This window comes from Acidobacteriota bacterium (assembly GCA_026707545.1).
GTDB lineage: Bacteria > Acidobacteriota > Thermoanaerobaculia > Multivoradales > Multivoraceae > Multivorans.
On sequence record JAPOWR010000001.1, the window covers coordinates 2,017,404 to 2,248,089 of the forward strand.

189 protein-coding genes and 1 pseudogene (2 of these 190 only partly in view) are annotated in these 230,686 nt (G+C 68.0%); 99 read left to right on the plus strand and 91 right to left on the minus strand.

The window, feature by feature from the left end:
- Positions 1–1,498, plus strand: the 3' portion of a protein-coding gene (locus OXG83_07935) for a metallopeptidase TldD-related protein (protein ID MCY3964952.1). 305 nt of this gene lie to the left of the window's left edge; only the last 1,498 of its 1,803 coding nucleotides appear in the window; its start codon lies beyond the left edge, outside the window; its stop codon occupies positions 1,496–1,498.
- Here the strand turns inward: OXG83_07935 and OXG83_07940 are convergent.
- Entirely contained in the window at positions 1,495–1,920 is a 426-nt protein-coding gene (locus OXG83_07940; protein MCY3964953.1) for a VOC family protein, read from the minus strand. The genes OXG83_07935 and OXG83_07940 overlap by 4 nt on opposite strands.
- 17 nt (positions 1,921–1,937) lie before the next feature.
- The gene (locus tag OXG83_07945; protein ID MCY3964954.1) at positions 1,938–4,385 is read right to left on the minus strand and encodes a CoA transferase; all 2,448 of its coding nucleotides are present in this window, start codon (positions 4,383–4,385) and stop codon (positions 1,938–1,940) included.
- Between the two features lie 142 nt (positions 4,386–4,527).
- Between OXG83_07945 and OXG83_07950 the strand changes: the two genes are divergently transcribed.
- On the plus strand, positions 4,528–5,796 hold the full coding sequence (locus tag OXG83_07950; GenBank protein ID MCY3964955.1) for a TlpA disulfide reductase family protein: 1,269 nt from the start codon (positions 4,528–4,530) through the stop codon (positions 5,794–5,796).
- A 93-nt stretch (positions 5,797–5,889) separates the two neighbouring features.
- Entirely contained in the window at positions 5,890–6,654 is a 765-nt protein-coding gene (locus OXG83_07955; protein MCY3964956.1) for a glucose 1-dehydrogenase, read from the plus strand.
- Positions 6,655–6,664: 10 nt separating this feature from the next.
- On the opposite strand, the gene OXG83_07960 is transcribed toward OXG83_07955, so the two are convergent.
- Positions 6,665–8,443: a methylenetetrahydrofolate reductase gene (locus OXG83_07960; protein ID MCY3964957.1), complete on the minus strand. Its 1,779-nt coding sequence runs from the start codon at positions 8,441–8,443 to the stop codon at positions 6,665–6,667.
- Positions 8,444–8,456: 13 nt separating this feature from the next.
- Entirely contained in the window at positions 8,457–9,344 is an 888-nt protein-coding gene (locus OXG83_07965) for a flap endonuclease (GenBank protein MCY3964958.1), read from the minus strand.
- Between the two features lie 36 nt (positions 9,345–9,380).
- On the opposite strand from OXG83_07965, the gene OXG83_07970 reads away from it, so the two are divergent.
- The 6 genes from OXG83_07970 to OXG83_07995 all read left to right on the plus strand — a co-directional run bounded on the left by OXG83_07970 (position 9,381) and on the right by OXG83_07995 (position 23,742).
- The gene (locus tag OXG83_07970) at positions 9,381–11,162 is read left to right on the plus strand and encodes a serine hydrolase (GenBank protein ID MCY3964959.1); all 1,782 of its coding nucleotides are present in this window, start codon (positions 9,381–9,383) and stop codon (positions 11,160–11,162) included.
- Positions 11,159–13,600: a CoA transferase gene (locus OXG83_07975; protein MCY3964960.1), complete on the plus strand. Its 2,442-nt coding sequence runs from the start codon at positions 11,159–11,161 to the stop codon at positions 13,598–13,600. The genes OXG83_07970 and OXG83_07975 overlap by 4 nt, the downstream gene beginning before the upstream one ends.
- Before the next feature lie 54 nt (positions 13,601–13,654).
- Positions 13,655–14,629: an alpha/beta hydrolase gene (locus tag OXG83_07980; protein ID MCY3964961.1), complete on the plus strand. Its 975-nt coding sequence runs from the start codon at positions 13,655–13,657 to the stop codon at positions 14,627–14,629.
- A 53-nt stretch (positions 14,630–14,682) separates the two neighbouring features.
- Positions 14,683–16,113: an amidase gene (locus OXG83_07985; GenBank protein ID MCY3964962.1), complete on the plus strand. Its 1,431-nt coding sequence runs from the start codon at positions 14,683–14,685 to the stop codon at positions 16,111–16,113.
- A gap of 9 nt (positions 16,114–16,122) precedes the next feature.
- Positions 16,123–19,914: a carboxypeptidase regulatory-like domain-containing protein gene (locus OXG83_07990; GenBank protein ID MCY3964963.1), complete on the plus strand. Its 3,792-nt coding sequence runs from the start codon at positions 16,123–16,125 to the stop codon at positions 19,912–19,914.
- A gap of 105 nt (positions 19,915–20,019) precedes the next feature.
- Positions 20,020–23,742 (plus strand): carboxypeptidase regulatory-like domain-containing protein, encoded by a 3,723-nt coding sequence (locus OXG83_07995; GenBank protein ID MCY3964964.1) that lies wholly within the window; start codon positions 20,020–20,022, stop codon positions 23,740–23,742.
- Between the two features lie 12 nt (positions 23,743–23,754).
- Here the strand turns inward: OXG83_07995 and OXG83_08000 are convergent, their stop codons facing one another.
- Positions 23,755–25,167 (minus strand): class I SAM-dependent methyltransferase, encoded by a 1,413-nt coding sequence (locus tag OXG83_08000; GenBank protein MCY3964965.1) that lies wholly within the window; start codon positions 25,165–25,167, stop codon positions 23,755–23,757.
- Positions 25,167–25,382, minus strand: coding sequence for a hypothetical protein (locus tag OXG83_08005; GenBank protein MCY3964966.1), 216 nt, complete (start codon positions 25,380–25,382; stop codon positions 25,167–25,169). Before OXG83_08005 ends, OXG83_08000 begins: the two co-directional genes overlap by 1 nt.
- A gap of 295 nt (positions 25,383–25,677) precedes the next feature.
- On the opposite strand from OXG83_08005, the gene OXG83_08010 reads away from it, so the two are divergent.
- The 5 genes from OXG83_08010 (at position 25,678) to OXG83_08030 (ending at position 35,517) form a co-directional block, all read left to right on the plus strand.
- Positions 25,678–29,421 (plus strand): carboxypeptidase regulatory-like domain-containing protein, encoded by a 3,744-nt coding sequence (locus OXG83_08010; GenBank protein ID MCY3964967.1) that lies wholly within the window; start codon positions 25,678–25,680, stop codon positions 29,419–29,421.
- Positions 29,422–29,498: 77 nt separating this feature from the next.
- Positions 29,499–30,335, plus strand: a complete 837-nt coding sequence (locus OXG83_08015) for an SDR family NAD(P)-dependent oxidoreductase (protein MCY3964968.1) — start codon at positions 29,499–29,501, stop codon at positions 30,333–30,335.
- Between the two features lies 1 nt (position 30,336).
- Positions 30,337–31,041 carry an enoyl-CoA hydratase/isomerase family protein gene (locus OXG83_08020; GenBank protein MCY3964969.1) on the plus strand — a complete coding sequence of 235 codons (705 nt, stop codon included), beginning with the start codon at positions 30,337–30,339 and terminating at the stop codon, positions 31,039–31,041.
- Positions 31,042–31,120: 79 nt separating this feature from the next.
- Complete coding sequence (locus OXG83_08025) at positions 31,121–34,678, plus strand: indolepyruvate ferredoxin oxidoreductase family protein (GenBank protein ID MCY3964970.1); 3,558 nt, start codon at positions 31,121–31,123, stop codon at positions 34,676–34,678.
- A 23-nt stretch (positions 34,679–34,701) separates the two neighbouring features.
- Complete coding sequence (locus OXG83_08030) at positions 34,702–35,517, plus strand: thioredoxin family protein (protein ID MCY3964971.1); 816 nt, start codon at positions 34,702–34,704, stop codon at positions 35,515–35,517.
- Positions 35,518–35,544: 27 nt separating this feature from the next.
- Here OXG83_08030 and OXG83_08035 read toward each other — a convergent pair whose 3' ends face one another.
- Positions 35,545–36,624: a hypothetical protein gene (locus OXG83_08035; GenBank protein MCY3964972.1), complete on the minus strand. Its 1,080-nt coding sequence runs from the start codon at positions 36,622–36,624 to the stop codon at positions 35,545–35,547.
- 119 nt (positions 36,625–36,743) lie between these two features.
- On the opposite strand from OXG83_08035, the gene OXG83_08040 reads away from it, so the two are divergent.
- The gene (locus OXG83_08040) at positions 36,744–37,583 is read left to right on the plus strand and encodes an SUMF1/EgtB/PvdO family nonheme iron enzyme (protein ID MCY3964973.1); all 840 of its coding nucleotides are present in this window, start codon (positions 36,744–36,746) and stop codon (positions 37,581–37,583) included.
- Between the two features lie 30 nt (positions 37,584–37,613).
- Here the strand turns inward: OXG83_08040 and OXG83_08045 are convergent, their stop codons facing one another.
- Genes OXG83_08045 through OXG83_08060 form a run of 4 tightly spaced genes read right to left on the minus strand, consistent with a single transcriptional unit; the run spans position 37,614 to position 46,189 of the window.
- Complete coding sequence (locus tag OXG83_08045; protein MCY3964974.1) at positions 37,614–40,325, minus strand: carboxypeptidase-like regulatory domain-containing protein; 2,712 nt, start codon at positions 40,323–40,325, stop codon at positions 37,614–37,616.
- 46 nt (positions 40,326–40,371) lie between these two features.
- Entirely contained in the window at positions 40,372–43,023 is a 2,652-nt protein-coding gene (locus OXG83_08050; GenBank protein ID MCY3964975.1) for a carboxypeptidase-like regulatory domain-containing protein, read from the minus strand.
- Positions 43,014–44,147 carry a hypothetical protein gene (locus OXG83_08055; GenBank protein MCY3964976.1) on the minus strand — a complete coding sequence of 378 codons (1,134 nt, stop codon included), beginning with the start codon at positions 44,145–44,147 and terminating at the stop codon, positions 43,014–43,016. Before OXG83_08055 ends, OXG83_08050 begins: the two co-directional genes overlap by 10 nt.
- A gap of 26 nt (positions 44,148–44,173) precedes the next feature.
- Positions 44,174–46,189 (minus strand): pyrroloquinoline quinone-dependent dehydrogenase, encoded by a 2,016-nt coding sequence (locus OXG83_08060; GenBank protein ID MCY3964977.1) that lies wholly within the window; start codon positions 46,187–46,189, stop codon positions 44,174–44,176.
- A 69-nt stretch (positions 46,190–46,258) separates the two neighbouring features.
- Between OXG83_08060 and OXG83_08065 the strand changes: the two genes are divergently transcribed.
- Positions 46,259–47,554: an acyl-CoA dehydrogenase family protein gene (locus tag OXG83_08065; protein MCY3964978.1), complete on the plus strand. Its 1,296-nt coding sequence runs from the start codon at positions 46,259–46,261 to the stop codon at positions 47,552–47,554.
- 22 nt (positions 47,555–47,576) lie between these two features.
- Here the strand turns inward: OXG83_08065 and OXG83_08070 are convergent, their stop codons facing one another.
- A complete protein-coding gene (locus OXG83_08070; protein MCY3964979.1) occupies positions 47,577–47,918 on the minus strand; it encodes a hypothetical protein in 342 nt (113 codons plus the stop codon).
- 161 nt (positions 47,919–48,079) lie between these two features.
- Between OXG83_08070 and OXG83_08075 the strand changes: the two genes are divergently transcribed.
- Entirely contained in the window at positions 48,080–48,607 is a 528-nt protein-coding gene (locus OXG83_08075; GenBank protein MCY3964980.1) for a DUF4399 domain-containing protein, read from the plus strand.
- A gap of 11 nt (positions 48,608–48,618) precedes the next feature.
- Here the strand turns inward: OXG83_08075 and OXG83_08080 are convergent, their stop codons facing one another.
- Positions 48,619–50,664: a DUF3604 domain-containing protein gene (locus tag OXG83_08080; protein ID MCY3964981.1), complete on the minus strand. Its 2,046-nt coding sequence runs from the start codon at positions 50,662–50,664 to the stop codon at positions 48,619–48,621.
- 52 nt (positions 50,665–50,716) lie between these two features.
- Here OXG83_08080 and OXG83_08085 point away from each other — a divergent pair, with 52 nt between their 5' ends.
- Both OXG83_08085 and OXG83_08090 read left to right on the plus strand, forming a co-directional pair.
- A complete protein-coding gene (locus OXG83_08085) occupies positions 50,717–51,280 on the plus strand; it encodes an ATP-binding protein (GenBank protein ID MCY3964982.1) in 564 nt (187 codons plus the stop codon).
- Between the two features lie 114 nt (positions 51,281–51,394).
- Positions 51,395–52,561: a nitronate monooxygenase gene (locus tag OXG83_08090; protein MCY3964983.1), complete on the plus strand. Its 1,167-nt coding sequence runs from the start codon at positions 51,395–51,397 to the stop codon at positions 52,559–52,561.
- A 107-nt stretch (positions 52,562–52,668) separates the two neighbouring features.
- On the opposite strand, the gene OXG83_08095 is transcribed toward OXG83_08090, so the two are convergent.
- Positions 52,669–53,760 (minus strand): DUF5671 domain-containing protein, encoded by a 1,092-nt coding sequence (locus OXG83_08095; protein ID MCY3964984.1) that lies wholly within the window; start codon positions 53,758–53,760, stop codon positions 52,669–52,671.
- Between the two features lie 83 nt (positions 53,761–53,843).
- Here OXG83_08095 and OXG83_08100 point away from each other — a divergent pair, with 83 nt between their 5' ends.
- Positions 53,844–54,542 (plus strand): RraA family protein, encoded by a 699-nt coding sequence (locus tag OXG83_08100; GenBank protein ID MCY3964985.1) that lies wholly within the window; start codon positions 53,844–53,846, stop codon positions 54,540–54,542.
- A gap of 16 nt (positions 54,543–54,558) precedes the next feature.
- Here OXG83_08100 and OXG83_08105 read toward each other — a convergent pair whose 3' ends face one another.
- The 5 genes from OXG83_08105 to OXG83_08125 form a co-directional block, all read right to left on the minus strand.
- The gene (locus tag OXG83_08105) at positions 54,559–56,100 is read right to left on the minus strand and encodes an amidase (protein MCY3964986.1); all 1,542 of its coding nucleotides are present in this window, start codon (positions 56,098–56,100) and stop codon (positions 54,559–54,561) included.
- 16 nt (positions 56,101–56,116) lie between these two features.
- Positions 56,117–57,190 carry an alkaline phosphatase D family protein gene (locus OXG83_08110; GenBank protein ID MCY3964987.1) on the minus strand — a complete coding sequence of 358 codons (1,074 nt, stop codon included), beginning with the start codon at positions 57,188–57,190 and terminating at the stop codon, positions 56,117–56,119.
- Positions 57,174–58,160 (minus strand): hypothetical protein, encoded by a 987-nt coding sequence (locus tag OXG83_08115; GenBank protein ID MCY3964988.1) that lies wholly within the window; start codon positions 58,158–58,160, stop codon positions 57,174–57,176. Before OXG83_08115 ends, OXG83_08110 begins: the two co-directional genes overlap by 17 nt.
- A 20-nt stretch (positions 58,161–58,180) precedes the next feature.
- Positions 58,181–58,768, minus strand: coding sequence for a hypothetical protein (locus OXG83_08120; GenBank protein ID MCY3964989.1), 588 nt, complete (start codon positions 58,766–58,768; stop codon positions 58,181–58,183).
- A gap of 79 nt (positions 58,769–58,847) precedes the next feature.
- Positions 58,848–61,970, minus strand: a complete 3,123-nt coding sequence (locus tag OXG83_08125; GenBank protein ID MCY3964990.1) for a TonB-dependent receptor plug domain-containing protein — start codon at positions 61,968–61,970, stop codon at positions 58,848–58,850.
- 177 nt (positions 61,971–62,147) lie between these two features.
- On the opposite strand from OXG83_08125, the gene OXG83_08130 reads away from it, so the two are divergent.
- A complete protein-coding gene (locus tag OXG83_08130) occupies positions 62,148–62,594 on the plus strand; it encodes a DUF6152 family protein (GenBank protein MCY3964991.1) in 447 nt (148 codons plus the stop codon).
- A 15-nt stretch (positions 62,595–62,609) separates the two neighbouring features.
- Here the strand turns inward: OXG83_08130 and OXG83_08135 are convergent, their stop codons facing one another.
- The 4 genes from OXG83_08135 to OXG83_08150 are packed head-to-tail and all read right to left on the minus strand — an operon-like array spanning position 62,610 to position 66,829.
- On the minus strand, positions 62,610–62,738 hold the full coding sequence (locus OXG83_08135) for a hypothetical protein (protein MCY3964992.1): 129 nt from the start codon (positions 62,736–62,738) through the stop codon (positions 62,610–62,612).
- A 3-nt stretch (positions 62,739–62,741) separates the two neighbouring features.
- A complete protein-coding gene (locus OXG83_08140; protein MCY3964993.1) occupies positions 62,742–63,812 on the minus strand; it encodes a hypothetical protein in 1,071 nt (356 codons plus the stop codon).
- A 14-nt stretch (positions 63,813–63,826) separates the two neighbouring features.
- A complete protein-coding gene (locus OXG83_08145) occupies positions 63,827–64,642 on the minus strand; it encodes a hypothetical protein (GenBank protein ID MCY3964994.1) in 816 nt (271 codons plus the stop codon).
- A gap of 27 nt (positions 64,643–64,669) precedes the next feature.
- Positions 64,670–66,829 carry a PQQ-binding-like beta-propeller repeat protein gene (locus OXG83_08150; GenBank protein ID MCY3964995.1) on the minus strand — a complete coding sequence of 720 codons (2,160 nt, stop codon included), beginning with the start codon at positions 66,827–66,829 and terminating at the stop codon, positions 64,670–64,672.
- Here OXG83_08150 and OXG83_08155 point away from each other — a divergent pair.
- From OXG83_08155 to OXG83_08170, 4 genes are read left to right on the plus strand one after another with little or no spacing between them, the layout of a single operon-like run.
- Positions 66,828–67,835, plus strand: coding sequence for an NAD-dependent epimerase/dehydratase family protein (locus OXG83_08155; GenBank protein ID MCY3964996.1), 1,008 nt, complete (start codon positions 66,828–66,830; stop codon positions 67,833–67,835). The genes OXG83_08150 and OXG83_08155 overlap by 2 nt on opposite strands.
- Positions 67,836–67,892: 57 nt before the next feature.
- Complete coding sequence (locus OXG83_08160) at positions 67,893–68,885, plus strand: hypothetical protein (protein MCY3964997.1); 993 nt, start codon at positions 67,893–67,895, stop codon at positions 68,883–68,885.
- Positions 68,882–69,559, plus strand: coding sequence for an alkylhydroperoxidase-related (seleno)protein (locus tag OXG83_08165; protein ID MCY3964998.1), 678 nt, complete (start codon positions 68,882–68,884; stop codon positions 69,557–69,559). The genes OXG83_08160 and OXG83_08165 overlap by 4 nt, the downstream gene beginning before the upstream one ends.
- Positions 69,560–69,574: 15 nt before the next feature.
- Entirely contained in the window at positions 69,575–69,940 is a 366-nt protein-coding gene (locus tag OXG83_08170; protein ID MCY3964999.1) for a hypothetical protein, read from the plus strand.
- A gap of 262 nt (positions 69,941–70,202) precedes the next feature.
- Here OXG83_08170 and OXG83_08175 read toward each other — a convergent pair whose 3' ends face one another.
- The 3 genes from OXG83_08175 to OXG83_08185 are packed head-to-tail and all read right to left on the minus strand — an operon-like array spanning position 70,203 to position 74,473.
- A complete protein-coding gene (locus tag OXG83_08175; GenBank protein ID MCY3965000.1) occupies positions 70,203–71,825 on the minus strand; it encodes a glycosyltransferase family 39 protein in 1,623 nt (540 codons plus the stop codon).
- Positions 71,826–71,829: 4 nt separating this feature from the next.
- Entirely contained in the window at positions 71,830–73,371 is a 1,542-nt protein-coding gene (locus OXG83_08180; protein ID MCY3965001.1) for a DUF547 domain-containing protein, read from the minus strand.
- 13 nt (positions 73,372–73,384) lie between these two features.
- Positions 73,385–74,473: a hypothetical protein gene (locus OXG83_08185; protein ID MCY3965002.1), complete on the minus strand. Its 1,089-nt coding sequence runs from the start codon at positions 74,471–74,473 to the stop codon at positions 73,385–73,387.
- Positions 74,474–74,650: 177 nt separating this feature from the next.
- Here OXG83_08185 and OXG83_08190 point away from each other — a divergent pair, with 177 nt between their 5' ends.
- The 3 genes from OXG83_08190 (at position 74,651) to OXG83_08200 (ending at position 79,291) form a co-directional block, all read left to right on the plus strand.
- Positions 74,651–76,249, plus strand: coding sequence for a hypothetical protein (locus tag OXG83_08190; GenBank protein ID MCY3965003.1), 1,599 nt, complete (start codon positions 74,651–74,653; stop codon positions 76,247–76,249).
- Between the two features lie 124 nt (positions 76,250–76,373).
- A complete protein-coding gene (locus OXG83_08195; protein MCY3965004.1) occupies positions 76,374–76,814 on the plus strand; it encodes a rhodanese-like domain-containing protein in 441 nt (146 codons plus the stop codon).
- 59 nt (positions 76,815–76,873) lie between these two features.
- The gene (locus OXG83_08200; protein ID MCY3965005.1) at positions 76,874–79,291 is read left to right on the plus strand and encodes a TonB-dependent receptor; all 2,418 of its coding nucleotides are present in this window, start codon (positions 76,874–76,876) and stop codon (positions 79,289–79,291) included.
- Between the two features lie 18 nt (positions 79,292–79,309).
- Here the strand turns inward: OXG83_08200 and OXG83_08205 are convergent, their stop codons facing one another.
- Positions 79,310–80,191, minus strand: coding sequence for a CopD family protein (locus tag OXG83_08205; GenBank protein MCY3965006.1), 882 nt, complete (start codon positions 80,189–80,191; stop codon positions 79,310–79,312).
- 22 nt (positions 80,192–80,213) lie between these two features.
- The gene (locus OXG83_08210; protein MCY3965007.1) at positions 80,214–80,585 is read right to left on the minus strand and encodes a copper resistance protein CopC; all 372 of its coding nucleotides are present in this window, start codon (positions 80,583–80,585) and stop codon (positions 80,214–80,216) included.
- Positions 80,586–80,721: 136 nt separating this feature from the next.
- Here OXG83_08210 and OXG83_08215 point away from each other — a divergent pair, with 136 nt between their 5' ends.
- Genes OXG83_08215 through OXG83_08225 form a run of 3 tightly spaced genes read left to right on the plus strand, consistent with a single transcriptional unit; the run spans position 80,722 to position 85,167 of the window.
- Complete coding sequence (locus OXG83_08215) at positions 80,722–82,113, plus strand: Nramp family divalent metal transporter (GenBank protein ID MCY3965008.1); 1,392 nt, start codon at positions 80,722–80,724, stop codon at positions 82,111–82,113.
- The gene (locus OXG83_08220; GenBank protein ID MCY3965009.1) at positions 82,114–83,511 is read left to right on the plus strand and encodes an Nramp family divalent metal transporter; all 1,398 of its coding nucleotides are present in this window, start codon (positions 82,114–82,116) and stop codon (positions 83,509–83,511) included. It abuts the gene before it with no gap.
- Between the two features lie 9 nt (positions 83,512–83,520).
- On the plus strand, positions 83,521–85,167 hold the full coding sequence (locus tag OXG83_08225) for a hypothetical protein (GenBank protein ID MCY3965010.1): 1,647 nt from the start codon (positions 83,521–83,523) through the stop codon (positions 85,165–85,167).
- 71 nt (positions 85,168–85,238) lie between these two features.
- Here the strand turns inward: OXG83_08225 and OXG83_08230 are convergent, their stop codons facing one another.
- The 5 genes from OXG83_08230 to OXG83_08250 all read right to left on the minus strand — a co-directional run bounded on the left by OXG83_08230 (position 85,239) and on the right by OXG83_08250 (position 88,910).
- Positions 85,239–85,748: a VOC family protein gene (locus tag OXG83_08230; protein MCY3965011.1), complete on the minus strand. Its 510-nt coding sequence runs from the start codon at positions 85,746–85,748 to the stop codon at positions 85,239–85,241.
- Positions 85,745–86,032, minus strand: coding sequence for a type II toxin-antitoxin system RelE/ParE family toxin (locus tag OXG83_08235; GenBank protein MCY3965012.1), 288 nt, complete (start codon positions 86,030–86,032; stop codon positions 85,745–85,747). Before OXG83_08235 ends, OXG83_08230 begins: the two co-directional genes overlap by 4 nt.
- Positions 86,029–86,283, minus strand: a complete 255-nt coding sequence (locus tag OXG83_08240) for a CopG family ribbon-helix-helix protein (protein MCY3965013.1) — start codon at positions 86,281–86,283, stop codon at positions 86,029–86,031. Before OXG83_08240 ends, OXG83_08235 begins: the two co-directional genes overlap by 4 nt.
- Before the next feature lie 70 nt (positions 86,284–86,353).
- Positions 86,354–87,622 carry a thiol-disulfide isomerase gene (locus OXG83_08245; protein MCY3965014.1) on the minus strand — a complete coding sequence of 423 codons (1,269 nt, stop codon included), beginning with the start codon at positions 87,620–87,622 and terminating at the stop codon, positions 86,354–86,356.
- A 22-nt stretch (positions 87,623–87,644) separates the two neighbouring features.
- The gene (locus tag OXG83_08250) at positions 87,645–88,910 is read right to left on the minus strand and encodes a thiol-disulfide isomerase (protein ID MCY3965015.1); all 1,266 of its coding nucleotides are present in this window, start codon (positions 88,908–88,910) and stop codon (positions 87,645–87,647) included.
- 497 nt (positions 88,911–89,407) lie between these two features.
- Between OXG83_08250 and OXG83_08255 the strand changes: the two genes are divergently transcribed.
- A complete protein-coding gene (locus OXG83_08255) occupies positions 89,408–90,013 on the plus strand; it encodes a DUF2911 domain-containing protein (protein MCY3965016.1) in 606 nt (201 codons plus the stop codon).
- 144 nt (positions 90,014–90,157) lie between these two features.
- On the opposite strand, the gene OXG83_08260 is transcribed toward OXG83_08255, so the two are convergent.
- On the minus strand, positions 90,158–91,117 hold the full coding sequence (locus OXG83_08260; protein ID MCY3965017.1) for a TIM barrel protein: 960 nt from the start codon (positions 91,115–91,117) through the stop codon (positions 90,158–90,160).
- Positions 91,118–91,176: 59 nt separating this feature from the next.
- On the opposite strand from OXG83_08260, the gene OXG83_08265 reads away from it, so the two are divergent.
- The 3 genes from OXG83_08265 to OXG83_08275 are packed head-to-tail and all read left to right on the plus strand — an operon-like array spanning position 91,177 to position 95,782.
- Positions 91,177–94,506: a PDZ domain-containing protein gene (locus OXG83_08265; GenBank protein ID MCY3965018.1), complete on the plus strand. Its 3,330-nt coding sequence runs from the start codon at positions 91,177–91,179 to the stop codon at positions 94,504–94,506.
- 12 nt (positions 94,507–94,518) lie between these two features.
- A complete protein-coding gene (locus OXG83_08270; protein ID MCY3965019.1) occupies positions 94,519–95,313 on the plus strand; it encodes a class I SAM-dependent methyltransferase in 795 nt (264 codons plus the stop codon).
- Positions 95,314–95,371: 58 nt separating this feature from the next.
- On the plus strand, positions 95,372–95,782 hold the full coding sequence (locus OXG83_08275; GenBank protein ID MCY3965020.1) for a DoxX family protein: 411 nt from the start codon (positions 95,372–95,374) through the stop codon (positions 95,780–95,782).
- Between the two features lie 15 nt (positions 95,783–95,797).
- Here the strand turns inward: OXG83_08275 and OXG83_08280 are convergent, their stop codons facing one another.
- The 3 genes from OXG83_08280 to OXG83_08290 are packed head-to-tail and all read right to left on the minus strand — an operon-like array spanning position 95,798 to position 100,003.
- Positions 95,798–96,568 carry an SDR family oxidoreductase gene (locus OXG83_08280; GenBank protein ID MCY3965021.1) on the minus strand — a complete coding sequence of 257 codons (771 nt, stop codon included), beginning with the start codon at positions 96,566–96,568 and terminating at the stop codon, positions 95,798–95,800.
- Positions 96,569–96,605: 37 nt separating this feature from the next.
- Complete coding sequence (locus OXG83_08285) at positions 96,606–98,360, minus strand: VWA domain-containing protein (protein MCY3965022.1); 1,755 nt, start codon at positions 98,358–98,360, stop codon at positions 96,606–96,608.
- Positions 98,357–100,003, minus strand: a complete 1,647-nt coding sequence (locus OXG83_08290) for an NAD(P)/FAD-dependent oxidoreductase (protein ID MCY3965023.1) — start codon at positions 100,001–100,003, stop codon at positions 98,357–98,359. The genes OXG83_08285 and OXG83_08290 overlap by 4 nt, the downstream gene beginning before the upstream one ends.
- A gap of 372 nt (positions 100,004–100,375) precedes the next feature.
- Here OXG83_08290 and OXG83_08295 point away from each other — a divergent pair, with 372 nt between their 5' ends.
- Both OXG83_08295 and OXG83_08300 read left to right on the plus strand, forming a co-directional pair.
- On the plus strand, positions 100,376–101,551 hold the full coding sequence (locus OXG83_08295) for a CaiB/BaiF CoA-transferase family protein (GenBank protein ID MCY3965024.1): 1,176 nt from the start codon (positions 100,376–100,378) through the stop codon (positions 101,549–101,551).
- A gap of 75 nt (positions 101,552–101,626) precedes the next feature.
- On the plus strand, positions 101,627–102,622 hold the full coding sequence (locus tag OXG83_08300) for a ketoacyl-ACP synthase III (GenBank protein ID MCY3965025.1): 996 nt from the start codon (positions 101,627–101,629) through the stop codon (positions 102,620–102,622).
- 24 nt (positions 102,623–102,646) lie between these two features.
- Here the strand turns inward: OXG83_08300 and OXG83_08305 are convergent, their stop codons facing one another.
- A complete protein-coding gene (locus OXG83_08305; protein MCY3965026.1) occupies positions 102,647–104,062 on the minus strand; it encodes an Nramp family divalent metal transporter in 1,416 nt (471 codons plus the stop codon).
- 170 nt (positions 104,063–104,232) lie between these two features.
- On the opposite strand from OXG83_08305, the gene OXG83_08310 reads away from it, so the two are divergent.
- The gene (locus OXG83_08310; GenBank protein MCY3965027.1) at positions 104,233–105,546 is read left to right on the plus strand and encodes a serine hydrolase; all 1,314 of its coding nucleotides are present in this window, start codon (positions 104,233–104,235) and stop codon (positions 105,544–105,546) included.
- Positions 105,547–105,548: 2 nt separating this feature from the next.
- A complete protein-coding gene (locus OXG83_08315; GenBank protein MCY3965028.1) occupies positions 105,549–106,565 on the plus strand; it encodes an NADP-dependent oxidoreductase in 1,017 nt (338 codons plus the stop codon).
- Positions 106,566–106,798: 233 nt separating this feature from the next.
- On the opposite strand, the gene OXG83_08320 is transcribed toward OXG83_08315, so the two are convergent.
- Both OXG83_08320 and OXG83_08325 read right to left on the minus strand, forming a co-directional pair.
- Positions 106,799–106,942, minus strand: coding sequence for a hypothetical protein (locus OXG83_08320; GenBank protein ID MCY3965029.1), 144 nt, complete (start codon positions 106,940–106,942; stop codon positions 106,799–106,801).
- Between the two features lie 191 nt (positions 106,943–107,133).
- A pseudogene (locus OXG83_08325) lies at positions 107,134–107,298 on the minus strand (AlpA family phage regulatory protein).
- A gap of 817 nt (positions 107,299–108,115) precedes the next feature.
- On the opposite strand from OXG83_08325, the gene OXG83_08330 reads away from it, so the two are divergent.
- The 10 genes from OXG83_08330 (at position 108,116) to OXG83_08375 (ending at position 118,465) form a co-directional block, all read left to right on the plus strand.
- Positions 108,116–108,886 (plus strand): hypothetical protein, encoded by a 771-nt coding sequence (locus OXG83_08330; GenBank protein MCY3965030.1) that lies wholly within the window; start codon positions 108,116–108,118, stop codon positions 108,884–108,886.
- 53 nt (positions 108,887–108,939) lie between these two features.
- Positions 108,940–109,536, plus strand: coding sequence for a hypothetical protein (locus OXG83_08335; GenBank protein ID MCY3965031.1), 597 nt, complete (start codon positions 108,940–108,942; stop codon positions 109,534–109,536).
- Between the two features lie 87 nt (positions 109,537–109,623).
- Positions 109,624–112,965, plus strand: coding sequence for an ATP-dependent helicase (locus OXG83_08340; GenBank protein ID MCY3965032.1), 3,342 nt, complete (start codon positions 109,624–109,626; stop codon positions 112,963–112,965).
- Positions 112,966–113,067: 102 nt separating this feature from the next.
- Complete coding sequence (locus OXG83_08345; GenBank protein ID MCY3965033.1) at positions 113,068–113,580, plus strand: hypothetical protein; 513 nt, start codon at positions 113,068–113,070, stop codon at positions 113,578–113,580.
- Positions 113,581–113,612: 32 nt separating this feature from the next.
- Positions 113,613–114,050: a hypothetical protein gene (locus tag OXG83_08350; GenBank protein MCY3965034.1), complete on the plus strand. Its 438-nt coding sequence runs from the start codon at positions 113,613–113,615 to the stop codon at positions 114,048–114,050.
- A 124-nt stretch (positions 114,051–114,174) separates the two neighbouring features.
- The gene (locus tag OXG83_08355; GenBank protein MCY3965035.1) at positions 114,175–114,516 is read left to right on the plus strand and encodes a hypothetical protein; all 342 of its coding nucleotides are present in this window, start codon (positions 114,175–114,177) and stop codon (positions 114,514–114,516) included.
- Positions 114,517–114,529: 13 nt separating this feature from the next.
- Positions 114,530–115,894, plus strand: a complete 1,365-nt coding sequence (locus tag OXG83_08360; protein MCY3965036.1) for a thiamine biosynthesis protein ThiF — start codon at positions 114,530–114,532, stop codon at positions 115,892–115,894.
- A gap of 373 nt (positions 115,895–116,267) precedes the next feature.
- Positions 116,268–116,468, plus strand: coding sequence for a hypothetical protein (locus OXG83_08365; protein MCY3965037.1), 201 nt, complete (start codon positions 116,268–116,270; stop codon positions 116,466–116,468).
- A gap of 59 nt (positions 116,469–116,527) precedes the next feature.
- Positions 116,528–117,478 carry a site-specific DNA-methyltransferase gene (locus OXG83_08370; GenBank protein MCY3965038.1) on the plus strand — a complete coding sequence of 317 codons (951 nt, stop codon included), beginning with the start codon at positions 116,528–116,530 and terminating at the stop codon, positions 117,476–117,478.
- Positions 117,479–118,465 carry a hypothetical protein gene (locus OXG83_08375; GenBank protein ID MCY3965039.1) on the plus strand — a complete coding sequence of 329 codons (987 nt, stop codon included), beginning with the start codon at positions 117,479–117,481 and terminating at the stop codon, positions 118,463–118,465.
- Between the two features lie 75 nt (positions 118,466–118,540).
- On the opposite strand, the gene OXG83_08380 is transcribed toward OXG83_08375, so the two are convergent.
- Positions 118,541–119,455 (minus strand): hypothetical protein, encoded by a 915-nt coding sequence (locus OXG83_08380; GenBank protein MCY3965040.1) that lies wholly within the window; start codon positions 119,453–119,455, stop codon positions 118,541–118,543.
- A 610-nt stretch (positions 119,456–120,065) separates the two neighbouring features.
- Here OXG83_08380 and OXG83_08385 point away from each other — a divergent pair.
- A complete protein-coding gene (locus OXG83_08385; GenBank protein MCY3965041.1) occupies positions 120,066–120,329 on the plus strand; it encodes a transposase in 264 nt (87 codons plus the stop codon).
- A gap of 194 nt (positions 120,330–120,523) precedes the next feature.
- Here OXG83_08385 and OXG83_08390 read toward each other — a convergent pair whose 3' ends face one another.
- Positions 120,524–121,672 carry an alpha-hydroxy acid oxidase gene (locus OXG83_08390; protein ID MCY3965042.1) on the minus strand — a complete coding sequence of 383 codons (1,149 nt, stop codon included), beginning with the start codon at positions 121,670–121,672 and terminating at the stop codon, positions 120,524–120,526.
- Positions 121,673–121,741: 69 nt separating this feature from the next.
- Here OXG83_08390 and OXG83_08395 point away from each other — a divergent pair, with 69 nt between their 5' ends.
- From OXG83_08395 to lon, 4 genes are all read left to right on the plus strand, one after another.
- Positions 121,742–122,107, plus strand: a complete 366-nt coding sequence (locus OXG83_08395; protein MCY3965043.1) for a metallopeptidase family protein — start codon at positions 121,742–121,744, stop codon at positions 122,105–122,107.
- A gap of 76 nt (positions 122,108–122,183) precedes the next feature.
- Entirely contained in the window at positions 122,184–123,056 is an 873-nt protein-coding gene (locus OXG83_08400; protein ID MCY3965044.1) for a DUF1295 domain-containing protein, read from the plus strand.
- Positions 123,053–123,928 carry an acetyltransferase gene (locus OXG83_08405; GenBank protein MCY3965045.1) on the plus strand — a complete coding sequence of 292 codons (876 nt, stop codon included), beginning with the start codon at positions 123,053–123,055 and terminating at the stop codon, positions 123,926–123,928. Before OXG83_08400 ends, OXG83_08405 begins: the two co-directional genes overlap by 4 nt.
- A gap of 70 nt (positions 123,929–123,998) precedes the next feature.
- Positions 123,999–126,617, plus strand: coding sequence for an endopeptidase La (gene lon / locus OXG83_08410; GenBank protein MCY3965046.1), 2,619 nt, complete (start codon positions 123,999–124,001; stop codon positions 126,615–126,617).
- Positions 126,618–126,697: 80 nt separating this feature from the next.
- On the opposite strand, the gene OXG83_08415 is transcribed toward lon, so the two are convergent.
- On the minus strand, positions 126,698–126,961 hold the full coding sequence (locus OXG83_08415) for an ArsC family (seleno)protein (protein ID MCY3965047.1): 264 nt from the start codon (positions 126,959–126,961) through the stop codon (positions 126,698–126,700).
- Between the two features lie 115 nt (positions 126,962–127,076).
- Positions 127,077–128,555: a sulfatase gene (locus tag OXG83_08420; GenBank protein MCY3965048.1), complete on the minus strand. Its 1,479-nt coding sequence runs from the start codon at positions 128,553–128,555 to the stop codon at positions 127,077–127,079.
- A gap of 59 nt (positions 128,556–128,614) precedes the next feature.
- On the opposite strand from OXG83_08420, the gene OXG83_08425 reads away from it, so the two are divergent.
- From OXG83_08425 to OXG83_08450, 6 genes are all read left to right on the plus strand, one after another.
- Positions 128,615–130,018 carry a sulfatase gene (locus tag OXG83_08425; protein ID MCY3965049.1) on the plus strand — a complete coding sequence of 468 codons (1,404 nt, stop codon included), beginning with the start codon at positions 128,615–128,617 and terminating at the stop codon, positions 130,016–130,018.
- Between the two features lie 39 nt (positions 130,019–130,057).
- Positions 130,058–130,963 (plus strand): polyphosphate kinase 2 family protein, encoded by a 906-nt coding sequence (locus OXG83_08430; GenBank protein MCY3965050.1) that lies wholly within the window; start codon positions 130,058–130,060, stop codon positions 130,961–130,963.
- A gap of 114 nt (positions 130,964–131,077) precedes the next feature.
- On the plus strand, positions 131,078–131,482 hold the full coding sequence (locus OXG83_08435) for a hypothetical protein (protein ID MCY3965051.1): 405 nt from the start codon (positions 131,078–131,080) through the stop codon (positions 131,480–131,482).
- A gap of 152 nt (positions 131,483–131,634) precedes the next feature.
- The gene (locus OXG83_08440; GenBank protein ID MCY3965052.1) at positions 131,635–132,996 is read left to right on the plus strand and encodes a hypothetical protein; all 1,362 of its coding nucleotides are present in this window, start codon (positions 131,635–131,637) and stop codon (positions 132,994–132,996) included.
- A gap of 12 nt (positions 132,997–133,008) precedes the next feature.
- Positions 133,009–133,593 (plus strand): FMN-binding protein, encoded by a 585-nt coding sequence (locus OXG83_08445; GenBank protein ID MCY3965053.1) that lies wholly within the window; start codon positions 133,009–133,011, stop codon positions 133,591–133,593.
- Positions 133,590–134,057, plus strand: coding sequence for a hypothetical protein (locus tag OXG83_08450; protein ID MCY3965054.1), 468 nt, complete (start codon positions 133,590–133,592; stop codon positions 134,055–134,057). The genes OXG83_08445 and OXG83_08450 overlap by 4 nt, the downstream gene beginning before the upstream one ends.
- Here OXG83_08450 and OXG83_08455 read toward each other — a convergent pair.
- From OXG83_08455 to OXG83_08480, 6 genes are read right to left on the minus strand one after another with little or no spacing between them, the layout of a single operon-like run.
- The gene (locus tag OXG83_08455; GenBank protein ID MCY3965055.1) at positions 134,035–134,976 is read right to left on the minus strand and encodes an outer membrane beta-barrel protein; all 942 of its coding nucleotides are present in this window, start codon (positions 134,974–134,976) and stop codon (positions 134,035–134,037) included. The two genes, OXG83_08450 and OXG83_08455, sit on opposite strands and share 23 nt — an antisense overlap.
- Positions 134,973–135,509 carry a hypothetical protein gene (locus tag OXG83_08460; protein ID MCY3965056.1) on the minus strand — a complete coding sequence of 179 codons (537 nt, stop codon included), beginning with the start codon at positions 135,507–135,509 and terminating at the stop codon, positions 134,973–134,975. The genes OXG83_08455 and OXG83_08460 overlap by 4 nt, the downstream gene beginning before the upstream one ends.
- A gap of 29 nt (positions 135,510–135,538) precedes the next feature.
- Complete coding sequence (locus OXG83_08465) at positions 135,539–137,053, minus strand: NAD(P)/FAD-dependent oxidoreductase (GenBank protein ID MCY3965057.1); 1,515 nt, start codon at positions 137,051–137,053, stop codon at positions 135,539–135,541.
- Positions 137,050–138,774 (minus strand): NAD(P)/FAD-dependent oxidoreductase, encoded by a 1,725-nt coding sequence (locus OXG83_08470; protein ID MCY3965058.1) that lies wholly within the window; start codon positions 138,772–138,774, stop codon positions 137,050–137,052. The genes OXG83_08465 and OXG83_08470 overlap by 4 nt, the downstream gene beginning before the upstream one ends.
- A complete protein-coding gene (locus tag OXG83_08475) occupies positions 138,771–140,288 on the minus strand; it encodes a helix-turn-helix domain-containing protein (protein MCY3965059.1) in 1,518 nt (505 codons plus the stop codon). Before OXG83_08475 ends, OXG83_08470 begins: the two co-directional genes overlap by 4 nt.
- Positions 140,288–142,849 carry a TonB-dependent receptor gene (locus OXG83_08480; protein ID MCY3965060.1) on the minus strand — a complete coding sequence of 854 codons (2,562 nt, stop codon included), beginning with the start codon at positions 142,847–142,849 and terminating at the stop codon, positions 140,288–140,290. The genes OXG83_08475 and OXG83_08480 overlap by 1 nt, the downstream gene beginning before the upstream one ends.
- Before the next feature lie 39 nt (positions 142,850–142,888).
- Here OXG83_08480 and OXG83_08485 point away from each other — a divergent pair, with 39 nt between their 5' ends.
- The 4 genes from OXG83_08485 to OXG83_08500 all read left to right on the plus strand — a co-directional run bounded on the left by OXG83_08485 (position 142,889) and on the right by OXG83_08500 (position 146,270).
- Complete coding sequence (locus tag OXG83_08485; protein MCY3965061.1) at positions 142,889–144,022, plus strand: aromatic ring-hydroxylating dioxygenase subunit alpha; 1,134 nt, start codon at positions 142,889–142,891, stop codon at positions 144,020–144,022.
- 59 nt (positions 144,023–144,081) lie between these two features.
- Positions 144,082–145,515: a hypothetical protein gene (locus OXG83_08490; protein ID MCY3965062.1), complete on the plus strand. Its 1,434-nt coding sequence runs from the start codon at positions 144,082–144,084 to the stop codon at positions 145,513–145,515.
- A gap of 108 nt (positions 145,516–145,623) precedes the next feature.
- The gene (locus tag OXG83_08495; GenBank protein ID MCY3965063.1) at positions 145,624–145,869 is read left to right on the plus strand and encodes a type II toxin-antitoxin system prevent-host-death family antitoxin; all 246 of its coding nucleotides are present in this window, start codon (positions 145,624–145,626) and stop codon (positions 145,867–145,869) included.
- Positions 145,866–146,270, plus strand: coding sequence for a type II toxin-antitoxin system VapC family toxin (locus OXG83_08500; protein ID MCY3965064.1), 405 nt, complete (start codon positions 145,866–145,868; stop codon positions 146,268–146,270). Before OXG83_08495 ends, OXG83_08500 begins: the two co-directional genes overlap by 4 nt.
- A 268-nt stretch (positions 146,271–146,538) precedes the next feature.
- Here OXG83_08500 and rsgA read toward each other — a convergent pair whose 3' ends face one another.
- Genes rsgA through OXG83_08520 form a run of 4 tightly spaced genes read right to left on the minus strand, consistent with a single transcriptional unit; the run spans position 146,539 to position 151,012 of the window.
- On the minus strand, positions 146,539–147,639 hold the full coding sequence (rsgA, locus tag OXG83_08505; GenBank protein MCY3965065.1) for a ribosome small subunit-dependent GTPase A: 1,101 nt from the start codon (positions 147,637–147,639) through the stop codon (positions 146,539–146,541).
- Complete coding sequence (locus tag OXG83_08510; GenBank protein ID MCY3965066.1) at positions 147,639–148,511, minus strand: ABC transporter permease; 873 nt, start codon at positions 148,509–148,511, stop codon at positions 147,639–147,641. Before OXG83_08510 ends, rsgA begins: the two co-directional genes overlap by 1 nt.
- The gene (locus OXG83_08515) at positions 148,504–149,421 is read right to left on the minus strand and encodes an ABC transporter permease (protein ID MCY3965067.1); all 918 of its coding nucleotides are present in this window, start codon (positions 149,419–149,421) and stop codon (positions 148,504–148,506) included. The genes OXG83_08510 and OXG83_08515 overlap by 8 nt, the downstream gene beginning before the upstream one ends.
- Before the next feature lie 25 nt (positions 149,422–149,446).
- Positions 149,447–151,012, minus strand: coding sequence for an ABC transporter substrate-binding protein (locus OXG83_08520; GenBank protein ID MCY3965068.1), 1,566 nt, complete (start codon positions 151,010–151,012; stop codon positions 149,447–149,449).
- Between the two features lie 241 nt (positions 151,013–151,253).
- Between OXG83_08520 and OXG83_08525 the strand changes: the two genes are divergently transcribed.
- The gene (locus tag OXG83_08525; protein ID MCY3965069.1) at positions 151,254–152,102 is read left to right on the plus strand and encodes a GFA family protein; all 849 of its coding nucleotides are present in this window, start codon (positions 151,254–151,256) and stop codon (positions 152,100–152,102) included.
- A gap of 29 nt (positions 152,103–152,131) precedes the next feature.
- Here the strand turns inward: OXG83_08525 and OXG83_08530 are convergent, their stop codons facing one another.
- Genes OXG83_08530 through OXG83_08555 form a run of 6 tightly spaced genes read right to left on the minus strand, consistent with a single transcriptional unit; the run spans position 152,132 to position 158,781 of the window.
- Positions 152,132–152,911 (minus strand): hypothetical protein, encoded by a 780-nt coding sequence (locus tag OXG83_08530; GenBank protein ID MCY3965070.1) that lies wholly within the window; start codon positions 152,909–152,911, stop codon positions 152,132–152,134.
- A complete protein-coding gene (locus OXG83_08535; protein MCY3965071.1) occupies positions 152,911–154,104 on the minus strand; it encodes a hypothetical protein in 1,194 nt (397 codons plus the stop codon). The genes OXG83_08530 and OXG83_08535 overlap by 1 nt, the downstream gene beginning before the upstream one ends.
- Positions 154,104–154,949: a hypothetical protein gene (locus OXG83_08540; GenBank protein MCY3965072.1), complete on the minus strand. Its 846-nt coding sequence runs from the start codon at positions 154,947–154,949 to the stop codon at positions 154,104–154,106. Before OXG83_08540 ends, OXG83_08535 begins: the two co-directional genes overlap by 1 nt.
- Positions 154,933–156,315 carry a hypothetical protein gene (locus OXG83_08545; GenBank protein MCY3965073.1) on the minus strand — a complete coding sequence of 461 codons (1,383 nt, stop codon included), beginning with the start codon at positions 156,313–156,315 and terminating at the stop codon, positions 154,933–154,935. Before OXG83_08545 ends, OXG83_08540 begins: the two co-directional genes overlap by 17 nt.
- 19 nt (positions 156,316–156,334) lie before the next feature.
- Positions 156,335–158,005, minus strand: a complete 1,671-nt coding sequence (locus OXG83_08550; GenBank protein MCY3965074.1) for a PQQ-dependent dehydrogenase, methanol/ethanol family — start codon at positions 158,003–158,005, stop codon at positions 156,335–156,337.
- Positions 158,006–158,007: 2 nt separating this feature from the next.
- Positions 158,008–158,781, minus strand: a complete 774-nt coding sequence (locus tag OXG83_08555) for a c-type cytochrome (protein ID MCY3965075.1) — start codon at positions 158,779–158,781, stop codon at positions 158,008–158,010.
- A gap of 236 nt (positions 158,782–159,017) precedes the next feature.
- Here OXG83_08555 and OXG83_08560 point away from each other — a divergent pair, with 236 nt between their 5' ends.
- The 3 genes from OXG83_08560 to OXG83_08570 all read left to right on the plus strand — a co-directional run bounded on the left by OXG83_08560 (position 159,018) and on the right by OXG83_08570 (position 163,024).
- Positions 159,018–160,589, plus strand: a complete 1,572-nt coding sequence (locus tag OXG83_08560) for a thiol-disulfide isomerase (GenBank protein MCY3965076.1) — start codon at positions 159,018–159,020, stop codon at positions 160,587–160,589.
- A gap of 167 nt (positions 160,590–160,756) precedes the next feature.
- On the plus strand, positions 160,757–161,998 hold the full coding sequence (locus OXG83_08565; protein ID MCY3965077.1) for a cytochrome c: 1,242 nt from the start codon (positions 160,757–160,759) through the stop codon (positions 161,996–161,998).
- 6 nt (positions 161,999–162,004) lie between these two features.
- Positions 162,005–163,024: a hypothetical protein gene (locus tag OXG83_08570; GenBank protein ID MCY3965078.1), complete on the plus strand. Its 1,020-nt coding sequence runs from the start codon at positions 162,005–162,007 to the stop codon at positions 163,022–163,024.
- A 24-nt stretch (positions 163,025–163,048) separates the two neighbouring features.
- On the opposite strand, the gene OXG83_08575 is transcribed toward OXG83_08570, so the two are convergent.
- From OXG83_08575 to OXG83_08585, 3 genes are all read right to left on the minus strand, one after another.
- Positions 163,049–164,020: an alpha/beta hydrolase gene (locus tag OXG83_08575; GenBank protein MCY3965079.1), complete on the minus strand. Its 972-nt coding sequence runs from the start codon at positions 164,018–164,020 to the stop codon at positions 163,049–163,051.
- A gap of 60 nt (positions 164,021–164,080) precedes the next feature.
- Positions 164,081–166,063: a PQQ-binding-like beta-propeller repeat protein gene (locus OXG83_08580; protein MCY3965080.1), complete on the minus strand. Its 1,983-nt coding sequence runs from the start codon at positions 166,061–166,063 to the stop codon at positions 164,081–164,083.
- A gap of 112 nt (positions 166,064–166,175) precedes the next feature.
- Positions 166,176–167,168, minus strand: coding sequence for an oxidoreductase (locus OXG83_08585; GenBank protein MCY3965081.1), 993 nt, complete (start codon positions 167,166–167,168; stop codon positions 166,176–166,178).
- Positions 167,169–167,220: 52 nt separating this feature from the next.
- Here OXG83_08585 and OXG83_08590 point away from each other — a divergent pair, with 52 nt between their 5' ends.
- Complete coding sequence (locus tag OXG83_08590; protein ID MCY3965082.1) at positions 167,221–168,525, plus strand: PQQ-binding-like beta-propeller repeat protein; 1,305 nt, start codon at positions 167,221–167,223, stop codon at positions 168,523–168,525.
- Here the strand turns inward: OXG83_08590 and OXG83_08595 are convergent.
- Entirely contained in the window at positions 168,522–169,277 is a 756-nt protein-coding gene (locus OXG83_08595; GenBank protein ID MCY3965083.1) for a tetratricopeptide repeat protein, read from the minus strand. The genes OXG83_08590 and OXG83_08595 overlap by 4 nt on opposite strands.
- A 171-nt stretch (positions 169,278–169,448) precedes the next feature.
- Between OXG83_08595 and OXG83_08600 the strand changes: the two genes are divergently transcribed.
- The 3 genes from OXG83_08600 (at position 169,449) to OXG83_08610 (ending at position 173,397) form a co-directional block, all read left to right on the plus strand.
- Positions 169,449–170,327, plus strand: a complete 879-nt coding sequence (locus tag OXG83_08600; GenBank protein ID MCY3965084.1) for an SDR family oxidoreductase — start codon at positions 169,449–169,451, stop codon at positions 170,325–170,327.
- A 173-nt stretch (positions 170,328–170,500) separates the two neighbouring features.
- Positions 170,501–172,813, plus strand: coding sequence for a nitrite/sulfite reductase (locus tag OXG83_08605; GenBank protein ID MCY3965085.1), 2,313 nt, complete (start codon positions 170,501–170,503; stop codon positions 172,811–172,813).
- A complete protein-coding gene (locus tag OXG83_08610) occupies positions 172,810–173,397 on the plus strand; it encodes a hypothetical protein (GenBank protein ID MCY3965086.1) in 588 nt (195 codons plus the stop codon). Before OXG83_08605 ends, OXG83_08610 begins: the two co-directional genes overlap by 4 nt.
- On the opposite strand, the gene OXG83_08615 is transcribed toward OXG83_08610, so the two are convergent.
- From OXG83_08615 to OXG83_08625, 3 genes are read right to left on the minus strand one after another with little or no spacing between them, the layout of a single operon-like run.
- Positions 173,384–174,004 (minus strand): DUF4202 domain-containing protein, encoded by a 621-nt coding sequence (locus OXG83_08615; protein ID MCY3965087.1) that lies wholly within the window; start codon positions 174,002–174,004, stop codon positions 173,384–173,386. The genes OXG83_08610 and OXG83_08615 overlap by 14 nt on opposite strands.
- A gap of 29 nt (positions 174,005–174,033) precedes the next feature.
- Positions 174,034–174,960, minus strand: coding sequence for an MBL fold metallo-hydrolase (locus OXG83_08620; protein ID MCY3965088.1), 927 nt, complete (start codon positions 174,958–174,960; stop codon positions 174,034–174,036).
- Positions 174,961–175,013: 53 nt separating this feature from the next.
- Entirely contained in the window at positions 175,014–175,715 is a 702-nt protein-coding gene (locus OXG83_08625) for an SDR family NAD(P)-dependent oxidoreductase (GenBank protein ID MCY3965089.1), read from the minus strand.
- A gap of 86 nt (positions 175,716–175,801) precedes the next feature.
- On the opposite strand from OXG83_08625, the gene OXG83_08630 reads away from it, so the two are divergent.
- Together OXG83_08630 and OXG83_08635 are read left to right on the plus strand one after the other, a co-directional pair.
- Complete coding sequence (locus OXG83_08630) at positions 175,802–176,407, plus strand: outer membrane beta-barrel protein (GenBank protein ID MCY3965090.1); 606 nt, start codon at positions 175,802–175,804, stop codon at positions 176,405–176,407.
- Positions 176,408–176,456: 49 nt separating this feature from the next.
- The gene (locus tag OXG83_08635; GenBank protein MCY3965091.1) at positions 176,457–177,596 is read left to right on the plus strand and encodes an epoxide hydrolase; all 1,140 of its coding nucleotides are present in this window, start codon (positions 176,457–176,459) and stop codon (positions 177,594–177,596) included.
- 21 nt (positions 177,597–177,617) lie between these two features.
- Here OXG83_08635 and OXG83_08640 read toward each other — a convergent pair whose 3' ends face one another.
- From OXG83_08640 to OXG83_08650, 3 genes are read right to left on the minus strand one after another with little or no spacing between them, the layout of a single operon-like run.
- Positions 177,618–179,273: an amidase gene (locus OXG83_08640; protein ID MCY3965092.1), complete on the minus strand. Its 1,656-nt coding sequence runs from the start codon at positions 179,271–179,273 to the stop codon at positions 177,618–177,620.
- Positions 179,237–180,934, minus strand: coding sequence for a hypothetical protein (locus tag OXG83_08645; protein ID MCY3965093.1), 1,698 nt, complete (start codon positions 180,932–180,934; stop codon positions 179,237–179,239). Before OXG83_08645 ends, OXG83_08640 begins: the two co-directional genes overlap by 37 nt.
- Before the next feature lie 17 nt (positions 180,935–180,951).
- Complete coding sequence (locus OXG83_08650) at positions 180,952–181,989, minus strand: SMP-30/gluconolactonase/LRE family protein (GenBank protein MCY3965094.1); 1,038 nt, start codon at positions 181,987–181,989, stop codon at positions 180,952–180,954.
- Between the two features lie 199 nt (positions 181,990–182,188).
- On the opposite strand from OXG83_08650, the gene OXG83_08655 reads away from it, so the two are divergent.
- On the plus strand, positions 182,189–183,385 hold the full coding sequence (locus OXG83_08655) for a serine hydrolase (GenBank protein ID MCY3965095.1): 1,197 nt from the start codon (positions 182,189–182,191) through the stop codon (positions 183,383–183,385).
- Here OXG83_08655 and OXG83_08660 read toward each other — a convergent pair.
- The 7 genes from OXG83_08660 to OXG83_08690 all read right to left on the minus strand — a co-directional run bounded on the left by OXG83_08660 (position 183,382) and on the right by OXG83_08690 (position 189,433).
- Positions 183,382–184,095, minus strand: a complete 714-nt coding sequence (locus OXG83_08660; protein ID MCY3965096.1) for a single-stranded DNA-binding protein — start codon at positions 184,093–184,095, stop codon at positions 183,382–183,384. The genes OXG83_08655 and OXG83_08660 overlap by 4 nt on opposite strands.
- Before the next feature lie 18 nt (positions 184,096–184,113).
- Positions 184,114–185,685: an acyl-CoA synthetase gene (locus tag OXG83_08665; protein ID MCY3965097.1), complete on the minus strand. Its 1,572-nt coding sequence runs from the start codon at positions 185,683–185,685 to the stop codon at positions 184,114–184,116.
- A 36-nt stretch (positions 185,686–185,721) separates the two neighbouring features.
- The gene (locus OXG83_08670) at positions 185,722–186,216 is read right to left on the minus strand and encodes a hypothetical protein (GenBank protein ID MCY3965098.1); all 495 of its coding nucleotides are present in this window, start codon (positions 186,214–186,216) and stop codon (positions 185,722–185,724) included.
- Between the two features lie 66 nt (positions 186,217–186,282).
- Complete coding sequence (locus OXG83_08675) at positions 186,283–187,767, minus strand: sodium:solute symporter (protein MCY3965099.1); 1,485 nt, start codon at positions 187,765–187,767, stop codon at positions 186,283–186,285.
- Positions 187,764–188,897: an exo-alpha-sialidase gene (locus OXG83_08680; GenBank protein ID MCY3965100.1), complete on the minus strand. Its 1,134-nt coding sequence runs from the start codon at positions 188,895–188,897 to the stop codon at positions 187,764–187,766. The genes OXG83_08675 and OXG83_08680 overlap by 4 nt, the downstream gene beginning before the upstream one ends.
- On the minus strand, positions 188,897–189,085 hold the full coding sequence (locus OXG83_08685) for a hypothetical protein (GenBank protein MCY3965101.1): 189 nt from the start codon (positions 189,083–189,085) through the stop codon (positions 188,897–188,899). The genes OXG83_08680 and OXG83_08685 overlap by 1 nt, the downstream gene beginning before the upstream one ends.
- Positions 189,086–189,157: 72 nt before the next feature.
- Positions 189,158–189,433 (minus strand): hypothetical protein, encoded by a 276-nt coding sequence (locus OXG83_08690; protein ID MCY3965102.1) that lies wholly within the window; start codon positions 189,431–189,433, stop codon positions 189,158–189,160.
- 96 nt (positions 189,434–189,529) lie between these two features.
- Here OXG83_08690 and OXG83_08695 point away from each other — a divergent pair, with 96 nt between their 5' ends.
- Positions 189,530–190,054, plus strand: a complete 525-nt coding sequence (locus tag OXG83_08695; GenBank protein MCY3965103.1) for a dihydrofolate reductase family protein — start codon at positions 189,530–189,532, stop codon at positions 190,052–190,054.
- Between the two features lie 17 nt (positions 190,055–190,071).
- Here the strand turns inward: OXG83_08695 and OXG83_08700 are convergent, their stop codons facing one another.
- Positions 190,072–191,100, minus strand: coding sequence for a GNAT family N-acetyltransferase (locus OXG83_08700; GenBank protein MCY3965104.1), 1,029 nt, complete (start codon positions 191,098–191,100; stop codon positions 190,072–190,074).
- Positions 191,101–191,193: 93 nt separating this feature from the next.
- Here OXG83_08700 and OXG83_08705 point away from each other — a divergent pair, with 93 nt between their 5' ends.
- The 8 genes from OXG83_08705 (at position 191,194) to OXG83_08740 (ending at position 197,417) form a co-directional block, all read left to right on the plus strand.
- Positions 191,194–191,448, plus strand: a complete 255-nt coding sequence (locus OXG83_08705) for a type II toxin-antitoxin system prevent-host-death family antitoxin (protein MCY3965105.1) — start codon at positions 191,194–191,196, stop codon at positions 191,446–191,448.
- A 2-nt stretch (positions 191,449–191,450) separates the two neighbouring features.
- A complete protein-coding gene (locus tag OXG83_08710) occupies positions 191,451–191,831 on the plus strand; it encodes a type II toxin-antitoxin system VapC family toxin (GenBank protein MCY3965106.1) in 381 nt (126 codons plus the stop codon).
- 30 nt (positions 191,832–191,861) lie between these two features.
- Positions 191,862–193,937, plus strand: a complete 2,076-nt coding sequence (locus tag OXG83_08715) for a hypothetical protein (protein MCY3965107.1) — start codon at positions 191,862–191,864, stop codon at positions 193,935–193,937.
- Positions 193,934–194,812, plus strand: a complete 879-nt coding sequence (locus OXG83_08720) for a sugar phosphate isomerase/epimerase (protein ID MCY3965108.1) — start codon at positions 193,934–193,936, stop codon at positions 194,810–194,812. The genes OXG83_08715 and OXG83_08720 overlap by 4 nt, the downstream gene beginning before the upstream one ends.
- The gene (locus OXG83_08725; GenBank protein MCY3965109.1) at positions 194,809–196,392 is read left to right on the plus strand and encodes a sodium/solute symporter; all 1,584 of its coding nucleotides are present in this window, start codon (positions 194,809–194,811) and stop codon (positions 196,390–196,392) included. Before OXG83_08720 ends, OXG83_08725 begins: the two co-directional genes overlap by 4 nt.
- Positions 196,389–196,628, plus strand: coding sequence for a hypothetical protein (locus OXG83_08730; GenBank protein ID MCY3965110.1), 240 nt, complete (start codon positions 196,389–196,391; stop codon positions 196,626–196,628). The genes OXG83_08725 and OXG83_08730 overlap by 4 nt, the downstream gene beginning before the upstream one ends.
- 22 nt (positions 196,629–196,650) lie before the next feature.
- The gene (locus OXG83_08735) at positions 196,651–196,869 is read left to right on the plus strand and encodes a hypothetical protein (protein ID MCY3965111.1); all 219 of its coding nucleotides are present in this window, start codon (positions 196,651–196,653) and stop codon (positions 196,867–196,869) included.
- A gap of 122 nt (positions 196,870–196,991) precedes the next feature.
- Positions 196,992–197,417 carry a hypothetical protein gene (locus OXG83_08740; GenBank protein MCY3965112.1) on the plus strand — a complete coding sequence of 142 codons (426 nt, stop codon included), beginning with the start codon at positions 196,992–196,994 and terminating at the stop codon, positions 197,415–197,417.
- Positions 197,418–197,440: 23 nt separating this feature from the next.
- Here the strand turns inward: OXG83_08740 and OXG83_08745 are convergent, their stop codons facing one another.
- Positions 197,441–198,313, minus strand: coding sequence for a DUF3667 domain-containing protein (locus OXG83_08745; GenBank protein MCY3965113.1), 873 nt, complete (start codon positions 198,311–198,313; stop codon positions 197,441–197,443).
- Positions 198,314–198,380: 67 nt separating this feature from the next.
- Between OXG83_08745 and OXG83_08750 the strand changes: the two genes are divergently transcribed.
- From OXG83_08750 to OXG83_08785, 8 genes are all read left to right on the plus strand, one after another.
- Positions 198,381–199,322, plus strand: coding sequence for a hypothetical protein (locus OXG83_08750; protein MCY3965114.1), 942 nt, complete (start codon positions 198,381–198,383; stop codon positions 199,320–199,322).
- The gene (locus OXG83_08755; GenBank protein ID MCY3965115.1) at positions 199,319–201,061 is read left to right on the plus strand and encodes a class I adenylate-forming enzyme family protein; all 1,743 of its coding nucleotides are present in this window, start codon (positions 199,319–199,321) and stop codon (positions 201,059–201,061) included. Before OXG83_08750 ends, OXG83_08755 begins: the two co-directional genes overlap by 4 nt.
- Positions 201,058–201,534, plus strand: a complete 477-nt coding sequence (locus tag OXG83_08760; protein ID MCY3965116.1) for a GNAT family N-acetyltransferase — start codon at positions 201,058–201,060, stop codon at positions 201,532–201,534. The genes OXG83_08755 and OXG83_08760 overlap by 4 nt, the downstream gene beginning before the upstream one ends.
- Before the next feature lie 30 nt (positions 201,535–201,564).
- Positions 201,565–202,197, plus strand: coding sequence for a gluconate 2-dehydrogenase subunit 3 family protein (locus OXG83_08765; protein MCY3965117.1), 633 nt, complete (start codon positions 201,565–201,567; stop codon positions 202,195–202,197).
- 22 nt (positions 202,198–202,219) lie between these two features.
- Positions 202,220–203,941 (plus strand): GMC family oxidoreductase, encoded by a 1,722-nt coding sequence (locus OXG83_08770; GenBank protein MCY3965118.1) that lies wholly within the window; start codon positions 202,220–202,222, stop codon positions 203,939–203,941.
- Positions 203,942–204,086: 145 nt separating this feature from the next.
- Positions 204,087–205,160: an MBL fold metallo-hydrolase gene (locus OXG83_08775; protein MCY3965119.1), complete on the plus strand. Its 1,074-nt coding sequence runs from the start codon at positions 204,087–204,089 to the stop codon at positions 205,158–205,160.
- 86 nt (positions 205,161–205,246) lie between these two features.
- The gene (locus tag OXG83_08780) at positions 205,247–206,035 is read left to right on the plus strand and encodes a hypothetical protein (GenBank protein MCY3965120.1); all 789 of its coding nucleotides are present in this window, start codon (positions 205,247–205,249) and stop codon (positions 206,033–206,035) included.
- On the plus strand, positions 206,014–207,429 hold the full coding sequence (locus OXG83_08785; GenBank protein ID MCY3965121.1) for a hypothetical protein: 1,416 nt from the start codon (positions 206,014–206,016) through the stop codon (positions 207,427–207,429). Before OXG83_08780 ends, OXG83_08785 begins: the two co-directional genes overlap by 22 nt.
- A gap of 8 nt (positions 207,430–207,437) precedes the next feature.
- On the opposite strand, the gene OXG83_08790 is transcribed toward OXG83_08785, so the two are convergent.
- Both OXG83_08790 and OXG83_08795 read right to left on the minus strand, forming a co-directional pair.
- Complete coding sequence (locus OXG83_08790; GenBank protein MCY3965122.1) at positions 207,438–208,766, minus strand: tetratricopeptide repeat protein; 1,329 nt, start codon at positions 208,764–208,766, stop codon at positions 207,438–207,440.
- A 97-nt stretch (positions 208,767–208,863) separates the two neighbouring features.
- On the minus strand, positions 208,864–210,057 hold the full coding sequence (locus OXG83_08795) for an aminotransferase class I/II-fold pyridoxal phosphate-dependent enzyme (protein ID MCY3965123.1): 1,194 nt from the start codon (positions 210,055–210,057) through the stop codon (positions 208,864–208,866).
- Positions 210,058–210,190: 133 nt separating this feature from the next.
- Between OXG83_08795 and OXG83_08800 the strand changes: the two genes are divergently transcribed.
- Both OXG83_08800 and OXG83_08805 read left to right on the plus strand, forming a co-directional pair.
- Positions 210,191–211,201, plus strand: a complete 1,011-nt coding sequence (locus OXG83_08800) for an LLM class F420-dependent oxidoreductase (protein ID MCY3965124.1) — start codon at positions 210,191–210,193, stop codon at positions 211,199–211,201.
- A gap of 57 nt (positions 211,202–211,258) precedes the next feature.
- Complete coding sequence (locus tag OXG83_08805) at positions 211,259–212,365, plus strand: tetratricopeptide repeat protein (GenBank protein MCY3965125.1); 1,107 nt, start codon at positions 211,259–211,261, stop codon at positions 212,363–212,365.
- A gap of 44 nt (positions 212,366–212,409) precedes the next feature.
- Here the strand turns inward: OXG83_08805 and OXG83_08810 are convergent, their stop codons facing one another.
- Both OXG83_08810 and OXG83_08815 read right to left on the minus strand, forming a co-directional pair.
- Complete coding sequence (locus OXG83_08810) at positions 212,410–213,114, minus strand: hypothetical protein (GenBank protein MCY3965126.1); 705 nt, start codon at positions 213,112–213,114, stop codon at positions 212,410–212,412.
- A gap of 1 nt (position 213,115) precedes the next feature.
- Positions 213,116–215,119 (minus strand): PQQ-binding-like beta-propeller repeat protein, encoded by a 2,004-nt coding sequence (locus tag OXG83_08815; protein ID MCY3965127.1) that lies wholly within the window; start codon positions 215,117–215,119, stop codon positions 213,116–213,118.
- A gap of 50 nt (positions 215,120–215,169) precedes the next feature.
- Between OXG83_08815 and OXG83_08820 the strand changes: the two genes are divergently transcribed.
- Positions 215,170–216,507 (plus strand): Gfo/Idh/MocA family oxidoreductase, encoded by a 1,338-nt coding sequence (locus OXG83_08820; protein MCY3965128.1) that lies wholly within the window; start codon positions 215,170–215,172, stop codon positions 216,505–216,507.
- A gap of 23 nt (positions 216,508–216,530) precedes the next feature.
- Here OXG83_08820 and OXG83_08825 read toward each other — a convergent pair whose 3' ends face one another.
- From OXG83_08825 to OXG83_08840, 4 genes are all read right to left on the minus strand, one after another.
- Entirely contained in the window at positions 216,531–216,872 is a 342-nt protein-coding gene (locus OXG83_08825) for an STAS domain-containing protein (protein ID MCY3965129.1), read from the minus strand.
- 19 nt (positions 216,873–216,891) lie between these two features.
- A complete protein-coding gene (locus OXG83_08830) occupies positions 216,892–217,569 on the minus strand; it encodes a GPP34 family phosphoprotein (protein MCY3965130.1) in 678 nt (225 codons plus the stop codon).
- 77 nt (positions 217,570–217,646) lie between these two features.
- A complete protein-coding gene (locus OXG83_08835) occupies positions 217,647–219,425 on the minus strand; it encodes a hypothetical protein (GenBank protein ID MCY3965131.1) in 1,779 nt (592 codons plus the stop codon).
- Positions 219,422–220,510 (minus strand): citramalate synthase, encoded by a 1,089-nt coding sequence (locus OXG83_08840; GenBank protein MCY3965132.1) that lies wholly within the window; start codon positions 220,508–220,510, stop codon positions 219,422–219,424. The genes OXG83_08835 and OXG83_08840 overlap by 4 nt, the downstream gene beginning before the upstream one ends.
- Before the next feature lie 118 nt (positions 220,511–220,628).
- Here OXG83_08840 and OXG83_08845 point away from each other — a divergent pair, with 118 nt between their 5' ends.
- The 3 genes from OXG83_08845 to OXG83_08855 all read left to right on the plus strand — a co-directional run bounded on the left by OXG83_08845 (position 220,629) and on the right by OXG83_08855 (position 225,792).
- Positions 220,629–222,338, plus strand: a complete 1,710-nt coding sequence (locus OXG83_08845; protein MCY3965133.1) for a glycosyltransferase family 39 protein — start codon at positions 220,629–220,631, stop codon at positions 222,336–222,338.
- Positions 222,335–223,210 carry an isoprenylcysteine carboxylmethyltransferase family protein gene (locus OXG83_08850; protein MCY3965134.1) on the plus strand — a complete coding sequence of 292 codons (876 nt, stop codon included), beginning with the start codon at positions 222,335–222,337 and terminating at the stop codon, positions 223,208–223,210. Before OXG83_08845 ends, OXG83_08850 begins: the two co-directional genes overlap by 4 nt.
- Positions 223,211–223,287: 77 nt before the next feature.
- Positions 223,288–225,792, plus strand: a complete 2,505-nt coding sequence (locus tag OXG83_08855) for a VWA domain-containing protein (protein ID MCY3965135.1) — start codon at positions 223,288–223,290, stop codon at positions 225,790–225,792.
- A gap of 18 nt (positions 225,793–225,810) precedes the next feature.
- Here the strand turns inward: OXG83_08855 and OXG83_08860 are convergent, their stop codons facing one another.
- From OXG83_08860 to OXG83_08875, 4 genes are all read right to left on the minus strand, one after another.
- On the minus strand, positions 225,811–227,238 hold the full coding sequence (locus tag OXG83_08860; protein MCY3965136.1) for an aminotransferase class I/II-fold pyridoxal phosphate-dependent enzyme: 1,428 nt from the start codon (positions 227,236–227,238) through the stop codon (positions 225,811–225,813).
- A 19-nt stretch (positions 227,239–227,257) separates the two neighbouring features.
- On the minus strand, positions 227,258–228,160 hold the full coding sequence (locus OXG83_08865; GenBank protein ID MCY3965137.1) for a TIGR03560 family F420-dependent LLM class oxidoreductase: 903 nt from the start codon (positions 228,158–228,160) through the stop codon (positions 227,258–227,260).
- A gap of 62 nt (positions 228,161–228,222) precedes the next feature.
- Positions 228,223–229,140 (minus strand): outer membrane beta-barrel protein, encoded by a 918-nt coding sequence (locus tag OXG83_08870; GenBank protein ID MCY3965138.1) that lies wholly within the window; start codon positions 229,138–229,140, stop codon positions 228,223–228,225.
- 19 nt (positions 229,141–229,159) lie between these two features.
- A complete protein-coding gene (locus tag OXG83_08875) occupies positions 229,160–230,335 on the minus strand; it encodes a Gfo/Idh/MocA family oxidoreductase (protein ID MCY3965139.1) in 1,176 nt (391 codons plus the stop codon).
- A 70-nt stretch (positions 230,336–230,405) separates the two neighbouring features.
- On the opposite strand from OXG83_08875, the gene OXG83_08880 reads away from it, so the two are divergent.
- Positions 230,406–230,686 carry the 5' portion of a hypothetical protein gene (locus tag OXG83_08880; protein ID MCY3965140.1) on the plus strand. 97 nt of this gene lie beyond the right edge of the window, so 281 of the gene's 378 nt are visible here — the first part of the coding sequence; its start codon is at positions 230,406–230,408; the stop codon falls past the right edge of the window.

Here is a 230,686-nt window from a genome sequence, read left to right on the forward strand (position 1 = left end):
GGTACGCGTCGGCGACCCTTCGTTCGACAACACGAACTTCAGTTCCATGTCGCTATTCCCTTCCAGCTTTGCGTTCGGCGCAGCCCTGCCGCTAGAGAACGACTACCGGGAGATCCGGCGCCAGATCTGGCTCGCCACCGACGCGGCCTACAAGGCCGCGCTGGAGTCGCTGGCCGAGAAGCGAGCAGTGCTCCAGAACGAAACGCGAGCCGAGGACATCGGCGACTTCTCATCGGAGGAGCCGTTCACCTACTTCGACCAGGCCGACCCCGATCTTCCGTCCCGGACGGCGCTCGAAGAACTCGCACGGGACCTGTCCGCCGCGTTCCGGGATCTGCCGGAGATCTTCAGTTCAAACGTGTCGGCGTCAGCCGCCAACCGGCGCACCTACTACCTGAACAGCCAAGGGTCCGCCTTCATCCGCTCCGACCCCACCGCCTCGATCGTCGTGGCGGCGCGAACCCAGGCCACGGACGGTTCCGTGCTGAACGACTCCGTCTCAGCCCACGGAAGCTCCTGGGACGACATCAGCGACCGGAACGCTCTGGAGTCCCGTGTCGCGACCATGGGCGCCAATCTGACCGCTCGACGTTCCGCGGAAGCTCTCGATCGCTACAGCGGTCCAGTGCTGTTCGAGGGACAGGCCGCCGCGGAGTTGTTCGCGCAGGTGATGGTGCCGAAGTTGCTGGGAACCCGCGTACCCGACGCCGAACCGAGTTTCGCCAGAATGATGCAGCAGAGTCGGAACCCGTTCCTCGACCGAGTCGGGGCCAGAGTGCTGCCGAGGTTCCTCGACATCCACGATGACCCCACGCTCAACGACGACGGCTTCCTCGGCGGCTACGAAGTCGACGACGACGGCGTCGAGCCAGGCCCAACGGCCCTGGTCGAGAACGGCGTCCTCAAGTCTCTGCTCACGTCGCGCAACCCGGTCCCCGGGATCGAGAACAGCACCGGGAACCGCCGTGGCGAGGGTCCGGCGCCGAGCAACCTGCTCGTCACCTCGGATCGTGGCATGAATCGCGACGAACTCCTCGCCGAGTTCATGCTGCTGGTCGAGGAGCGTGGTGCGGACTACGGAATCGTCGTACGCCGCCTCGCCAAGTTTGAAACCGGGGACGACCCGGCCTCGCTCTTCAACATGCTGAGAGCGGGACCCGAGGCGGCGACAGCGCTCGGCGACGCCAGTCTGGCCTTCAGGGTCTTCCCGGACGGCCGGGAGGAACTGCTTCCCAAGGCAGAACTGGTGGCCGTGACGGAAGCCGCGTTCCGCGACATCGTGGCGGTGTCGGAAACCTCCACGGTGTACAGCTTCCCGCACTCAGCCGCCGGTGGGATGATCCCGTCCTTCCTGGCGAGCGCTCTGAGCGCTCTCGGCCTGGGCGAGGTGGTAACGGTCTCGATCCCCGATCTGCTGTTCGAAGAACTGAGTCTGCGCAAACCGTCCGGAAACGCCCCCCACCTGCCGGTGGCGCACCACCCTTCCTTCGATCCCTAACGGACAGACGGTTCGCTCAGTCCCCACAGCGCGGACGTTGCGAACTCCAGGCTGTTTCCGTCCGGGTCGCGAAAGTAGATGGACCGTCCCCGGCTTCCACCCCAGTCGATCTCCTGCTCGACCGGAACACCAAGGCTCTCGAGACGAGCACGCCAGAGGTCGATCTCATCCTCCGTGACGCCGAACGCAAGGTGACCGGGGCCACGGGATCCGTGGAGCCCGAGACCCCGCGGGGTCAAGTCCGGGTCGGATGTCGCCTCCGGGTTGAAGAGCAGGACCATCTGGCTACCGCAGCGGAAGAACACGTGCCTCCCTTCGAGCTTCGAGTGGAGGGTTAGTCCCAGAACATCCGTGTAGAAGGCCTCGGCCGCCTCCAGATCGTCCACGTAGAGACAGGCCTCGAGAACGAAGTCCAGTTTCATCCTCGCGCCTCCGTACATCAGTCCTTCTTTACACCCCGACCCGTCGCGCCCGCAGGCGGCCTGTCGCGCAGGATACCGGCCCGTTCCAGCTCATCGACTCGCCATGCCGGAAACCCGAGCACGTCGGCGAGGATCTCCCGATTGTGCTCCCCCAGGCAGGGCGCGCCGCGACGGTAGGTCGGCGGCGTGGCGCTCATGTGGATCGGCAGACCCGGATAGCGGCGCCGACCGACTTCCGGGTGGTCGACCTCGGCCCAGAAGCCGCGAGCCTCCAGGAACCGACTATCCGCCAGGTCGCGGGCGTCGGCGACCGGGGCCGCCGTCAGGCCGGCGCGATGCAGAGTCGCCGCCAGGTCGTCCCGCTCCCGGCCGCGGGTCCACCTCGCGAGTAACTCGTCGACCCGGTCCTCGTCAGCCTGCCGCTCCTCGAGCGACAGCGAGCGAAGCGCCTCCGGCAGGTGCGCGATCTCGCACAGCGCTCGCCACTCCCCGTCGCTCTCGACGCTGATCGCGATCCACCGGTCCTCACCAATGCACGGATAGCAACCCTGGGGAGCCCGCCAAGGATGCCGGTTGCCGCGCCGGGGCTCGGCGGCGCCGCGAAGCTGCGCCGCCAGAATGTGATCGCCGAACATCGTCGCCATCGCCTCGACCATCGGGGTCTCGACGGTGCCGCCCCGTCCCTCGCTCGACCGGGAGCGGCCGTACAGCATGGCCAGCGTCCCGACGGCCGTGTGCAGGGCGGTCATCGGATCCGGCCAGGCGATGCCCGACCGGTGGGGACCGCCGTCACGGTAGCCGAGTGCGGACGTCAGTCCCATCGTCGACTCGATCAGCGGACCGAAGGCAAGCCGGTCCCGGTAGGGGCCCGAGTTGCCGAAACCTGGCATCGAGACGGCGATCACACCCGGGTTGATCTCCCGCAGCCGATCCGGGTCGAGTCCGAGTTTCGGCATCACCCGCGGACTGAAGTTGTCGCAGACGACGTCCGCGCGCTCAACCAGGGCCTCGAAGATGCGTCGGGCCTCCGGCTCGCCCAACTCAAGGGTCACGGACCGCTTGTTCCGGTTCATCTTGTTGAACGCGGCGTTGCGGTTGAACGGACAGTCGCCTGCGTCGTTCTCCGGGAACAGGTGGGTGAGACGGGCAAGCCTCGCCGATCGGGTCGCCGGGCCCCGCGCCCACGCCGCCTCGACCTTGATCACGTCGGCGCCGAGATCACCCAGGATTCGCGTCGCCAGCGGGCCCGCCCAGACCCTGGTGAGGTCGAGCACGCGGACTCCATGCAGGGGCCCGTCCTTCAGCGCGGATGCCGCTGGCACTCGGCCCTTGGCGGTCTCCCGCGCCTGCCAGCCCACAACCCCGTCCAAAGCCGGCGCCGTGCCGGCGACCGAGGAATCGATGACCTGCGCTGCTGCCGCGCCGTTCAGAAGGAACGGTCCGCGGGGGACCAGCGGCCCCCCGTCGCCGTCGATCGGCACGAAGAAACCGCGGGCTCGAAAGTGAGGGTCGTCCAGAACCTCCAGCGCATCGAGCACCGGGCCGATCGGAACGCGTACCCGCTCGCCCATCTCGATGATCTCGGCCGCGGTGTGGGCCATCATCCACGGATCGATCGCCCGATCGAACTCCTCCCGGTGTTCGGCCCGGTCCGCATCCTCAGTGAAGCGCGGGTCCTCCAGGACGTGTGCAAGGCCGGCTGCCTCCAGAAACGGCTGGAGCATCTCCCGGCTCGGCATCGAGAGGGCAACGTAGCCGTCCTTGCAGCGGTGGACGCCAACCGGATGCCACGGTCCGCCCTGAGAGTTGCCGACCCGGCCGAGGATGTACCCGGCCTGGCTCCACATCACCGTCGTGTACTGGTGCAGAGCGGCCAGCGCCTCGACGTGGGACACGTCGACGGTCTGACCTCCTCCGCTCGCGGGACGCGCCAGCAGGGCGGCCAAACCGCCGATCACCGCGTGGGCGCCCGCCTGGCAGGCCGAGTGCAGCCCCGGCCGCGCGATGGGCTCGCGGTCCGGAGCACCATTCAGATAGAGATGGCCGGACCAGGCGTCGTCCGTGAAACCGTTCGACGGCGGTGGGCCGGCTTCGCCCCAGACGCCTGTTGTCCGAGCTCCCAACCCAAACGGCGAGATCCTCAGCAGCACAGTCTGCGGCGCGTCGGATTCGTCGATCAACGGCTCGAGCGGCCCCGGCGCAGCACTTTCGACCACGACGTCCACGCGTCCGCGCTCGACCAGTTCCAGAGTCTGCTCCCGCCCACCGTCTTCGCTCGGCCGCAGCCGCGCAGCACGCTTGCCGACGTTCAGGTAGGCGTACTCCGCTCCAACGCCCCGCCACCGCTCTCCGACCTCCCGCCACCGGTCGCCGCCCGGCGGCTCGAGCCGCAGCACCTCGGCACCGCACACCGACAGCAACCGTCCGGCATAGGCACCCGCCGCCGAGCCCGCGACTTCGATCACCCGCAAGTTAGAGCAGGGTCCGCTCACCGGCCCGGGACGGTAACAGCCGCCGGAGACGGTCGCGGTGCGCCCCTCACATCCAGAACCGCCGACCCAATCGCCTGTCCGGAGCCACAGTTCTGTGAGGGCTAGACTGCCGGACATGCCCCCGACGGCACACATGAACGGAAAGCCACCGCGTCAGTTGACCGTGCTTCCTGCCACTCTGGCCGCGACGGCGGCCTTGCTCTTGACCGACGCATGCACGCACCCCATCGAGGAGGACAGCCAAAGCCCAGAGGACTTCATTACCGCGGCTTTCGCGGACATCGGTCCCGACTGGGGAGTCGTCCAGAAGTTCCTGGACTGGCACCAGGCAAGCACTGCCGACGACCACGAAACGTCCAGGCCAGATCCATCCGAGGACCCGAGCATCCAGCCGGCAGTGGCTGCCGCCAGGGCGATCATCGATCAGAACGGTAACCACGAGAAGACCGTCGAGGCCGCGCAGTTCCTCGCCAACCTGCTCAGCTTTCAGGAAGCAGCGGTCTTCATTCCCGGAAACGATCGGCACGTCGACGCAGGTGCGAGGGCCTTGCTTGCCCACGCTCCCCACTACGAGGAGTGGCCGCAGGTGCTGCTTCAGATACACCGCGTCGGTGAACTCATCGCGCGGATCCGCTCCACTCCCCCCGCTACCCATGGCTTCCTTCAGAAAGCGGCTTCCGAGGCCAGCGATCCAGTGCTGCAGTCCGCGGCCCGGTACTTCCTGGCAGATGAACTCATGAGGTCAGCCAACGACCTCTCGCTGTCGCCAGAGCACCGGGAAGACCGGCGACGCCGCGCGCTCACAATGGCGACCGGCCTGATGTGGGGTGTGGAACGCGAAGAGTTCCTTGTACCGGCGTTCGGCGACTCGACGAGCCGGACGTTCGCGGATGCCGAGGCCGACCTGGTGCACCGCATACACCACGCAACCGTGGGAGGCACGCTTCCCGACCTGACCGGTACCCGCTTCGACGGCGTTCACGAAAGCCTGAACGCCTACCAGGGGAGGGTCCTTCTACTCGATTTCTGGGCCACCTGGTGCGGGCCCTGCCTGGCAGCCCTGCCGGATCTGCGCGAACTGGTCGCCCGCCTGCCGGCCGATCGGTTCGCCCTCCTCGCGATCAGCGTTGACGCTGATCTTGAAACGGCTACAGCGTTCTTCAAAGAAGACCACGTCATCGAACTCCTCAACAAGCAGCCCGTGCCCTGGGCAAACTGGTATGCCGGCGTGGGCAGCGCGATCCAGTGGCGGCTCGCCGTGGACGCGTTCCCTACGTACGTGCTTGCCGACCACGGAGGTCGGATTCTCGCCAGAACGCACGAACTCTCCGAGGAGTTCATCGCGCTGATCGACGAGGCTGTCCGGGCGATCGAAACGGGCTGAGTTCGGTATCCCTCCGCTTCGTCATGTCGCCAAACGGCTCGGCGTATGCTCACGCGCCAACGCAGGGCCAAACACGACCCGGAGATTCCGCCCATGCCCATCCTCGACTTCAGCCTCACCGACCAGATCGCACTCGTCACCGGCGCCTCGCGCGGCATCGGGGAGGCGATCGCCCGCGGCTTCGCCGAGCAGGGCGCGACCGTGATCCTCGCGTCGCGGAAACAGGAAGGGCTCGACCAGGTCGCCGAGTCGATCGAGGCCGACGGCGGGAAGGCGGTGCCGATCGCCTGCCACGCGGGCAACGTGGAGCAGATAGCGAGTCTGTTCGAACGCATCGAGAGTGAGTTCGGCCGGCTCGACATCCTCGTCAACAACGCGGCGACGAATCCCTACTTCGGGCCGGCAATCGAGATGCCGGAGTGGGCCTTCGACAAGACCCTGGAAGTGAATCTGAAAGGCTACTTCGTCCACATTCAGCAGGCGGCTCGGCTGATGAAGAAGCAGGGTTCGGGCAACGTGATCAGCGTCGCCTCGATCGCCGGCCTGCGCCCCGGTCCGAACGAGCTGACCTACGCGCTGACCAAGGCGGCGGTGCTCAACATGACCCGCGGCTGGGCCAAGGAGCTCGGTCGGTACGGCATCCGGGTCAACGCGATCGCGCCTGGAGTGGTCGAGACGTTCTTTGCCAGTGTCCTCGTCGACACGGAGGAGAAGCGGCAGGCGATCGCCAGTCGCACCCCGGTGGGCCGCCACGCCCAGCCGAACGAGATCGCCGGCGCCGCCGTGTTCCTCGCCTCGAAGATGGGCAGCTACGTGACCGGCGCGACGATCGTCATGGACGGCGGCTCCTCGGCCTGAGTGGCCGACCTCAGAGTTCGGCGCGGCGGCGGTCGTGCGCGTCGGCGACTGCTTCGAGCAGGTTGCCGAGCAGGTCGCCGTCGACGTAGTCGTTGTCGACCACGTTGATCAGGAAGTACGTATCGTGGATGCTCTGGAGCAGGCGGCGTGATTCGCTGTCTTCGTCGTACACCGCCGCCCAGGAGGACAGCCACAGGTCGAAGGCTTCGTCCTTCCACACCTCGAACGAGCGCGGATCGACGATCGTCGGCTGGCGGATCTCCTCACCCGGGAACACACCCCAGGTCACCGCGTTGACCGAGTCGCAGTTGCTGTGGGCCGTGCCGGACCGGTCGATCGCGTGATACGTCACGCTCGGCTTGCCGTCCAATGCCGCGAGAAGCGACGGCACCTGCTCCGGCGCCACGAAGAACTCCAGGTACGCCTTCTGGTACACGCGGCCTCCTGCGCCGCCCCAGCCGACGGCCGGATCGTCGGACGGAGCGCCGTTCACCCGCGGCTGCGAGTTGATCGTGAGCAGCCCAGCCAGGTTCAGCCGCACCAGGGCGTTGCGTAGCGGTTCGCTCTCCAGGTCCAGCGGCCAGTCGTACCAGGGGATCCCGTCGACGTCCCCGCGGCAGAACCCCGCGAACACCTCGCGCACCTGGTCGATTGAGTGCAGCTCGCGGCCCCAACGCTCGCGGGCGACATCGGCCTTGATCGGGCGAAACGCGAGGTGGTGATCGCCGAGATCGCCGAACGCGGGTGAACCGGCATCGCCCCAGCGCCCGTTCGGAAACTCGTCCCAGGCTAACGTCCGGGCGAGGTAGCTCTTCGGCCGGTTGGCCCAGAAGATCGGACGGACGTCCTCCTTGGGGCGCCCGACGGCCGTCGCGCTCCGCCAGGGCAGCACCCGCTCGACACGCTCCGGCACGATGCCGAGCCGGTCCAGGATGACCTGCACCGATCGTTCGAGGTTCAAGGTGTAGAAGTGAAGACCGGGGGCACCGCCGTCCAGCAGGCGGCGGCAGATGTCCGTCAGCAGATCCTGGCCGTACTCGCGGACCGAGGCGTCGTGGAACCGGCGCGCCTCGATCTCGTTGACGATCTCGGGCGGCGCGCTGGCGCCAAAGCCAGTGATGCGCTGAAAGGACTGGTAGCCGTTGATGGGCGCCAGTCCGGGAACGATCGGACAAGCGATTCCTCGTTCCCGGCAATCCTCCAGGAAGCGGAAGTACAGCTCCGGTTCGTAGAACATCTGCGTGATCACGAAATCGGCGCCGGTCTCGACCTTGGCGGCCAGATGGTCGAGATCCCGCTCCCGGCTAGGAGCCTCCGGGTGGCCTTCCGGGTAGCCGCCGACGCAGATCCCGAAGTGATCTCCATGCTCTTCACGGATGAAGCGCACGAGGTCCGAGGCGTACGAAAAGCCGTCGGCGATCGGCGACCAGGCGCCACGGCCGCGGGGCGGATCCCCCCGCAGCGCGAGGATGTTGCCGATGCCGCGGGCGCGGCAGTCGTCCAGCACCGCCGCGATCCGGCGCCGGGGCATGTTGGTACAGGTCAGGTGCATCATCGTTTCGAGGCCGAGCACGTTCTCGATCGTGTTCGCCAACTCGAACGTCAGTTCCGCCGTGCTGCCGCCGGCGCCCCAGGTCACGTCGACGAACGCCGGCTCCAGCCGCCCCATGCGCTCGATGCGCGCGTAGAGGTTCTCGATCCCGGTCTCCGTCTTCGGCGGGAAGTACTCGAAGGAGTAGAACGGCCGTCCTTCCGAGATCGCGGAGCGCAGCTTGTTGATCAGCTTCACAACGAAGCGGATCCTACGCCGACTCGCTGGCCACCCGCTCCGCCTGCCGCACGAGACCGGGAGCCCGGAGCCGCTCCTCCATCGCCGCCAATCCCGGACCGGCGCCCCGCCATCGGAGTTCATCCACCGACCCGCTGACCGGCGCGTCGCGCACCAGGGTGGCAAGCTCGCGGAAGAGTTCCGCCGCTTCCCGCTCCTCGCGCAGCGTCGCGGCCAGACGGTCCCGTCCCCGCACCTTGACGGCCCACTTCCACGGCTCGTTCGGTATCTCCTCCAGGTGGACATAGTGCGCCAGCACGGTCGCAGCCGACTTGGCGCCCCAGCCTCGCAGTCCCGGAAAACCGTCGGCGCTGTCCCCGACCAGGGCGAGGTAGTCCGGGATCGACTCCGGCTCCACACCGAACTTCTCCCGGATGCCGTCGGCGTCCCAGCGCAGGCCGCGGCGACGGTCGACCTGTACGACCCGGCCGCCACGGCCGGAGTCGACGCACTGCGCCAGGTCCTTGTCGGGCGTGCAGATGCGGACCTCGACCACCCGTTCGTCGGCGGCAGCCATCGCGGCGCCGCTGGCCATTCCGTCGTCCGCTTCGTGCTCCACCATTGGCCAGACGGTCACCCCGAGCGCGTCCAGCGCCTCCTCGAGCAACGGGAACTGGGCCAGAAGCTCCGGGTCGATCCCCTCGCCGGTCTTGTAGCCGGGCCAGAGGTCGTTGCGAAACGACTCGATCACGTGGTCCGTCGCCACGGCGACGTGGGTCGCGCCGTCGCGAAACATGCCGAGCACCGAGAACACGACCCCGCGCACCGCGCCGACCTCGACCCCTTCGTCGTTCCGGTAGCTCGGGGCTCCGAAGTGATGGCGGAAGAGCTCGTAGGTGCCGTCGATCAGGTGGACATACATGAGCGCGCCGCCGCGGGCAAGCTACCATCAGCCGCCATGGCCGCTACCTCTCCCCTGCTCGTGCTCGCCTTCGCGGTGAGCGCGGCGGTGCCGGCGACGGCCGCGAACCTGCCCGGCGACCCTCTGACCGGTTCCGGTGACGTGGCGCGGACCCTGCTGCCGCCGGCGCAACTGCAGGCAGGCGAACTCCCGTCGCCGGTCGACAACGCGGCCTTCGCGCTGCCGGAGAACGCAGCGCCTCCACGCCACGAGATGCGGGGGACGTTGCAGTTGTTCGGCGGCGGCCCGTCTTCGTGGACCGTCCACCATGACTTCCACTCACGAGCCCACGAGCCGCCGGTCGTCGCCGCCCTGCGCCGTGTTCCGCGGCTCGACCTCGTCCTCACGCAGAGCGGCTCCCACCTGATCCCGGCGAACCGTGCCCTCCGCTTTACCGGTGACGCCTACTGGAACGCGATCGTCGGCGCGGGACGCATCTGGAGCGAGCGCGGAGACGGCGGCAGCAGCCGGGCGTCGCTGCCGATCACTCTGGTCGAGCGCAACCAGAACTGCGCGTACCACGGCGTCGTGACCTTTCTCTTCGACGGCAGCGGAACCTCGCCCGCCGCCTTCCAGGTGACCCAGGAGACCTGCAAGTACTTCAAGTTCGATCTGTGGGGCGCCGGCCCCTCACGCTACACGGCCGGCGAAGCGACGCAATCCGACGCGGTCGCCGCCGCCTATGCGGCGGAACTCAGGGCCCGGATACCCGTGCGACCGATCGACGAGATCCGAAACGACCACCCACGCTCCCAGGTCTACCCGCAGTCGTTCGGCGCCGGCATGGACCGCGAGCACCTGACCGCCTACGGCGTCGCCTTCGGGGGTGTCCACTACGCGGGGCCCGTCCGCACGCGCCATGGCGACTACCCCTACCCGGATCAGATCCGCCTGCCCTCCTACTCGACCGCGAAGACCGCCTTCGCCGCGGTGTCCCTGATGCGGCTCGCACAGCTCCACGGTGAGGAGGTGGCGCAGTTGCTCCTCCGGAACTACCTGCCGAAACCGCCGAAGGACGCCTGGCAGGACGTGACCTTCGAGCACGCCCTGGACATGGCCACTGGCCACTACTGGGATCCCGCCGACCAGGAGGACGAGAAGGACACGACGACCGAACTGAACTTCTTCGTCGTGGAGAACCAGAACCGCAGACTCCGAGGGGCCCTGGCCTACACCAGAAAGGAGCCGCCCGGCCGGCGCTGGGTGTACCACACGACGGACACGTACCTGCTCACGTACGCGATGACCGAGTACCTCGGCCGTCTGGTCGGCGCCACGAAGAAAGAGCCCGCCGACCTGCTGGCCTTCATCGCCGACGAGGTCTATCGGCCCCTGGGGCTGTCGGCGGGCGCGCTTCAGGCCGTGCGCACCGACAATCGGGCCGACGGCCGGCCCTTCGGCGGCTACGGCATGTTCTGGACGCCGGACGACATCCTCAAGATCGCCAACCTGCTGAACGCGAATCGCGGCCGGATCGGTGACCGGCAGTTGCTTCATCCCGACCTGCTGGCCGCGGCCATGCAGGAGAACCCCAACGACCGCGGTCTAGACGCCGTCCACCAGACCAAGCCGAACAAGTACAACAACTCCGTCTGGTCCCGGCAGATCCAGGTCCCGGACGGGGGCACCGGCACGAAGGAGATCTGGGTGCGCCAGATGCTCGGCTACGGCGGCATCGGCGTCCTGATGCTCCCCAACGGGGCGGTCTTCTACTACTTCGGAGACGATGACGACCACGAGTGGCTGCGCTCGGCACGGGAGGCGTACAAGCTGAGATGACGGATTCAGCGCGGGAGGGACTTGCGATAGAGGGACCGTTCAGCGGCTTCCGTGTGATCGAACTCGCCCAGGGCGTCGCGGGACCCTACTGCGGCAAGCTGCTGGCCGACCTCGGCGCCGACGTGATCAAGGTCGAACCGCCGGCCGGCGATCGAAGCCGCCGGGTGAAGGGCGCGGACCCCGCGAAGACCCCCGACCCGGAAGGCTCGCCGCTGTTCCTCTACTGCAACACGAGCAAGCGCGGCATCGTCCTCGACCTGGACGACGGCCGCGACCGAAAGACATTCGTCGAAATGCTCGGTGACGCCGCCGTCCTGATCACCGACCGCGAGCCGCCGGTACAGGCACCGGACGATTTGATCGTCGCCGCGGTCACACCGTACGGCCTCGAGGGCCCCAGGGCCGCCGCGCCCGCCGGGGAGTTGACGCTCGCCCACGGCGGCGGTCTCGTCAATCAGATGCCCGCCCGGTCACGCGACATCGACCGCGCCCCGGTGACCCTGGGCGGACAGCAGGCCGGTTACCACGGCGGCCTGGTGACGGCGCTCGCGGTCGCGGCGCTGCTCTACGAGCGCCGCCGCGGCGCCGCCGGCGGCCGGGTCGACGTGTCGATCCAGGACGTGATGGTCAGCCTGGTCGCGCCGCTTCTCGCCAGCGCGCGCTACCACGAGACGACATGGTCGCGGGTACCGGACCGCCCGCCCGCGATGGGTCGTCTCGAGACCAGCGACGGTTACGTGATCCTCAACGCCTTCGACGACCACCACTTCGCGCTCTTCCGCGAACTGATGGGCTCTCCCTCCTGGTGCGAGGGGGACGAGTGGCTGGACATGGCCTACCGCAGCCACCACATGATGGAGATCGCACCCCACGTCGATGCCTGGGCGCTCGATCAGAAACGCGACGATCTCTACCACCGCGCCGCGCAGCTCGGCATTCCGGTCGGTCCGATCCACGACGCCGCGGACGTCATGGCCTACCCGCAGTACGAGGCGCGCGACTACTTCACCGCCGTCGACCACCCCCGCACCGGAACCAAACGCTACGCCGGCTGGCCGTACCGGATGGGAGCCTCGAAGCCGCGGGTCTCCCGTGCGGCACCGCTCCTGGGTCAGCACACGGCGGAGATCCGGAGCGAACTGAACGGCGGAGGCTCCGCCGGGGCCGGAACGTCGATCACCTCGTCGGTTGCCGATGTGGCGACCGCCCCGGCGCCTCCTTCCCTGCCGCTCGAGGGCATCCGCGTCGCCGAGTTCGCCTGGGTCTGGGCCGGGCCCTACGCCGGCGTCCTGCTCTCGGCGCTGGGAGCCGACGTGATCAAGGTCGAGGGGCCCAGACGTCTCGATCTGACCCGCCGCTCCGTCGTCTGGCCGCGATCGGACGAAGCGCCGCGGAAGATCGGCCCGGACGCCGGCATGGCGTTCAACACGATGAACCTGAACAAGCGTTCGCTGACGCTCGACCTCTCCCAGCGCGAAGGCCGCGAACTCGCCCTCCGCCTCGCCGCCGAGTGCGACGTGGTCTACGACAACATGCGGCCCGGCGCGATGGTCAAGCTCGGCCTCGACTACGAGAACCTCAGCCGGGCGAACCCCGAGCTGATCGTCGCTTCCTCGTCCGGCCGCGGCCACGGCGGCCCGGAAACCGAGTACCTGGGCTACGCGATGGTCCATCAGGGCGTCGCCGGCGGCGCGTACATCTCCGGCTACCCGGACGACCATCCGACCCACAGCGGCGGCGATGTCGACCTGATGAACGCGATCACGCTCGCGTTCTCGATCGTCGCGGCGCTGCATCACCGCCAACAGACCGGCGAGGGCCAGTTCATCGACTACTCCCAGTGCGAGGGCGTCAGCTCCATTCTCGGTGAGGTGCTCCTGGAGTACGAGATGACCGGCAGGATTCCCGAGCGCAACGGCAACGCGCACCGGAGTTCCGCCCCGCACAGTGTCTACCGCTGCTGGGGCATCGATCGCTGGCTCGCGATCGAGGTGCACAGCGACGACGAGTTCGGCCGCCTGGCGGGGACGATGGGCCAACCGGAGCTAGCCGAGGACGATCGCTTCGCCACCGGCGCGGCCAGGAAGCGGAACGAAGCCGAACTCGACGAGGTCGTCGGCGCCTGGACCCGGGAACGGGACCGCGACTGGATGGCCCGGGAACTCTGCGCCGCCGGCGTCGCCGCCGCGCCCTCGCGCGACGCCCGGGACCTCTACGCCGACTCGCACTTACGCGCCCGCGGCTCCTTCGTCACCGTCGAGCACCCGGAATGGGGCAACCTGGAACTCGTCGGGTCCCCGTTCCGCATCGAGGGCCGCGATCTCACACCGCGCCGCGCACCGCTCCTCGGCGAGCACACCGACGCGATCCTCGGCGACCTGCTCGGCTTGTCGAACGACGAGCTTGCCGACTACCGGGCACGCGGTGTCGTCGGCTGATCGCTACACTCTGCGTTCTCCATCCACAACCCGGTCCAACAAGGGAGGTCCGCTGTGACTCGACGCACCCGAACTCCACGCAGCACCGTGATGGCCGCCGCCATCGCAACCGCCGCACTGCTCTTCACCGCTTCCGCCCTCGCCCAGAGCGGCAACTCCGTGACCGTCGACATCATGAGCAAGTACCGGGTGGCGCCGAACATCACGTACCTGACGGCTGACGGCTACGAGTCCAAGCTCGACGTGATGACCCCACGCAGCCAAGGCCCGGTGCCCACCCTGATCTACATCCACGGCGGCGGCTGGGTCGGCGGCACGAAGGAGTCCAGCGTGCTGCGGGCACTCCCGTACCTCGAGATGGGCTGGGCGGTGGTCAACGTCGAGTACCGCCTGGGCCGCAACGCGCTCGCGCCCGGCGCCGTCGAGGACTGCCGCTGCGCGCTGCGCTGGGTGTACGAGAACGCGGAGGACTACAACATCGACACCTCCCGCCTGGTCGTCACCGGTGCCTCGGCGGGCGGTCACCTGTCACTGACCACGGGCATGCTGCCGGCCTCCGCCGGCCTCGACCGGCTCTGCCCGGGCCGCGACGCGAACCGTCCGGGCTGGGCAGCCGCCGACGAGTACGAGATGCCGGTCGCCGCCATCGTCAACTGGTTCGGGATCACCGATGTCGGCGACCTGCTCGAGGGCGTGAACGCGAAGAGCTACGCGGTCGCCTGGATGGGCTCGCGGTCCGACCGCATGGAACTCGCCAAGCGAGTGTCTCCCATGACCTACGCCCGTTCCGGCCTGCCGCCGATCCTGACGATTCACGGCGACGTGGACAACATCGTCCCCTACCAGCACGCCCTCGACCTGCACGCCAAGCTCGATGAGGCCGGTGTGGTGAACAAGATCCACACCGTGCCGGGCAAGGGACATGGCAACTTCAGCCCCGACGAGCAGCAGGAGATCTTCCGGGTCATCCGCGCCTTCCTCGCCGAGCATGTGACAGGTGGAGGCGGCGCGAGCACCGGCGCCGAGTGACCTCTGCCACTGGGTGCGCCGGCGTCCCCGCCGGCTTCCGGTAGGAGGCTTGCGTGACGCATGACCCCGCATCCGGGGCCCCCGACCTGTGCACCCGCACCGCCGTTGACCTCGCCGCGTTTCTGGCAAGCGGCGAGGTTTCGGCGGTGGAGGTTCTGGAAGCACACCTCGGCTGGATCGACCGCCGCAACCCCGAGCTCAACGCGATCTGCACCCTCGACCGCGACCACGCGCTTGAGCAGGCGCGGGCCGCCGACGATCTGCGCCACCGTGATCCGGAAGCCGCCGCCGCAAAGCCCCTGCTCGGCCTGCCGACCGCTGTCAAGGACCTGGTGCCGACGAAGGGGATCCGCACCACCTTCGGCTCGCCGATCTTCGCGGACAACGTCCCCGACTTCGACGCCCTGATCGTCGAGCGGATCCGCGATGCCGGCGCCGTCGTCATCGGCAAGACGAACACGCCCGAGTTCGGCGCCGGCTCGCAGACCTTCAACCCCGTGTTCGGCAAGACGAGGAATCCCTGGGACCCCAGCCGGACCTGCGGCGGTTCGAGCGGCGGCGCGGCCGCCGCGCTCGCCAGCGGCATGCTGCCCATCGCCGACGGCAGCGACCTCGGCGGTTCGCTCCGCAACCCGGCCAGCTTCTGCGGCGGCGTCGGCTTCCGGCCGACGCCGGGCCGCGTGCCGCGGGTGCCTCCAGAGCAGGGCTGGGACGACCTTGCCGTGCTTGGACCGATGGGGCGTAACGTCGCCGACGCGGCGCTCCTGTTCGCCGTGATCGCCGGGCCCGATCCGAGGGATCCCATCTCCCTCACGCACCCATCCGAGCCCTGGTATCCGGTCGAACCTGCTGACCTTCGCGGGCTTCGCCTCGCCTGGACCGACAACCTCGGCCGCTACCCGGTCGAACGCGAGGTCGTCGAAGTCTGCGAGGCGGCCCTGCCGGTGTTCCGGAACCTGGGCGCCGAGGTCGAGAAAGCCGCGCCCGATCTCTCCGGCGCGGGCCACATCTTCCGCACCCTGCGCGCCAACCTGTTCGCCGACAAGCTGGGGCCGCTGTTCCCCGGGCACCGCGCCCAGATGAAGGACACGGTGATCGAGGAGATCGAACGCGGCCTGGCGCTCTCCGGGCCGGACATCGCGTCAGCCCAGGCCGAACGCACCCGCCTCCACTGCCGGGTTGTCTCCTTCTTCGAACGCTATGACGCGCTCATCCTGCCAACGGTCCAGGTCCTCCCCTTCGACGTCGACCAGCCCTACCCGACCGAGATCAAAGGGCAGACCATGTCGAGCTACACCGACTGGATGGCCTCCTGTTACTCGATCACCGTCACCGGCTGCCCGGCGATCTCCGTGCCCTGCGGAGTCGGCCCCTCGGGCCTGCCGGTGGGCCTTCAGGTCGTCACTCCCCGCGGCAGTGATCGCACGACGCTCGCGATCGCGGCCGCGTTCGAGACCGCGAGGGCGGCCAACACCGTCCCCTAGACTCTCGGAATGACCCGTTTCGGGTGCGGGTTGCATTTGGACATGCCCCGGATACTGCTTTGCCTCGGCCTCGCCGGACTCGCCGCCGGCCCCCTGGCCGCCCAACCCGCCGACGCGCCCAACATCGTCACCGGCGCCGTTGTCGACTACAGCGGCGCACCCGCCGCCGACATCGAGGTCGTTCTACGACCCCATCCGAACGCGTTCGAAGCGGATCTGTACGTTCTCGGTCACTCGGACGCGCTGCCGGAGGCCGTCGACAGGACCCGTTCCGACGCGGACGGATCCTTCTCCCTCTCGGCACCCGCGGCAGGTCCCTATCGCCTGGAGTTCGGACGCTCGAGGCCCCCGACCGACTCGGTTCCCGCCATGCCGCTGGTCCAGGGAGTCATCGTGCCGCTCAAGGGGTCGCGAGTCGCGGAAACCGTTGATGTACCCGATCGCCATCCGATCGCCGTCCGAGTGCTGGATTCATACGATCAGCCGATCGCGGGCGCCCTGGTCGTGGCGAACCCCGCCGTTCTGACACCGCCTCGCACCGCTGCTGCCATGACCCGGATGGCCCGGGACATGAGCGCGGGAAACTACTCGCGGCCGGCGGAGCAGCACCTGTTCCCCACCTACCACCCCTCCGCCGCTCGCACTGATGCCGAGGGCATTGCGCGGTTCGTCATGCCGAACGCGGACGCCACCGTCCTCGTCTCGGCGACGGGCTTCGTCCTCGGCAAGGGAGCGACGAGAGCCGGCCGTCTTGCGTTGCGCCTGGAGGCGAATCCCGGAATCAGACTGCGCGTGCGCGGTCCAACGGGCGCACCGGTGCCCGGTGCGGTGGTCCGCACGGCAACCGCCCGCGACAGGAGAGTGAACGCCGGCACGCCCACTGCCCGCCGGACGATCAGCACACCCGCCGCTCTCGGCGGTTTCGACACGCCTCTGGCGATCACTGACGAGAATGGCGAAGCCATCATCGGCCCGACGCCTGGCATCGAGACTGCTCTGGAGGTCGAAGCAGCCGACGGTGGCTTCGCCCAGGTCTCCCTGCCAGCGGCGAATCCGGCCGAATCGCCGGACCGCCATCACATCATCGACGTGAGACTGGAGGAGCCCCTACGGATACCAGGCCGGATCGTCGACGCGGCTTCCGGCCTGCCCATCCACAACGCGGCGATCTGGGTCCACCTGTTCCCCGGCCACCACGCCTTCAGCGATCCCACCGGCGCTTTCGACCTGAGCACCCGACCCGCCAGCCGGGCGACGCGCCTGCAGGCGACGGCGACCGGCTTCCTTCCCGAGCGAGTCGACATCAGCGCCGCGGACCTGTCCAACCGGGAGGAAGTGCGGATCGGACTGACGCCTTCAGCACCCCTTCGGGGCCTGGTCACCGACGAAGCCGGTCAACCCGTTGCCGGGGCCAGTATCCGGGCGGAACCACGCGGCGATGGAGTTCCATCCCGCTTCTCGTTGTCGTCCCGCCCAGCCACCTCAGGCTCCGACGGTTTCTTCCGGGTAGCGGAAGCCTTGTACGGACATGCCTACCGCTTGACCGCGCAAGCGGCGGGCTACGCCATATCCGCCCTCGACCTGCCGCCCCTGGAGCCGGGCATGGCTGTCGACCCCGTTCATCTCGTGCTGAGCAAGGGCCGGCGTGTCCTCGGCTCAGTGGTCGATAGCGACGGAAACCCTGTGGCGGAGGCTGAGGTCTCGCTGCTCTGGCCTCTCGATCCGTCCGAATTCCGGTCCGGGTTCGAGACTCCGGCCGGAGCCGCCGCAACCGACGGTCGGGGCGTCTTCGTACTCCCCGACACCGGACCAGGAGGGTACGAGATCCTCGTCGGCCATGCCGACTACGCCCATCGGCCACCCTCCCAGGTCGAGGTGCCGGCCGGAGAGTCGGACTTCGATCTCGGCGATCTCACCCTGGCGGCCGGCGGAGCGGTCCACGGCATCGTCAGGGACCCCGACGGAGAACCGGTCGGCGGCGCCACCATTCAGGCCCACGAACGAGATTGGTTCGAATCTCCGGTCAGAACGGCCACCACCGACGCCGACGGCCGATTCCGTCTCGTCGGATTCTCCTCGGACCTCGCCGACCTTGGCGTTCAGGCCAGCGGCTACCCGGTCCACATTGAGCCGGACGTACGCGTAGACCGCGACGATCCGGTGCTGATCGAACTCCAGCCCGGCGCCTCCATCGATGGCCGCGTCCTCGACCACGGTGGCAACGGCGTCAGCGGCGTCTCCGTCCGCCTCCGGATCGAATTCGACTTCAGCAGAAGGAGCGACCCACGCCTGTGGGACGCCGTAGACGGATTCCCCTCCCAGGTCACGGACCAGCACGGCCGGTTCCGGTTCAATGGTCTCGCTGCCGGCACCTGGTCGGCCGAGGCAAGCAGGGGAGCGGAGGGTGCGAAGCTCGACGGGATCGAGTTGATTCCGGGCGGAGAACGAGAGATCGAACTCCTCCTGCGGACCAGGGACCGGCTGATTGTCACCGTCGTGACCGAGGTCGGCGAGCCTGTGGCCGACGCTCGGATTCGTGTGGAAACACCAGGCGAGCGGTTTCCGACCGGCTCCGGACGAACGGACGGCAGCGGGCGCGACGTGATCCACATCGACCCGGGCCCGGCCACGGTCAAGGTCAGCCACACAACGCTCCGCGACGAGTCGCGACAAGTGCGGCTCGATCCGGGCGACAACGAGGTTCGATTCCAGCTTCGGCCAGGCGTGGAACTCAGCGGCACGGTCCGCTCGTACGACGGCGCCCCTCTGGCCCTGGCTACCGTGGAGGCCGAAACCGAGTACGCCTTCGGCGTCGAGTCGCACGACACGAACACCGTCTCCGACCACAACGGCGCCTTCCGCCTCACCGGGCTCGAAACGCGCCGCTACAACCTGACTGCCCGCTCGCCCGGCTATGCGGATGGCGGCCCGGACGAGCCGATCGAGATCGGCGATGCCACAGTCGAAGGCATCGAGATCGTCCTGGAACCGGAAGTATCCATCGTCGGCGTTGTAACCGGGCTGTCGCCGTCCGATCTGAACCAGGTGGAAGTCTCCGCGTGGAACTGGCCCCGTCACCGCGACGCGACGAGGGGCACCGACGGGAACTTCTCGATTCAGGGGATCGGCCCGGGGACATGGGAAGTCACGGCGATCAAGGGCGAGTGGGAGCGAACCGTCGAGCGGACCGTGACGATCGAGCGCGGCATGACCGAGGTCTTCGTCGAACTGCCGTTCGAACGCGGGCTGCGCCTGTCCGGACAAGTGGTGGAAGACGGTGCGCCGCTTGGCGGCGCAAACCTGTGGGTGGGCGACGCGTCCGCCCGCGCCGACCGCGAAGGCCGCTTCGCGCTGGAGGGGCTCGACCCCGGCCCGAATCAAGTGACCATCAGTCGGCCGGACTTCAGTGGCCTGCAGTACCAGTCGATCGATCTGCAGACGGATCTGGAAGACGTCCGCTTCGAACTCGAGCCGACCGCGGCGACCGTCGCCGGTGTCGTCGTCGACGCCGAGACCGGCCAGCCGGTCGACTACGCCAGGCTGATGGCCGCCGACGCCGCGACGATTGGCGCCATCGCGGCAGGTGACCGTAGTGGCGGACCACTCGTCGGCGTCAGTTACGTTCTCACTCAAGGCGCAGGCCACTTCAAGCTCGAGTTGCGCGAGAACGCCGACCACTTGTGGGTGTCTCTCGACGGGTACGAGGGCGCTCAGATTCCTCTGAACATCTCGCCGGGGGAGCACCGCGAAGGCTTGGTGATCCGGCTGCAACCGGCGCCGGCCGAATCGCCGAACCAATAGCGCCCGGCGTGCCGGTCCATGAGCGGATCTGACCGGTTTCGTGCGAATCTGGCCGGAGTTGGCCGCGTGGTGTCCGGTTTCTCCTCGCTCGAGTAGGTACAGTCGTTGAGCAGAGCGATGTCCAGCTTCAAGCAAGAAAGCCGACTCGCGCCACTCCGTTACGTCTCGGCTCTCGGTCTCAGCCTGTTCGCTGCCGGTGCCCTGGCGCAGCCCACGGCGGAGGTTCCGCTAACGGTCACCGGCACGCTCGTGGACGAACGCGGCGCTCCCGCAGCCGGCGCCGAGGTGGTGCTCCGGCCCTACCCGAGCACTTACGAGGTCGACCTCGATCTGCTGGGCTACGACGCGCTGCCGGCGGCCGTGGACCGCATGCAATCGGGCCCGGACGGCAGTTTCCTGCTCAAGGCGCCCGTTCCCGGGCCCTACCGTTTCGAGATCCGCCCCGCACCTCCGGCGGCCTCGCCCGACGCCGCCGTGCCCCTCGTCTACGAGAACCTCGCACCCCTGGAGGCACCGCGGACTCTCCAGGCGAACGAGCTGCCCGATCGACATCTCGTCGCCACCCGCGTCCTGGATGCCGCCGGCCGACCGATCGAAGGTGCCTTGGTCATCGCGAGTCCCACGCGGACCAGGTCCCCTCGCTACCAGGGGCGAAACTCCGACCAGCAGTCCGAACGCCTCTACCCCCGCTTCCAGGCCGCAGCCGCTCGGACGGATGAAGAAGGCAATGCCCGCTTCCTGATGCCGACGACCAACGCCAACATCACCGTGTCGGCCTCAGGCTTCGGTGCCGATAGGGCAACGACGGAGGGGGGTCGCGCCGCCTTCGTCCTGGCGCCCGAACCGGGCATCCGGTTCCGAGTCAGCGGACCCGACGGTGCGCCGGCGCCCGGGATCCTTCTCCGAACTCACGGCAAGACCAGGGCGCCCCTGGCTGTAACCGACGAGCAGGGCGAGGCAATCATCGGCAACATCGCCGAAGCCGCCTACGAGTTGCAGCGCTGGGACAACGCCTTCGCTCGGGTTCCCCAGCACAGCACCGATCCTGCCGACTCCGCCGCCGGCCAACGAATCGTCGATCTTCGGCTGGAAGCTCCGCACCGCATTCCAGGTCGCATCGTCGACCGTGTCTCCGGCGCTCCGGTCGCCGGCGCGGCGATCTGGGTCACTGGCTCGCCTGGTGAGAACGCTCAAAGCGGCCCCACCGGGCAGTTCGTGTTGAACTCCCGACCCCGTGAGGAGTCGACCCAGGTGTGGGTATCGGCCGGCGGCTACGTCTCCACCGGTGTGAGCGCGGGAGTTCCGGAGTACCGAGTTACCGATGAAGCGACGGTCGCCTTGAGACCGGCAGCTCCCCTCTACGGCTTCGTCACGGACGCAGCCGATCAGCCGGTCGTCGGCGCCGACATCTCGGCGCAGCCCCGGGGCACGGAGTCGATCGCCAGCCTGATCTCCATCCGTCCGCAACGCGCGACTTCGGCAGACGACGGTTCCTTCCGGATGGCCGGCATCGTCTACCACAACCCCTACCGGCTCACGATCCGCGCAGAGGGATTCGCGAGCTTCGCCGTCGATCTGCCACCCTACGAACCTGGGGCGACCGTCGGCCCCGTTCGAATCCGCCTACCCGAAGGGCGCCAGGCACGGGGCCGCGTCGTGGACACGGACGGAAGCCCCGTGGCAGGTGCGGAAGTCAAGCTGCGGTGGCCGGAACAGAAGCAGCCACGGTTCCCCGGCCTCCGCGATGCGGACGCCACCGAACCGGTCGCCACCGACGACCAGGGAGCGTTCGTAATCGCCGGCGTGAAGACCGGCGAGTACGGCCTGCACGTCTCGCACGCCGAGTTCGTCAGCCAGGGCGATGTCGCGATCGAGGTTCCCGAAGGCCGGGGAGAGGTCGATCTAGGGGACTTTACGCTGGTGCCGGGAGCGGAGATTCTCGGCGTCGTGGTCGACCCCGACCAGGAACCGGTGGAGGGCGCGCTCGTCCAGTTTCTGGAATACGGCCCGAATCGAAACGAACGCTCCGCCAGGACCGATGCGGAGGGCAGTTTCAAGCTCACCGGGCTTCCACACGAGCAGGTCGATCTCACTGTCGAGGCGGAGGGCTACCCCTCGTTCGCGGTTCGAGGGGCGCGACCGGCGACTGGGGAGCCGATCCTGATCCAACTCGTGCGAGGAGCCTCTCTCTCGGGCCGCGTACTGACCGCCACGGGGACCGCCGCGGTGGACGCCAGAGTCAACCTGGAGCCCGACATGCAAACCCGACTGCGAGGCCGCATCCTCTCACTGAGAGACTTGAGGTCGCGTACCGACGGTGACGGCCGTTTCTCCTTCGGGCAGCTGTTTCCAGGAACGTGGTCCGTTGAGGCGAGCGTCGGGACCGAAGCCGTCCGAACCGATCCCCTCGAGCTCATCTCCGGGGCCGAACGGACGATCGAACTGCATCTTCACGCCCAGGACCAGTTGACGGTCATCGTAACGGCTTCCTCAGGGCGACCCGTGACCGAAGCGCAGATCCGGCTGGAGCCGAAGGACGGAGCCCAGTCACGCGAGTTCGACCTCACGGACGGCAGCGGACGCGCCCAACTCGAGGTCCGCGCCGGGCCGGCCACGCTGACCGTCAAGCATCCAGATCACCTCGACGAAACACGGGAGATCGTCGTCGGGCCGGGAAGCACCGAGTTGGCGGTTCAACTCCAGGCCGGCGGCGAGATCAACGGCCTCGTCCGGTCGGCGAGCGGCGCCCCGGTTCCGGCGACCGTCGAGGCCCACCCCGAGGAATCCGCGGAGACGGACGTCAGCCTGCGCAGATACATGAATCCGCCAACCACGACGACCGCCGACAACACCGGCTTCTTTCGTCTCACCGGTCTGGAGGCCGGGCGTTACTTCCTGGTTGCCCACGCAGCCGGGTACGCGGAGAGCGGTCCCGTCGAAGCGATCGACCTCGATGGCCGAGGCGTAGCCGGCGTGGAGATCGTGCTTGAATCAGGCGCCTCGCTCCGAGGAGCCGTGACCGGCCTGCGGCCCGCCGATCTGGCGGAGGTGACGATCACCGCGACACGGCAAGCGCAGTGGCAAAGCGCCACGCCGGACACCGAAGGCAACTTCACGATCGAGAACCTGGCGCCTGGCACCTGGCAGGTCGTCGCAAGGCGCGGTGAGCGCTTCGCCTCCCGGTCGGTCGAACGCTCCGTGACGATCGCCACGGCTGGTGCGGAGGAGTTCGTCGAGCTTCCGTTCAACCGTGGACTCCGCCTGACCGGGCAGGTGCTAGCCGCCGGCGCACCGCTGGTCGGCGGCCAAGTGCTGGCCGACCGCCAAGGGGACGAAGACTTCCGGTACGCGGAGGTCGATCAACAGGGCCGTTTCGAGATGAACGGACTGCAGGCCGGCTCCTACCGCCTGAGGGTCAGTACGGTCTTCGACGGCGCGGAGTACCGGACGATCGAGTTGCAGACCGACCTGGAAGGCCTCCGGATCGACCTTCAGCCCGAGGCCATCCTGTCTGGCATCGTCCTCGACGCGACGACCGGCCTGCCGCTCCGGGACGTCTCGCTGGAGGCGGGTGACGCCGCGTCCATAGCCGCCCTCGCCGGCGGCGATGACGAGCGGCTCGTCTACCTGTCGGGGGTGATCGCCGGCGACGCGTTCAGTGAGAACGGTAGATTCGAGATCCGCCTCGGCCCCGGGGCCGAGCAGCTATGGGTCACGCACGACGGCTACCAGGGTGCTCTGGTCCCCTTAAACATCGGCCCGGGGCAGCGTCAGGAGGGGCTGGTGATCCAACTGCAGCCGGCCGCGTCCGAGCCGGCAGACAGGTAGCAGTCGCTACCTTCACCGCCGCTCGTACGTGTACAACCTCCGCCCGCTCGCCGACACTGTTTCCACATGGCGGATCGCGGCGTACGGCTCGAGTGCCGCCTCCCACGCCTCCGGCGTGTAGTCGGCGAAGCGATCGCCCCGCAACGTGAGCAGGTCGTCGACCCGCGGGTCGCCCTGGGGCACGAACTCGACCAGCCCCCGCGGCGCCAGGGAGACGAGCCAGGCCGCGATCCGGGGCAGCGGTACGTTGCGGCCGATGGCCAGGTGGTGGAGGACGGCCAGCGCCACCAGAGCACCCACGCTCCGGGAGCGGCGCGCCAGCGAACGCCTCTCCACCTGCGACCATCCCTGGTCCGGCGATGGATTCGCCAGGTCCTGGTACAGCGGCAGGAACCGCAGCCGATCGGACTGCGCCCGCGCGCAGGCGCTCTCCAGCGCGCCGAAATCGGCATCGAAACCAATCACGTCCCGAACGCCCTCTTCCAGGGCAATCGCGGAGAACTCGCCTGTGTTGCAACCAAGATCCCAGAGCTGTTCCGGCGGCGCCTCGGCGATGAACGAGCGCACGGACTCAGCCTTGCGCGAGGCTTCGCCCGTGTCGTAGCTGGTCAGCAGCGAGTAGTCGCTCCACGTCGTGTCCGTGCCCTTGGGCCTGAGACCCTCGATCCAGCGCCGGAGCTGGGTGAGGAGACCACGGTACGCGTTGCGCGGCAGCGGACGTCTCTCTGTCCGCTTCGCCGCTTCGCTCCGCGAGCCGGCGCGGCGTTCGAATCGAAGCGGCAGCAGGACGTGCGCCTGCATCCTCGGTGACCAGCGCTTCCGACGCGGCAGCAGAGCCGCCAGTTCGCGGGCCGGGATTCCCTCCTGCATCCCGCGATACCAGGCGTTGTGTGGAACGCCGAGCTCCGCCGCCAGCAGCAGCGGGTTGAGGAACTGCTCGCAGAACTGCGAGTGGCCCTCCCAGTACTCGCCCTCGCGGTAGCGCCGGAGCGAGAGCCAGTCGATGAACACCGGCTTGGCGCCCTTGAACTGCACGTTGTAAGCGCTCGCGTCGGAGAGCGAGATGTCCCTGTCGAGCAGCCGGATCTGCATTTCCAGGTGATGGAGCGCCGCCTCCTTCAGCAGCGAGAAGGGCCACTCGTACGGATAGGAGATGAAGGGCAGCCGGGGATGTTCCAGGACCAACCCGCCGGGCGGTGGCAGGACGCCGGCCTCGACCGGGTCCACTTCCTCCGCCGCCACCAGTCGCCCCTCGACGACCAGTGCATCGACGAGACCACACTTCCGCACGTAGCGGTACTCCTCTACCGCGGCCGGCGCGACGCTTCTGAAGATGCGGCCGTCCCGGCCCTCGATCACCTGCCCCGCCGGATCGCGGAAAGAGGAAGGCTCGGCCTGGGACTCGCTCGCAGCCCCGGCCCGCACTATTCGGACTCGGGCTCGTCGGTGCTGCCGTAGCCGAAGAATGCCTGAATGCGCCGCCAGTAGTACTTGAAGGCGAGCGCCGCGGCTGCCACGCCGCCGATGACCGCCTGCAGGATCATGCTGCCCGACGCCGGATCAAGGTAGGCATGGGCCGCCTGCGGCACAATCAGTGCCACGACCAAGGCAACCATGAGACTGGTTCGATTCTTCGCCATTCGTCTCGCTCCCCGGGGACGCTGCCCGCCCCCCTGTGAACCGTTCGTGAAGACAAACAGATCCGGGGCGTTTCGTCAAGCGATCCAGACCGCTTCAGCCTCTCGCCAGATGCCCGGATCGACCTGCCGCGCTAGAGGAGGGCCTGGTCTTCGAGTAGCGTCCCGGAAGACCGAAAATGGCCGGTCTTGAGCGAGAATGGCCGGAATCCGCAACCTGGTGTCCGGTGTTCTCCCCCTCGCCTCTCTAGAGTAGTGCGTGTAGCGCTCGGGCTACGACAACCGAGGAGAAGACACGATGCGGAGAATCCTGCTCGGCGCCGCTTGCACGGGCTTGGCGCTTGGTCTCTCGACCGGCCTGACCGCCGATCGTCTGCACGCGCAGCCGCCCGGTCCCGCACTGACGGTCACGGGAACCCTGGTCGACGAGGAGGGCGCGCCGGCCGCGGGTCTGGATCTCGAACTGCGGCCCTACCCGAGCCGCTACGAGCGCCGGCTCGACGATCTTGGCGAGTCCGGCCGCTTGGGCGCTGCCGTGGACTCGACCCGATCCGGTCCGGACGGCGCTTTCACGCTGACCGCGTCGGCCGTCGGGCCGTACCGGCTGGACATCTCCGCCCCGCCAGGAAGCGCGGCGTCCGGTAGCCGCCACGTCGCGGTGGCGCCCGTGTCCCACAGCCTGGCGCCGCTGGCGGCGCCGATCGTCCTGCCGCCCATCGAAGTCCCTCACTGGCACACGCTGACAATCGGCGCGAAGGACCTCGACGGCCGACCCGTCGAAGGTGCCCTGGTCGTAGCCGACCCCACCCTGTGGCGTTCGGAACGCGCAGAAGCGAGCGATGTTCGGCCGCGATGGAATCAGCCCCAGAAACGGATCTACCCGCGCTTCTGGCGCGCGGCCACACGAACCGACGCCGCCGGAATGGCCACGTTCTCGATGCCGACCGCGGAGGTGAACGCCTTCGTTTCGGCGCCCGGGTTCCGGCTGCGCGCGGGACCCATCGGAAAGCCCGGCGGTGTCTTTGAACTGACGCGCGGAGTCGGCGTCACCATCCGCGTGCTGGATTCGCGCGGAAGGCCGGCGCCACGCGCCGTGGTCACCGTCGGCGAGAGCCAGGACGTGCCGCTGGCATTGACCGACGAACGCGGCGAAGCGACGGTAGGCCTCACGTCGGACCAAGGCCTCATCTACCAGGCGGTCGCCGAGGATCAGTCCCTTGCCTGGACCGCTCCCCTGGGGCCGGGGACTGGCGGTGCGGGCGCGCCCGCGAACGTCGAGGTCCGGCTCAGGCCGCCGGCCGAGATCGCCGGTAGCGTCACCGACGCCAGCACCGGAGGTCCGGTCCCCGGCGCGGCGATCTGGCACCGGCCCGGTGAGCAGGCGCGATCGGGCCCGGGCGGCGCCTTCGTCCTGCGCACCTGGCTCCACCGGGGCCGGGCGCAGGTCGGCATCGCCGCCGACGGCTACCAGGCGACCAGCGCCATGGTAACGGTCGAGCGACTCGGGTCCGGGGATGGAGTCGACATCGTGCTGGCGCCGGCGGCGCTTCTCGGCGGTCAGGTCGTCGACGGGGCCGGCCGGCCGGTCGCGGGCGCCGCGCTGTGGATCGAACCGACAGGCCGAAGTGGCGGCTGGAGCATCGGCCCCGGCGCCTGGAGGGCGACTTCGGCCGCCGACGGGTCCTTCTTCATCTCCGGCGTCGCCTCCGGGCACGCCTACCGTCTCAATGCCGAAGCAGACGGCTACGCGCCGGAAGCCGTCGCGATTTCTGCGGCGCCCCCAGGCACGACCAGGGAACCCGTTCGCGTCGTGCTCACCCGCGGCCGGCTCGTCCGGGGGGTCATCACCGATACGCACGGCGCTCCCATTGCAGGCGCTGAGGTCGCCCTGCTACCGGTCGCGGCAACGGGATACGGCGGCTACTCAACGAACATCGCCGCCAGGCGAACCAGCACGACCGACGCTCGCGGTGCGTTCGAGTTCGCCGGCACCCCACCCGGACGCCACGAGCTGACCGCGAGCCATCCCGAGCACGTCAGCGTCCAGGCGACGGCATTCGAGGTGCCGCCAGGCGAGGGGACGAAGGACGTGGGTACCCTCACGCTCGATGTCGGCGCGGCGATCGAGGGCGTCGTGCGCGACTTCCAGCGCCGCCCGGTGGGCGGCGCCCAGGTCAAGGTCCACCAGAGCAACATCGACCATCTCCGGCCTCTCGACCCGGAAGTCCGGACCGCGCTGACGGAAACGGACGGCACGTTTCGCATCGCCGGACTGCGCGCCGAACCGGCCGACCTCGTGGTCGAGGCCGAAGGCTACGAACGGTTCGAGATGGCAGCGGTGCGCCCGCAGGCTGGGGGCCTGATCGAGGTCCAGTTGGGCGAGGGGGCCAGACTCGTGGGCCGGGTTTTCGACGCGGACGGCGAGGGCGTCGCCAACGCGTACATCTGGCTCAGACTCGACCGCCAACCGGGCCTCAGCCGCACAGCGTGGAGTCCCGATGCTCCCAGACACAATGCGACAACCGACAGCGATGGCCGCTTCCTGTTCGAGGCTCTCGGGGCGGGACCCTGGTTCGTCGAGGTCGTTGGCGAGCAGTTGGCGGAAGACTTCGGCGCCATCCCGCTTCGGCCGGGCGAAGAGCGCGAGATCGAACTCCACCTGCGCGCCCGGGCCCGACTCGCCGGCGTGGTAACCGACGCGTACGGCGAGCCCGTCGCCGGAGCGGAGATCCTCGTTCAGCCGCGCGACGCGGCAGGTCAGGTGACAGGAACGCACCACAGCGCCCGAACCGATGCCGGCGGCGGCTACCAGGCCGACCGCGTTCCCTCGGGTCCCGCACGGATCGTCGCCCGCCATCCGGACTACCGGGACGGTGTGGCGGAGGTGGTGATCGAGGGTGGAGCGAACGAAGTCGATCTCAAGCTGCAACCGGGCTGGGAGATCTCCGGAACCGTCACCACAGCCGCCGGCGCGCCGCTGGCCCTTGCAAGAGTCGAGGCCTACCTGATCGAGCCGCCGGCCTCGCTGGACGAACCGGCCGACGCCCGGCGACAGGTCCTTCCCAGGGTCCCCCTGGAGGCCGTCACCGACCAGAGCGGCAACTACCGAATCGGCGGTCTGGACGACGGGAGGTACGAACTACGGGCCCACGCGGACGGCTACGCGCGCGCCGCGTCAGGCCGTTTCCCGGTGCGTGTCGAGGGCGGGTCGGTCGCCGGCGTCGACTTCGTGCTGCACCGGGGCATCACCTTGCGCGGCGTCGTAACCGGCCGGCCGTCCGATGCACTAGCCGGCGTCGCGGTGAGGGCGACGCAGGAACGCCTCCTCGGCGCCATGACGACACCCGACCTCGAGGGCCGCTTCCAGATGAACGATCTCGGACCAGGGAAGTGGACCATCAGCGCCGTAGAGGGCGATGGCCGCGCCGTCGAACGATCGGTGACCCTCGAAACCGGCCCTGGAGAGGCGTTCGTCGAACTGAACTTCGAACCCGGCTTCACCCTGACCGGCGAAGTTCGATCCCAGGGTCAACCTCTCGCCGGCGGCGAGGTCCACCTGGTCGAAGGCGCCCGGAGGTACGGTCCGGCGCGCACCGTGCGGATCGATCAGCAGGGCCGGTTCCGCATCGACGGCCTCGCCGCCGGGTCATTCAGGGTGATGATCGCGGAACCGAGTGGCGTCACCCACTCCCGAGAGATCGAACTCCAGGCCGACCAGGACATCTTCGTCGACCTGAATCCGCCGGCCGTGCTGGCCGGGACCGTCATCGACGCCGCTACCCGGGAACCCCTTGCCGGCGTCAACCTGGTCGTGGTTGTCGTGGATCCCGAAGCGGAGGTCGCCCCGGGCGCCGAGGAGGAGTGGATCCCCGCCGGCTTCACCCAGAGCAACGCCAACGGCGAGTACCGGCTTGAATTCGCCCCTCGAAAGGCGACCTCCCTGATGGTCCAGCGGCAAGGCTACGACGGGTTCGGCGTACCCCTCGACCTCGTACCGGGCGAACGCCGCGGAGGCTTCCTGATCGAGCTCCAGCCCGAGTAGCCGCAGCGCAGGCCGTAGGATTGCGCGCCGGCTTGAGCCGGCCGTACAACGGGTCTCAACGGCGGAGGAGAATCACAGTGGACATAGCGAACAGGATCATGGTCGTCACCGGCGGCGCCTCGGGAATCGGCAAGGCGCTGGCCGAGGCGTTTCACCGCGAGGGGGCTCGTCACGTCGTGGTCGCCGACCGCGACGAGGCTGGGGCCAAGGAAGTCGGCGAGGCGATCGGCGGCACGGGCGTAGGACTGGACGTGGCGGACGAGGGAGCGGTGCGCGGCCTGGTCGCGGCGACGCAGTCGAACATCGGCCCGATCGACCTCTTCATGTCGAACGCCGGCTTCGTGACGATGGGTGGGCTCGAGGTCCCCAACAAGGAGATCAACGATCAGTGGGAGGTCCACGTGATGTCCCATGTCTACGCCGCGCGGGCCGTCCTGCCCTCGATGATCGAGCGCGGCGAGGGATACATCATGAGCACGGCCTCCGCGGCCGGTCTGCTGACCCAGATCGGTTCGCTCGCCTACTCGCTGACCAAGCACGCGGCGGTGGCGCTGGCCGAGTGGATCGCGATCACCCACGGCCACCAGGGCATCCGGGTCTCCGTGCACTGCCCGCAGGCGGTGAAGACGAACATCGGCGCCAACAGCCCCGACCGGAACCGCCGGCGGGGCCTGTCCGTCGGCGTGGCCTCGGGCGACGGCGTCCTCACGGCCGAACAGGCCGCCGACGCCTGCATCGACGCGGTCCGCCAGGAGCGTTTCTGGGTCCTTCCCCACCCCGAAGTCGCGGAGTACGTCCGGCGCAAGGCGACCGACGTTGACCGCTGGCTGCACGGCATGAGGCGCTTCCAGGGGAGGCTCTACGAAGGGCAGCGACTCCCGGGCGACTGGTTCGTCGACGCCCAGGGCGACTGACTTGAACCCGTCCGACGATCCGGTCTTCTCGACGCGCGAGGGCAGCGTCACCGAGATCGTGTTGAACCGGCCCGCCCGCCGCAATGCGGTGACCGGGCCACTGGCGGAGCACCTCCACGAGGAGATCGTCGCCGCGACCGAGGACGACGAGGTCGCCGTCCTGCTCCTGCGCGGCGCCGGCGGTGCGTTCTGCTCCGGCCTCGACCTCGGGGAGTTCCGGGCCGACCCGCCGCCGGACTGGATGCCGGACTTCAGCGATCTCTGGCTCGACGTCCACGCGGCACTCTACGACTGCCCGAAGCCGATCGTCGCGGCGCTCGAACGGTTCGCGATCAACGCCGGCTCGGCGCTGGCGCTGGCCGCAGACCTCCTGGTCGCCGGCGAGCAGGCCTTCCTGCACGTCGGCGAGATCCAGATGGGCATGGCGGCGCCGATGAACATGGCGTGGCTGCGCCTCCGCCATCCGGAGACCGTGGCGGCCCGGCTGGCGATCGTCGGCCGGCGCTACACAGGCCCCGAACTCGTCCGGATGGGCGTCGCCGCCGAGGTCGTCGACGACGACGCCGTGCTCGACCGGTCGCGGGAACTTTCTCAGACCATTGCCGGTTATCCCGCACATGGCATCCGCGCGATCAAGCAGACGATCCTCCGCGGCCGGCCTGCTACGTCCGGCCGGGAGTGGTTCGAGTCGGTCCGCGGGGGCTGAGCGTTCCGGGGCCCTACGGGCACGACACGGCAATCCGACGCCGGACAGTCCCCATCCCGGCGCGATAGACTCGCGGGCAATGACGGCCTTCTCATTAGACGACAAGTACACGCTCTCTGAAGGCCGCGTCGCAATCACCGGTATCCAGGCCCTCGTCCGGCTACCGATGGACCAGCACCGCCGCGACCGGGAAGCCGGTCTGCGGGTTGGCGCCTTCATCAGCGGCTATCCCGGATCGCCGCTGGGCGAATACGACAAGCAGCTTCAGCGAGCGCATAGGCTGCTGGCGGAACACGACGTGGTCTGCCAGCCGGCCATCAACGAGGAGACGGCGGCGACGGCGATCTACGGCGCCCAGCTCCTCGAACGTTTTCCCCACGAACGCTTCGACGGCGTGGTCGGCATCTGGTACGGCAAGACGCCGGGCGTCGACCGCACCGGCGACGCGTTCCGCCACGGCAACTTCATCGGCACCGGCAAGTACGGCGGCGCCCTGGTGCTGGCCGGCGACGACACCGCCTGCAAGAGCTCGACGATCCCGGGCGACAGCACGATCAGCCTGTTCGACCTCTCGATCCCGGTGCTCTACCCGGGCGATCCGGCGGAGGTGCTGGAATTCGGCCTGCACGGGATCGCGCTGTCCCGGTACGCCGGCCTATGGACGGCTCTGAAGATCGTGACGAACGTCGCCGACGGCGGTGCGGTGATCGACCTGCCGCGGACCGCACCGCCGGTCCTGCCCGAGCTCGACATCGGCGGTCGCCGGTTCGAGAAGCAGCTCGACATGCGGCTGCTGCCGCCCTACTCGATCGAGCTTGAGCGGCAGATCTTCTCCGAGCGCACGGCGGCCGCGCTCGCCTACGTTCATGCCAACGGTCTCGACAGCATCCGCTGCGCGAGTGCCGGCGACCGCCTCGGTCTGGTCGCGGCCGGCAAGCCCTACCGTGATCTTCGACTGGCCCTCCAGCTTCTCGGGCTGGACGAGGCCGCGCTCGACCGCTTCGGCATCCGCGTACTCAAGCTCGGCTGCATCGCACCGATCGAACCGCGGCGTCTGCGCGAGTTCGCGGAAGGTCTCGAGGAGATCATCGTCGTCGAGGACAAGCGCGGCTTCATCGAGACGCAGATCCGGCAGGTCCTGTACAACCTGCCCGACCGCCCGCTGGTTGCCGGCAAGGAGACGCCCCGCGGCGAAACGCTCTTCCCGATGCACGGGGAACTCGAAGGCCACGACATGGCCCGGATCCTCGGCGGCTATCTCGAACAGCGGCTGCCCGGCGCCGTCCCGGCCGCGAACCTGGCGGTTCTGCGGGCGGGCGCGGAGTCCGCCGAACTGGCCGCGAACCTGCCGGCCGCGCTGCCGCGAACGCCCTACTTCTGCAGCGGCTGCCCCCACAACACGTCGACCCAGCTTCCCGAGGGGTCGGACATCGCCGGCGGCGGCATCGGCTGCCACGCGATGGCGATGTGGATGGACCGTGGCGTCAGTTGGCTGCCGCAGATGGGTGGCGAGGGCGCCTGCTGGATCGGTCTCGCGCCGTTCACGGAGCAGGAGCACGTGTTCCAGAACGTCGGCGACGGCACCTACGCGCATTCCGCCAGCAAGGCGATCGAGGCTTGCATCGCCGCCGACCTCCACATGACCTTCCGCATCCTCTACAACTCCGCCGTTGCCATGACTGGTGGTCAGGACGCGGTCGGGCTGCTCAGTTCGATGGGCGTCGCGAAGCAGCTTCAGCTCCAGGGCATGAAGCGGGTCGTGCTGGTCACCGAGGACCTGGAACGGTTCCCGCACCGGGACGACAACGGGGTCGAGATCCGGCACCGCAGGGACTACGACCAGGTGCTCAAGGAGTTGCGAGCCATCAAGGGCCCGACGGCCGTCGTCTACGACCAGCAGTGCGCGGCCGAGAAGAGGCGCGAGCGCAAGCGCGGCATCCAGGAAACGCCCAGCCAGCGCGTCTACATCAATCCCGCCGTCTGCGAGGGTTGCGGCGACTGCGCGGCGAAATCGAACTGCCTGTCCGTCGCGCCGCTCGAAACCGAGTACGGCCGCAAGACCCAGATCCACCAGTCATCCTGCAACTTCGACTACTCGTGCATCGAAGGGGACTGCCCCGCCTTCATGACGATCGACCTGGGCGAGGGCACGAAACCCGTCCGTCGCGCGGCGGCCGCGCCGCTTGGCGAAGACGAGGTGCCGGAGCCGAACCGTCAGTTGCCGGACGACGCCACGTTCCGGGCGCTGCTCGTGGGCATCGGCGGCACCGGCGTCGTGACGGTCGACGCGATCCTGGTCACGGCGGCGCTGCTCGAGGGGCGCTACGCGATCCATCTCGATCAGACCGGCCTCGCCCAAAAAGGCGGTGCGGTGGTTTCGAACCTGTTGCTCAGCCGCGAGCCGATCGCCCGCGCCAACAAGCTGGGCAACGGCGAGGCCGATCTGGCGCTCTCCTTCGACCTGCTCGCGACGATCGCACCCGACAACCTGAAGCGATTCTCCAGGGAGACGACCGCCGTGGTCGCGAACACCGCCGGCATCAGTCCGGCCGCCGTGATCACCGACAGCGCCGCGCGGATGCCCCCCCTCGATGAGCTGCGGAAGCGGCTGGCCCTGTTCACCGACGCCGACCGGAGCTACTTCGGCGATGCTGAGGCAGCCACTGAGCGCCTGCTCGGCAACAGCGTCACGGGCAACATCTTTCTGGTCGGCGCCGCCTACCAGCAGGGCCTGCTGCCGCTGCAGGCGCCGTTCATCGAGCAGGCGCTGCGCGCCAACGGCGTCGCCGTCGAGGACAACATCCAGGCCTTCCGCTACGGTCGCCTGTCCGTCGCCGACCCGGAGCGGTTCCGGCGCGCCGCGGGGCTGCAGGGCCCTGAACCGCAGACTGCAGCCAGCGCTCTGGAAACCGCGAAGGCGCGGATCGAGCGGTGGGCGCCGAAGTTCGGGCCGGAACTCGAACGCCTTCTGACCGCGGCGCCGCGAGGAGGCGAACTCGATCGTCTCCTGCCTGGGCGGGTCGCCGACCTGTTGCTCTACGGGGGCACCGTGATCGCCGAGCGCTATCTGGCCTTCGTCGCCGAGGTCGCCAGGGCCGAGGAGTCCAGGCTGCCGGCGCACGCGGGAGTCCGCGAAGCGGCGGCGCGCTACGGCTTCAAGCTGCTCGCGGTCAAGGACGAATACGAAGTCGCCCGCCTGTGGCTCCAGGATCCGACCTGGGACCAGGTAGCCCGCGACTACGACGGCTCCGTCAGCCGCCGCGTTCTGCTCCACCCGCCGACGCTGCGACGGCTCGGCTGGAAGCGGAAGATCCGTCTCGGCGCGTGGTCGCGGTCGATGTTCCGCATGCTGTACGCGGCCCGAGGGCTGCGCGGCACCGCCCTGGACATCTTCGGGGCGACCCGCCACCGCCGGCTGGAGCGAGGGCTGTTCGACTGGTACCGGGAGTTCCTGCAGCGGGCGATCGACCAGCTCGACGCCGAGTCGGCTCCGCTGGTCGTCGAGGCCGCGGAACTCCCCGATTCGATCCGCGGCTACGAGGACGTCAAGGAACGCACGATCGCCACGGCGAAGACGCGTGCGGCTCAGCTTCTCCGGCAACTCGACGAACGGCCCGCCGGTTCCAGAGTCGCCTGACCACTAGGTTAGGATCCCGCGCCGTGACGAGCCGCCGGACGATCGCGTTCCTCTGCGCCCTGCTTGCGCTGGCCGTTGCCGCCCCGTTGGCGGCGCAGCCGACCGCCCACCCGGTGCTGAGCGCCTTCCTACCGATCGACGACTACATCCTGGAGATCGACGGCCAGACCGACTCCGCCGCCAGGCTCTACCTGTCCCAGCGGGCCGCGGCGATGCTGATCCTCAGCGACTCCCTGGGCGAACCCGTCCTGCTGTGGGCCCGCACCATGGTCGTGGATCGCCTGCCGGCGACCGACCTCCTGGCCGCCAGCGCCGGCTACGACGTGGTCGCCGAGACGGCCAAGTCGTACGTCGGCGAGGCCAAGGCCGACCAGACGGGGATCTCCCTGGCTATCGGGGATCGGGCCGTTCGCGTCCTTCCCCGGCCGCCCCTGGTCGGCGACCGCACCCTGGGCGAACTGCTGGAACACTCCCCCGGCTACCGCGCCGGCATGGACGCCTTCGCACCGAACGCCGCGGCAATGGCCGCGCTTCGCCAGGCCGAACCGGCGCGCGTGCGCGTCTACTTCGGCTCCTGGTGCGGCGTCTGCAAGCAGGTACTGCCCAACCTGCTCGAGGTCGAAGCCGGTCTCGAAGGCTCCAACCTCACCTTCGAGTACTACGGACTCGCCTCACCCCCGGCCGGCTGGGAGGACCCGGAAGTCAAGGGCAACGAAGTGAAGGGCCTGCCGACGGCGATCATCTACCGCGGCGGCCGCGAAGTGGGCCGGTTCGGCGGCGCGACCGACTTCGCCCAGCCCGCGCGGGTGCTGCAAATCCTGCTCGCCGGCCCGCAGTAGCCTAAACGACGCCCGCGACTCCGCGCGTCAGCGCACCCCGATCCGTAAGGGCGTCACCTCGCGAAAGCAGATGATCGCGTCGTACGAATCGGCCCAGTAGAGCAGGCTTCGCTCCGTCGGTGACCGTTCGCCTGCCGGCACTCGGTGCAGTTCCGGCCGCACCGGCCGGAGATCAAAGACGGTCGCCGCATACATCCCAACCGAGGCCAGTAGTTCGAGGGCCGGATCGTTCCCCGTTTCGTCGGCATCCACGGTGGCCAGTCCGGCTCGAAGCCGGCCGCCGGCAGCAAAGGCGGCCACATGGAACGACGACAGCCCACGAGCAGCGGCCATCTCCGCGATGAAGTTACCGAGCGTCGACACGCCGCGGCGGTCGATGCCCCGGTGCAGGTGATTCCGGCCCAGCCGGGCCAGCACCCTGGCGCTCGTGTCTGCCGCATGTGTCCTGTAGTGACTCACGAACAGTTCCTTCATTGCCTCTTCGCGGCGAGCGGAGGCCCTGAGTCTGTTGCCGTCGAGGCGATCGGCCTCCACTGCGAACGTGTGAGCCAGGTTCACGTACGAATGCAGCTCCTCCGCCAGTAGCGGCTGAACTGACGCCGCTTTTCCCAGTGACTCTGCCAGCGCCGGCGCCAGACTCCGCCGGTAGCCGCCCGCCGTCGCCTCGACCATGGCCTGGAGGTGCGGGTTCTCGGGATGCTCAACGGCCAGCGCCCGCACAACGAGGTGCGGCGACAGCACTTCCAGATCGGTTCCCCAGAGCACCGGCTCCGCGCCCTTCTCCTTGAGACCCGTCACCAGTTCGACCTCTGGCACTGTCCACAACCCGAAGAAAGGCGGCACAGATTCGCCCCCGGCCGGGAACTCGACCCGACGCGCCATCCAGGGACTCATCTCCGCCGCCACGTGGCGGTAGCCCGATGCCCACAGGTCGGGCCATAACTCCCGCAACAGTTCCGGAATCTCATTCGAGAAGTGGACTTCGCCCAGCAGGAAGAACGCCGCCTGGCGCGCTTCGTCGAGGAGAAAGCCCATGCCGTCTCCCGAGAGGTCGTACTGGCTCTCGCGAAGGAGATCGACGGCCGAGGGAATCTCTTGGGACGTCACGGACGTTGGCACAACCAGTACCGCCACTACACACACTGCCATCGCGAAGCGCCCGGCCATTCCGGGACGCTAGCAGCACGGCCTGCGAACGCCGGTCACGCTGAGAAAGGACAGCGCTCATGAACACGGTTCACCGGCAATCGACGATCTTCCTGTTCCTGGCGTTTCTGCTGGTCCAATGCAGCGCGGTGACGCTGGCGCCACCCGGCGAGGTCTTCTCGGACCTGCTCAGTTCCGGGGAGCCCGGTCCCGAGATGGTGGTCCTGCCCGCAGGAGAGTTCCTGATGGGCTGCTTCGGCACTCCCATGCTGCCGGACGCGGAGTGCCACGGCCGCGAGGAACCGCTGCGCAGAGTGAAGATCCCGCGCCCGTTCGCCGTATCGAAACACGAAGTGACGTTCGAGGACTACGACCGCTTCACCGGCGCGATGGAGCGGGCCGATGATGACGGATGGGGCCGCGGTCGCCGTCCGGCGATCAACGTATCGTGGCCGGAGGCCCAGGCCTACGTGGACTGGCTGTCCCGCGAGACCGGCAAGACCTACCGTCTGTTGAGCGAGACGGAGTGGGAGTACGCAGCCCGCGCGGGCTCCTCGGCGAGGCTGGATTGGGGCGATAACCAAGCGAACTGTGGGAACTGTGGCAGCCGCTGGGATGGGGAACAAACCGCACCGGTGGGCTCCTTCCCGGCCAATCCCTGGGGCCTTCATGACATGCTGGGCAACGTACAGGAATGGGTGCAGGACTGCTGGAACCCCAACTTTGCCGGCGCGCCGCCCGACAGTGCGGCGTGGGTCGAAGGAGACTGCGAACGACGTGTCATGCGCGGCGGAAGCTGGCTGGATGGCGCAAGCTCGCGAGCAGGGGATCCAAGAAGGACCCCGGTTCGAAACCGTTGGCCCGCGTCGTCGGGGGTGCAGATCATCGGGTTCCGCGTCGCCCGAACGCTCGGCCGCTGAGAGTCCGCGCCTCCCGCACGGGATCACGGATTACGGACCGGCCTCCCGGCCGTTCACGACCACCGGCTCCTCCGCGGGCCCACTGCTGCTCACATTCACCTCCGCGCCCCAGCGGCGGCCAGCCGCCCAGAAGGAAACCTCGTAGGAGCCGGGAGTCACGCAGCCGAGTCCGAGACGGCCGGAGTCGGAGAAGCGGACGCCCTCGCCGGCACCCGTGAGGTGGCTCGCGATCTCGGCGCCCGACGCGGTTGTGACGCTGAGGAAGGAGAGCGGCTCGCCCGCGCAGTCGGCAGCACGGCACCGGAGTTCGAGAAGCCGACCCATCGGCAGCGATTCGCGCACTCTGGCCGTGCGGTCCTCTTCCACGGTCAAGCCGACGCCGCCGGTACAGGCGGCGACATCGTTCCAGACAACAGACACTTCGCCCGCGGGCACTTGCCGATTCGCGAAGTTGCCGGCCTCCGTCGCGAGCCCGGTACCAACCACATCGCCTGAGGGGTTCACCAGGTGCAGCCAGGCGCCCCCGGCGGGGCGGCCGTCGCTGTGCTGTAGTTCCACCTCGACACTGCCCGCCGCCGCTTCGCTGATCCTCAGCAACTGATGCAGCGGCGGGTCGGTCCCGAGCAGGAGATCCTGCGTCACGCTTCCAGTGAGACCAGTACTTCCTCGATTCATCAGCGTCGATGACAGGCCCGCATCGGCCTTGAGCCGATACGCGCCCGGCGGTGCGGGCGGTAGTTCGAAACGTCCGTCGTCACCGGCTTCCGCGTAGGCGACGATCCTGCCCAGATCACCAAGCAGGGAGACCTGACCCGCAGCCGGCGCCCCGGTTTCGTCGAACAACTGGCCCGTGACGCGGACGCCGCTCAGGTCGGCCTGGACCAACGGATCCGCCGGCCACAGACGTCCGACGTAGCTCCCGTCTCCCGGATACCAGGTCATCCACAACAGGTCCGCCGGGGCCTTCTCGAGGACGAAGGAACCGTCTGGAGCCACTTCCGCAGACAGTCGTCGCGGACCTGCACCGAAGCCGAAGAGACGCTGAATCTCGCCCGCAGCGGTCTGGAAAACCACCCCGAACTTCCCGGAACTCCGCGACGCGTCCAGGACGCTGCCAAACCGGACGGTACCGCCTGACACCGGCCGCCCATCCAGGACCAGCACACTGCGAATGGTCCGCATGGGCAGCCGCAGATCCATCGTCTGAACGTCCGCCGGACCCTCCTCGATCGTGATCTCCTGCGAGACGGCAAGCTGACCTGTCTCGTCCGCCACCTGCAGGCGATAGGTACCGGGAGCCGCCAGGAACTCAGCCCGCGCACTCGTCTCGTCATCGCCCCGCTCCCCGTCGCCGGCTTGAGCCGGTGATTGCAAAGGTGCCTCGACGATCGGCGACGCGATCTCACGGAAACGGTCCAGCAAGCGAACGCTGCCGCCGCCCAGAGCTTCTACGCGGACCGCAGCGCGGCGGCCCGGGTGCAGCCATGACTCGCCCTGGTCCGCCATCTCGTTCGTGCCGAGTACGAGGAACCGATCGGTGATGGGGACACCAGGGCACTGAACACGCAGATGGTAGCGGCCCGCCTCGAGTCCACCCACCTGGTACTCACCGTCTGTATCGGATGTTGCAAGATGCTGCTCCGTCATTCGCGCAGCCTGGATGGCTGGTCCCTCCCCCGCCAGCAGGAGTTCGATCAGGCAGCCAGCGACAGGTTCGGCACCCACCGCGTCGAAGAGCCGGCCCTGCACGACCGCCCCCCGGTCGAGGGCGACCAGACCGAGGTCGACCTCGCCGCCCGGGACCGGCGCAACGCGGATGAGCGCCGACCGCAGGTAGTCGTCGGCCTCGAACGCGACGTCGATCGTGGTCGCGCCCGCGAAGTAGGCGTGAATCGGTACCGACACCGGGCCGTCCGCGGCCTCGACGGCGTGTGGGGCACTTGCCCTCTGCCCGACTCCGAACGCCCACATCGTGAAGTTCGGGATCGGCTCACCGGCAGCGCCGACGAGGTCCACCCGAACTTCACCGGCCACCGCCGCCTCGACCTCCGCCTCTTCGGCCGGCTCGTCCCTGGCCACCAGCTCGAAGACGACGCGAGAAGGCCGCCGGTCCTGCTCGATGGTGCGGGCGTCCGTCTCGAAACCGGGCGCCTTAGCCGTCGCCTGAAGGCTCCCCGCCGGCAGCCCGGCAAGCTCGAAGAGACCGCGTTCGCCGCTGTCGACGCATCGCTCCGTCGGGCCGAACGAGCCGACCGCATCCGGGTTCCGCCAAAACGCACAGACCCGCGCTCCGACTACCGTGTTCCCGCCCTCGCCCTGGCGGACGACTCCTTTCGCGGTGCGCCCCGATTGAAGCCGGATCACGCCGGGCGGCGCCTCGTTGGGATACGAGCCAAGGAACGGCAGGTGCGCGGGATGGTCCACGATCAGGGTCAGGCCGCGAAGCAGGGGCAGGGGATCCTCGACGACGCCCTCCGCCGTCGTCGCCGTCCGCAGCAGGATCGCTTCCGTCGGGGAAGGGCCCTGGGCCGACGACGCAGGCGTGACCGCTCCGACAGCGGCAACCCGTTCTGTCGCGGGCCGAAGAACCGTCACCGTGGCGCCGCCTGCGGGTTCGCCTGCCGCTCCAAGGACGAGAATCCGGCCTGGCTCCGGCGGCGCCTGGGAAGCAACCGGGGTCGCGGAGACGACGGCGCCAACAACGAGCACGCCGAGGATCGTGAGAACAGGGGACCACTTCATCACCTACACACCTCCTTGCCACTCCAACCTGCGACGGCCCGGTCCACTACAGCCCAGCCTCCAGGCCGTTGACGATCACCGGCTCCTCCGGAGCCCCTCTGCTGCTCACTCTGAACTCCGCGCCCCAGCGGCGACCGGCAGCCCAGAACGAGACGTCGTACGAGCCCGGCGTCACGCAGCCGAGGCCGAGCCGTCCGGACTCGGAGAACCGCACGGCCTCACCGGCGCCTGTCAGGTGGCTCGCGATCTCGGCGCCGGACTCGGTCGTCACGCTGAGGAAGGAGAGCGGCTCGCCGGCGCAGTCGGCGGCCGGGCACCGGAGTTCGAGCAAACGGCCCACCGGCAGCGACTCCCGCAGCGTCGACGTGCGATTCGCCTCAACGTTCAATCCGACGCTGCCGGCGCAGGCGGCGGCGTCGTTCCAGACCACGTTCACCTCCCCGGTGGGCACACTCCGGGTTCTCTGCCCGCCGGCCGATGCGAGACCGCCGCCGACGACGTCGCCCGCCGCATTGACGAAGTTGAGCCAGATGCCACCAGCCGGACTGCCGTCGGCCCGTCTTAGCTCCACTTCGAGAACGCCGGGCTCCGCCTCCTCCACACGCAGGAACTGGTGAACCGGCGGCTCGGTGGTGATGACGAGATCCTGGACCGCCGTTCCCGCCAGGCTGCTCCTGCCCTCCCGAGCACGGCTCGGGGACACGCCGGCGCTTCCCTTGAGCCGGTAGCTTCCCGGTGGAACCGGCGGCAGCACGAAGCGGCCGTCGTCGCCAGCCTCCGCGAAGGCGACGACGCGGCTCAGGTCTCCGATCAGGGAAACCTGGCCGCCGACCGGCGTGCCGTTCACGTCGAGCAGCGAGCCGGTCACCCGAACACCGGTGAGGTCCATTCGCGGGACCGGGTCGGCCGGCCATAGCCGCCCGAGGTAGCTGCCGTCGCCGGCGTACCAGGTCATCCACAGCAGGTCGTCGGCAACGCCGTCGACCTCGAACGAGCCGTCCGTGCCAACCGTGGCGCGCACCGGCGGGCTTCCCACGCCCAGCATGCGGCTCTGTTGGGCGCCGCCACGGCGCTGCGAGGAGAGCTGGATCTTGAAGGTGCTCCGGGATGGCTCGAAGACGCTGCCGAAGGAAACGGTGCCGCCCGTCGCCGGGCGACCGTCCAATGCCAGCATGCTGCGGATCGTTCGGGTCGCAAGCGACACGTCGACCGTCTGCACGTCGGCCGGCCCCTCCTCGATCCCGATCTCCTGCGACACGCGGAGGCGGCCGGCACCGTCGACGATCTCCAGCCTGTAGAGGCCGGGAACCGCCAGGAACTCCGCTTGCACCGTCGAGTCCTCATCGCCACTTCGGCCTGCCCCGGCCTCTGACGACGACCGCAGCGCCGTCTCCACGATCGGGCTCTCGATCTCCCGGAACCGATCCAGCAGGCGAGCCATCCCCGCCTCCAGACCCCGGACACGCACGGCGACCGGCCGGCCGGTGTTCAACCAGGACTCACCCTGGTCGGCCAGTTCGCCCTTGCCCAGCACGACCAGCCGATCCGTGACCGGCGCCCCCGGGCATTGCAGCCGCAGGTGATAGCGGCCCGCCCGGAGGCCGCCGATCAGGTACCGACCTTCGGCATCGGACACCGTCAGGTGGCGTTTGCTCATCATCAGGGCCGCAATGGCGCCCGGGCCCGGATAGAGGAGCTCGACCACACAGCCGGCGGCGGGTTCCGCCCCCACCGCGTCGAAGAGCCGCCCCTGCACGACTGCCCCTGACTCGAGGGCGATCAGGCCGAGTTCGATCTCACCGCCGGGGATCGGCGCGACGCGGACGAGCGGAGACTCCAGGTAGTTCTCCGCCCGGAACGAAAGGTCGACCGCGGCATCGCCCGCGAACGAAGCGCGGATCGGAACCACCACCGGACCCTCGGCATCCTCGACACCGTGCGAGGAGCCGGCCATCCGGCCCACCCCGTTCGTCCGCATCGTGAAGTTCCGGATCGGTTCACCGGCGGCGCCGACGAGTTCGACGAGGACCGCGCCGGCCGAGGTCGGCGCCGGCGGCGCCTCATCAACCGACTGCTCACTGGCGACGAGTTCGAACTCGACGCGCGGGGTCCGCCGGCCCTGCTCGATCGTGCGGGCGTCCGTCTCGAAACCGGGTGCCTCCGCCGTCGCCTGGAGGTTCCCGGCCGCCAGGCCCGGAAGCTCGTACGCGCCCCGCTCGCCGCTGTCCGTGCAGCGGCGCAGGGTTCCGAACCACTCGGGAAGGCTCGGGTCGCGCCAGGACGCGCAGACGCTCGCTCCGGCCACCCCGAGGCCACCGCCGGCTTCACGTACGAAGCCCTTCGCCGTCCGCCCCGGCTGCAACCGGATCACCTCCGGTGGCGGCCGGTTCGCGTACGCGGCCACGAACGGCTGGTGCGCCGGATGATCGACGATCACCGTCAGCCCGCGCAACCGAGGCACGGCGCCTTCGACGACGCCGTTCTCCTCCGTTTCGCTGCGCACCAGGAACGCGTCCACCGGCGACAGGCCGGCGCGGCTCGGCTGGATCACCGTCACCGAAGCGTCGGCGACCAGCTGGCCGTCCGCTCCCAGCACGACGAGCGCGCCCGGAGTGGGCGTTGGCGTCGGCTGTGCCGCCCCCGGCACACCAAGCGGTTGAAGGATGGCAAGGCAGGCGAGAACGGCACTCAATCGCATGATGAAACCTCCCCGGCGCGAATCGCCTCCGCGTCGATCAAGAGAAGCCGAATCGGCCGACGCAGCGGATCCTCCACGCCGCTGGTCGCTTCCTGGAGCAGCCAGTACCTGGGGCCCGGAAGCAGACCCACATGAGGCGCGTTCGTCGGCAGACGCACCTTGCCGACGATCGCATCCTGCTCCGCGTCGATGCGGTGCAGGTCCCAGACGACCGCGTTGCCGGTCGCGTCTCGCATCAAGACGTAGAGAGAGTCCCGATCGGCGTAGAGACCGGCCGGATAGCTGGACGCCTCCAGAGGTCCCCATCCACTCCATCCGCCTCCGGCGGCGCGAAGCGACTCCGGGAACGGCGCCGGCAGGTCCGGAAAGGCCTCGAGCCGCCGGCCCTCACCGACGAGTTCATGGATGAAGGGCTCATCGGGAGCGAAACGGAGGGCAAATGTTGAACCGGCGCGACCCCCCGTCGCCGCAAGATCGGAAGTGGATCCGAACCAACCAAGCTCTCCCGGGAAGCCGGGCCAGGCGGCCACCTCCCTCAGCGCGTCAGAAGGCGCACTTGGCCGAGGATCCGCCTTGAACTCTACGAACTCCTCTTCCCACTGCAGTAGTTCTGAGTGCCGTGCGTCATCCAACCGAGTTCCCTGCACATAGAGGCGGTCGCGCACAGCGGCCAACTGTGTGATGGCGTACACGTCGTCGCCGCTCCAGCCACCCGTCGTCTTCTCCTCGACGTCGCTCTCCCAGAGCACGCGAATCGGTCGCAGGTTCGCGTTCAGCTCAAGCAAGCGATCCTGATCTGGGTAGCGGTCTGCAAGCACGTACCCTCGTCCCCAGGGCTGGACGCCCACGGGCCACACGAAGGTCAGCGCCAGGTCCGCGCTCTCCCGGCCGTCGACGATACGAACGAGCCCCTCATCCGCACCGTAGAGGAGCAATCGCGACTGGTGTAAATCCACCAGCACGAACCGCTCCTCGTCCATCCATGTGCCGCGGATCAGGCCAAGACTCGGCAGCTCGGTGACCTCCAACGGACGGCAGGCGGGCTCGGGCGTGCCGACCGCCGAGCACCCGCAAAGAAGCAACGAACCCAGGACGGCGCCACCGGGCGCAATCCACCGCGTCATGGGGCTGGACCTCCCTGTTACAAGGCTTACTCCAGCGCCAACGCCACCAGGGCCGGGATTTGTTCCCAGCGGCCGGCGCCGACCGTGAACGCCAGGTACTGCCGCCCTTCGTGGAGATAGGTCATCGGCGTGCCGTGCGGCGTCGGCTCGACGCGGTGTTCCCAGAGCTTCGCACCGTCCCGCTTGTCGTAGGCGCGAATGTGTCCGGCGTCGCCCATGAAGGTCATTCGGCTCGGGTCGTAGTCGGCCTGGATGATGAAGATCAGGTCCCTGGTCAGCACCAGACCGCCGTTCGACAGGATGCCGTGGGAAGCACTGCCCAGATCGGGCAGATCGAGGTGGGCGATCGCGGGATGGTCCTTCGGGCCCGGGCCGTGGGCAACCTGCCACAGGTGCTCGCCCGTGTTCAGGTCGATCGCGGTGATCCGGCTGTAGGGCGGCTTGACCAGGGGAAGACCCCGCGGCCCCTCCAGGAGGCCAAGGGCATCGACGTAGCGGAACTCGGAGCGGGCCGCGTCGGCCGGCCGGACGCCGAAGCTCATCACCTTGGTCATCGACGGCACGTAGAGCACGCCCGCCTCGGGATCGACCGCGGCGCCCCGCCAGTTCGCGCCTCCGGCGGCGGACGGCAGCGTCAGCACGCCGAGCTTGCCGCCCTCCCTGACCTCGAGCGGCGGCGTGTAGATCGGGCCCAGCACGTAGTCCTCGGCGATCTCGAGCGCCTCGGCGCGAAGCTCCGGCGTGAAGTCGATCAGGTCGTCCTCGGTGATGCCGAGCCGTTCGAAGGGCACAGGCTTCGTCGGCATCGGCTGGGTCGGGGAACTCCATTCACCGGGCACCGTCGTCTGCGGCACCGGGAGGTCGTCGATCGGCCACACGGGCTCGCCCGTCTCCCGGTCGAACACGTACGTGAGGCCCTGCTTGCTGACCTGGGCCACCGCCTTGATCTCACGGCCGTCCACGGTGACATCGACCAGGTTCGGAGCCGAGGCCAGGTCGTAGTCCCAAAGGCCGTGGCGAACGGCCTGGAAGTGCCACTTCCGCTCGCCGGTGCGGGCGTCCAACGCCACCAGGCTCTCGGCGAACAGGTTGTCGCCGCGCCGGTGGCCGCCGTACCAGTCGTTCGTCGGCGTCGACACGGGCAGGTAGACCATGCCGAGCTCGTCGTCGCAGCTCATCATCGTCCATACGTTCGTGTTCCCGGAGTACTCCCAGGACCCGTCGAGCCAGGTGTCGTTGCCGAACTCGCCGGGCCGCGGAATCGTGTGGAAGATCCAGCGCTGCTCGCCGGTGCGCACGTCGTAGCCGCGGACATGGCCGGGCGGCATCTGCGGACCGCGGGGCCCGTCCGAGATGATCGAGCCCAGCACGATGACGTCCGCGCAGACGATCGGCGGCGCCGAGTGGGTGTACTGTCCCTCGTTGATCTCGCGGCCCAGGCCGAGGGCGGTGTTCACCATGCCGGCGTCGCCGAACGCGGGGTCCGGCTCACCGGTCAGGCGGTCCAGCGAGATCAGGCGGCGATGGTGGGCGGCGTAGATCAGGCGCTCGACGGGTTCGCCGTCGATCTTCCCGCTCCAGTACTCGAGCCCGCGGTGCTGGAAACCGGCATTGGCCGGGCGGCCGGCGTCGTAGCTCTTCGGGTCGTAGACCCAGAGCGTCTCACCCGTGCCCGGCTCGATCGCTGCCAACTGGCTGAGCGAGGTCGTGATGTAGAGCGTGCCGTCGATGTAGAGAGGTGTGCTCTTGTACTGGCCGCCCCGGTACTCCGTGTCGGCCTCCGTCTCGACCGACGTCCACCGCCAGACCTCGCGCAGCCGGTCGACGTTGGACGGGTTGATCTGGTCGAGCGGCGAGTACTTCGTCGAGGCGCGGTCGGCGGCGTAGTGACGCCACTCGCCGCCTTCGGCGGAGACGGAGTCGGAGAGGCTGCCGCAGCCCAAAGCCGCGGGCAGCAGAAGAATGGCGCTCAAGGTCAGCCGGAGCTCGGAAGCCGGCCAGAAGGCCGGCGCACCCAGTGGGCAGACGTTGTTCAGGAACATCCGGCGAGTCTACGTGGCGATCCTGTACGCTATGCGGCCTTCAGGAACAAGGCCTAGAGGAGAAGAACGATGGCATGGGACTTCGAAACAGACCCTGAATTCCAGGACAAGCTGGACTGGATGGACGAGTTCGTCACCAACGAAATCGAACCGCTCCGGTTCGTCCTCGGCAGTCCCTACGATCTCTCCTGCCCGAAGCGCCAGAAGCTGATTCCGCCGCTCCAGGAGGAGGTCAGGAAGCGCAAGCTCTGGGCCTGCCACCTGGGTCCGAATCTCGGCGGCCAGGGTTACGGCCAGGTCAAGCTGGCGCTGATGAACGAGATTCTCGGCCGCTCGCCGCACGCGCCGATCGTGTTCGGCTGCCAGGCGCCGGACTCGGGCAACGCGGAGATCATCGCCCACTACGGCACGGACGAGCAGAAGGCCCGCTACCTGCAACCCCTGCTCGACAACAAGATGGTCTCCGCCTACTCGATGACGGAGCCGCACGGGGGCTCGGATCCGAAGGTGTTCACGACCCGCGCCGTCCTCGACGGAGACGAGTGGGTGATCAACGGCGAGAAGTGGTTCTCCTCGAACGCCCGGTACGCCTCCCTGCTGGTCGTCATGGTGGTTACCGACCCGGACGCGCCGCCCTACAACAAGATGTCCATGTTCCTCGTGCCGAAGGACACGCCCGGCGTCAAGATCATCCGCAACGTCGCCGTCGGCACCGGCAACGAGGACGGCTCACACGGCTACGTCCGCTACACGGACGTGCGCGTGCCCAAGGACCACCTGCTCGGCCAGCGCGGCCAGGGCTTCGTGGTCGCCCAGACCCGCCTCGGCGGCGGCCGCATCCACCACGCGATGCGGACGATCGCCAAGGTCCGCACGGCCTTCGACCAGATGTGCGAGCGCGTCCTGTCACGCACGACCCAGGGCGAGTTGCTGGCCCAGAAACAGCTCGTCCAGGAGAAGATCGCCGACTCCTGGGCGCAGATCGAGCAGTTCCGCCTGTTCGTTCTGCAGACCGCCTGGAAGATCGACAAGTACAAGGACTACCGGATGGTCCGCAAGGACATCTCGGCCGTCAAGGCGGTCATGCCGAAGGTCTACCTCGACGTCTTCTCGAGAGCGCTCATGCTCCACGGTTCGCTCGGCGTCTCGAACGAGATGACCTTCTCGGCGGGAGTCGTCGACTCCTTCCACATGGCCCTGGCAGACGGACCGACCGAGGTCCACAAGATCACGGTGGCGCGACAGATCCTCCGCGAGTACGCCGGCACGGACGACCTCTTCCCGACCACGCACCTGCCGAAGCTGCGGCAGGCGGCGCTCGAGAAGTACGCCGAGGCGCTGGAACTGGAGGTGGCGGCGCTGTAGAGCGGGCCGAGCCGGTTCGCCGCTACGCGTGGGCGGCGGCCGTCGCGCGCACGCCGAGCCCGGCGACGAGCGCAAACAGCAGCGCGAACACGAGGTTCGCGATGCCGCTGGTCTCGTCCATCAGGCCCATGACGGCGATCACCAGGAGAGCGACCGCCACCAGGATCGAGAAGACGTTGCCCATCTTCTGGGCATCCTCCTCGCTGCCGCCCATGCAGCCGATGCGGACCAGGAAGAAGGTCAGCACGCCGAAGAAGGCGATGAGGCTCCACCAGGAACCTGCCGCGGCGTCGACCATCGCCTGAGAGGCCCACCAGCCGGCGCCGAGAAGGTACGCGATCGCAAACAGGAAGTTCTTCATCATGGCGAGCCGGAATCTAGCTGACAGGTGCTGTATCGGCAAGCCTGACCTGCCAATCCGGCTCACACGCCGGCATCGCCTCCCCTACCGGGCGTGCTAGGGTTCCGATCCCGCTGAACGGCATCAACCCGGGTACCGCCCGGCCATCTGACGGAGAACCCGAAATGCTCCTCGACCTCGCCAAGAACCGCCCGTTTCCCGTCTTGGCGGCAGCCGCGCTGCTGCTGCTCTTCGCCGGCTGCGCCGCCGAATCCGGCGAAGACCACTCGGACCATGACCACGCGGAAGGCGACATGGACCACGCCGAAGAAGCGGCCGACGACGGAGCGCCGCGCGTCTACTTCGTGGGGCTGGAGAACCACGACACGATCCCCAGTCTGATCAACCTGCAGTTCGCGGCCGAGAACTTCATCATCGAGCCCGTCGGCGACGGCGCGATCAACGAGGGGGCCGGCCACTACCACATCGCGATCGACGGGGAGTGCCTGGAGCCGGGCATCGTGATCCCCACCGCGGACCCGTGGATCCACTTCGGAGACGGCTCAGACTCGATCGAACTCGAGCTTCCGCTCGGCGAGCACTACCTATGCCTGCAGATCGGCGACGGCGAGCACCGGACGCTCGACGAGCCGGGGCTGTCGCAGTACATCATGGTGCACGTCGAGGACGAGGCCGAGGAGGCAGCGGAGTAGGCAGCGTCCGCCTATTCAAAGAAGAACGGGCTTGTCCAGGCCGCGCCGCCGTCCGTCTGGACTACGCGGACATAGAGATAGCCGCCCGACCGGAACTCCGGCAAGGCGACGGTCAGGCTGCACTCGCGCTCGCCTTCGGGACACAGAGCCTCGCCGGCGATGGCACCGGCGCCGCTCCCGCCCTGGCGGCTGACGACCTCGATGCGAGCAATCTCGGCCGGTGCCACCGCACGCACGACCAGAGTCCGCTCCGGCACGCCGGCGATCGGGCCGACCCCTCCCGCAGCAAGCGCAGCTTCCGGAATCACCGCGCCGATCGGCCAGCCGGCGTAGCTCGCCCGCACCACGATTCGCGGGCCGTTCGTCGCGTAGGTACGACGGGAGAGGAGGGCCTCGTAGATCCCCTCACGGGTCACCTCGTCGCTCAGAATCGCCGCCACGCCGCCACTGGGCGATGAAAGGTGCGCCAATCCGGGATGGCCGTCGTGACCGTCGCTTGAGCCGATGAACCCCAGCCGGTAGCCGCGGTCGAGGACGTCGCGCACGTAGTTGCCTTCGAGGGCGCCCCGAACCGTCAGGCCCGGCGAGTCCGCAGCCTCGCTCGACCCGTGGACCGAGACGATCTCGGTGACCGGCTCCAGTCCGGGAGGCGGCGCCGCCGACCAGTCCGTGGCGATCGGTTCGCCGGCCGAATGGTGAGCGAAGGTGAGGGCACGGGCGCCGTCGAGTCCCTCCCAGAGCTCGACCGCTTCGTCGAAGCGCTCGTCGATCGAACTCAGGAGCAAACCACCCAACGCGCCGGCGGCCCGCTCGAAAAAGACCACGTGGCGGTGGCCCTCGACCCAGTTCGTCCACTCGTAGCCGGCCAGGGCGACGAAGCGTCCGGGTTCGTGCCGCCGGTCGGCCGCATCCAGCGTCCGCCGCCAGATCGAGGGCTCACGGTCCATGAACCGCATGCCCCAGTGGTCATGGTCGGTCACCGCCGCAGCGTCGAGGGCGGCCACCTCCCGAGCGTAGAGCAACAAATCGTCCGGCGTCGCCGAACCGTCGGAGAGGCCGGAGTGGTTCTGGAGGTCCGCCCAGAGGATACGCCGGCCGGCCGGCGAGACGAGGAGAGGGTTGCTTTCCGCTTCGAGTCCAGGCTCGGTCTCGGCACCCATCAGCCGGCCGCTCACCCTGAACACACCGCGGGCCTCGGCGGAAAGCCGAAGCGGAACGACGAGCCGGCCTCGATCCTCCACGGCGAGAGCCAGGGAGACGACCCGCTCCACCTCGGCCGCCGAATCGGCCCTTGAGTCGACCAAGTCGACGTCGGCCGGCAACCGAAGTTCCAGCGTCCCGGCTGCCGCGGGCCAGCCGTTCCCGACCGCGTCGGCCAGCGCCGCCGTGAGCGTGACCCGGTCGCCCGGCCGAGCGGTCGAGGGCAGGTGAAGCAGTAACCGTGCTGGCGGCCCCGGCATCACATCGACGGCCGGCGACTCGGAGATTAGCTCCCGCACACCGTCACCGTCGCCGTCGACGCCGACCCAGAAGCGCGATTCGCGCTCGGCGTAGCGGTCGGCCAGCGCGCCCGCCGGGCCGGCTCCATACGTGATCACGACCTCTTGTCCTGCCGTGAGCGGCCGGCCGCCGACGCTGATCGCGAGCAACTGCTGATCCAGCGTTTCCGCCGAGAGTTCGACGCCGGCAGCGTCCGTCTCGACCGTCGTGTAGCCCAGTGCCTCCGGACGTTCCGTCTGCGGTGTGCTCCAGCCCCAGAAAGGCGACACCTGGAGATGGACGGTTCCTCCGACCGCTACGCCCGCAGGCCCCGCCCGGTAGACGATCCGCCAGCTTCCCGGATTCCCTGCGACAGCCGGGCCCCTCAAGGCCTCGACGGCGGCCGTGCCGCCGCCGTCAGCGCTCGAACGCGGCCGCAGGAGGTCGGCGCGCAGTTCTTCGACGACGTCGTGACGCGGAGAGCGGTCGGGCCACGAGCCGCTCGTCGGTTCATCAGGTGCCGGCCCACACGCCACGACCATCAGCATGAGGGCAGCAGCGAATCGGAAAGGGCGCACTCGGAGATCCTCTCACGAGCGGCGCCAACGGCTGTAGTCTGCACGCAGTCCAATGCCCTACAAGATCGCCTTCATCGGCACCCACGGCGTCGGCAAGACGACCCTGGCCTACGGTCTCGCTTCCCGCCTGAAACGCCGGGACATCAACCTCGATGTCGTGGTCGAGGTAGCCCGGCGCTGTCCCCTGCCCCTCAACGAAGGCACAACACTGGAGGCCCAGTCGTGGATCCTCTACTCTCAGATCGCCGACGAACTGGCCGCGGAGGCTCGCTCGCCGGTCGTCATCTGCGACCGCAGCGTGCTCGACAACTACGTCTACCTGCTGTTCGCTCACGGGCGCCAGCCGGCGTTCGAACCGCTGATCGAGTCCTGGTGCACGACCTACGACCTGAAGGTCTATGTGCCCATCCTGCGCGGCAGCGAGGCGCAGCCCGACGGCATCCGCGCCGTCGATCCCGCCTTCCGGCAGCAGATCGACGACCGGCTCTGGAACGAACTGGAGGATCGCCGGATCGAAGTCCTGGTCCTTCACCCCGAACGTCGGGACGACTGGCTCGACATCGTCGAGGAGGCAGTGTCGAACGAGCTCCGCATCCCCCAACTCGATCTGCTCTGACGCGCGGCGGCGCGCGTATACTCACGCCCCGGTTCATCCCGTAGCCCGATACCCACAGCGCACAGCACCTCGGCGCTCTCGCCGCCGACGTCGACAAGTTCAAGAGGAGTCGCCATGTCCCGTCCCTTCCTTCGCACCGAACTCTGCGACATGCTGGGGATCGAGTATCCCGTCTTTTCCGCCGGCATGGGTCCCGTGGCGGGGGGCGCGGAACCCGTCGCGAAGGCCGAACTGGTGGCCGCCGTTTCGGAAGCTGGCGGCCTGGGCGTGATCGGAGGCGTTGCCTACAGCCCCGAGGACCTGCGGGCGGAGATCAACAAGGTGCGCGCGAGGACGGACAAGCCGTTCGGGGTCGACCTGCTGCTGGCTTCGAACTTCCTGGAGAAGGCGGGCAGCGGACCGACCTCGGCGACCGTGCCGACCCGCGACCTGGTGCCGGCGGAGACGCGCGACGCACTCAGGAAGATGGCCGAGAACCTGGGCATCGAGTGGGTCGAAGCCCCGCCCCCGCCGCCGAGTTGGACGGTGCCCGAGGGCAAGAGCTACGCCGGCGCCCAGATGGAGGTGCTGCTGGAAGAGAAGATACCGGTGTTCGCCTCCGGTCTCGGGTCCCCGGCGCCCTTCTCGAGGGCGCTCAAGGACGCCGGCATCAAGATCGTCTCCCTGGTCGGCAACGCCCGCGCCGCGCGCCGGGTCGCCGACGGCGGCGCCGACATCGTCGTGGCCCAGGGCACCGAGGCCGGCGGTCACACCGGCAAGATCGGCACATTGGCGCTCTTGCCCCAGGTCATGGACGCGGTGGCGCCGCTGCCGGTCGTTGCCGCGGGTGGCGTTGCCGACGGCCGCGGACTGGCCGCGGTCATCGCAGCGGGCGCGATCGGCGCCTGGTGCGGCACCGCCTTCCTGGTTTCGAACGAGGCGAACCAGCCCGCGCTGCAGAAGCAGCGCATTCTGGAGGCCGCCACCGAGGACACCGTGGTCACCCGTCTCTACAGCGGCAAGACGATGCGGAACATCACGAATCCGCTGATCCAGGCCTGGGAGGACAGCGGCATACGGGCGCTGCCGATGGGGCTCCAGGGCGTGCTCACACGCGACCTGCTCCACTCCATCCGCACCGCCGGACGGGACGACCTGCTGATGAACGCCGCCGGCCAGGCCTCCGGCATGCTGCAGAAGGCTCGCCCGGCCAGCGAGATCCTCCACGAGATGGTGGCAGACGCCTCAAACCTCCTGGGCGCGCGGCTTTCGCAACGGGTTCAGGTCCAGGTCGCCGTCTAGACACTGGGTGCGCCGGCCTGCCATCCGCGCGCCCGCTGACGGGCGCACGGACTGGTTCGCGTGTGGCGCGGAACGCGCCACCCGGGTTCCGGCCGGCATTCCGGCACCTACCACCGGCGCGCGTCGGGCTCGATCGCTTCGAGGTCGAAGCAGTGATAGCCGGCCGGGTGCCTCCAGAACCGTTCCCGGTAGGGATACATCCGTAGCGACGCCTGATCGGTGGGTGCATCGAGGCTGAACGTCGCACAGAGTTCGTACGCCTTGTCCCCAGTAGCCCGAAAGGCGTAGGGCTCCCGGGTTTCCGGATCGACGATCGACACGATATTGATGTCCCGCTCGCCGCTGAGGGCTTCCAGGCCCGCGGGCAGGGAGCCGTTCCGCTCCCAGTAGATGTCGACGCCCCGAACGATGTCCCGCAGGTTCCCCACGCGCGCGACATCCAGCCCGCGCTCGCGCGCCCTTCCGGGCGAACCGACGGCAACCAGTCCCAGGCCGACCGCCAGCAGGACAGCCGCCGCCGACACACCGGCGAAGACGGTTGGCAGTCTCGGCGCGTGACCGCCTTCGGCCGCTTCCGCGTCGTCCTGGCGGAGGTCCCAGAAGTAGTAGCCGAACACGCTGCCGGCAATCGCCGCAACGACCCCGACCTTCAGGAGAAACCGGACAGCCAGCTCACCGCCCAGACCGAAGAACACGAGGGCGATCAGGTCGCCGGCCAGGACACCCGCCGCAACGAACAACGTCAGATAGGTGAGCCACTTCCTGATCCGCGACGAACGCAAGTCCGGATCGTCGCGCAGCGTTCTTCTCACCATTCGTTGAACCAGCAGGAACACCGGGAAGGAAATGACGAGATAAGCCAGTCCCCACCGCAGCATCTCGGCGGAAGCCGCCGCCGGAAGAGTGAACGCGATGTCGGCGAAGGCCCGGTTGATCAGCACGAACATCACGTTGCCGAAGCTGATCGCCGCCGTGTACAGCGCGGCGAAGAGGACCAGGTAGAGAAAGGCCTCGCGCGCGCCCAGATACGGGCGGGGCCGCGGGATCAGCGCCACGAACTCCCGGTCGACCCAGACGCCGAGGGCCTTGTCGATGTCGCCCTGTCGCCAACCCGCGTCCGCCAAAGCCTCCCGGATCTCGTTGCGGCTCGCGCCTCTCGACAGTGCTTCTCGTACAAACCGGCTCAGTTCCTCGTTCACGGTTTCTCCTCCGTGTTGTTGACGATGTCAACATTACACGCGATCCCCCGTCGCGTCAACACCGATGGTTAACATGCGCTCCCATGACTTCTTCCGCCGTTCTCGACGCCCTCCGATCCCTCGACACCCCCACCGTCTGCAACGCACTTGAGGTCGTGGCGCCCGAGCGGCGTGGCCACGGCTACACCGTGGACCCGCTCGTGTGCGCTCGGCCCGATCTGCCGCCTATCGTCGGTTTCGCCCGCACGGCGCGAATCCGCGCCCAGCACCCGAGTTCGGTCGATCCGAAGCAGGCCCGCCGCACTTCGATGGGCTATTACGAGTACCTGGCTTCCGGCGAAGACCCCACGATCACCGTGATCCAGGATCTCGACGGCGATGCCCGCGGCTACGGCGCCTTCTGGGGCGAGGTGAACTCGAACGTTCACCGCGGCCTGGGGTGCCTCGGCGTGATCACCGACGGCAGCATCCGCGACATGGACGACGTCGCAGAGGGCTTCCAACTGCTGGCCGGCCGCATCGGACCCTCGCACGCCCACGTCCACGTCGTCGACTACGGTGGTCCGGTCAGCGTCGCCGGCATGGCCGTCGCGGACGGCGACCTGATCCACGCCGACCAGCACGGTGCCGTCGTTGTTCCGGCCGACGTCGCCGACCAGGTCGAAGCGGCGGCCGACCTGATCGCCCGGCGCGAACGGGTCATCATCGACGCCGCCAAGCAGCCGGACTTCGACTTCGACAAGCTGAGGGCCGCCTGGGGCCAGGCGGCGGAGATCCACTGAGTCGGCGGCGAGCCGCTCAGGCCATCACGGGATCGATCGGCGTGATGATGCCGAGCGCGTCCTCGATCGCTTGGGCCGCCTCGAGGCAGAGTCCTTCCCGATAGCGGCCGCCGATCACCTCGACCACCTGGGGGAGGCCGTTGGCGACGCCGGTCGGCACGCAGACGGCGGGCAGGCCCAGCAGGTTGAGAGCGACTTCGAAGCGCATCTGGTCGAGGACGTCGCCGGGTTCCTTGAGGTCGTAGCCGACGACGAAGGGCGGCTGGGTCATGATCGGAGCCAGCGTGATCGGGTAGTCCTCCTGGAACTCCTGCCAGACGCTGGCGATCCGGTGACGCTGGCCGTACATCGCCTCGTACTCCGTGGGCGACTCGACCCCGAACATGTCGAGTGCGCGCACCAAGAAATCGTAGGCGTCAGGCGACATGACTTCCTTGAGCGCCTGCCTCGCTGTGTTCAACTCATAACCGAGGAAGACCTCCCAGGCTCGTCGCGCTTCGGCGGCCATCGGCGGTTCGACCTCTTCCACCGCGTACCCCGCCGCCTCCAGCGCCTCGCCCGCCGCGCGCACGGCGGCGGCGATATCCGGGTGAGTCGAACCGCCGCTGGGCTCCGGCACCAGCGCGACCTTGACCGGCGAAGCCGGCGGTTCCAGGTCGAGGGCAACCGGGACCGACCATGGATCGCTGCGGTGGTATCTCCCCAACAGCTCGTACGCGGTACGCAGATCGGCCACGCGACGCGCCATCGGACCGTCGACGGCCATCAACTGGCCGGACATGCTGCCCCCCGTGGCACTGGCGATGCGCCCCAGCGTCGGCTTGAGCGACGCGATGCCGTTGCACTGGGCCGGGATGCGAAGCGAACCGCCGATGTCGTTGCCAAGCCCCAAGCAACTCATGCCGCTGGCCAGCGCGGAGCCTTCACCACCGCTCGAACCGCCGACGTTGCGGTCCGCGGCCCACGGGTTGCGCGTGACGCCGTAGAGGTAGCTATCCGTATGGACCCTGAGGCCGAGATCTGGCAGGTTGGTCCGGGTCAGGACGATGGCGCCGGCCTCCTTGAGGCGCGTCACGATCAACGCGTCCTCTTCGGCGTTCTCCTCGGCGAACGCCGGAACGCCGTTCGTGGTCGGGGTGCCGGCGACGGCGATGTTGTCCTTGACCGAGATCGGCACGCCGTGCAGCGGACCAAGCTCGGCGCCCGCCGCCACCGCCTCGTCGGCGGCACGCGCGGCTTCCCGTGCTTCGTCAGCCAGGACACGAACGACAGCGTTCAGATGGCCGTTGACTGCCTCGACTCGCGCCAGGTGAGATTCGACGACTTCCAGGCTCGAGACCTCGCCGAGGCGGATCGCCGCCGCGAGTTCGTTCGCACCGGCGCGCCAGAGATCGTCAGGCATCGGTCCCGCAGCGGCATCTGCCGCGGAATCAGGCGCCGCCGCATCGTCGGCGCACCCGACCAGTAGCCCGGCGGCACCGGCGAGGGACAGGGCGTGGATCACCTGGCGCCGCGAGACGCCGTTGATTTCCTGGTGTTCGGGCTCGAGGGTCGTCATCTACTGTCTCCTGTATTCACTCGGCTCGCAGGTCATCCACGTTGAGCGTCTCTTCGAGGACCGACTCGCCGTCCATGTCGCGGACTTCCAGCGTCACCGAGCGGGAAGTCCAGTCGATGGACAGTGCACCATAGTTCTCCGGCCGGTAGGTCGGGCCCAACCGGTACGGCCCGGCCTCTTCCCCGCTGCTGAATGCCGAGTTGAGAGAACTCGCGGTGAGTTCCAGAAGCGGGTAGCCGAGCGCGTCGTCGTGACGGTAGATGCCGCCGCGGTGGCGGTCGCCGGAGATCACGATCACGCCATTCGCGCCCGTCTCGCGTAGCAGGGCGTAGAGGCGATCACGCTCGGCCGGAAGTTGACGCCACGCCTCGTACCCGTGACCGTCGGCGATCACCTGGATCGACGACGCCAGGATGCGCAGATCCGCCTCCTCCTGGAGCACTTGACCGAGCCACGCCCACTGATCCTCACCCAGCATCGTCTTGTCCGGATCAGGATCCGGCATGTAGCGCTCCTTGCCCGGCGCACCGCGCTCGTCGGTCGGCCGCAGCGGGGAGCGAAAGTACCGCGTGTCGAGCAGGATGAGCTGAACCCGACGACCGGGCGGGCCGTAGGTCACGGCGTCGTAGACCCCGGGGCGCGAGGCACGCTCGGAATCCGGCGGCACGTCCCAGAAGTCCTCGAAGATCCGCTGCGCCTCTTCGCGGCCGAAGAAGTCGGCGCCGGCGTCGTTCAGACCATAGTCATGGTCGTCCCAGGTGGCGGCGAGCGGCACTCCCGCCTGTCGCAGCCGGCTAAAGCCTTCGGCTTCCGCCTGCATCGCGTAGGCGTCCCGCAACTCGCGCAGGTCCTCGGACTCGACATCGCCATAGACGTTGTCGCCGAGGAACACGAAGAGCTCGAAATCGTCTTCCAGGATCGCGTCGAAGATCGGTTGCGGCAGGTCCTGCCTCAGGCAGGAGCCGAGGCCGATCCGTTCGAGCGCCGGCTCGACCGCCGCGGCGGTCTCCGCGGCCGGTTCAGCGGTCGGCGCACCGCAGGCCAGAACCAGCAGCGCGGCCGCGAGCAGAGCCTCAGTTCGCAGCTTCATCGCACAGGCTCTCGATCGAGTACCCCGACGGGTCCGGCAGTTTTCCAGCGGTGACCATCTCATCGATCAGCTTCTCCGTCTCCGTGACCCGGTCCCTCTTCGCATACTCCTGACGCATCGCCCTGACCTGCGGGTGTTCGAGCATCGGACAGTATCCCAGCATCCGTGGCTTCACCTTCTCCCACTTCCGGCGCACGTAGATGTTCGGCTGGTAGGACTCATCCCATTCGGGCGTCACGTAGTCCCGCAGATCGAACGGTCTGCGGAGGCGCCAAAGCCCCTCTTCGTAGACGACATGGGGGTCGTCGCCGGCGCAGAGGTGCTCGTAGAACCACATCCCCTCGTAGTTCGCCTCCAGATCGGCCAGGGACAGAACGCCCGAGACGGCCCTGCCGAGGATCGTGATCTCATGCAGCAGACCGCGACGCACGGCTCGATCCTCCGCTTCGGCGGGCGTCGCGCCCCGCGCGCGGGCTTTTCGATACCAGCGGTGGTAGTACCAGGCGGTTCCCAGGAAATGCGTGAGCTTGTCCGTGCCCAGCCGTACCCCGTTGACCTCCACCGTCGGACTCGGCGGCATCCACCGGCCGGTGTCGAACAGCGGCGACGTGCCGCCGTAGATGTACTTCTGCTCGAACTCCCGCATCTCCTCGGGTCCCGAGGGAGACCGGCTGACCAGGGGCGAGTTCACCGACCAGGTCTCGAAGCCGTCGAAGAACAGCATGCGATGACGCTTGAAGAACCGGAACCGTACCTTCTGGCACCGGCGGTCCCTGCCCTCCCGGTTCAGCTCGGCGACCAAGCGGTCGAGTTCCAGGTTGACCCGGGCGTTCAGCACCTCGGTCATGTCCTCGAGGTGGCGGCCCCAGGCGAAGAACTGATCCGTCTCCAGGCCCGAAGCGGCGCCGGTGCCGCCGAGTCCGAGAAGCAGCGCCACGACCAGGGCAGCCAATCCAGACCGCGCCGACACCCGTCGCCCCGCTCCCGGCATCAGAACCCCCAGCCGATGCCGGCCGTGTACACGTAGCGGTCGGCGTCCTGGTGAGCGGAGCTGATCCGCCGCAAGACGCCCACGTTGAACGTAATGCGAGGCAGCGCGAACTGCCCTTCGAAGCCGGCCAGCGTCTGCCGCGCCGGATCGAGTTCGGAGTCTCCCCAGGTGCGGACCAGGACGGCGCGGGCGCCCCAGCCGACATAGACGTTGTTCAGGAAGGCGGAACGCGGCTTCCGCGCGGCGATCACGCGCGCATAGCCGACGCCGAGCTGTCCTCCCGCCGAACCCGGTTCGATCTGCGCCACGAACCCGCGGTATTCACAGAAGGCGGTGCAGTCGTAACTGGCCGGCATGCGCGCCAGGATGGCTCCGCCACCCGCTGAGAACTCTAGAGGAATCGAGTAACGGACCCGAGCGATGCCGAGCCAGCGGAGCGAGGTCTCGTCGACGTCCGCTCGCACGCGGTCGGCGACTTCGCTCGACGAGGGTTCGGCAGGCGCGTCGTCGCCGACTTCCTGGGCCGTCGCCGGCAACGCCAGGAGGCCAAGGGCCAAGGCACCCGCCGCGAACGGGATGTTTGGCATCGTCGACGGGTCTCCTGCCGGGGCCTCCGCACCGCCCATCCTACTCCCATGGGCGGTTCCAGGCGCGCTGGAGCGACGACTACGAGCCGCCGCCGAAGCGGTAGCTCATCAGCGCCTTCAACCGCCGACCCTTCGGATTCGCGGTCAGCGCGTCGAACGACTGCTCGAAGAAGACGAGCGGCGGATCCTCGTCGGTCAGGTTGATCGCCGACAGGGCGAGGTCGAAACCGAGCCGCGGGAAGCGCCACAGGAACGTCAGATCGAACGTGAGCCACTCGTCGATCGGCAGCAGTTCGGGAGGCGTCCACGCAATGTTGCTGTCTTCGTAGGACGAGATGTAGTTGGCCCAACCGATCAGACTGTAGTCGCTCCAGCGGTAACCGAGCGAGGCCTTCGCCTTCATCTCCGGCAGCGGCGGCGCGATCGGCGTGTCACGGTTCAGCAGGCCGACGACGTCCTTCTGCTCGCGGTAGACGACGCCGTCACGTTCGAGCTTCTTCAGCTCGTAGCTCGTCGTGTACGTGCTGTCCACGCCGAAGGAGAGTTCCCCAGGGCCCGCGTCCACGTGGCCGTGAAGGTGGAAGTCGAAGCCCGACGTCTTGATTCCGGGCCAGTTGATCAGGTCGATCCGCACCCTCTCGATGTCGCCCGGAACGCAGGAACCGTCCGTTACGCCACCCGGGCAGACGACTCTGCCCATGACCGCGCCTAACGCCGCCTGGTTGCCGCCGTAGCCTTCGTCGTAGAGCCGCACGACATCCTGTTGCGGCAGCGGGGCGATCACGTCGTCGAAGTCGTAGCTCCAGTAATCCAGCGTCACGTCGATTCCGGGAGAGGCGAAGAGCACCAGACCCAGGTTGTAGGTGAACGCCTGCTCCGGCAACAGTGACCGGCTGCCGAACGCGTCGACCGCCTTGTAGACGCCGACCGTGTTCAGGTACTCCAGAGTGGTGCGCACCTCCTCGTTCAGATCGTCGACCGAGGGCGCGCGAAACGTGGTCTGGACCGAGGTGCGGAACGAGAGCACGTGGTCTTCGCCCGCCGAAAGCTGCCAGCGGCCCGAGAACTTCGGATCGAAGCTGTCGATCTCGTCGTGGAGCTCGTAGTTCGCCGCGAACTGCATGTCGCCCCGGAGCGCGTTGACGGACAGCTCGCCGAATGCCCGGTGAACCGCCTGGGAGTCGCCGTACGGGTAGTAGCCCGACGTGAACGTGAAGGTGCCGGCGCGCGCCCCCCTCTGCCTGCCGGTGGCCGGGTCGACGCAGGACCGGTCGCCAGGCACCACGCAGGGATTCAGTGCGTAGTTGCCGACCGCGTTCGGGATCGCGCTCACATCGACGTGGCGGTACTGGTAACCGAACGCGTAGTCGAGCCTCTCAGGAAGCCAGTTGCCCGACAGCGTCGCCTCCGCCACGACGAGTTCCGCCTCGTTCTCGACGTTCACCTGTTCGTTGATCCAGTCGAGCATCGCCCGGTTGTTCTCCAGGCCTGCTACGTACATCGGATTCGGGCTGTCTTCCCACGGCGCACCCGGCTGGGCGGAGAACTCGATCGCGTGGCCGAACGGGTTGTAGTAGTAGCAGTCGCCGGCGCCGGCCTGAGCCGAACCGGTATCGCCAAGCCGCATCCCCGAGGGGCTCGTGTCGTCAGCCACCACGCCGACGCCGCAGTTCGGGCCGCCGTAGCCGCGGAAGGCGAGGAACTTGCGATACGCGTACTCCGCCGGGTGGTTCATGTTGCCGGTCGCACGCGAGTAACTCACGCCGACGTCAAGGTTCGCCGCCTTGCCGCCGACCGACAGATCGTGGTCGATGTTCGCCGCGATGCGGGTCGTCTCCGTGCCCCGCCGCAGGCCGCGCCCGGGGCCCGCGTTGCCGACCAGGCGGCCGTAGAAGTACCAGTCGTCCTGCAGGCATTCCTCGCCCGAAGCGAAGCCGCCCACGCCGAAGGAACTGTTGCAGAACTCAGTGCGCCCCGGGTGTTCGTTCGAGATCAGCTGCAGGCCGTCCAGCAACGACACCGGAGGGAACGAAGGCGTGGTCACGTAGTTCGGGATGATCGAGTCCGCGTACAGGGCCTCCAGGTGGTACGTCGTGTTCTCGGCAAGCGGACCGTTCAACTCGGCGAAGAAGCGGTTCGTCTCCGTCGCCTCGATCAGGCTGTCCCACGGCTGATACCGGAAGGCGCAGGTCCAGCCGCGGTCGTAGCCGCCGAGGCCGTTGCACGCGGGATCGACGAAGTAGTCCGTGCCCGCGGCGCCGTTGCGCGCCCGTGCCAGCTCCTCGACAAAGGCGGAGGAGGTTTCGCCGCCCGTGAGGTTCGGGCGCAGGAAGATGCCCGGATTGCCGGTGTTGGACCAACCCCAGAACCAGCCCGTGGCGCGGTCCTGGAGCGTGTAGGGCCGTTCCCGGGCGCCGAGATGCGAACGCTCCGCGCGCTCGAGCGAGAAGACCAGGTGATGGTCCGAGCCGCCCAGCTTGCCGCCCCAGATCGCGCCCGCCGTCGAGTCGCCGCCGCCGTCCATGCTCTCGTGCGAAAGCGAAACCTCGAACCCGGTGAACTCGTCGCGGGTGACGAAGTTGGCGACGCCGGCCACGGCGTCCGAACCGTAGATCGCGGCGGCGCCTTCCTTCAGCACCTCGATGCGGTCAACGGCAATCGAGGGAAAGGCGTTGATGTCGACGAAGCGGCCGCCGAACAACCGCGCCGGCAGCGCCGTCTGGCGCCGGCCGTTGAGCAGGACCAACGTCCTCGAGGCCCCGAGACCCCGGAGGTTCACGTTGGCGACATTCTCGGGCACCGCCGTCCCCTGGTCGTTGTACCAACTGTTCGCCTCGCCGATCACGCCGGACGAAGCGGTCAGGTTCTTGATCAGATCGACCGCCTGCAGCGACCCCTGCTCCTTCTGGAGTTCCCGGTTCAGCACCTCGACGGCGTAGGGGAGGTCGACGGCAGGTTCCTCGATCGCCGAGCCGGTGACGACGACGACGTCGTGGGCGTGGAAGTCGAGGACATCGTCCTCGTCGCCGTGCTCTTCCCCTTCATGGTCGTCGTGATCCTCGTCCTCCTGGAGCGCCACGGCCTCGGCCGGCGGCACCCCGGGGTCGGGCCCCGGTTCGCTCGCTTCGCCGTCAGCGAACGCCGCTACGGGCAACAAGGACAGAAGGAAGATGGGGACGGCCAACAACAGCTTTCGGGACATATCGCCTCCTTGGGAAAGCGTCGAGTCCGCTCGTCGCTAGCCGAGGCGGCGCCGACCTGACCACCGTAGCCTAGAGCGGATGAAGGGCTGGGCAGCAAGGATACACGCCAACACCTCCAAACTGGGAAGCCGTCCCCATCTCCTGGACTAAGATGCCCTCCAACAGGAGGTTTCACGATGTCCCGAAGAGTCCACCGAGTCGTGCCCGCAGCCGTTCTCGCGCTGACCCTGAGCGCGACGGGCCCCTCTCCCGCTCACCACGCCTTCTCGGCCGAGTTCGACGCGAACCTGCCGATCAAGATCGAAGGCAAGATCACCAAGGTCGAGTGGATCAACCCCCACGCCTGGGTCCACGTAGAAACCACCCTGGACAGCGGCGAGACGATGACCTGGGAACTCGAAGCCGGCACGCCGAACACCCTGGTTCGCCGCGGCCTGACCCGCACCTTGCTCCGGCCCGGGACGGAGGTCATCGTCCGCGGCTACCAGAGCAAGGACCAGATGTGCACACCGAACTGCCGGGGAAGCGGGCGTGACATGACCCTCCCCGACGGCCGCAGCCTGTTCATGGGTTCCTCCGGCACCGGCGCGCCCCGGGACGGCGCCGACCCGACTGAGCAGTAAGGGCGAAGTCCCTGGTCAGCCGTCGCTCGAGGCGCTGGAGGCCTCGTTCGACTGCTCGTGGTCGTCGAGAACGCCGAACGCAGCGACGATCTCCAAGCCGATGAACGCCACCGCCAACAGGATGAAGAAGTCGAAATCACTCATTGGTCACTGCTCCTGCTCTTCCTTCGCCGCCTCCAGGGCCTCCCTCGCCGCGTCGACCCGGTTCTGGCCGCCATACCAGCTAGCCAGCCAGTCCTTGCCGTCTTCGGCGGTGCCCTGCTGCTCGCGATGGCGGGCGCCGCGCAGCATGAGGGTCATCGCGCGGTTGCCCTCGTGGCAGGCGTATTCGAGGACCGGGTCGTCGCTCAGCCGCATCTCGAGGGCGCTCGTCCAGGGAGCTTCGAAGGACTCGGGGTCGTCGACGGTGTACTCGTAGAGCAGAGCGTCCGTACCGGTGCGCGTGAAGCGTTCCGTCAGGACCAGGTTCGGGCCAGTGCCGCGGTACGCGGTGTGATCCGTGTAGTTCTTCGTCGTGACGACGAACGTGTCACCGTCCCAGACACCTGACGAGTCGCCCTTCCAGAAACGCATGCTCTCGTCCGCGTGCTCCCGGCCATCGGTCGGGATGACCCTGTGATCGTTGATCATCTCGGTCATGATCGCGACGTAGCCCGGCGACTGGAAGATCTCCATCATGTTGTTGTACGCGCCCGGCGTCATCGGCGGGCCGGCATTGAAGCCGATGATGCAGCGCTCGTACGAGTTCCGCTCTTCCGGGCCGGCCGGCGGCTGGCCCCAGAGGGCGTAGCGTTCGTTCACCCGACGGATCGCCCCGTCCGTCATCTTCGGCAACCGGCCGTTCGGCGGATCGATGACCAGGGACGTCCGCATCGTGCCCGAGACCTTGTCGCCCAGATCGAGCCAGAACGAGTTGTAGCCGACATCGACATCGCCCTGGCTCGGATCGACGTCCTGTCCGCCGGAGGCGGCTCGGGCGGCACGTTCCTGCTTTCGCCGTTCCTCCCACTCCCGTGCCTCCTCCGCGGTGAGGGTCGCTTTGTCCCCGAACGCGGCGGGCCGCTCCAGCGGCGTGATCGAGCGGTAGTCCCAGGTGCCCTGCAGGTCCGGAACGCCCCAGGACGTGACGAGCTTCTCATCCTCGGCGTACACGGCCCCGGTGACGACCAGGGCGGCGCCGACGAGAACGACGGTGTTTGCGGACAGTCGGTGCTTCATGACTTCGACTCCTTTCACTCTGGCGTCGCCCCGCGGCGCAGATGGCCGTAGGCCGCGTCCTCTCCCCCCAGCGGAATGCACTTGAACTCGAGCAGGCGCGCGTTTTCTTCAAGGCGCCGGTAGAGCGGCATGCTGATCGTCCACGGCTCGGTGAACACGTTCGGATCGGTGATCGTCGCCTCGTAGTGCATCGAGTCCGGTCCGGTGCGTGTGTAGCGTTCGACGACCTGGAGCTCCTCGCTGTGGAAGTTGCCCGAGGCGTCGAACCAGGTGTCGGCGACCTGATCCGTGACCTCGACCACCAGGGTGTCGCCCTCCCAGCGCCCGAGCGAGTAGCCCATCCAGGACGGCAATACCGCCCTCGTGCCCGGGCGGTCGAGACGAACCGCGCGGCTGTTGCCGCCCCACTCGTAGGCGAAGAAGACCGCCTTCGGGGTCTGCACGATCTGGAAGGGCAAGGGCATGTAGTTGGCCCGCGGGATACCGGGTATGAAGCACTTCGCCGCCGGGTCCAGATTCAACCAGTCCGCCCGGTTCGCATTGCGCTGCTCTAGCGCCCAGTCCTGGTAAGGGATCTCGCCGCCCTCGACAACGCTCAGCCCCGCCGGAATCGCCCCCAGGGCCCCATACTCGGGCACCGGAGTGCGCCGCGCGTGGTGAGCTTCGAGGTCCCAGTGCGCGCTGTTCATCGCCTGCCAGATGCCATTGAGATCCGGGTCGCCGTCCGGCGTCTTCGGCGCCTGGTACGCGCCGTCCTGTGCCTGCACCGCAGCAGACACAGCGAGGAGCAGCATCGCCGGCAGCGACACGGCCGATCTGAGCTTTTTCATGATGGCGGACTATAGCGAAGGCCAGGCTTACGGCAGGCGGAAGACGAACAGACCGTTTCCGCTTGGCGGATAGCGGATCTCCGGACTGACTCGGGCTGGAACGAAACGCGGACTGCCACCCCCGAGCCCAGTCGACACGGCCACGTACTGGACGCCGTCGACCTCGTAGCTGACCGGAAAGCCCTGTACCGAGGTCGGCAGGCGGGTTCCCCAGAGTTCTCGACCCGTTGCGGTGTCCCAGGCCCGGAACCGCCGATCGATATCGCCGGCGAAGACGACGCCGCCGGCCGTGGTCAGGGCCGCGGTCAGGAAGGCCGGCCGCTGCTCGATGCTCCAGACCTCCTCCATCGTGTCCACGTCGTAGGCCGCGAGCTTGCCGAGCCGTCCCTCCGTACCGGGCATCTCGAACCACTTCCGGTCCGCCCCTTCGCCCCCCGCCCCCTCTTCGAAGCGCGGCTCGCGGCCGGAGATGTCGAGGCAGCTCTGGCTCAGCGGCACGACGAGCAACCCGTGCGCGGGGCTGTAGGAGGAGGCCTGCCAGTTGTGGCCTCCGGCCGTGCTGGGACAGACCGAAACCCACTCCCCGACTTCGGCCGACGCGATGTCCTCGCGGTAGCGGACCTCACCGGTCTCGCGGTCGATGTGGTCGAAGACGTTCTGGAACACCATTTCCTCGAGCGCGACGAAGGAGCCGTCCGTGCGATCGAGCTTCCACAGGATGCCGTGCTTGCCGGAGGTGAGCAGTAGCCGCTGACCGCCGCGGTCGATCAGGACCTGCTCGAACGCCTCGTCGAGGTCGAGGGCTTCGCCGGGCACGTGCTGGCGGTAGAAGACGATCTCCCCATCGCCAGGGCGCATCGCCAGGGTCGAGTTCGTGTACAGCACCTCGTGGTCGATCGTCAGCCCACGGCTCGCGGGTACCCACGGCTTGGCCTGCGCCACCGGCCAGTAGACGAGTTGCAAGTCAGGGTCGTAGCTGCCGGGGATCCAGGAGTCGCCACCGCCGCGCAGCATGAGCGGTAGATCGCCCCAGGTGTCGCCTCCGGGCTCCCCGGGACGGGCGATGGTGTACGTGCGCCACCGCTCTTCGCCGGTTTCGGCATCGTGCGCGGTGATGAAGCAACTGTCCTCGTAGTAGCGGATACAACCGTTGATGCCGTTGATCACGAGCCCATCGACGACGATCGGACCGCTGGTGTTCCGGTAGCGCTTCGCCGGATCGGCGATCTGCGTCTCCCAGAGCGGCCGGCCGCTCCGGGCGTCGAGCGCGAGCATGGCCGCGTCCTTCGTGGCAACGAAGATCCTGTCGCCCCAGATCGCGAGGTTGCGGAGCTGGTTGAAACCGCGCGCCAGATCGCCCTCGAGGGTGCGCCGATACTCCCAGATCAAGGTGCCGGTGTCGGCTTCCAGCGCCTGGATGATGTTGCGCGGGTTAGCCAGGTACATGACGCCGTCGTAGACGAGCGGCGTCGGCTGGTTCACGCCATCCGCCATCGCCCAGGACCAGGCCATCCGCAGGTCGCCGACGTTGTCCGTGTCGATCTGATCCAGCGGGCTGTGGCCCTGCCCGTCGTAGGTCCGCCGGAACATCAACCAGTCGCCGGGGTCCGGGTCGAGCAGCATCTCGGTCGTCACCGGTTCGAAGTCCTCGATCTCCCGCTCCCCGGGCGGCGTGACGTGCTCCTCCTCCGACGCTTCGGCAGGAACGCCGACGTCGCGGTCCGCGACCGTGGCCGAGTCCCTCGAGGAGGCGGATCCGCCCCCCATGCCCAGACGGCCCAGGGACCCGCCAAGGCCCGGGCTGTCCGCGGCCAGCGTCTGATCACCAGACGCCGCGCCATTCTGCTGTAGCACGAAGGCAGCAAGGTCAAACGTCTGCTGCGGCGTCAGAGAGTTCCGATCCTCGGGTGGCATCGTGACCCGGATCGTGTCCGCGAGGTCGACCACGGCGCCGGCGCCCCAAGCGTCGAGGAAGTCCGCACCGAGCAGAGGAGGCGCCTCGTTCGCGCCGGCCAGGCTCGAGAGGTGGCATTCGACGCAGATCTCCTCGTAGAGCGCCCGTCCACGCTCCGCCTGCTCGGCGGTGAAGACTCGCAACGGCTCCGCCTGCTGCCGCGCGTCGACGCTCGCGGCTGCCGCCAACAGGAAAGCCAGCCCAGCCGACAACCCGCGTACACTCCGCGCCATGGCACGCATACTAGTTGTCGGCGGAACCGGACCCACCGGTCCGCCGATCGTGAACAGCTTCCTCGGCGCGGGACGCGAAGTCTCCATCTTCCATTCCGGCCGCCATCCCGTCGACTTCGACGGGCCGGTCGAGCGGATCCTCGGCAACGCCCGGGACCGCGACGACATCCGCGCCAAGATCGCCTCGCGGGAGTGGGACATCGCGGTGTGCATGTACGGCAGGCTGCGCACCCTGGCCGACGAACTCGCCGGGAAGACGAGGCGCCTCGTAGGCATCACCGGCCAGCCCGTCTACAAGGGCTCCCAGCCTCCGACTCCGGAGGGCCGCATTCCACTGCCCATACCGGAGTTCGCGCCGCGCCAGTACGACGCGAAGAACTACACCGGCAAGGTGGCAGCGGGCGAAGACCAGCTCTTCGAGCAGCACGGCCGAGGCGACTTCGAGGTCGTCATTCTGCGCTATCCCGGCGTGTACGGACCCCGCACGCCGATGAACCACGAGTGGGCGGTGGTCAGGCGGATCCTCGATCAACGGCCCTTCATGATCCTCCCGCACGACGGCGTGACCTACTTCCAGCGTGGCTACGCCGAGAACCTGGCCCGCCTCGTCTACCTCGCCGCTACCCGGCCCGAGGCGGCGGGAGAGGCCTTCAACGCCGGCGACGAACGGGTGATCAGTTGCCGCGCCGTGGCGGAGGTCATCATCGACGAACTCGGCGCCGAGATGGAGCTGATCGGCGTGCCGGCGCCCTTCTGCCGAGGCGTGTTCCCGCTCGCGGAGAAGTCCAATCAACTCCTCGACATGTCGAAGGCTCGCAACCTGCTCGGCTACCGCGACGTGGTCGATCCGGAGACGGCGACCCGCGCCACCGCACGCCATCTGCACGACAACCCGCCCGACGAGAAGGACCTCTACGCCGCGGGCACGGGCCGTTTCGACTACGAACGGGAGGACCGGATCGTCGAGCGCTGGCGACGGGCGCAGGCGCTGATGAGCGACGACTGAGGAGGTAGCGCACTTGATAGCCTCGCAACCACCGAACGCAGACGGAGGATGTCACCGATGATGGGACGGACCACGCTCGCCCTCGCCGCGGCAACGGCTCTTCTTGCGGCGCCTGCCCCGGCAGCCGACGACTGGAAGACGCCGCGCACTCCCTGGGGCCACCCGGACCTCCAGGGCTTGTGGACGAACACCACCCTGACGCCCTTCGAGCGGCCCGTCGAGATGGGCGACAAGGCCTTCCTCACCGAGGAGGAGGTCGCTCAGGCCGAGGCGGCCCGCCAGAACATGATCCAGAGCCGCGCGGAGCAGCCGGCGCAGAAGGCGGAGGCTGGCCAGAACGTCGGCGCCTACAACCTGCACTGGCTGGAGCTCGGAACGAAGATCGTCGGCAGCCGCCGGACCTCCCTCGTCGTCGATCCCCGGACCGGCCGCGTGCCGGTGCGGCCGGAGGCGCAGCAGGTGCGCGCCGACAACCTGATCAAGATGTTCGACTCGTACGAGTACATGAGCGTCTGGGACCGCTGCATCACCCGTGGCGTCCCCGGGCACCTGTTCCCGGCCGGCTACAACAACAACTACCGGATCGCCCAGACGCCGGAGTACGTCGTCATCTACTCCGAGATGATCAACGATGTCCGCTTCATCCCGGTCGACGGACGGGAACGCATCCCGGGGGACCTCCACCTCTGGAACGGCGACTCCCGCGGCCACTGGGACGGCGACACCCTGGTCGTCGAGACGAGGAACTTCTCCGACAAGGGCTGGATCGCCACCAGCGGCTCCCAGGGCCGGATCAAGGGGATTCCGGTCAGCACGGAGCTCGTCACGGTTGAGCGCTTCAGGCGGGTCGACGAACACACGGTGGACTGGACCGTGACCATTGACGATCCCGTCAACTACACGGACCAGTGGACGGTGAACATCCCGCTTTACTACGACCCGGACAACGAGATGTTCGAGTACGCCTGCCACGAGGGCAACTGGGCCGTCTACAACACCTTGAGCGGCGCGCGTCACCTGGAAGAGACAGGTGAGGACAGCAGCCCGTGAGCTTCGAGGACGAGCGCTTTCCGATTCCCGTCCGCGAGGACATGACCGCGGCGCTACGCAGGTCGTGGGCCGACATCGGTCGTCCCGGCACCTGGTGGACAGGGCCCGAGCGGGTGGCGATCGCGGCTCTCGCTCGCGCCGAGCGCACCCAACGTAACGAGCCGCCCTGGAACCGGGACCGTCCGGAATCGCCCACGCCGCTTCCCGCGAAGGCCATCGAGGCGGCACGGAAGATCGGCGCCGATCCGACCCATCTCGACCGGGACTGGGCCGAAGCCACGATCGCGGAGCTTGGCGACGCACGGTACGTGGAACTCGCCTCGGTCGTCGTGACGACGGTTGCCGCGGACGCCTTCTGCGAAGCGATGGGGATCGAACACGAGACACTGCCCGAACCGGAGGCCGGCGAGCCCACGCGGGAACGGCCCGACAACATGGGCGAGATTGGCGCCTGGGTTCCCGTTCAGGTCATCGACTGGCAACGCGCCAACGTTGCCCGGGCATTGAGCCTGGTGCCCGAAGGCGTCCGCACGTTCTTCCGCATGGTCGCCGCCATGTACTCGGGAACCGCAACCGACTTCAATGAGATGGTGTGGGACCACCGGCCCATGGCCCGGCCCCAGGTTGAACTTCTCGCCGCCCGGGTTTCGGCGCTCAACCAGTGCTTCTACTGAACGACCGCCCACACCATGCTGCTCCGGGCGAGCAGCGATGCAGTCGGAGCGGAAGTCGACCTGAGCGCGGCGGTTGAGGACGCCGCCGACGGCGGCGTGGAGGACGGCGCGGTCCTCACGGCCTTCGCCGAGGCTGTTGTCCGGGCCACGGATGAGCTGGACGCAGCCCGCGTCCGGGCTCTCAAAACCCTGGGCCCAGCCAAGTTCGTCGAAGCCGCGGCGACGATTGGCATCTTCAACGGCCTCGTCCGCGTCGCCGACTCGACCGGCATCCCCAGCGACGCAATGATGCTGGAGCGCACCGCCGACGTCCGCGGCGAACTGGGCTTCAACCGCTGGACCGGCGCCAAGTCATCGGGCGTCGCCGAGGCGCCGGCATAGCGTCGGCGCGGTCACCCGCCGGTTCGGGTCCGGGGAGAGGGGCCCTGCGGCCGCTCGCGCTTGTTCGGTTGGAGAGGGGTTGGCGCTCGCTGCGGTCGGCTGCGCTCCGGTTTGACGGTGGTCGATGAAGGGGCGTCGGCCGTCGCTTGCCGACAGCCTCGCAGGGACCCTCTCCCCGGACCCGAACCGGCTGGCGGTCGTCGTTGGTTGAGGGCGCGTGACGGCGAGGCCCTCTGGGGAAAGGGATCCGGAGGGCTGGCCGTCAGGGGCAGGTGATCCGGTAGACGCGAGTTTCGGTCAAAGTGGCCAGGGGCTCCAGGAGCGGGTACGGCTCGTGGCGGCCGGCTCTTGCGTCGGCGATGAAGGGGCCGAGCCAGTCGCTGGGATCTTCGTCGGAGCGGCCGCCGCCGAGTTGGACGGTGGGCCGGACGACGAGGAGGAGGCGGTCGAAGTCGCGGCAGTGGCGATCGGTGATCCGTTCGAGGTCGGCGTAGGACAGGACTTCCGTGTAGGGCAAGCCGGCGTAGGAGATTGCGTGGCTGCCGGGGACCAGGAAGGGCACATCCATCGTGCCACCGCCGATGACGAGGTCCCCTGGGCCGGTGTGGTCGCGTAGCCACTGCTGGCGCTCGCTCTGGAACTCCATCGCCCGGGCGTCGCGGCCGCTTGCCCACAGCGTAGCCTCGCGGATGGACGCAGCGCCGAAGCAGAGAAGGAGGACGGCGAACGGCAGCCACGCGAGACGGCGCGCCGAGGGCAGGGAGGCGCCGATCAAGGCCCCGCACACCGGAATGAGGGGGACGGTAGCCGGCAATGCCAGCCGAACGCCGATCGGATCGAAGTTGGCCTGCGTGCTGCGCCAGACGACGGCCGCCAGGTAGAGAACGGACCATAGGCAGAAGAGCAGTGGCAGGCGTGAGCGTGCCGGCGGCCGGGCCGAGTTCCTGGCCGCACGGATCGCGAAGGCACCGAGGAAACCGAGCACCACGGCCAGAACCGCGGCGTCTGGCCAGTTCCCGACTGTGGTCGAGCGCCAGCCGCCGAGGACGGCGGTGACGGCGCGTTCAAGGCTCTCTGGCAGCGTCGTCACCGCGGGCATCGCCGCCGGCAGGTGGTTTCCTTCAACCGACAGGTTGCGGCCCAGGATCCAGGCCACCGGCACCAGGGCACCGACCCCGAACGTCGGGACTAGTCGCCTCGCCGCGTCGCGGCGCTCTTCTCGCGGACCGGAGCCGCCGAGCCACAGTGCCGCGATACCGACCAGCGGCAGCGGCCACAGGGAGTAGCGAACGCCAAAGGCCGCACCGGCAAGCAAGCCCAGAGCGAGGTGCAACAGCAGGGCGCGCCACGGCGCCTGATCCTCCAGCCCCCGCTCGAGGAGACGGTCGAGCAGAAGAAAGAACAGCAGCACCACAGCGACCGCAAGGCACTCGCTCAAGGCGGCTCGGCCGAGATGGGTCAGCGGGACACACAGAAGCGCGGCGCCGAGTGCGATCAGCGCAGCCGCCGAGCCACCGATCCGCTTTCCGAGCAGGTACACGAGCGCGAGGATCGCGGCGTAGGCCAACGCGGAAACGACCAGCGCCGAGTCCGCCGAGGCCATGCCGACCCGCGACAGGAGGGCGATCGCCAGCGGATAGCCCGGCGGCTGCGCCGTGAAAGCTGAGGGCAGGTCGAGATCGCCCGACAGGTAGAAGGGCTGGTTGAAACCGCCGGTCGACTGCACGATCCCGTCGCCGCCGACAACCCGCCGCGCGACGTCGACGTAGTTCATCGAGTCCGCCGTGAACGTGCGGACGCGGATCAGCGAGTTCGCCGCGAAGAGGCCGCAGTAGGCGCCGGCGAACAGAGCCAGCAGGACCGTCGCGGTGGCGGTGCGGCGCAAGCTCCTAGCCTGCGAACTCCGGAACCGGCAGTTCCGCCAAGTGCCGGTGGCACATCTCACAACTCGACACCCCCCGGGCTTCGGCCGCAGGATCGAGTTCCTCGTCCACCCACCGCAAGAACCTGCGGTAGTTCTCGAACACCGTCCCGGAGTCCGAACCGACGGCGCCGAGGTCGTAGTGGGGCGAGTCGATCTCGGCGGCGAAGGGACAGGCGTGGAACCGGCCCTTCGTCGTCAACACCGGGAAGCAGCGCACGCAGCGATTGCCCATGCCGTGGTACTCCGACTCGCGGTCGCGCGCGAACTCCTGGTCGGCCCCGGCGCCCGCGTGGAACAGCACCTTGTAGCCCTGGAAGATGCGGTTCGGGTTCGCGCGGGCCCAGTCCTCCAGGCGCTCGCGCGCGTAGGCCGGTATCGGATCGGCGTCTCGCCCGTGGTAGATCGAATAGTTGAGCACCGCCTCGCTCTTCGGGTCGGACTCGAGGATTGAGATCAGCTTCTCCGCCTGGATGCCGTTCGAGAACACGGTGATCAGGCCCGTAAAACCGCGCTCGCGGACATAGCGCATGGCGGCGACGATTTCCCTCGTGTGCAGGGTCGGCTCGCCCCCGTAGAACTTCAGGTTGCCGTCCGCGGCGAGAGAGCCGAGTGCCTGGTCCAGCACCTCGGGGGTGTAGCGCTCATACCAGCCGTCGGGCGAGCCGTTGATCGTGCACCAGGAGCAGTCCCGATTGCAGAAGTTGCCCTCGTAGAGATGGAGTTCCCTGAGCTCGCCGTCGGCCGCGGAGAAGTGCTCCACGGGTTCATGGAACGTGATCGGGCCGATGTTCGGATCGCGGTGGGTGTCGTTGAGACCCCAGTCGTACGTGTTGTAGACGATCTCGTAGCCGGCGATCCGCTCCAGGTCGAGGCCCGCGTGCTCGGCCACAAAACGGAGCACGCCGCGGCGGTACTCCTCGCGCGTTCCCGTCCTGCCGGCGAAGTCCTCGGCGTACATGCGGAAGATGCGTGAGACGAAGATCCTGCGCGCCTCGTGGTCGACGCGGCAGTTCCAGCGGTTGGCCAGGAACGCCCCGGCCGCTTCACGCAGCGTGTCGCGCAGGCCCTCGCCCCGGTACGCCGAGGGCCGCACCGCGGGACAACCGTTCGCGCCGCAGTTGATCGCGAAGTGGATCCGAGGCTCCGCGAACTCCGAGCGCAGGATCTCGTGCTCGATGTCGTCGAGACTGAGCGCCGCGTCCCCCGCGACGTGCCGCCGGCGCTGGAAGAACCGGCCGTCGCGCGTCTTCCACACCGAGCGGATCGGATACTCGTCCACGATCGCATCCAGGGTGAACGCGTTGTAGGCGTTGATCCAGTAGGCGAGACCGTCCTCTTCCCCCGGGAACAGGTCCGGACGGCTGTCCGGAGACGCGGCGCCGAGTTCGGCAACGAACTCCTTGAGTAGCGCGCGCCGATCCGCGAGACGCTCGTAGTCGACCTTGCCGTCGTCGGCGACGACTTCGGCCAGCAGGCGGTCCCACGCGTCGTAGGAGAACGTCTCCATCAACGCCCTGGGATCACTCGAGTCCGGAGCCGGACCCCGTACTTCCCGCCTGCGCCTTCTGCTCCAGGTACTCCCGCTCGAGCAGCCGCGCACCGCGCAAGATGTTGCCCATCGCGTAGTTGCCCTCGTGGCAGGCGTACTCGTAGTTCTGCTCTTCGGTCTGCGGCCAGATGAACTCGCCGCTGTAGGGCGCGGTGTAGTCGGGGTCGTGAACCGTGAACTCGTAGAGCAGCCCGTCCGCGCTCTGGCGGGCGAAGCGCTCGACCACCTTCAGGCCGTCACGCGGCACGCCCGGCTGGGCGAGGAAGTTCGTCGTCTCGACCACCAGGGTGTCGCCTTCCCACCAGCCGATCGAGTCGCCGCCCAGGGAACGCACCTCCGGCGGCGCGTGCTCCGCGTTCAGCCGCACGACCTTGGCCCAGTGCATCCACTCGATCAGGATGACTACGTGGTCCTCGGTCTGCGTGATCGTCTTCAGGTTGTTGTAGAGAATCGGTCGGGCCGGAGTCGCCGCCGCTCCCAGGTACAGGCAGCGATCGAGGACCGACAACGTCTCCGGGCCGTCGTAGGGATCGTCGCCAGTCTCGATCCACCAGGCGTTGCCGGTGTTCTTGTAGGCGTACGGGTGCAGGTCGGCGCGGCGCGCCTTGCCGGCCTCCGAAAGCGCCGGCATGCGGCCGTTCGGCGGATCGGTCAGGATGGAGGTGCGGAACTTCCCGTCGATGGCGAAGCGGGCGCTCCCGCGATCAGTCCAGAACGAGTTGTAGCCGCCGACCGCGCCTGCGGCGCCGGGAGAGCCGTCGCCGCCGGCCGGGGGAGCCGACCGCTCCGGATCGCTGGCGGCGTAGGACCTGGCCACCGCCGCGCGGGTCCGCTCCATGATCTCCTCCGCCTCCTCGACGGTCAGAAAGAGCTTGTCGCCGAACTCCGACGGCCGTTCGAACGGCGTCGAACTCGCGATGTTGTAGCGACCCGTCAGGTCGGGCTTGCCGCTGGCTGTGCGGGGGATGTCGTCTTCACCCGCCGCCACGGCCGGGGCCGCGATCAGCATCGCCGAAACGGCGAGCAGAGGGATGGACAGGGCGGCTCGATCGATGCGCATGGAGTGTCCTCCGTTTCGTCTCCACGGACCTCAGCGAAAGCGTCATCGAGCCTACCGCACGGGACGAACGTCGGGCCGCCGCTTGTTAGACTGAACGCAATCGTTAGACCCATCAGCTCAGGGACGAACATGCTCAAGAGATCCCCTATCCGCCGACGCCCGCACACGCCCGCCGCGTTGGTTACCAGCACCGTCCTGCTCACAGCGACGGCAGCCGGCGCAGCCGAACCGCCGACCTTCAGCCGTGACGTGGCGCCCATCCTGTTCGAGAAGTGCGTCCAGTGTCATCGCCCGAACCAGGCAGCGCCGATGTCGCTGCTCTCCTACCGGGAGGCCCGCCCCTGGGCGCGCGGCATGGCGCGGGCGATCGAGAAGGGCGATATGCCGCCCTGGAGCGCCGAGTCGGAGCACGTCGTGTTCCGCAATGACCTCTCCCTCTCCGCCGAACAGATCGCAACGATCGCGGGCTGGGCCGCAGGCGGCGCGCCCGAGGGCGACCCCGCCGACCTGCCGCCGGCGCCGACCTTCCCCGAGGGCTGGACGCTGGGCGAACCGGACTACGTGCTGACGCTCGACCGCATCGAGGTGCCGGCGGAAGGTCCGGACCTCTTCCCCAAGCAGCGGATCGCGCTCGATCTGGAACAGGAGCGCTGGGTCCGGGCCATCGAGTTCCTTCCCGGCGATCGCCGCGCCACGCATCACTTCCAGGCCACGTACACGACGCCGCGGCGCGAGAGCGGCGGCCCCATTGGTTCCGGCGAGAGGGTGAGCGAGGGCGCCGCCGGCAGCGGCGTGTTCGGAATCTGGACCGCGGGCATGCCTCCCTACGTCTTCCCGGAGGGCACCGGCCGCGTCCTCGGGCCAGGCACGACGATCACGATGGACTCCCACTACCACCCGTTCGGCGAAGCGACATCGGACGTCACCCGCATTGGGATCTACTTCGGCGAAGGCGAACTGGAGCGGGAAGTGGCGACCGTCTCGGTCGCCAACACCGGCATCCGGATTCCGCCGGGCGCCGGTCACCACGCCGAAGAGGGGTTCTTCCAGCCCGACGACGACATGCAGATCCTCGCCTTCAGCCCCCACATGCACGTTCGCGGCAAGGCGATGACCTACCGCATCGTCCATGCCGACGGCACATCCGAGACGCTGCTCGACGTGCCGAAGTACGACTACAACTGGCAGTGGCTGTACTACCCCACCGAGCCGATCGACCTGCCGGCCTCGAGCCGGATCGAGGTCACGGCCGTGTGGGACAACTCGGAGGGCAACCCGGCCAACCCCGATCCGACCCGCGAGATCATCTACCGTGGCGACGTGGTCAACGAGATGTTCGTCGGCTTCATGGAGATCGTCCGCAAGGACGGCGGCTACCACCGGCCAAAGGAAAACGTCGACAAGTTGACCAAGCTGATCGCCCGGCACCCCCGCGGAACCTCCTTCCTGGCCGACGGGTTCCTGCCGATCGCGTTCTGGGCGCCGCACGAGGGCGAGGGCATCCTCTACCTGGCATCCGGCCTGCAGATGTTCACGATCACCCTCGACGACTTCGCCTGGTCCGGCGACCGCCTGCGGGTGACGACCCACTTCCCCACGCCCGAGGCGTCGGCCATCACGACGGTGATCGAAGCGGAACTCGACGCGCAGGGGGCGCTCCAGGGCACGATCACGATGGGGGCCGGCACGGAGCGGCCGTTCGAGATGAAGATGGTCGGCCAACCCGCCGGCCGCGTGACGTCGACCGAAGCCACGGGCGCCGCTGCCGGCGAGTGACGACGCCGGCACACGCGGACGCGAGAGAAACCGGGCCACGATGAGGGTCCGGGCTCCGGCAACGCTTGCGGCAACGCTCTGGCCGATTGCTCTTCTTCTGGCCGCGGCGTGCGGCGGGGCGAGCATGTCCCAGTTCAAGGCCCTGGTACGGGCCAGCTTTCCCGGCGTTCCGCAGATGAGCATTGAGGAACTCGATCGCCGGCTCGAGGACGCGACGCCACCACTGATCATCGACGTCCGGGAACCCTTCGAGTACGAAGTCAGCCACCTGCCCGGCGCGGTCCACGCTCAGGGTGAGGACATCGCCGACCTGATCGCCGAGACGGAAGCGGACCGGCCGATCGTTCTCTACTGCTCTGTCGGCTACCGGTCGTCCGCCGCGGTCGCCGACCTGATCCAGTTGCACGACCCGGAGATCGGCGATCGGGTCTGGAACCTCGAAGGTTCGATCTTCGAGTGGGCCAACTCGGGCCGTCCCGTCTACCGCGACGGGACGGAGGCCGAGAAAGTCCATCCCTACGGCAAGCAGTGGAGCAGGCTGCTCGCACCTCACCTGCGACCATGACCGAGCGTTCAGCGACCGAGCTCAACCCGCGCGAGCTGTCTACCGTATACGGCACTGGCATGACTCGATCCTCTCTACGCGGGCCCTCGTTCGTGTCCGCACTCGTCATCCTCTGGTGCGGGATCGCCACTCCGACCGCGGCGCAGGAAGCCGACGACGAAACACGGACGATGCCTGGCCGGACCTTCTCCGAGGAACTCACCGTCACCGCCCGGAAGCGCGAGGAGAACCTGCAGGAGGTCCCCTTCTCCGTCGTCGCCCCGAGCGAGGAGGTGCTGCGGAACCGGGGCGTGGACAACCTGGAAGAGATCGCGACCAACGTGGCCGGATTCACCGTGCAGAACCTCGGCCCTGGCCAGAGCCAGGTGGCCATGCGCGGCGTCGCCTCCGGACAGATTGTCCGCGACCAGCCCGGGGTGAAGGAACAGGTCGGCATCTACCTCGACGAGTCGGTGATCTCCCTCTCCCTGTTCACGCCGGACATCGACCTCTTCGACATGTCGCGCGTCGAGGTCCTGCGAGGCCCGCAGGGGACCCTCTTCGGATCCGGGTCGCTTGCCGGCACCGTCCGCTACATCACGAACCAGCCCGAAATCGGAGTCTCCGACGGCTTCGGTGAGTTCTCGCTCAACTCGGTCGGCGACGGGGGCATGGGCGGCACCGCGAAAGTCGCGGTCAACGCGCCGATCGGCGACACATCGGCGATGAGGATCACCGCCTACCACACGGCCTTCGGCGGTTTCATGGACGCGGTTCAGCCCGACCTGGGCGTCAACGAGGACGTGAACTCCGGTGAACGTACCGGCGCGCGCTGGGCGCTGCGCTTCGAGCCGTCGGAGAACGTGACGGTCACACCACGGCTGATCTACCAGGAAGTCGAGATGGACGGCTGGAACCGGATCGACGACTTCAACATCCTGGCCAACCCGTACACGACAACCCGTCCCGCCGTGGATCTCGGCGAGCGCCAGCTCTTCACCCAGTTCGAGGAGCCCTACACCGACGAGTTCCTGCTCGCCGACCTCAAGGTCGTGATCGACCTCCCCGACGGCTACTACTTCACCTCGATCACCTCGGCCACCGACCGCGACGTCCTCGTCGTGCGCGACTCGACTGCCCTCTACGCGAGCGTCGCCGGCGCCACGATCGGCCTTCCCGAAGCGGTCTACACGCTGGACGCGCCTCTGATCGACGCGACGACCGCGACCGGCCTCACCCAGGAACTCCGGCTGGCGAGCGGCGACGAGTACACGCACTGGGTTCTGGGCGTCTTCTACAGCACCAGCGAACGGGACTACGGCCAGAGCCTTCCGGTGACCGGCTTCGAGGCGATGACCGGCATTCCCACCGAGGGCGGCTTCGGCGCCGCCGTCGACGAGCTGTTCTACTCCGACCTGAACTACGAGTTCGACCAGACCGCCGCCTTCTTCGAGATCACCTGGACCGCCAGCGAACGGGTCGACCTGACCGCGGGCGCGCGCTGGTACGACTACGAGGAAAGCCGCGCCCAGCTCTTCGACGGCCTGTTCGCCGATCCGGGGCCGACCCGGGGGAAGACCAGCGCGGACGGCATCGCGCCGCGTTTCATCGCCAGCTTCCAGGCCAGCGAGAACACCCAGCTCAACGCGCAGGTATCGAAGGGCTTTCGGCTCGGCGGCATCAACGATCCGCTGAACGTACCCGTCTGCACGCCCGAGGATCTCGCGACCTTCAGCGGCCGGGACAGTTGGGACGACGAGGAACTCTGGAACGTCGAGATGGGTTCGAAGTCCACGATCATGGGCGGCCGCGGCACGTTCAACGTTGCGGCGTTCACGATGGACATCTCGGACCTGCAGACGACAGTAACCGCGGGCTCCTGCTCGTCGCGCCTGATCTTCAACGTACCCAATGCCCGCAGCACGGGACTGGAACTCGAGCTGACGGCTCAGCCCACGGGGGCCTTTGACTACGCCATCTCCGCCAGCTACTCCGACTCCGAACTCGGATCGACCCTGACCTCCACCGCCGCCGACGGCACGACCAGCGTGGTGTCCGGCATCGAGAACGGCAACCGCCTGCCGACGGTGCCGAAGTTCCAGGCAGCGGTCGCCGCAACGTACCGCTGGGAGGCCGGCAGTTGGGCCGGCTACCTGACGGGAGCCTTCCAGCACGTCGGCTCCCGCTTTACCCAGATCGGCGACCACGCCCCGGGGTTCGGCACCGTCGATCTGCTGGCCCTGTCCGCCACGAACCCGGTCGGCGGTCCATTGACGCAATCCGTGTTCCGGTTCAACCCCGAATTGCCCGCCTACGACCTGCTGAATCTGCGTCTCGGCTTCCTGAACGAACGCTGGGATGTCGCACTGTTCGTCAACAACGCGACGGATGAACGGGCCTTCCTGGCTCTCGACCAGGAACGAGGTACACGAGCGCGGGTCGGCTACCTGACGAACCCGCCGCGGACCGTCGGCGTCAGCACCCGAATCAACTTCTGAGCGTCACGCGCCGCGAAGTCAGTGCATGTCGGGCTGTGCCGTGCTCGTCAGCAGTCCCGTGGCGGCGAGCACGAGGAGCGCGAAAACGACTTCGAGTGCAACAGTCCTCGGTAGGGGGTCCGTGTGCAGGTCGGGCCTGAAGTGGATCCGCAGGTAGTTCACCGCTCCGAAGAAGAGCACGAAGACGCTGAGGCCCACCTTGACCAGGAGGATCTGACCGTAAGGATCGGTCCACAGCATGTCCCAGACCGGCAGGTAGAGGAACGCGAGGAGCCCGCCGCTCAGAACCAGCATCGAGGCGCCCATCACCGCCAGAGGCGAGAACGCCCGCAACCAGTACCGATGCATCGAAGCGATCTCTGCCCGGGAGGGTACGGACATCACCAGCGGCACCAGGAGCACGACGATCAGAGTGCCGATCCAGAACCCGGCGCCCAGGATGTGGACGCTCTGAGCGACCCATGCCTGTGGGTTCCCGTAGGCGTGACCGGTCATCGGCAGCGCCGCGGCCACGCTCAGCACACCGAGCGAGGTGATCAAGCCGCCGGCCATCGGGGACCTCAGCATGGCGACGGTTCCCAGGGCGGTCACGGCGGCCGCAGCGGCCTGCCACTGCCACCGATCGCCCCAACGGCTCTCCAGAGCCACGGTTCGGAGATTCTCGTAAGAGAGCCACTCTCTCAGCCCCCAGACTTCGATCGATTGGAAGCCCGCCCGGAGCAGCACCGCCGCCAGCAGCAGCATGCCGAACAGCCATCCCAGGCGCCGCAGCCCAACCTGCGGATCGCGCACCGAAAGAGCGGCACCGCGCACCACGACCAGTAGCCAGACGCCGAGGACGCCGCAGACCAGGAGCAGGGGAACGTAGACCGACCAGCGGCCGGCCACCTCCCAACTCATGGCCGGAACCGTCGCAATCGGTTCAGTGGCCTCCGCGGTCGATCGTGAAAGACCACTCGCCGGTCAGGACGTGACCATCGTCGCCCGCCGTCTTCCAGCGCGCGGTGTAGGCGCCGTCGGGCATGCGGCCCGAAACGCGCGCCATCAGGTCCTTCTCACCCATCGTGTGGAGACCTTCGACCTTCATCGGACCCGCCGGCCCCTCGAGTGCGAGTTTGCTCAGTGGCACGTCCGGCTCCTGGTTGAACCACACCCGCAGGGTACGCACTGGCCCGGAGAGCGTCGCGCCGTCCTCGGGGCTCGTCTTCGACGCCTTGAGATGAGCGTATGCGGCGGTCGCGAGCACTGCCGCCAGCAAGGTAAAGCCGATCCGTGCGATTCCTCGGTGCTTCATCCGATCCGGCCTCCCTACCTGCGCTCCTTAACCGCGGAATGCCGGCGACCGTGCCGGCACGCTCGGCTGTTGACAGTACCAGCCCGTTCGTGGCCCGGACCGGCGGTGTAGAGTCCCAACTTCCGTTCGACAGCCGATGAGCGACTCCAACATTCCGCGGAGTGACCCCTACACCGTCCGCGAGGGCGGCGCCGCCCCGCCGCCGGTCACCTGGCGCAGCCGGCTGCGCTATCTCGGCCCCAGCGTCGTCGTCTCCGGCTCGATCGTCGGTTCGGGCGAGATCATCCTCACTTCGGCTCTGGGTGCCGCGGCCGGCTTCGTCCTGCTCTGGTGGGTGCTTCTCTCCTGCTGGATCAAGTCACTGATCCAGGCGGAGTTCGCGCGCTACACGCTGGTTTCCGGGGACACCTACATCCGGGCGATGAACCGGCTCCCCGGCCGCATTCCGATCGGACGCGGGCACGTCAGTTTCCCGATCGCGATCGCCCTGATCGCCCTGGTTCCGGGACTGCTCGGCCTCGGCGGGATCGTCGGCGGCGCCGGCCAGGCCATGACTCTGCTGGTACCGGAGATCCCCTCCACGCTTGCCGCCGGCGTGCTTGCCGCCGTGGCCATCGCGTTGCTCATCACAGGCTCCTACAAGATCCTGGAGAACGTGATGCTGGCGCTGGTGATGATCTTCACCGGCGCCACGCTGGTCTGCGCGATCCTCATGCAGGGTACGGAGTTCGCCGTGACGCGGGCCGAACTCGCGTCGGGCTTCACCTTCGACTTCCCGCCCGAGTTCCTCGTGGCCGCCATGGCCGTCTACGGCTACACCGGCGTCAACTCCTCGGAGACCTCGGCTTACCAGTACTGGTGCGTCGAGAAGGGCTACCCGAACTTCATCGGTCGCAGCGACGCACCGGGCTGGGAGGAGCGCGCCCGGGGCTGGATCAAGGTGATGCAGACCGACGTCTGGGTCACCCTGGTACTTCTGACCTGCGCGACGTTGCCCTTCTACATCCTCGGCGCCGGGGTGCTCAAGAAACTCGGCCAGGAGCCCGACGGCCTCGAGACGATCTCCATGCTGTCCGACATGTTCACCCAGACCCTGGGGCCATGGTCCCTATGGCTCTTCGGCGTCGGCGCTTTCTGCATCCTGTTTTCGACGATGCTCTCCTCGATCGCCGGCGGCGCCCGCTACATCCCCGACTACATCATGGAGCTGGGGTACCTGAAGCGGCAGAACCTGGCCGCGCGCAAGTCCTGGATCCGCGGCTACTGCACCGTGATCCCGCTCTTCGCGTTCACGGTCTACATGTGGATCCAGAACCCGAGACTGTTGATCACGATCAGTTCACTGGTCATCGGAATGCTGCTGCCCATGCAGAGCGGCGCCGTGCTCTGGCTGCAGAAGAAACGGATGGATCCCCGCATACGTCCCGGCCGCGGAATCCGGTTCGGGGTCTGGTCCATCTTCCTGGTCGAGCTGGTTCTGGCGGGGTTCGTCATCCGCTACGTGGTCCTTGGACCGTTTCTCGACTGAATGGCTGCAGGCACCTACGTCGAACAGAGGAGCGATCCCTATACCGTCCGCGAGGGCGGCGCCGCCCCGCCGCCAACAAGCTGGCGAACGCGGCTTCGCTATCTCGGCCCGAGCGTCGTCATCTCCGGCGCGATCGTCGGCTCGGGCGAGATGATCCTGACTTCGACCCTGGGCGCCGCGGCCGGCTTCGTCCTGCTGTGGTGGGTGCTCCTTTCCTGCTGGATCAAGTCCCTGATCCAGGCGGAATTCGCCCGGTACACGCTGGTTTCGGGCGACACCTACGTGCGGGCGATGAACCGCCTCCCCTTCCAGATCCGGATTGGCCGCGGCCACCTCAGCTTCGCCGTCGCTATCGCGTTGATCGCCCTGGTTCCCGGTCTGCTGGGCATGGGAGGAATCATCGGCGGCGCCGGCCAGGCTCTGACCCTGCTGGTCCCGGAGGTGCCGTCGACCCTGGCCGCCGGGCTGCTGGCCGTGATCACCATTGCCGTCCTCACCACGGGCTCCTACCGGGTCCTCGAGAACGTGATGCTTCCGCTGGTCATGATCTTCACCGGCGCAACGCTCGTCTGCGCGATCCTGATGCAGGGCACGGAGTTCGCCGTCACGCGGGCCGACCTTGCGTCGGGCTTCACGTTCAGCTTCCCACCCGAGTTCATCGTCGCCGCCATGGCCGTCTACGGCTACACGGGCGTCAACTCCGCCGAGACCTCCGCCTACCAGTACTGGTGCGTCGAGAAGGGCTATCCGAGCTTCATCGGCCGCAGCGACGCGCCGGGGTGGGAGACGCGCGCGCGGGGCTGGATCAGGGTCATGCAGACGGACGTCTTGGTCACGCTGGTCCTGCTGACCTGCGCGACGGTGCCCTTCTACATGCTCGGCGCCGGCGTGCTGAAGAAGCTCGGCAAGGAACCCGACGGCCTGGAGACGATCTCCATGCTGTCCGAGATGTTCACCCAGACCCTGGGTCCCTGGGCGCTGTGGCTGTTCGGCGTCGGCGCCTTCTGCATCCTGTTCTCGACGATGTTCTCGTTCATTGCCGGCGAAGCCCGCTACATCCCCGACTACATCATGGAGCTGGGCTACCTGAAGCGGCAGAACCTGGCCGCCCGCAGGCTCTGGATCCGCGGCTACTGCGCCGTCGTCCCGATTTTCTGCTTCATCGTCTACATGTGGATCCAGAACCCGCGACTGCTGATCACGATCAGCTCCCTGGTCGCCGGGATGCTGCTGCCGATTCAGAGCGGTGCCGTACTCTGGCTGCAGAAGAAGCGGATGGATCCCCGCATCCGCCCGAGCCGCGGGATCCGAGCCGCGATCTGGGCCATCTTCCTGGTCGAGTTGGCCCTCGTCGGATTCGTCATCCGCTACGTGGTCCTCGAGCCATTTCTCAACTGAGGAGCAACCATGTTTCTACGACTGTCCTGCGCCGCCGCATGCCTTGGCGCCCTGACCCTGCTGGCCGGATGCACTTCCCCGGACGGCGACGTGGTGGAAGCGGACGCCGAAGGCGTCCGAACGATCGGCGAAAGCGCCAGCTTCCGCGGCATCAACGGCATCATGTTCGGGCCCGACGGCGCTCTGTATCTGACCTCCGTGGTGACGCCCGCGGTGGCGCGGATCGACCCGGAGAGCGGCGAGATCCTCGACAACTGGGGGCTGGACGACGGGGCACAGTCGCCCGACGACCTGGCCTTCGGCCCGGACGGTTCGGTCTACTGGACCGACATCAGCAACGGCGACGTGACGATGCGAACGCCCACCGGCGAGACCCGCGTGGTCGCTTCGCCGGGCGTCGGGGTCAATCCGATCACCTTCTCGGACGACGGCCGGCTGTTCGTCTCCCAGTGCTTCATGGACACGAACCTGTTCGAGCTGGACCCGGCAGGCGAGCAGGAGCCGCGGCTCATCCGCGACGACCTCGGGCCGGGCTGCGGCCTGAACGGCATGGACTGGGGCTCCGCCGACGGCAAGCTCTACGGTCCGCGCTGGTTCCGCGGCGAGGTCGTCCGCGTCGACGTCGACAGCGGCGAGATGGAGACGGTCGCCAGCGGCTTCGAAGTCCCCGCCGCGGTCAAGTTCAACAGCGAAGGCGTGCTCCATGTGCTCGACTCGCTCCGGGGCGAGGTCGTACGCGTCGACGGGGACGGCGGCAAGGAGGTCGTCGCCCAAGTGCAGCCCGGGCTCGACAACTTCGCATTCGACGCGGACGACCGCCTCTTCATTTCGAGCTTCGCCGATGGCTTCATCGTCGAGGCCCTGTCGCCTGAGGAGAACCGCATGGTGCTCGCGGGCGGACTCAACATGCCCGGGGGTGTTGCGCTCATCGGCAGCGGCGACGCGACCAGGCTCGTGGTCGCCGACTTCTTCGCCCTGCGCCAGCTCGATCCGGCAACCGGCGACGAACTCGGCGTCGTGCGCGACGTGATCGGTTTCTCGGACATCGGAACATCGATGTCGGTCCATACCGCGGACGGTGGGAATCTGATCCTCTCGAGCTGGTTCGACAACGCCGTTCGACTCTGGGATCCTGCCGCGGACGCGCTAGTGCAAATCTTCGGCGAACTGGCCGCCCCGATCGACGCGATCCAGCATGAGGGCGAGGTCGTCGCCAGCCAGTGGGGCGCCGGCAACGTGATCGCCTTCTCTCCGGGCAACCCCGAGGAGAAACGGGTGCTGGCGGAGGGTCTCTCCGGTCCGGCCGGTCTGACCGCGGCGGCCGGCGCACTCTACGTCGCCGACAACCTCGCGGGCACCGTGCTCCGCATCGGTGAAGACGGTGCCGAAGCCGTGGCCGAAGGTCTGGATCAACCGGAAGGCCTGGCCGCCGCGAACGGTTCGATCTACGTCGTCGAGGCCGGCGCCGGCCGCGTGGTCGCCATCGATGCGGCGAGCGGCGAAACGCAGTCCGTCGCGGAAGGCCTCGAACTGCACGTGCCGCCCAGCGGCGCCTTCCCGAACACGATGCTCTTCAACGGCATCGCCACGGACGGCGAGACCGCCTGGGTCGCCGGAGACGCCGCCAACACCGTCTACGTCATCGACCTGCCCTAACTGGGTGCGCCGGCCTTCTGGCCGGCATGAGGCGCGACGCCGCGAAGCGGCGAGCGCGATCCCTGCCCGACTCAATCCCCCAGGCCGTGATCGCCGTACGTCGTGGCCGCCCCCGTCCCCCCCGGCCCCAGCCGGCCGCCCTCGCCGAAGTGCCCCTTGCCCGGCACGTGGTTCACTTCGACGCGAATGCCGTCCGGATCCTCGACCAGGATCGAGTAGTAGCCTGGCGCGAACCGGTCGCCCTCCTCGGGACCGTGGATGATCGTGGCATCGAGTTCCGACTCGATGAACCGGTAGATCGCGTCGACATCCTCGCGGCTGCGGGCCCGGAAGCAGAAGTGATGCAAACCCGGCCGATCCTGGTCGAACCCTCGGTCGCGCTTGTCAGGCGGCGCTCCGCGCACCAGGATGCCGGTCCGGCTGCCGATGCAGTACAGCACGTCCTCACCGCGGATCAGGGTCCGCATGTCGAGGAAGTTACATAGCCGCTCCCAGAACGGCAGGCACCGCCCCGGATCCCGAACCGTCAACTGGATGTGAGCGATCCCGTTGACGCCTACGGTCTGGCCGGTGCCGCTCATGCAAGACGGTCCGGCCACCGGCGCCTCGCGTGGAGGACGCGGAGAATCTCGACCGCGTCGTCACGGACCCGGTACGGAATCACGTACGGGCTCCCGGCAACAACCAGCTCTCGCGTGCCTGAGACCCGCCCGGGGCGCCCGAATGCCGGATGTCGCGCGAGCCGGTCGACGGCGCTGACGACGGAGGACGCCACCCGTCGCGCGGCCTCGGGATCGTCGTTCGCAATGTACGCCCGCGATTCCTCAAGGTCGGCGATGGCGCTCCGAAACCAGACGATCCTCAACGAGGAGGTTCTCGCTCGTTCCCGGAACCCCAGGACCCGAGCCAGGCAGTCACTCTGCCGTGCTCGACGAACTCCGACGCTGGCGCGGTGGCGGCTTCTTCGAGAGTTCGGCGGATCTCCTCAACCTGCCATTCGTTCACGTCCAGGTACTCGTTCAGCGCTTTGGAGGCGAGAAAGGCCTTGGACCGCTCGGTCGACTTCGCGAGCCGGTCGAGCCGCCGGTGCGTGTCGTCGTCAAGTCGCAATGTCATCGTGGGCAAGGCAGCCTCCTGCACTCCGTTGCGTTCATCTGCATTCAGTATACGACGTAGCCGCCGCCGGTCACTCCCCGCCGGTCGCGGCCGACTCCGCCGATCCGAGTTCAATCAACTCGAAGACGCCGAACATCATCTCGTCCGTCGACTCGAGGCCGAAGCCGACGTCGCGGGTTGGGTCGGGGTTGTCCGGATTGTCGGCAGAGTTGTCGTAGACCGCGACGATCTCGATCACGCTTCCCTCGGGTAGGAGCTTGGGCTCCTCCGGGTAGTAGAAGAGTTGCCAGTCGAAGTCGTACTCCGGCACGTCCAGAAGAGTCTCGCGGCGGCCGTCCGGGTAAACCGCGGTGAACGACATCCGCTTGCCGCGCATGTGCATGTGCGGGAAGTAGGAGACGATCTTCGAAGCGGTCTTCACCTCGTGCCGGGCCTCGAGCCGGTGCTCGGAGGCGCCCGCCGGAATCGAGAAATCCGTCGTTCCCGCGAGGATGGCGGAGATCTCGGCCTCCATCTCTCCATCGCCGAAGTAGAGGCCGATCCGGGTCCTGTCCGTCGTCTCGGACCTGCCGTTCGGGTGGTAGTGCTGGTTCATGACCAGAAGCTCTCCGGGCTCTACCCAACGCCCGGCGCCGTCCGGGAACACGGTCGGTGCCGTGCCGGCGGCCCAGATCGCAAGAACGTTGAAGCGTCCGTCGTCCTCAACGCCGTCGGTCTCGCCCCGGATGTTCTCCGCCTCGCGCTCCTGGTTCAGGTTGACCATGAAGGCAACCTGATGGTGGTTCACCGTACGGTCGCCCGGCCGGAACTCCACCGCTCTCACCCAGCGGCGCTCCGGGATGTTCAGCAGCACGAACTGATTCGGGAACAGATCCGGCCCGTCCGCCGGCACCGTGACCTCCGGCAACTCGATCACGTAGTCCGGTTCGCCCAGACGCCAGCCCTCCGTGAACTCGGGCGGCTCGGGCATCGCCGCCGGATCGCCCGGTTTCGCCCCGCCTTCGACCCAGGAGACGATCGTGTCGATCTCCAACTGGCTCAGCCGTGCGTCGTTCGTCCACTCGCCGTGCTCGGGGCTCGCAAACCACGGCGGCATCTCGCCGCTGGCGACGACGCGCTGAATCGACCGGGCCCACGGCCGCGCGTCGCGGTAGGTCAGGAGCGACATCGGCGCGATCTCGCCCGGCCGGTGGCAGCCGACGCAGTGGCGCATCAGAATCGGCGCCACGTCGTTGCTGAAGACCCTCGAGTCGGCGTCGGCGGCGCCAGCCGGCAGGGCGAGCGCCGAGGCGAGGCCAAGGACGGCAACCGTGGCCATCTGGAACATCGAACGCACCATGATCAGGATCCTGTCATTGCGGTCACTCGCCGCCGGTCGCGTCCGACTCCGCGCTCTCGTCCGAAGCAACTTCGATCAGCTCGAAAATGCCGACCATCATCTCGTCCGTCGAGTGGAAGCCGAAGCCGATATCGAGGGTCGGATCCGGGTTGCGGGGGTTCGTCGCGGAGTTGTCGTAGCGCGCCACGACCTCGACCACGCTTCCGGCCGGCAGTACTTTCGGCGCCTCCGGGTAGTAGAAGAGCTGCCAGTCGAAGTCGTACTCCGGCACGTCCAGGAGGATCTCGCGGCTGCCGTCCGGGTACACCGCGGTGAACGACATGGCCCGGCCGCGCATGTGCATGTGCGCGAAGTAGGACACGATCCGCGAATCCGCCCCGAGTTCGTGGTGGGCCACGATCCGATGGTCCGGAGCGCCGGCCGGGATCGTGAAGTCCATCCTGCCAGCGAGGATCGCCTCCACCTCGATCTCCAGCGGGCCCTCGCCGAAGAAGAGGCCGATCCGGGTCCTGTCGGTACGCTCCGAGTCACCGTTCGGATGGTAGTGCTGGTTGAGCAGCAGCAAGGTGCCGGGGTCCACCCAGCGCCCGGCGCCGTCCGGGAACACGGTAGGCGCCGCGCCGGCCGCCCAGACCGCGAAGATCTTCACGTCGACGCCGGGGGCTTTCCCGCGCCGCTCGCCGTCCGGCCGCTCCTGGCTGTTGCCCGCACCCATGCCGCCGAATCCGCCCATGAAGGCGATCTGGTGGTGATTCACGGTGCGGTCGCCGGGCTGGAACTCCACCGCCCGCACCCAGCGGCGCTCAGGAATGTCCAGCCGCACGAGCTGAGTGGGAGCCAGGTCCGGACCAGTCGCCGGCACGGTGACGGGCGGCAGTTCGATCACGTAGTCCGGTTCACCCAACTGCCAGCCATCCCTGAACCGCGGCTGCTCGGGCATCCGCGCCGGATCGCCGGGCTTGGCGCCGCCCTCCACCCAGGCGACGATCGTCTCGATTTCCTCAGGGCTCAGCCGGGCGTCGTTCGCCCACTTGCCGTGCTCGGGATTCGCAAACCACGGCGGCATCCGGCCACTCGAGACGACCCGTTGGATCGATCGTGCCCAGGGCCGCGCCTCGCGGTACGTCAGGAGCGACATGGGCGCGATCTCGCCCGGCCGGTGGCAGCCGACGCAGTGGCGCATCAGGATCGGCGCCACGTCGGTGCTGAAGACCGTCGCACCGTCAGCCGCCGCCGCGGCCGGACCGGCGGCCACAAGGCACCCGGCGACGACGACTCCCGTCCTCACGAGATGCAGGCCCAACCCTCCAACGGAACCGAGCACTGGCGAGACACTACCGCAACCGCCCGATCCCGAACGGGCGGTTGTGCTCCAAATGCGTGTAGGCGGACGGCGGAGCGGACAAGGAGGGAAGCCCGGATCCGCCGTCCGCCCCACGCCCTCGACAACCCGTTGGAGCTCAGCGGGCCGCCGGTGAGGCCAGTTCGGGTCGCATGGAACCCGCCCTCGCCGGAAACCTGGCTGCACCGGGCTGGCTCACTCCGACCGCAGCAACCCCCATGCCAGAAGCGCGGGAGTCGGACGCTTCCGGGAACGGCCCACGCACGGCGCGAGAATCGGCCCGCATCCCGATCCGTTCGAGTGCTCGATGCGCGACAAGAACGTAGGTTCCGAATCATTGAGCCGACAACAGCGTCGGCGTCCGGCCAGAGTCGAAAACCAAGCTGCTAGAGTCCCGCCTCCACCTAGCAGCATCCCCATCCCCCCAGGAGACCCAGAGACCAATGTACCGACAGACTGCCTGCCGCGTTCTCATCCTCAGCCTGTGCCTCGCCGTGATCGGCTTCGCCCCCACCGCAGCGCAGGATCGACCCGCCAGCCCCGAAGGCGCGGCGGCGACCCAGATCGGCGACGCGTGGATCGACATCACTTACAGCCGGCCGATCCTGCGAGGACGCAGCGGCTACTTCGGCTCCGGCGAGACGTACGGCCAGGCGGCCAACGCCGGCGGTCCCGTCTGGCGGGTAGGGGCGAACGTGACGACCCGGATCAAGACGGAAGCCGACCTGATGATCGGCGGAACGACGGTGCCCGCGGGCGAGTACAGCTTTTTCATCGACCTGAAGGACGGCGCCTGGACCGCGATCATCTCGAAACAGGGCTACATGGAGACGTTCGACCGCGCCAAGATGGAAGAGGGCCTCACCTGGGGCGCCTACGGCTACAACCCGGAGCACGATGTCGTGCGCGCCAGCATGATGACCTCGACAGAGGACTTCTCCATCGACCAGATGACGATCCTCTTCACCGACGTCTCGGACGCCGGCGGTGCGATCGTCGTGATGTGGGACAACCAGATGGGCGTCCTGCCGTTCGGCATCGCCCAATAGCTCTCGGCTAGCTCAGTCCTCCGCGGCGGCCCGGGCCTCCTCGGCCCGGGCGCCGCTCGGCACGTTCGGGACCGCCCAATTCGCCTTTGTGGCAGGCATACTCGAACAGCCCGCCGACGGTCACGCCCAAACCGCGCCCGGTGCTCAGGCGTCGCACTCGCGGTAGGCGTCGATCACAGCCCGCTCACCCTCGCGGCCCGGCTTCGAGTTCCCGTGCTCCATGCCGACGATGCCGTCGAAGCCCCTGCTCTTCAGGTGCCGGAAGACGTTGAGGTAGTTGATCTCGCCAGTGGTCGGCTCCTTGCGCCCCGGGTTGTCGCCCACCTGGATGTAGGCGATCTCGTCCCAGGCCCGGTCGAGGTTCGGAATCAGGTTCCCCTCGGTGATCTGCTGGTGGTAGAGGTCGTCCAGGATCTTGACCGAGGGCGACCCGACCGCCTTGCAGATCTGGTACGCCTGAGGAATCCCCGTCAGGAACACGCCGGGGTGGTTCGTCCAGTGGTTGAGCGGCTCCAGCACCGCGACCAGACCCGCCGGCTCCAGGATCGCGGCGGCACGCTTCAGGTTCTCGATCACGTTGGCGGTCTGGTACTCCCACTCCAGGCCCGGATCGAGCTGACCCGGGACGACGGTGCACCACGTCGCGTTCACCCTCTTGCCGACCTCGACCGCCTTCCTCATGTCCGCCTCGATCGCCTCGCGGGCCGAAGAGTCGGAGGAGGCGAAACTCACGCCGCCCCAGGAGGTGTGGGCGACGAAGACGCCCATCTCCATCCCCAGACGGTCGAGTTCCGCGGCGATCTTCTCCTGCAGCGCCAGCTCGCGACCGCCCATGCCGTTGTCCTCGAGGGCCCGGAAACCCTCATCGTGCATGAAGCGAAGCTGGTCGATGTGGTCGTTACCGGCGTGGTGCCGGAACATCCCGAAGTGGGGCGCGTACTTGAGCTGGAATGCGCCTCCGTCTTCACGCTGGGCGGCACGGGCAGCGGACGTCCCGGGAGCCGCGCCGACGGCAAGCGCCGTTGCCGCCGCGGCGCCTCCGGCGAGAAACTGCCGACGCGGAATCCGGCTGCTATCAGGAGGACCGACTGTTTTGTTGCGCATCGTGGCAGAGTACCAGCCGCTGAAACGGCCAGAACCGACCCGACTTCCGAGGGACCCACATGAATCCAACCGCGAACAGGATCCGCTTTCTGACCCCTGCCATCGTCGCTGTTGCAACCGGCACGCTGGCGCCCGCGCTTCACGCGATCGACGTCACGGACACGAGGCTGCTGTCCCAGCCCGCGGTCAGCGCCGAGCACGTGGCGTTCGCCTACGCCGGTGACCTCTGGATCGCCGGCCGCGACGGCGCCGGAGCGCGAAGGTTGACCTCCCACGAGGGGACGGAGACCGGTCCCCGCTTCTCCCCCGACGGCACCCTGGTCGCGTTCAACGCCGAGTACGACGGCAACATCGACGTCTTCGTCATGCCCGCCGCGGGCGGCGAGCCGAAGCGGCTCACCTGGCACCCGGGCGCCGATCTGGTTCAGGGCTTCACCGTCGACGGTTCGGCCGTGCTGTTCGCTTCCCAGCGCAGCATGTTCACGAACCGCCACTTCCAGCTCTTCACCGTGCCGCTGACCGGCGGGCTGCCCGCGAAGCTGCCGATCCCGCACGGGCTGCGCGCCAGCTATTCGTCCGACGGCCGCCGCATCGCCTACATCCCGACGCCGGAGCGCTTCCAGCAGTGGAAGAACTACCGCGGCGGCACAACGTCGCGCATCTGGATCTACGACACCGGGGACCACTCGGTGCAGACGATCCCCCAGCCCGAGGGCCGCTCCAACGACACGAACCCGACCTGGATCGGCAACCGGGTCTTCTTCCGTTCCGACCGGGACGGCGAGTTCAACCTGTATTCCTTCGACACGGGCAGCGGCGAGATCGTCCGGCACTCCGACTTCGAGGACTTCCACGTCGAGGATCTCTCGGGTTCGTCCGACACCGTGATCTACGAGCAGGCGGGCCACCTACACGTCTACGATCCCGCCTCGGACCGGCATGAACGCCTTCGGATCGGCGTCGCGGCCGACCTGACCGAGACCAGGCCCCGCTGGGTCGAAGGGCCCGAGAACATCAGGAGCGCGTCCATCTCTCCAACCGGCGCCCGCGCCGTGTTCGGCTATCGGGGCGAGGTGCTGACCTTGCCGGCCAAGAAGGGGGACGCCCGTAACCTGACCCGGACGCCCGGGGTGCACGAGCGCGATCCGTCCTGGTCACCGGACGGAGCGAGCATCGCCTTCTTCTCGGACCAGGGCGGCGAGTACGGACTCCACGTCCGGGACCAGGAGAGCGGCGAGGTTCGCCGCTACGAGCTGGGCGGCGAACGCGGCGGCAACGGCTTCTACCACGGCCCCGAGTGGTCGCCCGACGGCGAGAGGATCAGCTACGTCGACAACTCGATGACGCTGTTCGTCATCGATCTCGACAGCGGCGACGTGGCAAAGGTGGCGAGCGAGTACTACTACGGCCCGTCCTTCCCGCCCCGCCCCGGCCACTCCTGGGCGCCGGACTCACGCTACGTCGCCTACACGTTGAACACCCGCTCCTACATGCAGCAGGTGTTCGTCTACGACGTGGAAGCAGGAACATCCCACCCAGTGACCGACGGGCTGAGCGAGGTCGGCGAACCGGTCTTCGACCGGAGCGGCGACTACCTGTACTTCCGCGCCTCGACCGATGCCGGACCGGTGAAGCACTGGTTCGCCATGTCGAACGCGGACATGGAACTGTCGAGCGCGATCTATCTCGCGGTCCTGCGCCAGGACGACGAATCGCCGCTCGCCGCGGAGAGTGACGAGGAGGCCGTGGAGCCGGACGAAGACGAGGCGGAGGCCGAGGCAGGCGACTCCACCGAGGTCGAAGCGGAAGCCGACAGCGACGGTGAAGAGGACGAAGGGCCGAGGGTCGAGATCGACTTCGAAGGTCTGAACCAGCGCATCCTCGCACTGCCCGTCCGGGCCGGCGGCTACAGCAACCTGGAAGCCGGCGAAGCGGGCAAGCTCTACTACCTCCGCTCGCAGCCGGCGGGCCGGTTCGGCGGGGGCGGCGGCGATCTCGTCCTCTTCAACCTGGAGGATCGTGAGGAAACGGTGCTGCTCTCCGGCGTCAGCGGCTTCTCGCTCAGCGCCGACGGCAAGAAGCTCCTCTATGCCGGCCAGAACGACTTCGGCATCGCGAACGCCGGCAGCAAGATCAACCGCGGAGAGAGCGCGATCCCGGTCGACAAGCTCACCGTCCGCATCGATCCGCGCGCCGAGTGGAAACAGATCTACGACGAGGTCTGGCGGATCAACCGCGACTACTTCTACGACCCCGGCATGCACGGCGCCGACTGGCCGGCGATGGCGGAGAAGTACAGCGGCTTCCTGGTCGACCTCACCACCCGCGCAGACCTGAACAAGGTGCTGCGCTGGATGTGCAGCGAAATCGCGGTCGGCCACCATCGGGTCGGCGGCGGCGACCGGCGAGCCGACCCGGAGCGCGTGGGCGGGGGCCTGCTCGGCGCGGACTTCGAGATCGCCGATGGCCGCTACCGCTTCGCCCACGTCCTGGGCGGCCTGAACTGGAACCCGGAGCTACGCGCGCCGCTCACGGAGCCAGGCGTCTCGGTTTCCGCCGGCGAGTATCTGCTTGCCGTGGGCGGCGTCGACCTCGAAGCAGCCGACAACGTGTTCGAGCGCTTCGAGAACACCGCCGGAAAGATCACGGACATCACGGTCGGTCCGAACGCGGACGGTTCAGGCTCACGAACCGTGTCCGTGGTCCCGATCCCGAACGAGTCGGCGCTCCGCAACCGGGAGTGGGTCGAGGGCAACCTGGCCAAGGTCGACGAGGCCACCGACGGCCGAGTCGCCTACGTCTACGTCCCCAACACGACCACCCTCGGCCACACCTACTTCAAGCGCTACTTCTTCCCGCAGGTCCACAAGCAGGCGCTGATCGTCGACGAGCGCTTCAACGGCGGCGGCCAGGTAGCGGACTACTACATCGACCACCTGCGGCGCCCCTACATCAGCCACTGGGCGACCCGCTATGGCGCCGACTTCCGCACTCCAAGCGCGGCCATCCTGGGGCCGAAGGTCATGATCATCGACGAGACCGCAGGTTCCGGCGGGGACCTGCTGCCGTGGATGTTCCGCAAGCTCGGCCTCGGCCCGCTGGTCGGCAAGCGGACCTGGGGCGGTCTGGTCGGCACCCTCGGCTTCCCCATCCTGATGGACGGCGGCTTCGTCACCGCCCCGAACCTGGCGATCTGGACCGAGGACGGCTTCGTCGTCGAGAACGTCGGCGTGCCGCCCGACATCGACGTCGAACAGTGGCCCGCCGACATCATCGCCGGCCGCGACCCGCAGCTCGAGAAGGCGATCGAGATCGTCCTGGAGCAACTGGAGGCGAGCCCGCCGCCCGAACCGGCAAAGCCGCCGTTTCCGATCCGGGTGCGTCGCTAGATCCTCCCGCCGGTGAACGTCAGCTTCCTGTTACCACGGCTGCGCGCCGAGTGGCGCAAGCGCACCCGGCGCGAGCTCTCGGTGGCCGACATCCACCCGCGCTTCCGGGACCGGGAACGGCACTTCCGGTCGCCGCCGATGACGGCCGAGATGGTGGCGGCGATCTCCCGCCTGTCGCCCCAGTTTCATCTCGAACCCGGAGAGTCTTCGCGATCGTTCTGGGAGCTGACCCAGAACGGGTCCTGCTGGGGCGAGTTCGACGCCGCGGAACCGGTGCTCCGGTCCATGCCGAGTCCCGGTAGGGCGCTCGACATCGGTTGCGGCCTTGGCCGCTCGACCGCCTTTCTCCGGCGCATCCTCGACTGGAACGACACCGAGTTCCACCTCTACGACGGCGACGGTCCCCGGATCGACTATCCACGCAGCGGGGAACGGACCGACCGCTCCTTCTGCGGCGACCTCACCGCGCTGCGCGAGGTGCTGGAGTACAACGAGGTGCCGAACGTCCGCGTGTTCGACGCCCACGCACTGAACCACCGCCTGGACGCTCTGCCCGGTCCCTACGACCTCGTGTACTCCTTCTACGCCGCCGGCTTCCACTGGTCCCTCGCTGACTTCTGGTGCGAGTTCGAGGCGATCTCGCACCACCGAACCATCGGCATCTTCACGATCCACCGCAACTTCGAGGAATTCCGGGCGCTCCGGGATTGGGCGTTCCGCATCGTGCCCTTCGAGCGCAGCCTGATCAAGGACCGGCCGCACCGGCTGCTGATCGCGACCAGAGACGAAGACCTTCTGTCGCCGTAGAGGCCTCGAACGGGACGGTAGGCTAGCCCCACGCCACAACAGCCCAGGGAGGAACGCGATGCTCGACTCGCTCAAGAACTGCCAGCCCCAGACCTATGCCGCGCTGCGGATCGTCGCCGGCTTCCTCTTCCTCTGGCATGGGGCGCAGAAACTCCTGGGCTTCCCTCTTCCGACTCCCGAAGGCGCCCCGACCTTCATCCTCTACATCGCCGGACCCATCGAGCTGATCGGCGGCGCGCTGATCATGGTCGGCCTGTTCACCCGCCCCGTCGCCTTTCTCGCCAGCGGCCTGATGGCCTTCGCCTACTTCCTCGGCCACGCCACGCGCCTGGGCGACGACCAGCCGATCTGGCACGCCGTGATGCCGCTCACGAACGGCGGAGAAACAGCCGTTCTCTTCTGCTTCGTCTTCCTCTACATCGCCGCCAAGGGCAACGGCATGTGCAGCATCGGCGGCGACGAGGACTGAAACAGACCGAGACCCTCAGCTCACCGCGAAGATGCCGCCGTCGACCGGGATGGCGGCGCCGGTGACGTAGGCCGCGGCGCGGGACGCCAGGTAGATCGAAACGCCGGCCATGTCCTCCGGCGTGCCGATCCGCTTGCGCGGGTTGCGGGCGCGGATCTCGTCGCCGAACTTGCGCAGGTTGTACTCCATCATCTTGCTCTCGAACGGCCCCGGACAGACGGCGTTCACCGTGATGTCCTCGGGCGCGAGGCGGCGTGCGAGGGCCCGGGTCAGGTGGATCATGCCGGCCTTGCTGGCGCTGTAGGGATAGTGCTCCTGCGGGTTCACGTGCAAGCCGTCGATCGAGGCGATGTTGATCACCCGCGCCGGGTCGTCCTCCGTTGCCGCGGCGCGCAGCTCGGGCAGCAGCTTGACGCTCAGGTAGAACGGTCCCTTCAGGTTGATGTCCATCACCTTGTCCCAGCCGGACTCCGGGAACTCCTCAAGCGGCGCTCCCCAGGCGGCGCCGGCGTTGTTGACCAGGATGTGAAGCTCCTCCTCGCGCTCCCTGAACTCGGCGCGGAAACGCTCCACCCCCTCGATCGTCGACAGGTCGTTCGGCAGCGAGATGCACTCGCCGTGGGCTGAGAGTTCCTCCGCCATCGCATCGCAGACCGGCGCCTTGCGCGAGCTGATGTAGGTGCGCACGCCGTTCTCCACGTAGCCGCGGGCGATCATCGCGCCGATGCCGCGAGAGCCCCCGGTGACCACGGCCACCTTGCCGGAAACGTCGAACAGGTTCTTCATCATCGGAGTTCCTTTCCAGATCGGACGGACGGCCCGGCTACTGCGGCGTGCCCACGGTCAGCGCGTCGGTCAGCACGGAACCGGACCGCGCCACCTGATCCCAGAGGCCCAGCGCGATCCGCTGCCGACCCGGGGGCAGGCGAATCCTCAACCCGGCCCTGTAGTGGCTCTCGAGGGCCTCCGCAAGCGCTTCCCCCGGCACCTGCAGCGGCACTTCCAGATGCTGCGCCGCGGTCAATTCGTCCTCGTCGTCCATCGCCACGACGACGAGCCGCGTGGCGGAGCGGTGGATGCCGTCTACCTCGACCAGTTCGACGCTATTGATCGGGAACTCGATCCACATCTGCACATCGAACAGGTCCTCTCCCTCGACGGGCATCATCGCGTCGACACTGACCTCCATCCGGTGCTGGTTGTCGCTCTGGCCGACGAACGCGGCCGCCAGCGCCCTCTCCGAAATGCGCGAGCGGACCCCCTTCTTCACGTAGCTCTGGCGGTAGTTGGCCGTGGCGCCCCTCACGCCGCGCACCCTCACCTCGATCGAGGTGAACTCACCCTCGAACTTGTCCGCCGACGACAGTCCGAGCGAGTAGTACGACTGCATGCCGCCCACGGCCTTGGTCAGCAGGCCGGTCAGTCTCCCGCCGCCGGTGCGGGCAACGCCGCCCGTCCCATCGGCCAGACTGTGGAGCGCTTCCCGGCGGTCCGCGATCTCGATCAGTGAGCCGCGGCCCCTGGAGCGCCTGGCGCTCGTCGCCGCGTCGCCCGGCGGCGGCTTTGCCGCGACCAGCGTCACGCCGTACGTGTTCGCCTCGGCCACGATGGCCTGAATCGTCGCCGTTGCCCGGTACTGCTCGACCTCCTGCTGCAGGCGGCCGACCTCCATGCTCGCATCGCGGTCGAAGAGGCCGCCGGTGCCCGGCGTGCCGGGGGCCTGACCGCCGCCCGCCCTCTCGACCAGGGCCCCGGCGTCACTGGCGCCGCCCGTGAGCAGGTCCTGGATGTGCTCCATCAGAGTACCCACGGGCCGTTCGGCCACACCGTCGGAGACGAAGACGAGCGCCTTGCGGCCCTCGAGCCAGGCCAGCGTACGCACGAAGTTCCCGAGCGCATCGAAGGTCTCCAGCGAGTCGGCGTGAACCTCGCGGGCGTACGTCCTCATTTCGCCCAGCAGGGCGTCGATCGCGAGGCCCGCGTTCTGGCGGTCGAGGCGGTCGCGGCTGCGCATCCGCTGGAAGATGTCCGTCACGGAGAGCTGGGCGCTTTGCCGGAGGCCGTCTCGCGCGTCGCCGACCGTCTCCTGGCCCTTCAAGGAGGTCAAGGCACCCCGAATGGCCCCGAAGTTCCGCGTGAAGTCCTGAATCACTTCCGGTTTCTGGTCGTGGGCGGCGACCATGACCCGTACCCGGCGATCCTCGAGCACCGCCGGAAGGTCGACCTCCAACTCCGCCAGGGCGCGGTCGCGGTTCGCGGACAGCATGTTGTGCTGATCGAAGTACAGCACGAGCCAGATCGGCGCGTTGGCGTCCGGGTCTTCTCGCACGACTTCATAGAAGTTGACCGGCTCGACCCGCTCGCCGTTCTCGAAGACCTGGAAGTTGGAGAGGTCCAGCCCGGAAACCGGCATGCCCTGCCGGTCGACCACCTGGACGTCGACGTTCACGACCTCGACGTCGACGGTCTCCTGGATGGCGCCGGCAGGCGCTTCTGTCTCCTGCTTAGCGGTGACCGAAGCCGCCGCGACCAGAAGTGCTACCACGGAAGAAGAAACGAGGCCGGTTCTGTATCTCATGACAGTTCGAACCCCTCATAGTCGTTGGCCGCTACCGCGTCGCATTTCTCCACGTAGGGAGGAAAGCCGAGATAGGGCATGAACACCCGAGGCTTCCCGGGCACGTTGGCGCCCAGGTACCAGGAGTTGCAGGTGGGATAGAGGGTCGCGCCGGCAACTTCGCCGACGTGAGCGACCCACTCGTCTTCGGCCTCGGGCGTCGCTTCGATCGCGGCGTGGCCGCGATCCCGCATCCAGGCCATGCAGTCGGCGATCCAGTTCACGTGCTGCTCGATCGACGGCAGCATGTTCGAGAGCACGGAAGGACTCCCCGGGCCGGTGATCACGAACAGATTGGGGAAACCGGCGACGCCGAGGCCGAGGTAGGCGCGGGGACCGTCCTCCCACTTCGACCGCAGGGCCCGGCCGCCGCGGCCGCGGATGTCGATCCGCGCCAGGGCCCCGGTCATCGCGTCGAACCCCGTGGCGAAGACGATCGCGTCCAGTTCGTAGTCGTGGCCGCCGGTGCGGAGTCCGGACTTCGTGATCCTCTCGATCGGCGCGGAACTGACGTCGACCAGCGTCACGTTGGGACGGTTGAAGGTGTCGAAGTAGCCGCTGTCCAGACAGATCCGCTTGCAGCCGATCACGTTGTCCGGGCTGAGCAGGTCGGCGACTTCGGCGTCCTCGACGATGCCGCGGATCTTGTCGCGCACGAACTCGGCGGCGGCATCGTTCGCCTCCTGGCTCATCAGCATGTCGGCGAAGGAAGCCATGAAGGAGAAGCCGCCGTATTCCCAGCGCTCCTCGAAGCGCCGCCGGCGTTCCTCCGGGGAGACCTCCGCAAACGCGTCGTTCATCGGGTTCATGTCGGCACCGAGCCCGGCCGGCATTTGGCTGTTGCGGTGCCGGAACGCCGGGTACTCCGCCTTGACCTCGGCTTCGCGTTCCCGGTCCATCGCGCCGTTGTGGGCCGGAATGGAGTAGTTGGGCGTTCGCTGGAAGACGGTCAGGTGCGCCGCCTCCCCGGCGATCACGGGAATCGCCTGGATCGCCGACGACCCGGTGCCGACGATGCCGACCCTGACCCCGGTGAAGTCGACGCCCTCGTGCGGCCAGGCGCCCGTGTGGTACTTCGCGCCCTCGAAGTCCTCGATCCCTGGGAACTCCGGCAGGTTGGCCGCTGACAGGCACCCCGTGGCCATGACGACAAAGCGAGCGAAGACGGTCTCGTTCCCTGCCCGGTTACCGTTGTGATCGCCATCCAGAGGCGCGGAGGCCGAACCATCCGCCGGTGCAACCTCGATCCGCCATCCCGAAGCCGCCTCGTCGAAGTGCGTCGAGACGACGCGGCGGCCGAACTCGATGTCGCGCCGGAGCTCGAAGCGATCGGCCACGTGGTTCGCGTAGCGGAGGATCTCCGGCTGACCTGAGTAGCGCTCACTCCACGACCACTCCTGCTGGAGCTCCTCCGAGAACTGGTACGAGTACTCCAGGCTCTCGACATCGCAGCGGGCACCCGGATAGCGGTTCCAGTACCAGGTGCCGCCGACCCCGTCGCCGACCTCGAACGCCCGTACGGTGAAGCCGAGCGACCGCAGGCGATGAATCATGTAGAGGCCGGCAAACCCCGCACCGACCACCACCACGTCGAACCTACGCATGAACACGCCCAACCGGCCGGGCCGGCGCAGTAACCCCTGAGGCACCGACCACCACCGCGTCGAACCTACGCATGAACACGCCCAACCGGCCGGGCCGGCGCAGTAACCCCTGAGGCACCGACCACCACCGCGTCGAACCTACGCATGAACACGCCCAACCGGCCGGGCCGGCGCAGTAACCCCTGAGGCACCGACCACCACCGCGTCGAACCTACGCATGAACACGCCCAACCGGCCGGGCCGGCGCAGTAGCCCCTGAGGCACCGACCACCACCGCGTCGAACTTGCGCATCGCCTGGAATCGTATGCTACGCACCGGGTTCGCGTACGGGCGACAGCCACCGGACGCGCCTACCGGCACGAACACGAAACATGCCAGCGCTCGACGGCCTCCGCATTCTGGATCTGACCCGCATCCTCGCCGGGCCCACCTGTACCCAACTGCTCGGCGACCTCGGCGCGGACGTGATCAAGGTCGAGCGACCGGGGCGCGGCGACGACACGCGGTCCTGGGGACCGCCCTTCGTCCGCGATGCGGACGGCGAAGACACGAGCGAGAGCGCGTACTACCTCTGTGCCAACCGGAACAAGCGCTCCGTCGCGGTCGACCTCGCCACCCCCGAAGGCTCGGATCTGGTACGACGCCTGGCCGCCCGTTCGGACGTGTTGATCGAGAACTTCAAGGTCGGCACCCTCCACCGCTACGGCCTCGGCTACGAGGATCTGAAGGACGATCTGCCCGGCCTCGTCTACTGCTCGATCACCGGCTTCGGACAGACCGGGCCGAACGCGCACCGGGCCGGCTACGACCTGCTGGCCCAGGGCTACGGCGGCATCATGAGCCTGACCGGCGAACCGGACGGCGAGCCGATGAAGGTCGGCGTCGGCATTGCCGACATCGTGTGCGGCATGTACGCGGCAACGGCGATCCTGGCGGCGCTGCGTCACCGGGACCGTACCGGCCGGGGCCAGCACATCGACCTCGCCCTGGTCGACACGCAGATGGCCTGGCTGGTCAACGAGGGCACGAACTACCTGACCTCCGGTGCCGTGCCGCAGAGGCGCGGCAACGAGCACCCGAACATCGTTCCCTACGGCGTGTTCGAAACCGCGGACGGCCACGTGATCGTCGCGGTCGGCAACGACGCCCAGTACGAGCGGTTCTGCGAACTCCTCGGCGCCCCCGAACTGGCGTCGGACGACCGCTACCGGAAGAACGCCGGCCGGCTCGCCCACCGGGACGAGCTGGTGGCCCGACTGTCGGATCTCGTGCGCAAGCTGAGCAGCGCCGAGGTGCTGGCCGGCCTGGAGGCGCGCGGCGTGCCCGGCGGGCCGATCCACGACCTCGAGGAGGCGCTGGCATCGGATCAGGCGGAGGCGCGCGGGATGACGATCGACCTGCCGCATCCGCTGGCCGGGAGTGGCACGGTCAGGATGGTCGCCAACCCGATCAGGATGTCCGAGACGCCGGTGACCTACCGGCGGTCGCCGCCTGTCTGCGGCGCCGACACGGACGAGGTGATCGCGGAACTGCTGGGCGACGACTAGGCGCCGCCACCCGGGTCGGCTAGCGGTGGTACGGTGGAAGAGCCACCCGGCGACCTCACGCCCCTAGGAGACCACTTGACGAACACGGCCGTAGGAATAAGCGGCTTCGGCGGCTATGTGCCGGAGCGAGTGATGACGAACGAGGACTGGACCCGGTACGTAGACACCTCAGACGAGTGGATCGTGGAGCGCACCGGCATCCACCGGCGCCGCGTCGCCGCAGATGACGAGTCCACCGCCGACATGGCAACGGCCGCCGCCAGATCGGCCCTCGAAAGCCGCGGTATCGGCCCCGAGGAGATCGACGAGATCATCGTCGCCACGGATACGCCGGAGGTCTACACGCCCGATACAGCCTCCTTCGTCCAGCGCAAGCTCGGCGCCCGCGAAGTCCCTTCGTACGACCTGGGCGGCAGTGGCTGCGCCGGCTTCGTGCAGGCAATGGATGTCGCCCGCTCGCGGGTGTTGACCGGCACCCGCCGGGTGCTCGTCATCGGGGTCGAGCTGATTACGCGTCTGGTGAGCTGGAAGATCCGGGAGACGTGCGTACTGTTCGGCGACGCCGCGGCCGGCGTGATCGTCGAGCGCGGACCGCAGATCGCAGAGATCCTCGGTGCCAGAACCGGTACCGACGGCAGTCAGTGGAGCATTCTGACCCTCGAGATCGGTGGGACCCGCAAGCCGTTCAGCCTCGAGTACGCGCAGAAGGAAGAGCATCTGAAGCTGATCATGGAGGGCCGGGCGGTGTTCCGCCACGCCGTCCACCGCATGTCCGAGGTCGGCCTCGACGTGCTGGAAGCGGTGGGCGCGAAGCTCGAAGACGTGGCAATGATCGTGCCCCACCAGGCGAACCTGCGCATCGTCCAGGCGGTCGCGAAGAACCTGGCCGTGCCGATGGAGAAGGTCTACACGAACCTCCAGGAGTACGGGAACACGGGCTCGGCCTCGGTTCCCCTCGCGCTGTGGGAAGCACACAGCAAGGGCCGCATCTCGCCGGGCGACCTGGTACTCCTGACCTCCTTCGGTGCCGGCTTCCACTGGGGCGCGGCCCTGTTGCGGTTCAACGGCTAGGAAACCCGGAACGCGGGGCCCACATCAGCCGAAGATCAGGCCCCAGATCGTGAACAGGGTGAAGGACACGTACACCGCGGACGCGATCACCATCATCACGATGTTGAGCGCCTTCGGCCGGGCGGACTTCGGCAGCTTCGTCAGGTTCACGTAGAGCGTCAGCGGGACGTAGATCGCCATCGCGAAGCCGCCCAGCAGGGCGGAGTTGAAGATGAAGCCGAGCGCGGAGACGCCTGAGAGTTCGAAGAAGGCGGTCGAGACGGTGCCGGCGACCATGAACATGATCGCGAAGGTCAGGTACCACTGGCTCTGAGTGCGCTTCTGACCTAACTTGAACATGGAGCCGAGCAGGTAGGACCAGGTGCGGGCGCCGCCGTCGACTGCCCCGAGCTGGGAGCTGAACAGCGCCGCCATGCCGATCAGCAGGAACACGTAACGGCCGAAGGTGCCGAGGCTGGTCTCCAGGATGACCGACATGTCCCAGACGATCTGGCCTTCCTCGGGGACGATGCCGGCGGGACGCAGGACGGTCAGCGCACCGAACATGAAGAGGAACATCGTGAACGTGTTGCCAAGCCAGAAGAAGATGACCTGGTCCTGGATCACGTAGCGCATCCAGCGCCTGAACCGGCTCGCGTTCTCCGGGGTCTCGATGTAGCGGTAGCCCGTCTGCACTTCCGCCGTCTTGTGCACCCGCAGCGGGTTCGCCAGCACCGGGATGCGGCCCCCCATGCCGATGTTCTTGTCTCGCAGGTAGAAGGCGTACCAGAGGTTGCCGGCGCCGCCGATGCCGGCGAAGACGACCGCGCCGAAGAAGCGGGCGAAGGTGAACTGGTCGTCCAGCTCGATGTGCCCGAAGTTGATGAGTCCTCTGCCCATCTCCTTGATCGCGTCCCAGGTGCCTACAGAGAACGCGACGTAGATTAGGCCGATCGTGATGACCAGCACCATGATCCCGATCGCCCGTTCGACCGCCTTGTACATCTGCTTGGGCCCGAACAGGATCAGGGCGATCAGGCCGAACGTCACGGCGGTCCAGAACCACTCCGGGCCCGGACCGTCGGGGCCGAAAAAGAGCGCCTTGAGCGCCGCCCCCGACATCCGCGCCCAGCCCGGCAGGAACAATCCCACGAAGCCTAGCGACAGGAAGGCGTAGATGACCCCCATCGACATCCGCGCGTACGACGTGTACGGGTGTTCGCCCGTGACGACCGCCCAGCGTCCGATCTCGATGTTGATCCAGAGCTGGAGGAAGACGCCGAGCGCCGCCGCCCAGATCATGACCGCGCCGAACTTGGCGGTCACCCAGGGCCACACGGCCAGTTCCCCGGCCCCGATCGCCAGACCGATCATGATCGCGCCCGGCCCCGCGAGTTGCCAGAACGAGAGCTTGCGCTCCGGCAGGTTCTCCTCGCGCAGGGGTGGGATCGGTACCGGCATAGGGGAACTCCTCCAGCCGGTCCGGCCCGTCACGGTTCAACCGGCGCTCCGCGTTCTGGGTGTCGGGTTCGGAGCACTGTAGCAGCGCGAACGACGGTTCCGGCTCGCACAGCCGCGCGCTGGGCGTTACGATCGGCCGCACTTCAGAATCTACGCAGGAGGAGACGACGATGAACCGAGCGATGCTCCAACCCGGGCGGCGTGCCGCCGCACTGCTGCTCACCCTCACCCTGGCGGTCTCGGCACCGCTCACGGCCGCCGATCCGGACGTCACGGTCTCGAAGCCGGAACAGGTCGGCCTCTCCGCCGAGCGCCTCGCCCGCATCGACGCGGTGATCAACGGCTACATCGAGGCCGGCAAGATCGCCGGCGCCACGGGTCTGATCGCGCGCCGCGGTGAGATCGCGTACTTCAACACCTACGGCTACCGCGACCTCGAGACGAAGGAGCCGATGCCGAAGGACGCCCTCTTCCGCATCTACTCGATGTCCAAGGCGGTGACCGGCGTCGCCGTGATGATCCTGCACGAGAAGTACGGCTTCGCGCTGCGGACGCCGGCCTCGCGCTGGATTCCCGCCCTCGGTGACCTGGAAGTCACCGAATGGAGCGTCGACGCAGGGACCGGCGATCCGCGCATGGAACTCGTGCCCGCGAACCGCGACATGACGGTTCAGGATCTGCTGACCCATACGGCCGGCATCAGCTACGGCGGACCGCGCAACGCTCGTGGCGGCATGTACTACGCGGAACTTGGCGTGGGCAACCGCGATCAGACCCTCGAGGAGTTCGTCGAGAAGCTTGGCCAGGCGCCGCTCCACAACCACCCCGGCACGGTGTGGCGTTACGGCTACGGCATGGACGTCCTGGGCCGCCTGGTCGAGGTGATCTCTGGCAAGACCTTCGACGTGTTCCTGGAGGACGAGATCTTCGCGCCGCTCGGCATGAAGGACACGGCGTTCTACGTCCGCCCCGGTACCGAGGATCGGCTGGCCGTGCTCTACACCCCCGACCGCGAGGCCGGCGACGGCACGGTCATGCGCTCCAAGGCGCCGCCGCAGGACTCCTACCTGACCAAGCCGAAGATCTTCTACGGAGGCGCGGGCCTCGTCTCCACGACCACCGACTACTTCAAGATGGTCCAGATGCTGCTCGACGGCGGGCGCTACGAAGGCGGCCAGTTGCTGAGTCCGAAGTCCGTCAAGCTCCTGTCTTCCGACCACATCGGCGACATGCCGCGCGTCGGTCAGTTGCTGAGGCCGGGCGACGGGTTCGGCCTCACCTTCCGGGTCGACATGAACCCGGGAGTCAACGGCGCGTTGGGTTCCCCCGGTGACTACAGTTGGGGCGGCGCCGCGGGCACCCGCTTCTGGATCGACCCCGAGGAGGAGATGGTCGGCGTCTTCATGATCCAGATCCTCCCCCACGCCGGCCTGACCTACGGCACCGAGTTCCGTAACCTGGCCTACCAGGCGATCGTGGACTGACCATGAGCACACGCTGCGAACAGATCCACCTCGTCTCGCGCCCGGTCGCCGAGCCGGAAGCCGCGAACTTCGACCTCGTCGAGACCGACCTGCCGAGCGCCGGCGAAGGCCAGGCGCTCGTGCGCAACGTGTACATGTCGGTCGACCCCTACATGCGTGGTCGGATGCGGGACATCAAGTCCTACACGCCGCCGTTTCAAATCGGCGCGCCGCTCGACGGCGGCGCCGTCGGGGTCGTCGAGGACTCGAACACGGACGCCCTGGCGCCCGGCGATCTGGTGTCGAGCCGCTTCGGCTGGCGCAGCCACTTCGCCGCCCACGCGGCGGAACTCCAGAAGATCGAGACCCACGGCGCGCCGCTCTCCGCCTTCCTCGGCGTCCTCGGCATGCCGGGCATGACCGCCTACGTCGGCCTGCTCGACATCGGTGAACCGAAGGAGGGGGAGACGGTGTTCGTCTCGGCCGCCGCGGGCGCCGTCGGCAGCCTGGTCGGCCAGATCGCGAAGATCAAGGGCTGCCGGGCGGTCGGCAGTGCCGGATCGGCGGACAAGGTCGCCCACCTCGTCTCCGACCTCGGCTACGACGCCGCCTTCGACTACCACGGCGACCTGAACCGCAACCTCGCCGACACCTGCCCGGACGGCATCGACGTCTACTTCGAGAACGTCGGCGGCCCGACCCTCGAAGCCGTCTTCCTGCACATGAACATGTTCGGCCGCATTCCCGTCTGCGGGATGATCGCCCACTACAACGACAAGGAACCGAGGCCCGGGCCGCGGACCCTCATCTCGATCATTCCGAAGCGCCTCAAGATGCAGGGCTTCATCGTCTCGGACCACATGGACCGCCGGGCCGACTTCGTCCGCGATGTCGCCGGCTGGATCGCGGAAGGCAAGGTCACCTACCGCGAGACGATCGTCTCCGGCATCGAGAACGCCCCCGAAGCGTTCATGGGCCTCTTCCGCGGCGAGAACACCGGCAAGATGGTCGTCCAGATCAGCGAGGATCCGACGGCGTAGCGCGGCGGCGGATCCTGTGTTGCACGCGCCTGCCGGGGAGGGCGCGAGGGGGCGGCCGCCCAGCGGTCGTTCGCGTTCTATCGGACGCTGAGGAGTGGGCGCTCACTTCTTCTTGGTCGGAGTTCACCGAAGTAGCAGAGAACACAGGTACTTGTAGGGAGTGACAGCGAAGGCGTATCCCCAAGACGGTCCCGTTTGTGGGCTGCGCACTCAAACGGTGCCGGGGGCGCTATTCAAGATGACTCCGCATCTCCGATCTTCGGCTTCAGGCGGCCGGCCTTCAACGCCTCCAACTTCTGGAGACGCTCTCCCAGCTGCTCGAAGCCAAGCACGTTGTGCTCGGGACAAAGGCTAAAGAGGAACTTGGCAGCGTCCATGGCCCCCTTCTTGTTGTTGGCCCCGCGAGAGCAAGCCACCACGTTCCTGTAGCCGTTGTCTCCCTTCGGACGAGACAGGACAAGTCGACAACGAAGGTGCGCTCGTTCAGCTCTTTGAGCGTGTAGAAGCAGCGGCCGCCTTCCCGTTCCAGTTGCCTGCCGCCGGGGGCGTCTGCGCCCCAGCTCTTCTCGATCCGTTTCTGAAGCCACTCCTTGACCTCGGCCTCGATCCACCGCGCCACGCGCCCGGCCAGCCGGATCGGCGCTGGGAAGCGGCCCTCGGCCGACCAGCGGTAGATCGTGCTCCGCCCCAGGCTCGTCCGGGCCTGCACCTCCGAGATCCGCAGGAGGCGGATCGCCGGCTCCGCCGGCCGCTCCGCCCCCGCTCCTCTCCCGCTCGTCGTTCTGGACCCCCGCAGCGGCGCCCGGCGTCGTCGGGCGACGGGCGGGGCGCGCGCACCGTCCGCCCCGTCGGGATCGTCGATGACGCCAGGACCCGGTCCGCCGTCCTGAGCGACACCGAACGGCCCGGCGCGATCTGGCGCAGCAGGCCCGGGTCGCCCACCGCCAGCGTACCGAGCGTCGTCGGCGCCATGCCCGTGTCGTCGAGAATCCCGCTGACCCGCGTGTTGAACTACTCCTCCAGCGTTGCCGTTCCACTGCCGTTCCAGCCGCGTCATGCCCATAACGGTGAAGCGGTGATTCCAAGGGAGTCAACTCTTGGGAAGTCTCCTAAGTGTCTCTGGTGTATATAGTTATCCCAAGTTGTCCCGGGGCTTTGGCCGCCGCCACTCGCATGGCAGAGCACCTGCGCGGGGCGCCAGGGGAGGCGATGCGAAGGGGGGATTGATTCCGGCCAAACGGCCGAGACCGGGAGCGGTCGATGGGGGAAACGAGCCAGGCGGCGTAGTCAGGAGGTCCACGTTCTTCGAGGTTTGGATGTCGATACCGGGGAAGCTGGGGAACGGCACTTCCAACCTGAACTCTCTCGGAAGGTCGCTCCGCGCCAGCAACTGCGGCCAACAGCGGGCCGGGAGCGGGCGCGGCGGACCAACGAAGCGCGCGCGGACCGGTAGCTTTCCGGGTAGCGCCTTGCGATCCGATCAGTACAGCAGAATCCAACCGCGTGAGTGGACAGCCGCAGAAGACCGAGGAGACCGTATGGTCCGACCATTGACCAAACGCACCCGGACGGGAGCGCTGTACACGCGGCCCCCGGAGATCGAAATCGAGATCAGGGCCGCGCTGCGGGAAGACTGGAGGACCCTACGCCGGCGCCTGGAGATTACGGACGGCAGATCGGCGGAGCACGTCGGCTCCGAATGTCTGGTTCATCTCCTTCGGGACGCACACCGGAAAGGGGATGATCGCCGCATGGGCGCGGTACTGCAGGTTCTGCTCGGTCGCTGCGAGGCGACCCTCAAGTCGACGATCCCGGAGTCGGAACCCGGCGCCGGTGAAATGCGGGAAGCGGTGCTGGGAAGATTCACCGAGCTGCTTGCCCGCGGCTGCGTTGGTGAGCGGCCGGAGGAGCTGGACTTCTACGAGTGCAGATTCAATCGAGCCTTTCAGACCCTGCGCTTCGATGTTGTGGATCGTGAACGTCGACGTCTGGGGCGAAGAGTGCAAGTGCCACGGGCGGATGACGGGGACGGGCTCCCGCTCTCGGAGGAAGAGGGGCTCGCGCTCCTGTCCGAGGCGGGCCGGACACCGCCGACGCAGGAGCAGAGCGCACTTCTCGAGAAAGTCAAGGAAGCAATCGAGGCGTTGCCGGCGGACGAACGTAACGCGTTCGTTCTCTGCCGCTTGTACCGCTACAAGGCGGAGTCTATAGATCCGGCCGAGACCACGGCCGCCGTGCTTTGCGGGTGCACCGGCCGCACAATTCGAAACCGCCTGTCGCGGGCAGAGACGAAACTATGGCGATCGAAGGAGAAGTCATGAAGCCGATGCCATCCCTTGGCGCACAGCGGCGCGAGGCGCTCTACGCGCTCGCGATGGCCGAGAACATGCCGGATGCGGCCGTGCTCGACGAGATCGTGCGTCGATATCCACAGTTCTCGCGCGAACTGACGGAGTTCGCCGTGGAGCTTGCGCTTGAATCCCTCGTCGAGGGTGCGGCGGACGGGCCGTCGGCCGATCCAACCACGGTGAGCCCGGCGGTGTCTCGGGCCATGAGCTTGTTCCACAATCGCCTGTATGCCTTGCGCCAGGCGGGCGAAGCGGCGGTGGCAAAGTCTGCGCCGTCGTACGCTTTCATGGAGAATCCGTTGCTGGATCTGGACCGCCGGGAACTCCGAGCGGTGGCCAGGGGGATCGGTGGCAGCACGATGCTGGTCGTCAAACTGCGCGATCGGCTGATCGATCCGAACACGATCCCGGACCGTTTCAAGCGCCGCGTGTCGGACGAACTCGAGATACCGGTCGAAGTGCTGACCGCGCACCTGGAGGCCAGCCCGACGGAGACACAGGGAAGCCGCCAGTTCTACAAGGCCGACCATCGGCCCAAGCAAGGTGGGCGCCAGAGCTTCGCGGACGCCGTGAGAAGTTCGGGCCTGACGGACGAACAGCAGCGGCATCTCCTGAGTCTTTGATCCGTGGATGGTTTCGAGCCGGTCCGCGCGGCGGCCAACCGCCTCCACGAGGCGGTCCTGTCCATCGGTTGCGATCCGGTTGATCCAATGGCCCTCGTCACAACCGCAATCGACCATCTGGACCTCGAGTTGGCCTACGTGCCCGAGGGGGATCCGGCCCTCAAGAGCGCGAAAGCGCTGTTCGACGAGCAGAGCGGAACGATCTGCTGCGAGGCGTCGGGGTCGGCGTGTGACCGAGCGCTTCTGGTGGCGCACGAGATCGGTCATGCGGAGCTCCACGCTCGTTCGTCCAGCTGCGGCGCAGGCGACATCGACCCTTCCCGATCGACCGAGATGGCGCCGGTGGGGTTGCAGCGGGTCGAGGACTACGGCGCCCGCGAGCGCAGAGAGCTGCAGGCCGACGTATTCGCCCGCGAGTTCCTGCTGCCGCGGACCACGGCTGAGCGGCTTCACATGGAAGATGGTCTCGGTGCAACTCGAATCGCCCGTCTAACCGGGCTACCGCTCGCGCTCGTGCGCCAGCAGCTCTTCGACGCGCTCCTGCTCCCACGACCATCGACACCAGCGGAGCCAACCGCTCCGACTTTCCCTCCCCTCCCGGACGCATCCCAAGCGGGTGCGGTGGCGCACCGTGGGAGTCCTTTTCTCCTCGAGGCCGGTCCCGGAACAGGCAAGACGCTGGCCCTGGTGGAGCGCGTCAGTTCGCTCCTCGCTGAAGGGATCGACCCCGCCGCCATTCTTGTCGTGACCTTCTCGAACCGGGCCGCCGGCGAACTCGTGGAGCGTTTGGCGCGCGCCAACGCGGAGGCGGCCCCGCGACTCTGGATCGGCACGATCCATGCCTTTGGACTCGATCTGATGCGCCGCCACCACGATCGTCTCGGCCTTCCACCCGCTCCCACGCTGTTCGACCGCAGCGACGCGATCGAGATCCTGCAGGAAAAGCTGCCGACGCTGCCACTGGTCCACTACCGCAACCTCTGGGATCCGGCGCTGGTCCTCCGGGAGATCGTTGCGGCAATCTCCAGGGCCAAGGACGAGCTCGCGGACCCTGCGCGATACCGGTCGCTGGCCGAAGCAATGCTGGCATCGGCAACCGACAGCGAGGGACGGGCGGCGGCCGAGAAGTGTCTTGAAATCGCTGGCATCTACGAGATCTACGAAGAGGCCCTGCGTGAGAGGGACGGGGTCGACTTCGGGGACCTGGTCATGCGGCCGGCGCAGCTTCTCGAGTCGGAACCGGGCATCGCGCAGGCTACACGGCTTCGCCACCGGCACGTGCTGGTTGACGAGTACCAGGATGTCAACCGTGCGAGCGCGCGCCTGCTGCGCGCGGTCGCGGGCGACGGGAATCGCTTGTGGGTCGTTGGTGATGCGCGCCAATCGATCTACAGGTTCCGGGGCGCGTCGGGGTCGAACCTGGCCCACTTCGCGACCGACTACCCCTCCGCCGTTCGCGCTCGACTCGACGTGAACTATCGTTCGGCCGAACCCATCGTCGAGACCTTGGTGTCGGTGGCGTCTCGCATGGGCGCGTCGGAGGGGATGCTTCCGCTTGAGCTCAGGGCGCATCGGGACCGCCGTCCGGCAACATTGCGGATCCACCGACATGAGACCCCTGACGATGAGGCCGCCGGCGTGGCGGCCAGCGTGAGGGAACTCGAGGATGCCGGAGTGGCCTTGCGCCGGCAGGCGGTGCTCTGCCGCTCGAACAACCGCCTGAACGACTTCGCCGCGGCTCTCGAGGAGCGGGGTATAGCGGTGCTGCATCTCGGAAGTCTGTTCGAGCGCGAGGAGGTGCGCGATCTGCTGGCGCTCCTGAGTCTCGCCGTGGATCGCTTCGGGGACGCGCTTGTGCGCGTCGCCTCGATGCCCGGCTACGACGTGAGCCTGCAGGATGTCCACGCCGCCACCCGCCATCTGCGGTCAAACGGAGGATGGGCCCTGACGGCGCTGGAGTCGCTCGCGGAAGCCGACTGCGTCTCGGACGCGGGCGCCGCGGGTTTCAGGCGGCTTGCCGAAGACCTCACCGGGCTGAACCCGAGAGGCTCGGCGTGGGGGTTCCTGTCGTCCTACCTGCTCGACCGGACGGACTTCGTCCGCAGGCTGGCCCGTGCGACGACCGTGACGGAGAGGATGCGCGCCGTTGCCGTGTGGCAGTTCCTGAACTTCGTGCGGGAGCGGAGCCCGGCCGGATCGGGGCTGCCGATCCGGCGCACCCTCGACCGCGTCCGCCAACTCGTTCTTCTCGCCGAGGAGCGCGATCTGCGGCAGGTTCCGGCCGCGGCCCTCCACCTCGATGCCGTGCGTCTGATGACGGTACACGGAAGCAAGGGACTCGAGTTCGACGCCGTTCACGTTCCGGGACTCACGAGCGCGAGCTTTCCGACCTCGAACCGCGGGCAGCGGTGCCCGCCTCCGCCGGGCATGATCGACGGTACGGGGGGTCTTTCCGTCAAAGAAGAGTTCAAGCGATCACATGTGCACGAGGAGCAATGTCTGTTCTTCGTGGCGCTGTCTCGTGCGAGGAGCCATGTGCGCCTGCATCTGGCGCGGAAGCAGGCGAACGGAAGGAATCGCTCGCCGTCGGAGTTCCTGGGATGGCTTCCCTCAGGCCTGTTTCGCGAGGCCGGGCCGTCAGCAGCCCTTCCATCGCGACCCGGCACGGCGCGCCCGAGCACGATCGAGGTAACGCGCGGGTGCGATTGGAGCGTCACGGACAGGGGCCTTCGCGCCTACGAGAAGTGTCCGCGCCGTTTCTTCTACAAACACATCCTCGGGCTTGGTGGCGCGTGGAAGGCTACGGCGTTTTCGCGCACTCATTTCTGCCTCCATCGATTCATCGACTGGATCGGCGAGGCGCGGCGACGGCGGGAACCGACGCTCGCGGAGGCCGAGGCTGCGCTCGAGGAGATCTGGAAGGCGCGCGGACCGATCGAGCACGCGTTCTGTGACGACTACCGACGGTTGGCGTCACGCCTGGTTGCGGCCCTCGTTCGAGCAGGCGCGGGACGACGTCCCGTCGAGCCTCGACCTCTCGCGTTTGACCTGCCGAACGGTCGCGTGATTGTGGAACCGTCCGAGCTCGCCGAGTTGCCCGACGGGACGATGGCCCTGCGACGCATTCGGACCGGGAAGAAGCGCGTCGATGAGTACGACCGCCTCAGATACGCCCTGTACCAGTTCGCCGCCGACGCCCAGTTCGGCGATGCGGCTGTGGTCGACGCGCTTCACTTGACGGACGAAACCGCCGAGCGCGTGACGCTCACCAAGAGAAAACTGACCTTCCGCCGCACCAAGACCGACCGGATGCTCGGCCAGATCGCCGCCGGATCGTTCCCGCCCAATCCGGACGGGGTGGTCTGCCCGCGCTGCCCGTATTTCTTCATCTGCCCGTCGATACCGCCGGGGGCACTCGCGCTGCCCTGAACCCGCCCGTGGCCCTTCTTTCCGGGTTCGGCCTCCAGATCCGATTAGTCACGTAGAACGAGCGGGGCATGGTGCCCCTTGCTCGAATCGACGGAGGAGTCTATGAAAACCATCGACGTGTTCTATCAGGCCGAGGGACTCGGCGAGGTCAAGCATCTCGAGATCGAGACGGACGCCACCTTCGCAGTGCTCAAGGCGCGCTTGGCCGAGAAGCACGGCTTCGGCCTCGACATTCTGGTCTTTCTCGAAGACGAGGACGATTCGGTCGCCGAGCTCGCGAAGATCGCGGAGCACGCGACGCCGCAGGGATTGAAGATACATCTGCACCGCCTTCGCCAGGTGAAGGTGACCGTCACTTTCAACGGAAAGACGGTGGAGCGTCATTTCGGTCCGAGCGCCACGGTCGCCCGGGTCAAACGGTGGGCGGCCGAGAAGGAGTTCGGCCTGTCCGCCGAAGAAGCCGGAGAACATGTGCTGCAAATCGAGGGGACGCATGAGCGCCCCAGTCCGGGAACGCACGTAGGGGCGCTGAACGGCGACAAGGTGCGTGATGTGGTGGCCTTCGATCTCGTTCCGGACGAGCGCGTGCAGGGTGCGCCGCGGGGGTTCGCGTGAAGGGTCCGGACCAACGCGCTTTCGAGGCGGACGTGGCCAAGGCCGCGTTCCGCCTCGGTGAGACCGAGGGTCGCTGGCGACTGGTCGGGACCGACTGGCCGTACGCCTTCATGGCCGTTACCGCCAAGGATGACCGCGAATACGCTCTGCGCCTGGACTGCAGCGGCTACCCGCAAGCGGAGCCGACCGGCGGTCCGTGGGACATGGCCCGGAACGAGGTGTTGGCCTTCGATCAATGGCCGCGTGGGCAGGGGGGGAGAGTGTCGGCGGTCTTTCGGACCGGCTGGAAGCACGGCACGGCGCTTTACCTGCCCTGTGACCGCGAGAGCATCGCTGGGCACCCCAACTGGCGGCAGGAGATGCCGTCCAAGATCTGGCGTCCGGCTGAGGGAATCGTTCAATACCTGGAGATTGTGCATGACCTACTCCATTGCCGGGACTATGTGCCGCGTTCTGGCACCGCGGCATAGGCTGTCCTGTTCGTGGCTTGTGTGGCGGCGGCTGTGCCGACGGCTGCGCGAACGCGGGTTGGGCCGGTCGCGCGAAAGCGGTGCCTTCCTGATTGGACAGCGGCAGGGCGGGCGCGCGCGGATCTTGGATTTCGTGCTCTACGACGACCTGGATCCGCACTGCCTCGACCAGGGGTTGGTGCGGTTCGACGGGCGCTACTTCGGGGAACTCTGGGCGATCTGCAAGGCTCGCGGAGTAAGCGTGGTCGCAGACGTCCACGTCCATCCCGGCGGTGCGGGCCAGAGCACGCTGGACCGCGAGCATCCAATGATCTCGCTCCCCGGTCATCTGTCCCTGATTCTTCCGCGCTTTGCCGCCCGGCCCGTCCGTCGCCGCGACATGGGCATCTATCGGTACCTGGGCGGCAAACGGTGGGACACCGTTCCGGCATCCGAGCGAAGGTCCTTCTTCCATATCGGGCTCTAGGGGAACACGGTTGATGAACACGGCACCGCAACCCGACTCGCTGCACAGACTCGTGAAGCACGCGATCGACAGTGGGAAGGCGGAAAGCGTCGCCGAGGCGGAAGCCATGTTCCGCGGCTACCGTCTTTCGGTCGAGATAGGTCCTGCGGCAGCCGAGGAGTCCGTCAACCAGGCCACGCTGTTGACGGTGGTCGCGCTCGCCCGGCGGGTGTTCCTGGGCGGCGTGAGCGTTTGCGCGCCTCTCGGCACGGTTCTCTCGACGCCTCCGCCTCTCGGGCGAACGCTCGCCACGGCGGTGAAGACGCTCGGCGGCGAGATCGGCGTCGCCGCCCCGGGGACTCCGACCATCGTGATCGGTGGAGGGCCAGGCGGTCGGCGGGAGGGCTTCTCTATTCGGACGGCCGCCGCCGGTTGGCGGGGAGGCGTACTGCCGGTCCACTCGAGCCTGGAGCCGGCGCCCGGACCGGCGATGCCTCTGGCCGGAATGTTGTCCGCGGCACTGGCCGTGAACGAAGCGTACCTCGACGCGGACGGCATGTCGATCGCCGGTCGCCGCGTCCTGGGCCTGTCGCTATGGCAGCCGGACGCGCATGCGGATTGGCTGGTTGGAGAACCCGAGGAGCCGGAGCTGACCTATCTACCTTCGCGGCTCTGGCTAATCGGGCTGGGACACCTCGGACAAGCCTACCTCTGGGGACTCGGAATCCTCCCATACCGCCATCCCGAGAACCTGTCCCTGGTGTTGCAGGATGTGGACTTCGTCACCGACTCGACGGAGAGCACGTCGGTGCTCACGCGCGTCGAACACGTCGGCCAAAAGAAGACCCGGACCATGGCTGCGTGGGCGGACGCCAGAGGATTCGAGACGACGATCCATGAGCGGCTGTTCGATGCGGATTTCGAGCGACAGCCGTCAGAGCCTGGAGTTGCGCTGTGCGGTCTCGATAAGGCGAGTTACCGGCGCTCGCTCGACCGGGTGGGCTTTGACATGGTGATCGAGGCCGGTCTGGGAAGCGGTTACCGTGATTTCCGAACCATGCGCCTTCACACACTGCCCGGCCCTCGTCCGGCCACCGAGATCTGGAGCCCCGCAGCCAGCACCGAGACCGTCGAGGATCGGCCCGCCTACCGACGCCTGTTGAAAGAGGGCACGCTCGACCAGTGCGGGATGACGATGCTCGCCGGCAAGGCGGTCGGCGCTCCCTTCGTTGGGGCGGTCGCCGCCACCTTGGTCCTGTCCGAGATCCTGCGGCACCTTCATGGAGGGTGCGTGCACGGGATGATCGATTTGGACTTGTTGGGGCTGGATCAGCGTCGTGCCGTTCTGCACGAGCCGGGCTTCAACGGTTTCAACCCGGGATTCGCTTGGGCCAGGTAGCCGGTCCGCGCGGTCACGACCCGTATCCGTGCGCCAGACGTGCTCGTCGGGCGCCTCGGCGACCTGCAACAACGAGCAATCCGGCCAAGCACGGGCCAATACGGGCGTGTTCGTAACCGGACGCGGAAGTCCTTTCCCGGGCGACGGCAAGCGATTCGCTGAGTTCAAGGGTCCGAGCAGGGCCGGGGTCGCCGGGCATGACGAGCATGTAGTCATACACCCTCAATTGCCGTTCCCTGAAAACCAGGATCGGGCAGCTGCCAACCGGATAGCCAAGGCCCTCCGCCGCGCCGAGCTCCTCGGCAGGCAGGTACCAATCGTTCTCTGGAGATCCCACAGGAGGCTGCTGGAGCGCCAGGCGTTCCCTAGCCTCGTGGACCTGCCGGCGGACGAGATCCAGACCGCCGACCTGATGCGGGCGCTGGCGTCGCCGGGCGTCCCTCGCTCCGAGTCCGCTGAGCCCCCTCCCATCGGCCACGAACCGGACGGCGTCGCGGCGCGAATCCGTAGTCGAATTGGCGTCGAGCGCTCAGCGTGGCGGCGCCACGACGACCGACGACCCCCGGCCGACTGACCTCGCTCCGGCCCGCTCGCCCACTGAAGATCTGGGGTAACCTGCAAGTCGCGCCCCGAGTGGAGGAACTCGTGGAACCCACCGCCGCACAGCTCGAAGCCTTCCCCACCAGCGATCCCGGTGCCCTGATCGCGCGAGAGCCCCTCTACGCGACTCACACCGGTGCGTGCTTCGTCGGTGACGCACAAGACCTTCTCTCGGAGCTGCCACCCCGCTCGATCGATCTAGTGGTGACGTCTCCGCCCTACGCGCTCCACTTCGAGAAGGAGTACGGGAACGTGCCCAAGGCCGAGTATATCAATTGGTTCGCTCCCTTCGCGGCCGGCGTACACCGAGTCCTCAGAGATTCCGGCAGCTTCGTACTCAACCTCGGTGGAAGCTACAATGCAGGCGAACCAACCCGCTCGCTCTACCACTTCAAACTGCTCGTCCATCTCGTCGACACGCTAGGGTTCCACCTTGCCCAAGAGTGCTTCTGGTACAACCCGGCGAAACTGCCCACGCCCGCCGAGTGGGTCAATGTGCGGCGCGTCCGCATCAAGGACTCAGTCGAGTACGTGTGGTGGCTGTCCAAGACACCGAATCCAAAGGCGAACAACGCCAATGTCCTCGTGCCGTACAGCAAGGACATGAAACGGTTGATGCAGCGCGGACTACGGGCCACTCGTAGGCCTAGCGGCCATCACGTCACTCAGAAATTCCTGAAAGACCGAGGTGGATCGATTCCCTCCAACCTACTGGAATGGGGGAACAATGATTCCAACTCGGCCTTCATACGACGCTGCCGGGAGCTGGGGGTCACGAGTCATCCCGCTCGATTCCCACGCGTTCTTCCCGAGTTCTTCATCCGCCTGCTTACGGCTCCCGGCGACATCGTTCTCGACATATTCTCCGGCAGCAACACCACCGGCTCTGTGGCGGAACAGCTCGGCCGAGGGTGGCTAGCCTTCGAGATCGACGAGAAGTACGCACGCATCTCAGCTCTTCGCTTTGATCAAGAGATCTTGTAGGTGAACAGCGACGAGTTCCTCGCGGTTCTAGCTGGACTGTACGGCGAGAACGACTGGCCCAAGCCGCTTCACTTACTCAAGGGCTATCTTCTCGTTCGCAACGAAGGGCTAGACGCCAAGCGCGCGGCGCTTCGCGTCCGTACTGCACCCCGGTACCTCCAAGCTGTCTTGGATGCGGCGGATCCCGTTGAGGCCGCTCTCGGAGCGAACCCGGCTGAGATCGAGAGAAAGTCAAGGGTGCGGGCCTTCCGGACGCTGGGACAGCTGCTCGTGGGCCGGGCTGCAGAAGCAGCCTTCGAGACAATCTACAACGAGGAGATGGAAAGTGGAGAGATGGAGCTCCGTGATCTTCGGGAATCACGGAGCGACACTGACTATCGACTGTACAACGGAGATGGACGACCGATCTATCGGCTGAACATCAAGTTCCACGGAGCCCTCTTTGCCAACGCTCGCGCCGTCGTCGGCCTCGAACCCGAGGATTGCTTCGCTCTCGCGACCTACAAGATCCGCGGTGCGCTGAAGAAGCAGGAGGCCGAACATCTCCCCTACGTGTTCGTGGTTGTAGGCGAACGCTCGCTCACGGGCGAGCAAGTCGGAAGGCGGATTGCGGGTCACTACATCGACACGGCCGCGTTGTACTACCAGGCGCCAAAGGCGAAACGGAAGCGTGACCTTGAAGATCGGCTAGTAGAACAGGTCGCCGCAGACGAAGACTCCGTCTTCCAACACACCTACAGGGCGATCCAAAAGGCGGATTGGTACATTCTCTCCGCACGCCGGGCCGATCGTCTCCTGCACGAGTCACTCTATGAGCGCGTCTTCGCACTCAGTGTGCCGAGTTTCGCCCGGGCCTATAGCGGCGCCGAAGTCGACATGCACTTCTCGCTCTCCGCCGATCTCACACCCCTTCGGGACTTTCTCCGCACTCTGCGCAACAGTGGGCATCCGGTCGTCGTTTCGAAGCTTGAACGCGGCGACTACTGAGAGCGATCAAGGTACCTCGCCGGCACGACGCCTCGGAGTCAAGGGACTCCTGAGACCACCCCATAGACCCAAGCTTCAGCCTCCGAAGTCACCGACCGAGAGATACGCTTCTCCCGTTTGGGACGCGTGACGCCGTACGCGCTCGACAAGGTCGGCCAGCCCCAACCCGCCCCCTAACACGAGGTACAGATGACTGTGGTCCAGCAGCAACATCGGTGTCCGCTCCCCGGAAGCCTCCCGCCTTGCGACCGCTGAGTAGCCGGAAATCGAAACCAGGACACCCATCGTGTTGTCCGCTTTCGTGGTGATCTTCTTGTAGAACGAATCGATGTCGGTAGCTCGAGCCTGTCCCGTCGTGAACTTCAGCTCTACGAGGTAGGTCGTCCCCGACACCGTCAACGATCCGTCAATCTGGCGGCCCTTGTGGACGTAAGGCCTCCTGTTGTGGATTTCGCAGAAATCCAGCAAATCGTAGAACCACGTCTGGAACTCGTAGCCGGCTTTCTGTCCGCCGAGTGAGAGTGAGAGTTCGTCAAGCCGTTCCCTAAGGCGCCACAGGGTTTCCTGCGACCGGGTCGCCTTACGCTGCTGCTCGGCGAAACGCACTCGTGCTTCCTTCTTCTCCTGCTCCGACTGAATCTCCTCTTGCTGCTTCGCGTGGTAGCGCCGTAGCTGCAAGACAGCATCTCGGGCGTCCTCGAGTTTGAGCGCGGAGTCCTCCCAGTTCTTGAGGTCCGGGAAGGCCTCTTGCTCCATCAAGAAGTCGGCCATCCGCGCCAAGACCGAACGTCCGCGGCCGCTCTTCGGAAGCTCCGGAAAGAGCCGGTCAAGGAGGTCGCGCTTCGATTCGCCATCGACCCAGTTCCCAAGAAACCCCTCCGACACGCCACATTGTCTCAGGAAGCGGGCTAGGGCCTTACGTCTCCAGAACGACTTGAGACAAGCTTCGTACACCAGCGAGATGTAGTGCGGTGTGAGTCTCGTCTTCATTCCGGTTTGGGCCTGAGCTCTTGCTGCCCTTCCGACTTCGGTCGCTGGAGTAGTGCGCTCCTCGCCGGTCTGGCCAGAACTGGCAATGATCGCATAGCCCGGGCCGGGCCGCAGCTGACCTCGCTAATGCCGGCCCCTCCACCGAATCCAAGTCCACCAAGGACATCACCGCCGACTTTACCGCCCCGTCTCACCAGGCGAAGATCAGGCGGTCAGCGCGGCGGACGAGTTTGGGTACGCCGACGGCGCTGCGGCCAGCGGGCGCCGGCGCCACCGTGAGTGCTTCGCCGCTGTTCTCGTCTCGACTGACACGGCGGACTCGCAGTTCAAAGCGACCGGCTTCCGAGCGCTCGACCCAACTGACCGCGGTGCTGGCGTCCTCAAGCGCGGCGCTACCCGCCCAACCGCGCGGAGAACCGTCGTCGATTCGGATCGGATCGTCGAACCGTTGTTCGCTTGTGTTCCAGAAAGCAGCCAGTACTTTCGACTCGCCGCCGGCGGCGGTGAACCATGAGCTTGCCCCGGTTTCGTGGACACTTCCTCCTTGTAGGAGGAGGTACCCACGACGCCAAGATCAAGACCCCCGTACCCGGCAGAGTACCGGCAGCAGATGGTGGATCTGGTCCGGTCCGGGCGCAGCCCGGACCATCTAGCCCGCGAGTTCGAGCCTTCAGCGCAGTCGATCCGTAACTGGGTCAGGCAAGCGGATCGCGACGAGGGACGCCGGAGCGACGGCACGACGACGGCGGAGCGTGAGGAGTTGCGCCGGCTGCGGCGTGAGGTTCGCAGGCTGCGCGAGGAGCGGGAGATCCTGGCAAGAGCCACGGCCTGGTTCGCTCGGGAGACGGACCGGAAGGGGTCTTCCGGTTCATGAGAGCGCACCGGGCCGAGTTCCGCATTGCGACCATGGCGCGCGTGCTCGGCGTCTCCACGAGCGCGTACTAAGCCTGGCTGAAGCGGCCGCGGTCGGCGAGAGAGAAGGCGGAAAAGCGCTCTCGTGAAGCGGGTGCGGGCGATCCACGAGCGGAGCCGGGAGACCTACGGAGCACCGAGGATCCGGGCTCAGGCTTAGGGGTACGGGTAGTCGAGGTCGAGGAAGGGCAGGGCGCTCAGGACGTCCGGGGGATCGACCGGTAAAGCCCGGTGGAGGTAGGAGCCGTCGAGTTCGTCCCAACCGGTGACGCCGAGCAGGCCGAGACAGGTGACGATCTCGTGTTCGAGGATCTTGAGCATTCGCACGAGGCCCTCGCAGCCGCCGGCGGCCATGGCGATGGCTTCGAGGCGGCCGATGCCGACAGCGTCGGCGCCCAGGACCATCGCCTTGACCACGTCGGTTCCGCGCATGAAGCCGCCGTCGACGACGACCTCGGTGCGGCCGTCGACTTCCTTCACGACCTCCGGAAGGGTGTCGAGCGTGCCGCGGGTGTGGTCGAGCTGACGGCCGCCGTGGTTCGAGACGTAGACCACGTCGACGCCGTGCTCGCACGCGAGGCCGGCGTCCTCCGCGGTGGCGATCCCCTTGAGAATCAGGGGGATGTCGAACTCGTCCTTGATCCGCTTGACCAGGTCCCAGGTCATCCGCGCCTGGTAGTTCAGGGGCGCGACGCGGGTGGTCGCTTCACCGACCGATGGCGGACGCCAGCGCTTCAGCAGGTCCCGCTCCCGCCGGCTGTAGACCTGGGTATCGACGGTCAGACAGAAGCCGTTGTAGCCCGCGGCCACCGCCCGGCGGATCAGACCGCGCATCCAGTCCTCGTCGTCGGCCAGGTAGAGCTGGTACACCTTGGCTGAATCGGACGCTTCTGCCGTGCCCTCTAGCCCCGGCAGGCACACCGAGCTGACGAAGTTCATGATCCCGAACTCCTCGGCTGCCTTGGCGGCCGTGGCGCCGCCGCCTTCCTCGAACAGTTGCAGCGAGCCGATCGGCGCCAGGATGACCGGAATGCGCAGGTCGTGGCCAAGTAGCGAACCACCGGCCTCGACCTTGGAGACATCGGTGAGCACCCGCGGCCGGAAGGCCACGGAGTCCAGCGCCTGCCGGTTGCGTTTGACGCTCGTTTCCGTCTCGGCGCCGCCGACGAGATAGTCCCAGACGTTCCCGCCCAGGTTCCGGCGCGCGGCCACGACGAGTTCGTGGAGGGTCAGCGCGTTCCTTGCCGCTTCTCCCGGAGCCAAGGGGTCGTCGCGCATGTTGGGACGTCGTCTGGGATCGGTCACGGTGGCGCTCGGTTTCTTTCGGGCGGGACCCTAGCAGTCCGGGGCGACGCCTGACAGGCTAGCCGCCCCATGATCGAGGTCGACCTGCAGCGGTTCGAGCACCTGCTGGCGCGCGCGCTGGACACGCTGCCCCCGGCCTTCGCCGAACTCATCGACAACGTGGCGGTCGTCGTCGAGGAGGAACCGACCGAAGAGGATCTCCGGCTCGTAGGTCTTGATCCCGAGGAGGACGACCTCCTCGGCCTCTACCATGGCGTGCCCCTCGACGAACGCGGAGCCGGCTACAGCGCCCTACCCGACCGGGTCGTGATCTACCGCCTGCCGATCCTGTGGATCTGCGACACGGAAGAGGACGTCGTCCGCGAAGTGCGCGACACCCTGGTCCACGAGTTGGGACACCATTTCGGGCTGGGCGACGACGACATGCCGTACTGAACTGCCTTGCGTGGAACTGAGCTCCCTGTGCGTCAGCGCGGCGCGGACGCCGCGACTCTACTGCTAGGTTCGCGCCATGCCGAAAGCCGTTCCCTTCCTGGGCATCGCGGCCGGGATCGCCGCCGGCGCTCTCTTCGCGGCGGCTGGCAGCAGTCACGGCCTCGAGATCGCCGACTGGCCCGCGTTCGCTGTTCTTGTCGCCGCCGCGTACGCGATCCAGTGGATCGCCTTCGTGCCGGCCTGGTTCCTGCAGACCGAGCGCTTCTTCGATCTCACCGGAAGTCTCACGTTCCTCGCCGTCGTAGGCGGGGCGCTCGCGGTCCGCGACACGCTGGATGTGCGCTCGGCGCTCATCGCGGCGATGATCGCCATCTGGGCCCTGCGGCTCGGTCCCTTCCTTTTCCTTCGCGTCCGCAGAGACGGCCACGACCGCCGTTTCCGGCAGATCAAGCCGAACTTCCCGCTGTTCCTGATGACGTGGACCCTCCAGGGCCTGTGGGTGTCGGCTACGGCCTCCCCGGCCCTGGCCGCGCTGCTCGCGGCGGAGACCAGACCGCCGGACTGGCCACTCGCGGCGGGAGCCCTGCTGTGGCTGGCCGGGTTCGCCATCGAAGTGACGGCCGACGAGCAGAAGCGCCGCTTCCGCGCCGTGGCCGAGAACCAGAACCGGTACATCACTTCGGGGCTCTGGGCATGGTCCCGCCACCCGAACTACTTCGGCGAGATCCTGCTCTGGATCGGTATCGCCGTGATCGCCGCACCGGCCCTTCAGGGCTGGCAACTGGCGACCCTGGCCTCGCCGCTCTTCGTCTGGCTACTGCTGACGAAGATCAGCGGCGTCCGGATGCTCGAGGCGCGGGCGAACCGCCGCTGGCGCGACGATCCCGGCTACCGGGACTATGTCCGGCGCACGAATGCCCTGCTGCTCTGGCCGCCACGCCGGACTTGACGCTTCATCGCCACCTGAGAGCGGCGACCTGCCTCGCCGGCATCACGCTCAACCTGGTCTTCTGGGTCATCCTGCTGCTGCTTCTGCTGCCGGCCAAGGCGCCGCGGCGCACTCGCTCCTCGTTTCGACGCCTCGCCAACCGCATCTACCGGCGGGCGGTGCGCGTCGACAACGCCCTGCTCCGGCACGTCTCGGGCGCGACCTGGCGATGCGAAGAGCTGACGCTCGACCCGGCCAGGCCTCACATCGTCCTCGCCAATCACCGGTCCTGGGCCGACATCCTGATCGCCCAGAGCGTCGTCGCCACCCGCGGTCCGATCGTCAAGTTCCTCTGCAAGCGCGAGCTCCTCTACGTGCCCATCTTCGGCCTGATCATCCTGGCCTTCGACTTTCCCGTGCTGCGGCGGCGCTCGCGCGGGGGAAGCGACCCGGCGCATCGGCGCGAAGACGACCGCCGCCGGGTGACCGCGGCCTCCGCGGCCCTGCTCGACTCCCCCGCCGCCATCCTCTCGTTCGCCGAGGGGACGAGGTTCACCGAGGCGAAGCGCGAAGCCCTGGGCGGACCGTACGAGCATCTGCTTCCATCCAGGGCCGGCGGCCTCGCGGCGATGATCGAGGCGCTCGCACCGGGCGAGGGCACCATCGTCGATCTGACGCTCGCCTATCCGCGGGTCGTTTCGTTCTGGGAGTTCCTCGGCGGCGCGGCGGGGCCGGTGAACGTCAGATGGGAGACGATTCCGATCGCCGATGTACCACCCGAGCGCGCCCAGGAGTGGCTGAACGACCGCTGGCGCCGCAAGGACGAGCTGCTTCGAAGCACGATCTTTATGGATTTAGACTCAGATCTAGCCAACTTAAGCGAAATGGAATAAGATCTCGCGCCAGCCCCGTTCCGTCGAAGACACGACCGACCAGCGAACCGGACAGCGAGGCGACCACCACATGAGCGAACACGAAGACCGGACCGAGGCCCGAGAGCCCGACCCCAAGGCCCTGACGGCCGAGCCCACCGCATCCGAGGCGCTTCTTTCGCCGCGTACCACGGATCCCAAGCCCGAACTGCCCGTCGTCGTCCTCCGGGACATGGTGATCTACCCGGGCGTCACGGTACCGATGTCCGTCGGCCGGGCCGACACGCTGAGTGCGATCCAGGCAGCCGCGGAGAGCCCGGACCGCAGGTTCTTCGCTCTCCTGCAACGCGAGAAGAGCGACGAGACGGACCCGCTCGGGCTGCACACGATCGGTGTGATGGCAAGGGTGGTCCAGCTCCAGCAGGGGCTGGGCGGCACCCAGGCCCTGGTCCTTGGTCTCCATCGAGGCATCGCGCTGCGCATCGACAGCATGGAGGAACATCTGGTCGCTACCGTGTCGCCGGCCGAGGAGTTGATGCCGGTGGATCCGGAGGACCTGGCCTTCATCGCGCTCGACGAGGAACTACGCAACCGGGCCGCCGAGCTCGGTGAACGGGCCGGCATCCCGAGCGACGTGCTCACGAAGACTTTGCGCGGCGTCACCGATCCCGGCCGCCTTGCCGACCTCGTGGCCGGCCACCTCGAACTCCCGGCCGGCGACCATCAGTCGCTGCTCGAGACGCTCGCGGTCGAAGAACGGATGCGGCGGGTCCTGATGCTGGTCCAACGGCGGATCAAGGTGCTCGACGCCCAGCAGGACATCAACACCCAGGTCGAGGAGGAAATCGGCGACCGCCAGCGCGAGATGTACCTGCGCGAGCAGTTGAAGGCCATCCGCAAGGAACTCGGCGACGACGACGGCGCGGACGATCTGGAAGAACTGAAGGAGAGGGTCGCCGGGCTGGAGCTGCCGCCCGCCGCGAGGAAGGAAGTCGACCGCGAACTGAAGCGACTCGAGCGGATGGGCCGCGAATCGATGGAGTCCCAGGTCATCCGCACCTACGTCGACACGGTTTGCGAGTTGCCGTGGAGCGAACTCAGCGATGAGCGGCTGGACCTGGCGGACGCGGCGCGCATCCTGGAAGAGGACCACTACGGCCTCGAGGACACGAAGGACCGGATCCTGGAGTTCCTCGCCGTGCGGGTCATGCACGACCGCCAGACGCGCAGGCGCGAGCGCGACGCGGAACCCGCGGACGAGACCGCCACGGCCCGTCCCGAGGACGCCGGCGAGGGCGAGACCGACGGCGAAGCCCGGACCGATGAGCAAGCAGAGCGCAGCCCGATCCTCCTGTTCGTGGGGCCTCCCGGCGTCGGCAAGACCTCGATCGCCAAGTCGATCGCCCGGGCCATGGGCCGCGAGTACGTGAGGGTCTCCCTGGGCGGCGCCCGGGACGAGGCGGACATCCGCGGACACAGGCGCACCTACGTCGGGGCGATGCCGGGGCGCATCCTGCACGGCATGAAGCAGGCCGGCGTCAAGAACCCCGTGTTCCTGCTCGACGAAGTCGACAAGCTGGGCGCTTCGCTCCAGGGCGATCCGTCCGCCGCGCTGCTCGAGGTCCTGGACCCGGCACAGAATGGCGCCTTCATCGACCACTACCTGGGGGTCCCCTACGACCTCAGCCAGGTGCTGTTCATCGCGACCGCGAACTTCATCCAGAACATCCCGGCGCCGCTGCGCGACCGGATGGAGACGGTCGAGTTCTCGGGCTACACGGAGCACGAGAAGGAGAACATCGCCCGGCAGTTCCTGCTGCCGCGGGCCGTTCGTTCCGGCGGCCTGCTGCCGGAGGAGATCGAGGTCGGCGACGACGCCCTCCGCGAGGTGATCTCGCACTACACCCACGAAGCCGGCGTCCGGCAACTCGAACGGGAGCTCGGCCGCATGGTGCGCAAGGTGGCCCGCCGGCTCGCGTCGACGCCCGAGGACGCCGAGCCTCGAGAGGGCGACGCGACCACCCGGGTCGGCGCCAGCGAAGTCCGGGAGTTCCTGGGCCGCCCGCGGGTGCGGCCCGAACGCGCGCTGCAACGCGACGCCGTCGGAGTCGCTACCGGCATGTACTACACGCCCATGGGCGGCGACATCATGTTCGTCGAGGTCGAGACGACGAAGGGCAAGGGCCGGCTGGAACTCACGGGCCAGCTCGGCGACGTGATGAAGGAATCGGCGAGCGCCGCCTGGACCTACGCGAAGTCGCGCGCCGCGGCGCTCCAGATCCCGGCCGCTGCCTTCGAAACGGACGTGCACATCCACGTCCCCGCCGGCGCCATCCCCAAGGACGGCCCGTCCGCGGGCGTGACGATGGCGGCAGCCCTGGTCTCCGCGCTCTCCGGCCGGCCGGCGAAGGCAGGTCTTGCGATGACCGGGGAGATCACGCTGTCCGGCCGCGTCCTGCCGATCGGCGGAGTCAAGGAGAAGGTGCTGGGCGCCGTTCGCGCCGGTATCCGGGACATCGTGCTGCCGAAGCAGAACGAGGCCGATCTGGAGGATCTGCCCGACGACGTGAGGGAATTGCTGACCGTGTACGCCGTCGAGGAGTTGGGCGAAGTGCTGGCGGTGGCGCTGCCCGACGCCCGCTTCGTCGACGGCCGGCTCCTCTTCGAGGGTGACGACCCGGAACAGGTCCGGCGCCTCTCCTACAACTAATCACTGGGTGCGCGGGCCTTCTGGCCCGCGATGCAGGCGATGCCGCGAAGCGGCGAGCCCGAGTCGTCAGCCTTGGGCGCTCAGCCCAAGGCCCTGCTCAGCGCCTCCTCGTGGTAGCCCACGATGAGGGTGCGGCCCACCCGGACCACCGGCGCACGCAGGTTGCCCGTCGGTCCAAGCATCAGATCGGCCGCACCCGGTTCCGACGCGTGCAGTTCCGTCTGCTTTCGCCCCTTGGCGACGTAGAGGGTCTCCGCATCGGCGAGCAGCGCCTCCGCGTCCTCCCGGCCCAGCTTGCGACTCGCCGGCGTCCTGTCAGCGATCTCCGCGCCGCGTGCGTCCATCAACTTGGACGCTCTCTTGCAGCTCGTTCACCCGTTGCGGTGGTAGTACCAGTCAACTTTGCCCATGCGTTTTCTCCTTGAAGGGGGGGTGAGCAACTCTAGCGCGCCGGGACGCTCATGCCGGCGGCTCGTCGACTTCCCAGTCCTCGTTCACCCGCCGGCCATAGTAGGGGTAGTAGTCCCAGGGCGCGGGGAGGCCCAGGGCCCGCGGATCGCCGGTCTCGGCCAGGTGATCCATGAGCCGATCGCGCAACTGTCCGACAAGCTGCTGCGCGGCGGGCTCGCCCGCCTGGTTGTTCAACTGCCCCGGATCGCTCGCCAGGTCGTAGAGCTCGTGCTCCGGCCGAGTACCGAAGGACAGCTCGGCCAGATGGTCGATCCCGGGCTCGCCCCGCGAGTCCATCATCAGGGTCTTCGTCGGCGAGGAATCGATCTCGCCATAGGGGATGCCCCGGGCGCAGTCCTTCGCGTTCGGCGAACCGGACGGCCACCGGGTGGGCTCGAAGTTGCGGATGTACAGGTGGCTGTTGGTGCGGATCGCCCGGCAGGGATAGCCCTTGCCGCCACGGCGGCAGCCATCGTGCCGTTCCATCGCAATGAAGGCGGCGTCGCGCCCCGGCTCCACGCGGCCGCTCGCCGAAGACTCAAGGAGCGGCAGAAGGCTGCTCGCCGTCATCTCGGCCGGCGCCTCGAGGCCGGCGGCCTCGAGGAAGGTGGGCGCCAGGTCGCTCAGGCTGATGAAATCGTCCACGACCCGTCCCCCGGGAATGCGATCCCCCCAGCGCACGGCGAACGGGACCCGGGAGCCGTAGTCGTACAGGCTGGCCTTGGCGCGCGGAAACGGCATGCCGTGATCGCTGGTCACGACGACCAGGGTGTTCTCAAGCTCGCCCGCCTGTTCAAGGAGCTCGAGTGCGGCTTCCACTCTTGTATCGAACCGCTCCACCTCCACGTAGTAGTCGAGGATGTCGTCACGAACGATCGGATGATCGGGCAGGTGCGGAGGAACATCGACCTTCGCCGGATCCTTGCCCGACTCCTGCCCCGATCCCGCCGTGTAGGGCCGGTGCGGGTCGTAGCTGCCCAGCCAGAAGCAGAACGGCCGGCCCTCGTCCCGCGAATCGAGGAACTCCTCGAAACTCCCGAACCGGTCCCCGGCGGGGTTCCGCGTCCTACCGCCCGGTTCCAGCCGTCCCGGTCCCCAGCCCTTCAGGGTGTGGCCGATGGCGTAGCCGACCTGCTCCAGCATCTCCGTGTAGGTGGCGAACTTCGCCGGCAGGGTGCTGTGGATGTTCCCGGCCTCCTCGAGGCGCCAGATCGGCTGACCAGTTACCAGCGCGCTCCGCGAAGGCCCGCAGGTCGGTGCGTCGCAGAAGGCGTGCGGGAAGAGAACCCCTTCACCTGCGACCCGGTCGAAGCCCGGGGTCGAGACCACGGGATCGCCTCCAGCTCCGGTGTGGAGCCAGGACTGGTCGTCCGAGATGCAGAGCAGGATGTTGGGCGCTCCGCCCACCTGAGGTCGCCCGGCGGGCAGCGCCGCCGCGCTCAGCATCGCGGCGGAGGAAGCCAGGAAGGTACGGCGGGTCTGCTTCACACGACGACTCTAGCGAGCCAGCCCTATAGTAGGGCGGTCCTCGAACCCCGGGAGGCAGCATGCTCAGGTTCCCATTCGCTGCACCGCTCATCGCCCTGTCGGTGCTCGTCGCGACGCCGGCGCTAGCGCAGGACCGGCCTCCCAACATCCTCTTCATCGCCGTCGACGACCTGAACGACTGGGTTGGCCACCTCGGCGGTCACCCGCAGGCCAGTACGCCGAACATCGACCGGCTGGCCCGCCGGGGCGTCTCGTTCACGAGGGCCTACACCCCCGCGCCCCTCTGCAATCCCTCTCGCGTCAGTCTGCTGTCGGGCGTGCTGCCGTCGAACTCCGGCGTCTACGGCAACGGCGAGCGGTTCCGCGAGAAGCTTCCCGACGCGGTAACCCTGATGCAGCACCTGAAGGCGCACGGCTACTCGGCGCAGGGCGGCGGCAAGATCTTCCACGGAAGGAGCGCCGGTGATCCGGCATCCTGGGACGACTACTACACGCCGCCGCGGCCGACGGGCCTTCGGCACATCGGCGAGAGACAGGAAGGCGTGCCGGAGTCCGCGTGGGCGCCCTGGGGACCGCTCGACGTGGACGACTCCGAGATGTTCGACGTCCAGGTCGTCGACTGGGCGATCGGCGAGCTGCGGCAGCAGCACGACAGGCCCTTCTTCCTGGCCTGCGGCTTCACCAAGCCCCACCTGCCCTGGTACGTGCCGAGGAAGTACTTCGACATGCACCCGCTCGAAGGCATCGAGTTGCCGGAAACGCTGGACGACGACCGGGACGACCTCCCCGCGTTCGGAAAGAAACTCGCCGCGGAGGTGTACGCGGTCTCGAACTCCCGCAACCACAGCACCCACGGCGAGGACCACGCGATGGTGCTGAAGCACGACCAGTGGCACCGGGCGGTGCAGAGCTATCTGGCCACGATCACCTTCGTCGACACGCACGTCGGTCGGCTGCTGGACGCCCTGGACGAGAGCGAGCACGCCGGCAACACGATCGTCGTGCTCTGGGGCGACCACGGCTGGCACCTCGGCCAGAAGCAGCACTGGCGCAAGCACGCGCTCTGGGAGGTGGCCACCCGCACAACGCTGATCATCTCGGCTCCCGCCGGAGTAGAGCGCGGCACCCTCTGCCCGCGCCCGGTGAGCCTGATCGATCTCTACCCGACCCTGGTGGAGCTCTCCGGACTCCCCGGTCGCAGCGGACTGGACGGCCAGAGCCTGGCGCCCCTTCTCGAGAATCCCCGGCAGGACTGGCCCCGACCCGTGCTGACGACCTACGGCTACCGGAACCACTCCGTCCGCACCGACCGGTGGCGCTACATCGAGTACCACGACGGCGGCCGGGAACTCTACGACCATGACGCCGACCCGCACGAGTGGACCAACCTGGCGCCGCTGGCGGAGTACGCCTCGGTGGTCGAAGAACTCGCGGGGTTCCTTCCCAAGACGAACGCCAGATAGCGCCGGGCTTCCGGAGCCCTGTGGCATCATCGGCCCTTCATGCCCCCTGAAGGCCCCGAAGGCGTTCTCGACCAAGCGGCGAGGCCGGCCCAGCGCTACCTCGTACCCGAGGGAGTGAAGCGCTTCGATCCCCGGCGCTGGGCCACGGAACCGCCGCAGGACGCACCCCGCCACAACGAACTGCGCAAGTTGCGCCGGCGCGCCGTGCGCGATATCAGCCGCCAGCAGCGGCTTCTCTACGCCGAGAACCGCCACGCGCTGCTTCTCCTCTTTCAGGCGATGGACGCCGCCGGCAAGGACAGCACGATCAACGCCCTGCTCACCGGCGTCAACCCGGCCGGGTGCCAGGTGTTCAACTTCAAGCAGCCTTCGAGTGAAGAGCTCGATCACGACTTCCTGTGGCGCACCGCCCGCAGCCTGCCCGAACGCGGTCGGATCGGCGTCTTCAACCGCAGCTACTACGAAGAGGTCCTGGTTGTCCGCGTCCATCCCGAACTGCTGCAGAAACAGAACCTGCCCCACCTGGACCCCAACGGGCTGTGGCAACAGCGCATGGAGTCGATCGTCGAGCACGAACGCCACCTCGCGCGCAACGGCACCGTCATTCTGAAGTTCTTCCTGAACATCTCCCGCGACGAGCAGAAGGCGCGTTTCCTGCGGCGCCTCAACCGCCCCGACAAGCACTGGAAGTTCGCGATCAGCGATGTCCGCGAACGCGGGTTCTGGAACGAGTACATGAGCGCCTACGGCGAAGCGATCCGTGCGACCAGCAAGAGCTGGGCGCCGTGGTACGCAATTCCCGCCGACAGCAAGCCGTACATGCGGTGGGTGGTGGCGGACATCGTGCGCGACGCCCTGGCCCGGCTCGACCTCCACAACCCGGAACCCTCGCTCGCCGATCTGGCCATGTTCGACGAGATGCGGCGCCAATTGGAGAACGACTAGCGCCTCGCGTGAGACCACGCTCGGCTATCATCCGCCGCCTACACATGCTTTGAATCCGGAAGCTCTCTGCACGCTCCGAACGACACGGGTCCCGACGGGACCGGAAAGGCCACCATGACCCCCGAAACTGGGAAACTCCGCAACTACCTCCTGCTCGCGCTCGCCGCCGCCCTGCTCGCCCTCGGCTGCAGCGCCTACGGCGCGCCGGCCATGCCCGCCGCCGTCGGATCCTGGAACATGTCGATCGAGACGCCTCTCGGCACCCAGACACCGACCATCGACGTGACCGGCGACGCCAGCGGCCTGATGGTGGCGATGGCCTCTCCGGACGGCTCGGTGGAAGCCACCGACGTCACGTTCGGCGAGGACGGCTCCCTGGGCTTCACCGTCGTCGTCCCCGCCGGTGGGCAGGACCTCACCCTGGTCTTCTCCGGCATGGTCGACGGCGACTCGCTGACCGGCACGTTCGCTACCGACTTCGGCGACATGGAAGCGACCGCGACCCGCGCCGTCGACTAACCGAAACCCAGTCGCGCAAGCCGGCTGATCCAGCCGGCTCAGCTGATCCGGGTCAGGGCCGGAGACGGCTCCGACCTCGTTTGCGCTGTGTCCGCGACGCCGGCTGACAGGCTCTTGACAAACAGGACCAATCCGATCCACTATCCCCGGCGATGAAACCGCGGTGCACTCTCGTTGCAGCTCTGGCGATGGCTCTCGCGACTGCGGCAATCGGCCAGGAGTCGACGCAGGACCGCCTCGACGCTCTGGAACGGGAGATCGCCGAGCTGCGTCAGGCCATCACGGAACTGGCGGCCGAGACAGGGGACGAGCGCATCGCCGAGCTGGAAAGACGGATCGAGATCCTGGCCGAGGAGATCGAGGAACTCACCCTGGGCGAAGCAGCCACCGGGAGCGCGCAGGACGCCGAAGGCCTCTACGGCCTGGGCATCGCGGCTTCAAAGGTCTACCGGGTCGAGCAGGGCCTGTCGATCGGCGGCTACGGAGAGATGGTCTTCGAGAGTTACGCCAGCAAGCGCGAACGCGGGGAGCCGACCGGCTTCGGCGACGTGTTCGACTTCCTGCGGGCCATCGTGTACGTCGGCTACAAGTTCGACGACCGATGGGTCTTCAACTCCGAAATCGAGTTCGAGCACGCCTCGACCAGCAAGTCGGGTAGCGCCTCGGTCGAGTTCGCCTACGTCGACTACCTCTGGAAGCCGCAGCTCAACTTCCGCACCGGAATCCTGCTCCTTCCGATGGGCTGGCTGAACGAACTGCACGAGCCGACCCTGTTCCCGAGCGCGGAGCGCCCCTACGTCGAGCAGGTGCTCATCCCAAGCACCTGGCGCGAGAACGGCGCCGGCATTTTCGGCGATGTGGGTCCCTTCTCCTACCGGAGCTACGTGGTCAACGGCCTGAAGGGCTCCGGCTTCAGTTCAAACGGTCTCCGCGGGGGACGGCAAAAGGGCGCGCAGGCGCAGGCCGAAGACTTCGCCTGGACCGGGCGGTTCGACTACACGGCTACCCCCGGCCTGATCGTCGGCGTTTCAGCCTACGTCGGAAACTCTGGTCAGGGGTTGCTGGAACCCACAGGTCGCACGATCGACGCCCGCACCGAGATCCTCGACTTCCACGTTGACTGGAGCCACCGCGGTTTCCGCTTGCGCGGACTGTGGACCCAGGCCGACATCGGTGACGTCGCGCGATTGAACGCGGCCCTCGGCATCACCGGCAGCGACTCGATCGGAGAACGACTCGAGGGTCACTACGTCGAAGTGGCCTACGACGTTCTGGCACACCGCGGCGGACGCGCTTCGCTGTTGCCCTTCGTTCGCGTCGAGTCGATCGACACCCAGGTTCGGGTACCTGCGGGATTCGCGAAGAACCCGATCTTCGACCGCGAGATCCTGACCTGGGGCGCCGCCTTTCAACCCATTGACCCGCTGGTCTTCAAGATCGGCTATCAGGACTGGACCAACCCAGGCGGCACCGGGTTCGACGAGTGGAACCTGGCCATGGGCTACCTCTTCTAGCGAGTCGGGAGCGTGTCCGGTGGCAGGCGCACCGCCGCGCTGAGCGCGGCGCTGACGGGGCTGTTCGCGGCCGCGTCGATCGCACCGCAACCGGCTGGCGCCAAGGTCTTCCTGACCCGAAGCGAAGCACTCGAACTCGCCTTCCCGGATTGCAAGGTCGACCGCCAGACCCGCTATCTCACGGCGGATCAGCGCCGCCGGGCAACCGAAATGGCGGGAGTCGAGGTCGACTCGCGACTCGTCGTGCAGTACGCCGCGCACTGCGAGAACGAGCCGGCCGGCACCGCCTACTTCGACATTCACCGCGTTCGCACACTCGCCGAAACGCTGATGGTGGTCGTCGACGCCGAGGGCAGGGTCGTGCGGCTCGAAGTCATGTCCTTCCTCGAACCCGAGGAGTACATCCCACGCCGCAACTGGTACGAGCAGTTCCTCGAGCGACGCCTCGACGACCGCCTGCGGCTCAAGCGGTCGATTCACGCGGTGACCGGCGCCACGCTCACCGCGCGCGCCACAACCGAGGCCGTCCGCAGGATCCTGGCCCTCGACCAAGTGTTGAGGGAGGCCACGGTCGAGGGCGCAGTGCTCGTGCCGTGAACCGCCTCACCGCCTGGACCGTCCACACGTCGACTCTGTTGGTCGGTGGTACGGGGCTCGTCTACGCGTGGATGCGCTACTTCACCGCGCCGGCCGACGAGTTCGCGATCGTCGGCCATCCGTGGCAGCCACACGTCCAGCACCTGCACCTCTGGACGGCGCCCCTGCTCGTCTTCGCCTTCGGCCTGATCTGGCGGGATCACGTCTGGCGGCACTACCGGCGCCGCGTCCGCGACCGCCGCCGGAGCGGCCTGGCCCTGCTGCTGGGCTGTGCGCCAATGATCGTCTCCGGTTACCTGATCCAGACGGCCGTCGGCGAGCTCTGGCGGCAGACCTGGATCGCCGTTCACTTGGTCGCGTCGGGGCTGTTCCTCCTTGGCTACGGCGCCCACATGGTGAAGCCGTTCGGGACCGCCTTCGGCCGTACTCCTGCGCCAGTTCCTAGAAGTCGTAGCGCAGGCTGACGCTCACAACCCGGATATCCGTGTCGTCGGTCTCCATCCAGTAGGACACGGGCTCGCTACCGTCGAGCCGGAGCTGGGACGGGTGGCTGCGAAGCCGGCGCCAGCCGTCCCCGTCGAGCGAGTAGAAGCCGTCGAAGTCGGTCCAGCGCGCCTCGAAGTCGAGACTGACGTGATCGCCGAGCGCGTAGTTCAGGCCCGCGATGACCTGGTAGCCGGTGAGCTCGTCGTCGAGCGTCGTCGTCTCGCTGGTAACCGTTCCCGCCAGGTTGCGGCGCACTTCCTCCTCATTGGGCAAGCCGGCCGCGGTCGTGATCGAGTCGGGATCCGTGTTCCGCGCCCACAAGGTGCCGTAGTCGATCTCGGTCGCGCCGAGTCCGACGCCCACGCCGACGTAGGGATTCCAGCGCCCATCACCGCCGAAGTCGACGTAGAGATTCGCGAAGACGCTGTCCGACGTGACGCTGTTGATCCGTTCCTCCGCGACCTGGATCTCGCCGCCCAGCTTGGCGAACGTGGCGCCGGTGGCGCTGGCAACCGGCGCCGACTGGTCGTACTTGGAATCGCGGTGGAAGTACTCCGCTTCCAGGCGCAGCCGGCCGCCGAAGTCGTAGCCCAGCGCGGCGCCCGCGAACAGACCGCGGGCGCTGTCGAACGACGTCCGCCAACCGGCGCCGGAGCCGCGATCGGGCGTCGTGCAGCCTTCCACCTCGGCGTAACGCGGATTGATGAACTCGTCGCAGCGGCTCGCTCGATCGTCGCTGTGGCCGACGAGAAAGACCCCCGGCGCGGCGTGGATTCCCATGCCGCTGCTCAGATAGAAGCCCTTCCGCTCCTCCGCCGCGACGCCTCCTGCCGCAAAGGTGCACGCGACTCCGAGTGCCGCGAACCACGCCCATGCGCGTTCCGGCCCTCGTCTCATCGTCGCGTCTCGCCTTCCCCCTCGCTCACTGCTGCCTGCTCGCCGTGGCCGCCGCCCGGCGGCCCGGGATGCGGCGTGTTCATCGTGATCAGGATGACCGAGATCAGCATGCCGCCGATTCCGACCCAGAGCAGGGGACTCACCTCGAGCTGGCCTCGGCCGCGGTACAGCGTGTAGAGCGCCGTGACCGTGACCGCGCCGCCGAACACGACCGGCATGACGGCGTAGGGAATCCGCGCGCCGCCGCTGAACATGGCGAGCGTCAGCGAGAGCGCTCCCAGCGCGCCGAGGGTACCGGCGTAGAGACCCCAGATTCCCGACGGTCCGGTCGGTTCGAAGCTGTCGCCCATCACCCGCATGCCGATCAGGCCACCGACGATCGCGATGACGAGATAGGCGATGCCGATGCCGACATAGGGCTTGAACGGCGACATCGTCTCGTCCACCAGGCGCGCCCGGCCCAGAACCGGACCGTAGAGGCCCCAGCACAGCGCCGTTCCAAGAGCGAAAACGAAGGGGAGGAAGTTCTTCATCGATGGTCTCCAGGTCAGGTCGCGCGAGGTTATCCCCTGAGGAGCGACACCGCAGCCGTTATCCCCGGCAATCCGGTAACGCCACCGCCCGGGTGGCAACCCGCGCCGCCCAGCCACAGGCCCTCCACGGGCAACGGCTCTCCAGCCCAGGCCGACGCCGTCGGCCGGAGCCACAGGCTCTGGCTGGGGTTCATCTCACCGTGGTGAAGCCCTCCGTTCGTGGCGCCGATCTCGTCCTCGTAGTCCGTCGGGAGCAGGAGGACCTGCTCCCGGACCAGACCGCCGATGCCGGGGGCCCAGCGCTCGAGTTCCACCATCATCCGCCGCCGGAGTTCCTCGCCGCCGTTCGACCAACCGCCCTCGAGATCGAAAGGCAGGTGGTGGGCCGTAGCCAGCAACACGTGGCGTCCGGCCGGCGCAAGGGACGGGTCGAGGGCCGTCGGCAGCGCCGCCTCGATCCAGGGCCGCGTCGGCAGCCGCCGGTACTTCGCCGCGTCCGCCGCCCGCTCGATGTCCGAGGCTCGCTCCGCCAGCACGATCCGCCCGGTGAGCGCCGGTCGATCCAGACCCGGGAACGACGGCAGACCGTCGATCGAGAGGGCCAACCGGGCCGCGGTGCCCCGGTACTTCACGTTCAGCAACCGGCGCACGAAGGCGGGCTCGAGCCGGGAAGCACCGATCAGGTCAAGGAAGGTGACGGCCGGCGTCGCCGTCGAGACGACGGCTCCGGCCTCGATCCGCTCGCCGGCCTCAAGCTCCACTCCGGCCACGCGGCGCGATTCGACGAGGATCCGCGAGACGGGAGTGCGGGTCCGGATCTGCGCGCCGGACGCCGACGCCGACGCGGCAAGTGCCGCGGCCAGGGCGCCGACGCCTCCCCGGGCCCGCGTCACCGGCGCGAGACGGTCGGAGGCGCCCAGGACGCTGCGGTACAGGAGTGGCCAGCCCGTGCCATTCGCGCGCGGCCCGAGCCCAGTGGCCGGAAGCGCCAGACCGCACAGACCGGCCCGGAGCGCCGGGCCCTTGAACCACTCGCGCAGCAACTCGTCGAGCGGCGCGGACAGGAAGCGCAGTAACTCGGGGGAGATCAGGAGACGCCCCATGTCGGCCAACTCCGGAGGACGACTGAGCAGCGGTTGGAGCGTCGCGGCACAGGTGGCCAGTTCGGCCACGAAACCGGGCCACGCGGCCGCGTCATCGGCGCTGGCCCGGGCAAGTCCCTCCGCCGTTCGCTCGACTTCGGGCCAGAGAACGACGGGGTCCGAATCGGCCGCTGCCGGCACCGCGGCTGCCACTGGCGCCTCGATCAGTTCCAACCCGTGGCGCGCCAGCTCGAGTTCCTCGATCACGGAACGGCGGAGCATGCCCAGGTCGTTGTGTCCTACGTCCACCCGGTGACCGGGGATCAGCTCCCTGGTCGACGCCAGGCCGCCGAGTCCGGCGCGCGCCTCGAGCAGGACGACCTCCCGCCCGGCGCGCGCCAGGACAGCCGCCGCCACGAGGCCGTTGTGGCCGCCGCCGACGATCGCGATCCGTTCGCTCAACGCGCCTCCATCCCACCGCTGCCGCCTGCCCTGGACCGGCGCAGGTCATCCAGAACCCGGAGCGCCGCGAGCCGCGCCGGACCGCCGGAGATGCCGCCGCCGAACTGGGTCGACGAGCCGCAGAGGTAGTAGCCCGGGAGCGGCGTGCGGAAAGCCGCCGCCGCGGGGTCCGGACGCAGCAGGAAGAGCTGCGACAAGCGCAACTCACCGTGGAAGATGTTGCCCCCCGGGATGCCGGCGATCGCCTCGATGTCCGGCGGCACGAGCACCTGCCGGTGCAGCACCTGGTTCTCGATGCCCGGGGCGTACTCTGACAAGGTGCGCACGACGGCATCGCCGAAGGCCTCGCGCCGCTGGTCGTCCCAGGCGCCTTCGGCCAGTTCGTAGGGCGCGTACTGGACGAAGCAGGACAGGACGTGCTTGCCCGGCGGCGCCATGTTGGGATCGAGAACCGAGGGAATGATCGTGTCGATGAAAGGACGCTTGGAGAAACCGCCGTACTTCGCGTCGTCGTAGGCACGGTCCACGTAGTCGAGGCCCGGAGCGATCGTGATCCCACCCGCAAGGTGGGGGCCGGGTTCCGGCATGCACTCGAAGCGCGGCGGGCCGTCGAGCGCCAGGTTCACCTTGCCGGCGCAGCCGCGGCTCTGCCAGCGGGTCGCCCGGTCGACGAGTTCCGCGCCGGCCTTGCCGGGAATGTCCTCCGGGTCGAGCAGGCCGCCGAGACTGATCTGGGGCGCCGCCGACGAGACGACGACGTCGGCCGCCAGTTCGTCGCCGTTCGCGAGCGCCACGCCGGTGGCGCGGCCGTCTCGGGTCAGCACCCGAGCGACCGGACAGTCCGTACGGATCTCCGCGCCGTAGCTACCGGCGGCCGAGGCAATCGTGGCCGCCACCGCCCCGGTGCCTCCCTTCTGGAAGCCCCATTCCCTGTAGACACCGTCTACCTCGCCCATGTAGTGGTGCAGCAACACGTACGCCGAGCCCGGCGTGCGCGGCGAGAGCATCGACCCGATGATGCTGGAGCTCGAGAGCGCAGCCTTGAGCACATCGCATTCGAACCATTGGCCCAGGAAGTCGGCCGAGCTCATCGTCAGCATCTGCACGAAGGTACGGAGCCGGGCCGCCGGCAGGTCAAGGAAGTAGCGCGCGATGTCGGCCACTTCCGCCGCTACATCGATCTGCAGGGACTCCGCACCCTCACCGACGTGGTCGCCGATCGCTGCCGCCAATTCGTCCGGCGCCGCCCGCTGCAACCTGAACATCAGATGGCCCATGCGGCGCATCTCGAGCTTGTACTCCGGCAGCGCCTCGGCGTCCCGCCGCGAGTGACGCGCGATGTGGTGATAGGTCCGCTGGGGGTCCGCCTCGCGGAACAGGCAGTCGCCACCTGGAAGCGGGTTCAGAGTGCTCGCGGTGGGAACCAGGAACAGGCCATGGCGCACCAGGTCGAGTTCGTGGATGACCTCCGGCCGCAACAGCGAAACGAGATAGGAGAACACGCTGAAGCGGAAGCCCGGGAAGGTCTCCTCGCTGCGGGTGGCGCCGCCGATCGTCGGGGCCCGCTCCAGCACCACGACGTCAAGCCCGGCGCGAGCGAGGTAGGCCGCGGCGACCAGGCCGTTGTGACCGGCGCCGACGACGATCGCATCGAAGCGGCCGCCCCGCCGGTCGGGGGCGCCGCTTGCGGTCCCCGCGGCTCCCACGGCGCCTTCGGTCACCCGTCGCCGTCCGTAACTGAACCGACGGCGGTCTTGCGGGCCGGATGGAAGAACGGCCGCTTTGCGACCCGCGCCCGAGCCCGGCGCCGTCCGTAGCCGACCGCGACCTCGAACTCCAGGGCCGTGCCGAGCGCGGCCACGTCGGCGTGGACTGTAGCGAGGCCGATGTACTTCTTGAGGAGCGGCGAAAAGAACCGCGTCGTGCACTGCCCCACCTGCAACCCTCCGGGCGCGAACACGGGCGTCGGTTCCCGCGACGCCGGCTCGCCGACCACCTGCGGGCGCAGGTCGATCTCTGCCCACAGCCGTTCCAGTTCGAACCAGTCGACTTCGAGCCCGACCAAGGCCCAGGCCGGCCCCCGCTCGCGCTCGAGTTCGAGCGCCCGGCGACCCACGAAGTCGGCCTCCTTGTCGAGCTTGACCGTGAAGCCGAGGCCTGCCTCGGCCGGAGTCACCTTGAGCACTTCGATCTCGGCATGCGACGCCGAGACGTAGTCGACATCGATCAGCACGAGGCCCGCTTCGACTCGCACCATGTCGAGCGCGAGAAGACCGGCCGGCCGCAGGCCGTGGTCCGCTCCGGCGGCAGCGAGTGCATCCCAGAGGGCCTCCGCATCCTCCGCCGCGACCCAGCACTCGTAGCCGAGGTCGCCGGTGTAGCCGGTGCGGGTCACTGTCACGGGGACACCTCGGTCCTCGCCGGCCAGGTCGCCGAGTTCGCCGCTGGCGAGGTCGAAGTAGCGCATCGCGGCGAAGTCGACATCCTGGAACGCCGCCTCGGCGATCGCCCGTGCCCGCGGCCCCTGGAGTGCCAGCACCCCCAGGTCGGTGGAGACGTCCCGTACTTCGACCTCCAAGCCGAGGCCGCAGTCCTCGAACCAGCGCAGGCATGGTTCCGCGGCGCTGACCAGGAACCGCTCGCGCGCCAGGCGCTGCACGTTGCCGTCCTGCAGCAGATGGCCTTCCTCGTTGCACCACGACGTGTACATGACCCGACCGGCCCGGGACTTCGTGAAGTCCCGGGTCATCACCCGGTTGAGCAGGCGCTCCGCGTGAGGGCCGACGATCTCGTACTTGAACAGCGGCGAGACGTCGATCAAGGCCGCCGTGTTGCGGATCGCCCAGTACTCGTGATCCGGCAGCGGCTCGTAGCTCAGGGGGCAGGTGTAACCCGACCAGTCCCGCCAGGCGTCGCTCTCGCACAGAGCCTCGGTGCGGCGATGAAACGGTGTTCGGAGCGGCTCCAGCGGTCGCAGGCCGTTGCGGCGAACCGGCCGCTCGCCGCCGCTGAAGCCGCTGTCGGGCAGCCATCGATAGCCTTGCGTATCCGGGTTGCGACCAACCAGCCCCTCCGCTTCCAGTACGCCGAGCAACCGATGCGCCGTCGACGGATGGAGCCCGTGCGCCGTGGCCAGATCCGTCAGCCGATGTTCCGGCTGCTCCGCGCTAAACGAACGGTAGAGCGACAGCGCCCGCTGAATGGCCTGCGTTCCCTGCGGAGCCCGGCGCGCCACTACCGGCCCCAGCGGTAGTGCAGGCGCGCGTAGTAGTACCCGCCGCCCAAGCCCCAGGGTGTGAACTGGCTGTACGGGAGGCCGAACTGCGCGGCGAACAGGTCCATCCGATCCGAGAACGTGTCGAAGACGTTCTGGCCGCCGATCGAAAGCGTGGTGTCGGGCACCAGCGGGACGCTGACTTCCAGGTCAAGGATGTACCGGCCGCCCAGGACCGGCGCGTCGGCCCGCCGCACGGAGCGGGCGTCGAGGTGGTCGACCCACGATCCGAAGTAGTGGAGGCGTCCGAGCAGGCCGACCCGCCCTATGCCATGACTAACGGCCAGGTTCCACCGCGTCTCCGGCACGCCCCGTTCCAGGGCGAGCACGTCGCCGGGACCGAGCAGCTCGGAGTCCTTCGTGATCTCCGTCTCCGTGTGGTTCAGCGCCAGGCTGAACACCGTGTCGCCACCCAGGGCCGGTGGCGTCCAGGTCGAGACGATGTCGATCCCCTGGGTCCGCGACGAGAAGTCGTTGATGAAGAACCGGAACGAGGACAGCGTGCGCGCCGACGTGATGCCTTCCGAAAGCAGCAGGGCGCGCTCTTCGTCGGCCAGCGTGAAGAACTGGGACAGGGCGAGCCGCCGGTCGACGTCGATGTGGTAGGTGTCCGCCGTCAGGGTGAACGGCCCGGTGTCGACCACCAGACCCGCCGTCGCGTTGGTCGAGGTTTCGGGCTCGAGGGGCTGGCCGCCCCGGAACTGCGCGGCCCGGAAGGTAGACGGCACCGTGGCGCTGTCGACCAGATCGAGCGTCTCCGGGTTGATCGTCGACTGCACGTTGAACACGTTCTGCTGACCCGGCGTCGGGGCCCGGAAGCCGGTGCTGACGCCGCCGCGCACGGAGACCGCGTCCGTCAGGGCGTAACGGGCCGAGAGCTTGCCGTTCGTCGTGTCGCCGAAGACGTCGAAGTGCTCGAACCGCAGCGCGCCGCCGAGGGTCCAGCGGCCGTCCGGATCGCGCAGTTCCAGGTCGCCGTACACCGCCGTGTTGGCGCGGCTCCAGGTCCCGGCCGTGTAGTCGGGGAACCCGGGGAAACCGTTGGAGCCGGAAACGAAACCCTGCGCCGCGTACGGTCCGACCTGCCACGACGGCAGTTCCCCGGAACGGATGGTGAAGCGCTCGTCGCGCCACTCGGCGCCCCCGGCCACGTGAACGAGTTCGGAAACCGCGTAGGAGACGTCGAAGTTCAGGTTCAGTTCGGCCTGCCGGTACACGCCCGGATCGAAATCGCGCGGGCTCTCCGGACCCAGCGAGGCGTTGACCGTGTTGAACAGAAAGAAGTCCGCTTCGTGAGAGCCGTAGCTGGCGCTGGCGTCCCAGGTGAAGCCGCTCTTCGTGCTCCGGCGCACCCCGGCGACGGCGGACATGTCGGTCATCACGCCGCTGAAGTAGGGGGTGAAGCCGCCCGGAGCGATCTCCTGGAAGGAGAAGCAGTTCGGATCGGCGAACACCTGCGCCAGCGCGTCCTGATCCGGCCGGTTGTCTGTGATCGTGACCGTAGGACAGCCCGCCGATCCGTCACGGACACCGTCCTGCGCGTCGAGCACGTCGCCGATGAGCAGCGTGCGGCCGCCGTCCAGGCTGAAGATGTTCGCGCGCGTGTTGGGATTGCGGTAGTAGAAGCCCTGTGTCGCCGTCTTCTCGGCGTAGTTGGCGTGCCCGTAGACCTGCGCGCCGTTCCCGAGCAGCTTGCCGAAGTTGCCGAACAGCTTCAGGTCGTCCTCGTACTCCGAGTCGCCCCAGATCTGCGCCGGGTCGCGGACGTGGGTGTTGCCGGCGGCGATCAGCGCCGCCGCGTCGGCGCGCTGCACGCTGCGGCTGGTCGGATCGGCGTTGCCGTACTCCATGCTCAGGTGGGCGAAGCCGTTCTCCCCCAGCGGCAGTCCGACGTCGCCGGCGATCGCGTACGACTGCCCGTCGCCGGCGCCGTAGACGCCGCTCTTCACCTCCAGGCTGCCACCCGACGGAGCGTCCTTGAGGAGGAAGTTCATGACGCCGGCGATCGCATCGGAGCCGTACTGCGCCGAGGCGCCGTCGCGCAGCACCTCGACCTGGCGCAGCGCGGTCGCCGGGATCGTCGAGATGTCAGGCCCCTGAGTGCCGTCAGTCACGCCCCCGAACCAGACCAGGATCGCGGAACGGTGCCTGCGCTTGCCGTTCACGAGCACCAGCGTGTGGTCGTGGGCGAGGTTGCGCAAGCTCGCCGGCCGCACCAGCGACGCGGCGCCGCTGATCGGATGCGTCGCGACATTGAACGAGGGCACCAGGTTTCGCAACTGGTAGTCCAGCGTGCTGGCGCCCTGGCTGATGACATCCTCGACCGCGATGGCATCGATCGGAACGGACGACTCGGTCACCGACCGAGGCCGCGCGCGGCTTCCGACCACCACCAGCTCTTCGTCGAACTCCGCGACCAGTTCCCCCTCGGGCGGCGCCGTCTCCTCGGCCTCCTGGGCGTGGACCGCATCGGGGGCGGCGAACGCGCCGAGCAGGATGCCAAGCAGGAAGAGACGCGGCACGGCGGGATGATGGCACATCAACAGCGCTAGGATTCGTCCATGACGCCGCGCAAAGCACCCCGACCGCTGGACGGCCGTCTCTACACCGACCCCGCCGTCTTCAGCGAGGAGATGGAGCGCATCTTCTCGCGCATGTGGGTGTGCGGAGGACGACTCGAGGAACTGGACGAACCGGGGCGGTTCGTGACCCGCGAGATCGGCGGCGAATCGGTGATCGCGGTGCGGACCGCAGCCTCCGACGCCGGAGTCGGATCGAACGGCAACGGTACGGCAGAGGGGACTACGCAGGAACTGGCCGCCTTCTTCAACGTCTGCCGCCACCGGGGTTCGCGCGTCGTCGACGAGTGCGCCGGCCAGGCCAACGTCTTCCAGTGCCCCTACCACGCCTGGACCTACGGTCTCGACGGACGGCTGATCGGCGCGCCGCACATGGGTCAGGACTTTGACCCGAACAGCGCCGGCCTCGTGCCCGTGCGGATCGGCGCGCTGCACGGCTTCTTCTACCTGTCGCTCGCGGCCGACGGGCCGCCGCTCGCGGAGGTCGCCGCCGACCTGCCGGACCTGTCCCGGTTCACCCTGGGCCGGTTGGTCCGGGGCGACCGCCACGAGTACGAAGCGCAGGCGAACTGGAAGATCCTCTGCGAGAACTACAACGAGTGCTACCACTGCGCCGTCGTCCACCCGGAGTTGAACCGGGTGTCGGACTACCGCAACGGCGGCAACCTGGAAACCGGCCGCTTCTTCGTCGGCGGTCCGATGACACTCAACGACGGCTGCAACTCGATGACGGCGACAGGCCGCAGCGACCGGCCCGACCTTCCCGAGATCGAAGTGGCAGACCGGACCTCGGTTCAGTACTACAACGTGTACCCCAACCTGCTGATCAGCCTGCACCGGGACTACGTTGTGACCCACACGCTCTGGCCGATCGCCGCCGATCGCACGCGGGTCGTCTGCGAGTGGCTGTTCGACCCCGACGCGGTCGCGGCCCCCGGCTTCGACCCCAGCGACGCCGTGGACTTCTGGCACCTCGTCAACAGCCAGGACTGGGAGATCTGCGCGCGCACGCAGTTGGGCGTCTCGTCGCGCGGCTACCGCCCCACCGCCTTCGAAGAGAGCGAAGCCTGCATCCAGGTTTTCGACGGCTGGTACCTGGACCAGATGGGCCTGTGAGCCGGCGACCCCGGCCGCGGTGCACTCCGCCGCGCGAGCATCGAGGCTGAAGAACGCCCATGTGGCTCCGGGAACACTCGCTGATCCTCGTCCTGTTCGCCCTCTACACGGGCGTTCTGGTCCACCATGCACTGCTCGGCCAGCGCCGAACCCGCGATCTCGCCGATTTCCTCGTCGGCGGCCGCTCGCTCGGCGGCATCATCCTCGGCGTCTCCTTCTTCGCCACTTACGCCAGCACGAACAGCTTCATCGGCTTCGCCGGCCGGGCCTACGCCTCGGGCATCGCCTGGCTCCTGATCATTCCGACGGCGGTCGTCCTCTCCTTCGTCGCCTGGGCGTGGCTGGCGCCGCGCCTGCGCGGCGTGACCGAGACCCTCGGCTCGGTGACCATCCCGGACTACATCGGCTTCCGCTTCAACAGCCGGCCGGCCCGCTTCGCCGCCGCCATGATCGTCATCTTCTCGAGCTTCCTGTACATGACCGCGGTGTTCAAGGGCATCGGCTCGCTGCTGGTCGAACTCCTCGACCTGAGCTACGGCGTGTCGCTGTTCGTGGTCGTGCTGATCGTCTGTCTCTACACGATGATCGGCGGCTTTCACTCCGTGGCGCGGACCGACTTCGTCCAGGGCATGCTGATGACGATGGCGGCGGTGCTGATGTTCTTCCTGATCACTCGCGCCGCCGGCGGCATCGGCCGCCTCGCCGACCTGGCACAGATCGGCGACGGCTCTCTCGTCCACTGGGACACGGCGCAGCCACTCGGGATGCTGATCGGCGTCGTCTTCGCTTCCACCGTCAAGCTGATCGTGGAACCGCGCCAGCTCTCGCGCTTCTACGCCCTGGAGACCGAGACCGCCGCCAGGAGCGGTCTGGTCGTGTCGACCCTGAGCTTCCTCATCGTCTTCAGCCTGCTGGCGCCGCTCGGGCTCTACGCCCACTTCGTGGTCGGTCAGGGCATCGCCGACACCGACCAGGTCATCCCGATGATGCTCAGCGACCCGGCGATCTTCCCGCCGGTCGTACAGGCGCTGCTGTTCCTCGCCCTGGTCTCCGCCGCCATGTCCTCACTCGACAGCGTCCTCCTGGTGATGGCGTCGACCTTCCAGCGCGACCTGCTCGGCCTGCTGGTTCCGGCCGACGACCGCCACGCCGTCCGCAACACTCGCGTCTGCGTCGTGCTGTTCGCGGCCATCACCGCGATTCTCGCGATCGACCCGCCGGGCGGCATTGTCGAACTGACCTCCTTCTCCGGAGCCCTCTACGCGGCCTGCTTCCTTCCGTCGCTCGCCCTCGGCCTGACCTGGCGCCGCGGCAACGGCGCGGCCGCGCTGTGGTCCTTCACCGCCGGCGGCGTGACGCTGGGCCTGTGGATGCTGCTCGACATCCAGAGCATGCACGCGGTGTTCCCGGCGATGGCCATCTCCTTTGCCGCCTATTGCGCCGCGGCCTGGCTGGCGCCGGAGGCCAAGGCGGCGAAGGGGTTGTTCGGGTAGCGACTCCCCCGAACCTGTTTCCGGCCGGGTTGACTGGAGGGAGGCGACACATGGCGTGCTCTACGTATAGACTGGTCTAACCAGTTTGTTCGCTCTAGAGGACCCGTCATGCAGTACATCGGCGCCTTTGAAGCCAAGACCCACCTTTCTCGCCTGCTCGACGAGGCGGAGAAGGGTGAAGTGTTCACGATCACCAAGCGGGGACGGCCCGTCGCACGACTGATGCCTCCCGCGCCGGCCGATCGAGAACGGGCCGTACGAGCCGTGCGGAACATCCGAGCGCTTCGCCGAGAGATCGGTTGGTCCGGCACCGTCGAGGAGATCCTGGCTCTGCGTGACGCCGGGCGCCGATGAACGCTCCGGTCCTTGACTGTTCGGTCGCTTGCGCCTGGCTGCTCGAGGACGAGCGCGTGCCCGGTGCCGACCGGGTCCTCGGACAGGCGGGAACGCATGGGGCATCGGCGCCGGGCCTGTTCTGGGCGGAACTGCGGAACGCCCTTGTCATGGCGGAACGCCGAGGTCGACTCACTCCGACCCAGACGACGGAAGCGCTGACCGAAATCGAGCACCTCGACGTTGAACTGGACCATGCGCCCGATGAGGAGACCACGTTGCGTCTCGCCCGCGACCACAGGCTATCGGTGTACGACGCGCTCTACCTGGAACTGGCAATCCGTCAGAAACGAGAGCTCGCGACCCTGGACACGGCACTTCAACGGGCCGCAGAGTCCGAGGGTGTCGCCGTATGCCGCTGACTTCCGATGCGCCAATCGACCCTGAATCCTCTCGGCCAGCAGGTCGGTCGCGCGCTCGACGACTGGAGCGCCCCGCCGCTCCCGCCGTGCCGGTCGCTTGTTGGGCACCATTGTCGCGTTGAGCCCCTCGATCCCGGACGCCACGCCGAAGACCTGTACGAGGCGACCGCGGCCGATGTCGACGGTCGGATCTGGACCTACCTCAGCTACGGTCCGTTCGGCTCATGCGCCGACCTCCGGGCATGGGCCGAAGCCGCTGCGGCAAGCGCTACCAGCGCCGGTTCTTCTTGGCCTGCTGGACGGACTTGTAGAAGGCGCCCAGCTTTCGCTCCCCGGCGCGACGGGACGCCTCGTCGCGGCGCTGCTCGAGCCGGCGCTGCTCTTCCCGGAGGTCGTTGTAGTTGCGTAGCCGGGCCGAGTCCAGCGAGCCGTCCCGAATCGCCGCCTGGACCGCGCAGCCGGGCTCGCGTCCGTGGCCGCAGTCACGGAAGCGGCAGCCGACGGCGAGTTCCTCGATGTCGTCGAACGTCTCCTCCAGGCTGCCCTCGTCGTCGGCCCAGAGCTGGAGTTCGCGGATCCCCGGGTTGTCGATCAGGAGACCGCCGCCCGGTAACTGGACCAGCCGCCGGTGAGTCGTCGTGTGGCGGCCGCGGTCGTCGCCCTCCCGCACCGGGGCCGTGCGCATGACCACTTCGCCGCAGAGCGCGTTGAGCAGGGTCGACTTTCCCGCACCCGAGGAGCCGACCATGGCCACCGTCCTGCCAGCCGCCAGATGCTCCGCGAGCGGTTCCAGGTTCTCGCCCGCCAGGGCATTGACCGCAACGACCATCGTTGCCGGCGCCGCCTGCTCGGCCTGTGCGCGCCTAGCCTCCGGGTCGGCGCAGAGGTCCGCCTTGGTCAGCACCGCCACGGGCTCGGCGCCGCTCTCCCGGACCATGGCGACGAAGCGCTCGAGGCGCCGGGGGTTGAAGTCGCCGTCGAGGCCCATCACCAGGAACACGGCGTCGACGTTGGCGGCCACGACCTGCTCTTCCGTTCGCGCGCCCGCCGCCTTGCGTGACAGGCGGCTCCGGCGATCGAGCACGTGGACGATCCTCGGATCGACGCCGGGAACCGAGAACGACTCAACGACCACCCAGTCGCCGACTGCCGGCGGCCCGCTGACCGAGGTCCGAACACGCTTCAGGACCCTGGCGTCGATCTCACCCTCCGCGGCGGCAACGTGGAAGACGCCTCGCGATATCGAGACCACGCGCGCCGGGAACAGGTGCTCGGGCGAAGCAGCGGACTCCAGAAACCGGCCGCAGGACTCGGCGAAGTCAGGCGCCCAACCCCAGGCTTCCAGCCCGCCTTCGTTCACGCCGGCCACTAGGTGATCCGCCGTTTCGGATCGAACGTGTCACGCAGCCAGTCACCCAGAAGGTTCGACGCCAGACACGAAGCCATGATCGCGATCCCCGGCATCGTGATCAGCCACCAGGCGACCTCGATGAAGTTGCGGCCGTCGGCGAGCATGCCGCCCCACGACACCTGAGGCGGCTGGATGCCAAGCCCCAGGAAGCTCAGCCCCGCCTCGAAGACGATCACGCTGCCGAACTGGAGCGTCGCCAGCACGAGCAGCGTGTTCAGGACGTTCGGGGTCAAATGCCGGATCAGGATCATGGGACTCGAGACGCCCGCGACCTTGGCGACCGTGATGAAGTCCCGCTCGCGCAGGCTGAGCACCTCGCCGCGGACGATCCGCGCATACCAGGTCCAGTAGGTCAGGACGATGATCGTGATCACCATCCCTTCGCCGGGCGGCAACACGGCGGCGAACAGCATCGCGAGTGGAATCGCCGGGATCGACATCTGGATGTCGATCAGCCGCGAGATCACGGCGTCGACGATCCCACCGAAGTAGCCCGCCGAGATGCCCAGCGCGGCGCCGATGCCGCCGGAGAGGGCGATGGCGTAGACCGCCACCGTCACCGAGACGCGGGCACCGGCGATGATCCGGCTCAGGATGTCACGCCCCAGCATGTCCGTTCCGAGCGGATAGTCGAGGCTGCCGCCGGACCGCCAGAAAGGGGGCGTCATTGACTCGGCAAGCGCGATCTCCGAGGCCTCGTGAGGCGCGAACCACGGTCCGGCGACGGCGCACAGCAGGACCAGGCCCAGAACCACGCAGGAGACGACGGGCATCCGCCGCTCGTGGACCGGCCGTGCCCCTCCCGGGTTCGCGATCGGTCGCTCAGCCATGGCGGATCCTCGGATCGATCAGCCCGTAGCTCAGGTCGACGAGGAGGTTCACGACGACGAAGATGACCGCCGACAGTACGACCCCGGCCTGCACGACCGGAAAGTCCCGCGCGAAAACGGCGTCGACCACCGCCCGACCGACCCCCGGCCAGGCGAACACGACCTCGATGACGAACGCGCCGCCGAGCATGTTCGCGAAGTAGACGCCGATCATCGTCGCCAGGGGCACGGCGGCATTGCGCAGCGCGTAGCGCCAGATGACGGTGCGTTCGGGCAGCCCCATCACCCGACCGGTGCGGATGTAGTCGCTGTCCAGGATGTCGAGCATCGAGGAGCGCAGGGTGCGCGTCATCGCGGCAACCGGATACCAGCCGAGGGCCACCGCCGGCAGCACGAGATGAAGCGGTCCCTCGCGGCCGAAGGCCGGCAGCCATTGGAGCCTCACGGCCAGGAACAGGATGAGCAGGAGGCCTACCCAGAATCCCGGCATGGCCTGGCCCAGAAGCGCCAGCACCTTCGCCAGACGGTCGACCCACCGGCCACGGTAGACGGCGGACATCACCCCCAGCGGCACGGCGAGGAGCAACGCGAAGGCGAGCCCGGCCAGCGCCAGTTCCAGGGTCGCCGGCAGGCGCTCGAGCAGCAGCGCCATCGCCGGCGCCTGCCACTGGTACGACTCACCGAAGTCGCCGGTGAACGCGTCACGCAGGAAGACGAGGAACTGGATCGGCAGCGGCCGATCGAGCCCCAGGGCTTCGCGCATCGCCGCGAAGTCCTCTTCCGAAGCGTCCATCGGCAGCAGCAGAGCGACCGGGTCTCCGGCCAGACGTTGCGCCACGAAGACGATCAGGAGCGCGCCGAGAACCGCCACCGCGCCCTGCCAGAGCCGGCGGATCAGGTAGGCGCGCATGGCCTCGTCGGATTCAAGGGACCGGCTAGTCCGCCGGGCCGATGTCCCGCATCATGCGCCAATTCGCCTGCGGCCAGGGCTCGAAACGCAGCGTGTCACGCCAGGCCAGCGTCACGAGAGGCCGGTAAGTCGGCACGCCGCCGGCCACCCGCTCGTGCTTGAGCCGGGCGATCTCTCGGATCAGCGCCTCCTTCGCGTCCGGCTCGACCGTCACGCGCAGGGTCTCGACCATCTCGTCCAGTTCCGGGTCGTCGTGGTACGAGTACCAGCCCCAACCGTCGCGCCAGGAATGAAGGTGGCCACCCCACGGGTCGGTCGGATCGCCGAAAGCGCCGTGCCCCCACATCCAGCTCGCGATGCCGTCCATCTCGGGGCGGGCATCGCGGCGGCCGAGGTTGATCCACGCGCCGTACTCAAGCTGCACGATCCGGCAGCGGATGCCCGCCGCTGTCAGGTAGGCGAACATCGCCTCGCCGACTTCCTTGAGATACGGCTCGCGGGGCGTGGTCAGGTTGTAGCAGTTCACGTTGATGCCGCGGCCATAGCCGGCCTGCCGCAGCAGCTCGCGGGAGCGGTCCGGGTCGAAGGCGTACGGCTTCAGCGCGGGGTCATGGCCGGGCGCCCCCGGCGTCACCTGAATCGTCCGGATGCCCTGCCCATGCAGGATGTACTCGATGATCGCGTCGAAATCGATCGCGTGCGCCACTGCCCGACGCACGCGGACATCTCCCAGTGGACTCCTCGGGTCGAGAGCGTTCAAGGCGAGGAACAGGTTGTTGCTCGTCGGAAGCGACGCGACCTTGACGCCGGGCGTGCGCTCGAAGTCGGCGACCTGGGCCGGCGGCACCGCGTCGATCCAGTCGACGGCGCCGGTCTTGAAGGCGGCGACCCGGGTCGTGTCCTCCGGGATGATCTTGATCGTCAGCCGGCGGATTCCCGGCAGCGAGTCGGGATCCCAGTAGTCGTCGAACCGCTCGACGACGATCTCCTCCCGCACGCTGCGCGACACGAACTTCCAGGGCCCGGTGCCGATCGGGTGCGCCTGTACCCCCTCGTTCCCGACCTCCTCGTAGTACCGGCGCGGGATCGCCCAGAGGTCGAGGTTGAGCGGCAGCAGCGCCGAGTCCGGCAGCCCCTTGAAGACGATCTCCAGTTCGTGGTCGCCAAGCACCCGGACGTCGGCCACGTGTCGCCAACGTCCCGCCTGGCGCGACAGGCCCGGATCCCGCTGGCGGAGGTAGCAGTAGCGGAGATCGTGCGCCGTCAGTTCGTCGCCGTTGTGAAACCGCACACCCCGCCGCAACTCGACGCCAATCAGCCACACTCCGTCGCGCTCGAACAACCGCCAGGACTCGGCCAGCCAGTTCCGCTGCTTGAGGTCCGGCCCGGCCGTCAGCAACTGCTCGTAGAACAGCGCCATGAAGTACTGGTCGACGCCGGCCGAGGTCCGCGTGGGGTCGATCTGGGTCGGCTCGGCGGCGAACGCGACCGTGACGTGGGCGTCGGCCGCAGCGTCTCCATCCTCGGCTGCAAGCGGCAGCGGCAGCAGACAGGCCGCGGCCAGGGCCGCCACTAGAACTCCACGCCGCATGGAGGGAACCTACCGTAGCGTGCTAACTTTCCAGGCGGCGCAGCTTCCATGTGCCCCTTGCGGGCAGCCCTCGTGTCTGCCCGGGGAAGGTGCGCCACCGCCTCGGTAGCGGAGTCGGGTCACCACGCTGGTGAACGGAGTACGCTCGCAGGCTCCGACCCCGACTTTCGCGACCAGGCAACATACGCACCTCCACAATCTGCTCACCGGAAACCGACCTCACGGCACGGATTGCTGAGTCATGCTCACGGGCACCTGTCTCTGCGGAGACGTCACATTCGAGGTCGACGGCGATCTGATCGAGATCGCGCACTGCCACTGCTCGGTGTGCAGGAAGTTTCACGGCTCCGCCTACGCCACCTTCAGCGCGGTCGACCCGAAGTTCTTCCGCTGGACGCGTGGCGAGGAGAAGATCGTCCACTACCAGTCCTCGCCGCACGGAGTCCGGCATTTCTGCCCGCGTTGCGGTTCCGGCGTGCCGGCCAACCCCGAGGGCGGCTCCGTCTCCCTCGTCACGATGGGCAGCGTTGCCGAGGATCCGGGCATCCGGCCCACGCTGCACATCTTCGCCGGCTCGAAGGCGCCGTGGCACACGATCGTCGACGATCTGCCCCAGCACGAGGAGTACCCGCCCGACTGGGGCGCTCCGGCCGGGATCGAGCGGCCGGTTCGGGAAGCCCAGACGCGCGGCGCCACACCGGGAAGCTGCCTCTGCGGCGTCGTGACCTACGAGTTCGATGGCCCGCCGGAACGCATGGTGAACTGCCACTGCTCCCGGTGCCGCCGCCAGACGAGCGCCGCCTACGGCACGTTCATCTTCGTCGCGGAGGATGCCTTCTGCTGGCTCGGCGGCCGCGACGCGGTCGTCGACTACAAGATGCCGGAAGCGGACATCAAGGGCACCGCGTTCTGCCGCCACTGCGGCAGCCTGGTGCCCCGGCTCCGGGATCCCGGCGGGATGCAGATTCCGGCCGGCTCGCTGGACGCCGACCCGGGCGCCAAGCCGGCCGTGAACATCTTCGTCGGCTCCAGGGCGCCGTGGAGCGCTCTCGACGAGAGCGTTCCCTGCTTCGCCGAGTACCCGGAATAGCGCCGCCACGCGGGGCGCGGAACCCGTTCTCAGCGCGCGGCGCGAAGACCCGCCGGCAGGCCGCCGGTCGGGTTCGCGTTTTTGTAGAACCGGGACTCGAGGACGCGCATCCGGCGCTTGTAGAGGTCCTTCTGATCGGCGGCCGTCACGTCGAAGGCGCGAACAAAGAAACGGCACCCCCGCTCGATGCTCCACTCGTACACCGGTCGAGTCTGCCGGAGGAACTGGGCCTGGGAGACCACGCTTCGGGTCTGCACGAGGTCCAGGGGCAACAGAGCGCGCTCGGCCTCATGTTGGGGAGCTCTCGCCAGGTCCACCACGAAGCCCCGGCCCACGAGAGCCACATCGAAGAGGTAGGCGACCGTGCCGTCGCGGTCGTACCAGCAGCTCGGATAGTCCGAGCCGCCACCCACCTGCCGGCTCTCGATCGCGTCGCGAACCTCCGCCGGCGACATGCCCGCGCGCGCGGCGGCGCTCATCGCATCGGCCATCTCGCGCAGTACGTCCGGCGTCGTCTCGATCTCGCGCACGAGTTCCCGCCAATTGTCCGCGTCCCGGTGATCATCCACCCGCTCACGCAACACGGCCCCGAGCGCCACCGGATCCTCCGGCAGCGCCTCCGCCTCGAACAGAGCGGCGATCTGCTCGAAGCGGACGAGTTCCCGCTCGGCGGCCTGCCGCCTGTCCGCCTCGCGCGCGAGCAGGGCGGCCAGGGCGAGCAGCAGGACGAAGATGATCAGAATCGCGATCTCGGCCATCGTCAAGCCCAGGACCAGGCCGCGCGGGAACGTCCGGCCGCGCTCCGTCATCAGAGACCCCAGCGCTGCAACTCGCGCCGCCGGCCGCCCTCTTCGGCGACGCTGTCGAGTCTGTCCGCCATGCGCAGCAGCGACCTGTTCATCGCCTCCATCCGCTCCGGCGCGTCGTGCAACTGCCGCCGCGCCGCCGCCAGTTCGCTAACGACCGCCCGCGTGCCCTCGCTGTAGCGATCGATCTGCGCCCGCAGGGAAACCAGGGCGTCGGTCGCGTTCCGGAAGCCGTTCGCCGCCCGGGCGTTCGCCTGGGAGAAGCGGCGGTTCTCATCGAGGATTTCCGTCAAGCGCGCCACCGCGCTCTGGTTCTGCTCCAAGACCCGCAGCTGGCTCGTCTCGATGCGCCGAAGACCCTCCGCGACGGACAGGAACTCCCGCGCCAGGCCACGGAACTGCTCCGACGTCGGTTCGATCAACTCCTCGATGAACTCCCGCCGGAAGTCGACGGAACGGAAGTTCGCGAGCAGTTGCTGAACGGAGTCGCTCACAGCCTGCGACTCGGAAACGAAGCGCTCCCGCTGCGCCTGGATGTCGCGGACCGCCGCGGCGGCGGCTTCATCGACCTCGCCGACGCGCTGCCGGAGTGCTCCGAACCGGGCCGCGCCGCTCTCCAGGTGTTCGAGCTGCCGTTCGAGCGCGGCGCCCGCGCCGGTGACGCCCTGATCGAGCTGCTCGAACACCCGCCTCGCCTCCGCCCGAAACTGCTGGAACTCGTCGATCGAGTACTCCATCTCGGCCCGCAGTCGGCGGTTCGCCCGGGCCAGGTCTTCGCGCGCCCGCGCTTCCGCCTCTTCCTCGTCCCGCGGCTGGTTCAGGAGGATGCGTCCGGCCAGACCGAGGATCGTGCTGGTCAGCGCCAGACCGAAGTTCGTGATGATGGCGCTCGTCGCCCCCTCGGTGTTGAACTGGTACAGCGAGATGGCCAGCGAGATCAGCGTGTAGAGAAAGCCCAGGTAGTAGAAGTTGTCGCCCGCGAAGTCGTACCTCGGCCGCAGGTCCGGCCACTCCACGAGCAGGCAGGCGTAGCTGCCCATCAGGACGACCGGCAGCACAACGGCCAGAAGCGGGCTGGCCGTCAACGACTTCATCAGCAGGATGAGGACGCCCCCGCCAAGGAAGAACGCCAGGAACAGCCCACGGCCGCTCCGCGGCTCGGCATCCATCGACCGTTGCCGCGATACGACGGGCATCAGTTCATGCCGTCGACGCGCATGACCCGATTCAGGGTGCCTCCCTGGTCCTCGATCCACTGCTGCCAGAAGTCGATCAGGCCGCGGGTGCCGTCCAGACGCTGGTGGGCCGTGCGCTGCACGAACAGGACCTCGACCGCGGTTCCCCGAAGGTCGGTGCGCAGCGCGCCGGCGCCGTTCGTCGCCGCGAAGGCGTCGTAGTCGACCGCCTGGCGGAAGAAGGAGAGGTTGCGCGTGTTCTGCATCAGGTCGGAAACCAGGATCAGACGCTTCGGAAGGTCCGCGTACTCGTGCCGGCCAAGGACGGATACCGCCACGCTCTGCACGCTCTCCATCAGCGGCGAGGTCGGCGCCGCATCCCGGCCGAGCAACTCGGCGAAGAGCTGCTCGAGCGGGCGCTCGAACCGTTCCTCCAGGCGTCGCCGGATCAACCGCGGGTTCTCCGTCCACTCGCTGGCCTCGTCGGGATCGCCGGGATGGCAGACCGAGAGCAGCGGGGCCCCGATTTCGTCTCCCACCGGCTTCGCCTCATAGGCAAGGACCATCTCGTCCTCCCGGCTGTCCGCGACGTACTCGTCCAAATGCGCGAGCACGTCGGCGCGGCTGATCGCGCCGACCTGGTCCGTGACATCGACCAGGATCGCGGTCAGGGCCGCGGGCCCGGCCTCTGGACAACCCGTCTCGGGGTCACGATCCGGCGGCTTCGGGGCGAACACCGTGAAGCGCGCGGCAACGACAAGCAGCACGAGCGCGACGACACCGATGGCCCCGCCGATCGCCAGATCGCGCGGCGAGAGATCGCCCCGCCGCGAACGGCGGCCCCGCCGTCTACGAGCCGCCGCCATTCGCGGAAACGGCCTCCGCCGGATCGGACATCGAGCCCTCGAGGTCCAACCGCGCCCGGGTCTGTTCCCACTCCCCGTGTACGCGGCCCAGCGCGGACTCGTACTGTTCGTTCAATCCGTCCAGATCCACGTCTTCGACCGCAACCGGCTCGCGGCGCCGCCGGTGCGGCGCCGGCGGATCCATCCTCCAGGACCTGCTGTACGCCTCGGGCGTACCGCGGTCGAAACGGACCGAGCGGTTCGCCTCCCGGTACTCCTCGATCAGCATCGTCCCGAAGCGCTGCAACTGCTCGACGTGGCCGTCGAACCCGGCCAGCAGTTTCGTCTCGCTCTCGAGCGCGCGCCGCCGTTCGACCGGCTGGCTCTTCGCCTGGTGCGCCGTGCGCCGGATCGCGTCCAGGCCGTCTTCCCGGATGCTGCGCAACTGGTCCACCACGTCCTGCCAGAGGTCGTCGTAGTCGGCCCGCGCCTCCTCCATCTTGCGGTGCTTCCGGGAGTAGCCGGGATAGGAATCGCCGAACAGCTTCCGGCCGTCGAAGAAGGCAACGCCCGAGAAGAAGAAGCCGAGCACGAAGAGAAGCCACGATTCCGCGTCCTGCAGCCCGAGCGGCGAAGCCTGAAAGCGGCTCAGCGCCTCGGCGCCGACGTTCTCGATCAGATCGGCCGAGGCGTCCCGGAAGTGCGCGAGCCCCAGGTTGAGCACGAGGGCGGTCGCAAGCCACCCCAGGATCGCCAGCACTCCCACCGCCTTCAGGAGCACGTGGATGTGGCTCACGTAGCGGCTCACAGGGCCGAAGAACAGGGCCGGCAGCACGAGGTTCACGACGCTGAAGCCCAGCGCCAGACCCCATCCGCCCACCAGCCCGCCCTCGCTGCCGACGGCCAGGAAGGCGCCGTTCAAGCCACTTTCGATCACGAACAGCAGGACGATCAGACCCACCAGCAACAGCGTCGTCCGCTGGCTCACGTAGTCCGGCTCGCGGTCCAGTCCATTGCGGTGCTTGAAGTCGAAGAAGTCCCGCCGTTTCCGCTCGAACTCGTGCAGGCTCGCCTTGAGCGCCTGGAGTTCACTCTGTTCCACCTCCCTGAACTCGGTCGCGGCCTTGCGCGCCGACGATTCCAGGTCGCCGGCGAGCACCGCCTGGTCGAGCTGGTCCAGGTGATTGTCGACCTGTTCGAGCTGCTCGTCGCGGATCCTCACCGCGTCGTTCTTCTTCGCCTCGATGAACTCCTCGATCTCTGTCTGCCCGGGGTCGTCCGTCGCGTTCAGCGGCGGCATCCCCCGCTCTCCCGCCTGACGTCCCAGCCGTTCCGGCTCGATCTCCGCGCGCAGATCCTCGATCAGCAGTTCCGGGAAGACCTTCATCGCCGGCTGGACGGGGTCCCTACTCCGCAGGCAACGCGAACGTGAACAGCGCCCGGCCGGCGGCGAGAGTCACGTGCTGCTGTCCGCCTGCCTCGTAGCTGATCGGGGCCGCGTGGACGTCGCCGCCAAGCCGACGGTGCCAGAGCTCGTCGCCGGTCTCGGCGTCGAGAGCGTAGAAGATGCCGGCCACGCTGCCCCCGAAGACCAGTCCGCCCTTCGTGGCGAGCAGCCCGGATCTGGACCGGGGTTGCACCCGGTACTCCCAGACGCGGTCGCCCGTCAGCGGATCGAGCGCGCGCACCGCGCTGACGTACTGGTCGGCGGGCCCGGCCGGCTTGCCGTATCCGCCGACGAAGAGCTCACCCTCCTCGTACTCCGCCTCGGCCATGTAGTAGAGCATCTCGGCGTCGTAGGCCTGGATGTAGAACAGGCCGGTGTCGGGGCTGTACGTGGGCGAGAACCAGTTCGCGGCGCCGCCGATCGTCGGCGAGACGAGGGTGCCCTCCTCGCTGGGGAGCATGTTCGGGACCCGGATCGGGCGGCCGGTGTCCTGGTCGATCCCCTCGGCCCAGGTCTGCCGCGCGAACTCGCGCGCGAACAGGAACTCGCCGGTCTCGCGGTCCAGCAGGTAGAAGAACGCGTTCCGGTTGGCAAAGGCCATCAGCTTGCGCTGCTCGCCCTGGTACTCCGCGTCGAACAGAATCGGCACCTGACAGGCGTCCCAGTCGTGGACGTCGTGGGGCGTGAATTGGAAGGCCCAGACGATCTCGCCGGTCTCCGGACGGATCGCCAGCACCGAGTCCGAGTGAAGGTTGTCGCCCTCGCGCACCTCGCCGTTCCAGTCCGGCCCCGGATTGCCCGTACCCCAGTAGAGGAGATCGAGTTGGGGATCGTAGGAGCCCGTCATCCAGGTCGGCGCACCGCCCGTCTCCCAGGAGTCGCCCTCCCAGGTTTCGTTGCCTGGTTCGCCCGGTCCCGGAATCGTGTAGGTACGCCAGCGGAGTTCGCCGGTGCCCGCGTCGTACGCGTCCAGGAAACCCCGGATGCCGTACTCGCCGCCGCCGATTCCCGTGATGACGAGGTCGCCGATGATCATGGGCGCGGCCGTGATCGAGTGCCCCGTTCGCGGGGAACCCACTTCGGTGTCCCAGATCACCCCGCCGGTCTTGGCGTCCAGGGCAAGCAAGTGCGCGTCAACGGTGCCCATGTAGAGCCGGTCGCCGCGAATGGCCACGCCCCGGTTCTGCTTGCCGCAGCAGAGTGCGAGTTGATCCGGCAGCTCGTGAGCGTGGGACCAGTACCGCCGGCCAGTGCGTGCATCGAGCGCGATCACGACGTTGTCCGGTGTCGTCGCGTACATCACCTCGTCGACGACCAGCGGCGTGGTTTCAACACGTCCAAGCGTCGGCAGTTGATGAACCCAGCGGAGCTGAAGATCCGCCGCATTCGAGCGATTGATCGCGTCCAGGCGGCTGAAACGCTGGCTGTCGTACTGGCCGGAGTACATGAGCCAGTTGCCCGGCTCGTCGGCCGCCGCCCGCAGTCGTTCGTAGGAAACGCCGCTCTGGGCGGACACGCCCGCCGCCGCGAGCAGGAGGGCCAGGAAAGCGACAGCGCCGAGCGGCCTCTTCAGAGCCGGCGCTGCGAGCCGGATGCCGGCGGGAGCGCCGGCGCACCCAGTGTTTTTCATGTTCACTCCGGCCGCAGCGAGTAGAGGTAGGCGACCAAATCGTCCAGGTCACGGCCGCGGAAGAAACTGCTGAGTGGCGGCATCAGGGACTCTTCAGGCTTGGCCACCGCTGAAAGATCCGTCTTCTGGAAGGACCGCAGGTTCTCGAACTCGTCGAGGAGCTGGATCGAGTAGCGGTCCTCGTTGCGCAACACGCCCCGGACGACACCGCCGTCACTGGTCCTGACCTCGACCGTGCGGTAGTCGGCGGCCATCTCCTCCGAGGGGTCGACGATGGAAGCGCGGATGTGAACCGGAGCGCGCCGCCAACCCAGGTCGCTCAGATCGGGCCCGATGCGGCCGCCCGAACCGTTCAGGCGGTGGCAATCGGAGCAGGAGCCGCGGCTCATGTACAGCATCCGGCCACGTCTCGCGTCGCCCGGCAACTCTTCCGCCCCGCCGGCTCGGCTGAGCGAGCGAACGTAGGCCACGACCTGCCAGATCGACTTGTCCGGCTGGTAGATGCCGCCCATCCCCGTGTTCGGAATGCCGGTCAGGATGTTCCGGAACAGCGCGGCATCGCTGCTGCCGTGGCGGAACACGCCACGGGTCAGGTCGGGGCCGTCGCCGCCGGTGCCGTCGGCGCCGTGGCAGAGCGAGCAACTGCGGCGGAACACCTTGGCGCCGGCCTCGACGTCCGCTTCGGTCGTGTGCGGGTTCTCCTGAATGCGCTCCTGGAGCGCTCTCGAAAGCACGTTCTGGGCGGCCAGGCCGTCGGCCAACAAGAGACTCGACACGAGGAGGACCGCCGCCGGAAGGAAGCCTCGCCTGCGCGCCGATTCGACCGGAAACATGCCGTCGAGCGTAGCACTGCGATCTGGCCAGAAGCCGCAACCCGAAGCCACGAGCGCCGTATAGTCGGGTACTGTCGAAACCACCGCGGTCACAGAGTGCAACACCCTGAGTTGTAAACGCATCCGGCGGCCGTCGTGTTTCCATGAACTCGCTTCAACCCGCTCTCAAGGACTTGGATATGAACCGGATTCCCCTGCTCCGCGACGCGATCACGGTCGCCGCCGTCGCTGCGCTCGCCGTTCCCGTCGCGAGCCACGCCTTGAACCTGGACCAGCCCACCTTCGTCGACGACATCGCGCCGATCCTCCACGAGAACTGCGCCTCCTGCCACCAGCCGGAGGAAATCGCGCCGATGTCGCTCCGCACCTACCGCGAGGTGCGCCCCTGGGCGCGTTCGATCGCCCGGGCGGTCGAGAACCGCGACATGCCGCCCTGGGACGCCGACCCGGGCTACGGCCCCTTCTCGAACGACATCTCCCTGAGCGACCTTGAGATCGAGGCCATCACCCGCTGGGCAAGCAGCGGCGCTCCCCGCGGCGACGGCGACGAACCCGTCTACGAGGCGCCAGCGCGAGAGGCCGGCTGGACGTTCGGCGAACCGGACTGGGTCTACGAGTTCGATCCGTTCGAGGTTGCGGCCGACGGCCCCGACGAGTTCGCCGTGATCCCGGTCGAGACCGGCTGGGACCAGGACCGCTGGATCCGGGCGGTCGAGGTCCAGCCCGGCGACCGCGAGGTCGTCCACCACTTCATCCTCTGGCGCGCCGCTCCCGACAGCGAGGTCCAGGACGCCTGGCTCGACGCCTGGGCCGCCGGCGCCAAGGCCAACGAGTTTCCGGCAGGCACAGCACGCCTGGTACCCAAGGGCCAGAACCTGCTCGGCGACTTCCACTATCACCCGAACGGCACGGCCACGACCGACAAGACCCGCATCGGCATCTGGTTCGCCGAGCCCGAGGAGGTCGAGAAGGAACTGATCAACCTCTGGGTCATGAACTCCACGTTCAGGATCCCCGCCGGCGATCCGGACTACGAGGCACGCGCGAACCACGTGTTCACCGAGGACGTCGTCATCCGCTCGCTCGCTCCCCACATGCACTACCGCGGCAAGGACATGAAGTACACCGCGCACTTGCCCGACGGCGGCGAGATGGAGCTGCTCAGCGTCAGCCGCTACGACTTCAACTGGCAGACCGGCTACAACTTCGTCGAGCCGGTCGCCCTGCCGGCCGGTACCCGGGTCGAAGTCACCGCGCACTGGGACAACTCGGCCGACAACCCCCACAACCCCGATCCGACGATCGACGTCACCTGGGGCACGGACTCGACCGACGAAATGCTGATCGGATTCGTCGACTTCGTGGCCGCCGAGGGCGTCAGTCCCAAGCCGGCGAGCCCGGTGCTCGCCAAGCTGGCGGAACTGGCCCAGACTCATCCCGGCCAGGCGTGGCGTTTCGACGTACAACGCCAGCCGGGCAAGGGACCCGAGCCGACCGCCATGCTCCTGCCCCGCGGCGGCGTCCCGGGCGGCTGGTTCGTCCAGTTCGGCACCCTCGTGCTGCCGGCACCGATCGTCGACATCGTCTGGGACGGCAACGACGTGACAGCCACCGCGGAGACGCCCGGAAACACGATGCAACTCAAGGGTTCCATCCAGGAGGACGGCACGCTGCGGATGGACATGGGTCCAGGCGAGTTGGTCGGCACGCCGGCCGAGAACGAGACGCCTGCCACCCTGCCGACGGGCTAGCCACACTGGGTGCGTCGGCGTCCTCGCCGGCTGCCGCCGAAGGCGGCCAGGTGAACGTGCCGGCCGTTCAGGCCGGCGCCAACCTGGCGGCCGGTTCATGCAAGACGGCCGCGTAACGTACACTTCCCGCGAGTTCCCCCTTCCTCCACCAGTCCGGGAGAATCCCCATGTCCCGAGCCCTCCGCCTGATCCGTCCCCTGGCTGGCGCCGCTACCGTGCTCCTCCTCGCGCCGGCCATCGCCGCCGGCGTGAACGTCGACCAGCCCACCTTCGTCGACGACGTCGCGCCGATCCTCCACGAGAACTGCGCCTCCTGCCATCAGCCCGACGAGATCGCGCCGATGTCGCTGCGCACCTACCGCGAAGCGCGCCCGTGGGCGCGGTCGATCGCGAGGGCGGTCGAGAACCGGGACATGCCGCCCTGGGACGCCGATCCGGGCTACGGACCGTGGGCGAACGACATCAGCCTCAGCGACGACGAGATCGCGGCGATCACCCGTTGGGCGGCCAACGGCGCGCCCCGCGGCGACGGTGACGAGCCCGTCTACGAGAAGCCGGAGAAGGCCAGCGAGTGGACCTTCGGCGAGCCGGACTGGGTGTACGAGTTCGATCCCCACGAAGTCGCCGCCGACGGACCGGACGAGTTCCTCGACATCCCGATCAAGACCGGGTTCGAGGAGGATCGCTGGATTCGCGCAATCGAGGTCCAGGCCGGCGATCGCTCGGTGCTGCATCACTTCATCCTGTGGCGGGGTGACGACGACGACCCCGACCAGGAAGGCTGGGTCGGTGCCTGGGCCGCCGGCTTCGCGCCCCAGCACTTCCCGCCGGGCACCGGCCGCCTGCTGCCGAAGGGGCAGAACCTGCTCGGCGACTTCCACTACCACCCGAACGGCGAGGCGGCGACCGACCGGACCCGCGTCGCCCTCTGGTTCGCCGAGCCCGAGGAGGTCGAGAGGGAGCTGGTCAACCTCTGGATCCTGAACACGGCGTTCCACATCCCCGCCGGTGAAGCCGACTACCGGGCGCAGGCGACCCACGTCTTCGATCAGGACGTCGTTGTCCGCTCGTTCACGCCCCACATGCATTACCGCGGCAAGTCGATGACCTATACCGCCTTCCTGCCCGACGGCGAGCAGCGGGAGTTGCTGAGCGTCAGCCGCTACGACTTCAACTGGCAGACGTCCTACGACCTGGTCGAGCCGCTCCGCTTGCCGGCCGGGACCCGGATCGAAGTCTCGGCCTCGTTCGACAACTCGGCCGACAACCCGCACAACCCGGACCCGACGGTCGACGTCACCTGGGGCGCCGAGTCGACAGACGAGATGCTGATCGGCTTCATCGACTACGTCGCCGCCGACAGCGGCGCAGCCAAGGCGGCGACCCCGGCGGGTCCCGCCGGCCAGTGAACCCTGGTGGCGCGTCCGCGCGTCACCAGCGTCACGGTCCGAGCGCCTCTGATCTTCGCGGCGATGGCGCTCGGCTGCGCCGGCAACGGGGAGTCGCCATCAGGCGAGGATGCCGCTGCTTCGCCGGCGGCGGCGGAGCCCGAGTTCACGGCGCCGATCGTCTTTCAGCGCTTCGCCAACACAGGCGCCACGCCCACGATCCCCGGCTTTTACGGCGGCGCCGACATCTGGATCATGGAGGGGGACGGCAGCGGTGTGCGCCTGGTGCGCAAGGGCGTTCCCCAGCACCTGGACCACCCCTCCCTGACCTTCGACCTCAGGAGCGTGGTCTACGCCGAGTTCACCGACGCCGAAGCAGGTGTTACGGCCGGCGCCCGGATCTTCCGCGAAGACCTCGCGACCGGCGAACGCGAAGTGCTGCGCGAAGTCGAGGGCTGCGCCGTTCACCACGCCAGCATCTCGCCGATCACCCGGCAGCTCGTCTACGCCCGGAACTGTCCTGAGGGCGATGGCTTCAACAAGGGCCTGATCCTCGAGCTGAGCGACCGCCGCCAGATCGACGCCTCGAACACGACGACGCTCGCGGTTGGCAACGGTGTCGGCCTCGGACGGGCCGTCCTGTTCCAGGCCGAAGACGAGCCCGAGAACGGCGAACGGCGAATGGAGATCGCGATCATCCGCTTCGACGGCTACGGCCAGGGTACGTACACCGCGCTCACCGACCGGGATCATCGGCATCGCCGGCCCGCCGTCTCACCCGACGGGCGGACGATCGCCTGGCAGACGAACCAGACCGGCCCGACGGACGACATCTTCCTGGCCGACATCGACGGCTCGAACCAGCGCCGGCTGACCACGTCCGACGCGAACGACGGCCACCCCTGGTTCTCCCGCGACGGCCGCTGGATCGTCTTCGAGTCGGATCGCTCCGGGAACTGGGAGATCTGGAAGATCGAGATCGAGACAGGCGAGGTCGTTCAACTGACGGACGACCCGGCCTACGTCAGCACGCGACCGCGCTGGTAGTACCGGTGGCAATCGCTGGCGGACCTACTCCACCCGCGACAACAACCACCACTTCATCGTCGTCGAGACGAGGTCGGCCGCGTCCTCCTGCACGAAGTGGTTCGCGCCCGGCACGGTGACGAGGGTCAGGTCGCTGTCCAGCCAGTCCCAGGTGTTGTTCAGGCCGTCGGAGTGCAGCGCCGTGTCGTCCAGGCCGTGGAACTGGAGCACCGGCATGGCCAAACGGGGCGTTTCCTGGCCCTCCGCCTGGCCGATGCCGCCACCGCCTTCGCGCGGATAGTTCCGCTTGTAGTAGGCCAGCATCGCGTCGAAGTCGGAGCGTTCGAACGCCGCCTGGTAGTGCTTCCTCGCGTCCTCGTCCCGCACCCAGCCGGAGAGCGTCTGCGGCGTCATCGGCATGCCGAAGAAGATGTCCGGATCGCTGGGGCTGCCTTCCTGGAACTTGCGGGCGTAACCGCTGTTCTGCTGCTGCTCCGGATTGTTCGCGAGTTCCCGGCCCATGCCGTTCGGGTGCGGCAGGTTCAGGATGATCAGCCGCTCCGTCATCTGCGGCACATGGAACGCGAACTGCCAGGCGACCGCTCCGCCCCAGTCATGCCCGACGATCGTCGCCTTGTCCCGACCGAGGTGACGGATCACGGCCGCCACGTCGCCGACCAGATAGCGCATGTCGTAGTTCTCGTCGCCGTCGGGCTGGTCGCTCTTGTTGTAGCCGCGCTGGTCGATCGCGACAACCTGGAAGTCGCTCGACAGAACCTCCATCTGGTGCCGCCACGAGTACCAGAAGTCCGGGAAGCCGTGGATCATCACGACCAGGGGACCCTCGCCGATCGAGGCGTAGTGGATCTTGACGCCGTTCGAGTCGGCGTAGCCGTGCTCCACGCGATCCATCAGATCACTGCCCATCGCCGCTCCCCCTACCGATGCCAGCAGGAAAGCGGAGGCGGCAACAGCCGCCAAACGCCGTCGGTTCGTCCGTTCGCCAGCTCGCCACATCTTCGTTCTCCTTCGTTGCTCGGTGCGGAAAGGTGCCCGAGGGATTGTACGCGCGGAAACTCAGCCTGTTTCTCCAGGCAGCGCGAACGCGATCAACTGCGACGGTACGCCGCTGCCGCCCACGGCGAGGACCACGTACTGGCGACCCCCATGCAGGTAGGTCATGGGCGACCCGCCGACGCCGGCTTCGATCTCCACCGACCAGATCGTCTCGCCGGTCGTCTTGTCCAGAGCCGAGAAGGTCGACGGTTCGAAGCGCCAGTCGCGGCTCGCCGCGATCTGGGCGAGAGCGGCCGCCTGCTCCTCGTCCGCCACGGCCAGTTCCTCGAGCGCCGACGATTCGAGGTCCATTGATTCGGTCTCCATCTCGGCATCCGGGTGAACCGCGGCCTCCAGTCCCACGAACAGCAGCTCGGGCGTCAGCAGCACGTGGGCGCGCGAGCCCGAGCCCATCGGCTCCAGGTCCAGATCGCGGATCGCTGGATGTCCGGTCGGCCCCTGTCCCAGTGGCCGCATCCACTCGATCTCGCCCCGGTTCAGGTCGTAGGCCGTCATCCGGCTGTAAGGCGGCTTGACGATCGGCAGCCCGAAGGGACCGGGCGGGCTGATCTGGATGGAACCGATGTAGTCGAAGGACGACCGGTTCGGATCCGGCTTCTTGATCGTCAGCACCACCGGCCGGTTGAAGGACGGCACGTACAGCCAGCCGGTCTCCGGATCGAAGGCGCCGCCAGGCCAGCTCGCTCCGCCGCCCCATCCGGGCACCTGCCAGGTACCGCGCAACGAGGGCGGCGTGTAGAGCGGACCGTAGTCGTACTGCTCCAGGATCTCCTTCGCCCGCTCGAGGATCTCCGGAGTGAGGTCAAGTAACTGGTCCTCGTGCATGCCCTGGCGCTCGTACGCGGGCGGCTTGCTCGGAAACGGCTGGGTCGGCGCCGAGCGTTCGCCGGGGACGGTGCTCCGCGGCACCGGCCGGTTCTCGATCGGCCACACTGGCTCGCCGCTGTCCGCATCGAAGACGTAGACGAAACCCTGCTTGCTGAGCTGCGCCGCGACCTTGAGTTCCCGGCCGTCGACCTCGATCTCGCCGAGGATGGGCGGCGTCACCAGGTCGTAGTCCCACAGCCCGTGACGAATCGCCTGGAAGTGCCACTTGCGCTCGCCGGTCTCGCAGTCGAGCGCCACCAGGCTCTCCGCGAACAGATTGTCGCCCAGCCGGTGGCCGCCGTACCAGTCGTTGGTCGGCGTGCCGAACGGCAGATAGACGAGCCCGAGATCCTCGTCCGCGGTGATCAGCGTCCACACGTTGGCGTTGCCCGTGTACTGCCAGGAGTCGTTCTCCCAGGTGTCGTGCCCGAACTCGCCCGGCTGCGGAATCGAGTGGAAGGTCCAGCGCAGCTCGCCGGTCACCGGATCGAAGCTGCGGATGTCGCCGGGCGGCGCGTCGGGGTGGTTCGGGGCGTCCGATATCGAAGCGCCCACGATCACCGTGTCGCGGCACACCATGACCGGCGAACTGACGGCGTAGGCGCGGCGACGTCTGACCTCGCGGCGCAGACCCTCCGTCAGGTCGACCACTCCGCCGTCGCCGAAGCTGCCGACCGGCTCGCCGGTGAACGGGTCGACCGCCAGGAGCCGGGCGTCGCCGGTGCCGTAGAAGAGCCGTGCGGGCACCGCCTCGGCCCCGTCGCCGGCTGGCCTCCCGGGCCAGTGGCTGGCGCCCCGGTGGACGAAACCGAGGTTCGTGGGGCGGCCGGCGTCGTAGGCCTCCGGATCGTAGACCCACTCCGTCTCGCCGGTCGCCGGATCGAGCGCGGCGATCTGGCTCAGGCCGGTCGTCGCGTATAGGCGGTCACCGATCTTGATCGGCGTCACCTGGTGGCCACCGGGTTGCATCCGCCGGCTGCGCAGCCGTCGATCCTCTGCCACGCGATCGTTGTCGGGCGACGACCAGCGCCAGGCGATCTCGAGCTCGCCGACGTTGCCCGCGTCGATCTGGTCGAGCGGCGAGTAGCGCTGCGCGCCCTTGTCGCCGGTGGTCACCGGCCACTCGCTATCCTGAGCGGCGCCCGAAGCGGGCGCAACAAGGCAGAGGGTCGCCGCCAGGACTCCTAGCCGCGTTCCCGAGTTCACTCGCATTCTCCCGCCCGGTCGATCACGCGTTGACGTCGATGACCACCCTGCCACGCGTCTGGCCCGCCAGGATCGACGCCGCCAGTTCCTCGATCCGGCTCATCGGCTCGACCGACGTCATCTCGGACAGCAGGTCGACCGGAAGCTCCGCGGCCAGGCGGCGCCAGGCCTCCCGGCGCCGCTCCATTGGTGCCATCACGGAATCGACGCCCGCGAGCACCACGCCGCGCAGGATGAAGGGATAGACGCTCGACGGCAGGTCCATGCCGCCGGCCAGTCCGCAGGCGGCCACGCAGCCGCCGTAGCGGGTCTGGGCGATCAGGTTCGCCAGCGTCGTCGAGCCGACGACGTCGACCGCGCCGGCCCAGCTCTCCCGACCGATCGGCCGCGGCTTCGCCGCCAGCGTGTCGCGGGCGATGAAGTCGGCGGCGCCCAGACGGCTCAGGTAGTCATGTTCCGCCTCGCGTCCGGTGGAGGCGATCACCCGGTAGCCGGCCCGCGCCAGCAGCGCCACCGCCACCGAGCCCACGCCCCCGGCGGCGCCGGTCACGACGACGTCGCCGCTCTCCGGCGTCACACCGTGATCCTGCAGCGCCATCACGCACAACATCGCCGTGTACCCGGCAGTGCCGATCGCCATCGCGTGCAGGTTGGTGAAGGCGTCCGGCACCGGAACGAGCCACTCCGGCTTCATCCGCGCCTTCTGCGAGTAACCGCCCCAGTGGCTCTCGCTCAGCCCGTAGCCGTTGACCAGCACGCGGTCGCCGGGGGAGAACGAGTCCGAAGCGGACTCCGCCACCGTCCCGGCCAGGTCGACGCCGCAGACCATCGGCACCGAACGGCAGATCGGCGCCGCGCCGGTGATCGCCAGACCGTCCTTGTAGTTCAACGTGGAGTACTCGACATCGACCAGCACGTCGTGCCCGGGCAGGTCGCTCAGCGTCAGATCACGCAGGCCGGCGGTGTGCTCATCGTCGACCTTGTCGACGACGACCGCTCGAAAGGTCTGGCTCATTCCATGCTGCTCCCAGTGGGTTCCGATTCGCGGCAGGTTCTATCATTGCGGTATGAGCCACACGACGCCACTTCGCCTGTTCGCCTTCGCCTTCCTCCTCACGGCACTTGCCGCCGACCCCGCCGCCGCGAACGAACGGGCGCGAATGACGCCGGCGGACGCGGACCCGGCCACCACCTGGCCACAGTGGCGCGGTCCCAGCGGGCAGGGCGAAGTTGCGGGCGGCGGCTACGTCGACCGTTGGGGCCCGGAGGAGAACGTGCGCTGGAAGGTCGCCGTCCCCGGCAAGGGCAACTCCTCGCCGATCGTATGGGGCGATGCGCTGTTTCTGACGACGGCCGAGGCGGCCGGCGCCAGACGCTCCGTGCTCGCCTTCGACCGGGAAACGGGAAAGCGGCTCTGGACCACCGCGGCACCCGAAGCCAATCCCGAGCGCGCCTACCCGAAGAACGGCCACGCCTCGTCGACCCCCACCGCCGACGGCGAGCGTGTCTATGCCTACCTCGGCAACCACGGCCTGCTGGCGCTCGATATGGACGGCGAGATCGTCTGGCACAAGTCCTTCGGCGAGTTGAACGCCTTCCACGGCACTGCCTCGTCGCCGCTTCTGCTCGGCGAGCGGCTGATCGTCGTGCAAGAACAGCAGCGCTCCCCGTCCTTCATCTCTGCGTTCGACCGCCGCACCGGCGAGGAACTCTGGCGCACCGAACGGGACACCCGGGTCGGCTGGAGTTCGCCGGCCGCAATCTCGGTCACTACCGACGAAGGCGAGGAGCGCGACGAGATCATCGTCAACAGCCAGCACCACGTCATCGCCTACGCGCCGGAAGACGGCCGCGAACTGTGGCGCGCCAGCGGCACGACCTTCGAGGTCATCCCCAGCCCCGTAGTCGGCCACGACCTGCTGTTCAGCACCTCCGGCCGCGCCGGCCCCACCCTGGCGATCCGTCCTGGCGGCAACGGCGACGTGACGGACAGCCGCATCGTCTGGACCGCGGCGAAGGGATCACCCTTCGTCGTCGCGCCGATGCTGGTCGGCGAGTACCTCTACATGGTCAACGACATGGTCAGCGTGATCACGGTCTACGAGGCGAAGAGCGGCGAAGTCGTGTGGCAGGAACGCCTGGGCGAGCGGATGCGCGAGGGCTTCTCCGCCGCGCCCGTCGCCACCGGAGGCAAGATCTTCTTTACCAACGACAACGGCGAGACCTTCGTCATCAGGGAAGGTCCGGACTTCGAGCTTCTCCACGTCAACCGGATCGGCGAACGGACGATCGCCTCGCCCGCCCTCGTCGGCGGCGTCTGGTACATCCGCACCGACGGACACCTCTGGGCGATCGCTGGCGAACCAGGCTAGGGACTCAGCCCGCGGTGCACTCGGGCCACCTCGACCATGTAGCCGCGGTTCGGTAGCGACGCGGCGCGCTCGATCGAGGTTGCGGCTTTCTCTGCCTCACCCACGAGTTCGTAGTAGAGCCCCAGGTACAGATCGGCGTAGAAGCGCGCGCCGGGACCCTCTTCTCGCACGGCGGCCTCGACCTCCTCGACGCTCCCCTTGCCCCGGAACAGGGCGTCGATCTCCTTCATCGGCCGGCGAGCATCCGGGCCGACCGGCAGCATCCCCTCCCGCGCGGCCTCCAGGCCGTCCTCGGCTGCGGCGCAAAGCAGGTGCCACACGGCGTTCTCCACGTCGTTCGGGTTGACCAGACGGTGGCGCTCGAACTGGCCGCGGCAATCGGCGAAACGACCGGCGTAGTAGTACGAGATACCGCGCTGCCACAGGTACGGATCCTGGGACGGATCGAGCGCGACGACGCGGTCGAAGTCCTCGATCGAGTCGTCGATCCGGCCGTCCTTAAACCGTGCCGATCCGCGCAGCAGATAGAGCTGCCAGTCGCCCGGATCGACCTCGATCGCGCGGTCGTAGCCGGCGATGGCCGCCTCGTAGTCACCGCGGGACTCGTGAAGGCTTGCCTGCCGCAGCAGCATCGCGGCGCTGGGTTCGTCCCGGTCTTGCTGTGCCTGTCGCGCTGAACTGGTGTTCGTAGCAGCGCTGAGGCACAGCGCGGCCAAAGCTCCAGCGATGAACCGCGCAGCCGGGATCGTCATCAACGGGACTCTACTGGGGCGATGTCCCAAGCGCGGCATCGCCTCGCCGCTTCGCGGCACCAGCCCGGATGCCGGCGAGCACGCCGGCGCACCCAGTGTTTCGGGCTACACTTCGCGCGTTTCGGCCATCGCCACATCAAGACAGGACGACGATAGGGAAGGGAATCCACCATGGGTCTGCTCGACGGCAAGGTTGCACTCGTTACAGGCGCTGGGGGCGGCCTCGGCCGCACTCACGCGTTGCTCCTGGCGCAGGAAGGCGCCGCGGTCGTGGTTAACGATCTCGGCGGCGCGCGCGACGGCACCGGCGCCGGCACCGCGATGGCCGACCAGGTCGCCCAGGAGATCCGCGAAGCGGGCGGTCAGGCGGTCGCCGACTACGGCTCGGTCTCGGACGGCGATGCCGCCCGGGCGATGGTCCAGCGCGCCGTGGACGAGTTCGGCAAGCTCGACATCGCGATCAACAACGCCGGCATCCTGCGCGACAAGTCGTTCAAGAACATGACCGACGAGATGTGGGACATCGTTCTCGACGTCCACCTCCGCGGCACGTATCTCGTGACCAAGGCCGCGTACGACCAGATGATCGAGCAGGAGTCCGGCGGCCGCATCATCATGACGAGTTCGACTTCGGGCCTGCTCGGCAACTTCGGCCAGACGAACTACGGCGCCGCCAAGGCGGGGATGGCCGGGTTCATGCGCTGCCTGGCCCTCGAGGGAACGAAGTACGGCGTCACGGTGAACCTGCTCGCTCCCGCCGCCTGGTCCCGGCTGACCGAGGACATCATGCCGGAGACGACCGCCGAGCCGCTGGCACCCGAGAAGGTGTCGCCGGCCGTCGTCTGGCTATGCAGTGACGACGCGACGGACATCACCGGCCGGATCTTCGCCGTCGGCGGCAACAAGGTGTCACTCCTTGCCTGGCAATCGCTCGAGATCGCCAGCCGGCCGAACGACCAGGATCCCTGGGACGTCGCCGCGATCGGCGAGAAGATCCGCGCCGCATCCGCCAGCTTCCCCAAGCCGATCCACTTCAGCGATCTGATGTAGCCAGACCGTCCGCCGAACAGGCGGTCGTCCTCGGACCTTTGTCCCGGCGCGCAACGTTCGCTGCCGGTTTTGCGTAGAATGTTGACTAATGTGACTGTTATGGTCACGAATACCACGAGCAGCACGGCCACCGAGCTGAACGCCTCGCTCGCAGGACCTGACGAGAACATGCCATGAGCCAGCAAACCGCGAATGGAACCGCCTCCTGGAAGGCCCGACTCGAGCGGTGGATTCCACCCCACCTCGACGAACAGATCGAGATCTACGAAACCCAGCTCGAGCAGAAGCGCCAGGGCAAGATCGACGACAAGGTGTTCGCCGAAACGCGCCTCCGCCGCGGCGTCTACGGCCAGCGCTACGACAACGGCCAGCGCCACGACGGCACGGCCAGCCGGGCTCTCGAGTATCCATGCGGCGACCTGACGAAGGGCCCCAACACGGTCTGGGACGCCCCCGGGATGCTGCGGATCAAGATCCCGTTCGGCGCGATGAACGGGGAGCAGATGGAGGTCCTCGCCGACCTCGCCGAGGAGTACTCGGACGGGATCGCGCACGTGACGACACGCCAGGACATCCAGCTCCATTTCATTCACATCGACGACACGCCGGACATCATGCGGCGTCTCGCCGCGGTCGACATCACGTCCCAGGAGGCCTGCGGCAACTCGGTGCGCAACGTGACGGCCTGCCCGATGGCCGGCGTCTGCCGGGACGAGCCGTTCGACGTCTCGCCCTACGCCCATGCGCTGACCCACTTTCTGCTCGGGCACAAGGACGCGCAGGACTTCGGCCGCAAGTTCAAGATCGCCTTCTCCGGCTGCGAGCAGCACGCCTGCGGACTCGCCAACATGCACGACCTCGGCGTCGTCGCCCAGGTCCGAAAGGCGGGCAACGGTACGAGCAGCGACGCGGAACGCGGCTTCCGGGTCTACGTCGGCGGAGGCCTGGGAGCCGTGCCGCACCAGGCGAAGGTGCTGCGCGAGTTCGTGCGCGAGGACGAACTTCTGCCTCTGGCCCAGGCCGTCTGCCGCGTCTTCGGGCGACTCGGCGAGAAGCGGAACCGGGCGCGGGCCCGGGTCAAGTTCCTCGTCGCCAAGCTGGGCATCGAGGAGTTCACCCGTCTGGTCGACGAGGAACTCGCGGTTTTGCCTGCCGACGATCGCTGGACCGCGTACCTGGACGACCTCTCGATCACGGACCAGGCGCCAACGCGACCGGCGGCAACACTGGAACCGGGGCCGCGGCCGGAGGGCTTCGCGGAGTGGCTCGGTTCGAACGTTCAGCGGCAGAGGCAGCCGGGCTACGTCACCGTCGCAGTGAATCTGCCCCTCGGCGACCTCACCTCAACCCAGTTGCGGGATCTCGCTGACACGGCGCGCCGTTACAACGGCGGTCTGGTCCGCAACACGGTCGAGCAGAACATCGTGCTCCGCAACATCAGCGAAGCCGACCTGCCCGCGCTCTACGTGGAACTCCGCGCCGCCGGCCTCGGAGCCCCGGGCGCTTCCTCCCTCGTCGACGTCACCGCCTGCCCCGGCACCGACACGTGCAAGCTCGGGATCTCGGCGTCACGAGGACTCGCCGGCGAACTGCGCAAGCGCATCGCCACCTCCATCAGGACCACCGGCGTGCTCGCTGACGAGGCCGTCAAGGATCTCCGGATCAAGGTGTCCGGCTGTTTCAACTCGTGCGGGCAGCACCACGTCGCGGACATCGGCTTCTACGGCGTCAGCCGCAAGAGCGACGGCCGCACCGTGCCGCACTTCCAGGTCATCCTTGGTGGCCAGTGGACCGAGAACGCGGGCTCGTACGGGCTGGCAGTGGTCGCCGTGCCGGCCAAGCGCATTCCGGAAGCGGTCGAACGGATTGCCGGCCTGTACGTCGCCGAACGGGAGAAGGGCGAGACGTTCCAGAGCTTCATCGCCCGGGTCGGCAAGGCCCGCGTCCGGCAACTGCTCGACGATCTCACGAAGTTGCCGACGTACCTCGAGGACCGCAACCTCTACTCCGACTGGGGCGACCCCCGCGAGTACACGATCGGCGACCTCGGCGTGGGCGAGTGCGCCGGCGAAGTCGTGACCGCGGTCGAGTTCGGCCTTTCGGCCGCCGAGCGCGAGGTCTTCCAGGGCCTGCTCGAACTGGACCGCGGTGAAGCTGAAGGAGCAGCCGCGAAGGCCTACACGGCCATGCTGCAGGCGGCGCGCGCGCTGATCACGACCGAGAACATCGACATCGGAACCGCGCCGCAAGAGATCGTCGACGAGTTCCGCACGCGCTTCTACGACAGCGAACTGTTCTTCGACCCGTACGCTGGCGCCAAGTTCGCCAACTACCTGTTCCGCGTCCACGGCGACCCCGAAACTGCATCGGGCGAGGAGGCTCACCGGCGGATCGAGGAGGCCCAGTTGTTCATCGAGGCGGCGCACGCCTGCAACCAGCGGATCTCCCAGGCCCAGGTCGCGGATCCCCTGAGGCGAGCGGTATGAGCGCCGCCTCCACATCCGGACCGGGGCTGGACGACCTGGTCAAACTGGAGTTGAAGGTCCTGGCCAAGGACGAGTCGGCGGCGGCGGCCGAAGAGTTCATCCCGGTCTTCCACCGCTGGATCACGGAGCGGGTCCTGCCCGAGCTGCTGATCGATGTCGCCGACTACAGCCACGTCCACGAAGGCCCGGGTGTTCTCCTCGTGGGCCACGACGCGATCTATGCCTACGACCAGAGTCGCGGTGAACCGGGCCTGCTCTACAGCCGCCGCCGCGAGACTGCCCCGGAGAGCGCGGGCATCGCCACCCTGGACCAGCGGCTCGACTCGCTGCTTCGCTGTGCTTTCCGGGCCTGCGATCAGATCGAAGTCGAGCCCCAACTGGCGGGGCGGGTGACGTTTGATCGCCGCCGGATCGAGTTGCGCGTGAACGACCGGCTCTTCGCCCGCGACGACGACACGGTCGCCGCCCTCGAGTCCGCCTTCTCGCGGGCGCTGGCCGCCGGGGACGTCGGTAACGGCGACGGGCCGCTGAGGCTTGAGCGAATCGGCGAGGCGCGCGAGCGCCTGACGTTCAGGACCGCCTGACCGCGTCCGGCGCCTGCGCCCGCACCACGAACTCGCGCAGTTCCGGCTTCAGCTCCAGCGCCGCGGCCGCTTCGCGGCCGGCATCGGACATCTTGGGCCACGTCCTGGCCAGAACGTCCACGGTCTTGTCGGGGCCCAGGCGTTTCGCCAACGCTTCCAGGTCGTGTTCCAGGAACACGAGGCAGGCCGCGTCTTCCAACGTCTGCGCCTCGGCCGGTGAACTACGGCCCGCCCGCTTCAGCACGAGGTTCTGCACCCGCTCGATCTTCTCCCGCCGGTAGCCGGCGTCGCGCAGCACGGCACCCGCCAGCCGCGCATGTTCGAGTGCCGCGGCGCGACGCCACGCCAGATAGCCCTTGCGCCCGGCCGGATAGTCGTTCCGCGGCAGGGCGAACCGGCGCAGGTGCTGGCAGTGTGCGGCCAGGAGGAGAATCTCGCCGGCCTCCGGATCGAGGCGCTCCACCCAGGCGGCCATACGGCGCGAGTACACCAACTCCCGCGGCAGCTCCTCGCCGTCCACGGTTTCCGTTGCCGGATCCTCCCGGTGAAACAGATCGAAACCGGCCACCGCGTTCTCGAAACGCGGCATCAACTGGAAACTCTTCACGCCCAGAAGACCAGCCCGGGAAACAGAAGCTACTCGCCCGCCAACTCGCGTTCGACGACCAGCTTCCCCTCGGCGTTCCTCTGGAGCTCCGCCAGCCAGTCGACAAAGCCCTGCGGATCGACGAAGGGGTTGGGGTCGCCCTCGCCCCGCGACGCCAACTGCTCCGCACGCTCGAAGATCCTGCCCATCGAGGCGTGGTTCGAGAGGTTCACGTCGATTGGGTTTCCCTCCTCGGCGGCAAGCCTCTGGATTCGTGCGACGCTGTCCAGGTAGAGGTTCGTGCGATGCACCCCCTCGAAGTTGAGCCCCACGCCCCCGAACAGGAAGGCGCGGTGTTCCTCACCGGCCTCGCGCACCGGAAACTCCATCGACAGAACGCCCTCGGTGTGCCCGGGCGTGACGTAGAAGCGGAGTTGCGTGTCGCCCAGTTCCAGTGTGTCACCGTCGGCGATCACCATGTCGTGAACCGGCACGTCGATCTCCCAGTCCGGGTTGTCCGGGGGCGTTTCCGCCAACTCCCAGTCCGCCGCAGTCATGCCAACGCGCGCCCCGTACGTCTCCTGGAAGCGGGCAGCGCCACCGACATGGTCGAAGTGGCCGTGAGTGACCAGCACGTACTTCAGGTCGGCCGGGTCGTATCCCATGCTCCGGATGCCGTCGATCGCGGTATCGATGTGGTCCCCGTAGAGCGCGTCGATCAGGATGAGACCGTCCGTCGTCACCAGCAGGTAGCACGAGACCCATTCGATTCCGACGTAGAAGAGGTTGTCGAAGATCTGGAACGGCTCCACGCGCTGCGCGACCGGGTCGTTCAGGTCAGCGCTCTCGGGCTCGGCAGGCGCGGGATCCGCCCCCGCCGCATCTCCGGCCGCCGGTGGAGCCGCATCGCCGCCACAGGCCAGAGTGCCAAGAGCGATCAGCAGGACCGCCGGAAGCACCAGAAGGGGACGCCTCATCGCCCTGCGAAGTTACCACGGTGCACCACCGATCGGCGGCCCCCGACGAACCGCTACCAGGTCTCGCCGTACGGTCTCAACTCCACCTCGAAGCTCCACGCCGACGGGTCCTGGTGGGCCACGTACCAGACATTCTCGGCGATCGCGTCCGGCCGAATGAAGAAGTCGTCCGGCTGGTCTGGCATCCGGCGCCGGGTCCATTCCAGGTCGATCACCGCGTCGATCACGAAGTATGCGACGTGGATTCCCTGAGGCCCCAGCGTTCGAGCCATCGACTCGGCGAGGATGCGCTGCCCCGCCTTGGTCGGCGCGAACCCGGCAAAGCGCGGCATGCCGCGGCGAGCCGCGGTGTTGCCGGTCACCATGATCGCCCCGCGCCCGGCCTCGATCATCGCCGGCGCGACAGCGCGCGCCAGGTAGAGGAGGCCCATCACATTGACCTCGAAGTTCCCGCGCAACTGGTCCGGCTCAATCTCCAGGAAGTCGCCGAAGGCCCCGCCGACGGCGTTGTGGACGAGCACCCCGGGCGCGCCGAGATCGCCTCGCACCCGCGTCACGGTCGTCCGCACCGCCTCCCCGTCGGAGACATCGCAGGCGTAGCCGCGCGAACCCTCGATCTCCGCTTCCAGGGTTCTCAGGCGCTCCTGGTTGCGGGCCAGCATCGCCACCCGGTAGCCGCCGGAGGCGAAGCGCCTGGCAAGAGCGGCCCCGGTGCCGGGGCCGACGCCGGAGATCAGGCAGACCGGATCGCTCATCGGCGCGGACGTTACAGCATCAGAACATATAGACGTTCCTGTATGCTTCGGCAACCAACTGACGGTCGCTTGCCCGGGAGACGATGATGACCAGACGCCGCTCTTGGATGCCCCGATCGCTGCTGTCGGCATCTGCCGCGGCGCTGCTGGCGAGTGCGCTCGCCGTGCCCGCGGAGGCCTCCGAGCGCGAACTCTACGTCGGCTTCCACCTGGGCCACGCAGGAGTCGACGTCGAGGTGGAGGACGCCTTCGATCACGTTCTCGACGGCGACGCGAACTCGCGGAACTACGAAGCCGGGTTCAGGTTCAGCCGGTACTTCGCGGTCGAGGCCTCCTACTACGACTTCTCCAAGGTCGACGGGACGATCCGGCCCTGCGCGGAGGGCGTTCCCTGCACGGACCTCGAGGTCCGGGGCAAGATCAACGCCCTGTCCGTCGCGATCGTGCCGCAGTACGAAGTCACGGGCCGCATCAGCGTGTTCGCGAAGGTCGGCCTGGTGGCCTGGGGCGCCGACATCGAGGACGCGGCCGAAGAGCTCGAGCTCACGCTCGACGACATCGACGAAGACGACCTGATCTACGGCGTGGGCGTCGAGATCCAGCTTCTCGGGAGGCTGAGGGCCGTGGGCCGCATCGAGTCGATCGGCGGCGACATCGAGATCTTCTCCGCCGGAGTTCGCCTGGGGTTTTGAGGGCTTCCGGGCGAACCCGCTCCGGACGCGGGAGTGCTACCGTCGGTCCATGACCGAAATCACGCCCTACCGCATCCAGATCGACGAACAACAACTGACCGATCTGCAACGACGACTAGACGCTACGCGCTGGCCGGAACGCGAGACGGTCGACGACTGGAACCAGGGCATTCCCCTGGCCTACACCCAGGAGTTGTGCGCGTACTGGGCGTCCTCCTACGACTGGCGCCGGCTGGAAAGCCGCCTGAACGACCTGGACCAGTTCAAGACCGACATCGACGGGCTGGGAATCCACTTCCTCCATCTTCGTTCAAGACACACCGGCGCGGCGCCCCTGGTGCTCACGCACGGCTGGCCGGGCTCGATCGTCGAATTCCTCGAGGTCCTCGACCCGCTGCTTGACCCCACCGCGCACGGCGGTTCGGCAGAGGACGCCTTCCACCTGGTGGTCCCGACCCTCCCCGGCTTCGGCTTCTCCGACAAGCCGACCTCGCCCGGCTGGAGCGTCGAAAAGATCGCCGATGCCTGGGCCCAGTTGATGGCGCGCCTCGGCTACGAGTGGTACTTCGCCCAGGGAGGAGACTGGGGGGCCGCCGTCAGCACGGCGATCGCGATTCAGGACCACGAGCACTGCCACGGCATCCACGTGAACATGCCAACGGTCGGCGTCGATCAGAGCACGATGGACGACCTGACGGACAACGAGAAGGACGCGCTCGCCGGCATCCAGTACTACCGCGACTGGGACTCGGGCTACTCGAAGCAGCAGTCGACGCGGCCGCAAACCCTGGGCTACGGCCTGGTCGACTCCCCGGCCGGGCAGGCGGCGTGGATCGTCGAGAAGTTCTGGTCCTGGATGGACTGCGACGGCCACCCGGAGAACGTGTTGAGCCGCGACCAGTTGCTCGACAACGTGATGATGTACTGGCTGCCGGCCTGCGGCGCGTCCTCAGGACGCATCTATTGGGAGAGCTTCGGAAAGGGTCGCAACGACCCGGTCGAGATCCCGGTCGGCTGCAGCATCTTCCCCAAGGAGATCTTCCGCGCCTCCAGGCGCTGGGCCGAGAAGCGCTATCGCCAACTCGTGTACTGGAACCGGCTGGAGAAGGGAGGGCACTTCGCCGCGTTCGAAGTACCGGACGTCTTCGTCGGCGAGCTGCGGAAGTGCTTCCACGAAATGAAGGCCTAGAACCGCCAAACCCCTAGCGCATCACGCTTCATCGACGCGGGCACGGAAGCGGGGCGGCCTCCGGTGCGGCGCCGCCTGCTCAAAGGCCCAGGCGATGCGGATCAGTGTCGGCTCGCTCCAGGCAGCGCCGAAGAAGGAGACCCCAACCGGCAGGCCCTCGATGTGGCCGGCGGGCACGCTGACGTTCGGATAACCCGCGACAGCCGGCGGGCCGGAGCTGCTGACCGAGAAGCGGTCGCCGTAGACGAGGTCGGTCACCCAGGCCGGACCGCCGCTCGGCCCCAGAATGGCGTCGAGACGGTGCTCGGCGAGCGCCGCGTCGAGTCCCTCCTCTCGGGACAGGCGGTTCGCCGTGTCGCGCGCCGTCCGGTAGGCGGTCTCGGTGAGAGGACCCTTGGCGTCCGCCTCGATCAGGATCTCCTGGCCGAAGAAGGGCATCTCCTGCTCGGCGTTCGCTTCGTTGAACGCAATCACTTCGGCGAGTGAAGCGACCGCAGCGTTGTCACCCAGTTCAGCGAGGTAGGCGTTCAGTCCGGCCTTGAACTCGTAGAGCATGGCCTCGTACTCGTGCCGCCCGACCTCCCCGCGATGCGGGATCGTGGCGGGATCGACGATCTCGACGCCCAGGCCGGCGAGCACCTCTACCGCCTCCTCCATCACCTCGTCGACGCGGACGTCGCGCTCGAAGAACTGCCTGCCGACGCCGACGCGGAGCCCGCTCAGGTCCGAAGCGCCGGGCTCACCCAGGTGGCGGGTCAGATCGGTTGGAACGGGCGAGGCCGCGGTCGCTTCGTCCCGCGGATCCCGCCCGGTCATGCCGCTGAGCAGTGCAGCGGCGTCGGCGACCGTTCGCGCCATCGGACCGGCCGTGTCCTGAACAGCCGAGATGGGCACGATGCCGCTTCGACTCACCAGCCCGACGGTCGGCTTGATTCCTACCAGGCCGTTCGCCGACGAGGGGCAGATGATCGAACCGTCGGTCTCGGTGCCGACCGCCGCCGCGCAGAGGTTCGCGGAGGCGGCAGCGCCCGAACCGGAGCTGGAACCGCAGGGATTGCGGTTGAGGACGTAGGGATTGCGGCACTGCCCGCCGCGGGCGCTCCAACCCGAACTCGACCGGTTTGAGCGGAAGTTCGCCCACTCGCTCAGGTTCGCCTTGCCGAGCAGCACCGCCCCGGCCTGCCGGAGTCGGGCCGCGACGAAGGCATCCTGCTTCGGGATCGACCCCTCGAGCGCCAGGGAACCGGCGGTGGTCGTCGTGCGGTCGGCCGTCGCGACGTTGTCCTTGAGCAGAATCGGGACGCCATGGAGCGGGCCGCGCACGTTGCCGGCGGCCCGCTCGCGGTCGAGTTCTCCGGCGATCCCGAGGGCATCCGGGTTCGTCTCGATGACCGACCGCAGCGTCGGACCCTGACGATCGAGGGCCTCGATCCGGTCGAGGTAGAGTTCTGTGATCTCCCGGCTCGTCCGCTCGCCCTCGGCCATCTGGCGCCCCAGCTCCGCGATGGTCACCTCTTCGAGTTCGAAGCCGCCCACCACTGGCGTCGGCGCGGCTCCCCGCTGCCCGTCCCGATCGCGGCCAGGGCGAGCGCAGGCCGAGCCGGCCACGGCAGCAGCGCCGAGAGCGCCCACGGCAGCCATCACGTCGCGGCGGGTCGCTCCGTCAGGGTCCGGCACCGTTCGACGCTAGCACTCAAGCCCAGCCCCCACACCCACGCCACCAGAGCACCCAGCGGCACGTACCACGGCCAGGCCAGGACCTCACCGCCCGGTCCCTGTGCCCAGCGCCACAGAGCCAGCACACCGCCGGCGCCCAGGGCCAGGAAGAGGCTGCCGCCCACCCGGCCGCGGCCGTCCATGCGCAGCCAGGCCGCGAGCAGCACGACGACGCCGAGCAGGCAGATCCAACCCGCCGCCGGCTGATGCCAGACCGCGGCGAAGACGGCGAGCGCCGAAAGCGGCCCGGACCAGAGGAAGCCGCGCCCGTCGCGGCCGAACGGCGCCAGAGCCAGAGCCACGGCCGCCAGCAGAGCGCCCCCCGTGTACCCGGCCATCGCCAGGGCGAGATCGAGCAGCGCGTCGTAGCGGGCCGCCACCGTGTCCATCGCGAGCGAGGTCAGAGCGAGCACGAACCCCCAGCCGAGCACGAGCAGCCGCGGTAGGCGCACACCGTTGCCGGAGCGCGTGCGGGGGCGCAGGAGCGCGGATGTCGTCTGCGCGAGCGCTGCGAGGATCGAGTCCAGGCTGGACACCGCCGCCGCCAGCGCGCCGGCGACGACGAGCGCCTTCAGGCCAACGGCCACCGCCTCGACCGCGAAGACGGCGAAAACCCGGTCGGGCTGCTCGGCCACGATCTCGGCCGCCACGCCTGTAAGCGGCGCCTGCTCGTAGTAGGCCCACAAACCGATCCCGACGAAAGCGAACGAGAGGGAAACGAGCACGGAGGCGCCGCTGGCCACGACCGCCAGTTGAGCGTCCCGCGCGCTGCGGCAGCAGAAGAGGCGTTGCGCCATCAACTGGTCCGTACCGAAAGCGGCGACGCCGCCGACCGTGGCGCCGATCAGCGCGGCCCAGAGCGTGTAGGGCGCGGCAAGGGACGCCGACAGGTCGAACAAGGTGAACTTCCCCTCGTTCCACGCTTCGGCGAGGGCGGGCGCCATGCCGGCCTCGAGTTCCCACGCCACGACGCCCAGACTGACCGCGACCCCGGCCACGAACAGCAGGAAGAGGACGACGTCGGTCCAGACCACCGCGGCGATGCCGCCAAGCCAGGTCCAGACCACGGCGATGACGACCACCGCCGTCACCGCCGCCACGTGGGGCGGCACGCCCGTCGCCCGTTCCACCCATCCCAGTTCCCGGTGGAGCAGGACGCCCAGGACGACCGCCGACAGGTAGACCCGGGCCGACTGGGCCAGAACGCCCCCCAGCCAGAACATTCCGGTCGCCGTCCGTCGCACGGAGGCTCCCGCGGCGCCCAGCCTCCGCTCGATCAGGTCGTAGGGACTCATCACGTCGTAGCGGTAGTAGGCCGGAACGAGCAGCCACGCCACCAGCAGCCGGGCAGCGAGATAGCCGAACAACCCGATCTGCAGGTAGGTCAGGTCGCCCCCCGGCCGATGGACGATCGAGGGCAGACTGATGTAGGTGACCGCGCTGATCTCGGTCGCGACCAGGGAGGCCGCCACCGCGTACCAGGGGAGGTTCCGGGCGCCGCCGAAGTAGTCGCGCTCGGTCTTCTGCCGTCGCGACAGCGAGCGCGCCATCACGGTGATGGCGGCGAACAGCGCCAGCAGGATCAGCCAGTCAGCAAGGCCGAAGCTGCCGCCAAGGCCCATGCCGGCCTACGAGTGGTTCACTCGCCCCGGTACACGAGACCCCGGGTGCTCGTGCTGACCCGGTAGAGCCCGGAGCGCGCCGTCATGTACAGCGTGCTGCCGTCGCCGCCGAAGGCGGTGTTCGCCGGCAGTTCGGCCGGCGCGATCGTGCCCAGGTGACGGCCGTCGGGCGCGAAGACCATCACGCCGCCCGGCCCGGTCGCGAACACGTTGCCTTCCGTGTCGACGGCCAGACCGTCCGGCGCACCGGGCGCCTCCATGCCGCTGGCGTCGAAGAACATCTCGCCCTCGCCCAGGGTGAGGTCGTCGTTCACCGCGTACTTCTTCCAGTACCGGTTGGGCGGCGCGTCGGAGTTCGCGACGTAGAGCGTCTTCTCGTCCGGCGAGAGGCCGAGGCCGTTCGGACGGGTCTGACCGGTCTCGAGCAGGGTCACCGTGCCGTCGGGATCCAGCCGGTAGATGCCGTTGTGGTCCTGCTCCTTGTTCTCCGACTGGTTCGGCAGGCCATAGGGCGGATCGGTGAAGAAGGCGGCGCCGCTCGAGTGGAAGACGATGTCGTTCGGGCTGTTCAGGCGCTTGCCGTCGAAACGGTCGGCCAGGGTGACCCGCTCACCGTCAAGCGCCATCGCGGACACCACGCGGTTGCCGTGCTCGCAGAGGACGAGCCGGCCGTCCGGGTGAAGCGCCAGTCCGTTCGATCCGCCGATGCCGCCGGTGCCTGCGTCGTCCGGCAGGACGGGATCAAGGAACACGACCGCACCCTCACCTTCGGACCAGCGGTAGACCTTGTTCTCAGGGATGTCGCTGAAGTAGAGACGGTCGGGGTCACCGGGAACCCACACCGGGCCCTCGGTGAACGTGAAGCCGTCCGCCACCTTCTCGACAACGGCATCGGCGGGCACCAGATCGTCCATCGCCGGATCGTTGCGCTGCACCGTGCCGTCGCTCGTCATCTCTTCCGATGCCTCCTCCGTCATCGTTTCGGCTTCCTCGCTATCGCCGTAGCCGCAACCCACGGCCACCAGCACAGTCACGACCGCCAGCGTCGTCTTCATCGTCTATCTCCTCATGTCCAACTGCTGATTCCGGACGGTGCGAGTCAGAATAGCAACCGGTATCCTCGCGGCGTTGCCTTCTTCGCCCGCCATGGACGCCGTGCGAGGACTCACCAACGCGCCGGCGGTTCAGCTAGCAGCGATTCTTCTGCCCTTCGCCGCCTACCTAGCCTGTCAGTCGACAAGACCCGCGGCAAACGTGTCCTCACCGAGATCGGCCGAGCCGCCTGCGACCGCCACCACCCTCCATGACGCCGCGCCGTCATCGGCCGGCTTTGACACCGAGCGGCTTCAGCAGGCGGCCGCTCTGCTGGAGAACGCCGTGGCCGAGGGGGTCACTCCGGGCGGCGTCCTGCTGGTCGCCCGGCGCAGCGCGGTCGCGCTCGAACGGGCGGCCGGCCGCCTGACCTACGATGACGGCGCCGCCGCCGTCACGCCATCGACGATCTACGACCTGGCCTCGCTGACCAAGGTCATCGCAACGACGACCCTGATGATGCGCCGGGTCGAGGCCGGCGCCCTCGATCTGGACGACACCGCGGCCTCCCGCCTGCCAGAGCTCGAGGGGTCGCCGGTGGGCGAGGCAACGCTGCGGGATCTCCTGGCCCATTCGAGCGGGCTGCCCTGCTGCACCGAGCTGTTCCGGGAGCTCGGGGAAGGTCTCGACCGCGACGAGGCCCGGACCCGCTACCTGGAGCACATCGCCGCCACCGAACCGGAGGTCGCGCCCCGCGAACGGTCGATCTACTCGGACCTCGGAGTGCTGCTGCTCGGAGAGATCCTGGAGCGCGAATCGGGCAACAGCCTCATGGAACAGGTCCAGGAGGAGATTCTCGATCCGCTGGGGCTGGCCGCCACCGGCTACCTGCCCGCGGATTCCCTACGCAACCGGATCGCTCCGACCGAGTTCGATTCCTGGCGCGGCCGACTGCCGCATGGCGAAGTCCACGACGAGAACACCCATGCCCTGGGCGGCTTAGCGCCCCACGCCGGCCTGTTCGGTACCGCGCGCGACGTCGCCGCGTTCGCCCAGATGATGCTGAACGGCGGCGCCTACGGCGATCGTCGGATCGCGGGCGACGGCGCCGTCGCCCTCTTCACCCGCCGGGCCGAGCTCGTGCCCGGCAGCAGCCGTGCGCTCGGCTGGGACACACCGTCTGATCCCAGTTCCGCGGGACGTTACTTCTCCGCCCGCTCCTTCGGCCACACCGGCTTCACCGGCACCTCGCTCTGGATCGATCCGGAACTCGAGCTGATCGTCGTCCTGCTGACCAACCGGGTTCACCCGACCCGCGAGAACATCGCGATCCGCAGGCTCCGGCCGGCGATCCACGACGCAGTGGTTCTGGCCATCGACGACGCGGAGGTCGAGCTCCGGGGCGCTGGCCAGCGCTAGCTCTGGAACTTCACGCCCAGGGCGCGCAGATCACGTTCCGCCTGCTCCTGCCAGCCACGGTTCGCGGCCGGACTGGCCGGGCTCGGATGGAGCATCCGGCCGACCGGCACGCCCAGGTCCCCGAGCGCCCGGCGCGCCCGGCCCTCCGCGAACACGCCGATGCCGACCACCAGTCGGGGTTCCAGCGCTTCGACCGCCTGCCGAAGCGCTCGATCGCAGGCCTGAAACAGAGGCGCCTTCTCGCGTGCCGGCAGCCGGTCCGGAGTCAGGTTGGCGCCGCTCTCCAGGAGAAACGCCAGCGGGCAGTAGTTCCAGATCAGGAACCGCTTGAAGAACGCCTCCGGGTTCCCGAAACGCTGCTTCGCCCAGCCCCAGACCCGCCGGCCGCTGACCTCGCTCCGCCGGCAGTCGAAGCCGAGAATCGGGCGTTTCGGGTGTTGCTCCGCGGGCGGCTCCACTCCCGCTTCGATGCCCAGCCACTCCCGCACGTACGCCACCTCGCCAAACGGCACGCCGGTCTGGGTCATGCCCCACGGTCCGGGGTTCATCCCCACGAGAATCACCCTGCCTGGTCCGGCGCCGGCCAGATTCAGGTACGCGTGGTGCGCCACCCGGGCGTAGATCAGCGGGTTGTAGACGTGAGCGACTGGCGGGCCGAAACGAAGGTCGTCGACCGCCGAAGCGAGTTCGTCCGCGATCCTGGTCAGCAAGCCAGTCGCCGTCCGGCCTCAGACGATCCGCGAGGTGCGGCCCGTCCAGTAGCGGTCGCGCAGCAGGCGCTTGTAGAGCTTGCCGGTGGGAAGCCGCGGGAGCTGCTCCTCGAAGTCGATCGACTTCGGCGCCTTGTAGTGCGCGACGCGCTCCCGCGCATAGGCGCGGAGCTCTTCGGCAAGATCCGGACTCTCCTCGAACCCCGGCATCAACTGGACGACCGCCTTGACCTCTTCTCCCAGGTCCTCGTTCGGCACGCCGATCACCGCCACGTCGGCCACCTTCGGGTGGAGGATCAGAGCGTCCTCGATCTCCTGGGGATAGATGTTGACGCCGCCCGAGATGATCATGAACGCCTTGCGGTCGGTCAGGAAGACGTAGCCGTCCTCGTCCAGGTAGCCGACATCGCCGAGAGTGCTCCAGCGGGGATGGCGCGGGTGCCGCGAGCCGAGGGTCTTCTCCCGGTCGCCGTGGTACTCGAACAGGTCCGCGTCCTCGGGCGGTTCGAAGAAGATCGTCCCCGGCTCGCCCGCCGGCAACTCCTCGCCCTCGTCGTCACAGATGTGCACCGTCGCGGTCAGGCACTGGCCGACCGTTCCTGGTTTTCTCAGCCACTCCTCCGTTTCGACCGCGCACATGCCGTTGCCCTCGGAGCCGGCGTAGTACTCCAGGATGATCGGCCCCCACCACTCGATCATCCGGCGTTTGACGTCGACCGGACAGGGAGCGGCGGCGTGAATCGCCCGCTTGTGGCTCGACAGGTCGTAACGTGTGCGCGCCTCCTGAGGGAGCTTGAGCATCCGGTTGAACATCGTCGGCACCCACTGGCTAACGGTGATTCCGTAGTCCTCGATCGCCTTGAGCGAGAGTTCCGGGTCGAACCGCTCCATGACGACCGCCGTGCCACCGAGAGTCTGCGTGCCGGCCGTGAAGCCGAGCGGCGCCGCGTGGTAAAGGGGAGCCGGCGACAGGTAGATCGAATCGGCGTCGATGCCGTAGATCGTGGTCAGCACCTCGAACCGCTGGTCCGGCATCTCCTCCACCGACAGGCCGGTCAGCGGTCGCAGGATGCCCTTGGGCCGCCCGGTCGTGCCGGAGCTGTAGAGCATCGTGCTGCCCCGCGGTTGATCGGCGAGCGGCTCGGCCGGAAACGCGGCTGTCGCCTCGCCATAGTCGTCCCAGCCCGGCGGAGTTCCCGTTCGGTCGTCGCCAACGATCAGCCGGATCGGACAGCTCGGGATCATGTCGGTCAGTTCGGCACACGCTTCGGCCAGCTTCGCCGAACCGACGATGCTCTCCGCGCCGCAGTCCTTGACGATGTACGCCGCCTCCTCCGCGGTCAGGTAGCGGTTCACCGTCGTCAGGTAGAGGCCCGACCGGATCGCCGCCCAGTAGACGTCGAAGTACCGCGGGTCGTTCTCCATGAAGATCGCCACATGGTCGCGCGGCCGCAGGCCCTGCGCGTACCAGAGCTGAGCCAGCCGGTTCGACCTTCGATCGAGTTCGAAGTAGGTAACCGACTCCCCGGTTGCGGCCATGATGACCGCCGGCTTGTCGGGTGTCTCGCGCGCGTACCTGCCGGGATACATCGACGCGGCCTGCTCCGGAATCGCTTCGCCCGCGACTCAGGAGCCCACCGGCTCCATCTGCCAACTGAGCATGAACTCGCCGCGGCACGGGATCTGCCGGGTCACGTCGATTTCAACCTCGGCATCGACAACCGCGCTGTCCGGCGCCTCGAAGCGGCCGACGACCCGCGCCCTGATGTAACCGTCGTTGTCGACACGGAAGTCGTTCGGCGTGCGGAAGCTGAAACCGGCGTTGCGGACCGGCACCCGCACGTCCACGTTCCCGAACCGGCTGAAGGCGTCGACCACCGCGCCGCACGCCTCCGACTGGCCTTCCAGCAGGTCGGCGAGCCCCGGCAGTTCGACGAGGAACGCGGTCAGGACCGCTTCGTCGTTGTCACGCTCGAGAAGGAAACGCAGCACCTCTCCCTGATCGCCGGTGCCCGACCATTCGCCGACCGAGAAGACGACCAGCTCGACGCCCAGAAGGTCGCCCCGGTTATCGCAACCCCCGAGCAGGAGAACGAGCAGCGAAGCGGCCAGCACGATCACGCTACGGCGGCCTGAACTGTGGGGAGGCCTCGCTGGCGGTAGGTCTCGCACGGACATGGGAGAAGGTCACCCTATCGCAGCGCCCTTCGTCCGACGCGACCGCGACATCAGAAGACCCACCACGAAGATCGTCAACGTACCGATGACCGTGATCATGTAACTGTGGAGCGGAATCCGCAGCACGGCCAAACCCCCTTCGAGCTGTGGCGAAACGGTCATCCAGACGATGACCAGCACGCCAACCGCCACCCCCGCCTGCGCCGCGGCGCGGCCCGCGCGCGGCGCCAGCCGGTCGAGCGCGAACAGTCCCAGCAATCCACCGGCAAAGATGCCGGACACGGTCCACCAGACGTCGAGCAGGCTGGCGGCGCCGATCATGAGCAGCGCCGCGCCCGTGCCGAGCACTCCAATGCCTACCGTGGCGCGTCGGAGCACGCGGAGGTCCTCGACCTCCACGCCCGCGGGACCCGGTTCGGGCCGTACGTACGTGCGGTAGATGTCCGACAGGAACACCGTGGCCGAACTGTTGAAGGAGGTGTCGATGCTGCTCATCGCAGCCGCGAACAGCGCCGCGATCAGAAGACCCGCGGCCCCGCCCGGCAACCGGGTCGAGATGTAGTGCGGGAACGCCTGATCGGCGGCGACTCCGGCGGCCTCGGGCTGCCCCTGGAGAACCACGAAGAGCCCGGTGCCGATGAAGAAGAAGACCGCCGACACCGGCAGGTAGAGGCCGGCCGCCAGCCACACGGATTGCTGCGCCGCTCGGTCGCTGCTGGCCACGTGGTAGCGCTGGACGTAGCTCTGGTCGATGCCGAAGTTGTTGAAGTTGATGAACAGCCCGTAGATCAGCACGACCCAGAACGTCGAAGTCGTGAAGTCGAAGGCGAAGCTGCCGAGGGAGAACTTCCCTTCTGCCTGCGCCGTCTCGAGCAGTCCGCTCCAGCCCCCCGGCGCATCGAGGATCAGGAGGCCGACGACGATCAGCGCGCCGACGGTCAGCACGACACTCTGGATCACGTCGGTCCAGATGACCGCCTCGATGCCGCCAACGAGCGTGTAGATCGTGACGACGATGCCGGTGCACAGGATGATCCACGGCACCGGCCAGCCCGTCAGGGCGTTCAGCGCCAGCGCCACCCCGAAGAGGATGGACCCCACCCGCGCGAACTGGGTCAGCAGGTAGCAGGCCACGGCGTAGGTGCGCGCCCAGCGGCCGAAACGGCCTTCCAGATGGTCGTAGGCCGATACCGCGCCACCCCGCCGGTAGAACGGGATCCACCACCGCGCCGCCAGGAATGCCGCCACCGGCAGCGACAGCGAAAACACGAAGGCGTTCCAGTTGCCGCCAAACGCCTGCCCGGGAACCCCGATGAACGTGTTGCTGGACAGGAAGGTGCCGAACATCGACAGGCCCACCGCCCAGCCTGGCAGCGCGCCGCCGGCGATCATGAAGCCGCGCGCGGTCCGGCTCCGCCGGGCAAGCGAGATCCCGAGGGCGATGACCGCCAGAACGTAGGCGGCGAATACGAAGAGGTCTAGGCCGGCCGTCACTCGGGAGACAGGACCGGCGCTTCGCTCGGCCACTCGATGCCCGGCATGGGGTACCTAGGAAGCGCCGCGGGATCGAGCACGAAGTGCCGGATGCGAGTGCGCCGGTGCGTGTAGGTCACATGGACTTGGCCGTCGCCAGTCTGGATCACCGCCGGATAGGAGTACTCGCCGTCCTGGTCCTCCAGCATCAGCGCCGCGTCCCAGGTGTCTCCATCGTCCGACAACGCGACGTTCAGGCGCGAGCGGGAACCGGCCCAGGCGCCGTCTATCCGCACCTTGTGGTTGTAGACGAGCAGATGCCTGCCGTCCGCCAGGGTCAGACCGTCGACACCGGCGTCGGGGTTGAGCAGACCGGTGGCATAGATCGGCCCCCACGTCCTACCGTCGTCAGCGGAACGGGAAGCGGCGATGCGGCTCTGCTTGGAGCGGAACATCGCCAGGAGCTCGCCGCCACCGAGGGTGAAGATCGTCGGCTGGATGATCCAGAAGTCCTCGCCGGTCGCCGTCTTGCCGGCCAACCGGTCCGTACGGGTCCAGTTCCGTCCGAGGTCGGTCGACCGCTCGAAGTGAGCCCGCCAGGCTGGAGGGTCCGGCGCATCCTCGATACTCGAACCCGCCAGCAGCGAGCCGTCGGCTAGGGTGATCGGCTTGTTCTTGATCGGACCCAGGATGCCGTCCGGAAGCCGCCGCGGCTCGCTCCAGGTGCGGCCATCGTCGTCCGACTCCATGACCATGCCCCACCACTCCGGCGGACTCGGCCCCACCTTGAAGAAGAGCAGCAGGGGTACGCCGTTCCGGGGCGACTGGTAGAGCACCGGGTTCCAGGTCGGGTAGCGAACGCCGTCCGCCTGAACGCCGTTGGCCACTTCGACAGGGGCCGTCCAGCCGTCGACGCCGTGCCCGCTGAACCAGATGCCGACATCCGCGTTCCGCTCGGCGGTCCCGCCGAACCAGGCAGCGACCAGAGCGCCAGACGCCGTCTCGGCGATCGTCGAGGCGTGGCATTCCGGATGCGGCGCATCGTTGAAGATGAACTCGGCCAGCACGACGCCATTCTCGGCTGCCGCCGGTGCCGTGAGCATTGCGGCAAGCGCTGCGGCCACGGCGCCTGTCCGTTGTCGCGGGCTCATCACGGCGCGTCCTGTGGCGCAGCGGAAAGAAGCAGCCCTTCAGCCTGACGAATGATCTCGCGCGCCCGTTCCAGCAGCTCCGCATCGGTCGCGCTGCTGATCGGATGCTCGATCACAGCGAACGGGTAGCCCGGCGCACCGCAGGCCTGCGCCATCAGCTCGGCGCCGTCGACGAACGCCGACGTCATCACCCCGACGGCCGGCACACCCTCCCGCTCGAACGTGACGGCGTCGTGCAGACTGCACGACGAGCAGCTCCCTCAGTCGCCGACGCCGGTGATGACCAGGCGGCGCCTTGCCAGACGGCGCACGAGTTCCGGCTCGGCCGGAGCGCTGTAGTTCCCCTTCGTCGCCCGCTCGACCGCGGTCACCTGCCAGCGTTGGCGCAGCAGCGACTCCACATGGTCGAACAGCGGAACCACACCGGCCTTGCCGTTCGAGAGCAGGGCAGCATCGACCCCTGCCAGGGTTTTCAGCCGGGGTGCCGGTGAGAGCTGCGGCGAAGAGCCCTCCCAGGACGGATCGAGAACTTGCATGGTTCGGAGTGTAGCCCCGGACGGCTACAGACTAGGCTCTGCGACGTCCTGCCGAACTGCTGGCATGAGGACACTCGCGGGAAGGAACGAGGAACCATGAGGAGAGTTCGCTACTGCGTCGCCATGAGCCTGGACGGCTACATCGCCGGCCCCAACGGCGAAGCGGACTGGATCGTCATCGATCCCGACTACGACTTCGCCGAACTGTACGGCGAGTTCGACACCTACCTGATCGGCCGGAAGACCTTCGAGAGCACCGGGGGCCAGGACCAGGGCTCGATGCCCGGCGCGCGGACCTACGTGTTCTCGCGGACCCTGAAGCAGAGCGACTACAGGAACCTCACGATCGTCGGCGACGACTGGAAGGAGGTCGTCAAGTCCCTGCGCGAGGAGGACAGCAAGAAGGACATCTGGCTGTTCGGCGGTGGGTCGCTGTTCCGCAGCCTCGCCGAGGCGGGCCTCGTCGACACGGTGGAGGTCGCGGTGATTCCAACGATTCTCGGCGGTGGAGTTCCGCTGATCGCCGAGCCGGTGCCGCGGATCAAGCTCGAACTAGAGGCACAGAACGTCTACAAGGAGACGGGGACGGTCGATCTGGTCTACTCCGTGGAGCGGGCCTAGCTAGCGCCGCCTCCCAGCTAGAAGCGATCTGCCTCCCAGAAGGCGAACCGCTCAGGCGGCAGGAAGCGGGCCAGGAGATCGCCAGCGTTCGCCGTGTCCAGCCGCGCGGCGAGTGCATCATCGTCCAGGCTACGGACCATCCAGGTGGCTGGAGGCCTCGCGTCGGGCGGTACTTCGTTCCATGCCAGCCGGGTGTCGGTCCGGGCGCCGGCGGCCGCCAGCAAGCCTTCCAGAGCTTCGTCCCGGATCAGGGGCATCCGGATCGACTCGACCTTACGCCCGGTCATCGCCGCGGCCAGCAGCTCGCACAAGGCAAGGGCCGCATCGGCCTCTCGGCCCCACTCCAGTACCCGGAGCAGGCCGTCAAAGTCGGCGACGCGCAGGTAGGCCGCTCGGTGAGATCCGCGGTCCGCGATCCAGATGTCCTCCTCTGGAGTGCCGGCAAGCCGGAAGCTGCCCTGCCAATCCTCCGCGGAGCCGCGGTCGACGATGCCGTCCAGCGGCGAATCGTCGGCTACTTCAGCGTAGAGGCGCCAGAGTCTCTCAAGCTCGCCTCGGTCACGCTCGGCATCGTAGGGGCGGACGGTCGTCGGAGGAGCTTCCACCTTCACCGGCCAATGTAGCGTTCGTAGACCTCTCGACCACGGCCGGTAGCCGTACTGCCCGTACCACTTGAGCCGTTCGGCGTAGAGATAGGACAGCACCATGCCGCGGTCCCGCATCGCCTCGATCGCCCGTTCCAGCAGGGCGCCTGCTACTCCCTGTCGCCGCGAGTCGGGCCGCGTGAACACACTGCCGATTCCACCCATGGGCAGAACCTGGCCCCCGATCCGCACCCGTCGGGGGAAGATTTGAACGGACGAAACCAGCTCGCCGCCCCGCTCCGCCACCCACACGTTCCGCGGCTCGAACGCCGGATCGAGCTCCACGTAGCGCCGGAAGAAGTCCCAACCCCGCTGGCCGTCCGGAAACGGCCAGCCGTCCAGCAGGTCGAGCAGAGCCTCGATCTCGCCGGCGCGGAGGGTTCGAAGTCGCGCGCCCACCATGGCGGCGACTCTGCCACGCGAGAAGCTCTCCCTCTTGACGTCGCTACCGGACTTAGCCAGACTTAGCCAGGCCGATCCTGGAGGGGAGAACGGATGAAGGTGAACATGCACGAAGCGAAATCACAACTCTCGCGTCTGGGCAAGCTGGCCTGGGAAGGCGAGGAGGTCGTCATTGCCAAGGCGGGAGAGCCGTACCTGCGGCTCGAGCCTTACCGCGAGAAGAAGCTGGAACCCCGCAAGCCGGGCGGTCTGGAAGGGAAGATCTGGATGGCGCCGGACTTCGACGAGCCGGACGAGGAACTGTTCGAGGAACTCATGAACTCGAAGATCTTCCCGGACGAAACCTGAAGGTGGAGCGTCTGCTGCTCGATACGCATGCGTTCCTGTGGTGGATCTCGGACGAGTCGATGCTCCGGAGGGGCGCCCACGCAGCGATAGCCGAACCTCGCAACGAGATCTTCGTCAGCGCCGTCACGGCATGGGAAGTCACGGTCAAGCGGCTGAAAGGGAAGATGGAGGCCCCGGACAACCTCGCCGCGATGGTCGACGAAAAGGGACTCTCCCATCTGCCGCTGACCTTCCATCACGCGGAGCTGGCCGCACGGTTGCCCCGGCATCACAAGGACCCCTTCGACCGGTTCCTGATCGCCCAGGCTCAGGCCGAGGGACTCACGGTTGTCACACGCGACACGCACTTCCCGCTGTACGGAGTACGGACCATTCGCGCCTGAGCCGAGCCGACGCAGGCTAGTCTTCCCGGCGTGAACCTGCGCGCAGCGTTGCTCCTTACCTTCCTTCTGTCGCCGCACGCCCTAGCGGCCCAGACGGACCTGCCAGTCCACGTCGAGCCGTTCCTGCAACAGGTCGCGGAGTACTTGCCACCCGCCGTCGAAGTGAACGGCCCGCCTACCGCAGCGCCGACTCCAGCCCGCACACTCCACGCCCCCGGCGAAGTCCGCGAGGTCATCACGGATGCCGCGATCCGGGTCGCGGCCGCCACGTCCGCCGGCGTCTACCTGCGGGACGGCTCCGAGACCGTCTGGCGGCGCCTGTTCCCGCGCGACGGCGACCGAAGCTGGGCGCCCGTCGACGTGCGGGCGGTCGAGTTCGACTACGACGGCAGGCTGTGGTTCGCCTCGCCGCAGGGTCTGGGCGCTCTCGACGAAGTCACGGGAGCCTGGCGGCTCTACGACCGCCACGACGGCTTGCCCTGGAACGATTTCACGAGCCTCGCCGCGGCACCGGACGGCTCGATCTGGGCGGGCACCACCCGCGGTCTCGTCCGTCTGATCCCCGGCGCTTCCCCTGACGAGCCGCCCCGCTGGCAGTACCGGCAGGGACGGCGCTGGCTGCCCCACGACCACGTGCTGTGGGTCGACGTCGACCGGGACGGCACGGTACGGGTGGAGACCGCCGCCGGGCCCGGCAGGATCCACCTGCGTCCGATGACGTTGCGGCAGAAGGCGCAGGGCTTCCACCAGGCGATCGACCGCTTCCACCGTCGCACGTCGTACGGCTACGTCCTGGGCGTGGCGCTGGAGAACCCCGGCGACACGTCGACGTTCCGCCAGTCCGACAGCGACAACGACGGCCTGTGGACCTCGATGTACGGCGCCGCCGAGTGCTTCCGCTGGGCGGTCACCGGCGAGCCGGAGGCGCGCGAGAACGCACGCCAGGCGTTCGAGGCGCTTCGCTTCCTCCAACTCGTGACCCAGGGCGGCACGCCTCCCGCCGAGCCCGGCTTCGTCGCCCGCACGATCCTGCCGACGGACGGCCCGGACCCCAATGCCGGCCGCGTGGAGAGCGACCGCCGGTTCCGCGAGGAGCGGGACGGCCTTTGGAAGGTGATCGATCCCCGTTGGCCCACGAGCGCCGACGGCAAGTGGTACTGGAAGAGCGACACGAGCTCCGACGAGCTCGACGGCCACTTCTTCTTCTATGCCCTGTACTACGACCTCGTTGCCGACGGCAATGCCGAGCGCGCGGAGGTCCGCGAAACCGTGCTCGCGATCGTCGACCACCTGATGGACCACGGCGGCTCGCTGGTCGACCACGACGGCAGACGGACCCGTTGGGCGGTGTTCGGCCCGGCGCAACTGAACGACGACCAGGACTGGTGGGAGGAGCGCGGGCTGAACTCGCTTTCCTACCTGACCTACCTGCGGATCGCCGAGCACATGGCCGAGGACGACGCCAGCCGGGAACGCCTCGCCCTGGCCGCCCGCACCCTGATCGAGGACCACGCCTACCTGGCGAACCTGCGCAACCCCAAGGTCCAGAGCGGCCCAGGTACCGGCAACCAGTCGGACGACGAGATGGCGTTCATGAACTTCTACCACCTCCTGAGGTACGAACGGGACGCGGCGGTGCGCAGCGTCGTCGCTCACTCGCTGCGCCAGTACTGGAAGGTCCTGCGGCCTGAACGGAACCCCCTGTTCGACTTCATCCACGCCGCCGCGATCGACGGCAACGGTTACCGCGACGCCTTCGACGACGAGGCCTACCGTCGCGACGACTTTCCCCTGGACGACGCGGTAGAGAGCCTGATCCTCTACCCGGTCGACCGCTTCGACTGGGCACTCTCCAACAGTCACCGGCTCGACGTCGTCCTGCTGCCCCAGCAAGAGGAACGCCGCGGCCTGCGGGGTCACCTGATCGACGGCCGCGTCCTGCCGATCGACGAGCGCTTCGTCAACCACTGGAACCACGACCCGTGGCGCCTCGACCACGGCGGCCAGGGCCGCTACCTGGCGGACGGGGCGAGCTTCCTGCTTCCGTACTACCTCGGCCTCTACCACGGCCTGATCGAAGAAACGGCAGGCGGGGCCGCGGAGTGAGGGCCCCCGAACCGGGTGGACCGCTCGTTGCACTCCAGCTCTACACGCTCCGGCGGCAGGCGCGGGAAGACCTCGAGACCGCTCTGGATCAGGCAGCCGAAGCCGGTTACCGACAGGTCGAGTGGTTCGGCGGGCTCTGGGGCCGCACGACCCGTGAACTGAACGAACTCTTCGCCGAGCGAGGCCTGACCCTGGCGGCCGCCCATGTACCGCTGGCCGAACTCGAGGAGGAGGCCGCCGCGGTGATGGAGACCTACCGCGAACTCCACTGCGAGGTGCTCGTCTGTCCATGGCTTGACGAAGCCCAGCGCGGAGACGGGAGCCGCGCGCACTACCTGGAACTCGGCCGCCGCCTGGACCTGCTGAGCTACCGGTTCCGTGCCGGCGGTTTCCGTTTCGCGTACCACAACCACGAGTTCGAACTCCTGCCCTTCGATGACGGCAGGCCGGACCGCCTTGGCCGCGACGGTCTGCACACCCTCGTTTCGCGGCGCTCCCACGACGGATGGGGTCTGGAGCTGGACACCTACTGGGCCGCCTTCGCCGGCTCGGACCCGGTGGCTCTGATCAGGGAACTCGGCGATCGGGTGCAACTCCTCCACCTGAAGGACGGCCTGCTCCCCGGACGACCCGAGGAGCGGACGGCCGGACAGGCAACGTCCGAGCGCTGGTTCCGGCCGCTGGGCGAAGGCAACGTCGACATCGCCGGTTGCGTCGAGGCGGCGCTTGAGTGCGGCGTGCGCCTGTTCGTCGTCGAGCAGGACGAGACCGCGGAAGCCGGCGGAGCACCAGAGCGCGACATCGAGGTGAGTCTCAGGTACCTCCGGACCGCGACCGCAATCGGCGCGGCGACGCTGGAAGCCGACGCGCGATGACCTGGGGCCTCTCCGGGCTCGACACCGCGATCGTCCTCGTCTACCTGGCCGGGATCCTGGTCATCGGCACGACCTTCAGCCGCTACGTCAAGACCAGCGGCGACTTCCTCTTGGCCGGCCGCGCCCTGCCGTTCTGGGCGATCGGCATGTCGATCGTCGTCAGCGACATCGGGGCCACGGACTTCATCGCCGTCGCCGGGGGCACCTACCGTTACGGCCTCGCCCAGGCGAACTTCGACTGGCTCGGCTCGATGCCGGCGCTCCTGATCGCCGCGTTCCTGATCGTTCCCTTCTACTGGCGTAGCGGCGTCTACACCGTGCCGGAGTTCCTGGGCCGGCGCTACGGCAGCGGCGTGCGCAGCTTCCTCGCTCTGGCCTGGGGCGTCATCCTGGTGCTGAACCTCGGGATCATGATTCACGCCACGGCGCTGCTCATGCGGACGGTGCTCGGTTGGGATCCACAGCTTTCGATCTGGATCACGACCGCGATCGTCGGCATCTACACGATCAGCGGCGGCCTGGCCGCGGTCGTGATGACCGACGTGCTCCAGCTCATCATCATGTTCGTGGGCGGCGCCGCCCTGGTCGCGCGCGCTCTCTACGAAGTCGGCGGACTGGCGGCCCTTCGGGACGGGGTGCTCAACCAGGGCACCCAGTACGCGGACCACTTCTCGCTCTACCTGCCGCACGACACGACGACTCCCTTCCCCTGGACCGGGATCGTGCTCGGTCTCGGCATCGTCCTCTCCATCGCCTACTACACCGGCAACCAGACGATCGTGCAGAGAGCGCTCGGCGCGCGCAGCGAGTGGGACGCGAAGGCCGGCGTGCTTCTCGCCGGCTTCCTCAAGCTGTTCATCCCGTTGCTCGTCGCCCTGCCGGGACTGGCCGCGATCCTGATCGTCCCCGACCTCCAGAACGCCGACGAGGCGGTGCCGAGCCTCATCGCCCAGTTGCTGCCGCCGGGCCTGCGCGGCCTGATGTTCGCCGCCTTCCTGGCGGCGCTGATGTCGAGTGTCGACTCCCACCTGAACTCGGCGGCGACCCTCTGGAGCCGCGACCTGCTGGGGCGACTCCGGCGGCGCCTGGGCCGGGCGGAGCTCGGTACAGCGGCGGAACTCCGCTTCGGTCGCATCCTGTCCGCTGTACTGCTTCTCGTCGCCGCCTTCATCGCGCCCGAGATCGAGCAACGCTTCAGCAACATCTACAACGCGATCCAGACCGTCTTCTCCCTGATCCAGGGGCCGACGCTGGCCGTGCTCCTGCTCGGCATCCTGTGGCGCGGAGCGAACCGTTACGGCGGCGCTGCGGGTCTGGTCTCGGGCGTCGGGCTATGTCTGCTGCTGAACAGCCCGGCCATGGACGGGCTGTTCCCGTCCGAGGAGCCGTTCCTGTTCGTCGCCTGGTGGTCCTTCGTGTTCACCCTCGCCGTCACCTGGCTCGTCAGCCGGCTGACGCCGCCCGAACCGCCGGAACGCCTGCGCGGTCTGGTCTGGGGCGAGGTGCGGAATGACGAGGCTGTCCAGGCAGCGTTGCGAAGCCGGGTCGCCCGGCTTCAGGACGAGGGTGCGACCCGATGAGAACGATCCTCGAGTTCGTCCTCGGACCGATCGACGCCGCGATGGGTGCGCTGCCGCTGTGGAGCGCCCGCATCGCCGTGGCGCTGCTGCTCATCCTGCCGGCGGTCGCCGTGTGGCGGCTCCGCCCCGACTGGGTGCTCCGCGGAGCGCCCGACCGCGCGAAGTGGCGGGACCTCCGAGTCTGGGCGGCGCTGTTCATCGTGCCCTACCTCGTGATCTACCTCCTGCTGGCTTAGACCGACCGCTCCTGAGAACACCATGACCACCGATCACACCAGCCGCGACCGCTCCACTGCCCGCATCCTCGGGGTGTTCCTCGCGGTGCTGTCGATCCCCGTTCTCGTTGGAGGTTTCTCCGCCGCCCAAACGATCGACCTCGCGCTCGGCACCGCCGCCGGCGCCGCCCTGTTGCTGGCGGCCGCCGTGCTGATGCTCTACGGTAGTCGCGACCGCTCCAGGAAAGCGCGGAAGCGCTGACCGAGCCGCCTCAGTCGGTCCCGGCGATCACGCCGAAGATCGCGCTGGAGGAGGCGGGCCGCCTGCTTGAGCGCGCTCGGCGGCGCCGACTCAGGGGCGGCCGGCCCCTGGCCCTGGAACTCGTGTACCTGCCCCACTGGCTCGTCGTCTATGAGGCGCTGGAAGCCGATGCGGCCGGACGCGTGAACTCTGACGAGCAACTCGCGATTCTCGTCTGCCGGTTGAGCGGCCAGGCGGCACACATCCGGTTACAGGACGTCAACGTTGCGCCGGGACCCGAGCCCCTGCCACCCGAGCTCGAGCCCGTCAAAGCGGAAGAGCGGGCGGCCGATTTTGCCGGCCGCGTCCTGCTGATGGCCGCCCGAGGCAAGCGCCGCCGGAAACGCGGCCGCCTGCTCCGCTCCGAACCGTGCTGCTACCCGTACTGGGTCGAGTACGTGGAACACGGCCGCCATGTCGACTTCCACGCCGTCGACGCCGTCTCCGGGAAGCGAGCCGGCGCCGCCGTGCGCGGCGCGATCGCGCAGGGCATCGCCGGCGGCGGATAGCCCGCCCTACGAACTCTCCCTGCTTACAGCGAAAGCCCTGTGACGATCATCAGGACAAGGGTGCCCATGGAGATGGCGAACCCGTGCACGAGGAGAAGTACAAACTCCTTGACTGTGGTCCTGAACCACCCCTCTTCGTACGCCCGCCGAAGCGACAGGAAGAGCGCGACGAGAATCGCGAGGAAAGCGAAGCTGGACAGCGGTGGCCACAGGAGTTCCCCTGCCCTCCCGGCGATGAACACAAGGAAGGCGGCGGCGTGGAAGTGGAGCGCGAAGACGAGGTGCGGAACATAGAACCGCTCGCGACGGCGATACATCAACCGCAGGAGAGCAGCGAAGAGTGGTACCAGGGCGAAGAACATCCAAGGCAGCCGCCGCACGAAGAGGGCCTCGAAGCCCTCCGTGTCCTCCATGATCGGCCGCAACACGCGATCAACGAGCCATCCGGCTTCCTCATCCGCGTCTTCCGACTCCGTGATGGAGAACCGGACGGGAGCGCCCGGGCTGTCGCCCTCGGTGTCGACGATGTTGCCTCGGGCCACAACCGCGAGCAGAAGGAAGGTGAAGAAACTGACGAACAGGTAGAGGCGCAGCGGCGCCACGTAGCGGACACGCCGCCCCTGCCAGTACTCGACGGTCAGCAACCCCGGACGGAAAACGAGAGCGATCAACGTACGCCAAACTCGCGAGTCGAACGAGAACAGGCCGTCCATGGCGTCGCGGATGAACTGCCCCACCGATGTATGCAGGTCGCCGGCGCGCTGGCCGCAGGCGGCGCAGTAGCTGTCGACCTGGTCGGAGCCGCAGTTCGGGCAGACCTCGATCTCAGCTGCCTTCCCCTCCAGCGCCGACTCGACGCTCCGGATGACGACGTCCTCGCCAGGAATCTTCGCCACGCCTCATCATCTCACGGCGAACCGCCAATGCCTCTAGACTTAGCGCCTTCCCGAACAGGAGGTCTCCATGGCATCAGCCTTCGACACGCCGACAACCATCTGCGGACCGCTACGCTCCCCCAAACAGATGCTCGCCGAGCAGGAGTACGGCGGGCACCTGTCGATCCACGACGACTCGACCGCGGAACGGATGGGCTTCCAGGCCGGCGGCCCCATCGAAGGACCGACCCACTTCAGCCAGTTCGATCCCCTCCTCTACGGCCTGTGGGGCAAGGAGTGGTTCGAGACCGGCTGCCTCAGCGCTCACTACCGCAACATGGTCATTGAGGGCGAGCACGTGCGCGCCTACGTCGAACAGCCGAAAGGCGGCCAGACCCAGGTCCGCATCCGGGCTGAGAAGGCCGACGGCACGGAAGTGCTGATCGGCACCGCCTCGATCGGCGGCGATGTCGAATCCTCCGAGATCGCGACCCGGATGGCCCGGCTGCGGCCGCCCGGGCCTCTCGTCATCATGCGCGACCTCGAAGTCGGGATGAAGGGCAAGGGCCTGGAAGAAGTGAGGATGGACTTCGACCAGCACATGGGGAAGCTCTATCCGTTCAGCCTCAACCAGAAACTGGGCGCGATCACGGAGCCCTCACCCTGGTACACCGAAGACCAGGGGGGCGAATCGCCCTGGGGACGGGCCATCATCCCGCGCGAGATGCTCAGCGTGCTGGCCGGCTACTCGAATCGTAAATCCGGCTTCCTCACCCGCGGCCCGGCCCTTGGGCTCTTCGCGGGCCAGCAGATCCGGATGATCAACGGCCCCCTGTTCGTCGGTCACGACTACCTGCTCGACCGCGAAATCGTCGCCCTGAGCGAGAGCCGGCGCACCGAGTCGTACTGGGTCAGGACGACCTACCTGGACGCGGAGTCGAGAGAGCCCGTCGCCGAGATGATTCTCAACCACGCAACCCTCAAGCACTCCTTCAAGGGTTACGACGAAGAACGGGCGGCGATGGCATGAACGACATGCGTGACACGAAGACGGAGCCGATCCACGGCGAGATGACCTACGACGAGTCGGTCGCCCACCTGACCGCCCCGGGCGCGGACTGGGAGCTGGTGACCGAAACGGTGCGCGGCGTCGACTACCAGGTGTTCAAGAACCTGCCCCCGACGCTCCGCCAGGTCTACGACCAGGCGCGCGAGGACCACGGCGACAAGGACTTCCTGGTGTTCCAGGACACCCGGCTGACCTACGCCGAGGCCTACGAGCGAGCAGCCGCCATCGCCCACCAGCTGATCCACCGATACGGCGTGAAGAAGGGCGACCGGGTGGCGATCGGCATGCGGAACTTCCCGGAATGGGTGATCGCCTTCATGGCGATCACGTCGTCCGGCGCGATCTCCGTCTCGCTGAACGGCTGGTGGTCGGGCGAAGAGCTCGAGTACGGCTTCAGGGACTCCGGCGCCAGGCTCGCCTTCTTCGACCAGCAGCGCTACGAACGGGTGGCGAGCAAGCTGCCGGGCCTCGGCGTCAAGAGCATCGGCGTGCGCTGGGAAGAGGAGCTCCCCGAGGGCGTCGACGACTTCGAGGAAGTCTGGCGTGAAGCGACCGGTCAGCCGATGCCCGACATCGACCTGGGCCCCCACGACGACGTGACGATCCTCTTCACTTCCGGTACGACCGGGTTCCCGAAGGGGGCCGTCTCCACCCACCGGGGCGTCCTCAGCGGCATCGGCAGTTGGGGCTTCTACGGCGCCCAGCGGATCGCCATGGGCCTGCTCGAGGAACCGGAGGAGAACCCCGAGTTCCAGCCCTCGATCCTGATGCCTCTGCCCCTGTTCCACGTCAGCGGCAGCCACGCCGGTCTCCTCGCCTCCTTCGGGGTCGGCCGCAAGATCGTGATGATGTACAAGTGGAATCCGGAGATCGGCCTGGAACTGATCGAGCGCGAGCGGGTCACCTCCTTCAACGGCGTGCCGACGATGACCTGGGAGATGCTTCAGTCGCCGTCGCTCCAGGAGCGCGACCTGCGCAGCCTGATCGCCGTCTCCGGCGGCGGCGCGCCGATCCCCGGGGGCATGGTCGACCGGCTGCAGGTCCTGATGCCGGACAAGCACTGGTCCTTCGGCTGGGGGATGACGGAGACGAACGCCGGCGGCGCCGGCAACACGGACGAGGGCCTGGTCGAGAAGCCCGACAGTTGCGGCAAGCCCTGCCCCATCGTCGAGTTGAAGATCATCGACGACGACGGCAACGAACTGCCGTCCGGCGAGCAGGGCGAGCTGATCATGAAGTCGTCGATGAACATCCGCGGCTACTGGAACCGCCCCGAGGCCACGGCCGAGACGATCCAGGACGGCTGGCTGCGCACCGGCGACATCGCCGAGATCGACGAGGACGGCTTCCTCTACATCCGCGACCGCAAGAAGGACATGGTGCTCCGCGGCGGCGAGAACATCTACTGCGCCGAGATCGAGCGGGTCGTCTACCAGCATCCCGCAGTCTACGAGGCCGCAGCCTTCGGCGTCCCCGACGACCGGCTGGGCGAGGAACTCGCCGTGGTCGTCGTGCCCAAGGACGGAACGCAACTCGACGCAGCGGATGTGCGAGTCCACGTCGGCGAGCATCTCGCCCGCTTCAAGGTGCCGCGCTACGTCTGGCTGCAGGACGAGCAGTTGCCCCGCGGCGCCACCGAGAAGATCCACAAGCGGACCCTGCGCGACCAGATGCTGCGCGAGGCTCCGGAGTTTCAGTGACCGCGGACATCATCCGGATCGAACCCGGAGATCCCGCCGACCCGGCCTTCGCCCGCCTGCACGAAGCGCTCGACCGCGAACTCGGCGAGCTCTATCCCGCGGACAGCATCTACAGCGTCGAGCCGGACAAGCTCGACGCCCCTGGCTGCTGCCTGCTCCTCGGCCGCACCGGCGACGGCGAGGCCGTGGCTTGCGGCGCCCTGCGCCGCCTGAGCGCCGAGCGGGCCGAGATCAAGCGGATGTACGTCGTCCCGGAGTACCGTGGGAAGGCGCTCGGACGCCGCATCCTGGAGGAGCTCGAAGCCCGGGCAGCGGCTTTCGGCTACGAGTCGCTGCGCCTCGAGACGGGAGAGCGGCAGCCGGCCGCGATCGGCCTCTACCGCTCCTTCGGCTACGCCCAGATCCCCTGCTACAACGAGTACGCCTACGACCCGCACAGCCTCTGCTTCGAGAAGAAGCTGAAGCAGGTCTAGCGGCCTCCGGCGGCGCTAACATCCGGCCCGATGGCCACGAGCCGAGCAAACGAGACCCTGGGCCGGCGCCGGGCCCTGCAGGTGATCGGCGGCGCCGCGGCACTGCCGTTCCTGCCGGCGGAGCTGTTCGCGAATCCACACATCGCGCATCTCCACCTGCACCCGCAACAGGAGACGGCCGGCGAGCCGCCTACGCTGACCGTCCTCTCGGAACATCAGGCGCGCACTCTCGACGCAATCGCGGAACGTATCCTGCCGGCCACCGACACTCCGGGCGCCGGCGACGCCGGGATCCCGGCCTTCGTCGACCGGCTGCTGGAGGGCTGGCTGCCGGACGCGGCACGGGATCACCTGCTCGCCGAGCTCGACCGCTTCGACAACCGCGCCCGCGAGCATTACCCCGAGGCTGCCGGCTTCGTCGACCTTGAAGGCCCGGCGCAGGACGATCTTCTGACCGAGGCCCAGGACGAAGCGATCGCCCAACGAGACGGCCGCGCCTTCTCGCGTAGTGTGAACCGGCTCCACGAGCAGCCCTTCTTCGACCTGGTCAAGTGGCTCACACTGTTCGGCTACTACACCTCCGAGGCCGGCATGAAGTCCGAACTCGGCTATCGCATCGTTCCCGGACGCTGGGACCCCTGCGTCGACATCGAGGACGCCTGAAGCCCTGCGGATACACGAAGCAATGGTCCAGATCATCGAACGTAAGACCTGGGATGCGATCGTCATCGGTTCCGGCATCACCGGCGGCTGGGCGGCGAAGGAGCTGACCGAGAAGGGCCTGGAGACGCTGGTGCTCGAGGCCGGCCCGCCGGTCATTCCCGAGCGCGACTACAGCGAGCACACGCCGCCCTGGCAGATGCCCTACCGGGGGCTCCGGGACCGCAAGCACCAGGCCGAGCGTCAACCGGTCCAGAGCCGCGCCGCCGCCTGCGACGAGTGGTCGGGGAAGTTCTTCGTCGACGACATCGACAACCCGTACTCGATCGGCGAGGGCGGCCAGGAGTTCCTGTGGATCCGCGCCCGCATCGTCGGCGGGCGGTCCCTGCTTTGGGGACGCCAGAGCTACCGCTGGAGCGACCTGGACTTCGAAGCGAACGCGCGCGACGGCTACGGCACGGACTGGCCCATCCGCTACCGCGACCTCGCACCGTGGTACGACCACGTGGAGTCGTTCGTCGGCATCGCCGGCCAGCCCGAGAACATGCCGCAGCTTCCGGACGGGAAGTTCCTGCCGCCGATCGCCCAGACCTGCATGGAGGAGCGCGTCCGCGAGGGCCTCGACCGCGCCTTCGGCGGCACGCGCCGGTTCACGCCGGCGCGGGTTGCTGTACTCACCAGACATCACCTTGGCCGCCGCGCCTGCCACTACTGCGGCATCTGCCGCCGCGGCTGCATCAGCAGGTCGTACTTCTCCAGCCTGAACGCCACGCTGCCGGCGGCCGAGGAGACCGGCCGGCTGACCGTGCGCCCCAACAGCGTCGTCCGCAACCTGGTCTACGACGAGCAGACGGATCGCGTCAGTGGCGTTCACCTGATCGACGCCGAGTCCATGGAGTCGATCGAGGTGCGCGGCCGCATCGTCTTCCTGTGCGCGTCGACGATCGAGTCGGCCCGCATCCTCCTGAACTCGAAGACTCCCCGCTTCTCCGAAGGCCTGGCGAACTCCAGCGGCCAGGTCGGCCGCAACCTGATGGACCACATCTTCCAGGTCGGCGCGAACGGGAACCTGGACGGCCTGGAAGACAAGACGACCTTCGGCCGCCGGCCCAACTCCTGCTATCTGCCGCGCTTCGTCAACCTGGACGGCGACCGGGCCGAAGCCACCCGTGAGAAGAGCTTCCTGCGCGGCTTCGGCTATCAGTGCGGCGCCCGCCGCGGAACACTGTGGCAGGGCGGCATCGGCCAGCCCGGCTTCGGCGCCGACTACAAGGCGAGCCTGCGCGGGCTCGCGCCCTGGCGTCTGAACTTCAGCGGCTTCGGCGAAAACCTGCCGAACCCCGACAACCGCGTGACAATCGACCCTGAGCTCGAGGACCGCTGGGGCATCCCCGCGGCGCGGATCACGATGAGCTACGGCGAGAACGAAGAGGCGATGCGCGAGAGCATCCAGACCCGCGCCGCCGAGATGCTCGAAGCGCTCGGCGCCAGGAACATCCGCACCTTCAACCGCAACTCCCTGCCCGGCTTCGCGATCCACGAGATGGGCACGGCGCGGATGGGCCGGGATCCCGCGACCTCCGTACTGAACGGCTGGTGCCAGTCCTGGGACGTGCCGAACCTGTTCGTCACCGACGGCGCGGCGATGGCGTCGTCCGCCTGCCAGAACCCGAGCCTGACCTACATGGCGCTCACCGCCCGCGCCTGCGACTACGCGGTGCGACAGATGCGCCGCCTGGAACTGTGACGTGCCGGAAGAAGGCGTCAGATCCGGCCGCGCAGGCATCTTCAATGCGCCCGATGACGGGCGCATGGACTGGCTCGCGGGTGACGCGGTCCGCGCCACCCGGGGATCTATGATTCTGGGAACCGAACGGAGAGGAGCAACTCCCATGTGCCCGAACTACCGAATCGCAAGAATCGCACTCGCCAGCATCTGCGTCCTCGCGTTGACAGCCGGCCTCACCGGCTGTGCCGGTGACCCCGGCCCGCCGCCAACACACACCTTCGAAGAGGTGGCCCCCGGCGTCTACTTCATCGTCGGTACGGGGTCCATCTTCGTGCAGAGCAACGCGATGCTGGTCCTGAGCGACGAGGACGCCCTGGTCGTCGACTCCCACGTCACGCCGGCCGCGGCGCGCGCCCTGCTCACCTCGATCGCCGAAGTCACGGACAAGCCGGTCACGCATCTCGTCAACACGCACTACCACTTCGACCACGCCCACGGGAACCAGGCGTTCCCCGAAGACACCGCGATCGTCGGCCACGAGTTCACCCGTGCGATGCTGATGACGGACGTGATGAGCCAGCCGACCGCCTCGATCTTCACCGGGAACATTCCGAACCAGATCGCCGCCTGGAAGGAGGAGGCGGACGCGATGAAGGACGGCGAGGAGAAGGACCAGAAGCTCAACGAGATTCGGGCCCAGGAGGCCCACTACGTGGCGATCGGCGAAACGGACCCGACGCCGCCCAACGTCACCCTGACGAGCCGCATGACGATCCACCGCACCTTCGAGGGCCGGGACCGGCCGATCGAGCTGCTCCACCTCGGTCGCGGCCACACCGGCGGCGACGTCGTCGTCCTGCTGCCGAACGAGCGGGTCGTTTTCACCGGCGACCTCGTCCTCGCCGGTGCCGCGTACATCGGCGACGCCTACGTTGACGAGTGGCTCGACACCCTCGACCGCTTCGAGGAGCTCGAGTTCGATCTCATCCTTCCCGGCCACGGCCCGACCTTCAGCGACATGGCCCAGGTCGATGCCCTCAGGCAGTTCCTGTCCGACTTCTGGAACCAGGCGTCCGCCGCCCACGAACAGGGTCTGAGTCCCGAGGAAGCGATCGCCGAGATCGAGTGGCAGGGGTTCCTGGCTACCGCGCCGGACGCCCTGAAGATCCACTGCGTCCAGACGGCTTACAGCAGGATGGACGCCGACGGAGACCCCGAAAACAGCGATTCCGCATAGGGCGGCAGGACTCGGGGAACACGTGCCGATTTCGCTAAGTTCCGCATTTTGTGGTATTTACAACGAAACACCGTTAGCATCCTGGCATGGAACAGCAGCAAGTTGCTCCCCTCTCCGTAGGCGTTTCCGCGCTCGACCGCGCGGTGGAACGGGCTAGCGGCTGGCTGCTGGAACGGTACGGCGAGGAGGTCGAATGGGCGATCGAGGACCAGTTCCTGATCGGCCTGGACGACCAGGAACGGATCGACCTCGAAGAGCAGCTACAGACCCGCAGCGGCCGCGATCAAACCACCTTCTTCGCCAACGCGATGAGTTGCCTTCTCGCCCAGGGGCGCTTCGAGCCGGACGCCGAAGAGGGCGATTGCCGCTCCTTCAGCTTCGCCGACAAACTGCTGGGAGCGGGCGGTCTATTGCTGGAGGTGACGGAGCGTCGCTGGCTGGAGGCACTGGTCGGAAGCCGGTTGCAGCTCTACCGCATCGGTTCGGAGAACGGCCTGATCGCACTGGAGGAGGTGACCAGCCGCCAGGAGGTCCTGGTCGAACCACATCCGGCGATGGAGCCCCTGGGAGACGGCGACCTCGTGGGCACACGGGTCGTGGCCCTGGACGACGAGACAACGGGACGTCTCTGCGGAGTCTTCGGCTTCCCTGCCGGCGCCGCCGAACGTGGACTCGTCGAGTTGGTGGAAACAGCCGCAACGCACCCGCGCAGCAGCCGCGGCGAGATCCTCGGCATCGCCGAAGTCGTCGCCACTGCCTGGCTTCGTTCCTTCCTCCCCGACGCTTCGACGCGCGGGCCGCAGGCAGTCGTCGATGGTGGCCCCGAGGCACCCGGCAAGCGCCGGATCCTGGAGTGGCCGGTCTCCGGCGACTGACCGAGGCGGCGGCGGGGAACGCCGCCCACAGTTCGAGGTTTCAGGGCGCCGCCGCTCGTCTGATCCTGTGCTGGTTCGCGGCCAGCTCCGCGACGGTCGCGGCACAGGAACCGGCAACTGAGATCGCCACCGGTCCAGTAGCGATTCGCAGCTTCCAACTCACGACACCGTACGAGATGGCAGGCAGCGGCATCGACCCGGAGGTCGAGGTTCGGGTCGAGATCGACGCGACCGGGAAGGTCTCCGACGTTCACGTGCTCGCGATCGACCCGCCGTCCGAGTTCGACGACCTGCTCCGATCGCACGTCGAGACCCGGGTCGGCGGATGGCGCTATGGACCGGCTCGGGATGCGAACGACAACCCCGTGGCCTCGACCCTTTCCTGGCGCATGAAGTTCCAGAGCCCCGATTCCCGCGGGAACCGGGTCGCCGACGAGCGCGGACGGCCCGACCCGGAACTCGGAGTCCTGGTGCGGCTCGGCAGCCTGCCCCTTTCCACCCGGCCGCTGACCCGCGAACAACGCGGACGCGCACTGACCCGGGCCGTCGAGGCAGCCGAGAAGTACATCGACCGGGAACACCGGCGGCGCCGCGAGACGCCGCGCTTCATCGTGATCAGCGACGCCGAGGACGAATCGCAGATCGAGATCCTGGCAGGCAACATGGAGGCCGTCTTCGAGGTCTTCCACCGGCTCTTCGATCCGCACCTCGAGCCGTTCGCCGAGAACTTCAAGACCGTCGTCTATCTCTACAGCCGGCAGGAGAACCTGGAGCGTCTGCAAACGCAACTGGGCGGTTCCGGCTTCGGTACCGGCTTCTACCGTTCGCCCGGGTTCCTGGCCTTCCACCAGGAGGTCGAAGATTCCGACTACCTGCTGCACACGATGCTCCATGAGGCCTTCCACGCATTCCGGGACAGCCACCTGACCGCGCCCGGAAAGGAGCTGCCCCGATGGGCCGAGGAGGGGCTGGCCGAGTACTTCGGCAACTCGAAGATCGAGAAGGGCCGCCTGATTCCCGGCGAGATCAGCCATGGCAAGTACGTCATCTTCCACGCCGCCCCTGTCCGGCGCCTGCGAAGCAGGGCAAACTGGAGTCTGCGGGAGGCCCGCTCGGACCTCCGAAGCGGCGACGCGCCGACCGTGACCGAGCTCATGGAAGCGGGCCGGGACACGTTCTATGGCGAGCGCTACCGGCAGTACTACGGATTCTCGTGGTTGTTCACGCACTTCCTGCAGCACGGCAGGGAGGAGTGGGAAACGGAGAAGCCGTTCGCCAGCATGCTGCTCTACCTCACCGAGGGCTACTCGGGACGCGACGCGATGGCGGCCGCGTTCGGGTTCACTTCCGAGGAAGTTCAGGCCGAGTTCGAGCGCTACGTCCGCAGGTTCTGACGCCCCGTTCACCCGTCGCCCAGCGCGTCGTACGCCTCCTTGTGCCTGCTGGCTTCGGCCTCGAGTCCGAGCGACCTGTAGCAAACCCAGAGTTGGTAGTGGGCGTGGCGACGCTCCGGGTCCAGTTCGAGAGCCCGCAGAAGCCGCGGGATGGCCTCCTCCCATCGTTCCAGGCTGACCATCGCCATGCCGCTGAAGAAGAACGTATCGGCCCGCTGATCGTTCAGCTCCGAAGCCCGGTCGAGCGCCTGCCAGGCCTCTTCCCAGCGCTCCGCCCGGTAGGCCGCGAAACCCAGGTTGTACCAGACGGCCTCCAGGTGTCCCAGTTCCCCGACCGCCCGTTTCAATAACTCGATCGCCTCGTCGAAGTTGCCCGAGGCCAACTGGTTGGCACCCTCGTTCAGCAGCGACTGCGGGTCGCTGACGGATTGCCATCTGTCCGCGACCGCGGTCTGATGCGCGGTCCGCTCCTCCACCGTGCCGTAGAGGTGAACGAGCGCGCCCCCGGCTTCCACGCTGGGCCACCCCTGGGACGGCGCATGTTCCTCCGCGAGGCGGAAGAGGCGCTCCGCCTCCTCGAGGCGGCCGGAGTCGCGCAGGCTCCAGGCCGCGGCAAGAACCTCGGCGGCATAGTTGTTGAGCGCGAGGGCATCCTCGCGGTCGATCTCTCCGGCGAGGACCTCGAGCTGCTCGCTTGCGTCCTCGACGCGACCCGCGCGAGCGAGGGTCCGAGCGTAGAGGGAGCGGACGGTCGGCCCTCCGTTCTCCGCCATTTCGGCAAGAAGCTCGGCGGCTCTGTCCCAGTGCTCCTGAATGCTGAGAAGGCGCAGCAGCGCCCAGGCGATCTCCTCGTTCTTCGGTTCCATCGCCCGGAGCTCTCCCAGGGCCTCCGTCGCTTCCGCACGATCCCCGAGGCGCTGGGAGAGAAGCGCCTTCAAGCGCAGGAAGCGCGCACGGTCGACGTCGGGCGACGACAACCGCCGTTCAACGAGCCGGCGGGAGGCGAGCAGCACCGTCTCGTCCGACTCGTCTTCACGGGCGATGAACTCCAGTACCCCCGGCGGCGGTGCCGAGGCGGGGTCATCGAAGGCAGCGATCAGGTCCTTGCGAACCTCCTGGATCTCCCCTTCGGGGAGCGGATTTCGAAGATGCGCCCGAAGCAGGGCGAGCAGTGCGGTGGTCGGCTGGTTGCACTCGTTGCGGGCTCTCCTCAGCCACGCCGCCTCGACGTCCGGCTGCGACTTGAGTTCCGCGATCCGGGCACTGCGCAGCAGGCGGAGGCACTGGACATCCGGCATTTCGCCGGACGGGTCGGCAGGAGGCTGGGCCGGCGACATGGCCGGCGTTCCGGCCAGCAGGGGAAGGAGGAGCGCGCTGCGCGCGACGCGGCTCGCGCGCCTTCGGCTGCCGGCCCTGCCCCCGGCGATCACTTCGTCAGGCCGTCTCGACCGCCGCGGCCATCCGCTCCACGATCTCCTCGAGGATGGCCCGCGAGGTGGCGAAGTTGAGCCGCGTGCAGCGCTCGAATCCGAGCGGCGAACCCGGTGGGCCGAACTCCGCGCCGTCGTTGAGCGCCACCTTCGCCCGTTTCAGGAAGAACCGGGACGCCGGCATCGGCAGGTCGAGTCCGCTGCAATCGAGCCAGTACAGGTAGGTCGCCTCCTGCGGACCGTGGACGATCCCTGGCAGGCGGCGGTTCAGGAACTCCGTCAGGAAGGCGCGGTTCGCGTCCAGGTAGGCGACGGCTTCCTCGAGCCACGGCCCGCCGTCGCGCCAGGCCGCTCTCGCCGCCTCGACGCCGAGGATGCCGGGATGCGCGAGAACGAAATGCGGCAGCTCGTCGAACCGCTTCTTGAGCTTCTCGCTCCCGAAGACGAGCAGCGCGAGTTCCAGGCCGGCCAGGTTGAACGACTTGGTCGCCGACGTGATCGTGACCGTCCGCTCCCTGACCTCGGGGCCCAGGGTCTCGAACACCGTGTGCTCGTGCCCGGGGAACACGAGCTCGTTGTGGATCTCGTCGGCGAGGACGATCAGGTCGTGCTCGATCGCCAGTTCGGCCACCGCCTCCAGTTCGCTCCGCGTCCACGACCGGCCGCTCGGGTTATGCGGGTTGCAGAGCATGAACAGGCGGGTGTCCTCGTCGATCGTCGCCCGCAACTGGTCCAGGTCCATCTCGAACCGTTCCGCCCCCCGACGGAGCGGTGACTCCACGAGCCGCCGGCCGGTGCCGGAGACCGCCTCGAGGAAGGGCGGGTAGATCGGAGTCTGGATCACGACCCCCTCGCCCTTCCCGGCGCCCAGCATGACCGAGAGGTCGAGCCCCTGGAGCGCGTTGACGAGGAAGCGAATCCGCTCCGGCTCAATCGTCCAACCGAGCTGCTCCTCCATGCGCTGGCCGAAGATCTCCGGCAGGTTGCCGATCTCGGGCGGTTCGCAGTAGCCGAGGTCGGACGTCTCGACGAGACGCCGCACGACACGCTGGATCGGCTCCGCGATGGGGTAGTCCATGTCCGCCACCCAGGCCGGCAGAATGCCGCTCCCGTTCGCGGTGTAACGGCTCCACTTGAACCCGGTGCGGGCCTCCAGGTCCCCGATCCGGAGGCCGTCGAACTGGTCCTTCACCGACACGGGCGCAAGCTATCAAGCGCTGCCAGGAACTGGCGCGGCAGGAACTGGGTGCGCCGGCGTCCTCGCCGGCTTCCAGCAAGCTGCGCCGCGTAGCGGCGACGATCCTGCTGCGCTAGGGTGCGGCCCCATGGCGCTGAAACTCGGACTTCAACTCGGCTACTGGGGAGCGGGACCGCGTCCGGACTTCCTCGACATCGCCATCGAGGCCGAGGCGCTCGGCTACGACTGTGTCTTCACCGCGGAGGCGTGGGGCTCCGACGTGTTCACGCCGCTGGCCTGGATCGGCGCCCACACGTCGAAGATCCGCCTGGGCACCGGCATCGCCCAGATCTCGGCGCGCACGCCGGCCTCGACGGCCATGCATGCGATGACACTCGACCACCTGTCGAAGGGCCGGGTCATCCTCGGTCTCGGCGTTTCCGGTCCGCAGGTCGTCGAGGGCTGGTACGGACAGCCCTTCGGCAAGCCGCTGTCCCGCACCCGCGCCTACGTCGAGATCATCCAGAAGATCCTCGCCCGCGAGGAACCCGTGACCCAGCACAGCGAGCACTACCCGCTCCCCTACACCGGCGAAGGCTCCTGGGGACTCGGCAAGCCGCTCCGATCGATCGTCCATCCGCTGCGTTCCGATCTCCCCATCTTCCTCGGCGCCGAAGGGCCGAAGAACGTGGCTCTCGCCGCCGAACTCTGCAGCGGCTGGCTGCCCCTCTACTACTCGCCTTACCGGCCCGAGGTCTATGCCGAGTCCCTGGCCGGCAAGCGCGACGGCTTCGAAATCCCCTACGGCGCCCGCCTCCGCGTTCATGACGACATCGCCGAGGCCCTACTGCCGATCAAGCAGTCTCTGGCCCTTTACGTCGGGGGCATGGGCGCCAAGAAACGCAACTTCCACCGCGAACTGATGGCCCGCATGGGCTGGGAGGAAGACTCCCTGCGCATCCAGGAACTCTTCATGACCGGCAAGCGCGAAGAAGCAGTCGCCGCCGTCCCCGACGAGTTCGCCGACGAGATCTCCCTCGTCGGCTCAGCCGAACGGATCAGGGACCGCCTCCAGGCCTTCGAAGACAGCGACGTGACGACACTGATGGTCGGCGCCGCGAGCAAGGACGAGCTGCGGCAGGCCGCGGAGATCGTGCTGGGCTAAGAGACGAGGTTCCACGACGCGTCGAATGCCACGAACTCCAACGAGATGGGAGGAACCATGATGAAGACCCCAACACCCCTGATGGCTAACATGGTCGCCGTTCTTGTCATCGGTCTCTGTCCGGCGATTCTTGCCGCTCAATCCACTAACCTGCCTCAAGAAAGTCCCGAGCGGTCCTCCAGCGACACGAGTGTCCGCAATGCCATCGTGGAAGGCCGGAACCTCACGCCTGAACAGGTCGCATCGCTCGAAGCGAAACTGGCCATGGATCCGAGTGATGTAGCTGTGCGGACGCAGCTTCTCGCCTACTACGGAGGGTCGCGTTCGTTTCGCGATCAGTCAGCGAAGGAAGCGAAACGCGAACACGCGCTGTGGTTCATCCGCAACTCGCCCGACTCGGAAATCCTGGGAACGCCTCCTTCACAGATACACCACATCCTTGACTCGGAGGGCTATTCGGAGGCCAAGAAAGCCTGGATGAGTCAGATCGACCGTGAACCTGAGAACGCCAAGCTGTTGGGACACGCGGCCGAGTTCTTTAAGTTTGGTGACCGTAGGACCTCCATCAGAATGCTAGAGCGGGCCCAATCGCTCGATCCGTCCAACCCGGAATGGCCGAGAAAACTCGGGCACCTTAACAGCTTGGGAGCGCTGGGACCGGAGGGAGGCGATCTGAGGACTTCCGAGAAGGCGCTTGAGCACTTTCAAAAGGCGTACGGGCTTGCAGACGGACCGCTTCGAGATTCCCTTCTAGAAGACTTGGCGAAAGCAGCGTTCTCGGCGGATCAGCTCGACCAGGCCCATCACTATGCTGAGCTCATGCTGCAAAACACCGAAGCGGGATGGAACTCTGGCAACCGTGTCCACCACGGCAACCTCGTCCTGGGTCGAATTGCACTACGAGCGGGCAACATCGAAGAAGCGAGATCTCGGTTGGTTGCCGCCGGGAACACAACGGGTTCCCCCCAGCTCAATTCATTCGGACCGAATATGTCACTCGCCAAGGAGCTCCTTGAGATCGGTGAACGAGAGGTTGTCTTGGACTACTTCAGGCTTTGCTCAAGATTCTGGGACTCAGATCGAGCGAAGGACAAACTGGACAAATGGGGCGTGCTGGCTGCGGCCGGCCGGATCCCCGACTTTGGCGCGAATCTCTATTACTGATTTGTCTCTCCGCGCGCGGTCTCTCCCCGCGCGCTTGCGAGCTGCTACCGACGCGCCGCCTGGCAGGCGGCGAACTCGGCGCCGACGTCCGGGAACTCCGCCTCCAGCAACGGCAACGACCCGATCTCCGGGCCGGCGCCGTGCTGGCCGCTGGCGAGTCGGGTGCTCATGTTCGTGAACGTCTCGAGCAGCGTCTTCGCGGTGCGCGGCGTCACGACCCGGGCGCCCATGCCGAAGGGAGGTTGGGGGTCGCTGACGGTTTCCTGGACGACGTGGACCGTTCCATCTTCCTCGCCCGGGGTCAGGAGCCAGCGGGTGCGCATGCAGAGCACGCGCTTACCCTTGAAGGCAGGCGCCTGATCGTCCGCGCCGATCATGTCGCCGATTGCGCGGCCGTCGGCGGTCCGCCACCACGCCGCGCTGTTCATCGAGATCCGCCGGGTCATGCCCTTGCCGGAGACGCGCTGGCGAAGGGTCTGGAATGGGGCGTCGAGTGGCTCAGCGGTTTCTTCGGTGCACATGGCCTGCCAATCGGGGCACGCCGCCGCATCGTCCAGCAGAGCGATGACCGCCGACATGGAGCCGGGAACCGTCATCTCGGCCCGCACGAGAGGGTAGCCGGCGTTCTCGATCGGACAGGATTCGACTGTCACCGGGCCTTCGGCTTCCAGGGGCTCGCATTCGGCAACGGCGGTGGCGGGCAAAGCGGCAAGCGCCACGAAGCCAAGGAACAGTCTGCAGCGTCTCACATCAACCTCCGATCTCGGATTCCGGCAACGCAAAGGCGACCAACTCATCAGGAATCCGGCGGTTGCGGGCGCCGCCGCCAGCGATGACGATGTACTGCCGGCCTTCGTGCATGTAGGTCATCGGCGGACCGTGCAGCCACACATCGGTCGCCACTTCCGCAAGCACCTCGCCGGTCGCCTTGTCGTAGGCGCGCAGTAAACCGCCGCTGCTGGTTCGGGGATCCTCTTCGTCCCGCAGCGCCAGGAAGCCGATCAGCAGCGTGCGGGTGACGAGCAGGCCGCCGTCCGCCGGCATGCCGATATAGGAGGTGCCCATATCCGGCAGGTTCAGGTGGGCGATCGCCGGGTGGTTCTTGGGGCCGGGACCGACGGGGACCTGCCAGAGGTGCTCGCCACGATTCAGGTCGATCGCGGTGATCGTCCGGTAGGGCGGCTTGGTCAGGGGCAGGCCCTGGGGACCACCCGTATTGACGTAGGCGATCACGTAGCGCCAGTCGGGGCCGCGGGCCCGATCCGGCTCGATCAGGGACATGCCCGTGGGGCGGTACTGCGACTCGACGAAGAGCACGCCGGTCATCGGATCGACGGACGCTCCGGGGTGGTTCGCGCCGCCGGCCGCCCCCGGCACAACCATCACGCCCTCCTTCCCCCCCTCGCCCTTGACGATCAGGGGCGGGAACATCGGCGCCAGCACCAGCTTCTCGGCGATCTCGAGCGCCTCCTCCCGCAGTTCCGGCGTCCAGTCGATCAGGTCGTCCTCGCTCACGCCCTGCCGCTCGAAGGCCGGCGGCTTCGTCGGGAAGGGCTGGGTCTCCGCCAGCTTCTCGCCCGGCACCGTCGACTCGTGGTTTACCGGCCGGTCCTCGATCGGCCAGACCGGCTCGCCGGTGGCCCGGTCGAAGACGTAGGTGAAGCCCGTCTTCGAGACCTGGGCGACCGCCTTGATCAGCTTGCCGTCGACGACGATGTCGAGCAGGTTCGGGGCCGAGGCGATGTCGTAGTCCCAGATGCCGTGGCGGACGGTCTGGAAGTGCCAGATGCGCTCGCCGGTGTCCGCGTCGACGCAGACCAGGCTCTCGGCGAACAGGTTGTCACCCGGCCGGTCGGCCCCGTAGTAGTCGTTCGACGGCGTGCTGGTCGGCAGGTAGACGTATCCCAGTTCGTGATCCGCGCTCATCGACGTCCACACGTTCGCGTTGCCGGCCGTCCGCCAGGACTCGTTCTCCCACGTCTCGACCCCGTACTCGTCGTCGCGCGGGATCGTGTTGAAGCGCCACTTGAACTCGCCCGTGTGGACATCGTAGGCACGCACATGGCCGGGCGGCGCGTCGCTCCTGATCGAGTAGTCGAAGATCTTCGAGCCGACGATCACGCTGTTGCCCACCACGATCGGCGGCGCGCCGTGCGTGACGTGTCTGATCGCGTACTCGCCCGGGCCGAGATCCTGCGCCAGGTCGACCACGCCGTCCTCACCGAACGCACGGTCGGCCAGGCCCGTGGCGGCATCGATCGAGACGAGCTGGCGGCCGATCGTGGCGACGAACAGGCGCTCCTTCTCGCCGTCGGTCCAGTACTCGATGCCGCGAGCGCCCACCGGCCGCATCGTCGTGCCGCCACGCTCCCAGGTCTTCGGGTTGTAGACCCACTTCTGCTCACCCGTCACCGGGTCGAGCAGCGCCACCTGGCCCAGGCTGGTCGGTGCGAACAGGCGGCCGGCGATCATCAGCGGAACGGAACGGTAGAACCCCGTGTCGTAGCCCGGCAGCACGTCCAGCGGCACGTCCTGGTCCGCCGTGCGCCAACGCCAGGCGATCTCGAGCCGGCCGAAGTTCGAGCCGTCGATCTGGGTGAGCGGCGAATAGCGGCTGGACGTGTGGTCGCCGCCGTGGTGCTGCCACTCTCCGGACAGGGACCGGCCCTGCTCCCGGGTCTCTGCCACGACGGGCACGGACGTGAGCCCGATCGACCAGACGACGCCCAGTCCAGCGATGCGAAGCAGGTTCATCGGATGCGCTAACCTAGCGCACAACGAACCTGACAGAAAGGCAGTTTGCTATGCCCGAGCAAGAGATGACCCGCCGCAGCATGCTGGGCGCCACGGCCGCAGGCGCGGGCCTGATGATCGTTCCCCGCCACGTGCTCGGCCGCGGTCAGGAAGCGCCGAGCGACAAGCTGAACATCGCCGCCGTCGGAGCTGGCGGCAAGGGCCGCAGCGATATCGAAGGCGTCGCGAGCGAGAACATCGTCGCCCTCTGCGACATCGACTGGAAGCGCGCCGAGCAGGCGATGAACGCGCATCCCGATGCGCCGCGCTATCACGACTACCGCGAGATGTTCGACCGGCATGGCGACGAGCTCGACGCCGTTCTGGTGTCGACCGCGGATCACACGCACGCCGTGATCACGGCGGAGGCGCTCAAGCGCGGTCTCCACGTCTTCACCCAGAAGCCGCTGACGCGAACGATCTGGGAAGCCCGGATGCTCGGCGAGTTGGCACGCAAGGCGGGAACCGCCACCCAGATGGGCAACCAGGGCCACGCGGGCGACGGAACGCGGCTGATCCGGGAGTGGATCGAGGCCGGCGTGATCGGCGAAGTGAACCGGGTGGAGTACTGGACGAACCGGCCGATCTGGCCACAGGCGATGCAGCGCCCCAAGGAAGTCCACGAGGTGCCCGAACACGTGAAGTGGGATCTCTGGCTCGGCCCCGCAGCCGAAAGGCCCTACCACTCCGACTACTACCACCCGTTCGCCTGGCGCGGCTGGTGGGACTTCGGTACCGGCGCCATCGGCGACATCGCCTGTCACGCCATGGACGCGGCCTTCTGGATCTTCGATCTGAGAGATCCGTCGTCGATCTACGCGGAGTCGACGCAGTTGTTCAGGGAGACCGCTCCCGCCGCGACCCGGATCACGTTCGAGTACCCGGCGCGCGGCAACCGCCCGAAGATGACCGTCGTCTGGCGCGACGGCAACCTGAGGCCGGCCAAGCCGAAGTTCTACGAAGGCAAGTGGCCCCCCGGCAACAGCGGCCAGTTGTTCGTAGGCACGAAGGGCGTCATCGTCGACAACATGTACGCCAGCAAGCCCCAGCTCCACCCCGCGAAGCTGCACGAGAAGATCGAGAAGAACCCGCGGCCCGAGAAGTACGAGCGGACCGAGGGCCACTACAAGCAGTGGCTCGCAGCGATCAAGTCGGGCACCACGAACCCGGACGGCTCCAACTTCCCCGATCACGCGGGTCCGATGACCGAGACCGCCCTGCTGGGCAACCTGGCGGTCCGCTCCCAGCAGGAGATCGTCTGGAACCCGAAGAAGCTGAAGGTGACGAACGGCGTCGACGTGCCGCGGGAGTACATCCAGCCCGCGTATCGGGACGGCTGGGCGCTGTAGTAGCGGCGCGCTAGCCGCGAGCGTCAGCCGGCCTGCTGCACCGCGGCCACCGCGGCGTCACGATCGGCCACGATGTTGACGATCAGGCTGAAGCCGCTGACTTCGAACAGCTCCTTCACCTCGTCGTTCAGGCCGCAGACGGCGAAACGTCCGTCCTTCGCCTGGAGAGCCCTGGCAACGACCAGCACCACACGAAGGCCGGCGCTGCTCATGTAGCGGGTGCGGCTCAAGTCCAGGACGACGTGCACGCCCCCTTCCCCGATCTTCTCCGTCATGGCCTGCTCCAGGTCAGGCGCACTGGAGGCGTCGACGCGCCCTTCAGGGGCCCAGACGACCGCGTCCCCGATCTTCGTGCTCTCGATCACGCCAAATGCTCTCCCGGTCTCAATAGAAGGGGTGGTGGGCCGTCGCCGTGGCGGCGGCGATGTCCTGAACCGACTTCTGGATCGCCCGGCTCATTGCCTGGCCGATCAGATCGAAGCCGCGGACCAACTCGATCCTCGCGGCCGCGTGCCGCAGCTCCTGCGGGCTGAGAATGACCTGGAAGGCGTTCGAGGCGTCGGCCAGGCAGATCAGGGCCACGTCCCTCGGCGCCGGTATCCGGTCGCTCAACAGGACATCCAGAATTCGCAGTTTCACTTCCCGCTCTTCCCGGTCATCGACCATCGGGTAACGCCTGCGACCGAACACCCACAGGAAACTCCGGTCTTCGACGCGGAGGATCTGACGCTCGACCAGGCGCTTGAGCGCCGCTTCCTGGATTTCCTTGCTCCGGGCCGAGAGCCTGACGACCCAGGTGCGTGGATCGGCCTCATCGTCGGAACCGGCGATCTCCTCCAATGGACCGTCGAGGATCTCCTCGCCGACCGGCGTCGGATCGACAACGACCATTTTCTGCAGGTCGCAGTCGACTCGGCCGCGTAGCGCGAGGTCCATCAGGATGGCGCCGGCGATGAGCAGTTCCATCACGTTCGGCGCGACCCGCTTCATCGCGCCGGTGTCATCGTCGAGGAGAAGGAGGAGGATCTCCTCGACGAACGTCAGATGGGGGCTCTCAGTCAATTGGCTCGTACCGTTCCGCGGTCAGGCTCCCAGGCGCCCGACCGCTGCCGTGCATCCTACAATGCTCCCGCGTCCCCTCAGATTCCCGCCGGTTCCACGTGCCCGCTCGGTTCCCTGCTGTCGCTGCTCACGGCGACCGTGAGCACATCCGTGTCGTGATACTGCTGGTGCTGAACCGATGACGCGAAGTGACGGAGCAGCCGCAGCGACAGCTCGTTCTCGATCGGAGCGGGCGCCTCGGGAGTCATGAGCACCATCCGATCCTCGATGTTCCTCCCGCCCGGGGCCGCGACGAACTCGAGTTCGGCCGCCTGACGGTCGACGCGCGCCAGGAGGAGCAGGCGGCGCTTCGCACCCCGCTCCGCTTCCTCGTCTCCGCCCACCAGACTGAGCAGGGCCTCCTCGCCCGCCGACAAGAGGCGCTCCGCCGCCTCCTCGCCCCACTTGGCACGCGCTGCCTGCGCGCGCAGGAAACCGCCGATCCTGGCGGCGGCTGCCGTGCTGACCTCGGCCTCCAGGCGCCTGCGACGCGGCCTGGTCGATTCGAGGAACGCGGTCAGGCAGATCGCCGTGAGTCCACCCGCCGTCATGCCGTTGCCCAGTATGGACGCGGCCCAGCCGCCGAGCTGATCGGCGAAGATGAGGTCGTTCTCGAAGCCGACGCCGATCCAGAAGGACACGCCGATCACGAGCGCCTTGCGGTAGTCGATCCCTCCGTGACCGGCGATCCTGGCGCCGAGCACGAAGAGGATCGCGATCAGCACCAGCCCGTAGGCGCCGACGACCGGACCGGGAATCGCGAGGACCAGGGAGAGTGCCTTGGGCAGGAAAGCCAGACCGAGGAAGATGATCCCGATCCACATCCCTACCCGGCGTGAGGCCACACCGGTGAGTTCCGTGACCGAGATGCTGCTCGAGTACGTCGTGTTCGGCACGGTGCCGGCGATGCCCGAGAGCAGGTTGCCAAGTCCATCGGCGGCGACGGCGCCCTGCACGGCCCGGTAGTCAGGCGCCCGCGGCGTCCGCCACGAGACGCGCTGGATACCCACGGCATCACCGATCGTCTCGACCGCGCCGATCAACGTCACGATGACGAAGCCGGGCAGCAACGCCCAGAAAGCCGGCCCGAAGGACAGGTCGAACCCGGGCCAGCCGCCGGCCGGGGCACCGATCCACGCAGCCGCGGCCACCTGCTCGAAGTCGTAGAGCCCAAGAGGCACGGCAACGATCGAGCCAGCCACGACGCCCGCGACCGGCGCCCACAGCCGCCCGATCCCCCTGGCCCGAAGGCCGAACGCCGCCATGACCGCGATGGCCACGACGAACGTGACCGGAGCGGCGGCACGGGGCGCATCGTCGGGAACCAGGGTCAACTGGTTGAACATGATCGGCATCACGCTGACCGAGATCAGCATGATGACCGTGCCCGTGACGGTCGTCGTGAACAGCCGGCGCAGCAGCAGAAGCCGAGCGGACAGTAGGAACTGGAACAGCGACGAGACGATGACCAGCTTGGCGAGGAGCATGGGACCGCCCTGGCTCAGGGCGGCGATGCTGACCGCAATGAAGGCGCCGGACGTGCCCATGAGCAGGATGTAGCCGGCGCCGATCCGCCACAGACGCACGGCCTGCAGGATCGTGGCGATGCCGCTCACGAAGATGGCCGCGAAGACCGCCCAAGCCAGGTACTCATCGCTGCCGCCCGCGGCGCGGACGATGATCGCCGGGGTCAGCACGATCCCCGCGACACAGAGCGTGGCGTACTGGAGGCCCATCGTCGCGGCGAGTGGCGTCGGCGTCCGCTCGTCCGCCTCGTAGCGAACCCCCGCTCCCGGAGCCTTGGCCGCCGCGCTCATGACTGGTACAGCGCCGCGTCGGACCTCCACGGGGACCGCTGGCCGGTGTAGACCGGCGGGCCGTTGCGGAAGTGCGAAGCCTCGTCGAGCGTCTCGACGAAGGGCATCTGCCGCGGGTAGAGATCGCCGTCGCCGCGCGGCCGGGGCCCCGCCTTGGAGACGTGGCCCCAGAGAGAATGGCCGACGACTTCCTCCGCGATCCAGGCGGCCTCGATCAGCTTGTCGAGCCTGTAGCCGGTCTCGATGCCCAGTTCGTGGCAGAAGTCGACGAAGTCCTCCGTCGGCACGTGCCCGGCGGCACGGCCGTTGCCGCAGTACGGGCAACCGCCCATACCGCCGATCGAGGTGTCGAACTCACGCACACCGAGCTTCAGCGCCTCGTAGTAGCTGACCATCGACGCCCCACGCGTGTTGTGCAGGTGGCAGTGGAAGTCCGTGATCTCTGGCCAGCGCTCGCGGATGGCGACCAGCGTCTCGCGCACGGTGTGCGGCATGTTCCAGCCCATCGCCTCGATAATCGAGCAGCGCGTGACCCGGAAGCCCGCCTGATGCCAGCGGTCGATCATCAGCGCCAGCAGGTCGAGCCGCTGCTCGAGCGAGAAGGCGCCCTCGAAGTTCGATCCGAACGGATTGCCGATCGCCACCGCGCCGGTTTCGAAGCCGCGCGCACGCGCCTGTTCGATCATCGCCGGAATCCGCTCGATCTGCTGCGCCTGGGTGACGTTGTAGTTGCGGCGGGCGAACGTGTCGCACAACTCGACGTGGGTGCCGATCCGGCGCTGCCTGACATCGAGCTTCGGATACCAGCGGTCCGCGCGCTCGAACCCGTACTTGTTGAAGATCGCCGCCGTGTACCGAACACCCGGCCTGGGCACGAAGCGTTCGGCGATCTCGTCGATGCAGGCCATCTGGGGGGTCCACTTGGGATGGGCGTAGGAGCCGATCGAGATCACCTTGGCACCGGTCTCGCCCAGCGCATCGAGCAACCGCAGCTTGTCCTCCACCGGAATGTCCGCGCTCTCGATCTGCAGACCCTCCCTCATCGTGTCGTCCGTGATGGTCACGGACTTCGGCAACTGACTCATCGGCTGGCACCTCCGCCTGTTTCGAGACCGGCACTTCGTGGAACGGGAAGCAGTTACCTTATCCCCGGCCCGTGGAAGGCGCGTCGGCAACAGGAATTGCTGTGTCAGGATCCTCCCCGTGCGAGGAAACCGGCTTGCCTACCTGATCCTCGCCGCCGCCGCAATCGCGGTACTGCTGCCCGGCATCGGCAGCCGCGACCTCTGGAATCCCGACGAGCCGCGCTACGCGGAAGTCGCCCGGGAGATGCTCGAGCCGCCACTCGCACTGGAGCACTTCCTGGTACCGCGCCTGAACGGCGAGACCTACACCCACAAGCCGCCGCTCCACTTCTGGAACATCGCGCTCTTCGGCGCTCTCAGGGGTGGCGTCGACGAGGTCGCGGCGCGCCTTCCGTCTCTCTTCGCCGGAGTCGGCGCCGTTCTGGTCGTCTTCGCGCTCGCCGCGCGCCTCTTCGATCGGGCGACGGCCTGGCTCGCGGCGCCGGTTTTCCTCACCTCGGGCCTGGTCATGTGGAACAGCCGGGTCGGCCAGATCGACATGACGCTCACGTTCCTCGAACTGCTGGCGATCCTGTGCTGGGCGCGCACACGCTTCGGTTCTTCCGGCGGGGCCGCCCCAGGCCGCAGCTCCCAGGCGTACCTTCCCTTCTTCGCGTGCACCGGTCTGGCCACACTGGCGAAGGGCCCCGTGGGGCTGGTCGTACCCCTGCTCGCCGTCATCCTGTTTCTCGCCTTCGAGCGCGACCGCGCCGGCATCGCCGAGCTTCGGCTCGGCCGCGGACTGCTGCTCTGGGCGGTCATCGTCCTGGCCTGGTTCGGCCCCGCGGTGTGGCTGGCAGGGCGCTCCTACTTCGACGCCCTCGTGCTCGACCAGACCCTGTCGCGCTACGCTGGCGCGACCTACCATCCGAAACCCTGGCACTACTACTTCCAGACCCTTCCCGGCACGTTCGCGCCCTGGACGCTGCTGGCTCCGGTCGCGATCTACGCCGCCTTCCGCCAATCCCGCGAGGAGCCCGGGAGTCGCCAGGGTCAGGCGGTCCGTTTCCTGCTGATCTGGATCGCCGGCACGTTCGTGTTCTTCAGCCTCTCGGGCGGCAAGCGAACCGTGTACCTGCTGGCCCTTTCAGCGCCCCTGGCGATGCTGACCGCCCACGGCGTGCTCCTCATCCGCGACCGCTGGCCCCGCTACCGGGCGGCGTTCCTGACGTCGGCGGCAGCAGTGCTCGTGCTCTTCGCCGTCCTGGTCGCGGCCGTGCCGACGGCGGCCGGCGACCTGCCCGAAGGCACGATCTCGGCGGGCACGATCACGGAGCTGCAAGTGATGGCCGCCCTGCCCCTGGTTGCCGGCGCGGCCGGCCTCTGGTTCGCGGCGCGTCGCCGTCCCGATCTGCTGATACCCTGCCTTGCAACTGGCCTCGGACTCGCCATGTCGGTCACCGCGGTGCGGTTGCTGCCTCTGGGCGACGCCTTCAAGTCGGCGCGCGCACTCTCGCGCGACCTCGTCCAGTGGGCGGAACCCGACGAGCCTTACGCGATCTACCCTGTTCCCGATGCCGCGTTCCTCTTCTACACCCAGCGTTTCGCCGTTGATCTGCACGGCGGCACCCAGGTCCATGACCAGGGGGACGAAGAAGCTCTACGACGGTTCGTGGCCCGCACCGACAAGAACGTCTGGCTACTCATCGAACGGGACAACCTGGACGCCCTGGATCCGCCGCTCGGGCTGGTAGAGGTGAGCCGGGACCACGATCCACGTCAGGGCCACATCCTGCTAACAACTCCGGAAGCCGCCGCCCGCCTGGCGGACTCGAAAGCGCAACCATGAACGACACGGACAGCCTGGGTCTGGCTCCCGACCTGGCCACGGATACCACGGTGCCGCGGTTGGTCCAGGGCAGCGGCGCCGAGGCACAGGCCATCGCTCCGCCGCGGCCCGAACCGCGCCGCCGCTTCGGCCCACTCAGCCGCCGGCTCGCAGACCAGGGCCTGTTCCTGTTTCGGCACCGGGGCTTGTTCGTTGTCTTTCTCCTGCCGCCGGCGCTGCTCGCGGTATTGGAACGGCGATCCGCAGCCCTTCCCCAGGATCCTGGCCTCGGTTGGCTCGCGGCCTGCCTTGCGGTCTCCCTGGTCGGCATGGCCGTGCGAGCAGCCGCTGTCGGATCGGCTCCACCCGGCGCCTCCACCCGCAGCCTCAGAGCCCCGAGCGCCAGCCGCCTCAACACATCCGGCATGTACTCTCTCAGCCGGCATCCCGTCTACCTCGGCAACCTGTTCGTGCTGCTCGGGTTCGCGCTCGCGGTCAGGTCGTGGTGGTTCGTGCTCACCGCCGCGCTGGTCTACTGGCTGCTCTACGAGCGCGTCATCGCCGCCGAGGAGCGATTCCTGGTCCAGCGTTTCGGCGTCGCCCACCGCCGCTGGGCCGAGCGCACGCCGACGTTTTGGCCCCGGCCCCACCTGTGGCGGCCGCCGGAGACACACTTCAGCTGGCGGACGGTTCTACTGCGCGAGTACAACTCGTTCCTGCTGATCGCCGCGATCCTCGTGTTCCTGCGCTGGGTAGACCAGGTGATCGTCCGCGAACTGGCCGCCGGCGTCTGGTTCAGGCAGGATCTTCCCCTCACCGCCTCGGTGCTGGCGCTTGCGGTCGTCGTCGCCGTCATGCGGCGGATCCGCAAGCGGGGGCGCTCCGGGCACTGATCCCTTCGGGCAACCGGCGTCCAGCCGATGGAAGCAATGACGGCCGGAATCCGTTGACGTACATGACCGTAACGCCGATGACCGTCTGTCTCAGAGTCGCCGCCCTCACCGCGCTCCTGCTGGTCGTCGCTGGCGGCGCGCCGTTGGCCGACGAGACCGGCGACTCCGCCCCGCCCGAGCCTCTCGACGTCCAGTTCGTCCGCTGGCTGGAGCGCGTCGGGCCACTGATCAGTGAAGAGGAGCGGGCGTTCTTCATCGGCCTCCCCGAGGACTACCGGCGCGAGGCGTTCATCCAGGCCTTCTGGAAGGCCCGCGACCCGGATCCACGGACACCGCTGAACGAACTGCGCGTGCTCTGGGAGGATCGCGTGGACGCGGCGCTCAGCCAGTGGGGCACGCTCGAGGATGCCCGGGCCCTCTTCTACCTGCTGAACGGCCCGCCGGGACGGTTCGTCCTGCCCGACGGACGCACCGCGTCATACTGCCTCTCGCGCGGCAGCGAGCTGGAGATCTGGTTCTACGGCGGCAGCGACCGCACACCGCGCCACTTCGTCGTCATCTTCGTGCGCACGAGCAGGAACCGGCCTTACCAGTTCTGGCACAAGAGCGCGGTACGGCGTCCAACGGCCCGTCGCGGCCTGCCGACGACGAACATCAGGGTGCTCTGCGCGGACGAGTGGTTCGGCTGGGCCGCCCAGGCGCTGCAGCGCGACCTCGCCAGCACCGGAGTCCTGGAAGAAGTCTCGACGCCTCCCGAGCCTCCCGCGGAGTGGCTGGCCACCTTCGCCGCCTTCAACACCGACGTCCCGGCAGGTGCCCCTCGCTTCGACGTCGACCTCGAGTGGGACTTCCCGGGCCGCAACCAGACGCGGACGGTGACGCACGGACTCGTGCTGGTTCCGAACGCCAGCGCGGGCCGCAGGACCTTCCAGGAGCGCGAGTACCACAGCTTTCACATGACCGGCGAAGTGATCAGGGACGATCACCTGTTCGAGACCTTCCGCTACCGCTTCGAGCTTCCCGCGGGCAGCAAAGGCGAGGAGGCGCGGATCCCGCTCGTCTTCACCCGCTACCTGCGTCCGGGCGAGGTCCAGGTCCGGCTCAAGATCGAGGACGTCTTCGGCCAGCAGTTCGCGGTCGTCAATGAGACGGTCGACGTGCCGAACCTCGAGCAGGCGCAATCGCTGCGCAAAACGATCCTGGAGACGTTCCCGGCCCTCGCCGAGGCGAACGAGGCCGCGTCCCGCGGCGAACGCCTGCTGCGGCTGGTGCCGCCGCGAGACGAACGCCTGCGAGTCGGCATGGTCCGATTCTCCACGCACGCGATCGGCGACTTCGACGCCGTCGCCTTCTCGCTCGACGGCCGCGAGATCCTGCGCAAACGCCGGCCCCCCTATGGTGTGGAACTGAACCTCGGTTCCCATCCGACCGAGCACCGGATCCGGGTGGAAGGCCTCAAGGACGGCGAGGTCGTCGCCTCGGACGAGATGTCCGTCAATCGCGGCGGCCAGCGCTTCCGCGCCCGGTTCATCGAGCCGCGCTCCGGCGAACAGTATCTGCAAAGCACCCGCGCCGTCGTCGAGATCGCGGTGCCGGACGGCGAGGAGATCGAGCGACTTGAACTGTTCCTGGGCGAGGAGCGGATCGCCACGCTCTACCAGCCGCCCTGGGTCCAGCCGGTCGTGCTCGACGGGCCAAACCTGACCTACCTTCGAGCGGCCGCTTTTCTCGCCGACGGCAGCAGCACGGAGGACGTCGTCTTCATCAACAGCCCGAACCCGATCGAGCGGATCGACGTGCAGTACATCGAGCTTTTCGCCAGCGTCGTCGACGAAAGCGGACGACCGGTCCCCGGACTGGAGCAGGATCACTTCGCGGTCACCGAAGACGGTGTTCCGCAGACAGTCCGACGCTTCGAATGGGTCGACGACACGCCCTTCCACGCGGGCCTCCTGATCGACACCTCCGCTTCGATGGAGGAATCGATCGAAGAGGTCCGCACCGCCGCGCGCCGGTTCGTGGACACGGCTCTTCAACCCAAGGATCGAATGGCGATCCTCACGTTCGCCAACCGCACCCAGGTCGAGAGCCGGTTCACGAAGAACACGGGCCAGCTCGCACGGGCGCTCTCGGGCCTCAAGGCGACCGGCACGACCTCGCTCTACGACAGTCTGGTCTACGCACTCAGCTACTTCGACGGCATCAGCGGCCAGAAGGCGCTGCTCCTCCTGTCCGACGGCCGGGACGAGAACAGCTCGTTCACGTTCGAGAGCGCCCTCGAGACCGCGCACCGATCCGGCGTGACGATCTACGCCATCGGACTCAAGAAGGCGGCGACGGACAGAACCACCCGTCGAGTCCTCGAGCGCATCGCGGGAGAGACCGGTGGCCAGGCGTTCTTCATCGATCAGGTCAGCGAACTCGACGCGATCTACCGGCAGATCGAACGGGAACTCAGGAACCGCTACCTGCTCACCTACCAGTCGACGAGCACGAAGCCGGACAGCGAGTTCCGCGTGGTGCGGGTCGAAGTGGACCGCCGCGGCGCCGACGTGCGGACGATGGCGGGGTACTACCCCTAAAAGCGGCCTGGCAGGGCCCTACACCGCCAGCGCGTCCTCGCCGAACCGTTCCATCGCCTCCAGCGTCTCCCGCACGTCGTCCCAACCCGTCGAGTGGTTGATGATGCAGAGCCGCAACGCGAACGTCCCGTGCAGACTTGTCGACGAAACGAACGCGCGGTCATCCCAGAAGAGACGCGCGAGTACCTCCCGGTTGACGTTCTCGAGCGTCCCGTCGTCCAGACCGGCGCCTTCAGGGTTGACGCGCATGCAGACGATGCCTAGCGTCGCGGGCGCCTGCAGCTCCAGGGTCCGGCTCTCCCGAACGTACTCCTCGGCCCGCTTCGAAAGCTCCATCCCCTTCGAGACGGCCCGTCTGAACGCGGACATGCCGAACGTCTGAATCGACATCCAGATCTTCAGGGCGCGGAACGACCGGCTCAGTTGCAGGCCGCGGTCGTCGAGGTTCGGATGGTGCGCTCCCCAGACCGTGTCCTGGAGAACCGTCGTGCTGAAGGCGAAGACTCTCTCCAGCGTCCGGACGTCCTTCACCAGGAGGCAGCCCACCTCGTACGGCTGGAACAGCCACTTGTGGGGGTCGAGCCCGATCGAGTCGGCTCGCTCGATTCCGGTGAGAAGCTCCCCGCCCTTCTCCGTGATCGCCGCGAAGCCGCCGTAGGCGGCATCCACGTGAAGCCAGATGTCCTCCGCCTGGCAAAGGTCCGCCATCGCCTGGAGGGGATCGATCGCTCCCGTGCTGGGCGCCCCGGCATTGGCGCAGATTGCCAGGGGCGTGAAGCCCGCGGCACGATCCTCCGCAACCGCACGCGCGAGGGCCTCCACATCCAGGCGGAACGCACTGTCCGTCGGGATCTCGCGAATGCCCTCCGGCCTGACGCCGACGATCACCGCGGCACGCGCCTGTGCGCTGTGGCTCTGGTCGCTCATGTACACCGTTGGGCGCTCGGGATTGCCCGCCGCTTCCCTGGCCGCCACGAAGGCGTCGACGCTGGCGGCGGAACCGCCGCTCGTCAGCAACCCGCCCGAGCTGTCCGGATAGCCCAGCCAGCGCCGGAACCAGTCCAGGACGACGAGTTCGACCTGGCTCGGACCGCTGGCAACCAGCCAGGTGCAGGCGTTCACGTTCCAGGCGGAGGCCAGAAAATCCGCTACCACGCCGGGCCACGTCGGCTCCGACGGAACGAAACCGAAGCAGCGGGGGTGGTCCAGCCGGGTCGTCATCGGCAGGATGTCCTCCACGACCCGCTGCAGGACCCCCTCGGCCGGGTGCCCCTCCTCCGGCGGACCCTCGAGCAATAGCCGCTCGAGCCCTTCCTTGAACTCGCCGTCCCAAGCGCTCTCGTCAGGCAAGCTCTCGATCCGGGCCACCGCGAGTTCCGCGGCCTTTCCGGCCAGAGCCAGCATGTCTTCCTGCGACATCCGGAGGTCGGAGCGGCGTGGTCCCATGCCCGACCATTCTAGTCACCTACCGAAAGGGGGGTGCGACCTCCTCGATGAACCGGTCGAGGACCTCCTTCTGGCGTTCCTTCGCGCCCAGGTTGAACGCCGGCACGATGAACTCGTGGACTCCGGCGTCGCCGTAGGCACCGACCGCGTCGACGATCTCCGATACGCCGCCGATGTTCGACGGCATTCCCGTGCCGCGTGCCCGCACCTTGGCCAGAAACGCCTCGTCGTCGCTCAGGAAGAGCAGCGCCACGGCGGAGCGCTCGATCTCCGCCGGGTCCCGTCCCACGTTCTCGCAGTGGGCGTCGAGCACCGTCATCTTGTGCTTGAGGATGTCCGCCGTACCCCAAACGTTCCACTCGTCGGCGTGCTGGGCGGTGATTCGCAGGGTCACCTTCTCGCCGCCGCCGCCGATCATCAGCGGCAGCGGGTCCTGGACCGGCTTGGGCTCGAGCGGCGCATCGACGAGTTGGTAGGCCTCGCCAACGTAGCTCGCCCTCTGCGAGCCGTAGAGCGCCTTGATCGTCCGGCAGGCCTCGTCCAGGCGGCGGAGCCGCTCGCCCATCGTGTAGAACGGGATGCCGTAGGCGAGGTGCTCGTTCTCCTGCCAGCCAGCGCCGAGGCCGAGCACCACCCGGCCGCCCGAGATGTGGTCGATCGTCGCCGCCATCTTCGCCAGCACCGCCGGATGCCGGTAGGTGTTGCCCGTGACCAGCGGACCGAGACGCACGCGTGGCACCGCCGCCGCCAGAGCAGCGATTGTCGTCCAGCTCTCCGCCCACGGCGCCGATGTGTCCTCGCCGTTCGGCATGAAGTGGTCGGCGTACCAGATGCCGTCCCAGCCGGTCGCCTCGACGTGCCGGGACATCTCCAGCAAGTCGGACCAGGGCATCGTCGGGGCGGGCCAGTAGCTGAATCGCATTCGCGGGACTCCGTGCGGTCACGTGAGCGGTGAGGGCGCGTACCCTACCGCGCATCCTCGAGTCAGAAGCTGTACTTCATCCCGAAGCTGACACCCCACATGCTGAGGTCGCCGGTAGACATCACGTAGGTGACGTCGGTCCCGCCGGGGCTTCGGCTCGAGTGGTGGCTCCGGAGCTGGTCCCAGGGCAGCCTGCCGGTCTCGAAGTCGCCGTACTCGACCAGACGCGCCTTGATGCCGAGCCTTACCGAGTCGTTCACCGAGAAGTCGACTCCCGCCAGCAACTGGTAGGCGGACACGCTGTCCTGGAGCTTCGTGTTCGCAATGGTCGTCGTCCCCGCGACGATCCGCCGCAGGCTCTCCTCGTCCGGATGGCCGGCGAACGTCGTGATGGCGTCGGGATTGCCGTTCCGCTTCCACCGGTTGAAGTAGTCGATCGAAGCATCCGCGGTGCCGAGGCCGAGGCCGACGTACGGCGAGACTCTCGCGCCCGGCGTGAAGTCCCAGTAGGCGTTGGCGAAGAAGCTCTCGTACTGCACGGTCTCGATCCGGGTTTCCGCGATCTCGAGTTCCTGTTGCGCCTTGTCCACCGTCACATCGTCGGTCGCCGCCAGATCGGCCACCGCGTCGTAGGTCAGTGCCGAGTGGGTGTACTCGAGTTCGGCGCGGATGTTGCCGAAGCGATAGCCGACCGCGAGGCCGCCCATCATCCCGGAGTCGCTGCCGCCCATGTCCGAAGACCATGCCGAGGGCGGAGGATCGCAGCCCGCGTTCGTGCCGTCGATCGGCACGATCCAGCCGTCACAGGTGGTCGCGACGTCGTTGTCCGTGCCGTCCAGGGTCATGGACGCGCCGCTGCCGATGCCCAACTCCAACCCAAGGTAGGGACCGTTCTGTGCCTCGGCGATCCCCGTGGAAGCGGTGCCCAGGAGTGGCGGCAGCAGGCACACGACCGTCCCGATCCAACTACTACATCTCATTCTCGGTCCCTCCAGTGACTCACGCGCACCCTACCCGTCGCCCTTCCGCCGCCGACACGTACGCCGAGTACAGCACCCGCACGACCTCCAGGCCAAGCTCGCCGTCCGACTCGGCGGCCACGCCGTCCAGCAGGTTGGCGGCGAACGCCTGGCACATGCCGAGCTGGCCCGATGTCCAGTCCTCGTCCGGCATCGGCGTCGTCCAGCCGGCGCCGGAGTCGATCTTCTCCATGATGTAGGCGTCGTCGAAGACGTTCCCGTCCGGCGTGTACGCGCGGAGCATGTCGTTCGGGCTCAGACTGAGCCTCAACCGACAGTTGCTGGCAAACAGATCGAGGCCGCTTTCCATTCCACCGAGGACGTGATCCCCGCCCCAGGCGACGGCGCGTGAACCGTCGTCGAAGCCGATGGTGGCGCAGCCCCAGTTCTCGACCTCGCCCCAACCGCCGGCGACGCGGAGTTCGTCCGCCGACACGCCGGCGACCGCGCTCAGATCCGCGGTCTCGGCGCTGACCCAGGCGGGTCGTACCGGCTTACCCGACCGCCGTAACCCTTCCACCCGCTTCAGGTGGAGCATGGCGCCGACCGGATGGGCAGCGAGCCGGATCAGGGCGCCGCCGCCTGTGTGCCGCCAGACCCGCGAGTAGGGAGAGTGAGAGCCGCTGTGGCACTCGCCGCCCCGCATCTCGAGCAGAACCGCGTCCGCCTTTTCCAGCAGGCCGAGCGCGCGGCGGAACGCGGGAGCGTAGATCCAGTTCTCGCCGTAGAGAAGCTGCACGCCGGCGCGCTTCGCCGCCTCGACCATGGCACGCGCGTCCGCTTCGGCGGCTTGCAGCATCTCGCAACGGTCGCGAGCGGCAACGTCGGCGTCGCTCGCGTCCTCCGGCAGATCCTGGCCGGTGTAGGCGGTCAGGGGCTTCGTGCAGATGACGTGCTTGCCGGCCGCGGCGGCAGCTTCGGTCATGTCGCGGTGCAGGCGGTTGGGGACGCAGAGATCGACGACGTCGATCGAAGGATCCGAGAGCATGTCGTCGAGGTCGTCGAAGACGGCCGGCACGTCGAAGCGCTGTGCGTAGTCCTCGGCGTGTTCGCGGCGGCGCGAGACGACGCCGCCGACGCTCGCCGAGACGACCTGCTTCCAGCAGCGCGCCCTGGTTTCGGCGAGGAACCCGGCGCCGACGATCCCAACTCGCAACTGCCGCGACTCCCCCATCGACTCGCGGGAGCATAGCCGCCGCACCGGCCTCTGCTACCCTCCGCAACCGATGCTGGACCGGCCCGGCTCGCCGCTCGCCACCGTCAACGCCCTCGCGCTGACGTGCGCCATCCTGCTTGCGGGCGCCTGGGACGCGAACAATCACGGCCACGACGCCGTCGAGACGAACGCCACCCACTGCACGGTCGATCACGACGCCGAGGCTTCGGCAGCCGCGAGCCACGCCACCGTCGGCACGGCCGCGGCGGCGCACGACCATTCCTGCATCGCCTGCCAGCTCGGCCGAGCCACGACCAACCAGGTCGGCAAACGCCTGGCCACGAAGCCCCC

Coding starts and splice junctions, on each gene's coding strand:
- OXG83_07940 (MCY3964953.1), bottom strand. CDS start 1,920: ATGAAACTGGACTTCGTTCTCGAGGCCTGTCTCTACGTGGACGATCTG.
- OXG83_07950 (MCY3964955.1), top strand. CDS start 4,528: ATGCCCCCGACGGCACACATGAACGGAAAGCCACCGCGTCAGTTGACC.
- OXG83_07955 (MCY3964956.1), top strand. CDS start 5,890: ATGCCCATCCTCGACTTCAGCCTCACCGACCAGATCGCACTCGTCACC.
- OXG83_07965 (MCY3964958.1), bottom strand. CDS start 9,344: ATGTATGTCCACCTGATCGACGGCACCTACGAGCTCTTCCGCCATCAC.
- OXG83_07970 (MCY3964959.1), top strand. CDS start 9,381: ATGGCCGCTACCTCTCCCCTGCTCGTGCTCGCCTTCGCGGTGAGCGCG.
- OXG83_07975 (MCY3964960.1), top strand. CDS start 11,159: ATGACGGATTCAGCGCGGGAGGGACTTGCGATAGAGGGACCGTTCAGC.
- OXG83_07990 (MCY3964963.1), top strand. CDS start 16,123: ATGACCCGTTTCGGGTGCGGGTTGCATTTGGACATGCCCCGGATACTG.
- OXG83_08005 (MCY3964966.1), bottom strand. CDS start 25,382: ATGGCGAAGAATCGAACCAGTCTCATGGTTGCCTTGGTCGTGGCACTG.
- OXG83_08010 (MCY3964967.1), top strand. CDS start 25,678: ATGCGGAGAATCCTGCTCGGCGCCGCTTGCACGGGCTTGGCGCTTGGT.
- OXG83_08025 (MCY3964970.1), top strand. CDS start 31,121: ATGACGGCCTTCTCATTAGACGACAAGTACACGCTCTCTGAAGGCCGC.
- OXG83_08040 (MCY3964973.1), top strand. CDS start 36,744: ATGAACACGGTTCACCGGCAATCGACGATCTTCCTGTTCCTGGCGTTT.
- OXG83_08045 (MCY3964974.1), bottom strand. CDS start 40,325: ATGAAGTGGTCCCCTGTTCTCACGATCCTCGGCGTGCTCGTTGTTGGC.
- OXG83_08050 (MCY3964975.1), bottom strand. CDS start 43,023: ATGCGATTGAGTGCCGTTCTCGCCTGCCTTGCCATCCTTCAACCGCTT.
- OXG83_08055 (MCY3964976.1), bottom strand. CDS start 44,147: ATGACGCGGTGGATTGCGCCCGGTGGCGCCGTCCTGGGTTCGTTGCTT.
- OXG83_08060 (MCY3964977.1), bottom strand. CDS start 46,189: ATGTTCCTGAACAACGTCTGCCCACTGGGTGCGCCGGCCTTCTGGCCG.
- OXG83_08065 (MCY3964978.1), top strand. CDS start 46,259: ATGGCATGGGACTTCGAAACAGACCCTGAATTCCAGGACAAGCTGGAC.
- OXG83_08070 (MCY3964979.1), bottom strand. CDS start 47,918: ATGATGAAGAACTTCCTGTTTGCGATCGCGTACCTTCTCGGCGCCGGC.
- OXG83_08075 (MCY3964980.1), top strand. CDS start 48,080: ATGCTCCTCGACCTCGCCAAGAACCGCCCGTTTCCCGTCTTGGCGGCA.
- OXG83_08085 (MCY3964982.1), top strand. CDS start 50,717: ATGCCCTACAAGATCGCCTTCATCGGCACCCACGGCGTCGGCAAGACG.
- OXG83_08090 (MCY3964983.1), top strand. CDS start 51,395: ATGTCCCGTCCCTTCCTTCGCACCGAACTCTGCGACATGCTGGGGATC.
- OXG83_08100 (MCY3964985.1), top strand. CDS start 53,844: ATGACTTCTTCCGCCGTTCTCGACGCCCTCCGATCCCTCGACACCCCC.
- OXG83_08105 (MCY3964986.1), bottom strand. CDS start 56,100: ATGACGACCCTCGAGCCCGAACACCAGGAAATCAACGGCGTCTCGCGG.
- OXG83_08110 (MCY3964987.1), bottom strand. CDS start 57,190: ATGAAGCTGCGAACTGAGGCTCTGCTCGCGGCCGCGCTGCTGGTTCTG.
- OXG83_08120 (MCY3964989.1), bottom strand. CDS start 58,768: ATGCCAAACATCCCGTTCGCGGCGGGTGCCTTGGCCCTTGGCCTCCTG.
- OXG83_08125 (MCY3964990.1), bottom strand. CDS start 61,970: ATGTCCCGAAAGCTGTTGTTGGCCGTCCCCATCTTCCTTCTGTCCTTG.
- OXG83_08130 (MCY3964991.1), top strand. CDS start 62,148: ATGTCCCGAAGAGTCCACCGAGTCGTGCCCGCAGCCGTTCTCGCGCTG.
- OXG83_08135 (MCY3964992.1), bottom strand. CDS start 62,738: ATGAGTGATTTCGACTTCTTCATCCTGTTGGCGGTGGCGTTCATCGGC.
- OXG83_08140 (MCY3964993.1), bottom strand. CDS start 63,812: ATGAAGCACCGACTGTCCGCAAACACCGTCGTTCTCGTCGGCGCCGCC.
- OXG83_08145 (MCY3964994.1), bottom strand. CDS start 64,642: ATGAAAAAGCTCAGATCGGCCGTGTCGCTGCCGGCGATGCTGCTCCTC.
- OXG83_08155 (MCY3964996.1), top strand. CDS start 66,828: ATGGCACGCATACTAGTTGTCGGCGGAACCGGACCCACCGGTCCGCCG.
- OXG83_08150 (MCY3964995.1), bottom strand. CDS start 66,829: ATGGCGCGGAGTGTACGCGGGTTGTCGGCTGGGCTGGCTTTCCTGTTG.
- OXG83_08160 (MCY3964997.1), top strand. CDS start 67,893: ATGATGGGACGGACCACGCTCGCCCTCGCCGCGGCAACGGCTCTTCTT.
- OXG83_08170 (MCY3964999.1), top strand. CDS start 69,575: ATGCTGCTCCGGGCGAGCAGCGATGCAGTCGGAGCGGAAGTCGACCTG.
- OXG83_08180 (MCY3965001.1), bottom strand. CDS start 73,371: ATGGAGACGTTCTCCTACGACGCGTGGGACCGCCTGCTGGCCGAAGTC.
- OXG83_08185 (MCY3965002.1), bottom strand. CDS start 74,473: ATGCGCATCGATCGAGCCGCCCTGTCCATCCCTCTGCTCGCCGTTTCG.
- OXG83_08195 (MCY3965004.1), top strand. CDS start 76,374: ATGTCCCAGTTCAAGGCCCTGGTACGGGCCAGCTTTCCCGGCGTTCCG.
- OXG83_08200 (MCY3965005.1), top strand. CDS start 76,874: ATGACTCGATCCTCTCTACGCGGGCCCTCGTTCGTGTCCGCACTCGTC.
- OXG83_08205 (MCY3965006.1), bottom strand. CDS start 80,191: ATGAGTTGGGAGGTGGCCGGCCGCTGGTCGGTCTACGTTCCCCTGCTC.
- OXG83_08210 (MCY3965007.1), bottom strand. CDS start 80,585: ATGAAGCACCGAGGAATCGCACGGATCGGCTTTACCTTGCTGGCGGCA.
- OXG83_08215 (MCY3965008.1), top strand. CDS start 80,722: ATGAGCGACTCCAACATTCCGCGGAGTGACCCCTACACCGTCCGCGAG.
- OXG83_08220 (MCY3965009.1), top strand. CDS start 82,114: ATGGCTGCAGGCACCTACGTCGAACAGAGGAGCGATCCCTATACCGTC.
- OXG83_08225 (MCY3965010.1), top strand. CDS start 83,521: ATGTTTCTACGACTGTCCTGCGCCGCCGCATGCCTTGGCGCCCTGACC.
- OXG83_08230 (MCY3965011.1), bottom strand. CDS start 85,748: ATGAGCGGCACCGGCCAGACCGTAGGCGTCAACGGGATCGCTCACATC.
- OXG83_08240 (MCY3965013.1), bottom strand. CDS start 86,283: ATGACATTGCGACTTGACGACGACACGCACCGGCGGCTCGACCGGCTC.
- OXG83_08245 (MCY3965014.1), bottom strand. CDS start 87,622: ATGGTGCGTTCGATGTTCCAGATGGCCACGGTTGCCGTCCTTGGCCTC.
- OXG83_08255 (MCY3965016.1), top strand. CDS start 89,408: ATGTACCGACAGACTGCCTGCCGCGTTCTCATCCTCAGCCTGTGCCTC.
- OXG83_08260 (MCY3965017.1), bottom strand. CDS start 91,117: ATGCGCAACAAAACAGTCGGTCCTCCTGATAGCAGCCGGATTCCGCGT.
- OXG83_08265 (MCY3965018.1), top strand. CDS start 91,177: ATGAATCCAACCGCGAACAGGATCCGCTTTCTGACCCCTGCCATCGTC.
- OXG83_08275 (MCY3965020.1), top strand. CDS start 95,372: ATGCTCGACTCGCTCAAGAACTGCCAGCCCCAGACCTATGCCGCGCTG.
- OXG83_08280 (MCY3965021.1), bottom strand. CDS start 96,568: ATGAAGAACCTGTTCGACGTTTCCGGCAAGGTGGCCGTGGTCACCGGG.
- OXG83_08285 (MCY3965022.1), bottom strand. CDS start 98,360: ATGAGATACAGAACCGGCCTCGTTTCTTCTTCCGTGGTAGCACTTCTG.
- OXG83_08290 (MCY3965023.1), bottom strand. CDS start 100,003: ATGCGTAGGTTCGACGTGGTGGTGGTCGGTGCGGGGTTTGCCGGCCTC.
- OXG83_08295 (MCY3965024.1), top strand. CDS start 100,376: ATGCCAGCGCTCGACGGCCTCCGCATTCTGGATCTGACCCGCATCCTC.
- OXG83_08305 (MCY3965026.1), bottom strand. CDS start 104,062: ATGCCGGTACCGATCCCACCCCTGCGCGAGGAGAACCTGCCGGAGCGC.
- OXG83_08310 (MCY3965027.1), top strand. CDS start 104,233: ATGAACCGAGCGATGCTCCAACCCGGGCGGCGTGCCGCCGCACTGCTG.
- OXG83_08315 (MCY3965028.1), top strand. CDS start 105,549: ATGAGCACACGCTGCGAACAGATCCACCTCGTCTCGCGCCCGGTCGCC.
- OXG83_08320 (MCY3965029.1), bottom strand. CDS start 106,942: ATGGACGCTGCCAAGTTCCTCTTTAGCCTTTGTCCCGAGCACAACGTG.
- OXG83_08335 (MCY3965031.1), top strand. CDS start 108,940: ATGGCCGAGAACATGCCGGATGCGGCCGTGCTCGACGAGATCGTGCGT.
- OXG83_08340 (MCY3965032.1), top strand. CDS start 109,624: ATGGCCCTCGTCACAACCGCAATCGACCATCTGGACCTCGAGTTGGCC.
- OXG83_08345 (MCY3965033.1), top strand. CDS start 113,068: ATGAAAACCATCGACGTGTTCTATCAGGCCGAGGGACTCGGCGAGGTC.
- OXG83_08360 (MCY3965036.1), top strand. CDS start 114,530: ATGAACACGGCACCGCAACCCGACTCGCTGCACAGACTCGTGAAGCAC.
- OXG83_08380 (MCY3965040.1), bottom strand. CDS start 119,455: ATGAAGACGAGACTCACACCGCACTACATCTCGCTGGTGTACGAAGCT.
- OXG83_08385 (MCY3965041.1), top strand. CDS start 120,066: ATGGTGGATCTGGTCCGGTCCGGGCGCAGCCCGGACCATCTAGCCCGC.
- OXG83_08395 (MCY3965043.1), top strand. CDS start 121,742: ATGATCGAGGTCGACCTGCAGCGGTTCGAGCACCTGCTGGCGCGCGCG.
- OXG83_08400 (MCY3965044.1), top strand. CDS start 122,184: ATGCCGAAAGCCGTTCCCTTCCTGGGCATCGCGGCCGGGATCGCCGCC.
- lon (MCY3965046.1), top strand. CDS start 123,999: ATGAGCGAACACGAAGACCGGACCGAGGCCCGAGAGCCCGACCCCAAG.
- OXG83_08415 (MCY3965047.1), bottom strand. CDS start 126,961: ATGGACGCACGCGGCGCGGAGATCGCTGACAGGACGCCGGCGAGTCGC.
- OXG83_08425 (MCY3965049.1), top strand. CDS start 128,615: ATGCTCAGGTTCCCATTCGCTGCACCGCTCATCGCCCTGTCGGTGCTC.
- OXG83_08430 (MCY3965050.1), top strand. CDS start 130,058: ATGCCCCCTGAAGGCCCCGAAGGCGTTCTCGACCAAGCGGCGAGGCCG.
- OXG83_08435 (MCY3965051.1), top strand. CDS start 131,078: ATGACCCCCGAAACTGGGAAACTCCGCAACTACCTCCTGCTCGCGCTC.
- OXG83_08440 (MCY3965052.1), top strand. CDS start 131,635: ATGAAACCGCGGTGCACTCTCGTTGCAGCTCTGGCGATGGCTCTCGCG.
- OXG83_08455 (MCY3965055.1), bottom strand. CDS start 134,976: ATGAGACGAGGGCCGGAACGCGCATGGGCGTGGTTCGCGGCACTCGGA.
- OXG83_08460 (MCY3965056.1), bottom strand. CDS start 135,509: ATGAAGAACTTCCTCCCCTTCGTTTTCGCTCTTGGAACGGCGCTGTGC.
- OXG83_08485 (MCY3965061.1), top strand. CDS start 142,889: ATGACGCCGCGCAAAGCACCCCGACCGCTGGACGGCCGTCTCTACACC.
- OXG83_08490 (MCY3965062.1), top strand. CDS start 144,082: ATGTGGCTCCGGGAACACTCGCTGATCCTCGTCCTGTTCGCCCTCTAC.
- OXG83_08495 (MCY3965063.1), top strand. CDS start 145,624: ATGCAGTACATCGGCGCCTTTGAAGCCAAGACCCACCTTTCTCGCCTG.
- OXG83_08500 (MCY3965064.1), top strand. CDS start 145,866: ATGAACGCTCCGGTCCTTGACTGTTCGGTCGCTTGCGCCTGGCTGCTC.
- OXG83_08510 (MCY3965066.1), bottom strand. CDS start 148,511: ATGGCTGAGCGACCGATCGCGAACCCGGGAGGGGCACGGCCGGTCCAC.
- OXG83_08515 (MCY3965067.1), bottom strand. CDS start 149,421: ATGCGCGCCTACCTGATCCGCCGGCTCTGGCAGGGCGCGGTGGCGGTT.
- OXG83_08520 (MCY3965068.1), bottom strand. CDS start 151,012: ATGCGGCGTGGAGTTCTAGTGGCGGCCCTGGCCGCGGCCTGTCTGCTG.
- OXG83_08525 (MCY3965069.1), top strand. CDS start 151,254: ATGCTCACGGGCACCTGTCTCTGCGGAGACGTCACATTCGAGGTCGAC.
- OXG83_08530 (MCY3965070.1), bottom strand. CDS start 152,911: ATGACGGAGCGCGGCCGGACGTTCCCGCGCGGCCTGGTCCTGGGCTTG.
- OXG83_08535 (MCY3965071.1), bottom strand. CDS start 154,104: ATGCCCGTCGTATCGCGGCAACGGTCGATGGATGCCGAGCCGCGGAGC.
- OXG83_08540 (MCY3965072.1), bottom strand. CDS start 154,949: ATGGCGGCGGCTCGTAGACGGCGGGGCCGCCGTTCGCGGCGGGGCGAT.
- OXG83_08545 (MCY3965073.1), bottom strand. CDS start 156,315: ATGAAGGTCTTCCCGGAACTGCTGATCGAGGATCTGCGCGCGGAGATC.
- OXG83_08550 (MCY3965074.1), bottom strand. CDS start 158,005: ATGAAAAACACTGGGTGCGCCGGCGCTCCCGCCGGCATCCGGCTCGCA.
- OXG83_08560 (MCY3965076.1), top strand. CDS start 159,018: ATGAACCGGATTCCCCTGCTCCGCGACGCGATCACGGTCGCCGCCGTC.
- OXG83_08565 (MCY3965077.1), top strand. CDS start 160,757: ATGTCCCGAGCCCTCCGCCTGATCCGTCCCCTGGCTGGCGCCGCTACC.
- OXG83_08575 (MCY3965079.1), bottom strand. CDS start 164,020: ATGTGGCGAGCTGGCGAACGGACGAACCGACGGCGTTTGGCGGCTGTT.
- OXG83_08585 (MCY3965081.1), bottom strand. CDS start 167,168: ATGAGCCAGACCTTTCGAGCGGTCGTCGTCGACAAGGTCGACGATGAG.
- OXG83_08590 (MCY3965082.1), top strand. CDS start 167,221: ATGAGCCACACGACGCCACTTCGCCTGTTCGCCTTCGCCTTCCTCCTC.
- OXG83_08595 (MCY3965083.1), bottom strand. CDS start 169,277: ATGACGATCCCGGCTGCGCGGTTCATCGCTGGAGCTTTGGCCGCGCTG.
- OXG83_08600 (MCY3965084.1), top strand. CDS start 169,449: ATGGGTCTGCTCGACGGCAAGGTTGCACTCGTTACAGGCGCTGGGGGC.
- OXG83_08605 (MCY3965085.1), top strand. CDS start 170,501: ATGAGCCAGCAAACCGCGAATGGAACCGCCTCCTGGAAGGCCCGACTC.
- OXG83_08610 (MCY3965086.1), top strand. CDS start 172,810: ATGAGCGCCGCCTCCACATCCGGACCGGGGCTGGACGACCTGGTCAAA.
- OXG83_08620 (MCY3965088.1), bottom strand. CDS start 174,960: ATGAGGCGTCCCCTTCTGGTGCTTCCGGCGGTCCTGCTGATCGCTCTT.
- OXG83_08625 (MCY3965089.1), bottom strand. CDS start 175,715: ATGAGCGATCCGGTCTGCCTGATCTCCGGCGTCGGCCCCGGCACCGGG.
- OXG83_08630 (MCY3965090.1), top strand. CDS start 175,802: ATGACCAGACGCCGCTCTTGGATGCCCCGATCGCTGCTGTCGGCATCT.
- OXG83_08635 (MCY3965091.1), top strand. CDS start 176,457: ATGACCGAAATCACGCCCTACCGCATCCAGATCGACGAACAACAACTG.
- OXG83_08645 (MCY3965093.1), bottom strand. CDS start 180,934: ATGGGCCTTGGCGGCAGCTTCGGCCTTGCTGACTGGCTGATCCTGCTG.
- OXG83_08650 (MCY3965094.1), bottom strand. CDS start 181,989: ATGAAGACGACGCTGGCGGTCGTGACTGTGCTGGTGGCCGTGGGTTGC.
- OXG83_08665 (MCY3965097.1), bottom strand. CDS start 185,685: ATGTATCCCGGCAGGTACGCGCGCGAGACACCCGACAAGCCGGCGGTC.
- OXG83_08680 (MCY3965100.1), bottom strand. CDS start 188,897: ATGAGCCCGCGACAACGGACAGGCGCCGTGGCCGCAGCGCTTGCCGCA.
- OXG83_08685 (MCY3965101.1), bottom strand. CDS start 189,085: ATGACGTCGGCGTTCGTCGACGGCGCCGAGCTGATGGCGCAGGCCTGC.
- OXG83_08690 (MCY3965102.1), bottom strand. CDS start 189,433: ATGCAAGTTCTCGATCCGTCCTGGGAGGGCTCTTCGCCGCAGCTCTCA.
- OXG83_08695 (MCY3965103.1), top strand. CDS start 189,530: ATGAGGAGAGTTCGCTACTGCGTCGCCATGAGCCTGGACGGCTACATC.
- OXG83_08700 (MCY3965104.1), bottom strand. CDS start 191,100: ATGGTGGGCGCGCGACTTCGAACCCTCCGCGCCGGCGAGATCGAGGCT.
- OXG83_08705 (MCY3965105.1), top strand. CDS start 191,194: ATGAAGGTGAACATGCACGAAGCGAAATCACAACTCTCGCGTCTGGGC.
- OXG83_08725 (MCY3965109.1), top strand. CDS start 194,809: ATGACCTGGGGCCTCTCCGGGCTCGACACCGCGATCGTCCTCGTCTAC.
- OXG83_08730 (MCY3965110.1), top strand. CDS start 196,389: ATGAGAACGATCCTCGAGTTCGTCCTCGGACCGATCGACGCCGCGATG.
- OXG83_08735 (MCY3965111.1), top strand. CDS start 196,651: ATGACCACCGATCACACCAGCCGCGACCGCTCCACTGCCCGCATCCTC.
- OXG83_08750 (MCY3965114.1), top strand. CDS start 198,381: ATGGCATCAGCCTTCGACACGCCGACAACCATCTGCGGACCGCTACGC.
- OXG83_08755 (MCY3965115.1), top strand. CDS start 199,319: ATGAACGACATGCGTGACACGAAGACGGAGCCGATCCACGGCGAGATG.
- OXG83_08765 (MCY3965117.1), top strand. CDS start 201,565: ATGGCCACGAGCCGAGCAAACGAGACCCTGGGCCGGCGCCGGGCCCTG.
- OXG83_08770 (MCY3965118.1), top strand. CDS start 202,220: ATGGTCCAGATCATCGAACGTAAGACCTGGGATGCGATCGTCATCGGT.
- OXG83_08775 (MCY3965119.1), top strand. CDS start 204,087: ATGTGCCCGAACTACCGAATCGCAAGAATCGCACTCGCCAGCATCTGC.
- OXG83_08780 (MCY3965120.1), top strand. CDS start 205,247: ATGGAACAGCAGCAAGTTGCTCCCCTCTCCGTAGGCGTTTCCGCGCTC.
- OXG83_08790 (MCY3965122.1), bottom strand. CDS start 208,766: ATGTCGCCGGCCCAGCCTCCTGCCGACCCGTCCGGCGAAATGCCGGAT.
- OXG83_08805 (MCY3965125.1), top strand. CDS start 211,259: ATGATGAAGACCCCAACACCCCTGATGGCTAACATGGTCGCCGTTCTT.
- OXG83_08815 (MCY3965127.1), bottom strand. CDS start 215,119: ATGAACCTGCTTCGCATCGCTGGACTGGGCGTCGTCTGGTCGATCGGG.
- OXG83_08820 (MCY3965128.1), top strand. CDS start 215,170: ATGCCCGAGCAAGAGATGACCCGCCGCAGCATGCTGGGCGCCACGGCC.
- OXG83_08835 (MCY3965131.1), bottom strand. CDS start 219,425: ATGAGCGCGGCGGCCAAGGCTCCGGGAGCGGGGGTTCGCTACGAGGCG.
- OXG83_08840 (MCY3965132.1), bottom strand. CDS start 220,510: ATGAGTCAGTTGCCGAAGTCCGTGACCATCACGGACGACACGATGAGG.
- OXG83_08850 (MCY3965134.1), top strand. CDS start 222,335: ATGAACGACACGGACAGCCTGGGTCTGGCTCCCGACCTGGCCACGGAT.
- OXG83_08855 (MCY3965135.1), top strand. CDS start 223,288: ATGACCGTCTGTCTCAGAGTCGCCGCCCTCACCGCGCTCCTGCTGGTC.
- OXG83_08860 (MCY3965136.1), bottom strand. CDS start 227,238: ATGGGACCACGCCGCTCCGACCTCCGGATGTCGCAGGAAGACATGCTG.
- OXG83_08865 (MCY3965137.1), bottom strand. CDS start 228,160: ATGCGATTCAGCTACTGGCCCGCCCCGACGATGCCCTGGTCCGACTTG.
- OXG83_08870 (MCY3965138.1), bottom strand. CDS start 229,140: ATGAGATGTAGTAGTTGGATCGGGACGGTCGTGTGCCTGCTGCCGCCA.